At 43.9% G+C, this 230,444-nt stretch carries 189 protein-coding genes, 6 tRNA genes, 3 rRNA genes and 1 riboswitch (1 of these 199 only partly in view); of the genes, 109 read left to right on the top strand and 89 right to left on the bottom strand.

The window, feature by feature from the left end; genetic code table 11:
* The 7 genes from FM019_RS10115 to FM019_RS10090 all read left to right on the top strand — a co-directional run.
* Window positions 1-137, top strand: a 16S ribosomal RNA gene (locus FM019_RS10115); the annotation flags it as partial.
* A 119-nt stretch (window positions 138-256) separates the two neighbouring features.
* A tRNA-Ala gene (locus FM019_RS10110) sits at window positions 257-332 on the top strand.
* 338 nt (window positions 333-670) lie between these two features.
* A tRNA-Ile gene (locus FM019_RS10105) sits at window positions 671-747 on the top strand.
* 1,043 nt (window positions 748-1,790) lie between these two features.
* A 23S ribosomal RNA gene (locus FM019_RS20915) occupies window positions 1,791-5,178 on the top strand.
* A gap of 116 nt (window positions 5,179-5,294) precedes the next feature.
* Window positions 5,295-5,410: ribosomal RNA gene (gene rrf / locus FM019_RS10100) — 5S ribosomal RNA — on the top strand.
* Between the two features lie 809 nt (window positions 5,411-6,219).
* Complete coding sequence (locus tag FM019_RS10095; protein ID WP_143835777.1) at window positions 6,220-7,278, top strand: helix-turn-helix domain-containing protein; 1,059 nt, start codon at window positions 6,220-6,222, stop codon at window positions 7,276-7,278.
* 167 nt (window positions 7,279-7,445) lie between these two features.
* On the top strand, window positions 7,446-7,754 hold the full coding sequence (locus FM019_RS10090) for a hypothetical protein (protein WP_143835776.1): 309 nt from the start codon (window positions 7,446-7,448) through the stop codon (window positions 7,752-7,754).
* A gap of 117 nt (window positions 7,755-7,871) precedes the next feature.
* On the opposite strand, the gene FM019_RS10085 is transcribed toward FM019_RS10090, so the two are convergent.
* The 3 genes from FM019_RS10085 to typA form a co-directional block, all read right to left on the bottom strand.
* Window positions 7,872-8,414, bottom strand: coding sequence for a RidA family protein (locus FM019_RS10085; RefSeq protein WP_143835775.1), 543 nt, complete (start codon window positions 8,412-8,414; stop codon window positions 7,872-7,874).
* A 7-nt stretch (window positions 8,415-8,421) separates the two neighbouring features.
* Window positions 8,422-8,988 (bottom strand): GNAT family N-acetyltransferase, encoded by a 567-nt coding sequence (locus FM019_RS10080; RefSeq protein ID WP_143835774.1) that lies wholly within the window; start codon window positions 8,986-8,988, stop codon window positions 8,422-8,424.
* Between the two features lie 141 nt (window positions 8,989-9,129).
* On the bottom strand, window positions 9,130-10,953 hold the full coding sequence (gene typA, locus FM019_RS10075) for a translational GTPase TypA (RefSeq protein WP_143835773.1): 1,824 nt from the start codon (window positions 10,951-10,953) through the stop codon (window positions 9,130-9,132).
* 406 nt (window positions 10,954-11,359) lie between these two features.
* Between typA and glnA the strand changes: the two genes are divergently transcribed.
* From glnA to FM019_RS10045, 6 genes are all read left to right on the top strand, one after another.
* Complete coding sequence (gene glnA / locus FM019_RS10070) at window positions 11,360-12,769, top strand: glutamate--ammonia ligase (RefSeq protein WP_143835772.1); 1,410 nt, start codon at window positions 11,360-11,362, stop codon at window positions 12,767-12,769.
* 78 nt (window positions 12,770-12,847) lie between these two features.
* Entirely contained in the window at window positions 12,848-13,366 is a 519-nt protein-coding gene (locus FM019_RS10065) for a DUF4124 domain-containing protein (protein ID WP_143835771.1), read from the top strand.
* 99 nt (window positions 13,367-13,465) lie between these two features.
* Window positions 13,466-14,536: a nitrogen regulation protein NR(II) gene (gene glnL, locus FM019_RS10060; protein ID WP_143835770.1), complete on the top strand. Its 1,071-nt coding sequence runs from the start codon at window positions 13,466-13,468 to the stop codon at window positions 14,534-14,536.
* The gene (gene glnG, locus FM019_RS10055; protein ID WP_143835769.1) at window positions 14,533-15,939 is read left to right on the top strand and encodes a nitrogen regulation protein NR(I); all 1,407 of its coding nucleotides are present in this window, start codon (window positions 14,533-14,535) and stop codon (window positions 15,937-15,939) included. The genes glnL and glnG overlap by 4 nt, the downstream gene beginning before the upstream one ends.
* Window positions 15,940-16,048: 109 nt before the next feature.
* A complete protein-coding gene (locus FM019_RS10050; protein WP_185969246.1) occupies window positions 16,049-16,894 on the top strand; it encodes an EamA family transporter in 846 nt (281 codons plus the stop codon).
* A gap of 823 nt (window positions 16,895-17,717) precedes the next feature.
* Window positions 17,718-18,086: a GFA family protein gene (locus FM019_RS10045; RefSeq protein WP_143835767.1), complete on the top strand. Its 369-nt coding sequence runs from the start codon at window positions 17,718-17,720 to the stop codon at window positions 18,084-18,086.
* A 489-nt stretch (window positions 18,087-18,575) separates the two neighbouring features.
* Here FM019_RS10045 and folE read toward each other — a convergent pair whose 3' ends face one another.
* The 5 genes from folE to FM019_RS10020 form a co-directional block, all read right to left on the bottom strand.
* A complete protein-coding gene (gene folE, locus FM019_RS10040; RefSeq protein WP_221934369.1) occupies window positions 18,576-19,130 on the bottom strand; it encodes a GTP cyclohydrolase I FolE in 555 nt (184 codons plus the stop codon).
* A 103-nt stretch (window positions 19,131-19,233) separates the two neighbouring features.
* Window positions 19,234-21,258 carry a prolyl oligopeptidase family serine peptidase gene (locus FM019_RS10035; RefSeq protein WP_143835765.1) on the bottom strand — a complete coding sequence of 675 codons (2,025 nt, stop codon included), beginning with the start codon at window positions 21,256-21,258 and terminating at the stop codon, window positions 19,234-19,236.
* Window positions 21,259-21,430: 172 nt separating this feature from the next.
* Entirely contained in the window at window positions 21,431-21,613 is a 183-nt protein-coding gene (locus tag FM019_RS10030; RefSeq protein ID WP_143835764.1) for a hypothetical protein, read from the bottom strand.
* 127 nt (window positions 21,614-21,740) lie between these two features.
* The gene (locus FM019_RS10025; RefSeq protein WP_143835763.1) at window positions 21,741-22,169 is read right to left on the bottom strand and encodes a CopD family protein; all 429 of its coding nucleotides are present in this window, start codon (window positions 22,167-22,169) and stop codon (window positions 21,741-21,743) included.
* Between the two features lie 21 nt (window positions 22,170-22,190).
* Window positions 22,191-23,867 (bottom strand): chloride channel protein, encoded by a 1,677-nt coding sequence (locus FM019_RS10020; protein ID WP_143835762.1) that lies wholly within the window; start codon window positions 23,865-23,867, stop codon window positions 22,191-22,193.
* Between the two features lie 91 nt (window positions 23,868-23,958).
* Between FM019_RS10020 and FM019_RS10015 the strand changes: the two genes are divergently transcribed.
* From FM019_RS10015 to FM019_RS09990, 6 genes are all read left to right on the top strand, one after another.
* Window positions 23,959-24,714 (top strand): DUF6776 family protein, encoded by a 756-nt coding sequence (locus tag FM019_RS10015; protein WP_260681593.1) that lies wholly within the window; start codon window positions 23,959-23,961, stop codon window positions 24,712-24,714.
* Window positions 24,715-24,786: 72 nt separating this feature from the next.
* The gene (gene erpA, locus FM019_RS10010; protein ID WP_143835761.1) at window positions 24,787-25,131 is read left to right on the top strand and encodes an iron-sulfur cluster insertion protein ErpA; all 345 of its coding nucleotides are present in this window, start codon (window positions 24,787-24,789) and stop codon (window positions 25,129-25,131) included.
* 253 nt (window positions 25,132-25,384) lie between these two features.
* On the top strand, window positions 25,385-26,491 hold the full coding sequence (locus tag FM019_RS10005; protein WP_143835760.1) for an efflux RND transporter periplasmic adaptor subunit: 1,107 nt from the start codon (window positions 25,385-25,387) through the stop codon (window positions 26,489-26,491).
* 4 nt (window positions 26,492-26,495) lie between these two features.
* The gene (locus FM019_RS10000; RefSeq protein ID WP_143835759.1) at window positions 26,496-29,618 is read left to right on the top strand and encodes an efflux RND transporter permease subunit; all 3,123 of its coding nucleotides are present in this window, start codon (window positions 26,496-26,498) and stop codon (window positions 29,616-29,618) included.
* 25 nt (window positions 29,619-29,643) lie between these two features.
* A complete protein-coding gene (locus FM019_RS09995) occupies window positions 29,644-31,050 on the top strand; it encodes a hypothetical protein (protein WP_143835758.1) in 1,407 nt (468 codons plus the stop codon).
* Window positions 31,051-31,116: 66 nt separating this feature from the next.
* Window positions 31,117-31,695, top strand: a complete 579-nt coding sequence (locus tag FM019_RS09990) for a glutathione S-transferase family protein (protein WP_143835757.1) — start codon at window positions 31,117-31,119, stop codon at window positions 31,693-31,695.
* A 20-nt stretch (window positions 31,696-31,715) separates the two neighbouring features.
* Here FM019_RS09990 and FM019_RS09985 read toward each other — a convergent pair whose 3' ends face one another.
* Window positions 31,716-32,096 carry a DUF2750 domain-containing protein gene (locus FM019_RS09985; RefSeq protein ID WP_143835756.1) on the bottom strand — a complete coding sequence of 127 codons (381 nt, stop codon included), beginning with the start codon at window positions 32,094-32,096 and terminating at the stop codon, window positions 31,716-31,718.
* Window positions 32,097-32,224: 128 nt separating this feature from the next.
* Here FM019_RS09985 and FM019_RS09980 point away from each other — a divergent pair, with 128 nt between their 5' ends.
* Together FM019_RS09980 and FM019_RS09975 are read left to right on the top strand one after the other, a co-directional pair.
* The gene (locus FM019_RS09980; RefSeq protein WP_143835755.1) at window positions 32,225-33,019 is read left to right on the top strand and encodes a thioredoxin family protein; all 795 of its coding nucleotides are present in this window, start codon (window positions 32,225-32,227) and stop codon (window positions 33,017-33,019) included.
* Entirely contained in the window at window positions 33,016-34,263 is a 1,248-nt protein-coding gene (locus FM019_RS09975) for a threonine synthase (protein WP_143835754.1), read from the top strand. The genes FM019_RS09980 and FM019_RS09975 overlap by 4 nt, the downstream gene beginning before the upstream one ends.
* Window positions 34,264-34,302: 39 nt before the next feature.
* Here the strand turns inward: FM019_RS09975 and FM019_RS09970 are convergent, their stop codons facing one another.
* Together FM019_RS09970 and FM019_RS09965 are read right to left on the bottom strand one after the other, a co-directional pair.
* The gene (locus FM019_RS09970; RefSeq protein ID WP_143835753.1) at window positions 34,303-34,509 is read right to left on the bottom strand and encodes a hypothetical protein; all 207 of its coding nucleotides are present in this window, start codon (window positions 34,507-34,509) and stop codon (window positions 34,303-34,305) included.
* An 11-nt stretch (window positions 34,510-34,520) separates the two neighbouring features.
* Window positions 34,521-35,426: a LysR family transcriptional regulator gene (locus tag FM019_RS09965; protein WP_143835752.1), complete on the bottom strand. Its 906-nt coding sequence runs from the start codon at window positions 35,424-35,426 to the stop codon at window positions 34,521-34,523.
* 108 nt (window positions 35,427-35,534) lie between these two features.
* Here FM019_RS09965 and FM019_RS09960 point away from each other — a divergent pair, with 108 nt between their 5' ends.
* From FM019_RS09960 to FM019_RS09950, 3 genes are all read left to right on the top strand, one after another.
* Window positions 35,535-35,969, top strand: coding sequence for a hypothetical protein (locus tag FM019_RS09960; RefSeq protein ID WP_143835751.1), 435 nt, complete (start codon window positions 35,535-35,537; stop codon window positions 35,967-35,969).
* 65 nt (window positions 35,970-36,034) lie between these two features.
* A complete protein-coding gene (locus FM019_RS09955) occupies window positions 36,035-36,442 on the top strand; it encodes a hypothetical protein (protein WP_143835750.1) in 408 nt (135 codons plus the stop codon).
* Window positions 36,443-36,732: 290 nt separating this feature from the next.
* Complete coding sequence (locus FM019_RS09950; RefSeq protein ID WP_143835749.1) at window positions 36,733-37,467, top strand: alpha/beta hydrolase; 735 nt, start codon at window positions 36,733-36,735, stop codon at window positions 37,465-37,467.
* Window positions 37,468-37,591: 124 nt separating this feature from the next.
* Here FM019_RS09950 and FM019_RS09945 read toward each other — a convergent pair whose 3' ends face one another.
* Window positions 37,592-38,575, bottom strand: a complete 984-nt coding sequence (locus tag FM019_RS09945; RefSeq protein ID WP_143835748.1) for a GGDEF domain-containing protein — start codon at window positions 38,573-38,575, stop codon at window positions 37,592-37,594.
* A 151-nt stretch (window positions 38,576-38,726) separates the two neighbouring features.
* A complete protein-coding gene (locus FM019_RS09940; protein WP_143835747.1) occupies window positions 38,727-39,662 on the bottom strand; it encodes a D-2-hydroxyacid dehydrogenase in 936 nt (311 codons plus the stop codon).
* A gap of 143 nt (window positions 39,663-39,805) precedes the next feature.
* On the opposite strand from FM019_RS09940, the gene FM019_RS09935 reads away from it, so the two are divergent.
* Window positions 39,806-41,593 (top strand): PLP-dependent aspartate aminotransferase family protein, encoded by a 1,788-nt coding sequence (locus FM019_RS09935; RefSeq protein ID WP_143835746.1) that lies wholly within the window; start codon window positions 39,806-39,808, stop codon window positions 41,591-41,593.
* A 99-nt stretch (window positions 41,594-41,692) separates the two neighbouring features.
* Here FM019_RS09935 and FM019_RS09930 read toward each other — a convergent pair whose 3' ends face one another.
* The 4 genes from FM019_RS09930 to FM019_RS09915 are packed head-to-tail and all read right to left on the bottom strand — an operon-like array spanning window position 41,693 to window position 45,270.
* Window positions 41,693-42,310, bottom strand: coding sequence for a hypothetical protein (locus FM019_RS09930; protein WP_260681592.1), 618 nt, complete (start codon window positions 42,308-42,310; stop codon window positions 41,693-41,695).
* Between the two features lie 22 nt (window positions 42,311-42,332).
* A complete protein-coding gene (locus FM019_RS09925; protein WP_143835745.1) occupies window positions 42,333-42,809 on the bottom strand; it encodes an Lrp/AsnC family transcriptional regulator in 477 nt (158 codons plus the stop codon).
* Window positions 42,810-42,854: 45 nt separating this feature from the next.
* Complete coding sequence (locus tag FM019_RS09920; protein ID WP_143835744.1) at window positions 42,855-43,967, bottom strand: anhydro-N-acetylmuramic acid kinase; 1,113 nt, start codon at window positions 43,965-43,967, stop codon at window positions 42,855-42,857.
* A 7-nt stretch (window positions 43,968-43,974) separates the two neighbouring features.
* Window positions 43,975-45,270 (bottom strand): peptidoglycan DD-metalloendopeptidase family protein, encoded by a 1,296-nt coding sequence (locus tag FM019_RS09915; protein ID WP_143835743.1) that lies wholly within the window; start codon window positions 45,268-45,270, stop codon window positions 43,975-43,977.
* Between the two features lie 212 nt (window positions 45,271-45,482).
* Here FM019_RS09915 and tyrS point away from each other — a divergent pair, with 212 nt between their 5' ends.
* Complete coding sequence (gene tyrS / locus FM019_RS09910) at window positions 45,483-46,679, top strand: tyrosine--tRNA ligase (protein WP_143835742.1); 1,197 nt, start codon at window positions 45,483-45,485, stop codon at window positions 46,677-46,679.
* Between the two features lie 84 nt (window positions 46,680-46,763).
* On the opposite strand, the gene FM019_RS09905 is transcribed toward tyrS, so the two are convergent.
* The 9 genes from FM019_RS09905 to FM019_RS09865 form a co-directional block, all read right to left on the bottom strand.
* Window positions 46,764-48,095 carry an NAD(P)/FAD-dependent oxidoreductase gene (locus FM019_RS09905; protein ID WP_143835741.1) on the bottom strand — a complete coding sequence of 444 codons (1,332 nt, stop codon included), beginning with the start codon at window positions 48,093-48,095 and terminating at the stop codon, window positions 46,764-46,766.
* Between the two features lie 20 nt (window positions 48,096-48,115).
* Window positions 48,116-48,679: a GNAT family N-acetyltransferase gene (locus FM019_RS09900; RefSeq protein ID WP_143835740.1), complete on the bottom strand. Its 564-nt coding sequence runs from the start codon at window positions 48,677-48,679 to the stop codon at window positions 48,116-48,118.
* Window positions 48,652-49,074 (bottom strand): DUF2721 domain-containing protein, encoded by a 423-nt coding sequence (locus FM019_RS09895; RefSeq protein ID WP_143835739.1) that lies wholly within the window; start codon window positions 49,072-49,074, stop codon window positions 48,652-48,654. The genes FM019_RS09900 and FM019_RS09895 overlap by 28 nt, the downstream gene beginning before the upstream one ends.
* On the bottom strand, window positions 49,074-49,502 hold the full coding sequence (locus FM019_RS09890) for a hypothetical protein (RefSeq protein WP_143835738.1): 429 nt from the start codon (window positions 49,500-49,502) through the stop codon (window positions 49,074-49,076). The genes FM019_RS09895 and FM019_RS09890 overlap by 1 nt, the downstream gene beginning before the upstream one ends.
* Window positions 49,502-49,879 carry a rhodanese-like domain-containing protein gene (locus tag FM019_RS09885; RefSeq protein ID WP_143835737.1) on the bottom strand — a complete coding sequence of 126 codons (378 nt, stop codon included), beginning with the start codon at window positions 49,877-49,879 and terminating at the stop codon, window positions 49,502-49,504. The genes FM019_RS09890 and FM019_RS09885 overlap by 1 nt, the downstream gene beginning before the upstream one ends.
* 92 nt (window positions 49,880-49,971) lie before the next feature.
* Complete coding sequence (gene ahcY, locus FM019_RS09880) at window positions 49,972-51,363, bottom strand: adenosylhomocysteinase (protein ID WP_143835736.1); 1,392 nt, start codon at window positions 51,361-51,363, stop codon at window positions 49,972-49,974.
* Between the two features lie 129 nt (window positions 51,364-51,492).
* Window positions 51,493-52,452, bottom strand: coding sequence for a cobalamin biosynthesis protein (locus FM019_RS09875; RefSeq protein ID WP_143835735.1), 960 nt, complete (start codon window positions 52,450-52,452; stop codon window positions 51,493-51,495).
* A 9-nt stretch (window positions 52,453-52,461) separates the two neighbouring features.
* Entirely contained in the window at window positions 52,462-53,163 is a 702-nt protein-coding gene (locus tag FM019_RS09870; RefSeq protein WP_143835734.1) for a 5'-methylthioadenosine/adenosylhomocysteine nucleosidase, read from the bottom strand.
* A gap of 160 nt (window positions 53,164-53,323) precedes the next feature.
* Window positions 53,324-53,917, bottom strand: coding sequence for a DUF2726 domain-containing protein (locus FM019_RS09865; RefSeq protein WP_143835733.1), 594 nt, complete (start codon window positions 53,915-53,917; stop codon window positions 53,324-53,326).
* A gap of 204 nt (window positions 53,918-54,121) precedes the next feature.
* Between FM019_RS09865 and FM019_RS09860 the strand changes: the two genes are divergently transcribed.
* A complete protein-coding gene (locus tag FM019_RS09860; RefSeq protein ID WP_143835732.1) occupies window positions 54,122-54,427 on the top strand; it encodes a Bor family protein in 306 nt (101 codons plus the stop codon).
* Window positions 54,428-54,529: 102 nt separating this feature from the next.
* Here the strand turns inward: FM019_RS09860 and FM019_RS09855 are convergent, their stop codons facing one another.
* Window positions 54,530-54,913, bottom strand: a complete 384-nt coding sequence (locus FM019_RS09855; RefSeq protein WP_260681591.1) for a hypothetical protein — start codon at window positions 54,911-54,913, stop codon at window positions 54,530-54,532.
* A 101-nt stretch (window positions 54,914-55,014) separates the two neighbouring features.
* On the opposite strand from FM019_RS09855, the gene FM019_RS09850 reads away from it, so the two are divergent.
* Together FM019_RS09850 and FM019_RS09845 are read left to right on the top strand one after the other, a co-directional pair.
* Window positions 55,015-55,572, top strand: a complete 558-nt coding sequence (locus FM019_RS09850; protein ID WP_143835731.1) for a DUF2937 family protein — start codon at window positions 55,015-55,017, stop codon at window positions 55,570-55,572.
* Between the two features lie 327 nt (window positions 55,573-55,899).
* The gene (locus tag FM019_RS09845; protein WP_143835730.1) at window positions 55,900-56,547 is read left to right on the top strand and encodes a DsbA family oxidoreductase; all 648 of its coding nucleotides are present in this window, start codon (window positions 55,900-55,902) and stop codon (window positions 56,545-56,547) included.
* A gap of 59 nt (window positions 56,548-56,606) precedes the next feature.
* Here the strand turns inward: FM019_RS09845 and FM019_RS09840 are convergent, their stop codons facing one another.
* Window positions 56,607-58,022, bottom strand: coding sequence for an FAD-dependent oxidoreductase (locus FM019_RS09840; protein ID WP_143835729.1), 1,416 nt, complete (start codon window positions 58,020-58,022; stop codon window positions 56,607-56,609).
* Window positions 58,023-58,038: 16 nt separating this feature from the next.
* Window positions 58,039-62,505 carry a glutamate synthase large subunit gene (gltB, locus tag FM019_RS09835; RefSeq protein WP_143835728.1) on the bottom strand — a complete coding sequence of 1,489 codons (4,467 nt, stop codon included), beginning with the start codon at window positions 62,503-62,505 and terminating at the stop codon, window positions 58,039-58,041.
* A gap of 570 nt (window positions 62,506-63,075) precedes the next feature.
* Here gltB and FM019_RS09830 point away from each other — a divergent pair.
* From FM019_RS09830 to galK, 6 genes are all read left to right on the top strand, one after another.
* Window positions 63,076-63,573 (top strand): 3TM-type holin, encoded by a 498-nt coding sequence (locus FM019_RS09830; RefSeq protein ID WP_185969245.1) that lies wholly within the window; start codon window positions 63,076-63,078, stop codon window positions 63,571-63,573.
* 10 nt (window positions 63,574-63,583) lie between these two features.
* Complete coding sequence (locus FM019_RS09825; protein ID WP_143835726.1) at window positions 63,584-64,426, top strand: N-acetylmuramoyl-L-alanine amidase; 843 nt, start codon at window positions 63,584-63,586, stop codon at window positions 64,424-64,426.
* Window positions 64,427-64,497: 71 nt separating this feature from the next.
* Window positions 64,498-66,849 carry an aerobic respiration two-component sensor histidine kinase ArcB gene (arcB, locus tag FM019_RS09820; RefSeq protein ID WP_143835725.1) on the top strand — a complete coding sequence of 784 codons (2,352 nt, stop codon included), beginning with the start codon at window positions 64,498-64,500 and terminating at the stop codon, window positions 66,847-66,849.
* Between the two features lie 26 nt (window positions 66,850-66,875).
* Entirely contained in the window at window positions 66,876-67,334 is a 459-nt protein-coding gene (locus tag FM019_RS09815; RefSeq protein ID WP_260681590.1) for a pyridoxamine 5'-phosphate oxidase family protein, read from the top strand.
* Window positions 67,335-67,611: 277 nt separating this feature from the next.
* A complete protein-coding gene (locus tag FM019_RS09810; protein WP_143835724.1) occupies window positions 67,612-68,658 on the top strand; it encodes a UDP-glucose--hexose-1-phosphate uridylyltransferase in 1,047 nt (348 codons plus the stop codon).
* Between the two features lie 4 nt (window positions 68,659-68,662).
* A complete protein-coding gene (galK, locus tag FM019_RS09805) occupies window positions 68,663-69,823 on the top strand; it encodes a galactokinase (protein ID WP_143835723.1) in 1,161 nt (386 codons plus the stop codon).
* A gap of 19 nt (window positions 69,824-69,842) precedes the next feature.
* On the opposite strand, the gene FM019_RS09800 is transcribed toward galK, so the two are convergent.
* The 13 genes from FM019_RS09800 to FM019_RS09740 all read right to left on the bottom strand — a co-directional run bounded on the left by FM019_RS09800 (window position 69,843) and on the right by FM019_RS09740 (window position 79,946).
* Entirely contained in the window at window positions 69,843-70,673 is an 831-nt protein-coding gene (locus tag FM019_RS09800; protein ID WP_143835722.1) for a DMT family transporter, read from the bottom strand.
* A gap of 52 nt (window positions 70,674-70,725) precedes the next feature.
* The gene (gene mgtE, locus FM019_RS09795) at window positions 70,726-72,084 is read right to left on the bottom strand and encodes a magnesium transporter (RefSeq protein ID WP_143835721.1); all 1,359 of its coding nucleotides are present in this window, start codon (window positions 72,082-72,084) and stop codon (window positions 70,726-70,728) included.
* A gap of 118 nt (window positions 72,085-72,202) precedes the next feature.
* Window positions 72,203-72,475 carry an HPr family phosphocarrier protein gene (locus FM019_RS09790; protein WP_143835720.1) on the bottom strand — a complete coding sequence of 91 codons (273 nt, stop codon included), beginning with the start codon at window positions 72,473-72,475 and terminating at the stop codon, window positions 72,203-72,205.
* The gene (gene rapZ, locus FM019_RS09785; RefSeq protein ID WP_143835719.1) at window positions 72,475-73,320 is read right to left on the bottom strand and encodes an RNase adapter RapZ; all 846 of its coding nucleotides are present in this window, start codon (window positions 73,318-73,320) and stop codon (window positions 72,475-72,477) included. Before rapZ ends, FM019_RS09790 begins: the two co-directional genes overlap by 1 nt.
* Window positions 73,317-73,763 (bottom strand): PTS IIA-like nitrogen regulatory protein PtsN, encoded by a 447-nt coding sequence (gene ptsN / locus FM019_RS09780; protein WP_143835718.1) that lies wholly within the window; start codon window positions 73,761-73,763, stop codon window positions 73,317-73,319. Before ptsN ends, rapZ begins: the two co-directional genes overlap by 4 nt.
* Before the next feature lie 18 nt (window positions 73,764-73,781).
* A complete protein-coding gene (hpf, locus tag FM019_RS09775; protein WP_143835717.1) occupies window positions 73,782-74,069 on the bottom strand; it encodes a ribosome hibernation promoting factor in 288 nt (95 codons plus the stop codon).
* A 26-nt stretch (window positions 74,070-74,095) separates the two neighbouring features.
* Window positions 74,096-75,568, bottom strand: coding sequence for an RNA polymerase factor sigma-54 (locus FM019_RS09770; RefSeq protein WP_143835716.1), 1,473 nt, complete (start codon window positions 75,566-75,568; stop codon window positions 74,096-74,098).
* Window positions 75,569-75,627: 59 nt separating this feature from the next.
* Window positions 75,628-76,353 (bottom strand): LPS export ABC transporter ATP-binding protein, encoded by a 726-nt coding sequence (gene lptB / locus FM019_RS09765; RefSeq protein ID WP_143835715.1) that lies wholly within the window; start codon window positions 76,351-76,353, stop codon window positions 75,628-75,630.
* Window positions 76,353-76,925: a lipopolysaccharide transport periplasmic protein LptA gene (lptA, locus tag FM019_RS09760; RefSeq protein ID WP_143835714.1), complete on the bottom strand. Its 573-nt coding sequence runs from the start codon at window positions 76,923-76,925 to the stop codon at window positions 76,353-76,355. The genes lptB and lptA overlap by 1 nt, the downstream gene beginning before the upstream one ends.
* Window positions 76,897-77,457, bottom strand: coding sequence for an LPS export ABC transporter periplasmic protein LptC (lptC, locus tag FM019_RS09755; protein WP_143835713.1), 561 nt, complete (start codon window positions 77,455-77,457; stop codon window positions 76,897-76,899). Before lptC ends, lptA begins: the two co-directional genes overlap by 29 nt.
* Window positions 77,454-78,008 (bottom strand): 3-deoxy-manno-octulosonate-8-phosphatase KdsC, encoded by a 555-nt coding sequence (gene kdsC / locus FM019_RS09750; RefSeq protein WP_143835712.1) that lies wholly within the window; start codon window positions 78,006-78,008, stop codon window positions 77,454-77,456. Before kdsC ends, lptC begins: the two co-directional genes overlap by 4 nt.
* Complete coding sequence (locus tag FM019_RS09745) at window positions 78,008-78,976, bottom strand: KpsF/GutQ family sugar-phosphate isomerase (RefSeq protein ID WP_143835711.1); 969 nt, start codon at window positions 78,974-78,976, stop codon at window positions 78,008-78,010. Before FM019_RS09745 ends, kdsC begins: the two co-directional genes overlap by 1 nt.
* A 13-nt stretch (window positions 78,977-78,989) precedes the next feature.
* Window positions 78,990-79,946 (bottom strand): calcium/sodium antiporter, encoded by a 957-nt coding sequence (locus FM019_RS09740; protein WP_143835710.1) that lies wholly within the window; start codon window positions 79,944-79,946, stop codon window positions 78,990-78,992.
* 265 nt (window positions 79,947-80,211) lie between these two features.
* Here FM019_RS09740 and mlaF point away from each other — a divergent pair, with 265 nt between their 5' ends.
* Genes mlaF through murA form a run of 7 tightly spaced genes read left to right on the top strand, consistent with a single transcriptional unit; the run spans window position 80,212 to window position 84,816 of the window.
* Complete coding sequence (gene mlaF / locus FM019_RS09735) at window positions 80,212-81,009, top strand: phospholipid ABC transporter ATP-binding protein MlaF (protein WP_143835709.1); 798 nt, start codon at window positions 80,212-80,214, stop codon at window positions 81,007-81,009.
* A complete protein-coding gene (gene mlaE / locus FM019_RS09730) occupies window positions 81,009-81,785 on the top strand; it encodes a lipid asymmetry maintenance ABC transporter permease subunit MlaE (RefSeq protein ID WP_143835708.1) in 777 nt (258 codons plus the stop codon). Before mlaF ends, mlaE begins: the two co-directional genes overlap by 1 nt.
* A 10-nt stretch (window positions 81,786-81,795) precedes the next feature.
* On the top strand, window positions 81,796-82,263 hold the full coding sequence (mlaD, locus tag FM019_RS09725) for an outer membrane lipid asymmetry maintenance protein MlaD (RefSeq protein WP_143835707.1): 468 nt from the start codon (window positions 81,796-81,798) through the stop codon (window positions 82,261-82,263).
* Between the two features lie 26 nt (window positions 82,264-82,289).
* On the top strand, window positions 82,290-82,946 hold the full coding sequence (locus FM019_RS09720; RefSeq protein WP_143835706.1) for a phospholipid-binding protein MlaC: 657 nt from the start codon (window positions 82,290-82,292) through the stop codon (window positions 82,944-82,946).
* 5 nt (window positions 82,947-82,951) lie between these two features.
* A complete protein-coding gene (locus tag FM019_RS09715) occupies window positions 82,952-83,260 on the top strand; it encodes a lipid asymmetry maintenance protein MlaB (protein ID WP_143835705.1) in 309 nt (102 codons plus the stop codon).
* A gap of 29 nt (window positions 83,261-83,289) precedes the next feature.
* Window positions 83,290-83,550 (top strand): BolA family protein, encoded by a 261-nt coding sequence (locus tag FM019_RS09710; protein WP_143835704.1) that lies wholly within the window; start codon window positions 83,290-83,292, stop codon window positions 83,548-83,550.
* Window positions 83,551-83,559: 9 nt separating this feature from the next.
* Window positions 83,560-84,816, top strand: a complete 1,257-nt coding sequence (gene murA / locus FM019_RS09705) for a UDP-N-acetylglucosamine 1-carboxyvinyltransferase (RefSeq protein ID WP_143835703.1) — start codon at window positions 83,560-83,562, stop codon at window positions 84,814-84,816.
* Window positions 84,817-84,908: 92 nt separating this feature from the next.
* Here murA and FM019_RS09700 read toward each other — a convergent pair whose 3' ends face one another.
* From FM019_RS09700 to FM019_RS09685, 4 genes are all read right to left on the bottom strand, one after another.
* Window positions 84,909-86,360 carry a serine hydrolase gene (locus FM019_RS09700; protein WP_185969244.1) on the bottom strand — a complete coding sequence of 484 codons (1,452 nt, stop codon included), beginning with the start codon at window positions 86,358-86,360 and terminating at the stop codon, window positions 84,909-84,911.
* 312 nt (window positions 86,361-86,672) lie between these two features.
* Window positions 86,673-87,719, bottom strand: coding sequence for a trypsin-like peptidase domain-containing protein (locus tag FM019_RS09695; RefSeq protein WP_143835817.1), 1,047 nt, complete (start codon window positions 87,717-87,719; stop codon window positions 86,673-86,675).
* Window positions 87,720-87,843: 124 nt separating this feature from the next.
* Entirely contained in the window at window positions 87,844-89,211 is a 1,368-nt protein-coding gene (locus tag FM019_RS09690; protein WP_143835701.1) for a DegQ family serine endoprotease, read from the bottom strand.
* 84 nt (window positions 89,212-89,295) lie between these two features.
* A complete protein-coding gene (locus FM019_RS09685; protein ID WP_143835700.1) occupies window positions 89,296-89,730 on the bottom strand; it encodes a ZapG family protein in 435 nt (144 codons plus the stop codon).
* Between the two features lie 107 nt (window positions 89,731-89,837).
* On the opposite strand from FM019_RS09685, the gene zapE reads away from it, so the two are divergent.
* From zapE to tuf, 23 genes are all read left to right on the top strand, one after another.
* Complete coding sequence (gene zapE, locus FM019_RS09680; RefSeq protein ID WP_143835699.1) at window positions 89,838-90,938, top strand: cell division protein ZapE; 1,101 nt, start codon at window positions 89,838-89,840, stop codon at window positions 90,936-90,938.
* Window positions 90,939-90,999: 61 nt separating this feature from the next.
* Window positions 91,000-91,722 (top strand): YebC/PmpR family DNA-binding transcriptional regulator, encoded by a 723-nt coding sequence (locus FM019_RS09675; RefSeq protein WP_143835698.1) that lies wholly within the window; start codon window positions 91,000-91,002, stop codon window positions 91,720-91,722.
* Between the two features lie 154 nt (window positions 91,723-91,876).
* The gene (locus tag FM019_RS09670; protein WP_143835697.1) at window positions 91,877-94,039 is read left to right on the top strand and encodes a S9 family peptidase; all 2,163 of its coding nucleotides are present in this window, start codon (window positions 91,877-91,879) and stop codon (window positions 94,037-94,039) included.
* A 202-nt stretch (window positions 94,040-94,241) separates the two neighbouring features.
* Window positions 94,242-95,357, top strand: coding sequence for a hypothetical protein (locus tag FM019_RS09665; RefSeq protein ID WP_143835696.1), 1,116 nt, complete (start codon window positions 94,242-94,244; stop codon window positions 95,355-95,357).
* A complete protein-coding gene (locus tag FM019_RS09660) occupies window positions 95,358-96,566 on the top strand; it encodes an oligosaccharide repeat unit polymerase (protein WP_143835695.1) in 1,209 nt (402 codons plus the stop codon).
* Window positions 96,502-97,740 (top strand): glycosyltransferase, encoded by a 1,239-nt coding sequence (locus FM019_RS09655; protein WP_260681589.1) that lies wholly within the window; start codon window positions 96,502-96,504, stop codon window positions 97,738-97,740. The genes FM019_RS09660 and FM019_RS09655 overlap by 65 nt, the downstream gene beginning before the upstream one ends.
* On the top strand, window positions 97,740-98,894 hold the full coding sequence (locus tag FM019_RS09650) for a glycosyltransferase (RefSeq protein ID WP_185969242.1): 1,155 nt from the start codon (window positions 97,740-97,742) through the stop codon (window positions 98,892-98,894). The genes FM019_RS09655 and FM019_RS09650 overlap by 1 nt, the downstream gene beginning before the upstream one ends.
* Window positions 98,895-98,896: 2 nt before the next feature.
* Window positions 98,897-99,514 (top strand): sugar transferase, encoded by a 618-nt coding sequence (locus FM019_RS09645; RefSeq protein WP_143835816.1) that lies wholly within the window; start codon window positions 98,897-98,899, stop codon window positions 99,512-99,514.
* Window positions 99,511-100,143, top strand: coding sequence for an acetyltransferase (locus tag FM019_RS09640; RefSeq protein WP_143835692.1), 633 nt, complete (start codon window positions 99,511-99,513; stop codon window positions 100,141-100,143). Before FM019_RS09645 ends, FM019_RS09640 begins: the two co-directional genes overlap by 4 nt.
* A gap of 10 nt (window positions 100,144-100,153) precedes the next feature.
* Complete coding sequence (locus tag FM019_RS09635) at window positions 100,154-101,329, top strand: DegT/DnrJ/EryC1/StrS family aminotransferase (protein WP_143835691.1); 1,176 nt, start codon at window positions 100,154-100,156, stop codon at window positions 101,327-101,329.
* The gene (locus FM019_RS09630; RefSeq protein WP_143835690.1) at window positions 101,329-103,176 is read left to right on the top strand and encodes a nucleoside-diphosphate sugar epimerase/dehydratase; all 1,848 of its coding nucleotides are present in this window, start codon (window positions 101,329-101,331) and stop codon (window positions 103,174-103,176) included. Before FM019_RS09635 ends, FM019_RS09630 begins: the two co-directional genes overlap by 1 nt.
* Window positions 103,177-103,265: 89 nt before the next feature.
* Entirely contained in the window at window positions 103,266-104,495 is a 1,230-nt protein-coding gene (locus FM019_RS09625; RefSeq protein ID WP_143835689.1) for a hypothetical protein, read from the top strand.
* Window positions 104,477-105,004 carry a polysaccharide biosynthesis/export family protein gene (locus tag FM019_RS09620; RefSeq protein ID WP_143835688.1) on the top strand — a complete coding sequence of 176 codons (528 nt, stop codon included), beginning with the start codon at window positions 104,477-104,479 and terminating at the stop codon, window positions 105,002-105,004. Before FM019_RS09625 ends, FM019_RS09620 begins: the two co-directional genes overlap by 19 nt.
* 3 nt (window positions 105,005-105,007) lie before the next feature.
* Window positions 105,008-107,074, top strand: coding sequence for a GumC family protein (locus FM019_RS09615; RefSeq protein WP_143835687.1), 2,067 nt, complete (start codon window positions 105,008-105,010; stop codon window positions 107,072-107,074).
* A 127-nt stretch (window positions 107,075-107,201) separates the two neighbouring features.
* Window positions 107,202-107,858: a hypothetical protein gene (locus FM019_RS09610; RefSeq protein WP_143835686.1), complete on the top strand. Its 657-nt coding sequence runs from the start codon at window positions 107,202-107,204 to the stop codon at window positions 107,856-107,858.
* A gap of 128 nt (window positions 107,859-107,986) precedes the next feature.
* The gene (gene murB, locus FM019_RS09605; RefSeq protein ID WP_143835685.1) at window positions 107,987-108,967 is read left to right on the top strand and encodes a UDP-N-acetylmuramate dehydrogenase; all 981 of its coding nucleotides are present in this window, start codon (window positions 107,987-107,989) and stop codon (window positions 108,965-108,967) included.
* On the top strand, window positions 108,964-109,938 hold the full coding sequence (gene birA / locus FM019_RS09600) for a bifunctional biotin--[acetyl-CoA-carboxylase] ligase/biotin operon repressor BirA (RefSeq protein WP_143835684.1): 975 nt from the start codon (window positions 108,964-108,966) through the stop codon (window positions 109,936-109,938). Before murB ends, birA begins: the two co-directional genes overlap by 4 nt.
* Entirely contained in the window at window positions 109,922-110,647 is a 726-nt protein-coding gene (locus FM019_RS09595; protein WP_143835683.1) for a type III pantothenate kinase, read from the top strand. The genes birA and FM019_RS09595 overlap by 17 nt, the downstream gene beginning before the upstream one ends.
* 162 nt (window positions 110,648-110,809) lie before the next feature.
* Window positions 110,810-110,885 (top strand) — tRNA-Thr (locus FM019_RS09590).
* Between the two features lie 8 nt (window positions 110,886-110,893).
* Window positions 110,894-110,978: transfer RNA gene (locus FM019_RS09585), tRNA-Tyr, on the top strand.
* Window positions 110,979-111,071: 93 nt separating this feature from the next.
* Window positions 111,072-111,146, top strand: a tRNA-Gly gene (locus tag FM019_RS09580).
* A gap of 7 nt (window positions 111,147-111,153) precedes the next feature.
* Window positions 111,154-111,229 (top strand) — tRNA-Thr (locus FM019_RS09575).
* 61 nt (window positions 111,230-111,290) lie between these two features.
* Window positions 111,291-112,475 (top strand): elongation factor Tu, encoded by a 1,185-nt coding sequence (gene tuf, locus FM019_RS09570; RefSeq protein ID WP_143835682.1) that lies wholly within the window; start codon window positions 111,291-111,293, stop codon window positions 112,473-112,475.
* A gap of 340 nt (window positions 112,476-112,815) precedes the next feature.
* On the opposite strand, the gene FM019_RS09565 is transcribed toward tuf, so the two are convergent.
* Both FM019_RS09565 and FM019_RS09560 read right to left on the bottom strand, forming a co-directional pair.
* Window positions 112,816-113,460 (bottom strand): DUF1456 family protein, encoded by a 645-nt coding sequence (locus FM019_RS09565; RefSeq protein ID WP_143835681.1) that lies wholly within the window; start codon window positions 113,458-113,460, stop codon window positions 112,816-112,818.
* A gap of 59 nt (window positions 113,461-113,519) precedes the next feature.
* The gene (locus FM019_RS09560) at window positions 113,520-114,413 is read right to left on the bottom strand and encodes a DUF1835 domain-containing protein (protein ID WP_185969241.1); all 894 of its coding nucleotides are present in this window, start codon (window positions 114,411-114,413) and stop codon (window positions 113,520-113,522) included.
* A gap of 117 nt (window positions 114,414-114,530) precedes the next feature.
* Here FM019_RS09560 and FM019_RS09555 point away from each other — a divergent pair, with 117 nt between their 5' ends.
* The gene (locus FM019_RS09555) at window positions 114,531-115,010 is read left to right on the top strand and encodes an acyl-CoA thioesterase (RefSeq protein WP_143835679.1); all 480 of its coding nucleotides are present in this window, start codon (window positions 114,531-114,533) and stop codon (window positions 115,008-115,010) included.
* 4 nt (window positions 115,011-115,014) lie between these two features.
* The gene (locus tag FM019_RS09550; protein WP_143835678.1) at window positions 115,015-116,139 is read left to right on the top strand and encodes a GGDEF domain-containing protein; all 1,125 of its coding nucleotides are present in this window, start codon (window positions 115,015-115,017) and stop codon (window positions 116,137-116,139) included.
* Window positions 116,140-116,165: 26 nt separating this feature from the next.
* Here FM019_RS09550 and FM019_RS09545 read toward each other — a convergent pair whose 3' ends face one another.
* Window positions 116,166-117,323, bottom strand: a complete 1,158-nt coding sequence (locus tag FM019_RS09545; protein ID WP_185969250.1) for a DcaP family trimeric outer membrane transporter — start codon at window positions 117,321-117,323, stop codon at window positions 116,166-116,168.
* 205 nt (window positions 117,324-117,528) lie between these two features.
* On the opposite strand from FM019_RS09545, the gene acs reads away from it, so the two are divergent.
* The 3 genes from acs (at window position 117,529) to FM019_RS09530 (ending at window position 121,064) form a co-directional block, all read left to right on the top strand.
* Window positions 117,529-119,469 (top strand): acetate--CoA ligase, encoded by a 1,941-nt coding sequence (gene acs / locus FM019_RS09540; RefSeq protein ID WP_143835677.1) that lies wholly within the window; start codon window positions 117,529-117,531, stop codon window positions 119,467-119,469.
* Between the two features lie 136 nt (window positions 119,470-119,605).
* Complete coding sequence (locus FM019_RS09535; RefSeq protein WP_143835676.1) at window positions 119,606-120,265, top strand: response regulator transcription factor; 660 nt, start codon at window positions 119,606-119,608, stop codon at window positions 120,263-120,265.
* Between the two features lie 97 nt (window positions 120,266-120,362).
* Entirely contained in the window at window positions 120,363-121,064 is a 702-nt protein-coding gene (locus tag FM019_RS09530; protein WP_260681588.1) for a heparan-alpha-glucosaminide N-acetyltransferase, read from the top strand.
* A gap of 6 nt (window positions 121,065-121,070) precedes the next feature.
* On the opposite strand, the gene FM019_RS09525 is transcribed toward FM019_RS09530, so the two are convergent.
* On the bottom strand, window positions 121,071-124,496 hold the full coding sequence (locus FM019_RS09525; protein WP_143835675.1) for a PAS-domain containing protein: 3,426 nt from the start codon (window positions 124,494-124,496) through the stop codon (window positions 121,071-121,073).
* Window positions 124,497-124,787: 291 nt separating this feature from the next.
* Here FM019_RS09525 and FM019_RS09520 point away from each other — a divergent pair, with 291 nt between their 5' ends.
* The 8 genes from FM019_RS09520 (at window position 124,788) to FM019_RS09485 (ending at window position 136,249) form a co-directional block, all read left to right on the top strand.
* Window positions 124,788-125,054 carry a DUF4212 domain-containing protein gene (locus tag FM019_RS09520; RefSeq protein WP_143835674.1) on the top strand — a complete coding sequence of 89 codons (267 nt, stop codon included), beginning with the start codon at window positions 124,788-124,790 and terminating at the stop codon, window positions 125,052-125,054.
* Window positions 125,055-125,064: 10 nt separating this feature from the next.
* On the top strand, window positions 125,065-126,771 hold the full coding sequence (locus FM019_RS09515) for a sodium:solute symporter family protein (RefSeq protein WP_143835673.1): 1,707 nt from the start codon (window positions 125,065-125,067) through the stop codon (window positions 126,769-126,771).
* A gap of 66 nt (window positions 126,772-126,837) precedes the next feature.
* Window positions 126,838-128,682: a DUF294 nucleotidyltransferase-like domain-containing protein gene (locus tag FM019_RS09510; RefSeq protein ID WP_143835672.1), complete on the top strand. Its 1,845-nt coding sequence runs from the start codon at window positions 126,838-126,840 to the stop codon at window positions 128,680-128,682.
* Between the two features lie 2 nt (window positions 128,683-128,684).
* Window positions 128,685-129,371 (top strand): 3'-5' exonuclease, encoded by a 687-nt coding sequence (locus FM019_RS09505; protein ID WP_260681587.1) that lies wholly within the window; start codon window positions 128,685-128,687, stop codon window positions 129,369-129,371.
* Window positions 129,372-129,465: 94 nt separating this feature from the next.
* On the top strand, window positions 129,466-131,319 hold the full coding sequence (locus FM019_RS09500; RefSeq protein WP_143835671.1) for a DUF885 family protein: 1,854 nt from the start codon (window positions 129,466-129,468) through the stop codon (window positions 131,317-131,319).
* A gap of 33 nt (window positions 131,320-131,352) precedes the next feature.
* On the top strand, window positions 131,353-131,859 hold the full coding sequence (locus FM019_RS09495) for a hypothetical protein (RefSeq protein WP_143835670.1): 507 nt from the start codon (window positions 131,353-131,355) through the stop codon (window positions 131,857-131,859).
* Window positions 131,860-132,040: 181 nt separating this feature from the next.
* A complete protein-coding gene (locus FM019_RS09490; RefSeq protein ID WP_143835669.1) occupies window positions 132,041-135,157 on the top strand; it encodes an efflux RND transporter permease subunit in 3,117 nt (1,038 codons plus the stop codon).
* 15 nt (window positions 135,158-135,172) lie between these two features.
* A complete protein-coding gene (locus FM019_RS09485) occupies window positions 135,173-136,249 on the top strand; it encodes an efflux RND transporter periplasmic adaptor subunit (RefSeq protein ID WP_185969240.1) in 1,077 nt (358 codons plus the stop codon).
* A gap of 186 nt (window positions 136,250-136,435) precedes the next feature.
* Here FM019_RS09485 and FM019_RS09480 read toward each other — a convergent pair whose 3' ends face one another.
* The 4 genes from FM019_RS09480 to FM019_RS09465 form a co-directional block, all read right to left on the bottom strand.
* Window positions 136,436-140,062 (bottom strand): FG-GAP repeat domain-containing protein, encoded by a 3,627-nt coding sequence (locus tag FM019_RS09480; RefSeq protein WP_143835667.1) that lies wholly within the window; start codon window positions 140,060-140,062, stop codon window positions 136,436-136,438.
* 327 nt (window positions 140,063-140,389) lie between these two features.
* Complete coding sequence (locus FM019_RS09475) at window positions 140,390-141,616, bottom strand: threonine/serine exporter ThrE family protein (RefSeq protein ID WP_143835666.1); 1,227 nt, start codon at window positions 141,614-141,616, stop codon at window positions 140,390-140,392.
* 327 nt (window positions 141,617-141,943) lie between these two features.
* Window positions 141,944-143,095 carry a serine hydrolase gene (locus FM019_RS09470; RefSeq protein WP_143835665.1) on the bottom strand — a complete coding sequence of 384 codons (1,152 nt, stop codon included), beginning with the start codon at window positions 143,093-143,095 and terminating at the stop codon, window positions 141,944-141,946.
* 328 nt (window positions 143,096-143,423) lie between these two features.
* Window positions 143,424-144,179, bottom strand: a complete 756-nt coding sequence (locus tag FM019_RS09465; RefSeq protein ID WP_143835664.1) for a GntR family transcriptional regulator — start codon at window positions 144,177-144,179, stop codon at window positions 143,424-143,426.
* Window positions 144,180-144,405: 226 nt separating this feature from the next.
* On the opposite strand from FM019_RS09465, the gene FM019_RS09460 reads away from it, so the two are divergent.
* The 6 genes from FM019_RS09460 to FM019_RS09435 all read left to right on the top strand — a co-directional run bounded on the left by FM019_RS09460 (window position 144,406) and on the right by FM019_RS09435 (window position 153,084).
* Window positions 144,406-146,484 (top strand): alpha-xylosidase, encoded by a 2,079-nt coding sequence (locus tag FM019_RS09460; RefSeq protein ID WP_143835663.1) that lies wholly within the window; start codon window positions 144,406-144,408, stop codon window positions 146,482-146,484.
* 42 nt (window positions 146,485-146,526) lie between these two features.
* Window positions 146,527-147,066 (top strand): TRAP transporter small permease, encoded by a 540-nt coding sequence (locus FM019_RS09455; RefSeq protein ID WP_260681586.1) that lies wholly within the window; start codon window positions 146,527-146,529, stop codon window positions 147,064-147,066.
* A gap of 1 nt (window position 147,067) precedes the next feature.
* Window positions 147,068-148,354, top strand: coding sequence for a TRAP transporter large permease (locus FM019_RS09450; RefSeq protein ID WP_143835662.1), 1,287 nt, complete (start codon window positions 147,068-147,070; stop codon window positions 148,352-148,354).
* Window positions 148,355-148,396: 42 nt separating this feature from the next.
* On the top strand, window positions 148,397-149,425 hold the full coding sequence (gene dctP / locus FM019_RS09445) for a TRAP transporter substrate-binding protein DctP (protein ID WP_143835811.1): 1,029 nt from the start codon (window positions 148,397-148,399) through the stop codon (window positions 149,423-149,425).
* 328 nt (window positions 149,426-149,753) lie between these two features.
* Window positions 149,754-152,147 carry a TonB-dependent receptor gene (locus FM019_RS09440; protein ID WP_143835661.1) on the top strand — a complete coding sequence of 798 codons (2,394 nt, stop codon included), beginning with the start codon at window positions 149,754-149,756 and terminating at the stop codon, window positions 152,145-152,147.
* Window positions 152,148-152,238: 91 nt separating this feature from the next.
* The gene (locus FM019_RS09435; protein ID WP_143835660.1) at window positions 152,239-153,084 is read left to right on the top strand and encodes an ABC transporter substrate-binding protein; all 846 of its coding nucleotides are present in this window, start codon (window positions 152,239-152,241) and stop codon (window positions 153,082-153,084) included.
* Window positions 153,085-153,180: 96 nt separating this feature from the next.
* On the opposite strand, the gene FM019_RS09430 is transcribed toward FM019_RS09435, so the two are convergent.
* The 6 genes from FM019_RS09430 to FM019_RS09405 all read right to left on the bottom strand — a co-directional run bounded on the left by FM019_RS09430 (window position 153,181) and on the right by FM019_RS09405 (window position 162,408).
* Window positions 153,181-154,161 (bottom strand): YeiH family protein, encoded by a 981-nt coding sequence (locus FM019_RS09430; protein WP_143835659.1) that lies wholly within the window; start codon window positions 154,159-154,161, stop codon window positions 153,181-153,183.
* Between the two features lie 41 nt (window positions 154,162-154,202).
* Complete coding sequence (locus tag FM019_RS09425; protein WP_143835658.1) at window positions 154,203-155,186, bottom strand: TauD/TfdA family dioxygenase; 984 nt, start codon at window positions 155,184-155,186, stop codon at window positions 154,203-154,205.
* 12 nt (window positions 155,187-155,198) lie between these two features.
* Window positions 155,199-156,164 (bottom strand): aldo/keto reductase, encoded by a 966-nt coding sequence (locus FM019_RS09420; RefSeq protein ID WP_143835657.1) that lies wholly within the window; start codon window positions 156,162-156,164, stop codon window positions 155,199-155,201.
* Window positions 156,165-156,463: 299 nt separating this feature from the next.
* A complete protein-coding gene (locus tag FM019_RS09415) occupies window positions 156,464-157,936 on the bottom strand; it encodes an efflux transporter outer membrane subunit (protein ID WP_185969239.1) in 1,473 nt (490 codons plus the stop codon).
* The gene (locus tag FM019_RS09410) at window positions 157,926-161,120 is read right to left on the bottom strand and encodes an efflux RND transporter permease subunit (protein WP_143835655.1); all 3,195 of its coding nucleotides are present in this window, start codon (window positions 161,118-161,120) and stop codon (window positions 157,926-157,928) included. Before FM019_RS09410 ends, FM019_RS09415 begins: the two co-directional genes overlap by 11 nt.
* Before the next feature lies 1 nt (window position 161,121).
* Window positions 161,122-162,408: an efflux RND transporter periplasmic adaptor subunit gene (locus tag FM019_RS09405; RefSeq protein ID WP_143835654.1), complete on the bottom strand. Its 1,287-nt coding sequence runs from the start codon at window positions 162,406-162,408 to the stop codon at window positions 161,122-161,124.
* A gap of 139 nt (window positions 162,409-162,547) precedes the next feature.
* On the opposite strand from FM019_RS09405, the gene FM019_RS09400 reads away from it, so the two are divergent.
* From FM019_RS09400 to FM019_RS09385, 4 genes are all read left to right on the top strand, one after another.
* Window positions 162,548-163,570: a LysR family transcriptional regulator gene (locus FM019_RS09400; protein WP_260681585.1), complete on the top strand. Its 1,023-nt coding sequence runs from the start codon at window positions 162,548-162,550 to the stop codon at window positions 163,568-163,570.
* 204 nt (window positions 163,571-163,774) lie between these two features.
* A complete protein-coding gene (locus tag FM019_RS09395) occupies window positions 163,775-164,938 on the top strand; it encodes a tetratricopeptide repeat protein (protein ID WP_143835653.1) in 1,164 nt (387 codons plus the stop codon).
* Entirely contained in the window at window positions 164,922-165,872 is a 951-nt protein-coding gene (locus tag FM019_RS09390; protein ID WP_143835652.1) for a M28 family peptidase, read from the top strand. Before FM019_RS09395 ends, FM019_RS09390 begins: the two co-directional genes overlap by 17 nt.
* Window positions 165,869-166,546 (top strand): hypothetical protein, encoded by a 678-nt coding sequence (locus FM019_RS09385; RefSeq protein WP_143835651.1) that lies wholly within the window; start codon window positions 165,869-165,871, stop codon window positions 166,544-166,546. Before FM019_RS09390 ends, FM019_RS09385 begins: the two co-directional genes overlap by 4 nt.
* 68 nt (window positions 166,547-166,614) lie before the next feature.
* Here FM019_RS09385 and FM019_RS09380 read toward each other — a convergent pair whose 3' ends face one another.
* The 3 genes from FM019_RS09380 to udk form a co-directional block, all read right to left on the bottom strand.
* A complete protein-coding gene (locus FM019_RS09380; protein WP_143835650.1) occupies window positions 166,615-167,454 on the bottom strand; it encodes a 2OG-Fe(II) oxygenase family protein in 840 nt (279 codons plus the stop codon).
* A 114-nt stretch (window positions 167,455-167,568) separates the two neighbouring features.
* Complete coding sequence (locus FM019_RS09375) at window positions 167,569-168,777, bottom strand: NupC/NupG family nucleoside CNT transporter (RefSeq protein ID WP_143835649.1); 1,209 nt, start codon at window positions 168,775-168,777, stop codon at window positions 167,569-167,571.
* Between the two features lie 46 nt (window positions 168,778-168,823).
* Entirely contained in the window at window positions 168,824-169,453 is a 630-nt protein-coding gene (gene udk, locus FM019_RS09370; RefSeq protein ID WP_143835648.1) for a uridine kinase, read from the bottom strand.
* Between the two features lie 412 nt (window positions 169,454-169,865).
* Between udk and FM019_RS09365 the strand changes: the two genes are divergently transcribed.
* Together FM019_RS09365 and FM019_RS09360 are read left to right on the top strand one after the other, a co-directional pair.
* The gene (locus tag FM019_RS09365; RefSeq protein ID WP_143835647.1) at window positions 169,866-173,000 is read left to right on the top strand and encodes a TonB-dependent receptor; all 3,135 of its coding nucleotides are present in this window, start codon (window positions 169,866-169,868) and stop codon (window positions 172,998-173,000) included.
* Window positions 173,001-173,157: 157 nt separating this feature from the next.
* Window positions 173,158-173,568 carry a hypothetical protein gene (locus tag FM019_RS09360; RefSeq protein ID WP_143835646.1) on the top strand — a complete coding sequence of 137 codons (411 nt, stop codon included), beginning with the start codon at window positions 173,158-173,160 and terminating at the stop codon, window positions 173,566-173,568.
* A 75-nt stretch (window positions 173,569-173,643) separates the two neighbouring features.
* On the opposite strand, the gene argR is transcribed toward FM019_RS09360, so the two are convergent.
* Window positions 173,644-174,108, bottom strand: coding sequence for a transcriptional regulator ArgR (argR, locus tag FM019_RS09355; RefSeq protein ID WP_143835645.1), 465 nt, complete (start codon window positions 174,106-174,108; stop codon window positions 173,644-173,646).
* Window positions 174,109-174,570: 462 nt separating this feature from the next.
* Here argR and mdh point away from each other — a divergent pair, with 462 nt between their 5' ends.
* Window positions 174,571-175,506, top strand: a complete 936-nt coding sequence (gene mdh, locus FM019_RS09350; protein WP_143835644.1) for a malate dehydrogenase — start codon at window positions 174,571-174,573, stop codon at window positions 175,504-175,506.
* A gap of 71 nt (window positions 175,507-175,577) precedes the next feature.
* On the opposite strand, the gene FM019_RS09345 is transcribed toward mdh, so the two are convergent.
* Together FM019_RS09345 and ppc are read right to left on the bottom strand one after the other, a co-directional pair.
* On the bottom strand, window positions 175,578-175,970 hold the full coding sequence (locus FM019_RS09345) for a hypothetical protein (RefSeq protein WP_143835643.1): 393 nt from the start codon (window positions 175,968-175,970) through the stop codon (window positions 175,578-175,580).
* Between the two features lie 81 nt (window positions 175,971-176,051).
* Window positions 176,052-178,673 carry a phosphoenolpyruvate carboxylase gene (gene ppc / locus FM019_RS09340; RefSeq protein ID WP_260681584.1) on the bottom strand — a complete coding sequence of 874 codons (2,622 nt, stop codon included), beginning with the start codon at window positions 178,671-178,673 and terminating at the stop codon, window positions 176,052-176,054.
* A 200-nt stretch (window positions 178,674-178,873) separates the two neighbouring features.
* Between ppc and FM019_RS09335 the strand changes: the two genes are divergently transcribed.
* Together FM019_RS09335 and FM019_RS09330 are read left to right on the top strand one after the other, a co-directional pair.
* Window positions 178,874-179,494, top strand: a complete 621-nt coding sequence (locus FM019_RS09335; RefSeq protein WP_143835642.1) for an FKBP-type peptidyl-prolyl cis-trans isomerase — start codon at window positions 178,874-178,876, stop codon at window positions 179,492-179,494.
* A 173-nt stretch (window positions 179,495-179,667) separates the two neighbouring features.
* Window positions 179,668-181,233 (top strand): SulP family inorganic anion transporter, encoded by a 1,566-nt coding sequence (locus tag FM019_RS09330; protein ID WP_143835641.1) that lies wholly within the window; start codon window positions 179,668-179,670, stop codon window positions 181,231-181,233.
* A 344-nt stretch (window positions 181,234-181,577) separates the two neighbouring features.
* On the opposite strand, the gene FM019_RS09325 is transcribed toward FM019_RS09330, so the two are convergent.
* The 7 genes from FM019_RS09325 to ccoG all read right to left on the bottom strand — a co-directional run bounded on the left by FM019_RS09325 (window position 181,578) and on the right by ccoG (window position 189,648).
* Window positions 181,578-182,201, bottom strand: a complete 624-nt coding sequence (locus FM019_RS09325) for a thiol:disulfide interchange protein DsbA/DsbL (protein WP_143835640.1) — start codon at window positions 182,199-182,201, stop codon at window positions 181,578-181,580.
* A 26-nt stretch (window positions 182,202-182,227) separates the two neighbouring features.
* On the bottom strand, window positions 182,228-182,857 hold the full coding sequence (locus FM019_RS09320; RefSeq protein ID WP_143835639.1) for a thiol:disulfide interchange protein DsbA/DsbL: 630 nt from the start codon (window positions 182,855-182,857) through the stop codon (window positions 182,228-182,230).
* A gap of 163 nt (window positions 182,858-183,020) precedes the next feature.
* Window positions 183,021-184,145, bottom strand: a complete 1,125-nt coding sequence (locus FM019_RS09315) for a topoisomerase IV (RefSeq protein WP_185969238.1) — start codon at window positions 184,143-184,145, stop codon at window positions 183,021-183,023.
* A 17-nt stretch (window positions 184,146-184,162) separates the two neighbouring features.
* Window positions 184,163-184,585 (bottom strand): phosphate ABC transporter substrate-binding protein, encoded by a 423-nt coding sequence (locus FM019_RS09310; RefSeq protein ID WP_143835638.1) that lies wholly within the window; start codon window positions 184,583-184,585, stop codon window positions 184,163-184,165.
* 422 nt (window positions 184,586-185,007) lie between these two features.
* Window positions 185,008-186,879, bottom strand: coding sequence for a TonB-dependent siderophore receptor (locus FM019_RS09305; RefSeq protein ID WP_143835637.1), 1,872 nt, complete (start codon window positions 186,877-186,879; stop codon window positions 185,008-185,010).
* Window positions 186,880-186,933: 54 nt separating this feature from the next.
* Window positions 186,934-187,187, bottom strand: a riboswitch (cobalamin riboswitch).
* Between the two features lie 41 nt (window positions 187,188-187,228).
* Window positions 187,229-188,212, bottom strand: a complete 984-nt coding sequence (locus FM019_RS09300) for a serine/threonine protein kinase (protein WP_143835636.1) — start codon at window positions 188,210-188,212, stop codon at window positions 187,229-187,231.
* Window positions 188,209-189,648: a cytochrome c oxidase accessory protein CcoG gene (gene ccoG, locus FM019_RS09295; protein ID WP_143835635.1), complete on the bottom strand. Its 1,440-nt coding sequence runs from the start codon at window positions 189,646-189,648 to the stop codon at window positions 188,209-188,211. Before ccoG ends, FM019_RS09300 begins: the two co-directional genes overlap by 4 nt.
* A gap of 448 nt (window positions 189,649-190,096) precedes the next feature.
* On the opposite strand from ccoG, the gene FM019_RS09290 reads away from it, so the two are divergent.
* Complete coding sequence (locus tag FM019_RS09290; RefSeq protein WP_143835634.1) at window positions 190,097-190,468, top strand: hypothetical protein; 372 nt, start codon at window positions 190,097-190,099, stop codon at window positions 190,466-190,468.
* 48 nt (window positions 190,469-190,516) lie between these two features.
* On the opposite strand, the gene FM019_RS09285 is transcribed toward FM019_RS09290, so the two are convergent.
* The 4 genes from FM019_RS09285 to FM019_RS09270 are packed head-to-tail and all read right to left on the bottom strand — an operon-like array spanning window position 190,517 to window position 193,715.
* A complete protein-coding gene (locus FM019_RS09285; protein WP_143835633.1) occupies window positions 190,517-191,743 on the bottom strand; it encodes an ATP-binding protein in 1,227 nt (408 codons plus the stop codon).
* Window positions 191,744-191,745: 2 nt separating this feature from the next.
* Window positions 191,746-192,453 (bottom strand): response regulator, encoded by a 708-nt coding sequence (locus FM019_RS09280; RefSeq protein WP_143835632.1) that lies wholly within the window; start codon window positions 192,451-192,453, stop codon window positions 191,746-191,748.
* Entirely contained in the window at window positions 192,450-192,842 is a 393-nt protein-coding gene (locus FM019_RS09275; RefSeq protein ID WP_143835631.1) for a DUF3019 domain-containing protein, read from the bottom strand. Before FM019_RS09275 ends, FM019_RS09280 begins: the two co-directional genes overlap by 4 nt.
* A complete protein-coding gene (locus FM019_RS09270) occupies window positions 192,843-193,715 on the bottom strand; it encodes a MipA/OmpV family protein (RefSeq protein ID WP_185969237.1) in 873 nt (290 codons plus the stop codon).
* Window positions 193,716-193,876: 161 nt separating this feature from the next.
* On the opposite strand from FM019_RS09270, the gene FM019_RS09265 reads away from it, so the two are divergent.
* The 3 genes from FM019_RS09265 to FM019_RS09255 all read left to right on the top strand — a co-directional run bounded on the left by FM019_RS09265 (window position 193,877) and on the right by FM019_RS09255 (window position 201,375).
* Complete coding sequence (locus FM019_RS09265; RefSeq protein ID WP_143835629.1) at window positions 193,877-195,844, top strand: beta-propeller domain-containing protein; 1,968 nt, start codon at window positions 193,877-193,879, stop codon at window positions 195,842-195,844.
* A 244-nt stretch (window positions 195,845-196,088) separates the two neighbouring features.
* Window positions 196,089-196,640, top strand: coding sequence for a DUF3016 domain-containing protein (locus tag FM019_RS09260; RefSeq protein WP_185969236.1), 552 nt, complete (start codon window positions 196,089-196,091; stop codon window positions 196,638-196,640).
* Between the two features lie 340 nt (window positions 196,641-196,980).
* Window positions 196,981-201,375, top strand: coding sequence for an ExeM/NucH family extracellular endonuclease (locus FM019_RS09255; RefSeq protein ID WP_185969235.1), 4,395 nt, complete (start codon window positions 196,981-196,983; stop codon window positions 201,373-201,375).
* Window positions 201,376-201,451: 76 nt separating this feature from the next.
* Here FM019_RS09255 and FM019_RS09250 read toward each other — a convergent pair whose 3' ends face one another.
* Window positions 201,452-203,218, bottom strand: coding sequence for an acyl-CoA dehydrogenase family protein (locus FM019_RS09250; protein ID WP_143835627.1), 1,767 nt, complete (start codon window positions 203,216-203,218; stop codon window positions 201,452-201,454).
* Between the two features lie 108 nt (window positions 203,219-203,326).
* A complete protein-coding gene (locus FM019_RS09245; RefSeq protein WP_185969234.1) occupies window positions 203,327-203,896 on the bottom strand; it encodes an NUDIX hydrolase in 570 nt (189 codons plus the stop codon).
* Between the two features lie 111 nt (window positions 203,897-204,007).
* Here FM019_RS09245 and FM019_RS09240 point away from each other — a divergent pair, with 111 nt between their 5' ends.
* The 3 genes from FM019_RS09240 to FM019_RS09230 all read left to right on the top strand — a co-directional run bounded on the left by FM019_RS09240 (window position 204,008) and on the right by FM019_RS09230 (window position 208,913).
* A complete protein-coding gene (locus FM019_RS09240; protein ID WP_143835625.1) occupies window positions 204,008-205,072 on the top strand; it encodes an efflux RND transporter periplasmic adaptor subunit in 1,065 nt (354 codons plus the stop codon).
* Window positions 205,073-205,084: 12 nt separating this feature from the next.
* Window positions 205,085-208,195, top strand: coding sequence for an efflux RND transporter permease subunit (locus FM019_RS09235; RefSeq protein ID WP_143835624.1), 3,111 nt, complete (start codon window positions 205,085-205,087; stop codon window positions 208,193-208,195).
* Between the two features lie 97 nt (window positions 208,196-208,292).
* A complete protein-coding gene (locus FM019_RS09230; RefSeq protein ID WP_143835623.1) occupies window positions 208,293-208,913 on the top strand; it encodes an esterase/lipase family protein in 621 nt (206 codons plus the stop codon).
* Between the two features lie 114 nt (window positions 208,914-209,027).
* On the opposite strand, the gene rpoD is transcribed toward FM019_RS09230, so the two are convergent.
* The 4 genes from rpoD to rpsU form a co-directional block, all read right to left on the bottom strand.
* Window positions 209,028-210,854 carry an RNA polymerase sigma factor RpoD gene (rpoD, locus tag FM019_RS09225; protein WP_143835622.1) on the bottom strand — a complete coding sequence of 609 codons (1,827 nt, stop codon included), beginning with the start codon at window positions 210,852-210,854 and terminating at the stop codon, window positions 209,028-209,030.
* Window positions 210,855-211,069: 215 nt separating this feature from the next.
* Window positions 211,070-212,854 (bottom strand): DNA primase, encoded by a 1,785-nt coding sequence (dnaG, locus tag FM019_RS09220; protein WP_143835621.1) that lies wholly within the window; start codon window positions 212,852-212,854, stop codon window positions 211,070-211,072.
* Window positions 212,855-212,991: 137 nt separating this feature from the next.
* Complete coding sequence (locus FM019_RS09215) at window positions 212,992-213,435, bottom strand: GatB/YqeY domain-containing protein (RefSeq protein ID WP_143835620.1); 444 nt, start codon at window positions 213,433-213,435, stop codon at window positions 212,992-212,994.
* A gap of 72 nt (window positions 213,436-213,507) precedes the next feature.
* On the bottom strand, window positions 213,508-213,723 hold the full coding sequence (gene rpsU / locus FM019_RS09210; protein WP_008845199.1) for a 30S ribosomal protein S21: 216 nt from the start codon (window positions 213,721-213,723) through the stop codon (window positions 213,508-213,510).
* A 272-nt stretch (window positions 213,724-213,995) separates the two neighbouring features.
* Between rpsU and tsaD the strand changes: the two genes are divergently transcribed.
* Window positions 213,996-215,009, top strand: a complete 1,014-nt coding sequence (tsaD, locus tag FM019_RS09205) for a tRNA (adenosine(37)-N6)-threonylcarbamoyltransferase complex transferase subunit TsaD (RefSeq protein WP_143835619.1) — start codon at window positions 213,996-213,998, stop codon at window positions 215,007-215,009.
* A gap of 31 nt (window positions 215,010-215,040) precedes the next feature.
* Here the strand turns inward: tsaD and plsY are convergent, their stop codons facing one another.
* On the bottom strand, window positions 215,041-215,658 hold the full coding sequence (gene plsY / locus FM019_RS09200; RefSeq protein WP_143835618.1) for a glycerol-3-phosphate 1-O-acyltransferase PlsY: 618 nt from the start codon (window positions 215,656-215,658) through the stop codon (window positions 215,041-215,043).
* Between the two features lie 128 nt (window positions 215,659-215,786).
* Here plsY and folB point away from each other — a divergent pair, with 128 nt between their 5' ends.
* The 4 genes from folB to FM019_RS09180 are packed head-to-tail and all read left to right on the top strand — an operon-like array spanning window position 215,787 to window position 217,875.
* The gene (gene folB, locus FM019_RS09195) at window positions 215,787-216,161 is read left to right on the top strand and encodes a dihydroneopterin aldolase (RefSeq protein ID WP_143835617.1); all 375 of its coding nucleotides are present in this window, start codon (window positions 215,787-215,789) and stop codon (window positions 216,159-216,161) included.
* A complete protein-coding gene (gene folK, locus FM019_RS09190) occupies window positions 216,158-216,655 on the top strand; it encodes a 2-amino-4-hydroxy-6-hydroxymethyldihydropteridine diphosphokinase (protein WP_143835616.1) in 498 nt (165 codons plus the stop codon). The genes folB and folK overlap by 4 nt, the downstream gene beginning before the upstream one ends.
* 2 nt (window positions 216,656-216,657) lie before the next feature.
* Window positions 216,658-217,458, top strand: a complete 801-nt coding sequence (locus FM019_RS09185; protein ID WP_143835615.1) for an undecaprenyl-diphosphate phosphatase — start codon at window positions 216,658-216,660, stop codon at window positions 217,456-217,458.
* 45 nt (window positions 217,459-217,503) lie between these two features.
* A complete protein-coding gene (locus FM019_RS09180) occupies window positions 217,504-217,875 on the top strand; it encodes a histidine triad nucleotide-binding protein (protein ID WP_143835614.1) in 372 nt (123 codons plus the stop codon).
* Between the two features lie 183 nt (window positions 217,876-218,058).
* Here the strand turns inward: FM019_RS09180 and FM019_RS09175 are convergent, their stop codons facing one another.
* Complete coding sequence (locus tag FM019_RS09175) at window positions 218,059-219,939, bottom strand: bifunctional diguanylate cyclase/phosphodiesterase (RefSeq protein ID WP_143835613.1); 1,881 nt, start codon at window positions 219,937-219,939, stop codon at window positions 218,059-218,061.
* 138 nt (window positions 219,940-220,077) lie between these two features.
* Entirely contained in the window at window positions 220,078-221,754 is a 1,677-nt protein-coding gene (locus FM019_RS09170) for a dipeptidyl-peptidase 3 family protein (protein WP_143835612.1), read from the bottom strand.
* Window positions 221,755-222,032: 278 nt separating this feature from the next.
* Here FM019_RS09170 and FM019_RS09165 point away from each other — a divergent pair, with 278 nt between their 5' ends.
* A complete protein-coding gene (locus FM019_RS09165; RefSeq protein WP_143835611.1) occupies window positions 222,033-222,866 on the top strand; it encodes an HDOD domain-containing protein in 834 nt (277 codons plus the stop codon).
* 143 nt (window positions 222,867-223,009) lie between these two features.
* Here the strand turns inward: FM019_RS09165 and rdgC are convergent, their stop codons facing one another.
* On the bottom strand, window positions 223,010-223,909 hold the full coding sequence (gene rdgC / locus FM019_RS09160) for a recombination-associated protein RdgC (protein WP_143835610.1): 900 nt from the start codon (window positions 223,907-223,909) through the stop codon (window positions 223,010-223,012).
* 156 nt (window positions 223,910-224,065) lie between these two features.
* A complete protein-coding gene (locus tag FM019_RS09155) occupies window positions 224,066-225,793 on the bottom strand; it encodes a sensor histidine kinase (RefSeq protein ID WP_143835609.1) in 1,728 nt (575 codons plus the stop codon).
* Between the two features lie 258 nt (window positions 225,794-226,051).
* Here FM019_RS09155 and phoB point away from each other — a divergent pair, with 258 nt between their 5' ends.
* The 3 genes from phoB to FM019_RS09140 all read left to right on the top strand — a co-directional run bounded on the left by phoB (window position 226,052) and on the right by FM019_RS09140 (window position 229,187).
* The gene (gene phoB, locus FM019_RS09150; protein WP_143835608.1) at window positions 226,052-226,741 is read left to right on the top strand and encodes a phosphate regulon transcriptional regulator PhoB; all 690 of its coding nucleotides are present in this window, start codon (window positions 226,052-226,054) and stop codon (window positions 226,739-226,741) included.
* A gap of 69 nt (window positions 226,742-226,810) precedes the next feature.
* Window positions 226,811-228,139 carry a phosphate regulon sensor histidine kinase PhoR gene (gene phoR, locus FM019_RS09145; protein ID WP_143835607.1) on the top strand — a complete coding sequence of 443 codons (1,329 nt, stop codon included), beginning with the start codon at window positions 226,811-226,813 and terminating at the stop codon, window positions 228,137-228,139.
* Window positions 228,140-228,341: 202 nt separating this feature from the next.
* Complete coding sequence (locus FM019_RS09140) at window positions 228,342-229,187, top strand: 2OG-Fe(II) oxygenase (protein WP_143835606.1); 846 nt, start codon at window positions 228,342-228,344, stop codon at window positions 229,185-229,187.
* Between the two features lie 228 nt (window positions 229,188-229,415).
* Here FM019_RS09140 and FM019_RS09135 read toward each other — a convergent pair whose 3' ends face one another.
* Window positions 229,416-230,444: the 3' portion of an energy transducer TonB gene (locus tag FM019_RS09135; RefSeq protein ID WP_143835605.1), read on the bottom strand. Its footprint extends 84 nt past the window's final position; 1,029 of the gene's 1,113 nt are visible here — the last part of the coding sequence; its start codon lies off the right edge, out of view — the gene reads right to left on this strand; its stop codon occupies window positions 229,416-229,418.

Raw genomic sequence — 230,444 nt, 5'->3', positions numbered from 1 at the left:
TCACACCATGGGAGTGGGATGCAAAAGAAGTGGATAGTCTAACCTTCGGGGGGACGTTCACCACTTTGTGTTTCATGACTGGGGTGAAGTCGTAACAAGGTAACCCTAGGGGAACCTGGGGTTGGATCACCTCCTTACACAAAGGTAATGCCTGTTGTGATGTAGTGCCTACACAGATTGTTTTGTTGTTGAATGAAGAAGAACGATAACTGTTTATTGTGAAGAGTTGGATAAACGCCAGCTTGAAACGACAAATGGGGCTATAGCTCAGCTGGGAGAGCGCCTGCCTTGCACGCAGGAGGTCAGCAGTTCGATCCTGCTTAGCTCCACCATCTACCTACAAGCACTTGCGTTGCAAGTGGGCGTACCAAATGGCTTCACCGGAAGGGAACCTTCCTGACCATTTGCTTACTCGCTAAAGGTTGGTAGATGTAAAAAATGCCTTAATCAATAGATGTTACAAAGCAGTTATTGATTAGGGTTTTTTAAACCTTAAGAGGAAAGTAAAACATCCTCATGTTCTTTAACAATTTGGAAAGCTGATAAAGTAATCAAAAAACAAAGAGTAATATGAAGAGCAATCTTCAAGCGTACTCTATCTGATTTTGTGANGATGTAGTGCCTACACAGATTGTTTTGTTGTTGAATGAAGAAGAACGATGCAAGCATTAGGCTTGTAGCTCAGCTGGTTAGAGCGCACCCCTGATAAGGGTGAGGTCGGCAGTTCAAGTCTGCCCAAGCCTACCATTTTCCTACTTGCTAAAGGTCTGAGGTTTTTACCTTAGTTGAGGAAGTAAATAAAGTGGGGGAATGCGCATCGCTCAGGCAGTGGAAGTAAAGCCTTAATCAATAGATGTTACAAAGCAGTTATTGATTAGGGTTTTTTAAACCTTAAGAGGAAAGTGAAACATCCTCATGTTCTTTAACAATTTGGAAAGCTGATAAAGTAATCAAAAAACAAAGAGTAATATGAAGAGCAATCTTCAAGCGTACTCTATCTGATTTTGTGATTAGCTTGTCACGCATACACAAGCCATTAAATTGGCACCTATGATTTGTGAATAAAAAGGCGCAAANCAAAGCAGTTATTGATTAGGGTTTTTTAAACCTTAAGAGGAAAGTAAAACATCCTCATGTTCTTTAACAATTTGGAAAGCTGATAAAGTAATCAAAAAACAAAGAGTAATATGAAGAGCAATCTTCAAGCGTACTCTATCTGATTTTGTGATTAGCTTGTCACGCATACACGAGCCATTAAATTGGCACCTATGATTTGTGAATAAAAAGGCGCAAATCAAACCAACGAGTAGACCGTTAATCATTCATGTCTTTAGCGGGATATTCAACGATTTGGTTTCTAGGCAAGTGGATACGAAAATCGAGTGAAGGCGCATACGTTTTGTGTATGTAACTGAGCGAGATTGAAGAGCCACGCAGCATAGGAAGCAAAGCGGCAGGATATTTGGGGTTGTATGGTTAAGNAATCAAAAAACAAAGAGTAATATGAAGAGCAATCTTCAAGCGTACTCTATCTGATTTTGTGATTAGCTTGTCACGCATACACAAGCCATTAAATTGGCACCTATGATTTGTGAATAAAAAGGCGCAAATCAAACCAACGAGTAAACCGTTAATCATTCATGTCTTTAGCGGAATATTCAACGATTTGGTTTCTAGGCAAGTGGATACGAAAATCGAGTGAAGGCGCATACGTTGTGTGTATGTAACTGAGCGAGATTGAAGAGCCACGCAGCATAGGAAGCAAAGCGGCAGGATATTTGGGGTTGTATGGTTAAGTGACTAAGCGTATACGGTGGATGCCTAGGCAGTTAGAGGCGATGAAGGACGTGTAAGTCTGCGAAAAGCTGTGGTGAGTTGACAAAACGCATTTGAGCCACAGATGTCCGAATGGGGAAACCCAGTCCTTAGGGACTATCTGCAACTGAATACATAGGTTGTAGAGGCAAACGAGGGGAACTGAAACATCTAAGTACCCTTAGGAAAAGAAATCAATTGAGATTCCCCTAGTAGCGGCGAGCGAACGGGGAGCAGCCGAGGCGATACAAAGTAGTGGAACATGTTGGAAAGCATGGCGATACCGGGTGATAGCCCCGTACACGAAGCGTTGTATTGTCCATATTAAGTAGGTCGGGACACGTGTTATCTTGACTGAAGATGGGGGGACCATCCTCCAAGGCTAAATACTCCTAACTGACCGATAGTGAACCAGTACCGTGAGGGAAAGGCGAAAAGAACCCCTGTGAGGGGAGTGAAATAGAACCTGAAACCGTATACGTACAAGCAGTGGGAGCCCTATCACTAAGTGCCTTTAGTGATATTGCTCACGAAGTGCTTGTTGTTTGGCGCGATTAACATTGACCTGGCGAAGCCAGCCAATGGTCAACCGCGAAATCAAGCAGCAGGGTGCTTAGTGATAGGGTGACTGCGTACCTTTTGTATAATGGGTCAGCGACTTATATTTAGTAGCAAGGTTAACCGAATAGGGGAGCCGTAGTGAAAGCGAGGGTTAACTGCCCGTTGAGTTGCTAGGTATAGACCCGAAACCCGGTGATCTAGCCATGGGCAGGTTGAAGGTTGAGTAACATCAACTGGAGGACCGAACCCACTAACGTTGAAAAGTTAGGGGATGACCTGTGGCTGGGGGTGAAAGGCCAATCAAACCGGGAGATAGCTGGTTCTCCCCGAAAGCTATTTAGGTAGCGCCTCGGACGAACACCTTTGGGGGTAGAGCACTGTTAAGGCTAGGGGGTCATCCCGACTTACCAACCCTTTGCAAACTCCGAATACCAAAGAGTGCTATCCGGGAGACACACGGCGGGTGCTAACGTCCGTCGTGAAGAGGGAAACAACCCAGACCGCCAGCTAAGGTCCCAAAATATTGCTAAGTGGGAAACGATGTGGGAAGGCTAAGACAGCTAGGAGGTTGGCTTAGAAGCAGCCACCCTTTAAAGAAAGCGTAATAGCTCACTAGTCGAGTCGGCCTGCGCGGAAGATGTAACGGGGCTAAGCAATATACCGAAGCTGCGGCAGCAGACATCACTTAANGTGGGAAACGATGTGGGAAGGCTAAGACAGCTAGGAGGTTGGCTTAGAAGCAGCCACCCTTTAAAGAAAGCGTAATAGCTCACTAGTCGAGTCGGCCTGCGCGGAAGATGTAACGGGGCTAAGCAATATACCGAAGCTGCGGCAGCGCATTTATTTGTGCTGGGTAGGGGAGCGTTGTGTAAGTGGCTGAAGGCAAGCTGTGAGGCTTGCTGGACATATCACAAGTGCGAATGCTGACATGAGTAACGATAATGGGGGTGAAAAACCCCCACGCCGGAAGACCAAGGTTTCCTGTCCCATNNNNTTTTTTGTCACCTGCTGGTAAAGCGTTTTTCGAAACGTCGAGAGATGTGAGGAGATAAAGATAAGTAAGTGGTTTTAAGGATGTCTGCTGGGTAGGGGAGCGTTGTGTAAGTGGCTGAAGGCAAGCTGTGAGGCTTGCTGGACATATCACAAGTGCGAATGCTGACATGAGTAACGATAATGGGGGTGAAAAACCCCCACGCCGGAAGACCAAGGTTTCCTGTCCCATGCTAATCAGGGCAGGGTAAGTCGGCCCCTAAGGCGAGGCAGAGATGCGTAGTCGATGGGAAACGGATTAATATTTCCGTACTTGATATATCAGTGAAGGGGGGACGGAGAAGGCTAGACAAGCTTGGTGTTGGTTATCCAAGTGAAAGTGCGTAGGGCGTTGAATTAGGTAAATCCGGTTCGACATTAAACCTGAGACACGAGACGAGTTTCTACGGAAACGAAGTTGTTGATGCCCTGCTTCCAGGAAAAGCCTCTAAACTTATGATATATCGAACCGTACCCCAAACCGACACAGGTGGTCAGGTAGAGAATACTAAGGCGCTTGAGAGAACTCGGGTGAAGGAACTCGGCAAAATCGTACCGTAACTTCGGGAGAAGGTACGCCCTTGTTTGTGATGGAACTTGCTTCCTAAGCGAATGAGGGCCGCAGTGAAATGGTGGCTGGAACTGTTTATTAAAAACACAGCACTGTGCTAAATCGAAAGATGACGTATACGGTGTGACGCCTGCCCGGTGCCGGAAGGTTAATTGATGGGGTTAGCGTAAGCGAAGCTCTTGATCGAAGCCCCGGTAAACGGCGGCCGTAACTATAACGGTCCTAAGGTAGCGAAATTCCTTGTCGGGTAAGTTCCGACCTGCACGAATGGCGTAATCATGGCCACGCTGTCTCCACCCGAGACTCAGTGAAATTGAAATCGCAGTGAAGATGCTGTGTACCCGCACCTAGACGGAAAGACCCCGTGAACCTTTACTACAGCTTGGCACTGAACATTGAACCTACATGTGTAGGATAGGTGGGAGGCTTTGAAGCATAGTCGCTAGATTGTGTGGAGCCGCCGTTGAAATACCACCCTTGTATGTTTGATGTTCTAACATTGGCCCCTAATCGGGGTTGTGGACAGTGTCTGGTGGGTAGTTTGACTGGGGCGGTCTCCTCCCAAAGAGTAACGGAGGAGCACGAAGGTTAGCTAATCACGGTCGGACATCGTGAGGTTAGTGCAATGGCATAAGCTAGCTTAACTGCGAGACAGACACGTCGAGCAGGTACGAAAGTAGGTCATAGTGATCCGGTGGTTCTGAATGGAAGGGCCATCGCTCAACGGATAAAAGGTACTCCGGGGATAACAGGCTGATACCGCCCAAGAGTTCATATCGACGGCGGTGTTTGGCACCTCGATGTCGGCTCATCACATCCTGGGGCTGAAGTCGGTCCCAAGGGTATGGCTGTTCGCCATTTAAAGTGGTACGCGAGCTGGGTTTAGAACGTCGTGAGACAGTTCGGTCCCTATCTGGTGTGGGCGTTGGATGATTGAGGGGAGCTGCTCCTAGTACGAGAGGACCGGAGTGGACGAACCGCTGGTGTTCGGGTTGTTTTGCCAAAGGCATTGCCCGGTAGCTACGTTCGGAATCGATAACCGCTGAAAGCATCTAAGCGGGAAGCGAGCCCCAAGATGAGTCATCCCTGATAGTTTAACTATCCTAAAGGGTTGTTGAAGACTACGACGTAGATAGGCAGGGTGTGGAAGCGTTGCAAGGCGTTAAGCTAACCTGTACTAATTGCCCGTGAGACTTAACCATACAACACCCAAATATCTTCCTTAGGAAGATGGGTGTACGTGACAAGACAACACAAACAAATAGAGTACGCAGACTCTTTGAGATTACACAGCTTTCGAAATTGTAACCAGTTTATGTCTGGCAACCATAGCGATACGGTACCACCTGATTCCATTCCGAACTCAGAAGTGAAACGTATTAGCGGCGATGGTAGTGTGGGGTTTCCCCATGTGAGAGTAGCACATTGCCAGACTCCTATTTAGAAGAAGGGCTATCCATATGGGTAGCCCTTTTTTGCATGTAGAGCCTTTTACACCCTGAGGTTTGAAAAACAGTATTGGATAGCCCTTACTCTAAAGCGCTGCGTGCAAGAGCAATTCCAAAGGGGAAACCTAACCCATCTAGTATCATGCAATACCTTACTTCGTAGTCAATAGATAGGTGTCACACATCCATGTGGATGCTTCCAGCCTGACCATCCATGGTCAGTCGTTCAGGCGGTTAACGCTTCTTCGAAGCTAAGGGCAACCGCCTTCACCCCCATGCGAGAGGAGTTACACGCGCACGCTAGTGTGTCAGGCTCCTATTTAGAGAAAGGCCACCTAATCAGGTGGCCTTACTCTAAAGCGCTGCGCGCAAGAGCAATTCCAAAGGTGAAACCTAACCCATCCGGATCATGCAATTCTTTACTTCGTAGTCAGTAATTAGTTGTCATACTTCCCTGTAGCTGTCTTCACACTGGCCGTGCGCGTACGCATCCATGCCGCCCGTTCAGTCGGTTAACGCTTCTGCGAAGTTAACAACAACCGCCTTCACCCCCATGCTAGAGTAAAATGAGATAAACGTCGTCCCCGAAACGCTCTTATGTCGCGCACGCAGTGCAGGGACCCCTGTGGAAAGGTCAAGTGCGCGGTTCTCTATGAAGGGATTTTAAAAAAATAGCTCAAAACTAACGCACAGATTATCGAATTTTTTATTACAACTTTTACGATGTTAACTGTAATTACTTGAGTATAATTATTGAATGTACGAAATACGGTATTGGATTAAGGCTGTAAGACTTTGCAAGAATTACTATTGATCACTGCTGGTATCGCGCTTGGCGCTACTCTTCTTTCAGTTGGTAAGTTAGCATTTGATTATCGAGAAGTGCTAAGTGCACGCATACTAATGCTCTTGTTGCTAGGTTCGGCTAGTCATATCGTAGCTAGCGTTGTTGATGGCAATAACCTTTTTGTATTGACCCTGCAAATGTTTGCATCAACGGTTCCTCCTTTATTCTGGTTATTTGCTTTGGCCTTTTTCCAAACAAGAGAATCACCTTTTAGATTGGATTCAAAACACTATTTAGTTCTATTCATTACCATTGCGATGGGCCTAGGGTTGTGCATTCAAAATCATGGGGAGATATACAACGATCCTGGACCTTTTCTCTATTTAAACTTCATCGTAAAGTCTTTGCTGGTCTGCCTAGGCTTATATGCAGTTACCAGAAACTGGGACAATGATTTAGTAGAGTGTAGACGTAAGATCCGCTTAGGGATTGTAGGTGTGGCAGGCTTGTTGGTTATTTTTGTGATGGCAGCAGAGATTATTTATAGCGGTAATACGCCCAATGGTCTTAAATTGGCAACTCTGCTCACTATGATGTTCATTGCCTTAGTTGTAAGTTTTTGGATGATGGTAGCCAATCCTGACGGATTCATTCAAGCGATAGATGAGGTGGGGCTAACTCAGCAAAGATTTCACCCCAAATCTGAAAATATCAGTGTTATAGACCAACAATGGCTAGATACATTAAAAAACTGCATGGAAAAAGAAGAGTATTATAAGAATAATGACCTAACCATTCGTAGTTTGGCTGACAACATCGACATACCAGAGCACCATTTACGCAGGCTAATAAACCAACACCTTGGTTTTCGAAATTTTAATGATTATCTCAATCGTTTTCGGATCAAAGAAGCCTCAGTAAGACTCACCGATCCTGAACAAGCGCGATTGCCTATTACCACAATCGCGATTGAGTCAGGATATTCCTCGTTGACGACCTTTAATAAAGCGTTTAAAGCAATCAATGAAATGACACCTACCGAATATCGTAGAATGAGCTTAAATTAGTCGTAGGCGTATCCAAATAAGATTTAAAAACTGACCGATTTCAAAAAAACATAGTGAATTTCGAAATTGTACTAAGGTTTTTGATATCAATAAGACGCTTCCACGATTTACTTCTTAAATGACGAGCAGGCATACACGCCATATTCAACTTATTTAAGGGGCAACTCATGAGCCGTTATCGTTCTACTTTTCTAATCGTTTCAATCGCTTTGCTGTTAACAGCAACTGGTGCCGTCCAAGCAAATACGCAAAGTGCTAAAGATGTTGTATTGGCAGAGGCCATTGCGCTGTGTGAATCTGCTGCTAATAGCAAATATGGTGATGGCTCAATCAAGTCTATTAGTGAAAGAGTTAAATGGTCAAAAGGACTAAAAGGCGCAACTGTGAAAATGAAAATAAAGCAAAAATCCAAAAAAGCGCGCAAATATTCTTGCGTCGTCAGTCTGGATAAATCGGTTGGTTTTCATAAAGTCTAAAGTTAATAAATGTGCCTTGCGAGTGAATTATTAAGCAGGGCGCTTTTCTTCCCATTGGTTTTTGCTTGTCGCAAAGGACCAGCTATTAACTAGCCAACCGCCATACTTAATAAAAAATCAGTTGCTAACTTCTACTACCATTTCAATTTCAACCACCATTCCTCTTGGCAGCGAATTCATGCCGACCGCAGCCCTTGCATGCTTGCCCTTAGCGCCAAATACTTCAACCATAAAATCAGAAAAACCATTGATGACTTCGGGGTGCTGCGTGAAGTCGTCGGTTGAATTGACCATGCCTGTTACTTTAACAATACGTACTACCTTATTTAGATCTTTAATTTCTTTTTTTAAAGAGCCCAGGATACCTATTGCTACAGCTCTGGCGGCTCTATAACCTTCCTCAACAGAGGTGTCTTTTCCTAGCTTTCCTTTGATAAGTTGACCGTTACTATCAACTGGACCATGACCTGCCATAAACACCAGGTTACCTGTTCTAACTGCGTGTACATAGTTGGCGACAGGTGTGGATGGTGTTGGTAATTCAATACCCATGGATTTAAGTTTGTGATCTGGAGAATGCTCGGCACCAACAAAAAAGGAACAAAGAGCGAATAACGTTAGTAGTGTAACGGACGGGATTTTTAGCTTAGTAATCGGCATATTTCTTTTACTCCGAAAGTGTAAGGTTGCCACGTATTAACCCATACATCTGCATATCATGGAAGTCCCCGTTCCAATAGCATTTTTCTTTTAGGGTTCCTTCAAGTTTAAACCCGAGTTTTTTGACAAGCGTTTGTGACGGCAAATTACTGGGTAGTATTAATGCCTCAATACGATGCACATAAAAATGAAAGTTTTCATCAAATATAAACTGACAAATTTGATGTATCGCTTCTCTGGCATAACCTTTTCCCCAAAACATTGGCGATAGTTCATAGCCAATGACCGCACTATGATCGTATTGGTTCCAATGGGTAAAGCCACAAGTTCCTACAAATTGACCCGAGTGATTTTCTCTTATTGCCCAGCGAATTCCAGTATCACTGTCAAACCGAGCATCAAAATATTCAACAAGTTTTACTGCTTCGTCCGGGTCTTTGAAACGCTCTACATCGTAGTGCTCTATGACGCGAGGGTCAGAAAAAATAGCAAACAATTCGTCTCTATCTTGTAACGTAAGTTGGTTTAACGTGAGTCTTAGAGTAGCTAGATTTGGAAATGATGTTAAAGGCATGCTTACCTACGTGCGAATGAGTGTTGCTTAACTCATTATTGCCGAATTCACTATGGATGCAATGATTTGATCTGTCGGAACGGTATTTCAAACACAAAAAAACCGGCGCAATAGCCGGTTTTTCACTCCAAGAAACCGTGTTTAGTCTTTCACTCGACCAGCACGTTTTCTCTCATTTTCAGTTAGCAATTTTTTGCGCACACGAATGCTCTCTGGCGTAACTTCTACCAGTTCATCGTTGTCGATAAATTCTAGTGCTTGTTCCAATGACATTTTAATCGGTGGAACAAGGACCTGCGCTTCATCCGTGCCTGAAGCTCGAACGTTTGTAAGTTGCTTACCCTTAAGTGCATTAACGGTTAGGTCATTGTCACGACTGTGAATACCAATTACCATACCTTCATAAACTTCAACACCATGTCCGATAAACAGACGGCCACGTTCTTGAAGGTTAAACAATGCGTTAGTTAGCGCCTTTCCTGTAGCGTTTGCGATCAACACACCGTTTTTACGTTGACCTATTTTACCGCCTTTGTGCGGGCCGTAATGATCAAATGTATGGTATATCAAACCAGAACCAGAGGTTAAGGTCATAAAGTCAGTTTGGAAGCCAATTAAGCCACGACTTGGAATAATAAAGTCCATACGGATACGACCTTTACCGTCTGGAGACATATCAGTCAGTTCGCCCTTACGAAGACCAATTTGTTCCATGATCGAACCTTGATGTTCTTCTTCCACATCGATGGTTACGGTTTCAAACGGTTCATGAGTTTGGCCATCCACTTCACGCAGAATAACTTCCGGGCGTGAAACTGCTAACTCGTAACCCTCACGACGCATATTCTCAATAAGAATACCTAGATGAAGTTCACCACGACCAGAAACGCGGAATTTATCTGGATCTTCTGTCTCTTCCACACGAAGTGCTACGTTGTGTACCAGTTCGTTGTGTAAACGTTCCAAAATATTACGTGAGGTGACGTACTTACCTTCTTTACCTGCAAAAGGTGAAGTATTTACCTGGAATGTCATGGTCACTGTGGGTTCATCAACCGACAGTGGCGGTAGGGCTTCTACGGCATTTGGGTCGCAAATTGTGTCGGAGATCTTTAGCTCACCTAAACCTGTGATAGCTATAATGTCGCCAGCTTGAGCTTCACTTACTTCGTGTCTATCAAGACCAAGGTAACCTTGTACTTGGCCAACCTTACCGTTTCGTTTAGTGCCGTCTGCCATCACTACAGTAACTTGTTGGTTTGGTTTGACGCTTCCTCTGGTTACACGACCGACGCCGATTACACCCACGTAAGAGTTGTAATCAAGCTGAGATATTTGCATTTGGAATGCACCTTCAGGATCAGCACTTGGTGCTTCAACAACGTCGACAATCGTTTGGAATAAATCCGTCATATCGCTTGCTTGTACATCGGCATCACGTGACGCCCAGCCGTTAAGCGCAGAGGCGTAAACGACTTCAAAGTCCAACTGTTCGTCGGTAGCCCCAAGGTTGTCAAACAAATCAAAAACCTGATCCATAACCCAATCAGGGCGCGCACCTGGCTTATCGATTTTATTGATTACTACGATAGGTTTAAGACCCTGAGCGAAGGCTTTTTGCGTAACGAAGCGGGTTTGAGGCATTGGGCCTTCTTGTGCATCCACTAAAAGTAGAACCGAGTCTGCCATTGACATTACACGCTCAACTTCACCACCAAAGTCTGCGTGTCCCGGAGTATCAACGATGTTGATTCGGTAATCGTTCCAGTTTATCGCGGTATTTTTAGCTAGAATGGTAATACCACGTTCTTTTTCAATATCGTTTGAGTCCATGACTCGTTCTTCAGCTTCACCGCGATTGTCAAGTGTGCCTGATTGCTGCAGCAATTTGTCTACCAGGGTCGTTTTGCCATGGTCAACGTGCGCAATTATCGCAATGTTTCTTAAGTTGCTGATATCTCTCATAATAGTTTGTAAGCCTGTCTTGGTTTCTACGCTCGGAATGCCGCTGTGGGTGCCAGTTTGATGTGCTGGAATATGCCGAGAATTGCAATTTGCGCGGATTATACAGATAAACACACCGCAATGCCGCACTTTTATTCGCTTGAAGGCGGATTCGACATTCAAGGCTCAGCATTGATAATTAGGTAATGCATAGATCATTCATCGTCGATTCCGTTTGCACCAACATGATCCAAAATGCACCACTTTGGAACTTTATTGTTGAAGCAAATGCAGGTCTGATGTGTAAATTGGCTTAAGAATAGGGCATACACAAGTGTCGTTTTATGGCACGATAATCGCTTACACCTATGCCATCATTACTAAATGAAACCATTTTTAATCTTTGATTATTTTTCAGGAGGACACAATGTCAGTAGAAAAGGCCTTAGACCTTATCAAAGAGAGCGAAGCGAAGTTCATTGACTTACGTTTTACCGACACAAAAGGTAAAGAACAACACGTTTCAATTCCTAGCCACCAAGTCGACGAAGACTTTTTCGAAGAAGGTAAGATGTTTGATGGTTCTTCTATCGCAGGATGGAAAGGCATTAACGAATCTGACATGGTGCTTATGCCTGACCCAGAGACAGCGGTTTTAGACCCTTTTGCTGAAGAAACTCAAGTGAATATTCGTTGTGATATTCTCGAGCCTTCAACGATGCAAGGTTATGAGCGTGATCCACGTTCTGTTGCACGCCGTGCCGAGGAATACCTCAAGTCTACCGGTATTGGTGACGAAGTTTACTTCGGCCCAGAGCCAGAATTCTTCTTGTTTGATGATGTGAAATTCCACACTGACATGGCAGGCTCTTTCTACAAGATCGATTCTGAAGAAGCTAAATGGAATTCAGGTGCAGATTTTGAAGATGGTAACCTAGCTCACCGTCCAGGTGTTAAAGGTGGTTATTTCCCTGTTCCTCCAGTCGATTCTGCTCACGATACACGTGCAGCAATGTGTATGGTAATGGAAGAAATGGGTTTGACTGTAGAAGCGCATCACCATGAGGTGGCAACTGCGGGACAAAACGAAATTGCCTGTTTGTTTAACACACTTGTTAAAAAAGCAGATGAAATTCAAATCTATAAGTACGTAGTTCATAATGTTGCACACGCATATGGGCAAACGGCTACGTTTATGCCTAAGCCACTTGTAGGCGATAACGGTTCAGGTATGCACTGTCACCAATCTATCAGCAAAAACGGTAAAAATGTCTTTGCTGGTGACAAATATGCAGGCATGTCAGAAGAAGCGCTTTACTACATCGGTGGTATCATCAAACATGCTCGTGCTATCAACGCGTTTGCTAATGCTTCGACTAACTCATATAAGCGTTTGGTTCCTGGATTTGAAGCGCCAGTTATGTTGGCTTATTCAGCACGTAACCGTTCAGCGTCTATTCGTATTCCATTTGTAACCAGCGAACGTGCTCGTCGTATTGAAGTTCGTTTCCCTGACCCAACAGCCAACCCTTATCTAGCCTTTACCGCTATGTTAATGGCTGGCCTAGACGGGATCAAAAACAAAATCCATCCTGGCGATTCAATGGACAAGGATCTTTATGACTTACCAGCAGAAGAAGCTGCTGAGATCCCACAAGTTGCTAGTTCTTTAGAGCAAGCTCTTGATGCCTTGGATAATGATCGTGACTTCCTAACTGCAGGTGGCGTGATGACCGATGACATGATCGACGGTTATATTGATCTTAAGCGTGCCGAAGTAACGACTTTGAACATGACTACACACCCGGTCGAATTTGACATGTACTACAGCGTATAACGCAAAAGTTATTGAATTTAATACTAGCCCGCTTAATTGCGGGCTTTTTTTTGTCTGTGAAACAGCTACAATTCATAAATGAAGTTGATTATAACCACACTTACCTGTGTATTGGCCCTCGTTGTCAATGCCAGTGAACTGTATAAAATTGTCCATGAAGATGGCACAGTTACCTATACTGACAAGCCTACCAAAGGCGCGGTGTTAGTCGATTTAGAAAAAACTAACAGTGCTACTATGCCGGCATTGGTTGATAGTAAAACTCAACAGTTACCTGCCAAGCGTGTTGACAAAACATTACCTAAGTATCAACTCACAATCCTATCGCCAGCAAAAGAAGAGACGATTCGAAACAACCTTGGTAAAGTTACCGTAGCAGGTCAACTCGATCCTGTTGGTAACGGCAAATTTGAATTGTATCTTGATGGCCAGCTTGTTCAGACAAGTCCTGCTCCTTCATTTCAGCTTCAAGATGTTGTCCGTGGAGAACATAGTATTCAAATCAAGTTTATCCACCATACAGGCAAGATACTTGCATCATCAGAACCACGGGTTTTCTTTGTCCATCAAGCATCAGTGTTTATCAATCCTAATTAGGATTTAACCGCTCCAATTGCACCAGGACGATTCACAAAGAAAGACGTATGATTAGTAATGCACTAAGATAGTGCAAATGGTTTTGTTGGATAATTGACGTTGGAAGAGCAAGCTAATTATTTGTTAGAAAGTCTGGCAACGGCCGTCTTGGTTGTTGATGACCAGCTATCTGTAAAATATGCCAACCTTGCAGCGCAGTCAGTGTTAGAGCGCAGTGATAACCAATTGCTGGGGTTTCCTGTCACACAGTTTATTTCCCATTCTAGTGTGGCTTTTTCACGTCTCAAAAATGTTTTCAAAAAAAATGACGGCTTTTCTGATGGAGAGGTACTGCTAACTTTCTTCGATGGTCGCCATATTTTGGCCGATGTAACGGTGACTTGTTTTGAACATCAAAAAAAGTCTGCGTTGTTGCTTGAAATTAAAGTTATCGATCAACAAAAACGCATTAGCCAAGAGAGCCAACAATGGGCGCAACAGCAAGCAGCGCGTGAGCTTATCCGCGGATTAGCGCACGAAATTAAAAACCCGCTAGGTGGGTTGAGAGGAGCTGCTCAGTTACTTGAAAAACAATTGCCAAACCAAGAACTTAAAGAATTTACTCAAGTAATTGTTGAGCAGTCTGACAGGTTAACAAATTTAGTCGACCGCCTTTTGGGGCCGAACTCGCCGCCCAATTTCCAATGGGCCAATATTCATCAAGTGCTTGAAAAGATCAGGACCTTGGTTTCCCTGGACGACATTAAAAATATTGATATTGCCCGTGACTATGACCCAAGTATTCCAGATATGTTTTTCGATCAGGACATGCTTCAACAAGCGGTATTAAATATTGTCCGAAACAGTGTGCAAGCCCTTGCAGAACAGCCATACCAAGGCCAGATTTTACTGAAAAGTCGGATTAAACGTCAGCTCACTATCCACGGTAAGAAACACCCGCTGGTAGCGCAAATAAAAATCATTGATAACGGGCCGGGTATACCACTCGAACTAAAAGACACACTGTTCTACCCGATGGTCACAGGGAAATCTAACGGAACGGGCTTAGGCCTATCTATCGCACAGACTTTGGTCGATCAGCATGAAGGGAAAATAGATGTTGAAAGCTGGCCAGGTCATACAGAATTTAAAATATTTTTACCAATAATTAAGAAGGAATCTGCCGAATGAGTGCTGAACCAGTATGGGTAGTAGACGATGACAGCTCTATTCGATGGGTGTTACAAAAGGCGTTGCAGTCAGCAAACATTCCATGTTTCAGTTTTGAAAACCCAGTAGATTTGCTACGACAATTGCACTCTGGGCAACAACCGGAAGTTATAGTGTCAGACATTAGAATGCCTCAAATGGATGGTATGGCATTACTAAGCGAGGTGCATTCTCATTTTCCAGACATTCCAGTGATCATTATGACAGCACATTCTGATTTGGATAGTGCCGTGAATGCTTACCAAAGTGGTGCATTTGAATATTTGCCTAAACCTTTTGATATTGATGAAGCAGTGAGTTTAGTTCAGCGCGCCCTAGCTCATGCCCGAGAAAAAACCTCGCAAAATGCGTCTCAGCCCGAAATCAAAGACACGGAAATAATCGGTGAGGCGCCTGCGATGCAGGAGGTTTTTCGGGCGATTGGACGTTTATCCCGCTCAAGCATTAGCGTACTAATTAATGGCCAATCAGGCACAGGTAAAGAACTTGTCGCACATGCTTTGCATCGTCATAGCCCTCGGAAAAACGAGACCTTTATTGCTCTTAATATGGCCGCTATTCCCGCTGATTTAATCGAATCAGAGTTGTTTGGTCACGAAAAAGGGGCGTTTACCGGAGCCCAAGCGGCAAGGCAAGGGCGCTTTGAGCAAGCAAATGGTGGAACCCTGTTTTTAGATGAAATTGGTGATATGCCATTGGATATTCAGACGCGCTTGTTAAGGGTGCTGGCTGATGGGCAGTTTTATCGAGTTGGAGGTCATAATCCGGTTAAAGTCGACGTGCGCATTATTGCTGCAACACACCAGAACCTTGAAAAGCGTGTTGCTAATGGGAAGTTTCGTGAAGATCTTTATCATCGCTTAAACGTGATCAAAATACACATACCTACCTTGTCACAAAGGCGAGAAGATATCCCCCTCCTCGCGCAACATTTTTTGCAGACGGCTGCCAAAGAGCTCGCTGTTGAAACCAAAACATTGAGTAAAGAAGCGTCTAAAATTCTCTCTCAGTTGCCCTGGCCTGGTAACGTTCGTCAATTAGAAAATATGTGTCGTTGGTTGACTGTCATGGCAAGTGGCCAAGAAGTACTGGTGAATGATTTGCCGCCAGAAATTCACGCAGAACCGAGCAGCACTGAGGTGAGTCAATCTGATTCAGATTGGCGAGTTTTATTATCAGCGTGGGCCGACAAGCAATTGCATGCCGGGCGAAATAACATTTTGGATGAAGCCACTCATGATTTCGAAAAAATTATGCTTGAAAGAGCATTGCAGTACACTAACGGGCACAAGCAGGATGCAGCAAAACGTCTTGGTTGGGGGCGAAATACCTTAACGCGCAAATTAAAAGAGCTGGACTTTTAGGCGATTTAGCCAAGTTTAAGTGACTTTCGCGGCCAAATCAGGTTTTTTAGATCCCCTATCATTGCGGATGGTATTATAACATTCGAGAAAAGATCATGAAGGAAGTCTGTTGGAAATTGCCCTGGTTCTGTTCGCTGCGCTATTGCATGCCACATGGAATGGACTGCTAAAACACAGTAAAAACAGGCTGCTCTCCCTTTCATTTAATCGTTTAGTCGGTGTTGTTCTTGGTATTGCTCTGATCACCCTTTTACCGCCAATTACACCTAAGGCCTGGCCTTATTTATTTATCGCTAGTGCGATTCACATTGTTTACTTTTTTAGCTTGCTTGGTGCTTACAAACATGGTGATTTTTCTCAGGTTTATCCTATTTCTCGTGGCGTTGCACCTGTCATTATATTGCTTGTTGGAGGACTATGGGGAACTGACAGCTTAGGTTTGTACGAGTCAGTCGGAGTCATTATTATAAGTTTAGGCATAATTTTACTTGCTGGAAGACTGCGTGGTACTGACAAGCGAGCCTTAATTTACGCAGCAATTACCGCTGTGTGTATTGCAGGTTACACCTTTGCAAGTGGTTTAGGGGTAAGGCAAACGTCGACTTTTATTATCTACGCGGCGTGGCTTGAAACCTTGTCAGGTTCGAGCTTTATTATCATCTCGGCAATTCGTTATCGACGGCAGATAGAATGGCAACATATTCGCTTTGAAACTGTAAAATGGGACATGCTAAGTGGCGTTCTGGCAACCGGTGGATTTGCTGTTGCGTTATGGGCCATGTCTATAATACCCATTGCGACGGTCGCAGCATTACGTGAAACCAGTGTTGTCTTTGCAGCACTAATAGGCTGGTTGTTCTTAGGTGAACGTTATGGTGTAAAACGAGTGTTTGCCGCATTACTCGTGTTTATTGGTATAGTGACGCTTTTGTTAGGCAGAAAGCTAATGAGCTAACTTGAATCGAGGGTAAGTGTACGCTGCAGTCAGCGCTCATTTGTGAATTGTCCAATAATGTCTTTTAAGCTGAATGTTGGTGGCTCTGATTATTTTACAATCATTAACACTCCGGTTTGACGAAGATCTACTCTACTTCAGTGTAGTTTTAATAACCTAATAAAACTGCTGACTTGAAGTGGTTACCTATGAAAGTTATTCACTTAAAATGTATCTATAGTGAGATTGGAACTCCCATATCTCTATTTAAGAAACCAAAACTTTGATGCCTCGATGGAAATAATAGAGTTTTAAGTCAACAGTGACTGTATATCCTCAATATCCGCCACTAATGTAAAAAGCCTCGTCGTTGTTTAGTTCAAACATGTGATTACCCGCACTTATGTGTTTTACAAACCTGTACCTAGGATATGTATTTGAGGCTTAGCCGGCTAAGTAAATAACAGCGACTACGCTTAGTGGCAATACGCAATTGTTCATCTGTTCAATTTCACAATGTGATAGTGTTTTCATTCTATTTCTCCAATTGGCAATTTAGATTTTCTATTCACGTAGGAGCTACTGTTTCACCTATTACTGACTACTTCTTCAATGTGCAGAGCTTTCAGTGGACGGTCAAACAATAGCGAGATTGGCTGCTCTATATTGATTGGTGGAGATGGCGTGAGTTGAAACCACTTCCAGAAAGATTTTAAAATTGATACTGCATGCCATTTCAAATCTAAGATTAGACTACACTTTAATCTGGTAAGAGTCTCAGATGCTCTTACTACTAGATGGAATCTAAATTTCAAACCAAGCCAAATCAACAAAGGGGATCGTAATGCGAGAAGGAGAAATAACCGGCGGATGCATGTGCGGTATGATTCGCTACAAAGTGACTACCACCCCCTCCTGTTCAACTATATGCCACTGTAATGATTGTCGTCTCGCTTGTGGTGCGCAGTCTGTTGCATGGTTCTCGCTTCCAGTTGAAAGTTTCGTTATCACAAAAGGAAACCCCAAAACCTATCAATCGTCGAACAACGCAACTCGAACTTTTTGTCATGAATGCGGTACATCTCTCACGTATATAAATGAAAGTCGAGCACATGAAGTAGATGTAACGACCTCTAGCCTAGATGATCCGGAACAATTTCCGCCAGAAAAGCAGGTTTACGAAGAGCATAAACTTTCATGGGTAAAGGTTTAATTCAAGACTATTAAGGCAGGGGTAACATACACAATAAAAAAGCCATCAAAAGACGGCTTGTTATTTTTGATTGGTGGAGCTGGCGAGAGTTGAACCTGCGACCAGAAAGCATCAACCATTAGTACTACATGCCTATTTGTCTTTTGTTTAACTATTTCGGGTTCTCAAGTGTTGCGTTACCTCGTTAAAACGAAAAATGTCTAACGAATAATTGAATTAAAGTGAGAGCTAGTTAACTAGATCCCAATTCAAATATAATTAGTATTGCTAGCTAATAATATTTGGCCAGTTTGGTTAGTCCTTCGCCAACAATCAACGATGTTGCTGACTACATTAAGCAGTGCCCAGGATGATTGAAGTTCCCTAATTTAATCAGATTCAGTTGTAGATTGATAAGGCTTATTATCGCTGATAAGCCTGAATATATGAGACTAAAATATTGGGCACTCTATCTAACTGCGCGCTTGGTCGCTAATTAATCCCTCAGGGCTACTTGCCGATGAGTCTTAGGAATTCTGTTCGGGTAGCTTGAGAGTTGCGAAATGAGCCAAGCATTACAGAAGTGATCATCGATGAATTCTGTTTTTGCACACCGCGCATCATCATACACATGTGTTTACCTTCCATAACTACGCCCACGCCTTTTGCCCCTGTCACTTCTTGTACTGCATCGGCAATTTGTTTGGTCAGACCTTCTTGGATTTGCAACCGTCTTGCATACATGTCTACGATACGAGCAAATTTTGATAAACCAAGCACTTTGCCGTTAGGTATATAGGCAATGTGACAACGCCCAATGAAGGGTAGAACGTGATGTTCACACAAAGAATAGTATTCGATGTCCTGAACTATCACCATTTCATCGGTGTCAGCTTCAAAGATGGCATCGTTGATGACATCTTTTAGTTCCTTCTGATACCCATCGGTTAAAAACTTCATGGCCTTTGCAGCACGTTTTGGAGTATCTAGTAAACCTTCTCGGTTGACGTCCTCACCAAGGATACTAAGAATTTGTGAATAGTGGTGCGTTAGTTTGTCAGACATTAAACTGTTTTCTCTTGAACTGCTTAGCCTCTTGTCATGGGCTATCATTTAGATTGTAAATCGCATCATAACACTATGACTGAAGTATATAAAACCAGTCCGTTTACTCTGTATCTTTAGGTATATCAATATTTAATTGGTAAGGCGGCATTTGCGTTTCTTTGTAAATGAGAAAATGCTCCATCCATCGCATTAAACGCGTACTGTAATCGAGCTTCGCCGTAGCCTTAACAAAACCATGACCTTCTTCAGGATACAATACTAATCGTGTTGGGGCTTTTGCACGCATTGTGAAGTACCTGAATAATTCGATAGATTGGCTTGCCGGTACACGTTTGTCTTTTTCTCCATGCAATAGCAACAAGGGGGTAGTCGCCTCCTTGGTGTGAAAAATCGGGCTACGTTTAAGATAACGAGTCCAATCATCCCATGGATAAACAATGCTATGGAGCTGTATCATTTCAGTGGGAATGTCTGTGACGCCATATTTTGAGATTTGGTTTGCTATGCCCATTCCCGAAACGCTTGCAGCAAAAAAACGGTGGTGCTTGGTAGCGGCCCAGGCTGCTGCATATCCGCCGTATGAAGTGCCTGTGATACCGATTCGTTCGGCATCTACATCGTAGCTATCTATCATCCATTGTCGGGCATCAAGTAGATCGTCGAATTCTTTACCAGCATAGTCATTTTGACCCAATTTGGAAAATGCCACCCCTCTTCCTGTTGAACCTCGATAATTAGGAATAATACTTAAAAAGCCTTTTTCTGCAGCAGCACTTACGGGAGAAGAGTAGCGATTATTCCAGCCATTGCTAACATGGGTTTCAGGCCCGCCATGCACAAATATTATTCCAGGCGGTTTTTCAAATAGGTTATTTATCGGTGGGATCACTAACGCTTGAATCTCAGTGCCATCTGTTGCCGTAAATTTAATTTCTTTTTGTTTAGCGAGTTGTCGATTTTTCAACCAAGGATTGGAATCAGTGATACGCACAGTTGCATCGCGAGTGTACCAAAAAAGCTCCTTGGGATGCTTGGCAGTATGACTAATCAAAGCGATGTTTCGACCGCGTTCATCAATATCTAGTGCTGTCAACGTACCGGCATTTTTTAGCAATGTTTTGAATTTTGTTGAAGGCTTTTTTGTGAGAGTACTGCCTAGAATTGTATCCATCCCCTTGTGAACAATGAAAGCAACTTTGTCATCACGTAACCATCCAACGTGTTCAAAGTGCCCGCTATAGTCAATGACTAGTTGCCAGGGCTTAAAGGTGGTCAAGGGAAGGATCCATAACCTGCCTCCAGACGGATCTCGGTTGTCATTATTGCCAATAAAAACAACATGCTGCTCGTCAGGGGACAGCGAAATTTGTTCCATCTTTCCTTCAGGTGAATGGGATTGAATTGTTTCACCCGCAAGATTCATAATAGAAAGTTTTGAACCCATGACTACATCGTCAGTATTTGCGCTTCGGGCATGTTTAATCAGCAGGTTTTGGCTTTTCTCTAACCACAGAGCTTTTAATATGTGAGTGGAGTCATTTACCAAGAGTGCTGAAGAATTGTCATTTTTTAAATCAACTCGGTAAAGCGAATTTGCAGGAGTTGACTGTTCAAAAACGATGGCATCAAACCCTGCTTCTCTTTGTCGTTTTTGTTGTTGTTCTTGCGGCTTTGTAGCCCAAAAAATTAACTCTTGGGTAGTGTGGTTCAGATCATATCCGATAATGTCTGTGGCAAAGGCAAAGCGTTTAGTTGGTATACCTTCATCAATATTCAGATTGTAAAGTGAAACGGTTTTATCTTTCTCTTTTTTGGATAAATAGTAGATATGTTTATTGTCATTACTCCACTTAATCAGACCAAGAGGAGCACCACCTGTTACCAAAGGTTTGATTACGCCTTTTCTGCTAACCAGATATATTTCACTTAAATGTGAAACATCAGTACCGTCAAAACTGTTGTCCGGCACGTCGAGCACAAAAGCTATGTGTTTACCATTGGGAGATATTTGAGCGGATTTTACCTGTCTGATGTTATTCAGGTCATCGAGGGTCAATGGAGGTTGTTTCGCTAAGATCCCATATGAAAAGATCATCAGGCTTACAAACATAAGCAACTTCTTCAATACGGCTCCAACATGCAAGCTTAGATAAACTAATTGTAGAAAAAATCACAAATTATGGTGTATTGAAATGTAAAAAACTATTTTGGCAACTTCAACTTCTTCTATTAACTCCATTAAGGTGGCTGAGCAAAAGCGTCTAGGTTAATGGATCGGATTAAGGTGAAATAGAAGTTTAGAATTGCTTGTAACGTTGCTTTAGTTGCTCACGCAATTCACTGAGGTAAACGTCAAGGTCTTGCTTGGCATGTTCGTACGCATCGTTAAATTCTGCAGAACCCGGGTTTTGCATCAATTGTTTGAATGCAACATCAGTTTTATCAAGAAGCTTGCTTAATTGTTGATTATTTACATCCATGTATTCTTCCTCTTCAATATGTTCACCCAACTAGAATGATACGTTTACTATGTATCGTTTTGCGTCCCTTGAAGTTTAGTCAATAATCAAAAAAATGGCTAAAAATTGTGCATAACTTTTAGAAACCTTACCAAGTTTTGAGTACGGCAAGGGCAACAATCGCAAACAGCAATAACACCGGCGCTTCATTCAAGAATCGATAAAAGCGCGGTGAGTGGCGATTTTCGTCTCGGGCAAAACGTTTGAGCAGCACAAATAAGTAACCATGGTAGATATAAAAACACGTTACCAACATGATTTTTATATGCAGCCATTTGGAAGCTGCGAACCATTCGTAACCATAAAGATATATAAGAACCACACCAAAAACGAGCGTTAACAAAGCGAAGGGTGTGACAAAATACCAAAGCCTACGTTCCATTACTTTAAGCTGCTCTTGAACAGCCTTTTCCTGTGTTTGTGCATGGTAAACAAATAATCGAGGTAGATAAAAAATACCTGCCATCCAGGCGATCATGAAAAATACGTGTAAAGTTTTAATCCATAGAATGGTCATAATGATCAGTATCTCTTTTATTTAAAATTTTTCTTTGTGTAAATACGAACTCAGCGTGTTCCAAGTGATCACACCAATAATTGAAGAGGGGACGGAATCGTATACATAAACTGCCCCAGACCTATTGGCTTGAAGTATTTCATATACCTCCGCTAAGGTTGCTTGAGCGGGTACGGCTTCCATATCAAAAAACGCCAGCGGAGCGCTGTTGTGTTCGAGGCTCAATTCATATTGCACCAGTGAATACTGCACATCAATTTCAAATGACGAACGCAATACAACTGGGTGCGTCGGCGCCGTCTCGAGGAAATCCAGAATGTATTTGTCGGGGGCGTCAACAAACAACTTGTAGTCAGTGTCCATGACTGCCAATACACCCGTTTTTTGCAGCGTTTCGCGAATAGGAGAGATGGTATATGACAATTTTTGGTAATCAAGTTGGCGAATGAAAATAGAGCGATTGCCTAAAAGCTGAGTCGAAGTCACATAGGCAGGCACGATAACAAGCATGGCTGGAAGGATAACTTCCGGGTTATACGCCAGCTCCATCACCGAGGACAATGCTGCTAGTGGAGCATGTAACACCGCGGTCAACATGCCTGCAATGCCTAACAATGCAAAACTATTACTATAGTCAACGGAATCCGCAATCAAGTAACCCAATGGAATTGCCAGTACCGCGCCGCTTAACATACCAATGACATACACCGGGCCTATGATCCCACCAGGGATCCCCAATCCAATTGCAGCAAGTGCCAAGACAAATTTTGCCACCAATATCGCTAATAACAATCCGATGGTTTCCCCACTTACAAAGGAGTAGGTGACATCTAAGCCTGCGCCTAGTGACTCGGGTAAAAAGAAGCCGGCTACAGCAGTTATCGCTGCGGCAATCATAATACGCCAGACCATTTTCACTGGTCGAAATAGCCTGATAACGTTCATCAACTGGTTATTAAATAATGTAGCGATGAATCCCAGGATAATGCCAAAAACAATAAGATAAGGATAATGCCATTGGCTGATGTCCTGAAACGCTAGAAACGATAACTCGTGAACCTGACCAAATACGGCTCGAGTCATCAAAGAACCACATGCAGCCGCAAGCATAACCGGAATAAAAATGTGGATGCGATACTCTCGAAGCACGACTTCCATAACAAAAATTACTGCTGCAAATGGCGTGTTGAAGGATGCAGATATACCTGCAGCGATGCCACACCCAGCCAAAATCCGAATACTGTTGTAAGGTAGTTTTAAACCGTGCCCAATAAAACTGCTTCCCGCCGCACCTAAATGTACTGAGGGGCCTTCTCGACCAACAACAAAACCACTTGCCAACGCCAACATGCCACCAAAAAATTGGTTTATCGTGGTTCGAAAAGGAATGTGGCCATATCGTTGCTTGAGCCGATGGATTACAAAGGGGATCCCCATCCGGTAATGCTTAAACCCGGTTAGAAAAGCAAAACCAATAATTAGTAGCGCAGCGGCAAAAGGAAGGACGAATCGGACTATAGGTTCAGCTGAGGAAAAAGTGTCTAACTCTTCTAAAAACGCAAGTTGCAACCATTCCACACAAAGACGAAATAGAATGATCAAAGAGGCTGCGCTCATCCCCCCGACAATACCCAACAAACATAGTTGGATCGAGGTGCGTGGATTCGCTAATTCTTGCCTAAATGATTTTAATGTCATTATCTGTTGGGCTTACACCGTCAATGGGTGATAATGGCGCTTCGAAATTAACCTGGCCAATACATTTACCGATTTTCATAGCTTATCACAAGTGCTTGTTAATCATGGCGAAATTATTAGTGGAAAATTGACATTGTTACCTGACGATATTCGCAAAACCTGGAGCGCTTTTAAATTTTATAGCTTGCTAATACTGATTTTGGCAATCGCTTCCTATTCCGCCTTTAAATACGGCAATCAACACTATGCTAAACAGCAAAATGAAATTGAAATGCTGCAGCATACAATGTCTAACTTGGATGCGGAAAACCAGCGATTAACCCAGCGGCTGAATGTTTTGGGTGTAGAGCTGGAAGTACAGAGGCTTGCAGCATTAAATTTGCAAAACTCTATTTCTGAAGGCTTACAACGTGAAACCCAGTTACAACAAGAGATTTCGTTTTATCAGCGTGTAATGGCCCCCGAGCTGAAACAAGAAGGGTTTGTCATTGAGGCGTTTGATATCGCGCCTTCAGTCAGTGAACGAGGCTTTCGATATGAACTTGTGTTGATGCAGCAAGACAAAATTAAAAATGTCGTGAAAGGTACAATTGAAGTGACGTTAATCGGCAGTGAGCAGGGCAAACCTAAACGTTATGCTTTGCCCTCCTTAGTTGAGGCTGAATCTGATCCACTTACATTTAGTTTTAAGTACTTTCAAGTTATCAACGGTGAATTTATATTACCAGAGGGGTTTGCTCCTGAAAAAATCCAGGTGAAAGCTGAAGTCTTTCAATTTCGCCGCAAAAGAGGCGATCTGGAAAGAACTTTTGATTGGCAGATAGAACAAATACCAATAATAGAATAGTTGATTAGATTACTCAGGTATTAGATAATTGGCCTATGGGTGAATACCCCAATTGGTTTTATGAGGTGAGATATGTCTGTTGAAATGGCAGTACCCATTGAGTTTTCAGACGCGGCGTCTGTAAAGGTTCGCGCATTAATTGAAGAAGAAGAAAATCCCGATCTTAAGTTGCGTGTATACGTAACCGGCGGTGGTTGTTCAGGTTTCCAGTATGGCTTTACCTTTGATGAAAAGGTTAACGAAGGCGATATGACGATCGACAAGAACGAAGTTACTCTCGTCGTTGATCCAATGAGTTTGCAATACCTTGTTGGTGGTGTTGTCGATTACGTAGAAGGTTTAGAAGGTTCTCGTTTTCTAGTGAATAACCCCAATGCAACAACGACTTGCGGTTGTGGATCATCATTTAGTATCTAGACGACTGTCTCTAAATCTAAACAATGCTGTAAGAAGCCGACAATTGTGTCGGCTTTTTTATTTATATTTCAAAATATCCTCATCTGAAATAAATCGTCACATTTGAATGATATTTGTATTGGATGTTAACACTAAAAACATAGTACATTTAGATCAACACTTAATGAGTGATAAACTATCCCGAATAAAAACGGTGAAAATTAACAGTTAATCAAGGTTACCTATTTAGCTGGAATCGACTAAAGGAAAATACATGTCTAGTTTTATGACCAAAATCCGGCAACAACCTGTTTGGATAGCGCTTTTTATTTTTATCGCGCTCAGCTTTTGGGTTGCTTCAGGTCATCTAACTGCACAGGATGCCCAGCCCCAACGTGCATCGCAAAAAGTAGAATTAACAAAAGTCAAAGTCGAAACACTTTATGCTGAACAAGTTAACCGAGAAATAAGTTTATACGGCAGAACAGAGCCCGATCGTTTTGCAACGTTGCGCTCCGAGGTCAAAGGTCAGGTTACTGATATTTTTGTGCAGGAAGGACAACTTGTTAAGCAAGGTCAAAAAATACTCTCGCTTGATAGCAACGATTTGATGGCCCAAATACGATCAGCTAAATCGATACTTAAACAGCGTGAAATTGAGCTTGAAGGGGCACAATCTCTCGGTAAAAAAGGTTTCCAATCACAATCAGCGCTAGCGCAGGCAAGTGCTAATGTGGAACTAGCGAAAGCTGAAATAGAACGCCTTGAGCTGACATTAAACAACACAATCATCACTGCGCCGTTTGATGGAGTACTTAACCGACGTCACGTTGAAATCGGTGATTTGCTAAGAGAGGGTGACACGATCGCCACCGTTGTTGATTTGGACCCGATGATAATCACTGCCGATGTCACCGAGAACTGGATCCAATATCTTACTTTGGGACAACGGGCCTATGGGCGTCTGACCACGGGGCAAATGACCGAAGGCCAAATCCGATATATCTCCAGTGTGTCGAATGAAGGAACAAATACATTTAACTTGGAGGTGCAAGTTGCTAACCCCAATGGCACTTTGCTGGCTGGTATGAGTACTGAGCTGACAATTCCGCTCAAACAAGATTGGGCAATTAAAATAACCCCAGCGGTCATGGCATTGGATGAGCAAGGGAACCTAGGTGTAAAAATTGTGGATGACAATATCGTTAAATTTACACCTATCGATATCGTTAAAAGTGATAGCGAGGGGGTTTGGCTTTCCGGTCTTGGACAGCAAGCCCAAGTGATCACCCGCGGTCACGGATTTGTTCGCCATGGCGATAAAGTGCAAGCGATCACCGATAGTGACTCTTCCTCTAATACCGCCAACGTAAACGATTAATGCTATGAGAAATATTATCTCCGCTTCCATTGATCACACCCGAACGGTGTTGATGATTTTTGTACTCTTGCTCATTTCTGGGGCGGTGACCTACTACAACATCCCAAAAGAATCTAATCCGGACATTCCTATTCCCTTCATTTATGTGTCTATTGTCCATGACGGCATCGCTCCAGAAGATGCCGAGAGAATGTTAGTGAAACCAATGGAACGAGAACTTCGCTCCATCGAAGGTATCAAGGAAATGAAAGCCACAGCCGCAGAGGGCTCGGCAAGTATCACCATGGAGTTTATCGCTGGATTCGATTCTAAAAATGCGTTGGCAGATGTTCGTGATAAGGTCACTGTTGCTCGGGCGAAGCTACCCGAGGAAACCGAAGAGCCTACGATACATGAAATCACCATGGCAGGGCAGCAAGCAGTTGTAACGGTTGTTCTGTCTGGGCCGGTATCTGAAAGAGCACTGGTAATGACGGCTCGAGAGCTTAAAAACGCGCTTGAAGGTTTGTCAGAAGTACTGGAAGTCGATATTGGTGGCGACCGAGAAGATATTGTCGAAATCATTGTCGATCCGCTATTGATGGAATCCTACGGACTAGATCAGAATGATATTTTTAACCTGTTGTCTCGAAACAATCGTTTGGTTCCTGCGGGCACGATGGATACCGGAAATGGAAGCTTTGCTGTCAAGGTTCCGTCTGTGTTTGAGAACGTCAAAGATGTGATGGAACAACCGATCAAAGTTGAAGGTGACCGAGTAATAACTTTTCAGGATGTTGCACAAGTTAGACGCTCTTATAAAGATCCAAACAGCTATGCGAGATTAAATACGAATCCTTCGGTTTCCCTTGAGGTGAAAAAACGCCCCGGTGAAAATCTGTTATTAACCGTTGAAAAGACCAAAGAAGTTGTTGAAGCAGCCAAGAATTCAGCCTTATGGCCTAACAGTGTAATCGTCACCTACACCGGTGATCAGTCCGTTGATGTCAACATGATGCTTTCAGACTTACAGAACAATGTATCCAGCGCCATCGTGTTAGTTGCCATTGTCATTGTTGCCATCTTGGGGGTTCGCACTGCAATTTTAGTGGGCGTGTCGATACCGGGGTCTTTTTTGACGGGTATTTTATTGATTTCGCTGTTTGGCTATACCTTAAATATGGTCGTACTGTTTTCACTGATTATGGCAGTAGGTATGCTGGTGGACGGTGCCATTGTTGTGACCGAATACGCCGACCGATGTATGAGTGAAGGACAGGATAAAAAAAGTGCTTATCGCGCGGCTGCGCATAGAATGGCTTGGCCGATTATAGCCTCAACAGCAACAACATTGGCGGCATTTGCACCGCTGATGTTCTGGCCAGGTATGATGGGCGAGTTTATGAAGTTTTTGCCCTTTACCTTGATAGCTGTGTTATCCGCATCTTTGCTTATGGCACTAATCTTTGTACCGACTTTGGGTGGAGCATTTGGCAAACCTCGTTTTATCAAACCGGAAGTGCGCGAACAATTGTTACAGGCCGAAACGGGTGATATTCATAGTTTGAGTGGATTTACCGGTAAATACATTCGTTTCCTTTCACTAGCCATCGGTCACCCTCTAAAGAGTTTGGGCGTGGCGATACTGGTCGCCATTATCACTTTTACAGGGTATAGCGCTTCTGGATTAGGTGTAGAGTTTTTTCCTCACGTAGATAGCACAGGCATCAATATTAACGTGCGTTCAACCGGTGATTTTTCGATCCTTGAAAAAGACGGAATTATTCAAGAAGTCGAAGAAAAGCTCATTGATATGGAAGAAATTCAAACCCTTTATGCGCGCTCAGGTGGGCGAGATGAAATCGGTTATTTACGGCTTAATTTGGTTGATTGGCACTTGCGGCCACATTCAGATGATGTGCTCAAGGAGGTGCAACAACGGCTAGAAAATATGCCGGGCTTGGATATTGAAATCACACCAGATCAAAATAGTCCCCAGTCAGGAAAAGATCTGCAAATACAAATTTCTTCTCGTTATCCGGAGCTGCTTAATGATGCCGCGTTGAAATTGCGTAAAGCGTTGGATGATAATCCGAAGTTTACTTCCGTAGGCGATACGGCGCCTAAACCGGGTATTGAGTGGCAACTAAAAGTCAATCGTAGTGATGCAGCGCGTTTTGGTGCTGATGCTGCATTGGTTGGAAGCACCGTTCAATTTGTTACCAATGGCTTGAAAATAGGTGAATATCGTCCAGATGACGTGGATGATGAATTGGATATTCGAGTGCGCTTCCCCGAGTCCGATCGATACATTGGTAAATTGGATGAATTGCGGCTCAAAACACCTTCAGGAATGGTACCCATTGGTAATTTTGTTGAAAGAATTGCTCAACCGAAAACTGACTTAATCAGGCACATTGATAGCAAACGTGTTTTAACCGTTGAAGCAAACATGGTTCCCGGAGAGCTTCTTAGCCTGGCATTACCTGAAATGATGGAGCAACTGCCTTCTCTCAATATTGACCCTCGGGTGGAATTGACAGTAAAAGGACAAAACGAACAGCAACAGGAATCCCAAGAATTCTTGTTAAACGCCTTTTTTGTGGCACTTTTTGTTATGGCGATAATTTTGGTTACCCAATTTAATAGCTTCTACCAAGCGTTTTTGATCCTAAGTGCCGTATTGTTTTCAATTGTTGGTGTATTCCTTGGCTTGCTTATTTTCCAAAAGCCCTTTGGCACGATCATGTCAGGAGTAGGCGTTATTGCCTTGGCAGGGATAGTGGTAAACAACAATATTGTATTAATTGATACTTACAACATTTTGCGAAAAGAAGGCTTAAACGCAACAGACGCGATTTTGCGCACTGGCGCCCAGCGTCTACGCCCTGTGCTATTGACAACGGTAACGACAATTTTAGGCTTGTTACCCATGGTAATGGAAGTGAACATAGACTTTATTGGCCGCTATGTTGATGTTGGTGGTCCTTCTACACAATGGTGGTCACAATTGGCTACAGCGGTAGCAGGCGGTTTAGCCTTTGCCACATTGTTAACTTTAGTATTGACACCATGTTTACTCGCACTAAAAGACCGTATTGACCTATACTTTGCTGCACGTCGAATGCGCGTACAAACAGAGTATTAGGGCAAAGTCGCCAGGGTCTTTAAATATGATTGTTAAAAAATGCCAGTTACTTTTTATAGTTGTGGCGTCAGTCATCACCTTTTATGCTCAATCTAGTGAGCGTAAGGCGACCAACACAATTTTGCTTGAAGGACCTAGTACCAGTGCAGAAGCGCTCTACGTGCAGGCCATTTTGCAGAAAATTTATGCTAAATTGGGATATCAAATTGCATATGAAAATGTGCCACTTGCACGCAGTTTCATCGAAGCAAATTCAGGACGTCTTGATGGATTGCGAGCCCGTGTGGGGGACGTTGAAAAAGATTACCCCAATTTAGTCAAAATACCTTTTCCTATCTTACATTTTGATTTGGTGATGATCGCTGATCGCCGAAAATGTGGGGCCTGCAACATTAATACGATTTCTCGTGTTGCAACGACAAGAGGTTTTCGGGCCTTTGAGACATTTAGATTAGCGCAAGAGAATCCCATTGATGTCATCTATACAACGCGACCAAAACAAGCGTTTGAAATGCTTATGGAGGGACGAGTTGAAGGCGCGGTCATGAGCAGTACCAACGTTCCACCAGAGTTTTATACAATGGGGCAAGAGTGGATAAAAACCACGCTAGTTTCATTGCCAGATTATCATTATATCCATAAAAAGCATGAACATTTGGTGCCAGAACTACATGCCACCTTGCAGCAAATGGAAAAAAGCGGTGAGTTGCAGGGTTTGCAAAAGATTTATGGTTTGTCTGATCTTTTTTACAATAAGGAAATCGTAGATTACGGTGTCGTCAATGGAGCAACAGCACAATGGTATCAATATACGGATTCTAAGGATGGCACCTACTTCAAAATATTGGACTCCGCCTTAGCTAAAGTTGCTAGCGACGTGGTCACAAAGGTGACGAACTGGAAACGGGCAAAGCAGTCTTTTTACGACGGTGAAGCTGATATTTTGATTGGCGCATACGCCTTCGAACGCGGAGAAAATGGCATACTTTCCGACATTCATATTGATTATGAAATTCCTGTCACGGCCTTTGCCAAAAGTGAAGAAATATTGCAATCAGTGCTCTCGGGAAGCTCACCGGGAACAGCGTGTTTTATCCTGGGTTACGAATTTAAAGTTGCTTTGCCAGACACCGTCGAAATTCATGAAGTACCAAAAATAGACGACTGTATTCGCTTAGTTGATAACGGTAGAGTAGACATATTCCTAGATTATGAATTGGACTTGTTTGAATCTGAAATCGCCAGGTTCGTCAAAAAAGAAGTCCTTAAAGGGTCTCCATTGTTTGTTGTATTTCAAAATAGCCCCAGAGGCCGTGGGTTAAAGTATCATTTCGAAAAAAATATGAGAGCAATGCTGGAATCAGGTAAATTGAAGTCGTTGTTTCCCAACGAAAAAGAGTTTTTAAGCGCAAATTTTGGGGTGCAACCCTAATGGCTGAAGATTTCTTGTGCTAAATTTGATGTAGATTAACATTGACGTGAAATATAAGTTGATAACATGATTAAACTTTACGGTTCTACAACTTCTCCTTTTGTTCGTAGGCTTCGAATGTGGATGGCCAATGTTGAACACGAATTTATTAATTTAGAAATATTTGCTGGAAAAGACAGAGTGACCCTGGCTGAACGCAATCCAACGTTGAAAATACCGATGATAGAAGATGATGCCAATGTGATCTTCGATTCAAGAGTGATTTACCGCTATCTCACTGAAAAGTTCGACTACCCAGTGCCAAGTTGGGAGCAAGAAAATCAGCTCACGTTAATTGATGCAGCCACAGATTCACTGGTTCAGATGTTGCTGTTAGGGCGCTCTGAAATTGATACAAGTGAAGACAAAATGTATTTTAAGTTGCAGCGTGAGCGCGTTGAGTCAACGCTCTCTCATTTGAATGATCTGGTTAGCCAGGGCACGTTCGAAGATTGGAATTATCCATCTATTTGCCTGTTCAGTTTAATTGATTGGATCGAGTTTAGAACGCTACATGATCTCAATAATATGGCCGACCTGCGTGCATTTCGCGATAACAACAGTCAACGTATTGAAGCGACTGCAACCGACCCAAGAAAAGCCTGAACGCCCCAACTTTGGATACGTTAATTTAATTTGGTTTTAGATTTCTCGCGCAGCTCTGAATCAAAAACATCGGGAAAAACCACGACACCCTCTTCCTCAGGATTTGGAAAAACAGCGACACATACGCCGTCACCTTCCAGACCACTCGTCCAACGAGCTAACCAATCTTCGAGAGAAATAGCTTGTGGGTTGCAATCTGCCCAGTCACCCGTTGCCCAATATTTTGCAAACTCCTCGCCCGGCCATACAGGTACGCAGTCTTCATCATCGCTATTTAACATCACTGCGCCATGTTCATCAGTGAGGATCCACAATTTTTTGTGAAGAGATACTTGCGTCAATAAGTAAGCGTGACGTTTTTCAGCAGGCATTTGAATGATGTCGTTAAATTGAGCAGACATGATGAGATCCTTTTAAAGAAGAATAGGAAATGTTGGTATCGAATTCCACATTATACTACCTAAACAGATTTACTTTTACGTTCAATGCGTTAAACATAAAGCCATAATTCATTTTTGATGGAAAAACCATGCTAAAACACCTTATATCATTAAACTTGCTTGTTGTTCTAGCGCTTAGCGTTTTAACCGCATTTCCAGCCTCAGTCGAAGCGAAAGATTCAGGCCATTCAGATACTCAGTCTGTATATGTTGCTAATGACAATCCGATGGGGCAAGTTGATCAGGTGCTTAAAAAGGCTAAAGATGAAAACAAATTAGCGCTTATTGTTTTAGGGGCCCAATGGTGTCATGACAGCAGAGGATTTGCGGAAAAATTTGAAACCCCTAAATTGCGCGAAATTATTGATAAGCGATTTCAAACGGTGTTCATCGATGTGGGTTATTACAATGACTTAAGAAGTATTACGCAGCGCTTTGGGCAAGCTCACTATTATGCTACACCTACGGTATTGGTTGTAGACCCTCAGAGCGAGTCGCTCATCAACGGAGAAACCTTGCAGATCTGGGCAATGGCCGACAGCGTCCCATTATCCAAATATACAGAATATTTTTCAGAGTTTGATCCTGGCAATGTCAGTATCCCCGCAACCTTAGGAGCAGCCTACAAAGCTCAAATTAGCATGTTTGAGCAATTTCAGTCACAACGGCTAATGGATGCTTACCAGCAGCTGGTACCCGGAATGCTTGCTGAGGATCAAAGTGGTCAAGTCACTGATGAATTTATCAATCAATGGAAAGAAGTCAGAGGTTTTCGTTCGCAATTGCAAAAAGATCTTCAAAAATTGTATCAGCAGGCTAGGCAACGAGCACCTTTACCTTTGGCACTACCTACATACGACGAGTTTAGCTGGAATAACCGATGAAGTACGTCAAACATCTCGTCTGCACTGAATGTGGAACACAATATCCGGTAGATAGGCCAATGAATTTATGCCCCAAGGACAATCGTCCCGTGCAAATGGTCTTAGACATACAGAGTATCAAAGAGCACTACAAGGGGATGGATTGGTATCATCCCAATGTGGCAAATATGTGGCGGTTTGGGCCTTTATTGCCTTTTGATATCGGTACGGACAAACACAAAGTATGTACCTTAGGTGAAGGTCATACGCCGTTGATTGATGTGAGTGCTTACTCTTGTTTTGAGACCTTTTTTGACTGCATCTATTTCAAGGAAGAAGGGCAACCTTATGAGGGTTTTGGGGCCAATCCGACGGGCAGTTTTAAGGACCGCGGAATGGCAATGGTGGCAACTATGGCTAAACATTTTGGCCTCAATAAGCTGGTTGTCCCTACTCAAGGCAATGCGGGTGACTCTTTGTCAGAGTATGGACAGCATTATGGCTTTGAAGTCGCAGTGGTTATGCCTGATGACACCCCTATGCCAATTATGGGCAAAGTGGCTGCTTATAGTGTAATCAATGACAAAATAAAGCTTGATCTTGTGAAGGGCACCATCAGAGAGGCGGGAGCCTTAATGAAAGAAAAATACCTGCCTCAAGGTTTTTTTAATTGTGCCACTTTTCAAGAACCTGGTTGGCGCATTGAAGGTAAAAAAACCATGGGGTTGGAATTAGCCGAACCTAATCAAATGTCTCGCGAGTGGGAGCTTCCAGATGTAGTCTTTTACCCTATCGGTGGCGGCACAGGGATCTTGGGAATGTGGAAAGCGTTTGATGAACTTGAGCAGCTCGGTGTGATTAATGCAAAGCGTCCAAAAATCATTGCGGTGCAAAGTGAAGCCAATGCACCCATAGTTGATGCGATGGACAACGACTTGGAAGACACCATCGCCACAAACGGTGGTCAAACCCTGGCGACAGGCTTAAATGTGCCTGGAGGAGTAGGACAAAAAGCGGTGCTTGCAATTTTGCGGCAGAGTCAGGGTGCGGCGATCGCTGTAAGTGAAACTCAAATTGCCCAGCACACACAAAAGATGTTCAAGCAATTTTCAATGTTGATCGGTCCTGAGGGCGCTGCAACCATTGCTGCGGTGGAAATCGCTAAAAAACGAGGACTCGTTTTTAGCACCGATCGCATCGTGTGTTTTAACACGGGAAGTGCAGAAAAGTATTTTCCAAATGTCAGGCACTTGTTTAGCGTCTAATTAACCCCAATCCCGGATAAGAAATGCCGCAGCGCAGTTTTATTTTCTCTTGTGCTTGCGGCCCATACCCCAGCCTAGTATGCCTGCTCCTATAATCGCTGCGGCCCAGGCGAAGGGTAATAACTCAGGAGAGAGCTCTTTGGCAAAGACAATCACCATCATGCCACATATGCACAGTACCCAGCCCACTATCTCAGTTAAACTAAGGTATTTAGTGAGCCAGTTTTGTTCTTCAGGTTCATTCATTTCATAGAGCCTTATTCACCAAACTTCAATTTGTAAGCGTGTTTGACGTATTCCACCACGGCTTTGATTTTTCGCGAAGAAGTGCGATTTGCCGTGTAAAACGCAAACATTGTCCGTTTCGTCGGTTGCCAGTTGTCACATCTCAAATCGACAAGTTCACTACAATCTGACGCATTCTTCAAAATTATTTCAGGTACGTATACGATGCCTAGTCCTTTTTTAGCAGCTTCTAACGCTATGGTTAAGTCGTTAACTTGCAATGAAGGTTTTGGCGTGACACTGATTTCTCCTTGTCTATCATGCTCGAATAACCACCTGTTTTGAGGGAATGAGATAGCACAGGGTAAATTGGCTAGTTGTTTAAGTTCAAAATTGCCGCAGGTCAGGTTATACCTTTGCACAAGGTCCTGATGAGCAAGCAAACGAAACGGGATATCCCAAAGTCTAACGGCTATTGCCGAAGAATCGACTAAAGGCCCTACACGAAATGCCAGATCGATATTTTCTTTGACTAAGTCAGTGTTTTCATTGTTCAGCTCGATGAATAACTCTAAACCTGGGTGTAATTTGTTGAACTCTAAAAGTATTTCACCCATGTAATCGAGCCCAACCCGAGTAGGCATAGTGATCCTTAGCGGTCCTTTGAGCTCCCCGTCTTCGTCCAGTGAGTCAGAGACGGCGACTTTCAACTGGCTGAGCAGTGGCTGGGTTTGTTCAAACAAAGCTTTGCCTTTCTCAGTTAAGCGCATTTGACGAGTTGTTCTGATAATGAGCTGTGCGGAGAGTTTTTCTTCAAGATTAGCGACCCTGCGACTTACCGTGCTGTGTGGCATGCCCAAATGTTTGGCTGCTTGGTAATAGCTATTGAAATTCGCCACCGTGCAAAAGATATCGAGGTCGTCGTATTGACTTTGCATGCATTATTCCAAAAATGAAATTATGTTAATCATAAATGTCTATTTTTAAAATATCAACTCGACGCTATAGTTTGCACATCAAATCAACAAAGCTTAAGAGAAAACAAAATGAGTCAGCCAGTACGCAACACCATAAGTCAGATATTTATTCAATTCATCATTGCACTGATTGCCTTTTCTGTTTTAGCAGGTGTGGCTTCCGCCAACACGGTTGCCGCTATGAATACAACAGAAATCGTTAAACAGAATTCTGTGCACCTGCAGGCGAATTATGAACAAAAGTTAGATGCAGATTTGTTTAAATCACCCTTCGCAAACGATGTGGCCAATATCAATTTGTTTAAAGACCAACACATGATGATGACAAATCGCAATGAAGCACGCGATAACTCAACATATAAAGTTAATCGCCGTACTCAACATCAGTATTCCTCCGAACTGGATATGCAATTAAGAGAGAGCAACAAAGCCTGGCCATTTTTAAGTGTGACACTTAAAGGTCAAAACGTCGGCGTGAAAGTCGGAAGTAAATACAACAAGTAATCTTGTGAATCGTTCATACCCTTAAGACACCATTTTCATTTATTAATCTAAAGTAGGAGCAGGTCATGAAAACAATTTATATATTCGCATTTGTCGTCACGTTCGGCTTCACGTTATTAAATGCAACCCAAGTTCATGCAAATAATTACGAATCGCAACGTCATATTACACAATTTAAAGTGTTGGACGCTGATGCACAAAGCAAACGCCTTGAAGGAAGATTAAGAGCGAATATCGCGTTTAACAAAACTCTTTCCAAGGAGCGTATTGAAGTGAATGTCAACGAAGGCGTTGCTCATATCACCGGTGAAGTTTCCTCGTCAAACATGATTGATTTGGTTAAAAATGAGGCCCTAGCTATTTTTCCTGAGCAACAAATAGACATTCAGGTGGTGGTTGGCAATCAAGCTCAAGTTATCGGAAACGGTAATGGAATTACGGCAAAACTCGCCAGTTTATTTAGCGGTATTTAACGCCCACTTGCTTTAATAAATTGTGGCGAAGGTGGAGGGCACTCAGTTAGGTAGCTTAATCTTCCACGTAGAGTCAAAAAGTAGATATTAAAAGTATTCAAACCTCTTTGTTATGTGGGATGGGGTTACAGATCCGAAAACATAGCTGTATCAATTCTAAGAGTCTCTTGTGAATGTATAGCCACAGATGATGCGAAGCCTCTGCTCAAGACAATTAGCTAGAACATCATTTCTCGATAGTCTATCATGCGCGACCGCATTGATAACCCATCGTATTTACAGGGAAAGTTATGAATCAACTTCTAGCCTCAATTCTTCTTTTGCTCTCTTCAAAGGGATTTGCCGAGGATATTTTAGATAACAATCGAGACCGAACCATCCCAATCGAGATCACAGCCCCTTCAACCGATTTTGATTGTTCAATTGATTCTAAATGTGCCGTTGTATTTTTAAGTGCGGGTTACGGTGTTCCACATACAAAATACAAGTTTCTTGCAAAAACGTTTTCGAAACTTGGTTATTTGGTCGTCGCAATTGGACATGAATTGCCAAGTGATCCTCCTTTATCCGTGTCTGGAGATTTGTTTCAAACACGTGCTGAAAACTGGATTCGAGGAGCAGAAACACTGAAAGTCGTAAGGAACCAACTTCGAACCAGCTATCTTGATTTCGACTTTGACAATTTAGTCTTGGCGGGACATTCAAATGGTGGAGATATCTCTGCTTGGCTTCTGCGTGAATCGCCTCTATTCGTGAGTCAAATAATTACCTTAGATCATCGCCGTGTTCCGCTTCCTAGAACAAAAGACGTAAAGGTTTTGACTATTCGAGCTAGTGACTTTGAAGCTGATAATGGTGTCTTGCCTACCCATACAGAACAAACAGAATTCGGAAGTTGTGTCGTAAAAATCGACAACTCTAGGCATAATGATATGTCTGACTTTGGGCCAGCGTTGCTAAAGTTACAAATTCAGAAAGTTGTAACACAGTGGTTGAGCGTTAGATCGTGTGATTTAAGGGGTTAGCGTTTTATGAAGCTCGTCAGATTAATCACGATATCCTAACCCTCTGCTATTTGTCTGATGCTGCCTGTCAGTTCAAGCCAAAATCTTCAATCAAGCGTGTAAGATGAATATGAGCTACTGCATGTTAAGCCACGCAGCAGTTATTCCGGCCTTGTTCTTTAGCTTGATACATGGCTCTGTCAGCACGACCGAGCCACTCAAATGCGGTCTCAAAGGGTTCATACTTCGCGGTGCCCACTGAGATAGTGACGTCGTGTTCTGCCAGCCACCCATCGTTTTCTACCGAGCTTCTAAGATCTTCTGCCAGATGGATCGCCTCTTGAAGTGAAGTGTTTTCGGCAATCACCACAAACTCTTCTCCACCAAAGCGGTATAAGCCATCGGTTTCACGGATCCGTTTATCAATCGTTTCGACAAATGCAACGAGAATATCATCGCCCTTCGCATGCCCATGTTTATCATTCACCCGTTTGAAATTGTCCAGATCCATCAGGATAAGCGACGCGGGATAGCGTTGTTCTCGTCGTTGAAAGGCAATGTTGTCTAGGAGCTTTTGCTCCATTGCACGTCGATTTCCCGCGCCCGTTAGAGGATCTTTTGTGGCAAGTTCAGTTAACTGTTTTTGCTGCTTGCGCATACGATCTGAAAACGCATAGCTGAACAGTAGTGTCGCGGTGGCTGATATATAAAATTGTAGTGTTAGAAATAAGGTTAATTGGTCTTTTAACAAAAATCCCAGGGATACCAAAATCACAAAGCTGTAAACCGCGGCAAAGTGACTAGGTAACAAAAAGAATACCGCGGTTAACGCGGGGTAAATCCACATTAATTGTCCTATACCTTTTAACGAAATGGTAATCACCACCACAAACATGGCAAGAAACGCGAGAATGCGGGCGGGAATTTTTGTCTCGTGTGTTTTAAACACGTAAAGGAATAAACTGGCAGTAGCCACCACGGCAAATATGTCGAGCGCGGCAACCGCCCAATCTTGTTCGAATAGCCTGAGAATTGCGAATGGAAATACGCCTAAGCAGCTTCCGCCACTTAAGGTCATGATAATGTACTCTTCAGTACTGCGTTTAGGTGCAGGTGAATGACTAATCATAATCGCTGCACCCTCCTTGATGCTTCAATCACTATCAACTTGCTTACTTTTGATTAACTCAGCATAACAAAGTCGCCCGACAATCTTTATGATTAATTGGGATAAAAAGTAAAGTATCCATTCCCTAAAGTGCTTAAAAAATAAACACGCTCTAATAGCCTATTGCTCGATCAATTACTGAATTTAAAGGTTCACCGTCAAGAAATAACAGGTAATTTTCAATAAACTTTTCTACGATCATTTCTGGTTTAGAAATAGCAGAGGTGTGCTGTGTAATGATTGTGTTTTCTAATTGCCAGAAAGGATGCTCGCTGGGTAAGGGCTCTTGCAAATACACATCTAAGACGGCAGCTCTTATCCTTTGTTTTTGTAATGTGTCGAGCAATGCACCTTCGTCTACGACTTGGCTTCGTCCAGCATTTATCACTACACAGTGTTTAGGTAGTGCGTTTAAGAAATCAGCGTTGATCAAACCTCTACTTTGCGGCGTGTCGGGCAGCAATATCACAACAAAATCCATCTGATTTGCGCAATCCACTATCTGTTGCGCTGAGATATATTGATCAACATATGAATTATTTCTGCTTGAACGCGTTACTGCCAGCACATTCATTTCAAAATGCTTCGCGGTCTTGGCAACTTCGTTGCCAATTGAGCCTAAACCAAAAATCCCGATTGTTTTACCAACTAGAGAATCGCAAACCATGGGTTGCCATATTTTATTATGTTTGAGATTTTCATAGGAGGAGATTTGTCGTGAGAAATAAAGCATATAGGCAAAAACGTATTCACGCATCTGGCTACCAAACACATCTTTAATGCCAGTTATCAGAAAGTCGTTTCGTTCAACATCAAGTAATGGTTTTACACCTGCCCAGGTGGATTGCAACCACGTTAATTTTGGATATGCAGCCAGCGAGATAGCACCTAGGTTCGGATCTGCCAACAAAATATTGCAGTCGCTTGTATTCCCATTACTTATCGCCTGCTGGTGCACTTCTCGAATAACTAAATGGGGTAACGACGCTTCTTCAATCATTGCTGCATAGTGCTCAGCATCACGGCTTAATATCGAAAGTTGATTCATCTATTCTTCCAAAAAGTAAACGAAAGTTTCCTTTATCGCGTTTTTATCCAAATAAAATTCGTTCTAATATTGTAATAAAGGAATTAAATTAGGTTAAAGTGTCGTCTTCAGTTTCTTTTGTTCAATAATAATTAGAGTGTTTTATGGATAAGCAACAACAAGTCGACCAGGCAAAACTTTTATCGCCTAAGCGTAACACAACCGAAGCTCAGGACATTAATGAGTTGGCCAAAGAGCAGCTTAGTCATTTTGGAATTGATATTAATTCCGACTATGGCAAAGCATTATTTAATGCAGCGTCGCACTTCTACCATGCTCAATTGGATGTTAATTCGCTCTGGCGTATTACGAATGAAACCCTTGAAGGGTTGAGCAAAGAAAACAAATTAGCGTATTTTAATGCCAAGAAATTCTTAAGCTTCCAGATTGCAAAGGTGCTAGATACTTTGCAAAACCCATTTCGTGCGACTTACCAAAGTTTGAGTAATCAAACGGGATCGCAAATCTCTAAAAGTCATTATCCCCTGTTTGACAATGTAACGGCATTGTTTTCAGCTACGCCAGTCATTGTTCGCACCGCTACTTACGTTTACGCCTGCACCGAGTGGGTAGATGACGCTTTTCAAGGCAAAGAGTTTACTCACCAAATTTATTCTCGTTTACTTAACCCTACCAATATCTCTTTAGCTAACGCTATTGTTGATTTGGAAGCTGGTCCGTATTCGGCTGATTACCTTGCCTGGAACTTCAACTCAGGTATGGCGGCGATTGATGCATTGTTATCAAATGTTTTATCTCATGGCGATGTGTTGATCGTGTCTCGCAATGTCTATGGTGGCGTTTACCAACTGTTGCACGATTTTTTCGCACGGCAAAATCGAATGGACGTTCAGTTGGAATGGTTTGACGGCTATAGCGCTGAAGAATTTGAGTCCTTCATGAAGGCAACTAAAGTTAAGCATGCCAAACGCTTAGAAAGCAAAGCACTTCATGTTTATTTGGAATCTCCTTGTAACCCACACGGTTATGTTTTGGATATCGCCGGAATTTGTGAGATTTCCCACCAAAATGCTCACCTTGTGATGTTAGATGCCACCTTGGCAACGCCAATTCTGCATCAACCACTGCAACAAAAAGATAAAGCAAAACGACCGGATTATGTTGTACACAGCTATACCAAGGATATTTGTGGTAGTGGTGCAACCACCGCAGGCGTTGTGATTGGCGAAGGCTATCGTATGTTCCAGGCTAAAGGAGATTGCGTCAACGGTTACGATTGGTCAAAAACGATGTTTTGGGATGTGTATTACATCAAGGGCGCTTTCTTGGATTCAGAAAAAGCCTTTGACGTGCTAAACGGCATGAAAACCCTTGAGCAAAGGATCATGAACAAAGTGATTAATACGCAAGTGTTTAGTCAATTCTTGGATTCTCACCCTGCGCTAAATGTAAATAGTCATGCATTGAAGTCTCATCCTAACGCTGGCCTTAGAGAGCGCCAAATGCGTCACGGCTGGCCATGTGCATTGTTTACTGTCGACATGGAGTCTGCTGGGCTAGAGCGCGACACCTTCGTGCGCTTTTTTGACGCCTTAGAACCTGCGTTTAGCCATCAAGTCAGTATCGGACAAAACAATACAATCATTTTGTGTCCGGCGTTGACCTCTCATTCTGAGATGTCGTTAACCGAGCAGCAAAAAGCCGGTATCCATTTGACAACTATGCGTATCGCCATGGGGACCGACAACGTCAAAGAGCTATTGGCCCATTTCATTAATAGCGCAAGACTGCATATTGACCCAGTTGTACCGGGATTCAGTGAACAATTTATGGATAGCGACACGCTAGACAATCTTTATCTTGAAACCTGCATGCGAGTGTGCAAAGAACATTATGGGTCGGGTGCCAGCATGGCTGACTTGTTGATTTAGAAACACTCCAGCAATCCGTGAGAACGAAAAAGAGGAAGCATTATGCTTCCTCTTTTTTTGCTTGCCTGATCACTTCTTTGTGTGGATTGGAATTAGGCTTTAGTCTTTGTATCCCCATGGTGCAGCGGGAGCAGGAATTTCCTTAGTCAAATCAAAGTCGACTCTAAATTCCCTACCTTGGCGGATCAACCGATAGGTAAATTTCTCCGGGTAGATGTACATTTGCCAGGTATTGCCATTTGATTGAGGGATCCCTTGTTTAACAAACATTTCTTTGGAGAATTGGTCTGCGGGGAAAGACTGTACTTGTTCCCAGCCTGCATCTAATGTGTGCCCACCGTATTGCGTAAGTGCATCCTCAGTGCCATCTTTATGCCGATGATCATGTTTCAAACTTAGTCCCGATCCGGTTTTGGTGATCAACCAAGTTCGAGAAGCGTCATCTCCAACATGAAAAGGAACTTGTAACTGGCTCTCGTTGCAGCGTCTAACATGCATCACCAACTTTTTATTCGCAAAGCTGTCACTAGGCGCGTTATCAACAGTGATTTGCCCTTCAAATGCTTTACCACATAATTTGGCGATTTGAGCAAAAAAAGCATCATGTGAAGGGATAGAGTAGGGCGCCGACGTAGATTCCGCCTGAGCAGTAAGTGTTATGGCGGTAAAGCCAGCGGCTAACACGTTTAAGGCACGCTTAACATAGATCAAATTCATTCTTTGTTTCTCATTTTGTTATTCAGGAAAATTGCGGTAAAGAGCGGCTGATTTGGTATTCGTAAACCAATGCGGTTTCCACGTGGCTAACTTCTTTTCTTGCTGTAATAGCGTTAAAAACGAAGTCTCGCAGATGCATAGAATCGGTCACGGTGACATGGACTAAAAAATCGTTGTCACCACCCATATGAAAAATGCTCATCACTTCCGGAAGGGGAAGTAAGTCTGCCTGAAACTGGTCAACCGTCGCGCGATTGTGATCAGACAGTCGCACCGAAATCATCGCCTGAATATGTCCACCTAATGCATTGACATCTACTAGCAGTCTTTGTCCAAGCATGACTTTTTCAGTTTGTAGACGTTTGATTCTTTCCAGGCAAGAAGAAGGTGCCAAGCCGACTTTCAATGCTATGTCTTTGTTTGACATTTCAGGTGTTTCAAACAGTTCCGCTAGGATTTTCAAATCGGTAGTGTCTAATACTCGTTGGGGTTTGGCCACGTTACCTCTTTACACGTTATGGTTAGTACTCAGTTCAAAAACTGGTTAGTCTGCCAGATATAATCCGCCTAAAACGGCTTCACGGCTTGCCCCCGTGACGCTTGGCAGGTTGCCCGGCTGATTGTTGATAAATGCATAAGCCAACCAGGCAAAGGCTGCAGCTTCGACAGCGTCCGCCGACATGCCGATTTCATCCGTCGTCGACAAGTCAACTTCGACGAGCTCGTTCTCCAAACATTCCATCAAAAAATCATTTTTAGCGCCACCGCCGCATACAAAAACCTGATCGACTTCGCCTAATTGTCTAATTTGGTCTGCGATACTGCAGCAGGTCAACATGCATAGTGTCGCCTGCACAGATTCTGGCGAAATGGTCCGTTGCATGCGCTCAATATGTCGTTCTACCCAATCTAGATTGAACATCTCTCGCCCCGTGCTCTTTGGAGCTGGCATTGAAAAATAGGGCTCATTGAGCATGCTTTTTAATAACTGGCAATCCCGTTTACCAGAAGCCGCCCATGTGCCATTCTTATCGTAGGGCTGGCCCAAGTGTTTTTGAGTCCAGGCATCCATCAGTGTATTGCCCGGCCCGGTGTCATAACCGATTACAGGAATTTCAATATCTTGAGGGATATAACTGATGTTACCAATGCCACCGATATTCAATAAAACACGATCATGATGTGAATGTCGAAAAATGGCTTGATGAAAAGCGGGACTCAAAGGCGCTCCCTGACCGCCAAGAGCAATATCTTTTCTTCTGAAATCTGCCACAACATCAATCCCTGTTAAAACGGCAAGTGTGTTGGGATCACCAATTTGCAAAGTGAAACCCGTCGCGCCATCTGGGTGATGTCGTATAGTTTGCCCATGTGAACCAATTGCTCGAATGTTGTTTGCCGAAATATCGTTGTTGGCCAAAATTTTACTCACACCGTGGGCAAAACATTGTGCAACCGCACGATCACAATGGCCAAGGTTGACAACCTCATTTTCGCCTACTGAACATAAACGATTAAGTAACTTGAGTAAGGAAGAGGGGTACGCGAAAGTTTCAAATGCGATGATTGTCGGTTGTATTTTGGAAAAGTCCACAATAGCCACATCGACACCATCCATACTGGTACCAGACATTAACCCTATATACAGGTTAGGCATAAATCTCCTAACGATTCATGGCAAGCATTATTCGTTTAGTATTGTTTAGCTGAGTCATTCTGCGCTGAGCAAGTTTGGCAAATGCCGCGGCTTCTTTTTTGGCAATGGGTTTGGCTTGTGGCAAGGTGACAGTTCTCGGATTGCGATGTACGCCATCTACTAAAAATTCATAGTGTAAATGAGGGCCAGCAGCTAAACCTGTTGCGCCTACATAACCTATAACCTGTCCTTGTTTAACAGATTGCCCTTTTTTCACAGCACGTTTAGAAAAATGCAAATACTTAGTTACATATTTCTCGCCGTGCTGAATAAACACGTGGTGTCCATTATATTTATCGTATGTCGCACGGATAACTCTTCCGTCACCAGCGGCTATTACGGGTGTTCCAGTGTTTGCTGCGTAATCGACACCGCGATGTGCCTTCCAACGTTTTTGTACAGGATGAAAACGACGCTTTTTGAAACTAGAACTGATGTATTTAAAATTGACTGGAGCGCGAAGGAAGCTCTTACGCATGCTCCGACCTTCAGGAGTATAATAGTTGCCATCATCGTGCAGGATAGCTGTGAAAGTTTCTCCTTGATTAACGAATTCAGCGGCGATTATTTTGCCATTCTCAACAAACTCGCCATCAATAAAGTGTTCTTCAAACACGACATTAAACGTATCGCCTTCACGAAGCTCCAAAGCAAAGTCGATATCCCATCCGAAAATACCTGCCAAACTCATTATATGATTTTGAGATAGGTTTGCATTAACTGCCGCATTCCAAAAATTACTCTTTATTTCGCCTTGGGCATAATTGTAACGTTTGTCTATTTGTTTACTGGAAATTGAGCTTGTGTAAGTTTTCGCAGCTTGCTTATCAATTTTCAATGTGTCGGTAGCGGATAAAGCGTAGGCTAGAGACGAAAGCTTGCCTTCATTGTCAATTAACAGTTGTAATTGTTGTCCAGGACGCATTTTTAACAATTGCTTGGCGTCTTTGCCTGCTGTGCTGACGTAATAGGTTTCTTGAGGGGTCAAGCCAGCGCGTGCAAATATTTTTGCCAGATTGTCGCCCTTTTTGACTGCGAAATTCTGCCACTGTGGCGAATCTTCGAAGAACTCTTCACTCAGCTGTGATGCAGTTGCGATTGTCAAAGGAACATCGTAGCGTTTCCCGACTTCCAAAATCTGGCTATTCTTCGACGCTTTGGCAGGGTCGCTGGGAATGAGCAGCAAGATTAATACAAACACGGCAAACCCAGACAATAATGCCTTATGTTTGTTAGGTAATTGATTAAGAACTTTTTGTACCACGAGTAACGAAATCTCTCATAAATTTGCTAACGTGAGAATATAACGATTAGCTGCAATTATCTAGGTGTAGGTTAAAAAATGTACAGTTTTGTGCGTATAATGCAGTATAACAGGTTATAGAAAAATATACATAAAGCCTTTAACTATGGTGTCTGCACGCGTAAAATGCGCGGCTCAGATTTATCTTAGTGCTGGTTGTAAGAGGAAACAAAATGACAAATTGGCAAGACGCCATTCGCGAAATAAAGCGAGGTGCAGACGAAATATTGATCGAAGAAGAGCTGATTGCCAAGTTAAAAGAGGGCAAACCCTTAAAAATTAAAGCTGGCTTTGATCCTACTGCACCTGACCTTCACTTGGGTCACACCGTATTGATCAATAAACTTATGGCCTTTCAAACACTTGGGCACGAAGTCATATTTTTGATTGGTGATTTCACAGGTATGATTGGTGACCCTACGGGCAAAAATGTAACCAGAAAGCCGCTCAGCCGAGAAGATATTTTGGCCAATGCTGAAACCTACAAAGAACAGGTCTTTAAAATCCTTGACCCAGAGAAAACCACAGTTAAATTCAATTCCGAATGGATGGACCAAATGGGCGCTGCGGGCCTTATCAAGCTTGCGGCACGACAAACAGTTGCAAGAATGCTTGAACGTGACGACTTTAAAAAGCGTTATAACGGTGGTCAGGCGATTGCCATCCATGAGTTTTTATATCCATTAGTACAAGGATGGGACTCGGTTGCATTGCAAGCAGATGTCGAATTAGGTGGAACTGATCAACGATTTAATTTGTTGATGGGCAGGGAGTTGCAAAAAGCCGAAGGTCAAAGCCAACAGACAGTTCTGATGATGCCGTTGCTGGAGGGGTTGGATGGCGTACAAAAAATGTCAAAATCTTTGGGCAACTATATTGGGATAACTGACGCCCCCAATGACATGTTTGGCAAAATTATGTCAATTTCTGACGAGCTCATGTGGCGTTACTTTGACTTACTCAGTTTTAAACCTCTTGAAGAAATTGCTTCGTTGAAACAAGTAGTTAAAGAGGGCGCAAATCCTCGTGATGTTAAAATTGAATTAGCAAAAGAAATCATTGCCCGTTTTCATGACGAAGATGCGGCTCAAGCGGCACATCAAGATTTCATTCAACGCTTCCAAAAGAACGCCATTCCAGATGATATCCAAGAAGTTGCTATTCCATCAGTTGAATCTGTACCCATTGGTAACCTGCTCAAAGACGCTGGTTTAGTCGGTTCTACGTCAGAGGCCATGCGCATGATTAAGCAAGGTGCTGTGAAAATCGATGGAAACAAAGTTAATGACACTAAACATTTGATTGAATCGCCCAGCGAGGCCGTCTATCAAGTAGGTAAAAGAAAATTTGCTAAGGTTAAATTGGGTTAGTGTTCGCCATAATTTGACCTGAACCAATCCACTATAAGAAGCCTTCGGTGTTCATGTGGATTGGTGTTATTGATCTCAGGTTTATTAGTTTCTCACACTGGCTACGGCATAGTACGCGCTCAAACCAACTCTTTTGAGTGATGAAAACGGGAACTTAGGCAGAGGTGACTGCCAGAAAGGCAAGTCAGGCAAACTTTCAGGCTGGCAAATACTTTGGGCCAGCCTTTGACCAGCGAGCGTTGAAAAAGCAAGTCCTGAGCCACAATAGCCCATCGAATAGTGGATGCCTTGATTCTCGACACTGTGGATGCGCGGGTAGTTATCGAAGGTCGCGCTAACCCAGCCGCTCCAAAAATGACTGATATCAATCTGTTTTAAGGCGGGAAAGGTTGCCTCCAAACCATCGATAAGCCTCTTTTGGTTACTGGCTTTGTTTGCATTTTTGCCTTTAATTGCACCTCGTCCCCCAAACAAAATTCGATTGTCCGGTAATAGGCGATAGTAATATTTCATTCGACGGGTATCCATACCCATCAAACCTTCTTGCATATTGATCGAAGCCAGCTCATTTTCATTTAAAGGTCGAGTCACGATAATGCTAGACATCACTGGAAAATGACGTTGATCAACTGTTTCATGCAGATCTTTTCCGGTGTAACCATTGGTTGCAATGATCACTTGCTGCGCTTCAACTTGTCCTTGAGGAGTGGTCAATTCGTGAACATTACCTACCTGTTGCCATTTGGTAACAGGGGAGTTTGAAAAGACTTTAGCCCCAGCACTTTCAGCCATTCGATGATAACCCAGGGCAAGTTTCAATGGATTCACGCCAAAGCACTTATCGAAATAAATGCCACCATACATATTAGCGCTATTCATAAAATCTCGAGCAACCTGTTTACTGTGCAAATAGCGAACGGACTCACCAAATCGTTTATTGAGCTTTTCCGCCTGATCTCTTAATGCTGAAACCTTTGCGCGCCGGTGTGCTAGCTTAATATAACCTCCTGGGGTTTTGTCACATGCGATTTGACCAATTGATATCATCTCTTCAACACTTTTTATTGACAGCATGTATTCGTTAAACACACCCATTGCCGTCTCTTGCCCCCATTTTTGTTCCATGTCTAACAATGACAAACGGCCAGTGCCTGGTAAAACGAAGCCAGCATTGCGACCACTGCAGCCCCATCCGGGCTGGTTGGCATCCACAACAATTACATCTTTTCCATAGCGAGACGCCAAATGATATGCTGCACTTAAGCCGGTATACCCTGCACCTATTATTGCAATATCGGTTTTGATATGTTGCTTCAATTCTATTGGAGTAGGGAAGGTGTCAATTGTACTGGCCCAATACGAAGCTGGATAACCCTGCTTTGGCTCGGGGTGTGAGTCGGTCAACGGATCATACATATGATAAGAGCGTCTTATATTTAAAAGGTTAAGAGCATCTCGGCAGCGACACATTCACATATGTCTGGGCAAACTGGGCAACAATAACCGTCCTCGATACTCATGTGTCGCCATTTCCCCGGGTGTTTGGCGATAAGTTCGCCACCGCATTTTGAGAAATAACGAAATGCACTATTACCAGGGCTGGCTAGCCAGATATGTGCCAGACCCGCTTTTGCCCCTTGAAGTTTGGCCTTTTGAATAGAAAGATTTAACAAGTTTGAGCCTACACCATGGCCACGATAGGCGTCACTCACGGTGTTGCACTTAAAATAGCAAACCTGCTCAGGAGAGACATTCCACTTCTCAGGTGAGCACCATTTGTCTGTTTGCCAATGGGGGGCAGCGATCGTTAACCGAAATCCGACCAATTCGTCTCCAATAACCGACACATAGCTAGCGTTGATCCGCCTATCAAAGGAATTTTCATACAACTGCTTGATGCTTCTTTGATCAAGGTAATTGTCACCATGCACTTGGTTTCCAAGTGCAATGATCCGATCGAAATGCTCTGGTGCTAGGGAGTGGTATTCGATTTCAGCCATTTGCGATTTTTCGGTTTAACATTGAAGTGACACAAATATACATCTAAGGCTTCGACAGAAATTCGAATCTCTCTGACAGACAACCACAGAGAGTACATCAAAAATACCAAGCTTGCAGCGAAGATCCCGCCACCAATAGCCGGATATCCAATATACAGAGCCAACATTGACAATACACACAAAAAGAAACTCACTACACCAACCTCTTGCATACGCTTAATCAATTGAATGCGCTCACGCAAGTTGGCGATTTGAAGTTTTGTGTTGTCATTAGAATTGTCACGGTCAAAATTTCGGATTATCTGTGCCAACGCAATGAAGCGATTGGTATAAGCTAAAAGAAGCAGAGAAATGGCTGGGAATAGCACCGCTGGGGTGGTTAACGTGATGTCCATCAGGATTGCGTCTCTTTAACTTTGTTAAGTACTGCGCGAATAAAAACACTAGCGTCCTGCTGAGTTGAAAATAAATGTTTCTCCAGATGTGTTCCTATCCCTGCAGTTTCCCGGACTCTGCGTAATTGATCGATGGACAGTGCAGTACCAACACAATAAGCATCAATCACACAACCTGATTTAATAGCGTCTTTGTGCGAGACATACAATAATTTTTCAGCTTCAGCAGTAAACGCCTGACACTCTGACAAATCGCCCAAATAACCAAATGGCCTTCCTTTTATTAGTGAGAACATCTCCATGATGTCATGGTTAAACTTTGCTGTTAGACCATGCCCAATTGCACCAATAATTTTAGACGTCAGGATACCGTCCTGATACTGCAATGTGTATCGTCCATACTTGTCCTGTCCACTATAGGTTTTCATTATTTTTCGATAGGATTACCTGATGTTTCCCATCCTAGCATATCTCCTTCTAAGTGTTTAACCGAGGAGAATCCGTTTTCCACTAGCGCATTGCCCGCTTTGCCTGCTCTAAAACCCGAGCGACAATACACAACAACAGTTTTGTCTTTGTAACCTAGAAGACGCTCAATGTTTTGCGCTATTTCAGTATGTGGGATATTTACTGCGTTGGGGACATGACCGGCTGCATATTCTTCGGGACTACGAACATCTAAAATCAGTAAATCTGTTTTATCTGCTTGTTGCAGTTGTTGAGCGGAGATATCTGCAATCTCCTCTGCAAAAGTGACAAAACTAAAGACACTCAGTATAGAAATCAGGACTCTTTTTAAAAACATATAAAGCTCCTTGGATAACGATAGGGTTATTAAAGAGTGGATTCATAAGGTGTCGCAAAATGAAGCCACTCTGTTCGATTTACTTTGGTCTATTAGTATCGATAAGAGTCCGCTTTAAACGGGCCATCAACGTCAACATTAATGTAATCAGCTTGTTGTTGGGTCAGTTTGGTGATGACGCCACCAAATCCTTCGACCATGTATCTTGCTACTTCCTCGTCCAATTGTTTTGGCAATACTTCAACTTTCAGAGCGGCCTTTTTGTCTGGTTCAGACAAATTGGCATAACCTTGTTGGAATAAGTGAATTTGCGCGAGAACCTGGTTGGCAAATGAACCATCCATGATCCGTGAGGGGTGACCAGTAGCATTACCAAGATTGACCAGGCGGCCTTCTGAAAGCAGAATTAAGTGATCACCCTCGTCATCACTTCTGAATACTTTATGAACCTGTGGTTTGATTTCATCCCAGCGCCAATTTTCTCGCATGTAGGCGGTGTCGATTTCATTGTCGAAATGACCAATATTACACACGACGGCAGTCGATTTAAGTGATTTCAAAATGTTGGCATCACATACATTTACATTGCCTGTGGTGGTGACAACTAAATCTGTGTTGGAGAGAAGATCTGTGTTGATATCGTCTAGATTGCCAGTATTCTCCCCATTATTGTATGGAGAAACTAATTCAAATCCATCCATACAGGCTTGCATTGCACAAATAGGGTCAGCTTCTGTAACCCGGACGATCATGCCTTCTTGGCGCAATGACTGAGCAGAACCTTTACCTACATCACCATAACCTATTACCAAGGCTTTTTTACCAGCCATAAGATGATCGATCGCCCGTTTAATCGCATCATTCAAACTGTGACGACAGCCATACTTGTTGTCATTTTTGGATTTAGTCACCGAGTCGTTAACATTAATTGCAGGGATTTTTAGCGTGCCTGCTTCGAGCATCTCTAACAGTCGATGAACGCCTGTTGTGGTTTCTTCGGTAACGCCATGAACGTTTTCTAAAACCTGAGGATATTTATCGTGCAGCATTTGTGTTAAATCGCCGCCGTCATCAAGAACCATATTGGCGTCCCAAGGTTTGCCATCTTTGAGGATCGTTTGTTCAAGACACCATTCGTATTCTTCTTCTGTTTCGCCTTTCCATGCGTATACCGGAACGCCGGCAGCGACGATGGCTGCTGCGGCTTGATCTTGCGTGGAGAAAATATTACAGGAAGACCAGCGAACCTCAGCACCCAAATCCACCAGGGTTTCGATCAATACACCAGTCTGTATTGTCATATGAATACAGCCTAAGATTTTGGCACCCTTGAGGGGTTGTTGCGCATGATATTTATCGCGAATTTTCATTAAGGCAGGCATTTCGCTTTGAGCGATAGTCAATTCCTTTCGCCCCCAATCTGACAAAGTGATATCTGCCACCTTGTAATCGCCAGTAATCATTACGTGATTTTCTTGATTCATATGTTGTTCCGGTAATAAAGAGTACGAAGAATGTGCCACAACATTCAGCCAGACACAATATTGCTATTTCGAATTTCAAGTAGACAAGCTTATACGGCCAATGAGGTTTTTCAGTTCAATTGCTTATGATTACAAAGCGTAGAGTAGCGCGCTAACCAATCCAATCAAAACAAGTTGAGCCATTAAGGTTTGGTTGATTGCCAATAACGTACGTTGCATGTCGTCGAAACGCACTTCTCGAGTACCACCTACTTTGGGATATCTCACTTTGTTTGTTCCGTATATGGCTGGACCGCCCAGTTGAATTTGCAAAGCTCCGGCAATCACCAACTTAATGTACTGGGTAAATGCCAAATTAGCAGGGCGATTGCGCAGTGACTTGAAAGCCCTGAAAAATCCCCCAATCAGAGCAAACAGAAGTGCGAATAAAAGTTTAGGGATAAAAAAAACGATATTGCACAGCGAATTAATTGGTTGTCCAAACTCTCGATTACTAGATAATTTAATATTCCAACATTGAGACAATTCAAAAAGCAACCTAACAGTAAGTGCCGCCAAGCCTCCGCCAAACAAATACCACAAAATGATGGAAAATTGCTGAAAAAGAAAGCGTAGGCTCAGCGATTCAATCGCAGCTTTGCCAATTCCCATTGGTGACAAAGTAGAGGTGTCGCGCAAAACCATTTGCTTCAAATATTGCCGCGCTAAAATTTTTTGCTCTTGTTTGATAGCTTTTTGTACTCGTTGAAACTGCTTGATGACAGGCTGATACTGAATAGCAATGAGTAGCATGAATGCGTCAAAAAATAACGGATATTTAGCAATAAACATGGATATTGCGATTATTACCAGCATTGGGATCAACAACACTATTATGGCCAACGTGCCTGAAATTCTTCGTTGTAGAGGACTACGGCGTTTAGGAGGGTTAACCTTGCGCCCAAGGTTTGTAGCAATCAGTTTAAACAGTGTCAGCGGGTGATAGTGGACTGGCCATGGCATGAATCGCTCAATAGCAATGATGATGGTCACTATTATCAGTGACTCAAACCCCGAACTTGTTAGCCAGGACAGCCCGTCTTCAAACATATTCTAAGTTTATCTCTGCGACAGTTCTGCAATCATGCTCATAACAAGTTCAGCTGAATGCTTCGCTGCTTGGTCAATATATGACTTGAATGACACCGTTGAAGTTTGTCCGGCAATATCAGACAACGAGCGGATGACCACAAAAGGTGTGTCTAGCATGTAACAGGTTTGGCCTATGGCAGCCCCTTCCATTTCAACTGCTCGCATATCTGGGAACAGCCCTCGAAGTCTGGTAGCTGCTTCATCACAGCCAATAAATGAGTCGCCGGTGCAAATGAGTCCTCGCTTACTCTTAATATGAACGACATCTTTAGCCGCGTGCTCAGCAGCTTCAATTAATCGCTCATCACAAGGGAAAATTGCGGGCATGCCGTAGACTTGTCCTCTTTCGTATCCAAAGTGCGTAACGTCAACATCATGATGCTGTACGCTGGTACCAATCACTAGATCACCGATGCTTAAGTCGGCATCGAAGCCACCTGCAGAACCTGTATTCACCACAAAGTCTGGAGCAAATTGATCAATCATTACCGTGGTAGCAACAGACGCCGCCACTTTGCCAATGCCGCATTTCACAACAACGACTTCGACACCATGCAATTGACCCGAGTAAAAATTTAAATGAGCGTATTCGGATATTTCAACATTTTCTAATGAGGCTTTAAGCAATGCAACCTCTTGATCCATTGCGCCAAGGATAGCTATTTTCATGGAAACCTTTGATAACTGAATTTTGCGCGAATTCTAGTAGTTCATAACATAAATAGCGAGGGTTTAGCGGTGATTAATCACGCAAAAAATGAAAAAAAGCCCTCCTCAGATGCTGAGGAGGGAGGACGCCTACTATACCATTACTGTGGAATGGTATTACTCATGCTGCCACAGGTCTGCTAGAACGGAGTGGACGTTTAGGTTTGTCGGCGCGGGGATTGTCCGGATTTTGAGTGCCTGGGATAACGACTTTAGGCTGTTTGCGCTGCATCGGCGCAAGTTTAGTCTCAATGCATTCTTTAATTTCTTGAGGGTTGTAACCCGTTTTCACTTTGATCCGCAGATGTGGGATACGAGCAGCATCAAGAGCACTGCTGACATACCAGTCTCGCTGGGTTTTATAACCTTCTTTTCCTTTGTTGTGAACTAAGTCGACAGCAATAACAGGGCTCATATCCTGTTTGTCACACAACACAAAGTCTAATTGACGTCCAGAGGCCTTAATCAACGCATTTTTGGCTGTTCGCTTGTCAGTATTTTGACGTAACGAAACGATTTCAGACAAACGCACTCGGCATAAAACGCGATATTTATTTCCCACAGCACGCTCGATCAACTCTAAGAAATTGCGTTCTGTGGTTGTGAGAAGTGATGTCTTGCGTTTAAACGGAAAAGAAAGCCCGCCATCATTGAGCTTCAACGCACCCAGCGCAACAACGATCAACAGCATCATTAAAATAATAGCCAGTTCCATAACGACTCCTATTCAGACAAAAAATTGACACTTAAAGCAAGGCCAAATGAGTATTAATGGATATTTAGCAAGGTCGATGCCAGTGTGTTGACTTTGTATAAAGTGCGATCAAAATGGTCAACAATTTCAAACACTTTCTCACAGTTCAGGTCGCTCGTTTTACGTACACTGATTGCCACTAATAAATGTTAAGGAACCAACAACATGAAAAAAATTATTTTACCGGCAATAGCTGTCCTACTAATGAGTGGTTGTGCCACCCAAAGCTTTAGTATTAATGGCACCACAGATAATGAGCCGACTTATGAAGACATGCAGCACTTTTTTGTTTCAGGTTTGGCACAAGAGCTAGATGTCAATGCCGCGGAAATCTGCGGTGGTGCAGAAAAAGTAGTAAAAGTAGAAAGCCATCATTCTTTTATAAACGGCGTTTTAGGTGTTTTGACCTATGGAATTTATACACCACGAGATGCGCGTGTTTATTGTAAGTCGGATAAAGAAAGCAGCTAAACTCCATGTTTATGTAAAGAGGCGAGGCAGATTTGAGCCGCTTCTATTGTGTCCCCTCAATCCTGGATGAGCTATGCCGACACTTCTTTTCTAGGATTGCGGTTATGTTGATTTAACTAATACGTCTACTTGGGTGCCAGCACCGTCCTTTGAAATGACGATAATTTTATTAGCATTTTCATACTCAAGCACTATCCGACCTTTGAGCTCCTGAATCGAGTCTGCTTCCCCCAATTCACTGGTGTAAAAGTCACGAGTGCTCTGCTGATCGGTTGTCGCGTGGTAAGTCAGGCTAGCAGGTAACGCATCATCAAATAATTGGCAAAGTTTGGCTTCAGGATAAAGCGGCAACGAATGAAATTGAGCCGGACAAGATTGCGCGCTATAACCGTCCAAGGTCGCGTCTTGTGCATTCGCAGTAAACCCGATGAATGCAAAACATACAATGGGCGTGAATGAATTAAGACGTGTTAAAATAAACTTCACCGGTCTTTTCCTGTCATATACTTGAAGATACTACACACTATAGAAGTTGTGCGACTATCGGGCAACCGATATCCTGCACCATAAGGTATGCAAGCAAGTAAATGGGTATGATGTCCTGGTTATTAAAACGAATTAGCGATTACATTCGATTAGGTATTTTTGCTGCGGGCATATTAATTGGTGTTCAAGCACCTGCTTTTGTGGATCAGTATGAAAAGCGTGTCGATGCGCATTTGATTGAGGCGAAAGAAATCTTAAACGGATTTCAAAATACCGCAAATCGCTATTTTGAAGGCGATATACAGCGGCTTATCACGCATTATCGAAATAGCCAGGATAAGGTTTTTGAAGACGACGCCAATAATATAGAGTTTATCGTCAATCGCGTCGAGACTCTTAAAAAACAGCAACAAGCCCTTTCTACAGACTTTTTAAATCAGGTTCGTTATCTAACCTTAAGTGCAGACAAAGAGTTAGCGTTCGAGACTTTTGATAACTATTCGTATGTCGTGCCACTAAATTCTCAGGCATTGATTTCTGGAGCAGTTATTGCGGTCATTTTCCTATTGATTTCTGACTTTTTTGCTTTTCTTACTAAACGCAGCGTGAGACGTTTGAAAAGCAATAAAACATCCCAAGACTTGCATAGTAAACACTAAATAGATCACAGATAAGTGTTGGATGTATTGAAATTAAATTTCACTCACTTAGGTTTGGTCTTTAATTCAAATTAACAGGTGAAGTAAATAACCCCAATCCCGGATAAGCAACGCCTGTAAGCACCGCTATTTATCCCCTTATCTTCGTTGTTCATTATGCGTTTAGAGCGACTAGACAACATAATTCTCGCCTTGATAAGGGAATAAATCACGGCACTTACCTATTAATAACCAATATCAAAATGACGATAGCTTCTATATCATTGATAAAGCTTTAAAAACTAAGCTATATCGACATTTCTTATTCAGAATTGGGGTTAAATAGATATGACTAGGCTAAAAATCGACATTGTCTCCGATGTGTCTTGTCCATGGTGCATTATAGGGTATCAAGGTTTGCGTCAGGCGTTAGATCATTTGTCTGCCGATATGCAGGCAGATATACATTGGCAACCATTTGAGCTTAACCCTCAAATGCCCTCTGAGGGGCAGGAAATCAATGAGCATATTACGCAAAAATATGGGATTTCACTGGAACAGGCTGCACAAAATCGGGAAATGATTAAACAACGGGGTCTCTCAGTCGGTTACGAATTTGGTAACCGTGGTGGTGGCCGAATTTACAATACCTTTGATGCCCATCGTCTGTTGTACTGGGCAGAGACTTTTAATAAACAGACTGAGCTGAAGTTGGCCTTGTTTGACTTGTACTTTCAACAAAGTGGTAACCCGAGTGACCATCAACAATTATTGTCCGTTGTGGAACAGGTCAGTTTAGATGTTGATGAAGCAAAATCGATACTTGAAAGCGACCGGTATGAGCAAGAGGTTCGCACAGCACAGCGCCATTATCAAAATGCTGGAATACAGTCTGTCCCTGCAGTAATCGTTAACAATAAACATTTGATCAGTGGCGGCCAACCAACCGAAGTATTTGAACAGGCGCTTAAACAAATCGTTAAAGAAGATTCGTAACGCACCTTTTAAAGGTACAAAAAAAGGGCTGTTAAGCCCTTTTAATATTTAATCGAATGTTAGACACCTAAGTAATCCAAAATACCATCTGCGGCCTTACGTCCTTCATCAATGGCGGTAACTACCAAATCTGAGCCACGAACCATATCACCACCAGAGAATATTTTGGGGTTAGACGTTTGGAATGGGAATTTCCCTTGTGCCGGTGCACGAACACGTCCTTTTTCATCCAAAATAATCCCATAATCAGCAAACCAGCTTGCAGGGCTGGGTTGGAAACCAAAGGCGATGATGACTGCGTCGGCTTCTAATACATGCTCAGAGCCTTCGATTTCAACTGGACGGCGTCGACCTTGTGAATCGGGTTCACCCATTTGCGTTTTCACCAATTTCACCCCGCAGGCTTTGCCATGCTCATCAACGGCAATATCAAGTGGCTGCAAATTGAATTGGAATTCAACCCCTTCTTCGCGGGCGTTAACCACCTCACGGCGAGAACCGGGCATGCTCTCTTCATCACGGCGGTATGCACAAATAACACTTTGTGCGCCCTGACGAATGGATGTGCGAACGCAGTCCATGGTAGTGTCTCCACCGCCAAGAACGACCACCCGCTTACCTTTCATATCGATATAATCAGCAGGATCTTTTTCAATCCCCATGACACGATTGGTATTGGCAATTAAAAAAGGTAACGCTTCGTGCACTCCCTCTACCGTTTCATTGTCAAAGCCACCTTGCATAGATTTATAGGTTCCCATACCAAGGAAAACTGCATCGTAGTCGTTCATCAGTGTCTCAAACGAAATGTCTTTGCCGATTTCAGTGTTGAGCACAAACTCAACACCCATTTCGGTGAAGATCTCCCGTCGCAAAGTGATGACATCTTTCTCCAATTTAAATGAAGGGATACCGAATGTTAGTAGGCCACCAATTTCTTCGTATTTGTCAAATACGACAGGTTTGACACCATTTCTTACCAAGATATCTGCACAGGCCAAGCCAGCAGGTCCGGCACCAACAATTGCAACCTTTTTATCTGTTTCGATCACGCCAGACATGTCAGGACGCCAGCCCATCTTGAATGCGGTGTCAGTGATGTACTTTTCGATACTACCAATGGTGACGGCACCAAAGTCATCGTTTAGCGTACAAGCACCTTCGCAAAGTCTGTCTTGTGGACACACTCGGCCACAGACTTCAGGCAAACTGTTGGTCTTGTGCGAAAGCTCTGCTGCTTCCAAAATTCGCCCTTCATTAGCCAATTTCAACCATTGAGGAATGTAGTTATGTACCGGACATTTCCATTCGCAATAGGGGTTACCACAATCCAAACAACGGTCCGCCTGACCTTCAGTTTGTGATTGAGAAAGCGGTTGATAAATTTCGCCGAAATCTTCTTTACGCATTATGATCGGTTTTTTCGGCGGATCGATACGTTCGACATCTACAAATTGATATACATTTTTAGCCATGTTTAAACCCTACCTACTACTGTGCTTGTAAACGCAATTCTGCGGTTGAACGGCTGATATGGCCGAGCAGATTTTTGACGTCACTGGTTTTAGGTTTAATTAATCTGAACTTATCAAGGTGCTGAGCGAATTCAGTTAACAACATGAGAGCGTGTTCACTACCTGTTTCTTCATAATGTTGATTGATCAAGCCGCGAAGATGCTCCGACAATATGCCTTTTTCTTCAATTGGCATAATATCCAAAAGCTCCGGGTTGACACGGTATTCAATATCGTTGTGCTCATCATACAAGTAGGCAAACCCACCCGTCATGCCTGCGCCAAAGTTAACACCAACACTTCCAAGTACGGCAACGATGCCTCCTGTCATGTATTCACAGCCGTTATCGCCAGCCCCTTCAACGACGGCAATAGCGCCGGAATTTCTAACGCCAAAGCGTTCACCTGCACGTCCGGCAGCAAACAGTTTTCCACCGGTTGCGCCATACAGACAGGTATTGCCCATTATGGTACTCACGTGAGGATCGAAAGTGATATTGCGCGGTGGATAAATGACCAGCTTACCGCCTGTCATGCCCTTTCCGACATAATCATTTGCATCACCACAAAGGCTCAACTCCAGACCGCCAGCGTTCCATACACCAAAACTTTGTCCCGCTGTGCCGGTAAAGCTAACTTTGATCGGCTGATCCTGCATTCCCTGATTACCATGTTGCTTGGCGATTTCACCGGATAACAAAGCACCAACGGAACGGTCCGTATTGCGGATTGGGAAATCCAATTTCAACCCAGATTTATGTGCCACAGCTTGTTTGGCTTTTTCTAACATCTGTTTGTTCAGTAAACCTTTGTCCAATGGAGCATTAGTGGTTTCAGAACAAAATAAGCGGGTATGTGAGCCGGCTTCAGGTTTACTTAAGATCGGACTCAAATCCAATTTGTTTTGACGAGCTGTAATGCCATCAAGCACACTTAATAACTCGGTGCGACCTACCAGATCGTCGAACTTGGCTACTCCCAAACCCGCCATGATTTCACGTACTTCCTGGGCAATGAATTTAAAGTAATTCATCACCATCTCTGGCAAACCAATAAAGTAGTTGTCTCGTAGTTTTTCATCTTGGGTTGCGACACCGGTAGCACAGTTGTTTAAGTGGCAAATACGCAAGTATTTACACCCTAATGCCACCATTGGTCCGGTACCAAACCCAAAACTTTCTGCCCCAAGAATCCCAGCTTTGACCACATCAAGACCGGTTTTTAGGCCGCCATCTGTTTGTACACGAACTTTATGACGAAGGCCATTTTCAACAAGCGCTTGCTGGGTTTCAGCGAGTCCAAGCTCAAATGGGCTGCCCGCGTATTTAACCGAAGTCAGTGGGCTAGCTCCAGTGCCACCGTCGTAGCCGGACACCGTGATCAAATCGGCATAGGCTTTGGCAACACCTGTAGCGATGGTCCCGACGCCAGGTTCAGAGACCAATTTCACCGAAATCAGCGCATCTGGGTTGACTTGCTTAAGGTCAAATATCAATTGCGCCAAATCTTCAATTGAATAAATATCGTGATGGGGTGGCGGAGAAATTAGGGTGACACCAGGCACCGAAAAGCGCAGTTCAGCAATATAGTTATTCACCTTGTCGCCAGGTAATTGCCCACCTTCTCCTGGCTTAGCACCCTGAGCCACTTTAATCTGAATCACATCGGCATTAACCAGATAATGCGGGGTGACACCAAAGCGTCCTGAGGCGACTTGCTTAATTTTAGAATTCTTTTCGGTATTGAAGCGCGCTGGGTCTTCACCACCTTCACCAGAATTAGATTGACCACCTAATCGGTTCATCGCAATTGCTAGCGCCTCGTGTGCTTCAGGACTCAAGGCACCGATTGACATTGCAGCCGTATCAAAACGAGGGAATAATTTCTCAGCAGGCTCTACGCTTTCAATGTCGATAGGGTCGTTATCAGGATTTAACTGCAGCAAATCCCTAAAATGTGAAGGCGAGCGACCATTCACTAATTCAGCAAAGACCTGATAGTCTTCATAGCGACCTGATTTAACTGCAACTTGCAAACTGGTCACCACATCAGGGTTGTATGCGTGATATTCGCCGTCGTGCACATATTTTAGCAATCCGCCATGGGAAATCGCTTTCCTCTTCAACCAGGCAATCCTGTTCAGATTGATCTGGTCTTGCTCAAAATCATCAAAACCAGCGCCTTCAATGCGGCTAGGTATGCCCTTAAAGCAAAGTTCGGTCACATCTTTGTTGATACCAATAGCTTCAAAGAGTTTGGAGCTTCGGTAACTCGCAATAGTGCTAATGCCCATTTTAGACATGATTTTAAACAAGCCCTTGTTGATCCCTTTGCGGTAATTCAACGTGGCTTGCATGGCGCTCATTTTGATCTCGCCATTTTCAACCATTTGCTCAATGGTTTCGTATGCCATAAATGGATAAATGGCTGTCGCCCCAAGTCCAATCAACACAGCAAAATGATGCGGATCTCTTGCTGATGCGGTTTCCACTATTATGTTGGCGTCACAACGTAGCGCCTTTTCAATTAAGCGGCGCTGCACGGCGCCAACAGCCATGGCCGCCGGGATCGGTAATTTATTGGGTTTTATGTTTCTGTCAGAAAGGATAACGAAGGCCGCATGCTTTTGTTTGACCAAATATTCGGCTTCGTGACAAATTCTTTCCAGTGCTTTCTTCAGACCTTCTTCGGGCAAGTAATTCAGGTCAATAACTTCTGAATAATAATGCTCAGAATCAAACTCACGCAGCTGTTTCAAATCGGTATACATGAGAATAGGTGAACCAATCAAAACACGGTTTGCATAACCTGAGGTTTCGCTGAATACATTCTGCTCACGACCTATACAGGTTGCCAATGACATAACATGGTTTTCGCGCAAGGAGTCGATTGGCGGGTTAGTAACCTGAGCAAATTGCTGACGGAAGTAATCGTAAATCGTACGTTGTTTAGACGACATCACCGCCATCGGTGTGTCATCACCCATTGAACCAACGGCTTCCTGGCCATCGTTGGCTAGGACTTTAATGATTTGTTGGATCTCTTCGTAACTGTAATTAAACAGTTTGTGGTACGTTGACATCATCTCATCGTCAAACGCGCGTTTGCCGATCAAGCTAGCATCACACTCTTCAATCGGTAACAGCTTCTGAATATGCTGATCTATCCACTCTTTATAAGGATGACGCTCTTTAAGGTCTTCATCAATTTCATTGGAACGCCAAATTTTTCCTGTATAGGTATCGACGGCAAACATCTCACCGGGACCAACACGTCCTTTTTCTACTACATCTTCTGGCTGATAATCCCAAATGCCTATCTCTGACGCCAAGGTGATCAATCCATCTTTGGTTAATACGTAGCGGGCAGGTCGCAAACCGTTGCGATCCAGGTTACAAGCTACGTGTCTGCCGTTGGTCAGCACTATCCCGGCTGGGCCATCCCAAGGTTCCATATGCATAGAATTAAATTCGTAAAATGCACGCAGATCGTCATCCATTGTCTGGTTGTTTTGATAGGCAGGTGGAACAAGTAAACGCATGGCTCGGAATAGATCCATCCCACCCGCTAAAAATAGCTCTAGCATATTGTCTAATGATGACGAATCCGATCCTTCAACGTTAACAAATGGTGCGGCATCTTGAAGATCTGGTAAAAGTGGCGTGGTAAACTTGCCTGATCGCGCTTGCGCCCAGTCTCGATTCCCCCTGATTGTATTAATCTCACCATTGTGCGCTAAGAAGCGGAAAGGCTGAGCCAATGGCCATTTAGGTAAAGTGTTAGTAGAAAAACGCTGGTGGAATACACAAATCGCGGACTGCAAGCGTTCGTCTGCTAAGTCCAAATAGAAGTTAGGCAAGTCTCTTGGCATTACCAAGCCCTTGTAAATGGTTACCAAGGCTGAAAGGCAGGCGACATAAAACTCACTGTCATCTTGCAGGCGTTTCTCTACGCGGCGACGAACCATGAAAAGCCGGCGTTCGAGATCACGTTTACGCCATCCAGGAGGTGCATTAACAAATACCTGCTCAATTTGTGGAACACCTTGAGCTGCCAAGTCACCTAAAACCGAATGATCAACTGGAACCTTTCGCCAGCCAACCACTGCTAAGGTCTCTTTTTGTAATTCATCATTCAACGCTTGGCGAGCAACTTCTGCTTTGTCTTCATCAGGGTTCAGGAAAATCATCCCAACGCCATATTTCTTACCTAGCTTCCAACCATTGTCTTGGGCTATTTGATGAAAAAATGCATCAGGTTTTTGCAGCAGCAATCCGCATCCGTCGCCTGTTTTGCCATCCGCAGCGATACCGCCACGATGCTGCATGCGATCGAGTGCTTCAATAGCGGTGCGCACTAGCCGGTGACTTGCTTCACCTAGGGTGTGCGCAATCAATCCAAAGCCGCAATTGTCCTTAGAATCATTAGGGTTATACAAACTCATTAACGTAACTCCTTCAACCTTAGGCCGGGTAAGGTTGTGTGTGCCAACCAGTGTGTTGGTTGTGGTACTGCTTCGAGCCTGACTTCTATGGTCAGTTTTGCTCTGTGCTACTTATTATTGTTTTTCTTGTCGTTAGTGTGAGGATACCAGCCGGTTATCGAATTTTTATGTCTTTTTAGCCAAGCGGCCTGACAAAATACCCACATTAAACTCAGAAATCAATTAACGAGTTTGAGATATTCCATGGTTTTTTGAAAATAATTACTGAATATGAATTATAAGTCATTAATAACAATGACTTAACTATTCAAATGAACAAATGGTTATAATTTAGAAACAAACAATAAGATGCTAATAAATTGTTAAGAATGCGTAGGATTCTTGATGAAAAGTGGAATAATTGGTCAACTTTACTAATCACCAAGCGCATAATTATTTAGTTTAATTGCATACATTGGTCATGCTTACTTTGTAAACATAGGCTTCTACACGTTTAGAAATGTGTCGTCGGTTAAAAAATAGACTAACCTTTTAGGTAATGAATAACACATTACAAAAAAAGGAATGAGTATGAGTTGGTTTAGCACGTTGTTTTCTGGTGGTGCGTCAGAAGTTGTAGAACGAGTCGGTGACGTGATAGATGAATTCCATTTGTCTGGCGAAGAGAAACAGAAATTTAAATTGCAATTGCGACAAGTAGTGGCGGCAAGGGAATCTGAAGTTGAACAAACCATTCGCAAAAATTTAGAGGCAAAAGAACGCATCTTGGTAGCTGAGCTTGCTCAAGGTGACGCCTACACCAAGAGGGCTCGTCCGACAGTTGTGTATTTTGGACTAGTCATGATAGGGCTTAATTATTTTGTCGTTCCATTGGTTGGATTGCTTTCAGGATCAGACCCTATTCCATTTGAATTACCCACACAATTTTGGGCTGCTTGGGGGGGAATTGTTGCAACCTGGGCTGTAGGTCGCAGTTTCGAAAAAGCGGGTGCTGGTAACAAAATTACAAATAAAATAACAGGCAATAAACGAGTCTCATTATTGGAAGACGACTCCGCAGCGGGTTAAGGAAACTCTTATGGCTTCAGAAATGACAATCACCGAACACAAATTGTCCGGTGGTAATGCGAAATACCAAGCGTCTCCTAATCACGGTGGGAAGTTTAATCAAAGTCGAGCTGACACTATTGTTATTCACTTCACCGCAGGAAGTAGCTTTGATTCTTCGGTAAATCACCTTTGTAGTGAAAAAGCCAAAGCATCGGCGCATTTGGTAATTGGTCGGGGCGGCGAAGTCACTCAATTGGTTCCATTTGATACTATTGCATGGCACGCAGGCAGGAGTCAGTGGAAAGGTCGCTCAGGTTTAAATCGCTTTTCTATTGGCATTGAGCTGGATAACGCAGGGGAACTTACCAAAAATGAAGCCGGAGAGTTTTCCTCTTGGTTTAATCGCGTTTATTCTGCTAGCGAAGTGCACAAAGGTGTACATAGAAACCAATCAAAAAGCAGTTTTTGGCATGCTTATTCGCAGACCCAAATTGAAAAAACCTTTGAGATCTGTGAGTTGTTATGTGAAGTGTATGGAATAACAGAAATCCTCGGACACGAAGAAATAGCCCCTTCGCGAAAAACAGATCCTGGCCCTGCGTTTCCACTGGAAAAGCTGCGCCAAAGCGTCACCACTGATAGAGCTGAAGACGGTGCTGATGATGAATTTCAAATGCAACGGGAAAAAACCGTTATTGCATCAAAATTGAATGTCAGAAGCGGTCCAGGTGCTGAATTTGCAGCGATCTCTAAACCTTTACTCCTCGGTAGTCATGTGAAAGTGATTGAGCGCCAAGGTGAATGGTCTCGAATCGAATTTACCCAAACAGGTTGGGTAAGTGGGCGCTTTTTGCGAGACAAAGGAAGTTAATTCTCGTTCAGCTTACCTCACCGACTTTTTCTTGATAGCATTGTATTAATTGCTATTTTGGAACCCTACCTATGCAGTCAAAAGCCCCTATTGAATCCTGGGCAATCGGTGTCGCACAGTTTGTTAAACGCTTTGGCACTCTTAGAGTCAGTATTTTATTTGTCTTTTTAACACTCGCCTTTACGCTCGGCGGGTCCTATGCATTAAGGATGGGCATTAGCGGAGAAGTCGATTTAGAGGATTTTGTTAGCGCAATTATCCTAACGTTGTTGAGTGCGCCATGGGTTTTGTTTGTTTTCACTGAGCTGGTAAAACAACTCGAACAAAGCCGTGCAAGCCTCACCCAAGTTGTGCAGCAATTGGAACGTCTCCGAGAAGAGGACGTTTTGCTTAACAGAGAACTGCAAAGCAACATTAAACGGTTAAATCACGAAATTGAACAACGCAAAGATGCTCAACTTGAGCGAGAAAGGGTATTTAACGAGCTCGAGCGAGAAATTAATGAAAAATCAGAGCAAGAAGAACAAGCTAAACGGCTTTCGACGCTGTTACGCTCTATTATTGATGCCTCACCGGATTTAATCTACTACCGAAACGAAGAAGGCCAATTTGCTGGCTGTAATCGGGTTGCGGAACAAATGACGGGCAAAACTGAGGAAGAATTGATAGGACTGACCCCTCATCAAGTGTATGACGAAGATCTTGCGCGCCAAGTGGTGGCAAGTGATCATGAAGTACTTGAAACAAATGCCAGTATCACCGAAGAGCTATGGTTGCGATTTGCAGATGGTCGGCGCCGATATTTTGAGATGCGTAAGGTTCCATTTTACGATGCGGTAGGGACACGTTTGGGTTTATTGGCCTTTGGACGGGATATTACAGAACGCAAGCAAGCCGAAAATGCGGTTGCCAAAGCGAATAAAGATAAAACAGCATTTATTGCAACAATCAGCCATGAATTGCGCACTCCACTAAACGGTATCGTTGGGTTGAGCCGCATGCTCCGGGATACTAATTTAACTGAAGAGCAGTTCGCCTGGGTCAGCACAATTTATGCGAGTGCCATCACATTAGGTAACATTTTTAATGATATCATTGATTTGGATAAACTCGACAGAGATCGACTGGAGTTGTCGCTTAAAACGGTGTCAATAAAAGAGTTTTCCAATGAATTGAGCAGCATCATTCAGTTGTTGGCGGCAGACAAAGGATTGAAGTTTGAAACTGAAATCATAAACCCTATCCCCGCTCAAGTAGAAGCGGACGGTACCCGATTGCGCCAGGTTTTATGGAATTTGTTATTTAATGCCATTAAATTTACGCAAAAAGGTAAAGTCTGTTTGACTGTGGAAGCGCATGATCACCCAGATAAGCTGGGTATCAGCATGGTTAAGTTCACTATCAAAGACACAGGGGTAGGGATCCCAAAAGAAGAAATAGATAAAATTTTTGCCATGTATTATCAGGTTAATCACCCCGATCATCAATCAGCCACGGGCACCGGTATTGGCTTGGCGATATGCAAAGAAATGGTTCAATTGATGAATGGGGAAATACGCGTCAACAGCCTTGTTGGCGAGGGTACATGCTTTACGGTTGAATTGCCCTTAGCGATAAACAACACGCCGCTACAAATGCAACAGTTGCACGTTCAGGGCCTGGAAATTTTATTGGTTGAAGATATTGAACTCAATGTGATGGTTGCTAAGGCGCTGCTTGAAAAACTGGGTCAGCACGTAGAAGTCGCCATGACTGGCCAAGAAGCACTGAAAATGGCTCGGGAAAAGCAATACGATTTAATATTGCTTGATATTCAGCTGCCCGATATGACCGGGTTTAATGTTGCCAGTGTCCTTCACGATGAAAATCTGGTTGAACAGACACCTATTGTTGCATTAACAGCCAATGTGATTAAAAAGCGCCAGGAATATCTCAACAATGGTATGGATGACGTTATTGCCAAACCCATCAAAAAGAGTCGTGTGATCGAAGTCTTTAATCAGTTGTTTAGTGAGCAGCCCAGTATTCCGCAGTTCTCGGTAGAAGAAGCAAAAACTAGTGAAATGGAGGCCGTCCTGGATCTTGATCTGCTGCAAATGCTGGCAGACACCATAGGGCATGAAATGGTCAGAACCAGTGTCGGTGTGTTTCAGGAAAATATGCCTGAATACATGGATGTGCTTAAAATTAGCTTGAGTGCCAATGAAAAAGACGAAGTTTGCTCTCAGGCGCATAAAATCAAAGGTGCAGCAGGTTCAGTAGGATTGGCTAGAGTGCAAAAAATCGCCAATCGAATTCAACAGGGAGATCATCCGACATGGTGGGAAAATGTGCACGATTGGGTAGAAGAGTTAGAAATGGCTGAAAATCAGGATCTCGCTAAACTCAATGATTGGTTAAGTGCACAGAATATTGATGATTAATTGGGATTCGTTTGGGGAGACAACTATTGGCAATACTCGATCGTCAGGTAATCGCATCAGCCCAAGAAAGCGTTCTTTGTTGGTTGGCAACGGTTGATTCTGACGGTCAGCCTAACGTATCACCGAAAGAGATTTTTACGGTGTATCACGACGACGAGATTATCATCGCTAATATTGCTTCTCCGCATAGCGCCAGAAACATCAAAGCCAACCCAAAGGTATGTGTAAGCTTTATACATATATTTAAGCAAAAAGGTTACAAAGTTTACGGAAGAGCAACCTATCTCGAGCAAAAGAACAATGGATATGAAGAAAGGATAGCTATTATCGCTCAATTGACCAAGGGGCAGTATCCCGTTGCAGGCATCTTTAGTATTAAAGTGGATCGTGTATCGAAGATAATTGCACCAAGTTACTCTTTTTTTCCGAACATCAGCGAGCAAGAGCAAGTCGATTCTGCTAAGAAAACCTACAGACTCAAATAATCTCATCAAGCACAAGATATTTCGGCGCTGAAAAACGCCGTTTTTTCAATGACTCATCGTAACCCGTTTAATTGTCTATTTAACCTCAATCCGGGATTGAGGTTATTGATACCAATCCACTTCTTTGAGTGGATTGGTAGTATTCTAATTTCATGACTAAATTCGTCAAATAATCAATCAGCGACTAATCTAATTAAATTGTTTACAGAATTCATATTAATAATATAATAGTATTTATATTGAAGGTTTATCTTTTTGCGCGTTTTTGGACGTAACTATGACTAATTTTAATCCTGTAGATCACCCACATCGAAGACTCAATCCGTTGACAGGAGAGTGGGTATTGGTCTCCCCTCATCGGGCAAAGCGTCCATGGCAAGGACAAGTAGAAAAAACTGAGCAAGAAAAAGGTCAAAGTCACGATCCCACGTGTTACTTATGTGCACGTAATACTCGTATTAACGGAGAGGTTAACCCTGACTATCAGGGGACGTTTGTGTTCACCAATGACTTTGCGGCATTGATGACTGACACACCTGCTTCTAATGAGGAAAATGATGACCTCTTTACGCTCAATTCTGCACGAGGGACCAGTCGAGTTATTTGCTTTTCGCCAGATCATGATAAGTCTTTGCCAGAAATGTCACACAATGCCCTAGAAGAAGTTGTGTCGACTTGGTGTGAACAAGTAGAAGAGCTGGCCGAAGACTATATCTGGGTGCAGGTTTTTGAGAACAAAGGCGCCGCGATGGGGTGCTCTAACCCACATCCTCATGGACAAATATGGGCAAACGACTTTATTCCGGTTGAAGTAGAAAAAGCGGACAAAAATCAGCAACTTTATTACCAAAAGCATGGCACGTCGATGCTGCTAGATTATGCTCAAAAAGAATCGGCAAAAGGCACTCGCACTGTGGCTGAAACTGAGCACTGGATTGCCGTGGTGCCCTATTGGGCAGCGTGGCCATTTGAAACATTATTAATGCCAAAATTCGCCTGCCAAAGAATGCCTCAATTGAATCAAATACAGAAATCCGATTTGGCTGATATTCTGAAAAAACTCACTAGTCGCTACGACAATTTATTCCAATGTTCTTTCCCCTATTCTATGGGGTGGCACGGGGCACCTAACAATGGTCAAGAGAGCCCTTATTGGCAACTACACGCACACTTCTATCCGCCTTTGCTCCGCTCGGCTAGTGTTCGCAAGTTCATGGTGGGTTACGAAATGATGGCTGAGCCACAACGTGATCTGACGCCTGAACAGGCTGCGCAGAGGCTACAAGCCCTTAGTGATATTCATTATAAGGCAACAGGGGAGTGATAGAATGATCAATCAAAGCATTCTTAAAGGACTTAAGGAAAATTTCACCAGTCACTTTGGGGCGCAACCTGCGCGAATTTTTCAAGCACCGGGAAGGGTAAACCTGATTGGAGAACATACCGATTATAATGACGGCTTTGTATTGCCTTGCGCGATCGATTATCAAACTCTCATCGCAGTAACGCCCAGAAAGGACAAGGTAGTAAGAGCGGTGGCTGCGGATTACGAAAACCAAACCGATGAATTCGAAATTAGTGATTCGATTCAAAGTCATCCAGATCAACTTTGGAGCAATTATGTCAGAGGTGTTGTGAAGCATCTTGTGCTCAAAGGATTGAAATTCCAAGGAGCGGACATGGTGATCACCGGCAATGTACCTCAGGGAGCAGGATTGAGCTCTTCAGCATCGCTGGAGGTCGCTGTAGGTGAAACTTTTCGGCTGTTGTATGATTTACCTATCAGCAAAGAGGATGTAGCGCTAAATGGCCAGGAAGCTGAAAATCAGTTTGTTGGCTGCAATTGCGGGATAATGGATCAAATGGTGAGCGCTTGTGGCGAAGCATCAAACGCTTTGCTACTTGATTGTCGTACCTTGCACACAAAATTAATCAAGATGCCTGATGATCTCAGTGTGATGATCATAAACTCTAATGTTAAACGTGGCTTAGTTGATTCTGAATACAACACGCGGCGTGAACAATGTGAGCAAGCCGCAGCTATTTTAGGGGTGCCCGCGCTTCGAGATATTAGCTTAGAGTCTTTGGAAAACAGCAAAGGAATGTTACCGGAAGTTGTTTATCGTCGGGCTCACCATGTGGTTTCTGAAAACGAACGTACACTTAAAGCTGCTGTTGCTCTAGAAAATGCCGATTATGCGCAGTTGTCTGATCTGATGGCAAAGTCTCACGCATCGATGCGCGATGACTTTGAAATCACCGTAAAACCCATAGACTATATCGTTGAAACCTTGAGTCAGATAATTGGAAATAATGGTGGAATAAGAATGACGGGTGGTGGGTTTGGTGGATGTGTTGTGGCGCTATTGCCGCACGATATGGTTGAAAACGCCGTCACCAAACTAAATGATAGCTACACGGCGCAAACCGGTTACCAAGCAGACGTGTATATTTGTAAAGCCAGTCCAGGAGCAGGAGAGATTAACTAACCCTAATCCCTGATTGGGGTCAACTCGCCGACCTAGCAAATATCACCATGGCAATACCACTTATAATAACCCCGGAGGCTATCATAAATGATAAAGATAGCGTTTCACTTAGTACAATCCATCCTCCCAGTGTTGCAAGTACAGGAACACTCAGCTGGCTAACAGCTGCGACGTTTGCTCGCAACTGAGGTAATACTCTATACCAAATCGCATAACCTAGCCCTGAGGTCACCGCGCCAGAAAGTGCAGCGTAAAATGCGCCCTCGATTGAGAAGCTTGCATTAATAACTAATACCGGAAGCAAAATTAGTGATAACACTGACGCGCGACGAAAATTTGCGCTCGTGTCGGCCAACGCATCGGTTGACTTAGCTCCAACGAGAGAGTAGATGCCCCAGGCAACGCCAGATAATATCATTAGCACACTGCCAAGAATCGAAGGTGCATTGATGCCTGGCAGCACTAAATAAACGAATCCACTCATCGCAATGATAAATCCTAACCATTCTAGTGAACTCAATCGATTACCTTTAACAATGCTGACGAGAATCATAGTTATTTGCACACTACTAAAAAGTATTAGTGCGCCCATCCCGGTATTGAGTTCAATATAGGCATACGAAAACGCCGTGGCATAGAGAAATAAAGCGATTGCTCCTGCCCAACTACCCTGAGGTGTAGACTTGCTCAGAGCACGCCTTGTCTTTAAGCGCGAAAACAATACCAGTGTGCTAAGCATTGCAGCACCAGAAATGACTCTGAGTACAGTAAAGCTAGTCGCATCTATGGTCTGCTCGGCCAATGCCAGTCGGCAAATCAGTGAATTTCCGGCGAACGCCACGAGAGCCATCAACGTATATAAAATGGTCGTTAAGTGAGAAATTGGTTTTCTCCGCTAGGTGTTAGAGAAGGAATAGCGTTGCAGTGCCTAAGAATGCAAAAATGCCGACAACGTCAGTGATCGTCGTTAAAATAACACTACCAGCCAAAGCAGGGTCTATTTTGAGCCTCTTCATAATCAAAGGAAGTGTCGCTCCAGCCAATCCTGCAGCTATCATATTTATCATCATCGCAAAGGCAATGACAGCGCCCAGCATCCAATCTTGTTTCCATAAGGCGATGACTGACGCAATGAAAATAGCCCAAATGGCACCATTGAAAAAACCTATTGCCAATTCCTTAGCGATCAATGAGCGGGAGTTGCTTTCGCTAACATGACCCAACGCCATCCCCCTGATAACGAGTGTGAGTGTCTGATTTCCTGCAACACCGCCCATACTTGGCACTATTGTATTGAGGATGGCCAACACTGCTAATTGACTTAATGTCGCTTCGAATAGGTCACTGACTGCTGCCGCCATCAATGCGGTCAACAGATTGACTGCCAGCCAAATCGAACGCCTTTGGGTACTTTGCACGACAGGTGCAAAAGTGTCCTCTTCATCATCCAAACCCGCCATGCTCATCATGGAGTGCTCTGCATCTTCTCGGATGATATCAACTACATCATCAATAGTGATACGACCTAACAGTTGGTTGTTCTCGTCGACGACAGGCGCAGATAACCAGTTATAGCGTTCAAACAATTTGGCGACGTCACTCTCTGGCATATCCACAGGGATTGCTTCGGCGTCTTCATTCATCAAGTCTTCGACTTTCAATTCAGGCAGTGCAGTGAGAAGCTTTGTTACGGGTATCGTACCGATAAATTTATCGTTACGACTCACAACGTAGAAGGTGTCAGTTGTCTCCGGGATCTCACCTTTTAAACGCAGATATCGCAAAATTACATCAATGTTGACATCTGCTCTTAAAGTGATGGTGTCGGTATTCATGATGAACCCAGCAGTATCCTCACCATATGAAAGGGCCTTTTCGGCGCGTTGGCGATCCTGTTCATCCATGGATTCTAGGACGTCTTGGCTGACCGACTGCGGCAGGGTACTGAGTGTTTCAGCGATGTCATCGATGTCCATGTCTTCGAGGGCATCAACGACTTTTTCTGGCACCATCTGGCTGATAATGCCGTTACGGACATCTTCTGAAAGCTCTTCTAATACGTCACCATGAAAATCATCATCGAGCATATTCCAAAGCTCTGTCCGTGCTTTAAAAGGCGATGATTCTAGAAGAAGCGCTACATCACTTGCTGGCATTTCGTGAAGCAATTTACGTACATGCACGAAACGGCCACTGCTCAAAGCGAGATTAATCGCTTGCAGTTGACTTTGTGCATGTTTGATTTCGAGTGCTTCTGCCACGGAAGATTAAACCATTAAAAACTCATTGCTTTTAATAGTTTAGAGGAGAGAGTTGCACAGGTCAGCAATTATCTTTTAGATTGATGGATTAATTTAACCGACAACTATCTTATAAGATTCACTCGTCTTCGTTAAAGCGCTCAGCAATGAGCTTTTCAATTGCCTCTAATGCAGGTTCCGCATCCTTTCCTTCGCTGATCACGGTGACCTGTTTTCCTTGCGAGCTTTCCAGCATCATCAGTCCTAACACGCTATTAGCAGAAGCAGACTTTTCACCTTGTTTTAATGTCACTTGTGCATCAAATCGATTGGCTAGCTGCACCAACTGAGTTGCAGCTCGTGCGTGCAAACCGAGCTTATTAACAATCAGTATTTGCTTTTCAAAACGCATTAACGATTAAGCTCACGGTGGCGAATTTGTACGTCAGGATGAGAGGTTTCGAAGGTTTTTGCTAAAGATTCGGTGACATATACTGAACGGTGCTGCCCGCCCGTGCAACCAATAGCGACAGTGACATAACTGCGATTATTGCGCTCAAGGTGAGGCAACCAAGTGGAGATGAGGTTTTGGATCTGCCAGATAAATTTAGTCACTATGGGCTGTGAACCCAAAAAGATTTCGACGGGTGTATCTAAGCCCGTAAGATGCTTTAAATCAGGTTCCCAATGAGGATTAGGTAAAAAACGTGCGTCAAACACATAGTCAGCATCTTTGGGGATCCCATATTTAAATCCAAAAGACTCAAATACCAGAACCAATCTTGAGCTCTTTTTGCCAAGGATCCGCTCGCGTATCAACTCTGCTAATTGGTGCACAGAGAGTTTATCTGTATCTAGGTATAAATCAGCCCGTTCTGCTATCGGCGCCAAAAGTTGCCCTTCAGCTTGAATAGCATCGGCTAAGGATTTGTTCTGTCTAGATAGAGGATGTAAACGCCGTGTTTCGCTGAAACGCTTGACCAACATGTCATCACTGGCATCCAGATAAACAATTGTCATATCCCAAGTAGACGGCAGGTAGTCTAATATCTCGACCAGTTCTCCGGGCACTTTGGGTAAATTCCGTACATCGATACTAACTGCCACTTGATCATATTCGTCGACGACAGTGTGGGTGAGGGTTGGCAACAAGTTGACTGGGATATTGTCTACACAATAATAGCCAAGATCCTCCAAGGCTCTCAAAGCGATAGATTTTCCTGAGCCAGAGCGACCGCTAATAATGATCAATTTCATAAAACGATTGCCTCAAAAAGTTCTTTGTCCGAGTCTGCTTTTCTCAGGGTCTTGACAACATTCTTGTCGCTAAGTTTAGTCGCGATTGTCGCCAAGGTTTGCAAATGACCTTGCGCCTGATCTTCGGGTACAAAAATAGCGAAAAATATATCGACAGGACAATTATCAATGGCATCAAATGCTATCGAAGGTTTGCTGGTAACTAAAAATGCCATGACTTTATTGAGACCTTGTAATCGTCCATGCGGCAGGGCGATGCCATTACCAATTCCGGTACTGCCCAACTTCTCTCTGGACAAAAGGCTAGCTAAGATCGTCGCTTGGTCGATATCAGGTATTTTTTGTGCTGCGAGTTGGCTAATCGTTTCTAGGATGCGTTTTTTACTAGTGCCCTGAACTGCACAGGTAGTGCAGTCAGGGGATAATATATCTTTAATTTCCATTAATCGTCTAATTCAATGTCAATGGCGCTTAATCTTTTCCTTGTGCTTAATCACTTGTCGGTCAAGTTTGTCAATTAAGCTATCTATCGCTGCATACATGTCATTATGTTCAGATGTTGCGAACACTTCTCCACCTTTCAAATGGACAGTGGCCTCAGCTTTCTGATTCAATTTCTCAACGTTGAGGATGACATGTACGTTGTTAATGTGATCAAAATGTCGCTCGAGTTTGGTAAATTTTGTGTCTACGTAGTCTCGCAAAGAATCTGTAATGTCTACATGATGGCCAGTAAGGTTAATTTGCATAAAGCGCCTTCCTTCTGTTGATGAGCCTAGAGTAGGCTCTTGCGTTGGTTAGACGGTGGGATCGATAAAGACTCCCGGTATTTTGCTATGGTGCGGCGGGCAACCTTTATGCCTTGGTCTGCCAGCAGCTCAGCAATCTTGCTATCACTAAGAGGTTTAGTTGGTAATTCTGCAGCAACAAGCTTTTTAATCAGAGCTCGAATTGCTGTAGAAGAGCATTCTCCGCCAGAATCAGTGGCTACATGGCTAGAGAAGAAATATTTGAGTTCAAAAATCCCGCGAGGCGTGTGCATGTATTTCTGAGTTGTGACACGAGATATCGTTGATTCATGCATATCGACCATTTCAGCTACGTCGTTAAGCACCATAGGTTTCATCATTTCTGGACCATGTTCAAAGAAACCAATTTGTTGCTGGACGATACAATTTGCCACTTTGAGTAGAGTGTCGTTTCGGCTTTCCAAACTCTTGATAAACCACTTCGCTTCTTGCATATGAGAGCGAATGAACTGGCTGTCGTTGGTGTTTTTAGCGTTTCGACTCATAGCCGCGTATTGCTGATTCACATTAAGCTTAGGCAGACTATCCGGATTTAACTCCACTTGCCAACGGCCGTTCTTTTTCATCACTGAAACATCTGGAATGACGTATTCTGGCTCGCCTATCAGCAGTGCGCTACCTGGGCGAGGATTGAGCGTTTGCAAAAGACGCATAGCCTCGCGCAATTCGTCTTCTTTCAAACGTGTTTTACGCATCAAGGTTCGATAATCTTTACTGCCAAGTAAATCTGCGTAGTCGCCAATGAGAAGTTTAGCTTCATTAATCCAAGGGGTACTGCTGTCGAACTGATTGAGTTGAATTAGCAGACATTCCTGAGGTGTTCTGGAACCTGATCCGATTGGGTCAAACATTTGAATGCGCTTGAGTACACATTCCACTTCGTCCAACTCAATTTCTTCATTATCGAGACTATTTAGCACATCTTCCGTACTGATGGTTAAGTAACCTGACTCATCGATGGAATCGATAATAGCGATTGCAATGGCAATGTCGGTATCTGAAAAATGTGTAAGGCGCATTTGCCATAGTAAATGGTCTTGAATATTTTCGCTGGTTTCACCTTGAAATATTTGGTCGTCGTCGCCTCCGCCTGAACTCATAGGTGCAGGAGCAGATGATGCACTAATGTACTCGTCCCAAGTGCTATCAATGGGCAGATCTTCTGGTAGATCGCCTTTTTCTAGCGCTTCATTGGTATCTAGGCTGTCAGAAGCGGTTACCGCTTCTTCTGTCAGTTTGTCATTGGAATCGGACAACGCAGCATCGCCCGAAGGACCTTCTGATAGTTCTTCTACTTCCAAAAGTGGATTAGAATCCAGGGCTTCTTGAATTTCTTGTTGTAAGTCCAGCGTAGACAACTGCAACAGCCGGATTGCCTGTTGCAACTGCGGCGTCATGGTAAGTTGTTGGCTAAATTTAAGTTGTAACGAGGGCTTCATTTATAATTTGTTTTCTTACTCTGTTAGACAGATAACGGGTTTAAGTTTCAATACCTTTACTATAGCTTGAATTGCTCACCAAGGTATACATCTCTCACTTGTTGATTATTTAAAACTTCTTCTGCACTGCCCGAAGCGATAAGTTCACCGTGGCTCACAATATAAGCTTTTTCGCATACATCCAGTGTTTCTCGTACATTGTGGTCAGTTATCAACACGCCAATTCCACGATCTCTTAAATGCTGAATTATTTTTTTTATATCATTCACAGAGATTGGATCAACCCCGGCAAAAGGTTCATCGAGCAAAATAAATTCTGGATCAGCGGCCAACGCACGAGCAATTTCTACTCGGCGCCGCTCGCCACCGGATAAACTCATCCCTTGGCTGTTTCTAATGTGGTTAATATTAAATTCGTCGAGCAAGGCGTCTGCCTGCTCTTCTCGCTCCGCCGCGTTGAGCTCTTTACGCGTCTGCAAAATAGCCATTATATTTTGGTAGACAGTTAACTTCCTAAAAATAGACGATTCTTGCGGAAGATAGCCAATACCTTTCCTTGCTCGAACATGCATGGGTTCCAAGGTTAATTCAGTCTGATCAATGAATATTTCGCCTTTGTCTAAAGGAACAATACCGACAATCATATAAAACGTTGTGGTTTTGCCTGCCCCATTTGGACCGAGCAAACCAACAATTTGCCCTGTAGAAACTTCAAGACTCACGTCTCTAACTACTTGTCTTGATTTGTATGACTTTGCCAGATTAGCTGCTTTAAGCGTTGCCATTAAGGTTGGTCGTCCTCTTTTTGTTCTTTTTCTTTATTGGTCGGCTTTTCCGACTCATCTTGTCGTTTACGTAAGCTGTCGGGTTGGAAAATTGCGGTGACGCCACCTTCTTCCGATTCACTGCCTTGGGCGATTAATTGTTCCAATTCCATGTTAAACAGAATCGATTCGCCTTTGACCAAACTGCTATCTTGGTTTAATTCTGCCGCACCGGTAAGGGTCAATGTGCGGTTGTTGACCTCGTACTTAATCTCATTTGCAGCTGCACTTACGTTACTTCCATCATCAAGCACTTGGCTGTATTTGGCCGGTTCACCGCGGGCAATGAACACTTCTTTTCCTTCTCCTAACCCAGCAATGACTTCTACCTCGTCGGCGAGAATTTCCAGCGTGCCTTGGGTAATGCGAACATCTCTACGAAAAATAGATGTTTTCGTTTTGCCATCAAAGAAATTTGACTTAGAGTCGACTTTAATTGGTAAGCCGAAGTCATCTTCTCCAGCATAACTATTTGTCCCGAGCACCGAGGCAATTAGGAGTAAGCTAACGCGGAGCATATTGTGTTTGAACATGGTCTTTTAACTCATATATTTGGGTAGTTAAATTTGCAGTAAAGCCGTTGCTCATCACCACAAAATCTTTGCCATTTATTTCTACTGGCTGATCAGAAACCATTGTTTTATCAACCAGATTTATTTCTAAAAACTGTGTGCGAATGGTCTGCACAAAGCCACTTTCATCTAAACTTCGAATTTCGACGTCTGTTTCTAGTTGAATTCGATTATTTTCGTATAGTGTGCCCTCTGTCGCTTCAACATGCCAAGGATTATCGTCATTCGACACATAGATGGTATACCGAGGCTGACTAAATACTGTGAACCCAAGTAACTGGTAATGTTCCATCTTCAATGCAAAAACCTGGTGATTTATCTCACCATTTTCATCGTATAAGGTGCTACGCATGTTGCGCGCTTGATAATTAGGGCGCCACAATTGATCGGCGTCTTGTTCTTTTAGCTCAGGAGTTGTGGTCATCCAACCCGGCAGATATACCAGCAGTACCAACAAAAATAGTGCGCCAATACTGATGGTGATTCGGTTCATATGCTGCTACCAAAAGATTGATTGAGCTTATTTTTGGAAAACAAAATCAAATCACAAACTTCTCTCACAGCACCAGCGCCGCCATAAGTCTGGGTGACATACTCGGACCGTTGGCGCACTGTCGGATGGCCGTTTGGCACACTAATTCCAACATTCGCCTCTTCGAACATCGCTAAATCTGGCACATCGTCACCGATCGCAGCGATGTTTTCCTTTTTCAGATTTAGATGTTCTTTTAGTTTTTGCACGGCAGAGCGCTTGTTTTCCTCACCTTGAATAATCAAGGTTACACCTAATGCTGTCATCCTATCTTCGACAATCTGCGACTGCCTACCGGTCACTACTGCGACATCAATACCGATACTTAATAACGCTTTTACGCCATAACCATCAAGCGTGTTAAAGGCTTTTAGCTCTTCACCGTTATTACCCATGAAAATGTTACCGTTAGAAAAAACGCCGTCAACATCACAAACCAGTAGTTTGATTTTACCTAACTTGTACAGCAAGTTATTGGTGACAGGACCATATAGCGTGTCAATTAACGACATTAAACGACTCCGGCTCTAAGTAACATGTGCATATTGAGTGCTCCAACTGGAACGGTGTTTTTGTCTACGATTATCATCGAATTAATTTTATGTTTTTCCATTAAGTTTAAGTTTTCGACCGCAAGCATTTCTGCATTTCCCGTAACACTTCCAGGTGTCATGACATGATTAACTGAAGTTCGATGAATATCGAGACGATCATCCAATATTCGTCTGAGGTCTCCGTCCGTAAAAATACCCACTAACTTTTGGTTTTTGTCTACAACCCCGGTCATACCAAGACCTTTTCGTGAAATTTCTATTAGCGCATTGCTGATAGTCTCATGTTCATCAACCAGCGGCAGTTCATCTCCGGTATACATGACATCCGCTACTGTTAACAGAAGTCGTCTACCGAGACTTCCGCCCGGATGTGAAAGGGCAAAATCTGCAGAACTAAATCCACTCGCATCCAGCAACGCGATGGCTAGCGCGTCGCCCATTGCTAACGTTGCCGTGGTGCTGGCAGTCGGTGCAAGCCCTAAAGAGCACGCCTCTTTTTCAACTTTAATGCAGACAACAACATCGGCATGTTTAGCCAAGGTGCAATGGCGATTGTTTGTCATGGCAACAATCGGAATAGATAATCGCTTGATCACCGGAAGCAAATTTAGCAATTCAGCGGTTTCGCCTGAATTAGAAATGGCTAGCAATACATCTTGTTCAGTTAACATGCCCAAATCACCATGATTTGCTTCGCCTGGATGCATAAAAAATGCTGGTGTTCCTGTGCTTGATAGAGTTGCTGCGATTTTATTGCCAATATGACCAGATTTGCCCATGCCGCTAACCACGACTTTGCCAGTGCAATCACGGAGTAATTGACAAGCGCGATCGAAATGCTCGTCGATATACTGATCAAGTTGTTTTATCGCTTCAGATTCAATTTCCAGCACTCGAAGTGCAGATTGTCTGTATTGAGAAGACATTTTTTCTCTTTCTTCAGGCTAGTAAGTAATAACAGTAGATTAGATAGCAAGCTACCAGCGTGCCACCTTCCCAACGATTGATGCGTCGGGTACCGCGCAAATTAAAACTAAAGGCAATAAGCAAACCTGTGACCAGAAGCATTGCAAAAATGTCCCGAGTCGCTACATTTTCGTCAATGAGTCCTGGTGCAATAAGGCCTGGCATCGCCAATACTGCCAACAAATTAAAAATATTTGAGCCTATGATATTTCCTAAGGCTAAATCATCTTCACCTTTAAGCACGCCGGCAATACTCGCCGCAAGTTCAGGAAGACTCGTACCTAATGCGATGATAGTTAATCCAATAACAAGCTCACTCATTCCAAAAAAGCGGGCTATTTCTACCGCAGAGTCAACCATAAAGTGAGCACTGACCGGCAACATTATCAAACCGACTAGCACCCAAACCACTGCTCTGGAGGTAGGCACATTTTTAGGGAGTTCTTCTTCGGTCTCGGCTTGTAGAGGGTCACCCTTGTCGGCTTTTAAGGAGATGAGTGTTAGGCCTCCTATACTGACAAAAAATAGAATAATCAGAACGATGCCTTCGACGTGAGTTAAATGTCTATCCGACAGAAAATAAACTGCCAGTAGAGTTACAGCCATTAACACAGGCATTTCTCTGCGAATGGTAGAGCTGGAAACCATAAGCGGTTTAAGTAAAGCCGTGAGACCCAGGACTAAGGCAACATTGGTAATATTCGAACCAATAGCATTGCCTACAGCAGTGTTGGGGTTGTTATTCATTGATGCGGTCGCAGACACGACAATTTCAGGCGCTGATGAGCCCATTGCAACAATGGTTAGGCCAATGACCATAGGAGATATACCGAGGCTATTGGCCAATGCCGATGCACCAAAAACGAATCGATCGGCGCTCCAACTGAGTGCAACCAAACCGGCAATAAATATAAGCGCTTCTATTATCACTGAGCTAATTCATCTAAAAACAATGTTATGATTATCGCAAAATACACAGGTAATTCCTAATCGGCCAATCATAATACATAAATATTGTGATCATTTTTGTCAAAATCAAGCTACAAAAAGTTACGATTTTGTATTTCAGATTTTGTTACCTTTAGTTTTTGTGAATTAGGCTTGAAAAGTTATAGAATGACCGCAGATAGTGGGGCCGTGTGAAATATAAACGAATGTTGGCGTGTCTTATCCTCAAGGTGACTCGGAGTTTTAAGTGAAAAATTTGATTGAAATAGAGAGTTTGACCTTTAAACGGGGTGAACGTGTCATTTACGACAACATTAGTTTACAAATTCCGCAGGGAAAGACAACGGCGATCATGGGCCCAAGTGGGATCGGTAAAACCACACTTTTAAAATTAATTGGTGGTCAACTTCGACCCGCTCAAGGTGACATCAAATTTCGTGGTGAATCTATTCCCGGCATGACCAGAAACCGTTTGTTTAAAGTTCGTCGCCAAATGAGCATGTTGTTTCAAAGTGGTGCTTTATTTACCGAACTAAGCGTCTTCGACAACATTGCGTATCCGTTACGCGAGCATACAAAACTGCCTGAATCGCTAATAAAAACTATCGTGTTGTTGAAATTACAAGCGGTTGGACTGCGTGGTGCTGCTTACTTAATGCCGAGTGAGTTGTCTGGAGGCATGGCCCGCAGAGCTGCGCTGGCCCGTTCAATTGCATTGGATCCAGAATTGATTATGTACGACGAACCTTTCGCCGGCCAAGATCCGATTTCAATGGGAGTTTTGGTAAAGCTCATCAAAGAATTAAACAACGCCCTAAATCTGACTAGCGTTGTAGTGACTCATGATGTCACAGAGGTTATGAGCATCGCCGATTATGTCTATATTCTGGCGGAGAAAAAAATTATTGGTTCCGGCACACCAGAAGAGATTCGCCAAAGTGACTCGTCTTTGGTTCAACAGTTTTTAAATGGTGAAGCTGACGGTCCAGTACCTTTCCATTATCCGGCGACATCGTTAGAGAATGAATTTATGGGAGCGAGCTAATGGATTGGTTAGCGAATCTAGGAAGAGCAACACTAGACAGATTTGCTGCGGTAGGCAGAGCAAGCTACGTGCTGTATGGCGCATTGATTGCCGTACCGCAACTAAAAAATATTCCACTAACCATCCGTCAAATGTACGTGGTTGGTGTGCAATCTTTGTCCATTATCATGGTGTCAGGGTTGTTTATCGGCATGGTTATGGCGTTACAAGGCTATACGATACTAGTCGACTATGGCGCTGAAGGAAGCTTAGGGCCGATGGTGGCGCTTTCTATTCTTCGTGAACTTGGTCCGGTTGTCACTGCCCTGCTGTTTGCTGGTAGAGCTGGTTCAGCGTTGACCGCAGAGATAGGCTTAATGAAAGCCACTGAACAACTTAGTAGTTTGGAAATGATGGCGGTTGATCCGCTCAGACGTATCATCGCTCCAAGGTTTTGGGCTGGGATTATTTCAATGCCGATGCTCACCGTTATTTTTAGCGCAATAGGCATTTTAGGTGGGCATTTGGTTGGCGTGGAATGGTTAGGCGTTGACGCTGGCAGTTATTGGTCAATCATGCAATCAACCGTCGAATGGAACGAAGATGTCATGAATGGTGTCATTAAAAGTGTTGTGTTTGCTTTTGTTGTCACTTGGATAGCCATTTTTAAAGGATATGATTCGATCCCGACATCAGAAGGGATCAGCGCAGCAACCACACAAACCGTAGTGTATTCGTCACTCGCCGTGTTGGGGCTGGATTTTGTTTTAACCGCAATAATGTTTGGAATTGAGTGAGGATACAGGCATGACATCAAGGAAAACCGAAATATTAGTTGGACTGTTTGTAGCTTTAGCAATCGCCGCAACGCTGATGTTGGCGATGAATGTCGCTAATCAAGGTTCTGTGGGTAACGGAGAAACTTATAATCTGTATGCAAAGTTCGATAATATCGGCGGTCTGAAAGTACGTTCGTCGGTAAAAGTTGGTGGGGTTACCATTGGTCGGGTGGAGAATATTCACTTGGACCCTGAAGATTTCACGCCGGTTGTTACATTGAGCATTTCAAAGCAATACATTGAGTTTCCTGAAACCAGTTCAGTGTCGATTTTAACTTCTGGATTGTTGGGGGAGCAGTATGTTGGTTTACAACCTGGCTTTTCAATCGATGATATCGAGAATCTCGCTGATGGCGACTATATAGCGGATACAAAATCTGCATTAGTGCTAGAAGATTTAATTGGTCAATTTTTATTTAGTAGAGACAGCGAATAAGCTGTCATAAAGCGTTAGGAAAAATTATGAAAATCAAATTATTTGCCAACATCACTGCAGTGTTATTTCTAACACTAGGGATGTCAGCGACGCAAGCACAGGAGATAGACAAGGAAGACCCCTATGCTATGGTTCAAGGGGTGGCATCAGTCACTTTTGAGCGCATTAAAAACGAAAAGGCCAACATCGAAGCAGATCCAGAGGTACTTCGCACCATTATGAAAGAAGAATTGCTTCCCTATGTTGATTACAAGTTTTCTGCCTTTAAGGTTTTAGGCAAATATGTCAGAAAAACTGAAAAAGAAAAGCTACAAGAATTCGTGATGGTCTTCCGTGAGTACCTAGTCACTACTTATGCGGTAGCAATGGGCTATTACGACGATCAAACCGTTGAATTTGAACCCGCTTCAGATTTTGAAGACGATCGAAACGTCACGGTGCGCGCATTGGTAAAAGACGATGATCGCCCTGATATTAAAATCGCGTTTAAAGTTCGTAAAGATCGCAAGACGAATCAATGGAAAGCTTACGATATGGTTGCTGAAGGAATTAGTATGCTATCGAGCAAGCAAAGTGAGTTCGAGTCGATTTTGCGTCAGCAAGGGATCGACGTGGTGATTGATTTGATGAAAGACAAAATCAGCAAACCTATCGTTATCGAAAAAGAACAAGCGGATACCTAATTCACATGGAAGCAACTGTCACCAAGCAAGCTGATGGTCGATTTAAGATTACCGGAAACTTGAACCGTAAAACCGTTATGGACTGTTGGCCCGACCAATCACTTGCAGTGAACGAATTGAAAAAACAAGGACTTTCGTTACAAATAGACATGCAAGGTGTTCTAAATGTCGATACGGCCGGACTTGCTTGGTTGATGCATTTGGCGAAAGAATGTCAGGATGCTCAGGTTGATATTAGTTTAAAAGAGGTCCCAACAGGTTTAATTAATTTGGCAAAATTAAGCAACGTCGAAGGGCTTTTGCCGTTACAATAGCGCTAGACAACACCGAATAAAGAAAGCAAATGGACAATCAACAAATCGAATCTTTACTAAAGCAAGAATTAGAGCTTGCTGAAGTGCATGTAACCAGTGATGGCTCACACTTTCAGATCATTGCTGTCAGCGATATATTTGATGACATGAGCCGTGTTAAAAAACAGCAATTTATTTATGGTCCGCTAAAAGACAAAATTGCTGATGGAAGCATGCACGCTATCTCCATAAAAACATTTTCTGAGAAACAATGGCAGCGCGAGCGCATGTTTAACATGCCGCAGCCATAGTCGCTTCCAATGGAAAAGTTACGTATAAAAACAGGGCCCGCGTTACAAGGCGAAGTTGTTATCTCGGGTGCTAAAAATGCTGCATTGCCTATTTTGATGGCCAGTATTTTGGCTGACTCCTCCTGCCATTTTGACAATGTTCCTGCGCTTCGAGATATCAAAACAAGTGTTGCCTTGTTATCTGATTTAGGCGTCAAGGCGCAACGTCACGACAACCAAGTACTCGAATTGGACCCCAGTCAAATAAACAACTTTACTGCTTCCTATGAGCTGGTGAAAACCATGCGCGCTTCAATTTTGGTGCTTGGGCCGCTGTTAGCAAAATATGGCGAGGCGAATGTGTCACTGCCAGGTGGTTGCGCAATTGGTGCGCGTCCAGTCAATCTACATCTCGATGGCTTGAAACAGATGGGCGCCAATATAGAAGTGGAAGGCGGCTATGTTCGCGCTTCGGTAGATGGACGTCTCAAAGGTGCGCACATTTTTATGGATATGGTCAGTGTCGGCGCTACTGAAAATTTAATGATGGCGGCGGCCCTGGCGGAAGGTGAAACCGTACTTGAAAATGCCGCACGAGAGCCAGAAATTGTTGATTTAGCCAATTGCCTCAATCGAATGGGAGCTAAAGTCACAGGTGCGGGCAGTGACAGCATCAAAGTTGTCGGGGTAAGGCGACTTCATGGATGTCATTATCGGGTGCTTCCTGATCGCATTGAGACCGGTACTTTTTTGGTTGCCGCAGCAGTTACTGGTGGGCACATTAAGTGTATTAATGCCGCTCCAGAAACCCTCGAAGCGGTCCTAAGCAAGCTCACCCAAGCAGGGGCGAAAATTACCACTGGAGACGATTGGATCGAATTAGATATGGCAGGTAAGCGGCCGGTCAGTGTGGATATCAAAACGGCTCCCCACCCAGGCTTTCCGACTGATATGCAAGCGCAATTTGTGGCAATGAACTGTTTGGCGCAAGGAACCGGTGTAGTAACCGAAACCATTTTCGAAAATCGTTTTATGCATGTGCCGGAACTGCAACGTATGGGTGCAAAAATTGCTCTAGAAACCAACAGTGCAGTATGCACAGGGGTTGATCAACTTACAGGCGCACAAGTGATGGCTACCGATTTACGGGCATCAGCCAGCCTCATCATTGCTGGACTTGTCGCAAAGGGGGAAACGACCGTTGATCGTATCTACCACCTTGATCGTGGGTATGAACACATCGAAACTAAGCTCACCAAATTGGGTGCAAACATCGAAAGAATTTAATTCTGTTCAGATTTTAGAATAACTCACAGCCAGGATTGAGGCTGTTATCGGCGCTTAAACAAGTGAGCTGTAACACTCATAAAGAATTTGAATCAATGTCTTGTAGTTGAGCGTGGAGATCTGTCTTGTTCGCCAGAAATATAGTGACCAACTATGGCGTTACAGATCCCCTTTTCATCAGTTGAAAATGAAATTTTAAAATCAGTCAGGTCGCCTACTAAAAACTGCGTGGCAGAGATCGGAAGCAACTTGTGTGGTTGATTTCCTCGTCGTTGATAATATAGTCGGCCGTTTTCCCATTTAATCTGTCTTGGTCCATATTGACCGACGATACAATTGCGGTTTTCTTCACTCAATACAAAGCTCTCATTTAGCACACGTATACGCTCTTGCAACCATGTGATACGCCTTGCAATTTGATCATTGTTTGGTGAACGCGATTGCATTTTTTGATAATAAGATTGTGCTTCCTGCCAGTGTTTATTCTTTAGTGCTAGCAGTGCCGCATGTTCTAAATGCCAAATTTTGTTGTCTGATTGTGTGTAGTTTAGAAAATGAAACGTATTTGCCATGTTTCCAACTACAGGCTCAACCAATTTTTTTGCTATCGATAAACCATTCTCGCTGTTTGAAAAGTAAACCATTCCACGATTTGTCCATGAATTCCAAGCAACAAAAGCTTTAAATACGCCATTGTCACCCCAGTGCCAGGATATGACATGATTGTTCTGTTGCTGCAATCCCCAACCCAGTGTCCATGCCAATCTAGAACCATTGGGAAGCGGAAGCTTAGCATTGCGCTCATCCCCTGTTATTAATATTTCAGGACTCTGCGCCTGCGCAATCAGGTCCGCATCAAACAAGGTTCCTTTAAACCACGCCATAACAAATTTTGCATAGTCCCTAGATGTGGTGTGAAGACTGGATGCAGCATTGGCTTCCGGGATGCCTCTGTTCATTGGATTGGACAATCTATCATGACCAGTTATCCTATTTATTCGTTCGTTTGGCGTCCATGTAAATTGCGAGTTTTTCATGCCAACCACATCGAAGATTTCCGATTCAGCGAGTTCTTGCAGGCTTTTTCCTGTCATCTTTTCTAACACTTTTTGTAGATAAACATAGCCTTCACCAGAGTAATGGAAACTAGTTTTCGGTGACTCGATGAAATCTATATATTCTCCCCCCCAATTGGGTAAACCTGTTTGGTGAGACAAGATTACTCTTGCGGTCAACTGTTTGGCTAAGCTCTGATCAGTCGCTCGTGTAAAGGGTAGAATGGTATGCAAGGGCTGATCGAGAGAAAACTCACCCCGGCTAGCGAGTCGTAAAACAATGGCTGCAAAAACTGGCTTGCTAAGTGACGCTGCTTCAAACATCATATTCGTTTCGATAGCAGAATGCTTTTCTGTATTGGAAACTCCCCAATTTTGGTGCCAAAGTACCTTATTTTTATCGAATAGTGCTAAAGATATGCCTGGAACATGGCTTGTCTCCATCAATTTGGGGACATCATCCGAATAATGTTGAATAAGTTGCTTCATCGAAGGTTCTGTTTGCCCATACAAAAAAGTTGGCAATAGAAGTGCAGCTAAAAACGTGCAAAGAAGTGAAACGTTTGATCTCATATTATTGGTAAAGTGAAACATAGATATATTTATGTCGCAAAAACAAGGTTAAAAGTTTAAAAGGCAAGACAAAGATCAATGTATCTATGAAGCACTTACTATCGCAGGATCTAAACCCTGGCTTGACGCGCAGGACGGGTTACACCGAATGAGTCTTTGTTCGTGAATCTACATAATGATCAGCCGACAAGTTATAGTTTTGACTTGTGTTTAGTCTGTGAAACGGCTTTAGCGCTGAGCTTCGCCGACTGTAACAGTAAGATTGATAAACGTATTGTTGCGGCTAATGGTCAAGTTTAGCTGCTCACCAGGACGGCTTTTTGCAATCATATCAAAGGTTTGGTCAAGAGTTTCAAGCTCAATTTGATTGATTGAGAGAATAATATCAAACTGTTGCAAACCGCCTAAATCGGCTGGACCATTAGGAACAACATTTGTCACTACTATGCCCTGTACGTCAGGGTCGATACCTCCAGTAAAACCAAGCTGCCCATGGCTGGCCTTCCCATTGGCAATGATTTCATCCATGACTCTGCTTGCAAGAGAGTAAGGCACAGCGAAAAATATACCGTTAACATCGATGACTCTGCGCTGACTATCAAGCGTCTTGAAGTTGGCGTTGTTAATGCCTACCAAAATACCATTGCTATCAACCAACGCACCGCCTGAATTACCTTCATGCATGACCGCATCAGTTTGAATAAATTCTCGAAAATTCTGTGTAACAGTATGCCCCGAACGGCTAACGATACCTTGGGTTATGGTTTGACCAATATTAAGAGGATTGCCGATCGCCAGAACAACATCTCCAACTCGTAATTGCGGATCATCCACTTGAGGAATAACTTGCAAATTGTCGGCGGTAATTTTAAGCACTGCTAAGTCGGTAAGTTCGTCGTAACCTGCTAGTTCAGCCGGTAAGCGGCGACCATCGGGCAAGCCGACGATTGTTTGTTCTGCATTTTGGATCACGTGCCAACAAGTCAGTATATAACCATTTTCATTCATAATAACGCCCGAACCCAGGCTGGTTCGGCTCACTTGCTGACGTCTGACTATGTCAATACTACTACTGTATATGTTAACCACAGCAGGTGCTGATCGACTGACAGCATCATAGTAACTTTGCCTTTCAGGAAGGCTGTCGCCGCGTTTAAACATATCGAAGTTTAAATCGCTACCTTTACGGAGTTCTGGAACCAGTGCCAAGATTAACGCGGAAATGATTAATCCAAGCGCGATGGATTTACCAAAAAATTGTAGCCAGGAAGGTATTTTCACGGATGATTCGAGTTAAATTACTGATTAGTAAGAATAACACCTAAAATGCGATCATGGTAGGTGAGAAACAAACAAGCCGCTTTGATTTCAAAGCGGCTTGTTCAATTGGTTACGTCATTTATTGTCGAATAACAAGGTATAGTGACGATTTACCTCGTTGCACGTTAAGCGCAATGACGCCTTCGGCTTCATCCATCAACCTACTTAATTCAGCAACTGTATTGACTCGAGTACGGTTTACTCCGACGATAATGTCGCCATCTTGCAAACCGATACGCGCTGCAGGTGAGCGACTTTCCAAATCTGATATTTCAACACCTGGATTGCCACGTTCAGTCGTGCCATTAGACAATGCGGCACCTTCTAAAGCAGGATGGACCTCTCTGGCAGCTACCACTGTGCCGGTCGCATCACCCAAGGTGACTTCAATATTTCTGGTGTCGCCTTTGCGTAACACAGTAAGTTCAACTTCTGCACCAGCTCCCATGCTGCCAATTTTAGCCCGTAACTCCTGGAAGCTACTGATCTCATTGCCATTGATATGGGTGATAATATCGCCTGATTCAATTCCACCTTTCTCAGCTGCAGAATCCGGACTTACCTCGCTGACAAATGCACCTTTGTTGACGTCCAAATTCATTGCTTCGGATAATCCTGCATCAACATCCTGACCAAGGATTCCCAACAGCCCACGACGAACTTCACCAAATTCAATAATTTGATCAACTAGGCTTTTCATCATATTGCTTGGAATCGCAAAGCCAATGCCGACGTTGCCGCCATTAGGTCCAAAAATGGCAGTGTTAATGCCCACCAGTTCGCCACGTAAATTCACCAAAGCGCCGCCGGAGTTACCGCGGTTAATCGCCGCATCAGTTTGGATGAAGTCTTCGTAGCCGCCAATATTCAATCCTGAGCGGCCCAAGGCGCTCACGATCCCTGAGGTGACTGTTTGACTCAAGCCAAACGGATTGCCGATGGCGACAACAAAATCTCCTACCCGCAGTTTGTCAGAATTTGCTAACGGGACGGCGACCAAATCTTCTGATGCGATTTGTAGCAACGCAATATCGCTTTGCTCGTCTGCACCCAACTTGATTGCCTTGAGTTCACGTCCATCAGTTAGCTTAACTGTAATTTCATCTGCGTTGTCAACAACATGGTTGTTTGTGACCACGTAACCATTTTTAGCATCAATGATAACGCCTGATCCTAGACCTCTGAATGGGCGCTCTTGCACCTGCTCATTTGGCCCACCAAAAAAATGCCGGAACATTTCTGGAATGCGTTGTCGTGATACCTGCGTTCCTTCTACCGATATGCTCACAATTGCCGGAGTAGTTTGCTCGAGCATTGGAGCCAACGAAGGCATTTCGTCTTTATCTGAAGAGAAGAAGGGCAAGGCTGCATTAGCGCTCATACCTAACGTAAAAGTTCCTGCTACCAAGCAAGTAGCTATTAACAAACGATTTACAGCTTTTTTCATCGTAATTTTGTCTCCAAAGTATTCCTACTTAATTTAAATAGTCTGTCAGATGACACAACAATGGTTTGCAAAGTTCAGATTAAATTATTCGTTATCGACGACTTGCTTATTTTTTGCGTCAGTAAACAAACCTGTTCTCTCGCTAGAAAAGTCCTTTGGCTGAAATTCAGCATTCTCACGCTTACGCTTCTGCTTGGCTTGTTGATGACGAATAAACACCGTTGCATGCTCGCCAAAATAGGACAGTTTTTCACTGTCATCCATCTGACTGGCATTGAGTACATTTTCGTATGCATCAAGCTGCTCCGCCAAATCATCACAACGAGATTGCAAAGACGAAACAATTTCTCGAGACTGACTAAGATGATCTGCTGCGTGTTGCGCAAGCATCTCTTTTAACGTCGTATCGTTGAGTTTGGATGCCTGTTCGGCTAATTTTTGCTCAACGAGGAACTTAGATGCAAAAAATCCAATGATGATGCCCACAACCAATAGCAAAACACCCACTATCCAGTCCATAATGTCTCCAATTTCTACAAATGCTTTACTTAATCATACTCGCTAAGCAAACTATGCGGCCAATTATTTTTCATTCAAGTGTAACAAATTTAAATTAGCGGACGGACATGACAACGCCCTGGGAAAAATATCAACAAGACCTAACAAGTCCAGAATTTCATTTTGACGCAGCTCAAGAAAACGCCGTGAAAGAACTTCAGCGTTTGTACGATGAGTTGACTCAACCCAAGCGCAAACTTACCTGGCGAGTTAAATTAGCTGGTGCATTTGGCAAGGGCATGCACAAACCCAGTATCCAAGGACTGTATTTTTGGGGGGGAGTAGGGCGCGGCAAGACCTACTTAGTTGACACCTTCTACGAGTGTTTGCCTTTCAAGCGAAAAATGCGTATCCACTTTCATCGGTTCATGCACCGTGTTCACCACGAGATGAAAGCCCTTGGTGGAGAAAGTGATCCCTTAAAAATTGTCGCAGAAAAGTTTGCTAAGGAGACCAAAGTCATATGTTTCGACGAATTTTTTGTCTCTGACATTACCGATGCAATGATTCTGGGAACTTTGATGCAAGAGTTATTTGCTCGCGGCATCTGTTTAGTCGCGACGTCCAACATCATTCCTGACAACCTATATAAAAATGGGCTGCAGCGGGCGCGCTTTTTACCTGCTATTGACTTGATTAACCAGAACTGTCGTGTTGTAAATGTTGATTCTGGCGTAGATTACAGACTTAGAACCCTAGAGCAGGCGGAAATTTATCATCATCCACTTGATGAAGACGCAACTGCAAACCTGTGTCGTTATTTTAAACAACTTGCGCCGGAAATTGGCGGAAGCGGACGAAATATTGAGATTGAGGGGCGCGAAATCCCAAGCTTGCAAGATGCAGACGGCGTCGTCATGTTTGAGTTCAGAGCATTGTGCGATGGGCCCCGCAGTCAAACCGACTATATGGAGATAAGCCGTTGCTACCACACGGTATTGCTAGCTAATGTTGAACAGATGGGCCGTGAAATTGATGACATTGCCCGGCGATTTATTGCTATGGTGGATGAATTTTACGAACGAAATGTCAAACTTATCATCTCATCTGCAGTGCCTATGGAAGATCTTTATACCCAAGGGCAACTCGAGTTTGAATTTAAACGTTGTCTAAGTCGACTCAGTGAGATGCAATCACATGACTATTTGGCCAAGCAGCATTTGCCCTAGCAGGGGTAGCTTAGGTAGAATTCGTAAAATTTTTAAATAAACCACAAAAAGCGGGATCAAGATGGGAAGAAAGTTTGAAGTACGCAAAGTTGCGATGGCAAAAACTGCGGGTCAAAAAACGAAAATCTATTCCAAATACGGAAAAGAGATTTATGTTGTGGCAAAAAATGGTGGTACCGACCCTCAAGCCAATCTAAGCCTGCGTCGACTCATCGACAAAGCCAAAAAAGATCAGGTTCCTAGCCACGTCATTGAAAAAGCCATCGAAAAAGCAGAGGGTGGCGCAGGAGAAGATTTTGCCGTTGCACGCTATGAAGGTTTTGGTCCTGGCGGTTGCATGGTCATTGTTGATTGCCTGACTGACAATAACAACCGAACGATCACTGAGGTGCGTAATTGTTTTACCAAAACAAACGCCAAAATAGGCGCACCAGGTGCCGTCTCTCATATGTTTGATCATCACGCAATTCTCGCATTCAAAGGCGATGACGAAGAAGCCGTACTCGAAGCATTGATGGAAGCAGATGTCGACGTAGCTGACATTGAAAGTGAAGATGGCATTATTACTGTATTTGCTCCTCACACGGAATACTTTAAAGCCAAAACTGCCATTACCCAAGATAACGATTCACTTGAGTTTGACGTCGATGAAATTACCTTTATCCCACAGACACACACCGAAGTATCGGGCGATGATGTCGAAGTGTTCGATAAGTTTATCGACATGCTCAACGACTGTGACGATGTGCAGGATATTTATCACAACGCAGAGGTGATTCGCTAAAACATCGTCTACTCGGTTAAGCTTTCGTAGTTGACCTAGTCAACGCGTACAGTTTTGACAATACGCCGCTATAATGCGGCGTTTTTGTTTTGTTTTTCACCATGTCACCACGTATGATTCCAGTTCTTACTATAAAAACACGGATTTTACACCTATGCGCCATACCCTCCTTTTTGCATTGCCTGTTGCAATGCTGGCCGCCTGCTCAAATGTCAAAGAGGCTCCAATGGAAGAAAGCTTTCCCCGAATTAAACAACTAGAAACTCCAGCGCCATCAGCCCCTAAAGTTGAATATACAGCGCAGTATCACGGTCGCACGCTTAGTGACCCATATCACTGGTTGAAAGATCAAGGTTATCCTGTCGTGGATGATCAACCCGTTTTAGATTATTTGACTGCAGAGAACGATTACTTCCAGAAGTTCCTTGAGCCAAATAAAGCGTTAACAGATACCATTTTTGAGGAGTTTAAAGGTCGCACCAACGAAGAGGAGAGTTCAGTTCCTTGGATAGAAAACGGCTATGAGTATCGCTGGTACTATCGAGAAGGTGAGGAGTATCGCACTCGCAGTCGTAAAAATCTGGAAACCGGCGAAGAGCAGGTATTTTTGGATGAGACTGAGCTGGCAAAAGACTACGATTATTTCACGCTAGGTGGTTATGACATCAGTCCCGATAAACGCTTTTTAGTCTATTCATTTAATACTGATGGCGCAGAGCGCTATTTAGTCCGTATAAAAGATATAGAGACAGGTGAGTATTTAGAGGATGAACTTACTGATGTGCAAGGTGGCGTGGCCTTTAGTGCTGACAGCCAACATCTAGTCTATTCCAAACTTCGTGAAGGCCAGTGGAAAACAGAGAGTGTTAACTTACACAAAATAGGCACTGCGCAATCGGAAGATAAAGTCCTTATCGCCGAAAAAGATGACGGCTTCTTTCTAGGGTTTGGCATGACAAGTGATGATGAATATTTCTTGTTAGTTAGTAGTCAAGGGGAAGTTCAGGAAGTGCATGTAGTACCCGCCAAGGATCCTGGTGCGACACCACTGCAGTTAGTTTCACGTGAACAAGGTTTCTCAAACTCAGTAGATCATGCAAACGGCAAGTTTTACATATTGGCCAACGATACTCACAAGAACTTTCGCTTAGCCAGCGTTAGCAATGAGTCTCCAGAGTATGAAAAATGGGAAACATTAATTGAAGGTTCTGACCAATTGTACTTGTTAGGCATGCAAACCTTTAAAAATTTCATCGCTTTGCACGCTCGCGAAAACGGTATTGAGCAAATACGTATTCGCGATTATTCTGGCGAATCTCACGACGTTAAGTTTCCTGAACCAGTTTATTCAGCCTCTTTGGGTATCAACTCTCAATTTGATCAAGACTTCGTGCGGATCAATTACGAGTCTATGGTGACGCCAGACACTGTGTACGATTACGATTTGTCCTCAAAGACTCTGGATACCAGAAAAGTTCAGGTCATTCCTTCAGGGTATGACAAGTCCATGTACGTTACTGAACGTAAAATGGCACCGGCCAGAGATGGCGTAGAGGTACCAGTTTCTATCGTTTATAAAAAAGGTTTTAAGAAAGACGGAAGTCAACCGGTGATGCTTTACGCCTACGGCGCTTACGGTGCTACTGTTGATCCTAGTTTTTCAACGTTACGCTTAAGTTTGCTAGACCGTGGGTTTGCATTTGCCATTGCTCATGTAAGAGGTAGCGACATGATGGGCTATCAATGGTATCTGGATGGTAAGCTTGAAAAGCGCACAAATACGTTCAATGATTTTGTAGATGTTGCGAAATACCTGATAAAAGAAAACTATGTTCAAGCGGGGAATATCTCTATTTCTGGTCGCAGTGCTGGCGGCGAGTTAATGGGTGCAGCCGTAATACAAGCACCGGAACTATGGCGCTCAGTTATCTTGGGTGTTCCCTTTGTCGATGTGCTCAACACCATGTTAGACGACACTTTGCCACTGACCCCACCTGAGTGGAAAGAATGGGGTAATCCAATTGAGAGTGCAGAGGCTTACGACTTACTGGAAAGTTATTCGCCTTACGACAACATTGTTGCTCGTGAGTACCCACCCATGCTCTCTACTGGAGGGATTAACGATCCACGAGTTACCTATTGGGAGCCTGCTAAATGGTCGGCCAAAATGCGCGAGATGAAAACGGATGACAATTTACTTCTCATGCGAATCAACATGGGAGCAGGTCATTTTGCTAACAGTGGACGTTATGGACGCTTAAGAGATTATGCTGAAGAATTTACCTTTACGCTTAAAGCACATGGCATAGATAAATAATACGCCCTAGCATTTCATACCTTTTCAAAGCCCGGTTTGTCCGGGCTTTTAAATGAATATATCCTATCCAATTGTTGTTGTTTGCTTCAAATCAAGAGATACTCTTTAGCATTCTGGTTTCAAAACAATAACAATGCGCCAGGTTAAAAACCTTCTTTACAGTGTTCCTTTTTTGCTGCTCTTAATTCAGGTGAGCACTTTTATGATCCCCTGGCTAATTGTGCTTTGGTTGAGTCACAGCGCCGGAGCTAGTGCGGTAGGCCAATTTAGTTATATTCTGGCTGTTCTTTCACCAATTTGTATTTTGCTTGCAAGCCCTTCGCGAAACTTCATGTTATCCAAATCAGAGCATGATATTAATCATATTGCTTCTTTAAGATTTATTCTAATTGCACTTGGGATAATATTTGCATTTATCTACGGCAGTTATGAAGAGCAACTGGCATTTGTCTTAGCTATTTATTTATTCAAAGTCACAGAACTCCTCTTCGACCTACCGATCGCGACAGCAATAAAATCTGCGAAGAGTAAGTCTTTGTTTTTCATCACAGTAGGTAAGTGGGCGAGTATTATTCTGGCAGCAATATGTGCTTATTTTACCCGAGATATTGTCGCTGCAATGTTGGTGCTAGCACTATGCTTTGTTGTTTTCGGCTCGGGAATCGAAATTAGAAATCTATTGTTAGCCTCTCCACAGCATTTGTGGCGTCTACTAAAGTCGACTATGCCTTTATCAATGAGTGCGTTAACATTTTCTGTGTACTTCAATATTCCAAGATACATTATGGGTGAAGAAGAAGTGCTATTAAGTGTGTTTACCGTATCGAGCTTTTTGGTCGCAGGTACTTTGGTCGTAGTCAATACAATGGTTCAGGCAAGACTGCATAAATTAAGAGAGGCGTTTGAGAATAAAGACAAAAGTGAATTTATTCACCATTTCAAATGGTGCATAAGTATTGCTTTGGGTCTATTTGCGCTGTTGCAAGTGGGTCATGTAGATTGGTTTCATGAGATTTTTTGGGCACTACACAACGATATACATCTTACCGAGGGAGACCTGAGTTACATTTATACTTGGGTGCTGTTACTAAGTGTTGGCCCGATCCTGTTTTCGGTCGCGAATTATTTATATATGGCCAGTGGCAAACATAAATTGCTTCTGTTTTTCACTGCGTTTAACACCGTTGTTCTTTATACTCTAGGGACGATTTTCTATGTGCAATATGGCTTTGTGGCCTTAATGTGGCTAATTTTATTCAGTGCAATGCTTCAATTTGTCGTAGGATTTATGTCTTTTTCATTCAAAAAAGTTGAGTAAATGGAACATTTATTTTTCTATTTATCTATCGCCTTTTTAACTACCAGATTGCTCTGGGAGGTGTTTCGTTACAATGGAAAAATTAGCCCGTTAGCAATTTACTTATTCATTTATTTCTACTTTTGTTTTGGTCCCTACATTGCCCATATGATGGGGCTGTCCATTTACAGTGGGATTAAAACCGCTTATCTTTACGAAGCTTCATTAGCGTTTTTTCTGGCTATCGCGACAATGAGCGTTTTCCCATCAAACTGGGTCGGCTCACTGACGCCTAACCACACTTTAGTGGTGAAACAGCCTATATTGTTGCGACAAATCGCGATGTTTTTCATGACCGTGCCAGTTGTTCTGCTGTTTTTATTGGCATTCTCTCGTATCGGTTTTGCACCTTATGACAAAGTCCAAAAAATTCAGGCCGTGGGCATAGGTCATTATGTTGTTTTGACGCTTTGGCCATTGTTTTTGTTTTGCTACATGACCGTAATGCCTAAGTCGGAAATGGACAGAAAAACCTTCTGGCAATTTACCGGCGCAGTATTGTTCTATTTCACCTATTGCTTCTACATGGGCGAGCGCGATTTTGCGCTGATCGTAGTGCCTTTGTATTTTTGGTTTTACAAAGAAAAAAGCATTGCCCTATGGAAAATTCTGTTAGGTGGAACACTCGGGGGCTTTGCTTTCACTATGATGTCCGCGGGGCGCAGCACTGAATTTGAAGGTGGCGGTCTAGGATCGTTTCTAAATCAGGGCAGTAATTTGATGGTCACATCAAATATTGTTTCATGGTTAGATCAAGGTGAGCTGGTAATGTGGGGTGAGTCCTATTTTTCTGGTTTTATCAATATGTTGACATTAGGCGCAATACGCCTGACTACTCCTTTGTCTATTTGGTTTAGCCGCCGTTACTCATCCGCTGCAAATGATGGTGCATATGGCTTTTCTATCGAAGGTGAAGCCTTACTCAATTTTGGTTATGTGGGAGTGCCGATTTTATTTGTGTTTATATCAGCGTTTTTGGCATGGACCTATCAAGGATTTTTGAAAGACCGACCTGTGGGTGTACTGCTCACTTACTTCAACCTTTTCTACTTCGTGTATGCGATTCGAGGCGAGTCATTGATTTTGTTTAAGGCATTTATCTACTGTGTCATCATCTTCTTTGTACTGCTTTTTGTTTCGCAGCGGGGCAGAATGTATTATCGGATTTGATGTGTTAGTAGATGTAGTGATTGAACAGCGATTTTATCGCTGCAACGAGGGTAAATATTGGACAGATAATGCGTTTCCAAATGCGTTTTGGCATCGTTATTTGAACGTGTTTGATGCTGTTAATATCGTCGCTAGAGTACAAAAGGTAGAGCGACCTGAGGAGCTTTGGCAACGGGTCGACAGTGATACAGTTGGATTTACTGATTTGCCCATTTATATCGGCCCTGCTGGCTTCATTAAAAAACTGCCTGATCTGATAAAGGTTTTGAAAACCCGAAAACTCGTTAACCGGTGTGTGATTTATCGGGTACCCGGTATTTTGTCATTCTTCTATCATCTCTTTGCAATGCCGTCAGGAAAAGCCTATGCCGCTGAGGTAGTTGGTGACCCCGTTGATGTCTTTGCGCCAGGAGCCAGCAAAAGCCCTCTTAGGCCGGTTTTTAAGCGGCTTTTTTACCATATGTTGCGACGACAATGTGCTAAGGCTGTGTCGCTTTCCTATGTGACTGAATACAGCTTGCAGGAGCGTTATCCGCCAAATCCAGATGGGTTCGATACTCATTACTCTTCGATTCAATTGGGTGATTCGGACTACTTTCAACGCAGCGAGTACACATTAAATAGGCCGATTAAACTGGTGTGTATTGGTAATTTGTCCCAACCTTACAAAGGTTGCGATTTTATGCTCGAAACACTAGCCAAATTAAAATCCAAAGGGGTTGAGGTATATTTGTCCTGGATTGGTGGTGGCGCATTGCAACCTGCCATGGAGTCATTGGCCGACGAACTGGGAATCGCACAAAGTGTGCGCTTTGTAGGTAACTTGTCACAACGAGCACAGATCAACCAAATATTGGATGATTCCGATGTGTTTGTGTTGTCTTCAAGGCAGGAAGGCTTACCCAGAGTTTTGATCGAATCCATGGCACGCTCGCTTGTCTGCGTCGCGACTAATGTTGGTGGGGTGAAAGAGCTTCTACCTCAGACTTTTATTGTTGAACGAGACAATCAGACTGAATTGATAGATGTTCTGGAATCAGTCATGTTGAAAACGTCTCAGGAATTGATGGAAATTAGCCAAGCCAATTATACAAAAGCACAAAACTACCATAATGATGTGCTCGCTGAGCGTCGCAAGAATATGTATCAAGCACTTTTGGAGAGCAGCGTATAATGGTCGTTTTACATTTGCTTAAAACCGCAGTAGGTGCAAGTTGGGCTTTACGGCAGACAACAGAACTTGTGAAACTTGGTGTCGAAGTGCATTTGGCTCTTCCTGACGGCCCCATGGTCGACAAATATCGAGCGGCCGGTGTCAAGGTCCACTTATTAGATCCTTCACTTGAAATCAAAAAACCTTGGTTGAATTTCAGTAAAGCAAAAGCCTTCAAAAAGTTAGTCGAAGAGATTAATCCCGACTTAGTTCATAGCCATTTTGTTGCAACAACATTGTTTATGCGGTTTGCGATGCGCAAAATGAAAATTAAGAAGATTTTTCATGTTCCAGGCCCCTTGCATTTGGAACACAAAATATTTAGAACGCTGGATTTGTGGAGTGCCAATCAATTTGATTACTGGATGGCCTCTTGCCTTTGGACACGACAGGCCTATCAACGTTTTGGTGTTGAGCCAAGTCGAATTGGTCTAGCGTACTATGGCGTTAATGCCAGCGATTTTACTTTCAATCGAGATGTTGAAGAGAGCCTCAAAGAAAAATTAGGTCTTCCACAAGAGACTTTTTTGTTGGGCATGGTGGCGTTCTTTTATGCGCCCAAGGCATATCTGGGACAAAAACGTGGTTTAAAAGGGCACGAGGACTTAATCGATGCCATTGCTATTGTGAAACAAATCCATCAAAACGTCGCGTGCGTGTTTGTTGGCGGACCATGGGGAGATACCGCGCCCTATTTTGAAAGTGTTAAAACTTATGCCCAACAAAAAGCGCCAGGTGCCTGTCATTTTCTTGGGCATCGAAATGACGTGCCAGCCCTATATCCGCAGTTCGATTTAGCCGTTCATCCGTCACACTCTGAAAATGTTGGTGGTGCGGTCGAGTCGATGTATGCTGGTGTGGCTACGCTGACTTCCGATGTTGGAGGCTTTCCTGACCTTGTAATAGATGGTGAAACTGGCTACATGGCTGAGTCCAAGAATCCTCAATCAATTGCGCAGAAGATAATTCAAGCCATGGAATCAAGTGAGGAGCGTCTGCAGATGATCGAAAATGCGTCCAAGAAAGTGGCCAGTGTGATGAATGTGCAAGACAACGCAAAACAAGTTAAAGATTTTTATGTCCAGATTTTATCTGGAAATCAGGTAGGGGCGTGAACATGCTGAAGCGATTGTTTGATCTCTTGGTATGCCTCAGTGTGTTGTTAATAGGATTACCTATTTTCTTGTTGGTGGCATTATTGGTGCGGCTCAAGCTTGGTTCTCCCATTCTGTTCTCACAGTTACGCCCCGGTCGAGATGGAACACTTTTTAGAATGTACAAATTTCGCAGTATGACCAGTGACGTAGATGAGAATGGCAACCTTTTGCCTGATGAGCTCAGATTGACTGCATTTGGGCAGTTTCTGCGAAGCGCTAGTTTGGATGAACTTCCGGGGCTGTTCAACGTCATCAAAGGTGATATGAGTCTGGTTGGTCCAAGGCCGTTGTTACCGGAATATCTTCCGCTTTATTCGCCCACTCAGGCTCGCAGACATGAAGTCAGGCCTGGAATAACCGGTTGGGCGCAAGTCAATGGCCGTAACGCTCTGAGTTGGGAGAAGAAGTTTGAATTGGACGTATGGTACGTAGAAAATCAGAGCTTCTGGTTGGATATTAAAATCCTATTTTTAACGGTTTTGAAAGTCATCAGGCGCAAAGACATCAGCCAAGACGGCCAAGCTACTATGAGCAAATTCGAGGGAACAGTCGTCGCTGAAAAGGATGACTCAAAATGAAGTTACTGATTATAGGTGCTGGCGGGCACGGCAAAGTGGCTGCCGATTGTGCCGCAAAAATGCAAAAATACTCAGAGATATTCTTTATCGACGAATTATTTCCGCAAGTACAAAAAAGTGGTCCATGGGAAATAGTTGGCAATATGGCAGGATTAAATTCGCTGGTGGACCAAAACACGGAAGTGTTTGTAGCTATCGGTAGCAATGCAACTCGCCAACGTGTGAGTGAAGAATTGGCGAGGCTTGGAAATATCCCATTAGCAACCCTGATTCATCCTAAAACGGTGCTGGCTGATCATGTAACGATTGGCGAAGGTACTTTAGTCTGCGCGGGTGCGATTATTAATATATCCACTACTATCGGTAAAGGTTGTATTATCAATACCGCTTCTAGCATTGACCACGACAACAGTATTGGTGATTATGTACATATATCAGTTGGTGCGAGGCTAGCTGGCACTGTCGAAGTTGGGAGCCAATCATTCGTCTGCATTAGTGCAACGGTTGCAAATAATATCAAAATTGGCAACGGAGTTACGGTCGGAGCCGGTGCCGTTGTGATCAGGGATGTGTCAAATTACCAAACGGTAGTTGGCGTGCCTGCAAGACCCATTAAAGAAGTAGATTGAGGTAATTCACATGTTAAATGGCCCATTTTCACCTTGGCCTAGTTATGACGAAGAAGAACAAGCGGCGGTGCTTGAGGTCCTTGCATCCAATAAAGTAAATTATTGGACAGGCCAGGTAGGCAGGGAGTTTGAGAAAGAGTTTGCCACCTTCAGCGACGCCAACTATGCCATTGCCGTGGCTAACGGAACTGTTGCTCTGGATTTAGCTTGGGTGGCGCTTGAGTTGCCAAAAGGCTCAGAAGTCATCGTTACCTCAAGAACATTTTTAGCGTCGGTTTCCAGCATTGTATTGGCAGGGCTAGTACCTGTGTTCGCCGATATTGATTTAGATACACAAAATGTCACAGCTGACACGATTAAAGCGGTTATTACAGATAAAACCAGTGCGATATTATGTGTGCATCTGGCAGGCTGGCCATGCGAGATGGACGATATTCTTGATCTCGCTAAAGAAAATAATTTGAAAGTTGTTGAGGACTGCGCTCAGGCGCATGGTGCTAAATATAAAGGTCGTGCGGTTGGCTCAATTGGTGATGTTGGTGCCTGGTCATTTTGTCAGGACAAGATCATGACAACCGCGGGTGAAGGCGGCATGGTGACGACCAATGATAAAGAACTTTGGCAAAAGATATGGTCCTACAAAGACCACGGAAAGTCCTGGAATGCAATTTACGAAAAACAGCATCCACCAGGTTTTAGATGGCTCCATGAATCTTTTGGAACGAACTGGCGTTTAACCGAAATTCAGTCTGCTGTAGGCCGCAAACAATTGTCAAAAATGCCAGATTGGCGAGAAACGAGAAAAAGATACGCTGAGCAAATTTTTAACACCTGTGGTCAGTTCAATTCTCTGCGCGTACCGCAAATTCCTGACTATATCGAACATGCGTTTTATAAATGTTATGTGTTCGTGAACAATGAACAGCTAAAAGCGGGTTGGGATAGAGATAAAATCATGAATACAATCTCTGACAAAGGTGTGCCGTGTTTTTCGGGCTCCTGTTCAGAGGTTTACAAAGAAAAGGCATTCGATAACACTGGCTTCAGACCTAACACGCCATTACCCAATGCTGTTGAACTGGGTGATACCTCACTTATGTTCTTGGTTCATCCTACGTTACAACAACATGAAATAGATAAATGCTGTGACGTAATCAAAGAAGTTATAGAGCAAGCGAGCGTTTAATGCAGATAGAGAAGATTTTTGAATTACATCCCAAAGCGAAGCTGGCTATTGAATTCACTTGGGATGCGTTATCTGTCGTTGTTGCACTGTTGTTTGCATATTGGTTACGAATTGGTATTGCTCAATGGGACTTTAGTGCGCTTGAGTGGGGCATTCTAGGGGCAAATGTTGTTTTTACGCTTAGTGCGTTAACGTTTGCTGGGCACTATTCACAAATTATTCGCTTTATGGGGATTGGTGCCGTTTACATCATGATCCTAGTGCTACTGTGTTCAACACTGTACTTGCTCTTGGCCAAATATACACTTAACGTCTTTATGCCGGCGACAGTACCGCTAATTTATTTAATGGTTGCCATCACGCTAATTGCTGCGCCAAGGCTATTAATTCAAGCGTCAGCTCAAGCACAGCGCTATAAAATGCGCGAAAAATGCATCATCTTCGGTGCCGCCGAAGCAGGCCGTTCACTTGCGTTAACATTGCGCGCTGGCAATGACATTCAACCTATCGCCTTTGTTGATGATAAACGCCAATATCAAGGCAAACAGGTATTGGGTTTGCCCGTTGCTTCCAGAAATGAAATTCCTGATTTAGTCAAAAAATTCGGTGTCAGCAAGATGCTTTTGGCAGTGAACAACACCTCTTCAAGTCGCCGGAAAGAGTTGATTGCCGAACTTGAGCCTTTTGCTGTTGAATTGCTCAGTATCCCCAATATTCAAGATATAGTTTCTGGAAAACGGAAAATAGACGAACTTCGTGAAATAAAGATTGAAGACTTGCTAGGCCGTGATCCAGTCCCCCCAATTCCGGAGTTGTTGGACATTAACATTCGAGGCAAGTGCGTTATGGTCACTGGAGCTGGCGGTTCAATTGGTAGCGAACTTTGTCGTCAGATAGCGCTTTCCCGTCCGACCAAAATGGTGCTTTACGAATTGTCTGAGTTCAACTTGTACCAAATTGAAAACGAGCTAACTAGGAAGTTTAAAGATATAGAAATCGTGCCCGTGTTAGCCAGCATTCAAGACACCGTGGCACTGCGAGAAGTTTTTAGCCAGCAGAAAGTGCAAACCATCTACCACGCTGCTGCATACAAGCATGTTCCTATGGTCGAAAGCAATCCTCTTGCAGGGATCCGCAACAACATATTTGGTACGGCAAATGTCGCTTTAGTCGGCGTTGAATATGATGTTGAGAAGTTTGTACTGATATCCACTGATAAGGCCGTGCGTCCGACCAATATTATGGGTGCGACCAAACGTTTTGCTGAGTTATACGTGCAAGGAATTGCAGAGTTACACTCTGACACACAATTTGCGATTGTGCGGTTTGGCAATGTGTTGGGGTCTTCCGGTTCAGTCGTCCCTTTGTTTTCCAACCAAATCCGTAATGGCGGTCCAATTACGGTGACTCATCCTGATATTATTCGGTTTTTTATGACCATTCCTGAGGCTGCGCAATTAGTGATCCAAGCCGGCGCAATGGGTAGAAATGGTGAGGTATTTGTACTAGACATGGGTGACCCGGTCAAAATCGTCGATTTGGCGTCAAAAATGGCTCACTTGATGGGGCACAGTATTCGGGATGAAGACAACCCTGACGGCACTATTGAACTAAAGTTTTCTGGCCTGAGACCAGGGGAAAAGCTTTATGAAGAATTGCTTATCGACGATGCCGATACACAAACTCAGCATCCGCGCATTATGGGTGCCGATGAGCAGAAACTGCCTTTTGAAGAAATTGTCATGTTGGTCGACAGGCTCAATTACTCGTTGCTTAATCAACAACCAGATGAAGCATTGCAAATTCTGCTAGAAGCACCTTTGGGGTACGCACCAGCAAAACATTGATACAACGATCAATTCCCGTGCCTCAATGTGTAAAGGAAGTTCCGTCGCGGCCGATATTTAACTATACATAATCCTGGATAAGTATAAATATGTTTGCGATTAGGCCGCTTGGTGTCTTATATATTGTGTTAATTGGTTCGGTCCAATCTGTCTACGCAGTGGATGGAACATTTGATTTAGGTGAAACTATATTTGATCCGAGTGAGAAATTTTATGACAAAACCAAGTCCCCATTCGTTTTATCGTTAGGAGCTATCTATACCGATAATTACAATGCTTTACTCGAACCGGATCTTAAAGCCTCTTCACTCACTGCAACGGTTAAAGGAAACTTGGTGACGAAGCAGGAGGAACATTGGTTTGAAGGAAAATATTTGGCTCTGACCAATCAATATAATTTGTCAGACAATCAGATTGAGCAAGAAGACGGCTTTTCTACTTTTGATCTTGGTGTAAACAATCGCTTGTTTTTCGATAAAAGATGGTCACTAGACGTCAATTTACGTTATACCAGCTTTGACGAGCAGATTGGTACAGGTATTTCTCGGTTTCGCTCAGGTATTGCTCAAAACGATGCTGCTTCCATTGCCCAAGGTAGCTTGAGTGTCACCTATGGCGCAGACCGAACTTATCGCTCTATTCAATTTACGATTGTTAAGTCAGCGAGAGACTACGACAACGTAAACGCTTACTCAGATTTTTTCGATTTGGAACAAGACGTTGCAAGTCTATACAGCAATTTTCGAATTAGCGACCAAACACAATTGATTGCACTTCTAGAATATCGCTCACTCACTTATGAATTTGCTCCGGCGTTAGATAGTGACTACTACCGATTTTTAACTGGAGCTGAGTGGTTGCCAGGAGGAAAATCTAAAGTGCTGGCACTGATCGGTGCTTATCAAAGACGCTACGATGTAATTGAAAACACATCAGGTGTAAATTGGGAATTAGCAATCGATTATTTTCCTCGCGAAGACCTTCTAATTAGCTTTGGTTCTCAAAGACGCTCTACTTCAGGTGTCAACAACGAGTTATCTGTCGATACTATTGAAGAAGAGCATATCGCAGAGTTTTTATATTTTTATAGTGAACAATGGCGATTTGGGATTGCGGCAACGCTCAGAGTGCTCGAATATCAAGAGCTACAGCAAGAAGCAAATAGTGATGACTTTATGATTGGCATTAGTAGCCAAGTAAACTTATCTGACCACAGTGTTATTAACTTTTCAATTGGAACCAATACGTTGAAAGACCAAAATCGAAATGTCGATTTCCGTCAAAACAGCGTCAATCTGGCATGGCAATACGAATTTTAGTTTTTTGGTGGGGACTAATAGTTTCTGGTTTTAGTATCTCGCAAGACAATGGAACGAGCGGCTACGCAATTGGTTCTGGCGATACCATTGTTATTAGTGTTTACAATGAGAAGGATCTTTTTGTAAGAACCCAAGTTGATATAAGTGGAAAGGTAAAGTTTCCACTGATAGGTGAAATAGAAGTGGCTAATAAAACGCCTTCCATACTCGAACGTGAGATAGAAGCTGAGTTATTTGATGGTTATTTGGTTAACCCTGACGTTAGCGTAATGGTGGAAAAATATAGGCCATTTTATGTAAAAGGTGCAGTAAAACTCCCTGGAGCTTATGAATTTCGCCTAAACCTCACAGTTGAGCAAGCCATAGCTATTGGTGGAGGTTTGAGAGATCGAGCATCCAAGTCATCATGGTATATTGTGAACGGAGCTGACCAAGTTAAACATCAGGTCACTAAATCCGATTTGGTCTCTCCTGGGGACATCCTACACATCGAGGAAAGTATTTTTTAGCTTATGTCCGGATTTGAAGCCTCTGACAGTAAACAAGAAGTCAGCTTTGATGTTGCTGATTTATTTGCGTTTCTGTGGCAGAAGAAAATTCCGATTGTGCTCACCATTGTCGTTTTGGTGTCAACAGGGTACTACTACGTCAAAAAACTGCCTAAAATGTACATGGCGACTAGTACCTTATTGTTGGACGATAACAGCGGTAATGTGAGCTTCACGGGGCTGGCGGCTTTAGCAGGACGTTCGCCAAGTAAAATGGACACGCATATTGAGTTTATTCGTTCCAAGCAATTTGTACGCTCTGTAGTAGAGAGCCTAGATCTACATCTTGAAAAAGAATTCTTCCCACTGATTGGTGGTTCTGTGGGTTCGCCCGATATCGACCATGCGGTTGAGGTAGTAGTGGAGGATTTAACTTTAAATCACCTCAACGAAACCGACATGCTAAAAGTGAGCTTTGTATCTAAGACGCCAGAGCTAGCTGCAAGAGTTGTGAATCAAATCGGTCCAATGTTCTTTGCGTTTCAATCGGAAAAAAGCCGAGAAAGGGCCGAGATTGCATCTCGATGGCTCAATTCTCAGGTGGAAGAAATCCAAGGTACACTTACCCAGGCTGAAACTAACCTTCAAGCGTTTCTCGAAGAAAATCAGCTTGTGGATTTAAACAGTCAATTGGCCCTTGTTCAAAGTGAAATTACAACGTTAATGAGAGAGCGATTATTTAACGAAAAAATCGTTACCGACCTACGATCTATCGTCGCCCAAGCTAATCGCGATATTGATGATACCGGTAAATTATTAGGAATTCCTAAAATTGCGAACAACACTGTTATTATCGAACTTCGAAAAAGGATCCTAGAACAGCAACAACTACTTGGCGAAATATCGAAGCGCTATAAACACAAACATTATCGATTTATAACTGCGACAGAGCAATTACAAGCCTTGCAATTGGAGCTTTCAGATGCATTGCAACAGTCTTTAGTGAGTCTCAAACGCGAATATCAAGTAGTACTGCAACGCCAAAAAATGTTGACGGATAAACTGAACGAAGCACAAAGTCAGCACAGTAATCTGGGGCGCTTAGAAATTGAATTGACTAAGTTGCGACGAGAGTTGGAATCCAATCAAAAACTGTATGAAGCCTTTTTAAGTCGGTTGCAAGAAACAGAGTTGTTAAAAGATATCGAGCAGCAAGGTAATTATTCGGTGATAGATTATGCTGCGGTTCCTAAAAGGCCATTTAAGCCTAATGTTCCATTATCTTTGGTCGTAATTGGATTGCTCTCTTCTGTTTTGAGTGTAGGTTTCTGGCTTGTTATGCATTTACTGAGCGATAAACGCAGTAAGATAAGGCAAGTATTACGTGCAGCAAACCTTCCGGTATTAGCTGAACTACCAAAACCTAGTAAAAAGCATTTAAAGAGTAAAAGTGAAAATATTTTCGATGAAAGACAACAGTTTTATGCATTCTCCGAGGCAATTCGTTCTTTGAGAACAGCTTTACTAGTTAATAAATCTGAAGAGGAAAACCGTATCATTGCGGTCACTCGAATCTCAGTAAAACAAAATAAATCGGACCTTGTTATACAGTTGGCTGACTCTTTCAGTCGAATGGAAAAAACGCTTCTTATTGACGCAGATTTGCGTTCACCAACAATACCAAAAATTTTTAAATTGGATCCAAAGCGTCCTGGCCTAACCAGTTTACTCTCACGTCAAGCCAAAATTAGTGAGTGTATATTCCGTCCTAAAAATTCGCCCGTGCAAATTTTATTGGGAGGACCAATTCCAGCTGACCCACTGGTTTTCTTGTCAAAACAGAGATTCGCAGGATTCGTCGACAAACTCTCTATTTTGAATGAAAGGGTAGTCATAGATTTACCACCAATTAACGCTTTTAGTGACGCAATCGTGGTTTCCAAATTAGCGCATGCGGTAATTCTGGAATGCGATGTCGAATCAATTACGATAGAAGAATTAAAAATTGGCATCCAAAAGCTTCAGGAGGCAGGTTCCCCACTGCAAGGTGTTGTTTTAACTAATGTAAAAAGTAAACGTAAATACAAATAAGTTGTCAATTTCGTGTTAAAAATGGCAACGAAGTTGTTAAATATGCTGATACTAGACTAAAGGCTAATGGAACCGTTAGTTTTTCTGTTTACAATGCACAACTATATAATTTTAAGTGATATTTATTATGAAGTTTATAAGATTTCTTGCATTGTTGGCCTTTGTTCAATTCTCCGCACAAGCGTCGTTGATTCAGTGGGACGCATTCAACGCAGGTGATCAACTTGCGGTGAAAGATTTAGAAACTGGTACGATATGGTTGGATCTTTCTGTTACTGCGGGGACTGGATATTTTCAAGCAGGTGATTTATTTGATGAATGGGGATACGCTGACAATGGTCAGGTTGAAGACCTACTCGCAAAAGCGTTTCCAAGCTTTACAATTTCGACACCAACAAATTATCAAAACAACTGTACAATTGGCAATGAGTGCTACGAACAGTCACTTAATTGGCTTGACCTGTTCGGTTCGACAGAAAATACGTTGAACGCTCAAGTTAAATATGGTTTCGGCTTATATGAAGACGAAGATGGCTTGATTCGCATGGGGGGTAGCCGAGTGAATGGCTCCCTACAAAATGTTTTCACTTATGGTGAAGAGTTTACTGTGGATTACACCGGTTACACGACTTCTGCACCAACCTATTGGTACAGCACATTCCTGACATTTCAACCGGTACAAAGCCCAGATAACAGCATTGATGCGCAGTTGTCAGAAAGTGGACTGGCGAGCATGTTTGCCGGGCTATTAGGCTTTATGTTGATTCGCAGACGAAAGGCGTAAAACAAACCCGGTTCAGTGACAATTCACGACCGAACAATACAGCTCTATTTTAAAAGGCGTACCAAAAAAAGGTGCGCCTTTTTGCGTTAGACATCTATACTGTGCGAAATTTACTAGTGGATTAACTGTTGCACAATCTTCAAGCATTACACACGTTTGGATTAGCCCACTCAGCTAAAAGGATATTACCTTTGGGTGAGGGGATTTCAGATTTTGGTACTGAGCGTTTTTGGATTTTAGGCCAAGGCAGCAACTGTGTTTTTGTTGAAGATTTTGATGGCGTGGTGGTACAAGTGAATCACGCAGGAAAAAAAATCACTGAGCTAGACGACCACTATCTTTTGGAGGTGAATGCCGGTGAGGATTGGCATTCCCTAGTTCAATTCTGCACAGAAAAACAGTTATATGGTTTTGAGAATCTTGCCCTTATCCCCGGCTCAGTTGGGGCTGCACCTATCCAGAATATTGGCGCCTATGGAGTTGAGATTAATCGTTATATCAATTCCGTCGAATTTTTTGAAATAAGCACTGGCCAAACACACCGCTTGAGCAATGAAGAGTGTCATTTTGGTTATCGAGACAGCATTTTCAAAAAAGAGCTTTTTGGTAAGGTTGTCATTACAAGGGTGCTGTTTAGTCTACCTAAAGCTTGGCAGCCAGTTAACCATTATGGAGAGCTCGCTAAGCTTAATTCACCCAGCGCAACAGATATCTTCAATGAAGTGATTCGAATTCGACAAGAAAAACTTCCAGATCCCAGTGTCATCGGAAATGCTGGTAGCTTCTTTAAAAACCCTTTGGTTAGTAAAAAACACTATGCTGCGTTGCAATGTGAATGGGACCAATTACCAAGCTATGCCGTTGATCAGAGCAGCGTCAAATTACCAGCTGCCTGGCTAATTGACAAATTAGGTTTTAAAGGAAAAAAAGTCGGTGGGATACAATGTCACCCCAGACAAGCACTAGTGCTGACGAATGATGGGACTGGAACGGGAGAGCAATTGCTAGAGTTAGCGCGAGAAATCCAACAGCAGGTGAATGACGTATTTTCTATTAGTCTTGAAAACGAAGTCCGATTAGTCGGAAAAGAAGGGTTAATAACACTGTGAGTACATCTGCAAATCTTTCTAGAACGCTATTACTGCAGCGACTGGCCGATGGACAGTTTCATTCAGGTGAAGTCATTGGCGCTGAGTTGGGACTGAGTCGGGCTGCCGTTTCCAAACACGTCAAAGCACTGACCGAATTAGGCTTGGACATTTTTAGTGTCACTGGGAAAGGCTACAAACTAAGCAAACCCTTGTCGCTTCTGGAACATAAAGCGATCACTCGGCTATTGGAGCAGCACGATAATATTCAGCTAACTGTGTTGAACATTATCGATTCAACTAATCAGTATGTGAAGGATTTGCGTCCGCAACCTACGTCTGGGTACGTTTGTTTAGCTGAAGCACAAACTGCTGGAAGGGGACGGCAAGGTAGAACATGGGAATCGCCTTACGGTGCCAGTATATATATGTCGATGTTCTGGCGCTTTGATGGCGGTTATCAAGCAATTAGTGGGCTTAGTTTAGTGGTAGGGATTGCTATCGCAGAGGCGCTAAGCGAACTCAGTTTGGTTGATGCAAAGCTAAAGTGGCCAAACGATGTGTATGTCCAGGGGAAAAAGTTGGCTGGGATCCTTGTTGAAGTTGAGGGGCAGTTGGGTGGAGGCTGTGACTGTATCATTGGGTTAGGACTCAATGTCGATCTTCCTGAAAAACAGGTGAATATCGATCAACCTTGGACTGATATCATTAGGGCGTCAGGCAAGCAGGTCGACCGTAACATTTTAGCTGCCCATCTTATAAAATCATTGAACAACGCTTTAACGCTCTTTGAACAACGAGGCTTGGTTCCTTTTTTATCTAAGTGGCAATCGCTAGATTATTTTTATGACCAACCGATTAAATTACTGATGGGCAAAAATGAAGTGCAGGGTATTGGCAGAGGCATTGATGCAAATGGTGCATTGTTGCTTGAGTCTGACGGCGAGATTAAACATTTTCATGGCGGTGAGATAAGTGTCAGAGCGAACTAGTCCTCTTTTAGTGGATATTGGCAATACCCGAATTAAATATGCTTACGCTGAGTCAAATCCATTGAATATTTCTACTTTGAACTGCGCAAATATTGCGTCACTTATCCCTCTGCTTGATGATGTACCTGAAGTGATTGTTGCATCAGTCAAAAATGAAGGGGTTGTCGATCAGCTTAAAACGTTGTGTGATGATAGAAGCATTCCATTGCAACATGTGACAACCGAACCTCAGGCTTTTGGCATTCGCTGTGCTTATTCTGAATACAAAAATCTTGGGGTTGATCGATGGCTAGCGGTTCTTGGCGCCAGGCTGCATACATTAGGTCCTGTTGGTGTCATTGATTTGGGCACGGCTGCTACCTTTGATTTAGTGATCGATGCTCAACATGTTGGGGGCTGGATAGCTCCTGGCTTTGCTCTAATGAAGAACGCGGTGACACAAAATACGTCCAAAGTGTTTGGCGATGATCAATTACCTGAATCATTAAGCATAGGTCAAGGCACTGCGCAATGCGTGAATTTTGGCTGTCAGGCGATGCTAGAAGGTTTTGTATTGTCAGCAGTACGTCATTTAGAACAGCAATCGAAAGATTATAGAATTTTTGTTTGTGGCGGCAATGCTAACCTTGTCGAACATATGTTTAACGAGCGTATTGAACACATGCCCGACATCGTCTTGCAGGGATTAAGTCGATACTGTCAAAAGTAGCGGGTAGACAGCGCTTTGTGCCAATTCCATTAATTATTTGACGGTTTTTCATCCAGCTAAAACACCAATTTCAAATTTTAAGTACTTTTTACGCATTTTTTAGTTTCAGACTCTTGCACCCACGTGATCATTACTCTAGAATGCGCACCCACTTGATGCAGTGCCGACTTAGCTCAGTTGGTAGAGCAACTGACTTGTAATCAGTAGGTCGCCAGTTCGACTCCGGCAGTCGGCACCATCAATCCTGGAGGGGTACCCAAGCGGTCAACGGGAGCAGACTGTAAATCTGCCGGCTCAGCCTTCGCAGGTTCGAATCCTGCCCCCTCCACCATATTTACTGTGCACCTGCAGGTTAAATCAGGTGTATGGTGTGACGCTGTGAGTCACGCCACCACTTTCATTGAGGTGGATAGAGAAAAGGTTTGCGAGCATCGTATAATGGCTATTACCTCAGCCTTCCAAGCTGATGACGCGGGTTCGACTCCCGCTGCTCGCTCCAATTACGTGCTGATATAGCTCAGTTGGTAGAGCGCACCCTTGGTAAGGGTGAGGTCGGCAGTTCAAATCTGCCTATCAGCACCAGTTCTCCATCAACTCTTTGATATAGGTTTTTTTTAATATACTTTGCTAGGAAAAATTTAAGATGGCAAAAGAAAAGTTTGAACGTACGAAACCCCACGTAAACGTTGGTACTATTGGCCACGTTGACCATGGTAAAACAACGCTAACAGCGGCAATCACTACAGTTCTAGCAAAGACCTATGGTGGTTCAGCTCAAGCATTCGATCAAATCGATAACGCTCCAGAAGAGCGCGAGCGTGGTATCACAATCGCAACGTCTCACGTTGAGTATGATACACCGACTCGTCACTACGCACACGTTGACTGCCCAGGACACGCTGATTATGTTAAAAACATGATCACGGGTGCTGCACAGATGGACGGCGCAATCTTGGTTGTAGCGGCAACAGATGGTCCTATGCCACAAACACGTGAGCACATCTTGTTGGGTCGTCAGGTTGGCGTACCTTACATGATCGTATTCATGAACAAATGTGACATGGTTGATGACGAAGAGTTACTAGAATTGGTAGAAATGGAAGTACGTGAACTTCTAACAGAATACGAATTCCCAGGTGATGATTTGCCAGTAATCCAAGGTTCAGCTTTGAAAGCGCTAGAAGGCGACGAAGAGTGGGAAAAGAAAATTGTAGAGCTAGGCGAAGCGCTAGATACTTACATCCCAGAGCCAGAGCGTGCAATCGACAAGCCGTTCATCCTTCCAATTGAAGATGTATTCTCAATTTCAGGCCGTGGTACAGTAGTAACAGGTCGTGTAGAGCAAGGTATCATCAAGGTAGGTGAAGAAGTAGAAATCGTAGGTATCAAAGAGACTACGAAGACGACTTGTACTGGTGTAGAGATGTTCCGTAAGTTGCTTGACGAAGGTCGTGCAGGAGAGAACGTTGGTGTACTACTACGTGGTACTAAGCGTGACGAAGTAGAGCGTGGTCAAGTATTGGCAGCGCCTGGTTCAATCAACCCACACACACAGTTTGAAGCAGAAGTATACGTATTGTCTAAAGATGAAGGTGGCCGTCATACTCCATTCTTCAAAGGCTATCGTCCACAGTTCTACTTCCGTACAACAGACGTAACAGGTGCGGTAGAGCTTCCAGAAGGCGTAGAAATGGTAATGCCTGGTGACAACTTGAAATTCAAAGTAGAGTTGATTGCTCCGATTGCGATGGACGAAGGTCTACGTTTCGCAATCCGTGAAGGTGGAAGAACTGTTGGCGCTGGTGTTGTAGCAAAAATCATTGCATAACAACTAAGCGTTATTGAAAAAAGCTGCCTAGTGCAGCTTTTTTTATGCCTGCAGAAAAAACGTCGTCCCCGAAAATAGAACAGCGACGCCATCCCCAAAAAAGGCGACGTCGTCCCCGAGGTGCTCTTTGTCGGGGATCTACCCCAATCCTGTTTGTAGTTAAAAAATGGTGGCTTGTTAAAGAGATCCCCGCATTCGCGAGGAAGACGTATGAGTATCGCAAGGATGACGTACCAGTAGCGCGAGGATGATGTATCAGTAGCACAAGGACGACATTAGGAAAGTGCGAAGATGTGGTAAATAGAGTCCGTGCAGTCGCTTTTTGCTCGTTCGCATCGCCTTATTTAGTTTTTACCTTTCCCCACACAGAGTCGGGTTTCTCTTCAACATTTTCTGTTGGTTTATTTCTGCTTAATGTACCTCTAACCTTTTGACTATCGCTTTTTACGGGTCTCGCCTTCGACTTGTAAGTTGGCTTTGTGGGTTTTGATGTTGGATTAATAGCGTTCTTTGCGCTTTCAGGTCGGTATTTAGCGACCATTCCTTTTAGAAGATTACGGACAACTTGATCGCCACATTCCTTAAAATTGCGATGATCAGGTTTGCGAAAGAGCGCAGACAACTCGCCTTTGCTCATTCTGAAGTTAACACTTTTAAGCAAATTGATAATATCATCATCTCGATATTGCATCGCAATGCGAATTTTACGCATGATGTCATTGTTGCTAAGTCGCTCACTTCCTTTGAGAACAACGGGCTCAACCCCTTCTTGCTTTCCGCGTTTGTTAATGATTAAACCATCAAGGAAAAGACTGAGGATTTTGTCTCTACAAGGCAAAAAACCAGGTTCTTGCTCTTTTTTCATTAGTGTCGATAAGTAATCTTGCTCCATGGAGTAGTCCGCAAGGGCAAAAATATTTATTGTTGCTGTATCGTCAAGGCTCAAAGCAAATCTGAGTCGCCTAAGCACGTCATTATGGTTCATCAGTTGGACCAAATAGGTGGATAATGACGTTATTCTACCCTAAATGCGGATAAAACGCGTTATGTGCTTCTTTTCGGTGAAGAAATACAGTAACCACCCAACCAATGCTGTTGCGAGTATTGGCGCTCCCAGCGTTGCTTACCGCCAAGTACTGTTTTCCCCAACTTTGTTAATTCAAAAACATCTTGTGTCTTTCTCAAAAGGGGCGGAGTGTCTTGTATCATTTGCTCGACAATCCAGAAAAAGCTCATATCGCCATGAAATTCATTTTGCTCAAGCTGGCAATACGACCGAAATAGAGGCCCTGCGTGGTTTTCACCGCGATTAATTAATTCCAAAATCATCATTTCGGTTTGTGTACAGCCGCTGTTAGGTTGGGGTAATTCACCAAGGCTTCTTTGAATCGCCGCCTTTAGGTAGGGCAACGCTCCCGTAATCTGGCTGCATAATTCCCGCCACTGCTCCAAATTCGTCTGGCGAAACGCATACCAGGCTTGTTTTGCTACATCTAGCTGTTGTTGCGTAATTGGCCTGCGAGTAGGTAGCAAGTCGATGGCTTCTTCTGGTGTGTGGTGTCCAAGATGTTTATTAGGGTTGACCAGCGTAGATTTCTTCACAATAACGGGATGTTCCGTGAGCCAACTAAATAACTGAATAATTTGCAGCTGATCATACAAATCATGCTCAAACCAAAAAATGATTTCGTCAAAGTCATACGCTTTGTTTAACTTATTGTCCCGTTCCGCAAAATCTTCTCGCAACGCAGCTTGATTAGTGATCCCCATAGATGCCAAGAAATCAGCTCTTATCACTGAAAGTGAAGGGAGATCCTCACACATGGGTACGGGTCCAAAATGTAAAATGTCTCGCCATGGTAAATATTCACCGGCGATCCCTGCTGCACGCAATAGATCAATCGTGCTATCGCCATTGGTAATGTGTAGCCTTTTCATTTTTTCCCGCCGCCAATCCATTTATGTTCAATATAAAGGCAATTATTCATATTTGCCTCAACCTTTCGATGTAAGTCATCTATAGTAAGTTAAGTAACTGAAAACAAAGAGTTTGAAATGAATAGCAATAGCCAAACAGAATTTAGATTTTTAGCTGAACCCACAGACGTTAATTTCGGAGGAAAAGTTCATGGCGGTATGGTCATGAAATGGATTGATCAAGCATCCTATGCTTGCGCCGCGCAATGGAGCAAGCGTTATTGTGTGACGGTTTCGGCCAATGCTATTCGGTTTATTCGTCCCATATTAGTCGGACAACTGGTCAGCGTGGGTGCAAGAATTGTACATACAGGTAAAACAAGTATGCATATTTATGTAGTCGTTAAAGCCAGCGACCCCAAAGAAGATGCGGTTGTGGTGACAAATCGATGCTTTATCACATTCATGGCAGTGGATGAGGCGGGTTATCCTATCGAGGTTCCACATTTTGAACCCCAATCCGAAGAGGACACTTTGTTAGAGAAGGTCGCTATTCACGCTAAAGATTTTGCGAAAAAGCTAGACCATGACTTCGAACAAACGTTAGGATGGAAGTAGTAGATTGTTGCAAAAGGATTTCACCATTAAGGACGATACAACCCTCTTAACAAATCAGACAAACATCGAGGTTTCTCGGAATGTTTTAGCAAAGCGTGCAGCATTGCTCATGTTTGTTGCGATTGTGTTTGCAACAATAATTCGACCTTTCCTTGTTGAACAGACTGTTTTGTTGACTTATATCGGGATCGTTAATGCAATTCTGGCATTTGGCGTATTTGCTTTATTGCAATATACAACCCCACGACCTTTCTACCCACATATAGTGATTTTTGCAGGGTTATTTTTTCTGTTACCCCTGGTTTTAGTTTCAGGCGGGCCAAATAGTCAGTTTGCCGCTGTAATACCAATAGTGCCCTTACTCGTGTGTCTACTGACTTCCAAAAGAGTAACGATTGGGATCACTGTGTTTCTGATTGGCTTTGTGATTCTTACCATCGAATCTTTCAGATTCTTTCCCTCAATTGTAGAGTACGATGTTGAGTCACCCGTTACTTATGCGCGGGCATTTTGGATTGTCATGGCGTGTATGGTCAGCGCATTTTTTGGCATCGAATTCGATCGTCTCAGTCGCAAACTTGGGCTCAAACTTCAGCAGCAAGCCACATACGATAGTCTGACCCAAATAATGAATCGTGGCAGTATTGAAGAGTTTTTGGAAACCATGATAGAGCAAAAACAAGGCTCGAATGGTTGGGTGTCTGCGATGATGATAGATATTGATAATTTCAAGAGTATCAATGATCAATTTGGCCATTTATTTGGTGATGAAGCGTTAAAACGTGTTGCCTATATTTTGCAGCAAACAATCAGGCAACAACTTGATGGTATAGGTCGTTTCGGGGACGAAGAATTTCTAATTGTGTTAGGCGATGTCGATCATACGCATTCTCACCAAGTCGCTGAGAAAATACGCCAGGCAGTCGAAACGTTGAATATCGAACATGACGGTAAAAAGGTGTGTATCACAATCACCGTTGGTTATTGCTGTCTGCCCGCAAACGAAGTTAGTCATATGGAAGCGCTAATTAAGTGCGCCGATGATGCGCTTTGTATGGGGAAGAAAAATGGACGAAATACCGTTGTGGGATCTGAAGAAGGGCTGCTGTTTTCAGGTCAAATAGGATAAAACAGCCGCCCCATCACATTATCAGGTCAAAAGGCGTATTTAGCTGAAAATTGAAGACGGTTCATGTCGCCATCGGCGCCATTTTCAAGCTCTCTTTTCGCAAAGGCATACTCGGCACCAAAGGTAAGCTCCTTGCTAGGAGAGTAGAGTATATTTGCTCTGGCGCTGTAAGTTTCTTTTGTCGCGCTGGTGCCAGTGAGTGCTACATCATTGTCTGCGCTGAACATGGAATAAGTAAAATTACTCCGCCACTTTTCGCTCCACACGCGACGGTACGCGACGCTTACACCATATGAATCTATTGCTTCCAGTTCATTGTTTTCATTCAGCACAGCCCCATTGACCGCATTTAATGCCAGATATCGGCCTAAACCGCTTCCAAAGTTGGCCATCAGGCGCAGATCGTCCTGACCTAGATTGAATTTTGCTGTCAGACTGATCCCCGCACTGGTCTCTGTGCTATCAATATCCGCTCCGCCTTGTTTATTCACATAAGCCAGTTGTCTTAAAAGACCCGCAACAGCGACGTGTCCCCAATCGCCTTTAAAGGTGTACCGTGCAACAAGATCTGGAACAGAGTTGTCGTCAGTCACTATTCGTCCGCCACCACCAAATGGTGTAACCGTTGTTTCGGGGTTTTCCAAAGCAAATTCCAGGTTTCCTGATGTGTATCTCACCATCGCTTGTCGGTCAAAAATAGTGCCGTCCGTCGCACCGATAAAATCAAGGGTTTCAGGCAAGGCTTTTACGTCTTGAAAGGTCGACCAAGTTTGGCCAATTAACCAGTTTTGATATTTTATAAAGGCGTGGCGGATCCTGGGTTCAAAGGAGTTACTGATGCGTTCATTTCCGTTTGGGGTAGCATGGAAATCAAACTCCAATACTCCGGTCACTTTTTCGCCATTGTCTAGGTCTGTGTTGGTTGTAAAGCGAAAACGCGTTTGACGTATATGTGCATCAAACTGTGTATCTTCGTCATTGCCGCTCACGGGTGTAAGGCTGGGGATATAAAAATCTCGGCCAATACTTCCAGATGGTAATGTACCGTCACTGTAGCTACTGAACATAGCATCCGCCTTGATATAGCCCGAGAATGAAACCTTAGTTTTATCCAATACACTGGCCTGTGAAGATACTGAAGTAAATAGAGCCAAAGATAATGCCGCTGCGATTTTTGTTTTCATCATGATTTTCCTAATGCAGTGATTGCTGGCTTAACTTTGGATCAGGATCAATAAAATGCATATAAGCTGTTGGTCTATAAGACTGAAGTCGTATACGCTAAATTAATGAACCATTAGCAGTACGACCAAAGTCTCATTTTACTCTTTGGGAAGCGCGCTAGAGTATGGACTATTAACAATTAAGCGATAGCAATGGAAAACGACTATGACAGATTCAATTTATCCGGTACCTGATCAGGCAAAACAAGGTTCGCATATGAATGCCGAGCTGCATCAAGCAATGTATAAACAGTCTATCGATTCTCCAGATGTGTTCTGGAGGGAACAATCCAAAATATTGGATTGGGTGAAAGAACCAAGCATTATCAAAAACACCTCATTTGCCAAAGAGAATGTCAGCATTAAATGGTTTGAGGATGGTCAGTTAAACGTCAGTTTCAACTGTATCGATAGGCATCTGGCTACCCAAGCCGATCAAACCGCCTTGTTGTGGGAAGGTGATACGCCGGACAAGGATAAAAAAGTTAGCTATCAGGAACTGCATGATCAGGTGTGTAAGCTGGCCAATGGACTGAAGAAACTTGGTTTAAACAAAGGCGATAGAGTGGCGATCTATATGCCAATGGTCACCGAAGCGGCTGTCGCGATGTTGGCCTGTACCCGAATTGGAGCAGTACACTCAATCATCTTTGGTGGTTTCTCGCCCAATGCTATCGCTGACAGGATCCACGATTCTGATGCAAAACTGGTGATCACTGCCGATGAGGGGCGTCGAGGTGGAAATTGCGTGCCTCTGAAAATAAACGTGGATGAAGCGCTCAAAGACAATCGCTGTCCGACAATTGAAAATGTACTGGTTTTTCAAAATACCGGGAACGATGTAGCATTTGGTGGCAAGGATGTCTGGTGGCACGAATTAGTCACTGATTGTGAACCCGAGTGCGAGCCAGAAGTCATGAATGCCGAAGACCCACTGTTCATTTTGTACACCTCTGGCTCAACGGGAACACCAAAAGGTGTAGTGCATACCACGGGTGGTTATCTAGTATATGCTGCAATCACTCACAAATTGATTTTTGATTATCGTCCCGGCGAAATTTACTGGTGCGCCGCAGATGTAGGATGGATCACCGGCCATACATATATGGTTTATGGTCCATTGGCGAATGGTGCTACAACGTTGCTGTTTGAAGGTATCCCTACCTATCCAGACATGCGTCGAATCTGTCAGGTTGTCGATAAACACAAGGTCAATATTTTATATACTGCACCAACCGCGATCCGAGCACTCATGGCTCATGGAGACTTTGCTGCACAAGGCACCACCTGCGACTCTTTGCGTTTACTCGGGTCTGTGGGGGAACCAATTAACCCTGAAGCGTGGCATTGGTACTATGAAACCATTGGCCGAGGTCGATGCCCTATTGTTGATACATGGTGGCAAACCGAAACCGGTGGAATTTTGATATCACCCTTACCAAGTGTTGTCGATCTCAAACCTGGCTCAGCAACCATACCGTTTTTTGGTGTGCAGCCAGCTCTGGTAGATGGAGAGGGAAATGAACTTGAAGGTGCCGCAGAAGGAAATTTAATTATTAGAGACAGCTGGCCAGGACAAGCCCGCACGGTTTATGGCGACCATGAACGCTTTATTCAAACTTATTTCAGTACCTACGATAATGTGTATTTTACCGGAGATGGATGCAAACGTGATGAAGACGGTTACTACTGGATCACAGGGCGTGTTGACGATGTGCTCAATGTATCAGGGCATCGTTTAGGTACAGCAGAAATTGAAAGCGCCTTAGTGTCCCATGAATCCATTGCAGAAGCCGCTGTCGTTGGATACCCACACGATATCAAAGGTCAGGGAATTTACGTTTATGTAACGCCAGTAGAAGGCACAGATGTGAATGACGATTTGACCGCCGAAGTGAAAAAGTGGGTCCGCAAAGAGCTAAGCCCGATTGCAACACCCGATCTGATCCATTGGACTCCTGGATTGCCGAAAACCCGCTCAGGTAAGATCATGCGTAGGATTTTACGTAAAATCGCAGCCAATGAATATGATCAACTGGGAGACACGTCAACCCTTGCAGACCCGTCTGTGGTGGAGAGTTTGATCGAAAACCGTCTGCACCGTTGAGTACTCTGCATGGAGCGCTCGAGCGGCGCTCCACTCACCCGTTGTGAGAGACAATTTTGAGCAGGGCAAGAAATTATTGATTTGTTTTGTAACGACTGCTTGAATTAACAGACCCAAATAACAAAATGAAAATGCTATGTATACACTGCTAGTTGCTGATGACCATCCACTCTATCGAGACGCGTTGCGCAGCGCCTTAAGCCAATCAATGAGTGAATTAACATTGCTTGAAGCCAGTGATTTGAACGATACACTGGAAAAAGCACAACACAATGATGTGGATTTACTTTTGTTAGATTTGCACATGCCAGGTAGCAGTGATTTGTTTGGCTTAATTCATATCAGAAAACTCTATCCCGAGTTACCGGTGGCAGTGGTCTCAGGTCTGGAAGACAAAAATATTGTATCCAAAGTCATGAATACGGGGGCGATGGGGTTTATTCCAAAAACCACTAGCTCGCAAAACATTGCATTGGCAGTAAAAACCATATTAAACGGTGAAACCTGGGTGCCTGAATCTTTGGCAAATGATCTTGATGACACCGACGATGAATTTTCTGCATTGGCGGAGAAAGTCGCCAGTTTGACCCCTGCACAGTATAAAGTGTTGTGTTTTATGCGCGATGGTTTGCTCAACAAGCAAATAGGGTTTGAACTAGATATCGCCGAAGCGACGGTGAAAGCTCATGTTACGGCCCTATTTCGTAAGCTCGGCATTAACAACCGGACCCAAGCGGTATTGATCTCCTCCCAATTGCAACTCGAGCCTCCAGCTCCGCAGTTGTGTCACAAATAGTCAACGTGACAAGTCAGGCTAACAAAAAACAACCACCACAGCGTTGACTCTGGTAGTCTAAGAAAATCGATAATTTAACGTGATCAAGACCTGAGTTGTGAATCAGCTTTCATCAAACAGAGTTTTTACCGTCGATTTTATGCGTTTTTTGGCCATCGTATTAATGGTCATATTCCATTTTATCTATGATTTGAGATTTTTTGGCTATGTCGAATGGGATACACCAGACGGAGAGGGGTGGCGACAGTTTAGACAGGTTATTCTCACCTTGTTTTTCTTATGCGTTGGCTTTTCGTTAGCCGCGGTGCATGGGAGAGGCTTCCAGGCAAAATCGTTTTTCAAGCGGTTGAGTTTAGTCATACTTGGGTCAATTGCAGTCACCATTTCGTCGTTGATCATGGCACCGCAAAACTGGATTTTTTTTGGGGTACTGCAGTTTATCGCTGTGGCAAGTATGTTAACTGTAGGCTTTGCTCGCTACCCTAGGATTTCGTTTACGTTAGGTATTGCTATTTTCGTAGTATTTAATTTAGGCTGGGTAACCAGCATGTGGCCCTTTCAGCCGATTGCACACTTATTGCCAGCTTATACCAACGACTATGTCGGACTCTTTCCCTGGACAGGCATGGTTTTGATTGGAATTTGGTTAGCCTATCAACCCTGGTTTATTCGTGATCCGTTAGCCAAGTTGGGAAACCGGCCCGCGGTGATGTTTGCCAGCAAACATAGTTTGATCATTTATCTTGTTCATCAACCCATCATGTTTGCGGTTTTTGGGCTGATTCAATGGCTCGGTTAAGCCTTTTTAGCGCTGGGCCGTTAGCTGTTGCCTGAGGCTGTTTAACATCGCCCTGAGTTTAGCGGGCTTAACTGGTTTACTTAGGTGACGGATATTCTGTGCTTTACACTGTTCAATCACCTCGTCTTCCTGATTTGCTGTAACCAGCGCCGCGGGAAACGTACGTTTCCCTTCTTTTCTTAGTTGTTCGATCAATTCAATTCCATTTATTCCTCTACCCAAATGATAGTCAACTAGCAATATATCTATCGCCTGTTGCTGAATACAAAGCATTGCCTTTTGAGCAGTGTCAGCCAGATGTGTAGTCACATGCCATTTGCTCAATAAGGTGTTCATGGCATCTAAATTCTCTGTTTTATCGTCAATACATAAAATGTTTAGGCCCTCTAAGCCTTGAAGGTTAGGTTTGGGTGGATCTGTTTTGCATACGGTGAACTCACCTAGTGGCACGGCAATGGAAAAACAGCTACCCCTGCCTAAGGTTGATTTGAGATCTACCGTTGCTGAAATATTTGCTGCCATTCTGCTAACGACGCCCAGTCCGAGTCCAACACCATGTTGACTGCTGCCATCCACACGATAAAAATCTGCAAATATCTTGTTTTGTTCAGATTCAGCGATCCCAGGCCCAGTATCAAAAACCTGAATTAAGACTTTCCCGTGTTGACGTCGCACAGCAAGAAAGATTTTGCCTTTTTGTGTGTATTTCACTGCATTTGAAAGCATGTTCTGCACAATTCGATACAAATGTGTTTTGTCGGTTTTGACCCAAAGGTCGCGAACGTGGCATCTTAACACCAAGCCTTTGCGTTGCGCTTTCATACTAAATTCATCGATTAGCGGTGCGAGTAGTTTGTTGATGGAATTGTCTTCAATGTTGAGTTTCACCTCAGATTGATCCAACCGAGCAATATCTAACAAGGTGGCAATCAGTGCTTCTGTGGAACTAACACTATCGCTGAGTTTGCTGATGATAGTCTGTGCCTCGGTGTTTATTTCAAGCTCATTTAACGCTGAAACATAAAGCTTTGCAGCATTGAGGGGCTGCAACACATCATGGCTGGCTAACGCCAGGAATCTGGTTTTACTGGCGTTGGCAGATTCCGCATCCTTTCGGGCCTGCACAAGCGCCGTTTCCAGCTCTGCCCTGCGATGTATTTCACTGTGCAGTTCTGCATTAATCGCTTTGACTTCTTCTGAGCGCTTTTCGATCCTCCGCTCTAAATTAATATTCGATTCTTCCAGGGCTTTTTGGATCTCGATGTGAGAGGTGATGTCATTGAAGCTGGTCACAAAACCGCCACCTGGTAGAGGGTTTCCGACCATTTCAATCATGCGTCCATCACTTCGCTGACGGATAAATCGATGAGGATTCCCGGCCTTTAAATGATCAATGCGCTTTTGCACAAGTGTGTCGATATCTCCAACCCCGCATTCGCCGCGCTGGGCATTGTATCTAACCAATTTCTCAATTGGCGTGCCGACATCAACCATATCTTCAGGATAATCAAATAATTCAAGATAGCGTTTATTCCACGCAACTAAATTGAGCTCTTTGTCTACCACGCTGATACCCTGTTCCAGGCTTTCAATCGAGGTAAACAATGCAGAAGCGTTAAACTTTATCGCTTGAGTGGTATCATCAAAAAAGTTGACGACTTCTTCAAAGTCGAGCTTTTTGCCACTCATGGCACTATCAATTAATGCTTTTGCACTGGATGCTCCGAGTACGCCGCTTAAAGCTCGCTCGCAATAACGCAGAAATTCCGTGTCGGGGTAATCGTGGGGGTGAAGGGAAATTGAGTTTCGCTGGGAAAAGTCTTGAGCCAGTATTTTAACTCGCTCATCACCTAAGAACGTCGATAGCAGCGTTAATAAATCTTCGACGGTTCCCAAAGAGCGAAGGCGTTTTTGTTCACCACCTTGCACTTCTCTAGGCGACACAAAGGCTTGCGACTGCACCCGATCAATTAACTTGGGTTGAGAAAAAATAGAAAATGCAATATAACCTAAGACATTTGCGGTCAGACTAAGCATCGCACCAGCGCTGATTGTGTCTGATTGCAAAGTCAGAGTTTGTTCACCACCTAAAACCGGCAACATTAACCACAATATCCAGGTTACAATACCTGCCATTAAACCAGCATAGACACCATGGGCATGACCACGTTTCCAATATAAGCCGCCGACAATTGCAGGGAGTAATTGCACCACCAAGGAGAACGCAATTAATCCGATGGATGCAAGTGAGCGACTCCCGGTCATCTGTTGATTGTAGCCCCAGGCAAACAATAGTAAGAATCCGATGACCACTCGCCGAACAAGCAAAATGGTTTTACCGTAATTAAATCCTGGCTGGTTGATGTGTTTACGAGCCAGCAATTTTGGCAAGATAACATCGTTGGTCACCATGGTACTCAGGGTCAAAGTGGCGATGACAATCATCGCGGTTGCCGCAGATAACCCCCCCACGAATACCAACATCTTGACGATGATTGAATCAGATAATACAGCCAGACCAAGAACATAAGTATCAGGATCTTGTTGACCCAACAGGGTTTGTCCTGCCGCAGCAATGATTGGGATCACCGAAGCTGTAGCCAAAAGATAAAGGGGAAACATCCAACGGGATGTTTTTAAATGTTCAAGGCTTAAATTGTCGACAACTGCAACATGAAACTGGCGTGGCAAGCAGATAATCGCGGCTCCAGCCATTATAGTTTGTGCAATGAAATCAAAGGATTGAAAGTTTCCTACTGATTCAAACGCCTTTAATGACTGGTTGAACTGTGTACTGTTGTCAGCATACGCCCAAAAATAGGCAATGGCGGCAATTGCGACCAGAGCAATAAGCTTCACCGTTGATTCAAATGCAATCGCCAACATGAGACCTCGGCGATATTCGGTGACATCGGTTCGTTGCGTGCCAAAATAAATCGAAAATATCGCAATGAAAATCGTTGCGATGACAACAATTAACTCACTATTTTGTTGCCCGGAAACAATCTGAAACGCTGATCCAATGGCTTTTAGTTGCAAGGCGACATAGGGAATTGTGGCGAGTAGCGCAATAATGGTGACTAACAAGGCGACGGTTTGGCGTTTGCCATATCTTGATGAGATAAAATCAGCAATGGTCGTGATATTTTGTTTTTTACTGACCAGTACCAATTTGTAAATAAACCGGTAGCCAAAAACATAAACTAAGGCAGGCCCAAGCAAAATCGGTAAGTAGCGCCAGTCGTTTCGAGAAGCTTCCCCCACTGCACCAAAAAATGTCCAGGCAGTGCAATAGATGGCTAGCGCTAAGGAGTATATCCCGGGGTGAGAGGTGATAGAACGAGCCAAGGGCGTATCTTTGTCTCCCCATCGGGCCAGCCAAAATAGCCCAAAAAGATACACTAACGCCAACAGCACCCAACCAAATGTCATTTTGCTTCTCGCCTACAATCATTTGCTTTTTAACAACTTAACGTAAATCTAGCACATCAGCGAGGATAAAAATCCAGGTCTACGACCATGGTCTCATTTCGCAAACTTTTTAACAGGACTAGAGTAATACCAATCTTTATAGATAAGAGCCATTAGCTTTGGCCCGCAGGACGCATTCTGAGAGAACTCTTATCTATGTGGGTTGGTATCCATACCAACGCTTTGGTAAATGCCGATGATTTGTCAATAAACCAAAGCCTATGTACTGATTACAAGCGTGAGGAAAACAACATGGCGTTTAAAACAGAAGAAGATAAAAAAGCCTACTGGCAAGACAACCTCTCACTGATGTTAAAACTCTTGGTGGTTTGGTTTGCAGTGTCATTTGGATGTGGGATCTTACTGGTGGATGTACTCAATGAAGTGAAGTTTTTTGGCTTCAAATTGGGATTCTGGTTTGCGCAGCAAGGGGCAATTTACGTATTTGTCGCGTTGATATTTGTCTACGTTCGTCAAATGAATGTTTTGGATAAACGCTACGGCGTTGACGAAGAGTAGGAGCAGGACGATGGACGTACAAATCTTAACTTTTATCATAGTAGGCGCTTCATTCCTGCTTTACATTGCGATCGCGATTTGGGCAAGAGCGGGGTCCACCAACGAATTTTATGTCGCGGGAGGCGGAGTCCACCCCATCGCCAATGGTATGGCCACCGCAGCAGATTGGATGTCAGCAGCGTCGTTTATTTCGATGGCCGGTTTGATCTCCTTCATGGGGTACGACGGGGCAGTATATTTGCTTGGCTGGACCGGTGGCTATGTGCTTTTAGCATTGTGCTTGGCTCCCTACCTGCGTAAATTTGGTAAGTTTACGGTGCCAGATTTCATTGGTGATCGTTATTATTCACAGACCGCCAGAACCGTTGCCGTTATCTGTGCAATCTTTGTCTGTTTTACCTACGTTGCAGGGCAAATGCGCGGTGTTGGCGTTGTCTTCAGCCGGTTCCTTGAGGTAGATATCGTCACTGGTGTTGTTATCGGTATGGCGATTGTATTTTTCTATACCGTTCTTGGTGGAATGAAAGGCATCACCTATACGCAAGTCGCCCAATACTGCGTGTTGATATGCGCTTATTTGGTACCTGCCATCTTTATTTCAATTTTGGTTACCGGGCATGTGTTACCGCAGACAGGTTTTGGTGCCACCTTGGCTGATGGGTCGGGGGTGTATTTGCTGGACAAACTCGACGGGTTGTCGCTGGAGCTCGGCTTCAACGAATATACTTCCGGGACTAAAAGTATGATTGATGTCTTTTGTATCACCGCGGCATTGATGGTCGGAACAGCCGGATTGCCGCACGTGATTGTGCGCTTCTTCACCGTACCTAAAGTCCGTGATGCACGCTACAGTGCTGGATGGGCATTAGTGTTCATCGCTATTTTGTATACCACAGCACCTTCATTGGCGTCTTTTGCTCGGGTTAATATGATTGAAACCATCAATGGTCCGGAGCAAACCGGTACAAATTATTCTGAAGCACCTACGTGGATCACCAACTGGGAAAAAACCGGTTTGATTACCTGGGATGACAAAAACGGTGACGGCAAAATGTTCTACGCAGGTGATGAGCGCAACGAAATGAAAGTGGATCGCGACATTATGGTGTTGGCGAATCCTGAAATCGCTAACTTGCCTGCTTGGGTTATTGCCTTGGTCGCTGCTGGTGGTGTGGCTGCAGCGTTGTCAACGTCTGCGGGCTTGCTGTTGGTGATCTCCACTTCGGTGTCTCACGACTTGTTAAAACGCAACTTGATGCCTGACATTACCGACCGCAAGGAGCTGTTCTTTGCACGTTTGGCCGCTGGGGTCGCAATTTGTATTGCCGGATACTTCGGCATTAACCCGCCAGGCTTTGTCGCGCAGGTGGTCGCCTTCGCGTTCGGATTGGCTGCCTCGTCGTTTTTCCCTGCCATCATTATGGGGATCTTTGTCAGACGTATGAATGATAAAGGCGCGATTTCGGGCATGCTCGCTGGCATAACCTTCACTGCCGCTTACATTATTTATTTTAAATTTGTAAACCCTGCTGCGAATATTCCAGAGAATTGGTTCTTGAATATTTCACCAGAAGGTATCGGCACTATAGGTATGCTGGTTAACTTTGGTGTGGCCTTCGCCGTGATGAAAGCCACGGGCGAATCACCGCAAGAAATTCAGCAGTTGGTGGAAGATATCCGCTATCCTAAAGGAGCGGGTGAAGCCCAGGCTCACTGATCACAGGGTGAATTAGCAAAAAGCCCGGATACAATACCGGGCTTTTTCTTTATAAAAGGAGTCAACGTGACCACTATTCCTCAACAATCACTCGATTTTCTCAAGGCCTCTGCGCCTTTTGACCAGTTGTCTGATGATGAGATCCTGCGGTTAGCCAAACACGTGACCGTTGCTTACGTAAGTGATGATAATAGCGAGAACATCGCCAGCATTGGAAAACAGAAAAAAGGCTGTTTGTTTTTAATCAGTAGCGGTCAATTTTCGGTTAAAGACTCAGACAGCGCCGAGCAGCACCTGAGTGAAGGTGATTATTTCGCTGTGAACAACTTGCTCAATCATCTCAATCATCCAATTACAATCAACGTTGATAGTCCTGGTCTCGTGTATTGCATCGATTCGTTGGGGATTGATACGGTGATTAAAAACAACCCAGCCATTGCGCATTTTTTTCAAACCTATCACTCACAGCAATTGCATAACGAAGCCGTGGCAGATTCAAAATCAATGTGGCTACATAAGCCCATTAGTGAAGTCATTGGCAAAAAAGTTGTGAGTACAGACGTCAGCACAAGTGTTCTAAACGGCGTGCAGCATATGTCTCAGGCCTGTGTGTCCTCGTTGTTGATTACAGAAAATGATAAGTTGGTGGGCATTATAACCGACAGGGATATTCGCAATCGCATAGTAGCTGCGCAGCTGAATACCGAAGTGGCGGTAAGCCAAATCATGACCTCACAGCCCACAAGCATCACTCAAAATCGCACATTATTTGATGCACTGTGCATGATGACCGAAGACAACATCCACCATTTACCGGTAGTCGACCGCTTTACCCAAAAACCTTTAGGCATGTTGACGGCGAGTGACATGATCAGGCATCAACGGGGTAACGTGTTATTTTTGATAGACGAGCTAGCTAAAGCGCAAAACCTTTATGAATTAACCCGTTTGAGTTGGCAGTTGCCACATTATTTTTCTAAACATGCAAAGCGTTTAGGAGATTTTGATGTCGCAGGCAAAGTACTCTCCCAAGCCACCGACATTATGACGCGAAAATTGATCACCTTTTTTCAGCAACAAAACGGTAACTCGCCTTTTGATTTTTGTTGGTTGGTTTATGGCTCTCAAGCTAGAGAAGATCAGACCATGGGCTCTGACCAGGACAATGGGATGTTACTGGCACAACAACCCAATGAACACGAAGCCCAATATTTTGCGGAAATGGCACAATATGTCTGCCAGGGATTAGGTAAATGTGGGATTAAATTGTGTGATGGCAACATCATGGCGTCCAACCCAGAATTGCGAATGTCTGTCGACGATGCCATAAACGAGACGAAAAAATGGGTTCACCAACCGACAACCGATGCCATTTTGCATTTCAATATCTTTTTAGATGCCCGTGCCGTGGCGGGGAATCGTGGATTGTTTGATGCCCTACAACAGGCAAGAGAGCCCTTATTAAAACAACCGATTTTTCTCTCTGCCTTGGCGCGCCATGCCGCTGAGGACGCTGTACCCTTGTCACTATTTCAAAAGTTTATGTTTAAAAAAGGTCACAGCCCAGAAGACTGCATCGATCTAAAAGTGAATGCCATTGCCATTATCAACAACTTAGTGCGGATCTATGCCCTCGCCAAGGGGTTGAAGATGCCTTCCACTCTTGGTCGCTTAGACAACCTGACAGAAGATTCTCTCTTGACAGTTAAAGATGGCAAAAACCTTCGGGATATCTGGTTGTTCCTTAACCGGTTACGATGGCGTCATCAACTCACCAACAATGTGACCGACAACTATGTGTCCATCAGTGATTTGTCTTCCATAGAAAAACACCAGCTAAAGGCAGCGTTTAAATCGATTCGCACCGCACAGCAAGGCATTTCAATGAAATTTGCTGGAGGAATGGGCTAACAGTGGGCCAGATACTAAGCACTATCAAGCATTGGTTGTTTCCCAACTTGGCGATCCCCGAGCACGTCAGGCAAAAACCTTGGAGTCAGATCCCGTTTTTAGCAATAGATTTGGAATTGACCTCTCTTGATGCCAACGAATCGAATATATTGTCGATAGGTTGGGTGGAAGGCAAAGCCTGCCAGATGCCGCTAGAAACCTGCTACTACAAAGTGATAAAAACCCAGGCTTCATTGAACCAAAGCCCGGTTATTCATGGTTTGCTTGATGAACATATATCCCAAGGGGAACCAGTGCGAATGGCATTACAGGACCTGCTAGGCTATGCACAGACCCATGTTTGGGTTTTTCACAATACATCCTTGGATATGTCAGTCTTGTGTAAAGTATTCAAAAAACTGAAGCTTGAAACGCCTACACTGGTCACCTTAGACACTCTGCAAATGGCGCTTTATCAACTCAAAAAATCCCATGATGTGCCAGCACCCAATGCTGCGACTTTAACTTCATGTCGTCAGCGTCACAATTTGCCCTTGGCCCCCGCACATAATGCCCTTGATGATGCCGTCGCTACAATGGAATTGCTCTTTGCTCAGCTGCGACAATTTGATCCCAAAGGGCAAGAGCCACTTAGCGCTTTGACCGTGACAGGCGGACTAAAGGTGTTTACCCCAGCAAACGCGATGTGATAAAGCGCGTAAAATAGATTTGTTCATATCAGCGTTTATTTTTTCACCATGAGCGATTACTCTGGTATTGAAAAAATAATAAAAGAGAAATGCTGTGAATACATCGATACGAAGTTTCGTTACTGTAATTGTACTTTCCTACGTCGTTTTTTTAATGGGATGCACAACGGAAACACCCAGCCCTCTTTCTTCTCAAAAGGCCGCTTCACAAAAAGCGGCTTCAGAAAAGGCGTCGGCCGCAGTAGATGCATCTCAAGATGAACGGTTAAACGCTTTTTTTGAACAGATATTCGAGCGGGACATTGCCAACAGTCCTAATCGCCAGACATTTCTAGGGCTAAAGACTGACAGACAAGGTGAATGGACCGATATTTCTGATGATTATGCCAGTCAACAATTGGCGATCAGAAAAGCAGACTTGGCCGTTTTGACCAGCGATTTTGACTATCCAACGCTAAGTGAAGAGAGTCAGTTAAGTTACGATATTTTCAAATTCAACCTTGAACAATCCATTGAAAATGCCCAGTTCCGAAGACACTTTTATGTTGTTGATCAATTCCGTGGACAGTTTACTGGCCCCTTAAGTTTGTTACAGAACAACCACAAAATTGACACCCAACAAGATGCTATCGACTACATCTCGCGTATCCAAGGGCTAGAAGGGTTGATGAACGAAATGGTCAAGCAATCAAAAGATCGCGAAGCCTTTGGTGTGATTGTGCCGAAATTCGCCTTTCAGGCGATGATTGCTGACATCACAAGCATTATCGAACAATCCCCGTTGAAAGATGATTTTTCGCAAAAAGTTTCCCAGCTGGATATTTCTGACGATGAAAAAAACGCTTTGATCAATCAAGCAAACGAAGCAATCGAAGGCGCATTCAAGCGCGGTTACCGTGCATTGTTGAATGAGGTCACTCGTTTATCCAAAGTGCAAGACAAAACACAGGGCGTATGGGCATTGCCTGATGGCGAAAAATTCTATCAAAACCGCATCAGGCACCACACTAACCTTGAACTCAGCGCTGAACATATTCATGATTTTGGTCAAGCAGACGTAGAGCGTATTCACCAAGAAATGCGAGAAATTATGCAAAAGGTGGAGTTTGAGGGCTCACTTCAAGACTTTTTCGCCTTTGTGCGCAACGATCCAAATAATTTTTATCCCAACAACGACGCAGGGCGTGAAGCATTTTTAGACGATGCACGCAATGAAACCGCAGAGATATTTAAGGTTGCACCTCAGTTTTTCAAACGCTTGCCTAAAGCTGAATTAGACGTTCGCCGTGTGGAGCCATGGCGTGAAAACTCGACCAGCATTGCATTTTATAATCGCCCATCTATGGATGGCAGCCGTCCGGGTATTTATTACGCCAATTTAGCAGACATGACAGGCGTGCAAAAATATGTGTTCAAGGCCATAACTTTTCATGAAGGTGTGCCAGGTCATCACTTCCAATTGGCGATGGCGCAAGAGTTAAAAGGCGTACCAAACTTTAGACGCTTTGGCGGCGGCAGCGCCTACGTAGAGGGTTGGGCTCTGTATGCAGAAAAACTTGCCAAAGAGATGGGCTTTTACACTGATCCCCTGCATGACTTTGGTCGACTACAAAACGAACTTTGGCGCTCGGTGCGATTAGTCACCGATACCGGAATTCACGCAAAAAAATGGACTCGTGAGCAGACCATCGAATACTTCGTCAAAAATACGCCTTTATCTGAGCAAGACATTGTCACCGAAGTAGAACGTTATTTTGTCAATCCGGGTCAGGCACTAGGATATAAAATGGGGATGGAAAAAATCCTCGAATTGCGCGGCAAAGCCCAATCTGAATTGGAAAGTAAGTTTGATATTCGAGAGTTTCATGACGCAGTGCTTAGTAAAGGCCCGATGCCTCTGCCGATATTAGCTGAACAAATCGGTCGATACATTGCTGCGAGCAAGTAGCTTTTTTAATGTCTAAGACGCTAGGGTAACCACATGCAGAAAATTCTCACGATTAAAAATAAATTGTTGTCGGTCAGAGGCGAAATGTTGTTCTTAAACGAGGCTGATCGTGAGATTTATTCTGCCAAGGGTGAATTTTCGTTCATTAACCCAACTTGGACACTGCTCAAAGGGCAGCATGAAATAGCACGGATCAAACGCAAGTTATGGTCTTGGTCGAGCAAATATATGCTGGAAACCAAACAAACTAGCTTTGAACTGAAACGCAAAAGCTGGTCTTGGACACGCAAGTATTTAGTGTTAGGTGGCTATTTTAATGGAGCGGTGATCACCGGCGGATTCTGGGATACTAGCTTTGAGATTGTGCATCGGGGGAAGATCATCGTCAAAGGGGATAACGAGCTATTAAGCCTTCGCGACACCTGTCACGTTACTTTTTACGATGATAATCAGCTAGATGACCTTGCAGCAATACTCGTAGCCATGCGATTAGACAAGAAGTCTGATGATAGTGGTGGCGCGGCAGGCGGGGGAGATTAAAAAAGTCACCCCTGATCCTGTTGCCGCTTCGACGCGGCATTCCTCTCACATTGCAGTATACCTGTAAGCAAATGTAACAAGGTTACCGTTTATCCCAGAGATCGGTTTAATCAGCGTTTCTACCTTGGTGTTATGGCAATTGCCTTTTAGGATCAGTCCAGATCAATTGCTCAAAGCCGTTATGAATATCACACGCCAATCTACCAAAAACCCAGCTGCCATTTTAGTTATTGCCGCGCTTATCATGCTGTTTGGCGTGATGTCGATGTTAAAATTGCCGATTCAGCTCACCCCCGATATTGAACAACCTCAAATTTCCATAGGCACTGGGTGGCGCTCCGCCGCGCCTGAAGAAATTGAGTCTGTGATCATTGAACCGATTGAAAATGTGGTGAAAAACACCCGTGGTGTCACTGATGTGACTACTAACATTCAGCGAGGTTTTGGCAATATCACCTTAACCTTTGATGTTGGCGCTGACATGCAGCGCGCTATGTTGGACGTTCTCAACAACTTAAATCAGGCGCCACCACTCCCCCTAGATGCATTCGAGCCTGTGGTGTCTGCTGGCGGAGGCCGAGGTGGCCCTAATGCCGCGTCGTTGCTAGTCCGTCCACTGCCAGGCAGTGACATAACCAGCCTGGCAAATTACCAGAATCTGATTGAGGATGTTGTCGAACCTCGTTTAGCCAGAATAAGTGGCGTAGGACAGGTTAATCTCAACAGTCAACGTCCTCGTGAATTACGTATCGTCTTTGACCCATACAAAACGGCTTCGTTAGGCATACCTATTAGCCAAATCAGCTCAACTATTGCTCGCGCCAGTGATGTATCCGGCGGCTTTGCTGATGTAGGTCGTCGTCAATATACCGTTCGTTTTGCCGGTCAATATGACGTGTCGAGTTTGGAAGACATGATCATCGCCTACAGTGGTCAACGTCCGATTTATCTACGCGATGTAGCCACGGTTGAAAACACTTTGGTCGATCGTTTTGGTTTTACGCTGCGAAATGGTGCACCTGGCTACTACATCACTATCACACGGGGAAATGAAGCCAATACGGTGGTGTTGCTCGACGATATCAATCAAGCCATAAAAGAACTCAATGAAGGGCCATTGCTCGATGCGGGACTAATGATTGATTTGAGTTTTGATTCGTCGGTGCACATTCGTAACGCGCTAGTGTTGGTTAAAAGTAATTTGGGGTTAGGGGTGCTTTTGGCATTGGGGATCCTTTGGATGTTTATCCGCGGCTGGAAAGCTACTTTGATCATCGCGCTAACTATCCCCTTATCGATCATGGTGGCTTTTTTAGCTCTGAATTTACTTGGGCGCAGCCTTAACGTGATCTCCTTAGCAGGTTTAGCCTTTTCAGTCGGTCTAGTGCTGGATGCGGCGATCATTGTGCAAGAGAATATATTACGTTATCGCGCGCAAGGCATGGACAGTAAAAAAGCCGTGGTAAAAGGCGCTGTGCAAGTTACCGGGGCCTTGTTTGCGTCGACCGCCACCAGTGTTGCAATCTTTTTGCCGATCTTGTTTATGCAAGGCATTGAAGGACAGCTGTTTTCTGACCTGGCTTTGACCTTGTCTATTGCTGTGATTGCATCCATGGTCACTGCTATTACCATCTTGCCTTTGGCCAGCCATTACCTTCTTAAGAATCAACCGACCCTTGATCCGTTTAAAGCTTATTGGCTAAAACTTACTGACGGTATTTTGAAGCTGACCAATACATCAATCAGCCGGATCGCTTGGGTAGTTGGCCTTATTGGTGCCTCTGCCATTATTACTGCAACCTTATTACCTCGCACTGACTTCATGCCCCGCGCGCCCATTGATGGCTTTTTCTTTAGTTTGAATGTGCCACCAGGAGGCAATATTCAGTTTTTGGATGATGAGCTAGCCGCACGGGTGAAAAAACGTATTGAACCTTACATGAGCGGTGAGAAATTACCCAAGGTGAAAAGTTATAACTTTTACAGTTACGGGCCAAACGCCACAGGAGGCTTTATTTATTCAGACGACCCACAGCGGGTTGAAGAGCTGATGGAAGTGGCGCGCAACGAAATACTTAATGGACTACCCGACACCCAGGTCTTTTTATTCCGTGGTTCAATGATTAACGTATCTGGCGGTGGCAACGGTCGAAGCATCGATTTAAACCTGCAAGGCCCAGACATGCTTGGCTTGATGGCAGCTGCGCAAATCGGTATGCAGGCCATTCAAACCAATATGCCGGGCACCAGCGCGCAGCCAGTTCCTGGACTGTCATTGGCGGAGCCTGAATTGCAATTGTTACCGGATGATCGACGGATCACTCAAGCGGGACTGGATCGCATGGATGTGGCCAACGCTGTGCGGGCTTTTACTGGTGGTTTATTTGTTTCTGAATACTTTGATGGCAATAATCGCATGAACGTGATCTTACGTGCCAATCGTTGGGAATCGCCCGACGAGCTTTCTTCAATGCCAATGTATACGCCTCTTGCAGGCTTGCAAACCGTGGGTGAATTGACCGATGTGGTGCGCACCGTTGGCCCAACACAGCTAAGACGCATCGATGGTAAACGTACGGTAAGTCTAATTATTCGTCCGCCGGGCACCATGTCGTTAGAAGAAGCCATGGAACTGATTGAGCAAAACGTTATCCCGCAAATCGAAGCGGCCTTGCCTGCCAATTCAAGTTTGCAGTTATCAGGTAATGCTAATCGCATGAACAATGCGATCACCGACATGCTGACTAACTTCGCCTTGGCCTTGCTGATCCTGTTCTTACTTATGACCGCACTCTTTAAATCTGCCAAAGACAGTTTACTCGTGTTAACCGTGATGCCAATGGCCGTAGCGGGGGGAGTCGTGGCTTTGTGGATATTGAATCTGTTTAGTTTCCAATCACTCGATTTGCTGACCATGATTGGCTTCATTATTTTACTCGGCTTGGTGGTAAACAATGCCATATTGCTGGTGGATCAAACCCGTAGCGCTGAGCGTGAAGGGCTGACCAGAAAAGAAGCTGTCAAACAAGCGATTTTGATCCGCGCACGACCGGTGTACATGAGCACACTCACCAGTTTATTTGGCATGCTGCCACTGATGCTGGTGCCTGGTGTCGGCTCTGAAATCTATCGCGGATTGGCCACAGTTATTGTTGGAGGCATGGCTATCAGTGCCATCTTTACGCTTATTTTGCTGCCAGCACTTTTACGCATGGGCGAAACACGCTCCGACACACACACATTAAATGAGACTAACCAGGACAGCGGTCAATCTGATCTGCTCCTGGTGAATAAATAAAGCAGGATGACAAAGATGAATTTACGCCGCTTTTCAACGCCATTATTGAGCGCTCTTTTTGTTGGCATGATGTCAACATCAAGCATGGCGCAACAGCCTCCCGAAGTTGCCAGCCCTGTGCAAGTCGATGAAGTAAAAGAGACTTTGTTTGCCCCGACGCTTGAAGTCGTGGGGACCATTTACAGTCGTCACAATGTCAGATTGACCGCTGGTGTTGCCGGGCGCTTGGATTATTCTGCAGAGCCGGGCACCTATGTGCGCAAAGATCAGGAAGTTGCTCGCATCGACCAACTGAGTTTACGTTTGCAACAAGCAGAGCAAAAAGCGCAGATCAAACGAGCGCAAATCAATCAGTCTTACCTTAAACGTGAAGTTGACAGGCTTATCGACCTACGCAAAACCAACAGTGCGTCGGCATTTGAAGTGGATCAAATGAAATCTCAGCATGAACTAGCGAGTGCCGATTTAGAAATTGCTCAACTGCGATTGCAACAAATTGATGATCAACTTAGCCGTACCATTATTCGAGCGCCATTTGATGGTGTGGTGTCTGAGCGTTTGCGTGAAGCCGGAGGCGAAGTCAATCGAAGTGAAGCGCTTCTGAGCATGATCGACACGCAAAACCTAGAAGGCCGCATTTTGGTGCCGGTTAAATATCTCGCTTATGTGCGAGACCTGGCAACGGTGAACGTAAGCATTGAAGATCAGCACGTACAGGCACCGATCAAGGCGATAATCCCTTCCACAGACATGCTCTCCCAATCCTTTGAATTGCGCGTGAGCTTGCCGGTTACTGAGCAGGATGCCTGGACATCTGGCCAACTGATCAAAGCCAGTTTACCGGTGCAGCGCCCGAGTCAGCGATTGACCGTGCATCGTGACGCATTGATTCTTCGTCAAGATGGTACATACGTTGTCGTTGTCGATGAACAAAACAAAGCCAAACGTGAAAAAGTCGAAGTGGGTGAAGGACAGGCACAATGGATAAGCGTGCAAAGTGTTAATCTGCGCAATGGAGACAAAGTTGTCACCCGCGGAGCAGAACGCCTTCGAGATGGCCAAACAGTAGAAATTGCTAATCCTACTGCCTAAATAAATCTAAAAAAGGGGTCTGAGTTAGAGGTAACTTAAGGATAATTTAATTCCGCGTTGGGTTAACTTGAAGGAGGTTTATCCACTACGCTTCTTGTGAAATTGAATCACTACTACCAAGTGTTGAAGAACATAAAGAAAGAGGAACAACCTGTTCCTCTTTCTTTATGGAATTTTTAATATCGACTATTTAATCCAATACATCATGTCTGACGTTGCAAACAATATTTCGATGTTGGAAGATTCGTCGAGGCGCACTTTTAAACCTTGGTGACTTGGCGTGCCAATTAATGCTGGGCTGCTCCATATGATATGACCGTCTGTATTGAATTTTTTAATTTGAAAATCAGCCTGATAATCATACATGTCGCCAGTACTAGTCACGATAAACAGGTCTTGATTAGCGGTTTTACTTGGGTCGACAGCAAAGTCTGTAATCCGGCTAAGCGAATTTATGGCGGAGCGTTTCACCTCAGTAAATTCATCAACACCTAAGTCGAAGATTACAAGTGATTGAGGCGTTTCACTATATTGATATTGATCGTCTTGTATACATGCCAGTTCAATATCAGCATCTGAATCAGCGTTAATCAATTCCATTCTAATACAAGTTTGTGAGATTACCGCTTGCTCAGAGAATACCGAACCGTTGGTTGCTAGTAAGAAAAGTCGTTCGCCTGCTGACACTATGACCAACGCAGTATCACCTATTCTGACAGGTGTAAAATCATGGATCGCAGAATCAAACGTGTATGTGCTGATCACCAATTGATTTTCAATATCGATAGCTTTTATTTCGCTGCTGTCCGAATAAATGGCATCATCGAATCCATCGCCATTCAAATCATAAGCCTTAATGAGCCCAATAGTGCTATTAAAATCACCATCGATTTGCCAATGAACACTGCCATCTGAAAGCTGAAGCGCGCTTAATGCGCCGTCGTAAGTGTCGGTAGAAGGAACAAAAATATCTCCCATACCATCATTGTTAAAATCTGTTGCTACTGCTGAACGACTTCCATCCCAATTGGAAGAAATTGGATCGCTTAAAGTGAAATCTCCTATTTCATCCATAACTAGGTAGCGACTGCCATCATATCCATTCTCTGTTGAGGGTATGAAGAATATAGCGTTCTCTTCAATTTGTGAAACCACAGCCCATCCAGCATTAGAATATGAGTCTAACTGCACCTGCCTTTCGCCTTTGAGTGTGGCTGAATTTGGCGTGACATCAACACTAACAAACATATTCGCCCCTGAGTGAGACGTGCCGCTCCCCCAATGCAACTCGATGTTGCCATCGTTATCAGAATCTCCGGAAACCAATGACGTCGCACTATGATCTTGAGAATCGATTTGCCATATTTGACTAAATGAATTATTGACTAATTTGTACGCTGTGACATTGCCCCACTGACAGTCTCCAACGATAATCTCATCTTCACCATCGTTATTGATATCATCTGAATGCAGAGTACAAGTATTAAAATTGTCCATGCTGTCTAACTGTGAGCGGTTTACTGCAGAATAAGCAGCGATATTTCCCCAAATGTCCGCACCAATAATTTCAGCAATGCCATCGCCGTTGTAATCGCCTGCGGTAACCAGTGAACTGCCAAATGCAGTGCCGCTGAACCACTGGTTTTCCCATGTCGTTACGTCGTAGACCAGACCGTTGTTGATTACTAGCTCTAGGCTTACATCTTCATCCACATCTGCAAAGACAAGCTGTTCTGCCGAGTCGACGGATGTCTCGAATAACAAAGATTCGGGTTGATCTGCAGAAAATACAACTAAAGATTTTTCATCGTATTGATAATCACTGTCACTTTGTAGAACGGCTATTTCTGGTACGCCATCGTTATTAACATCGGCAACGGCAATGAAATGCAAATAAGAATCAGTTGAATACAAGTTACTCGCCGGCTTGTCTAACCCATCGATCAATTCGATTCCATTGCTCGTCAGAACAAGGATTTCATGTTCTTGGTCATTGTCGAGGTTAACAGACACGACTTGATTTATTTGACCTGAGGATACTAGCGCATAAGGATAGACCCATTTTTGGACGTATTTTCCATCACGATATTCGAGCAAAAATACACTTTTATTATTATCCGTAGACAGTATTTCATTTAAACCATCACCATCAAAATCAGCCACCGACATCGACTTACCTCGGTATGGCACTTCCATACCAGATCTCGCCAGCGGCAAGCTATTTTCGGATACAACAGAAACGGGAATAACAGTAATATCAGTTACTGAGCCGTCTTCGTGAGGAATACCAAAAGTAAACTCATAATTTTGAATATTGAATAAAAACTCTGTTGGAACATTCCAAGTTACCAAACCGTCTTCGTCAATAGAAACTCCTGAAGGCGAAGAGATCAATGAACTGGCGGTCGACAATTCACCGACATCTGGATCCGAAACAGATGCGACAAACTGTACAGCATCCCCTGGACGAATGTTGCTAGGTAAATTGGTTATAGCAATTTCTGCGGGCGCATCCTGCAAAGTAATAAAGGTGCGATAACTTTCCACGCTTGTCGCACCATCGAATACCACCATTGAGACTTCAAGTTCGTCTCCAAAAACCGCAATATGAGCGGGAAGTACGTTACTAAATTGTTCGGCGATTTGCTCGCCATTTAAATACCACCTGTAACTAACATCCAAATCCTCTAAAGCCGTATCAGGATCCGAAATATAACCTTCTGAAACCATAACCGGTGTCGTTGTGTTGAGGGTTTCAGTATATTCAAGGTACGGGCTGGAAATATTTGGTGGCAAAGAAAGTAGAGTCAAGGCGACCAATGTCTTAGTTTCAGTGCCATAAGATAAATCATCAAGATTAATATAATAGGCCCCAACGTCGAACTGCTCATCACCATTTGTATCTTCTACATATTTGACTTCTGAGTAGCCATTTTCAAATTCAAATGCAACGGCTTTGTTCCCAAGCAAATTGACTGTACCTTCTCCAAAATACGGGGGGAAACCTGCGACGTCATCTAAGTCGAACTGTATTCTCCCTTCATCTTTTACATATAAATTTCCAGATAATTCCAATGAGAAGTTTTGGAAGCCGTCTACTAATGCCAGATCAGCTTCCAACAATAGTTGTTCATTTCCAATGGTAAACAAAACGTGTTGAATACTATTTAACTGATATTGATCAGAGTTTGGACTAAATGTACTTTTCAGTTCCGAATAACCGTTGAGACGAATTTGCTGGCCGTTTAATTGCCATGCTAGGTTGTCGTAATAATAAATAATATCGGCGTTATTTTCCGATATCTCATTTATAGTTAGCGCAGCCTTGCCACTCACAGCAACGTTATTATTAGGTTGTTTACAGTTACTGTAAGTAACTGATAAATTGCCCTTAAGGTTGACATCTAGAGTGCCGGAGTATTGAGCGCTCCCACCAAAAAAGCATGAAAAAGTAATGTTGACGTTTCCACTTACGTCTCTTTGACCAACAAAATCTTCTTCTCCAATAATAGGTAACTCGGTTGTTACATCATTAAAAAGATAGGTGAAAACTTGCCTGGCCAACTCGGAGTCCATGTTTGCCATCGTTCGCAATCCAGAATAACGACTGGTTGCTAAACTTGTAGCTGCCGTTTTAAGCTGGGTGACAGAATACGCCTGTGCATCAGCGATCATTTCGGTCGGTGTTGGCGGAGACGGTGGTTGCACGGGTGGATTGGTTACAGTGCCGCCCGAATCGGAGCCACCACCGCCACCACAACCGGCAAGTAAGGAAAATAAAACAAGTACAGAAAAACGAGAGAGGTACATCACAATTCATCCCTAAATTTAAAAATTAGCAAATCCAAACGCGCTAATGTATTTACTAAACAAATCACATTGCGCTCTAATCGGTCGCATTTTAAGCGAATCGAGATTAAAAAACTATTAGTTTTGTAAGTGCTGTTAGTAGCAATTTCAGTATTTACTTATAAAACATCTACAAGCCATACAACCCGATTGACTCTTTTTCTCAATGCAGTTGACACGTATCAAAGAAAAATTGATATGCCAACAATATTCCCTAACTCATTAATAATCAGACTGCGTTACTTGATCAACTCGCCGGGATACTGCAGCCATCGCCCCTTTTTTAAGCTTTTACAGCGCCTTGCGGGTTGGCATGGCTACGTTGGCAAAAATCAATCCAGCGATTAAAGACATCAAAATCAAAAAGGTTTCTTGGCCTATATGCTCAGCCTTGATGATATCTTGCCCTGAGATAAACGAATTCAGTCCAATGTAGGTTTTTGAACCTGGAACCAACACAATCAAACCATGCATAGCTGCTATAGTGGAAGGTGCATTAACGATTCGTGAAAACGCGTTGGCAAATACGCCTAGGGCAAAGGCCCCTAAAAAGGCACCCAAACCGTTGTCTAAAAATCCTGACCCCCAAGTCGATGCACTGTACGCAATAAAGGTTGATGCTATTGCCCAAGGGATATGCTTAGGACGGGTTCTAAAAATGGCGACTAGACCAATGCTCAGCATCAATACGCCGACCCAATTGAACCAAAAGGGTAGGGTGTCGGCTACCTGAATGTCTTGTTGTCCAAACAAATGACTGCCTAATGTGATGCCAATAAATGCACCAAAATACAACTTGAACAATTGCATCATTGCATCCATCACCCGAGCAGTGCCTGATACCATGTTGCGTGACGACAATTCGGCGAGCCCCATTGTCAATGATAGACCCGGCACCAGGATAATCAGGGAAGATAAAATGATCAGCCAAATATTAAACCCACAGGCAAAATAATAGTTAATGGCACAGGCAGCAAATCCAACTGTGAATGATGCAACAGGCTCAAGCATCAAACCGACGCGACGAGAACGCAGCGCCCATAACGTCCACACATAAACCAGAAGCCCAAGCGCACCGGACCAAAAAATTTCAATTAAACCCGCGCCCATCAACAACGCAAATGCACTGGTTGATAAACCAAATGCCAGTGCCGTGAGGAATTTATTGTAAGGGCTCGGTGTCGCATCAATCTCGTCAAGCCTTATGCTGGCTTCTTCCAATGAGATTTCTCCAGCCAAAAGCTGGTTAGCCAACTCGTCAGTCAGTGACAAGGAATTCATATCCAATTCACCCGGCTGCATACGCGCCGCGTGATTGTATTCTTCTTCGTGACGATCAGACCAAAGCACCATAGAAAGAGACGTTGGGGTAGAGATAAACGAAGCGTGCACACCCAAGTAAGTGGAGATTTCCGTTAAGTAGGCTTCCAGACGAAAAGATGGCGATCCATACTTGTGCAACATCTTGCCAAGCTTAAGAATAAATCTACGGATTTGAATAAATTCTTTTATGTCCATCTTACTGCTACTACTTCTGAAATATGCACTGTTGTTTGAACGTGCGATTGCTACAAACGGGCGCGGATTGTATGGCCAGTCAAAACATAGTTCAACGAATATTTATTGTACAGCTCAGATTAAAAAAACTAATGAGTTAACATAGTGTGAAAGGAGGTGGATTTTGATGTTAAAAGTATAGAAATTCACCAACAAGAAAACGAGCCATTTCGTGGTGACCTTCGGGCAAATCGCAGAAAACCGCAACGCAGCCCCAAAAACAAGTTAAAGGATTTGTATATGATATCGCCTATTCTCTTATGTATCTCTAAGACTTCGCCCTACTGTTCACATATGATAAAACCTCAACCCTTCCAACGCCAATAACACCACATCTGCACTATATTCACCATCGACATTTTTGACCACTGTGATGGCACGGTTGTGGTCGCGGCACAATATCATCATGGTGGTGCCGCCATTACTGCCACCTGAATGCATGACCGCGTTGTCAAAGCTGGCCATCAGTTCTTGGGCTTTGGGGTTGTTTACGTAATAGCTGCGGTTGATAAAGTTGTCAAAATCTATCATCCAGCCAATTCCATAGGGCAGGTCAGTGCCATCAGTAAGTGTTGCGCGACTGAGCATTTCTTTGCGGGTTTGCTCAGCTAGAAAGCCTGGCTGGGTATGGGCGACGGCAAATTGAGATATATCTGACGGCGTTGCCAAAAAACCGCCTCCGGCGTATTTGTATGAATGGTCCGATTGTGGTGCGTTAATCAGTTTGCCATCTTTTACATGATAAGGACGCTGCCTTAGTGGAATAATGTCTGCCTGATCATCAAAAACGGTGTCGTCGAGATTCAGTGGTTCCAATACCTGAGCAGTGATTATTTGCTTAAACGACTTACCACTTGAAGCACCTTCCATTGCAGCGGCTATTAACGAAAAAGCGAAGGTTGAATATTTGTATTCTGTGCCTGGTGCAAACAGTAAAGGATCGTGTTTAAACAGTTCCAGGCTATCGACCACAGAGTCATAGTTTTCGTTCAATAGAAACTCTTCTTGGCTATTGTAGTGACGAATGCCTGAACTATGAGACGCCAACTGCCTCAGGGTAATCGTAGGCATCAGCTCGGGCCAGCTAGACACATAGCGTTTTACCGGAGCATCTAAATCGAGTTCGCCTTGCTCGACCTGACGCATCATGCCTGCAACGGTGATGAGTTTTGCTACGCTGCCAATACGCATTTTGTGTTTTGCGGTCATGGCTACATTATTTTCAATATCTGCAATACCATATCCTTTCGCCCAAACTACGCCTGACGAGTCTGCGATGGCGACATTGATACCAGGCACGGTTGGGCTTTTAACCGCATTGGAAAATAGGCTGTCGAGTTTTTGATGTTCGGTGTTTTCTTTGGCGTTTGTGCAAAAAGGCAGGGTGATGGCAAGACAAAAAGTGATTATTAGAGATTTTGTTAACACTAGTAATGGCATGTCGGTTTTTCCATATTGACGAAGTTTTACTATAGGGGTTTTTGTTTTGAAATGGCAGGTTTGTTTGGGAGATTCCCGCCCAAGAGCGTCGCGGGAAAGACGTGTGGGCTAAGCGTTGCGGGAAAGACGTGTTAGGGGGAGGCGCGTGAATGGCTTGTGTGGAGGCGTAAAACAACAACGTCATCCCGGCAACGCTCTTTAAGCCGGGATCTGTTTGGGTTGTGGTTGTTTTTGAGATTCCCGCCCAAGAGCGTCGCGAGAATGACGTGTGGGGTGAGCGTCGCGGGAATGACGTGTTAGGAGGGGCGTCGCGAGAATGACGTGTGGTTTAATCCAGATTAACCAAATAGTGATAATTGTCAGTGCGGCATAGACTCACTCTGTACTCCATGGCTTTGCCATCCAGTGAGTGGGCTACCCGCGTAACCCGTAACAGCGGCTCGCCGGCTTTCATATCCAAGCGCTTTGCACAGTCTTCAGTGGCGAGCACAGCTTTGATGCTGTCGCTGGTTTTGTGCACGGTCATACCGAAGTCGGTTTGATAAAAATGATAAAGGGTGTGGGGAATTTCCTTCAAGGTTTCAATACCGGAAAACAAGTTTTGTGGCAGATAGATTGTCTCTAAAATGCAAAACACATCGTCCAGGATCCTTCTCCGTTTTAGCTGAATCACTTTTTTTGGTGATTCATCTGAGAGTTCAAGTGCCTGTTTAATTTCTTCACTGGCATCGATAACCTGAATATCATCCAATTGTGCGTGAGGGAGCTCGGGCTTTTTGCCATCACCAATTAATGGAAAGAAACGATACAGACTACTATGGCCTGTGTGCTCAGAAACAAAGGTTCCCACCCCTTGTTTGCGGGTCAGTATTTTAGCATCCGTTAAGGCATTCAACGCCTTTCGCATGGTACCTTGACTGACACCAAATTCGCTGGCGAGCTGAAACTCGTTGGGCAACACATCACCTGGCTTCCAACGTTGTTCGACGATTAGCTGAGTAACATGTTCTTCCACTTGTTTATACAGTGGTTGAAATGCCAGATTGCGGCCACTAAGTTTATTGTCGAATCGGTTTTCGTTCATGTTTACTATTACTACCAGTTCATGCTGCCATATGGGTTGTCGCGTTTGTATTCACTTTTTCACATTGTGAACCGAACGACTGATTATGAGATTATCACAATTTCGTATAAGACCAAATTTAGTCCGTTGACAAGAATTTAACACTACTATAACTTGTATCTTATATAAGATTAACGTATCGCAATCAGAGTGCAAACTGAATTGCGCCCAATGTGAATGCTCATTTATGTCGTCTCTTGATCTTGCAACACCCAATTGGAATTTAATTTCACAGCTTCACATTACCGGCAGTGCGTCGAGTGATGGCGCACAGGTTAGTGTCGAAACCAGCCAAGGGCTTCTCAACGTCTGTCTCATCGACGGAGGCATGAGAATTCGCATGGGCGACCAGCAATCTCCGGATTACGGTATCTTGTTGAATCAGCCGGAGCCACTGGCGTGTGTGCTGGAACAATCTGCCGAGACGCTTTCCTTGAGCGCAGGCTCGTTGCATCTTGAAATCAACAAAGCCCCTTTTAGTTTTTGCCTGACATTAAATGGCAAAGTTGTGCAACGTACCCCCAACGACGGACATTTTGTGCGCCAGTATCGCTTGCCGCCTTTTGCGCTAACCGACAAAGGTTGGCTGTTTAGCCTGGATTTAGCTCACGACGAACCCGTTTACGGTCTTGGTGAAAAGTGGAGTGGCCTAAATAAACGTGGCCAACTTTTACGCTCTTATAATTTTGACGCTTTGGGAGTCAATGCCGAGGTATCTTATAAGAATACGCCATTTGCCTGGAGCCCATTAGGTTGGGGATGTTTTGTGCATACCCCAGCGCCTGTGACGCACTCTGTCGGTTTCCCCGCATGGTCGCAAAGGGCCTATAGCCTATTGGTAGAAGACGAAGTGCTGGATCTGATCCTTTACGCAGGTAACAGCGGCGCCGCCTTGATCGATCAGTACACTCACTGGACAGGGAAATCACCGGTACCTCCACTTTGGAGCTTAGGGGTAATTTTGTCCAAAGCCTATTATCAAGATGTTCCCGAGCTGTTGGCCACGGCCAAAGCGGTGCGCGAGCATAAAATGCCTTGCGATGTCATCACCTTGGATGGTCGCGCATGGCAGGATACCGACACCCGGTTTGCATTTGAGTGGGACCCCAAGCGATATGATGATCCTGCTGCGGTGATAAACGAACTCAAGGCGCAAGATTTCAAAGTCTGTGTGTGGGAATACCCCTTGGTGTCGGTGAACAATCCATTGTTTGAGAAAATGGCACAAAAAGGCTGGTTGCTTAAAGACAAACGCACTGGCTTGGCGTTTCGTTATCAATGGGATATGAGCGCTTTTGGAGAAGTCCTTACACCTTTACCAGAATCGGGCATCGTTGATTTCACTCATCCCGACGCGTTTGAATTTTGGTTGGAAAGTCACAAACCCTTGTTTGATCTCGGCGTAGACATGATTAAAGCCGATTTTGGTGAGCAGGTGGAAGACGATAATATGCTTGCTTACAGCGGTGACACTGGCCATCGTCTGCACAATGTATACAGTATGTTGTACAACAAATGTGTCTATGAGGCGGCAAAAAAATATTCGAAAAACGGCCCATTTTTGTTCAGCCGTTCGGCCTGGACAGGCTCGCAACGATTCCCCAGTCAGTGGGGAGGTGATCCTCAGGCAGATTGGGGCGGCCTGGCGGCGAGTATTCGAGGGGCGTTGTCTTGGGGTATGTCCGGTGCACCGTTTTTTGCCACCGACGTTGGCGGGTTTTATAAAGACACTCGCGACGCAGAGCTATTTGTGCGTTGGTCTCAGGCTGCGGTGTTCTCCGCGCATATGCGTTTACACGGTATAGGTCAGCGAGAGCCCTGGAGTTATGGTGATGAAGCCGAGCAGGCAGTCACTCAGGCGTTAAAACTACGGTATCAGCTCATTCCTTATCTTCAAGCGGCTATGGAGCAAGCCAGCACCAGCGGTTTACCCGTTATGAAAGCCATGGTTCTCGCTTTTCCAGACGACAAACTGAGCTGGTCGTTTGAACATCAGTTTATGTTTGGACCACACATGCTGGTAGCTCCTTGTTTGGTTCCCGGTGGTCAAGTGTCGGTCTATCTGCCTAAAGGCAAATGGCGACGATTCCTAACCGATGAGCTATATGAAGGCAGTCAACTGGTTAACTTGATCTTGGCAATTGATGAAATGGCAGTGTTTGTTTGTGATGGCATTGAGATTCCGTTAGGGCCAGAAGTGGAGCATACTGAACAGCTTATTGCGCTTAACGCGCACCAAGATAAAAACGCACAAAATGGGAACTAGCCATGTTTACCAAAGGACTGCAACAATATCCGGAATGTCATTGTGAACATTAGCGCCATGCTGCTTAAACTGGCCAAAGGACTCGGGTTGGTCAATGTTAAAGTCGCTTTGTTGGGCCGTAACGTGGCAGCAATATTGTTGGTCATGATGCTTATTTTTATTCTGGCCCAAGTCCTTTTTCGGATTTTGGAAAACTCCTTACCCTGGACTGAAGAGCTATCTAAGTATGCCATGGTGTGGGTCGCGTGTTTAGTCGCCCCCTGGGCTTATCGGGAAAACCTCAATGTGTCCATTGAAATGTTCGCTGATGCTTTACCGCAAATGCTGCGTAAAATCAGTGAATTGGCGATAACCATATTAGTCGCGCTAGTCAGTGCGATATTCTTCTTAGAAAGTCTCGACTTTTGGGTGGGTGGATTACAAATCAATGCGTCTTCTGTGCCGGTCAAATTGGCGTATTTTTACAGTTGTGCCCCCTTTGCTTTTGGCGGCTTGTTTCTCATCGCGATTGAACGCGGGTTAGTGCAATTGGCTTCAATAGTTGACCCAGACTCTGTCACTGCATTGCGGGAGGCCAGCTAACATGTCGCTCAGTTATTTTTGGATCTTCATTTTACTGCTCACTGCTGGCACGCCCGTGGTTTTTGCCCTTCTAATTGGCCCCGGAGTCAGTTTAATGATAGACGGCAATGAAGTGTTTTTCTCTGCCTTGCTGAACCGTCTTTATTCCGGGATGAACTCCTTTCCATTAATGGCTGTACCCTTTTTTATTCTGGCTGGCGAGCTGATGAATCAAGGAGGGATTACCCGATCGATTGTGCATTTTAGTCAAACCTTGATAGGCCATCTTAGAGGTGGTTTGGCGCAGGTGAACATTCTTTCTTCAGTTCTCTTTGCAGGATTGTCGGGGTCGGCAGTTGCCGATACGTCAGCTTTGGGGAAAATGCTCATTCCAGCAATGGAGCAAAATGGCTATAGTCGCCGTTTTGCCGCAGCGGTAACTGCCGCCTCATCGGTGATAGGGCCGATCATCCCGCCTTCGGGGATCATGATTTTGTATGCCTTTATTATGAATGTTTCGGTTGCTGGCATGTTCTTAGCGGGGATTGTTCCCGGCTTGTTAATTTGTGCAGGTTTGATGTGGGTGACTAGCCGAATCGCCAAAAAACGCAATTATCCTGTGGCGAACGCAAAGGCCACTTGGGGTGAACGTGGCAGTGCTTTTAAATCATCATTTTTACCCTTGTTAACTCCGGTTATTTTGCTTGGTGGTATATTGTTGGGGGTATTTACCCCCACAGAAGCGGCGGCGGTGGCGGCGGCCTATGCACTCGTGATCACCCTGTATTTTACCAAAACCCTCACGCCTAAATCCTTGCCAACAGTATTTATCAATGCGGCAGTGCAGTCGGGTACCATCTTGTTGTTAGTCGGTTCAGCGGTAACCTTTGCCTGGATCATCACTGTCTCAGGTATGGCAGATATGCTTGCAGGCGAGTTGGTGGGGATCACGGAAAACGTGTTGTTGCTGTTGCTCATTATTAACTTGTTCTTGTTTGTGATCGGTATGTTTTTGGATGCAGGTCCGGCAATTTTGATTTTAGGTCCGGTACTGGCACCAATTTTTATTAGCCTAGGCATTGATCCACTGCATTTTGCTGTGATCATGTGTGTCAATCTTACCGTCGGTTTGGCAACTCCCCCGATGGGTTTGGTGCTGTTTGTTGCTGCCTCAGTATCAGACGAAAAAACTGAAAATATAGCGGTTGAGATGTTGCCTTTTTTGGCGGTTGAAGCCCTGGTGATCTTCGCCATTACCTATTTCCCCGCGTTGACAATGACCTTGCCTCGCTGGTTTGGTTTTGCCTAGAAGATGACATCCATGAACCAAAAGCAAATAAGTGAAAAGCAAATAAGCAACAAACGAACACTTTTACTGAGTATTTATGCTTTGGTGGTGATCGGCTGCGGGATCGGTTTGTATCAAGCTGAATCCAGTCAGGCAGAGTTCACCATAAAAGCCGCCATTCAAGCGTCAACGTTGGATGAGGATTACACCGGCTTGCTGGCTTTTAAGCAGTATGTCGAAGAACACAGCGAGGGTAGAGTACAGGTTCAGCTTTTCGCTTCAGGTCAGTTCTGTGGCAATGTGCCAGAGTGCATCGGCAATTTACAAAAAGGTGTGTTGGAGATGTTTCCTACTACCGCAGGTGGCACAGGCAACTTTTTCGCCCCGGCGCAGGTTCTTGATCTGCCCTATGCATTTAGTGGTGACGAACAGGCTGAATGTGTTATGCAAGGTCCCATAATGGATAAAATGCGCGAGCAAGTATTAGAAAACGGCTTGCAACTGCGGTTGATGGGAGTGACCAATACCGGCGGTTGGCGTAACTTTGCGACCACTGAGACGCCGATTCGGTCACCTGCCGATTTACAGGGAGTGAAAATCCGTACAACGCCAGCAAAGGTGCAACAAGAACTGGTTAAACAGTTGGGCGCGAATCCGACTCCCGTTTCCTGGGCGGAACTATACACAGCGTTGGCAACCGGTGTAGTGGATGGCAGTAAAAATGGTATCCAGGACATTATTGGTGCCAAACTCGAAGAGCACTTAAATTACATCGTGCTCGATGGGCATTCTTACATGGCGGCTTTGTGGTGGTTTTCAGAGCCTCAATGGCAAAAATTACCAGAAGATATCCAGTTAATCATTCAGCAAGGGTTTGACAAACAGCGCATCGCAGCCAGAGACAAAGTCATTAATGGCGAAAGTGAATCTTACGCCTTGTTTGAGAAAGCCGGTGGAACGGTTTATCGTCCAACACCTGAGGAAAAGCAGGCATTTATCGACGGAGCGGCGCAAATGCGTCAATGGTTTATCGATAATTATGGTTCTACTTGGCTAGAAGCACTTGATGAAACCGTGCAAAGCTGCCGCTAGCCACACTTTTTTAGTTTATTTGACGGATTGCCCACGTATTTATTGTCACATTCTGTGACATCTTAATCTCCACAACTTTAACTTAAATTTCACAAAAAGATTGCATCTTCATAACGAATTGGGTAGTTTTCTAGTATATCTTCTGTCTTATATAAGATAGTAAAACAAAAATGTCAGAAGATGGCGTTTTAATGGCACAAATTCTAAGCATGTTGTAAAGCAGTGTAATGAAACACACAGGCTTGTTTGCGCCGCCTGATGCAATGACCAGGCGAGCAGATGATAAGTGTCGACGCGAATAAAAACAGGACACATCTTGGAGAACACAATGTTAGCAAATAAAAAAGCATTCCGACCCTCAAAACTCAATTCCAGCGTCGTGCGCGCATTGGCGTTAAGTTCATGCATGCTCACCGGCTTTGCCGTGAACGCACAGGAAGAAGGCGCCCAAGAGCGTGAAAGCCTTCTTGAGAAGATTACAGTGACTTCACAAAAACGTGTAGAAAGCCTCAATGAAGTCCCCGTGGCGGTTTCAGTGCTGCGTGAAGATCAAATTGCCTCGGCGTTCACTGCTAACTTGGAAGGGTTACAAAGCCTTGTTCCTTCTGTCAGTTTCCGAAAAGGAAACACCACCCGTAACTCGGCAATCACCATTCGTGGTATCGGTACTATTTCATTCAGTATTGCGGCAGAACCAAGTGTTTCTACCGTTGTCGATGGCGTTGTGCTGGGCCGCTCTGGCCAGGCATTTGTCGATCTATACGATTTAGAGCGTGTGGAAGTGTTACGTGGTCCTCAAGGCACATTGTTTGGTAAAAATGCCTCTGCCGGTGTAGTCAACATCACCACTAAAAAGCCTTCAGGTGCCTTTGAAGGAAGCTTTGAAGCAACCATGTTCCAAGACAATGAATATCGCATCAAAGGTAGCGTTTCTGGTCCTTTAAATGACAATGTCAGCGGTAGCCTAACCGTTTTGAAATCTGGCTTTGATGGATATATTGAAAACGTCTTCAATAACGAAACCACCAGTGGTTACGATAAAGAAGGCGTGCGCGCAATGCTTGCTGTTGAGGCATCTAGCGATACCGATATTCTATTTATCTTTGAAAACGTAAAATCAGATGACGATTGTTGTGCTGATTTAGAGTTAACGCCCAGTGGACGTCATCAATCTGAAGCGTCACCAAATAGCACGGGTACTGGCGATTTAGATTTGGAACAGCGTCAAATCGATCACGATTTTGAAACCCGTACCTTGGACGAGTCCACGTCATTCTCAATTCAGGTAGACAAGTCGTTAGACGATCATACGTTCACGTCAATCACCGCGTATCGTAATTGGGAAAATACCGAATTCCGTGAAGGGGATTTCACTTCAACTGCAGGTGATCTGCCATTGCCTGTGTTTGGCGTCCCTTTCCAATTGCATGATATTGGTCCTCAAGAATGGAATACCTTTTCGCAAGAATTCCGTTTAGCGTCTTCCACTGCGAACGCGCTCGAATACCAGGTTGGATTCTTCTACTGGAAACAAGAATCTGAGCGAAACTTTACTCGTGATGCCAGTTGCCAAAATAACAATGGTCAATTCCCAGCGGCTATCAGCACATACTTGTCTGACGTTGTTGGCATAGATAGCCCTACAGAGCAGCAGGTCAACGACTTTATCGCGGCTGAGGGCTTAAGCTGTAATTCAAACGATATCGTCAGTGCGACGGCATTTATGGAAACAGAGTTCCAAAACATTGCACTATTTGCCGATGGTAAATATAAATTCAATGACGATTTTAGAGCGTTATTTGGAGCACGTTTCACCGAAGATGAAGTAAGTTTCAAACATAATCGCAGCAGTAATGATGAATTTAGCCGCACGGGTGTGGGCGTGAGAAGTTTTGATACTGACTTCGATGGCGAAACTGAAGAATCCAATTTCTCCATTAAGCTTGGCTTACAACATGATATTGGTGACAGTGGCATGGCGTATTTCACCTATGCGCAAGGTTACAAAGGCCCAGCGTTTAACGTGTTCTACAACATGGCACAAAACGATACCTTGCCAATTGGTGAGGAAACCTCTGATTCTTACGAAATTGGCTACAAGTATGCAAGCAGTGATTTAGTATTCAACGTTGCTTTATTCCGCACCGAAATTGACGGTTTCCAAGCGAACAATCCTGAATTGTTAGACGGTGTATTCATCACCCGATTGACCAACGCAGGTTCGGTAATCACTGAAGGTATTGAGGTTGATTTCTTATGGCAGGCTACCGATAACTTCTCATTATCTGGTGGTCTAGCGTCTGTGGATGCTGAAGTGGATGAATTCCGCTGCCCAGTTGGCTTAGAAACTTGTGACGGACGTTCTGGCGCAGATTTGCCGTTTTCACCTGATCTAAAATACTCAGTGGTAGGTGAGTATTTCTGGGAATTGGATGAAATGGATGTCATCTTAAATGGCTCTTACGTCTACACCGACGATATCTTTGCTGGTGGACCTGGCGCAACTGCGCAAACAAACCCAGAAGCGTTATTGCCAAGCTATGGAATTGTAAATGCAAGTCTGGCTTTTTCGTTTGACGATGACGCCTATCGTATTTCAATCATTGGTAAAAACCTGACAGATAAGAGTTTTGTTACCACTTATAGCGGTGACGGATTCCGTTATCAAATCCCGCGTGATGCTGACCGTTACTTTGGTGTGCAGTTACGGGTGAATTTCTAATCTAGTTTTAAAACGTGTGTGTGTTGGCGCCCCATCTTGGAATAGATGAGGGCGCTTTTTTGTGTCTACTACACAGTTGATGAAGTAGGCAATGACTACTAAGCTTCGTTGTAAAGTATCCATTGAATTGTTTTGGGGATTAGCTTTGTGGATTTTCGCTCTCATCATGTTTGTTTGCTGGGCAATCCCGCAGCATTCGTTGGCGGAGTCGAAACCTATTACCCTCACCTTAGCGATTAATGCCCCTGGTTCTGCTCCGTATCTTTATCTTGATGAAACCAGTCAAACCTATCAAGGCGCGGTAATGGATTTTTTCAAAAGCCTGTCCTATGAGTCAAATATCCAAATTGAACTATTGGAAACTAGCCGTTCGCGGATTGAACGATTTACCAGAACAGGTGTAAATGATGTATTTCTTTCCAGTAAAGCGTGGCTAAGTTCACCTGAAGGTTTTGTGTTTAGTGAACCTTTCATTGAGCACAAAAGTTACCTGTATTCGTCAAAACCATTTAAATCAGATTTCGCGTTAGCAAGTCTAAAAAACGCGTTGGTGTGCACGCGTTATGGGTACACTTATCCCGTGTTGCAAGAATATTTCGAAAAGGGAACTATGATCAGAGTGAATTCCAGTAGCCAGGCCACTATGACTAGTATGTTGGTGAAAAATCGTTGCGACTTTGCGATTATGAACGAATATAACGCTCGTTCAGCATTCCTTTCAACATTGGATTGCAACCACACCTTCTATCAATCACCCACTATTGTAAGTAAAGTCGATTTGGTTTTTGTGGTGAATGCGACTAAACAGCGGTACGTGAAAGACATCAATCAACACTTAATGAATTTCATCCAGTCAGGTCAGCGTGACAAAGCAATGTTGGAACATACTGGAGGGTTTTCATTTCCTTTTCGTGCGGCGTGTAGCGTAAATGAGTAAGTTATCGAGATTGATATGATGTGAAGGACGCCTAACCGTCATCCTCTCAAGGGGTTAGCCTAGGTTCCCCAAATACAACGCAATCCAAAGAGAAGTTTAAAGGTAAGGGATTGCCAGCAAAATTAACCCTGCAATCCAAGCTGTCTCAGCAACAAGCATGATGATTGGTTTAGCGCCTACGGTGAGCAGCTGTTTCAGGTTTGATTTCATACCAATGGCGGCGATGGAAATGACCAGTGCAAAACGAGAAATCTCAGTAGCACCTTGAGTGACGGCGCTGGGCAAATCTACCACACTGTTGACCGTCATTAAGATGACAAACGCGATGAGAAACCCAGGAATACCTGGTGGTTTAGAATCTCCAGTATGTTTAAGGTTCATTCTTAAAACCAACAAGATGCAAATCACTACCGGCATGAGAAAAGCTACTCTGACTAGTTTGGTCAGCGTAGCTAAGTCTCCCGTTTGTTCTGAAACTGAATATCCTGCGCCGACTACCTGAGCAACATCGTGAATGGTGCCGCCTAAAAATATGCTGGTACTGGTTTCGTCCAGATTCAGTAGACCAGCAACGATGGGATAGAGCACCATGGCTATAGTCGATAATGACGTAACACCAATGATAGTTAGCAGGGTATCTCTGTCTTTATTTTTGCTGTCGGGTAAAACGGCAGAGACTGCCATTGCCGCGGATGCACCACAAATGCCGACGGCGCCGCCGGTAAGCACGCCAAATCGCTTTTGAAGCCCAAAGACTTTGGCTAATAAAATACCAACAAAAATGGTGCTGCTTATGGCCACAACTAGCAGTATTGCAGTCTTCCAACCAAGAGCAGCGAGGTCGCCAAAGGCGATGCGCAGGCCAAGCAAAGCAACACCAATGCGCAAAATATGACATGCGGTAAACTCTATGCCTTCTTTGCATTGGGTGTCTTCATAAAGAAAAGATAGAGCAATGCCCAGGAGTAACGCGAATAACATTGCGGGGGCGCCATAATGTTCGCTTAAGAACAACGCTGCTAATCCAACGATCGCGGCTACCCAAATACCGGGAAGAGCTTGCCTGATTTTATTCAATGAAGACAAACTCCTGTTTTAGACAGCAATGACGCATCGACCTAGTCAATCGCCAATGCAACTAAAACTTGGCGCTTTCTATCACCAGAATATGACCTTCTGCCGTGCATAGTCAAATAGTTGTCAACCAAGGCGACATCACCATCTTGCCATTCCAAATCAAAAGTGAAATCGTTGGCCAATCTTGTTGCTAATTCTAACCCTTCAACGGGTATATGGGTGCCGTCGCCATAGGTAATAGCGCTAGAGGGGTCTTCTTTCACGCCTTTCCATCCCATGTAGGCCGCAATAAGTTGATTGTAAAAAACTTGGCGCTCTTCACCCATTTGGATCACAGCGGGCAATACTGGCGTGGTCGCTTTTAAACTGCCATCTACTAACCATTTCCAGGTATACCCCAAATCAGACAGTTTTGCCTCTGCTTCTTCGATACTGTCGACACTCAAGGTACTTTTCCAGCTTCGACCTTGACCCGAGTTGGGATCATTTTCGGCAGGCATGTGCGTTGTATACTTTAACCCCTTACTAATGAAATTCTGTGCCAATTCAGGTTGTTGATTACGCAATTCGTCGAACAACATGTCTGATCGACACAACGGCGTTGCTCCTCCCTGATCAGCTGCTGATTGGCAGAAGAAAAACAATTTGCTCGGCGAAATAGGCGTTTGGGCCATTTCGTGATGCAGATATATATCTACATCTTTTGGCGCTTCGTTAGCTGTGAACACACGTTCAGTAAAGTTGATCCGAACCGCGTTTGAAAGTGATTCTTGATACGTAAAATTTGGATAATCAAACGCATTGCTAAATTCGTCAAATGATTCAGCAGAATCTACCGGAAAACCACGAAAAAGCACGGCACCAGAGTCAGCAAGTGCTTGTTCTAAATCGGCTAGGTTGTTTTTAATCCACTGTTTGCACTCGTCAACGCTCTTAATCGACCCGTCATTTACGATCACTTGCGGAAAGACGTGCTTTCCGTCGTGGATTTGTTTGTCGACTGGCGTAAAGGTTAAATGATCCACTGTGACCTCGTTTTAATCGTAAATAGGATAAAAAGTATTAAACGCAGCCTCGCAGAAATCACCAGGGTCATTGAACCGACGATTGCTGTTTAATGCTGATATTTGTTGCATTTCGTCTTCGTTTAACTCGAAATCAAACAGTGCCAAGTTCTCTGCCATGCGCGCTTTTTTTGTTGTTTTCGGAATGATTGCTGTCCCACGCTGCACACCCCAACGCAAAACGACTTGGGCAGGCGTTCTACCGAGCCGACTTGCCGCTGCTTTTACTGCGGGTTGTTCTAATACTGATTCGCTGGCACCGGCCATGTCCAGTTCAAGATACGACAGGGCACCAAGCGGAGAAAAAGCGGTAACTTGAATATTGTAGTGATTAGCCAACCGGATAAGTCTTTCTTGGGTTAAGTAAGGGTGGCTCTCAATCTGCAAACTGCTCGGTTTAATGGTCGAATAAGCCATTAAGTCATTTAACAATCCAGAGTTGTAGTTACACACCCCAATTTCTTTTACCAGGCTCTTGTTCACTAATGCTTCCATGGCTTGCCAGGTCTCGGAAAGTGGTACAGGAGCAAGTTCCATGCAGGGAGTGTCGGCGTCGGGATCGGTAATCCACTCCGGTGGATATCGAACGTCAAAATCCACATAAGGCTGCGCAATGGGAAAATGAATAAGATACAAGTCCAAATAGTCTAACTGCAGGTCATTCAAGGTGCGTTGCAAAGCAGGTTCAACGTGTTCCTTTGCGTGGAATGTATTCCAAAGTTTTGAGGTGATCCACAACTCTTCTCGGGTCACCAAGCCATCAGCAATTGCTCTTGCAATGCCTTCGCCAACTTGCTTTTCGTTTCCGTAATCGCAAGCGCTGTCTAAGTGGCGGTAGCCCGCTTTAATGGCATCATAAACGACTTGGGCACAATCTTTAGGATCAATTTTCCATAAACCAAAGCCAACTTTGTGCATATGGGTGTGGGTCAGGGACATAGTCTGGGTCTTATATTGGTCTTATATAAGACACAAGATTATGCGAGCTCTACAGCTTTGTCAATCGAATACGGATTAGTCTTTTAATTAATACCAATCCACATAAAGAAGTGATCACTTCCTTGTGTGGATTGGTATAGCCCTACGCAGAATTGCAGTTGCAGCTTGCAAAGATACAAAAATAGGGGTTTTGAGATGAAATTTGGGTGCAAGGCCGTTTTTGTTTCAGTTGAGGAACAACATTAAAAACAAACCTAACACCCAAAAGCGCACAGGCGGTGAGCAGAAAAACTACTGCATCAAAAATGAGCCACCAAAAGTGACCGTTCTGTTTCAATTGAGTCAGGACTTATCAGGTTGCCACCAAAAGCACGATAGATCTCAATTATGTTTGAGAACACTATGGCTTGAGTTTGGGCTAGATTGTCTTTCGCTGCCAAGACCGAGCGCTCTGCGTCTAATAGCACGAGTAAATCAATTGAGCCTGCATCGTATTGAAGTTGAGCAAGATTAAGCGCTTTTTCACTTGCGTCGACTTGCATCTCCAATAAATTTAACTGCTTTTGACTTTGGGTATACACCTGCAAGGCGGTTTGGGCTTCGTTAAGTGCATCCAATACGGTTCGTTCGAATTGCGCTGCAGCGGCTTTGATATTGGCGTCAGCAGTATCGATTCTGGCGTCTACTGAATCTAAATCAAAGGCTGGCCAGCTAATACTCGGAGCAATTGACCAAGCTTTGGTTTGGTTACCCAAATTTGCGATATCACCGGACAAAAAACCAACAAAGCCACTGACGCTGATGTCCGGATATAAGCTAGCTGTTTCAAAACCAAGTTGACTGTTAGCTGCGGCAAGTTGACGTTCAGCTGCGTAAACATCAGGCCGACGTTTGAGCAACGCTTGGCTGGTACCAATGGCGATAGGGCGCTTGATGGATAGCGAACGAATGTTGCTTTTTAGCGAGAAGGCTTCATCAGAAAACAATGAAAGCGACCTATCATTTGGCGACAATCCCGCGAGAGCTAATAGGGTATTTGTCACCCTTGCTTGCTGAGCTTTTAATCCTGGAATACTGGCTTCTACCCCTTTTACCTGTGATTGGATACGCAATAAATCTAGCTCGGAAGAAAAGCCAGCATCGAGCCGAGCTTGAATAACCGCTTCAGTCTTAGTCAGACTTTGCACATTTTGTTGCGCAACCAGAGTGCGAGCTTGCAACGCTTTGAGCTCGCCGAATAAAGCCGTCGTTTGAGCAATTAAGTTAACTTTCACCTCTTGCCAGGCGTATTCCTGTTGTTTGGCATTGGCTTTAGCGGCGCGCGCGGCATACTCCAATTTATTGAACAAATCCAAACTCCAGCGAAGATCCGCGCCTGCCCGGTAAGTGCGGGTATTCACTCGTTGATCAGATAATCCAGGTACAGCCTGATCTTGGGCAGTGTAAGACGCACCAACGTCACCTTGAATGCTGTTGTTATTGTCAGTATCGCGAAACACGGCATAAGCGGCGTCAACGTTAGCACGGGCTATTTTTAAAGATGGATTCTGCTTCAACGTGAGTGCAATTAGCTGATCTAAATCCTGATCGTCGAAATTTTTCCACCATTGCAGCTGTTGTGCGGCTATATCAACATTGTGCTTAGTGATACTGCTTGACACCAACGACGTTGCTTCTAACGGCGATTGATAGTCAGCAACAACGTTGGCACAACCGGCCAGTGTCAGAGATGCCATTAATACACTTATGGCTAAGGACTTTTTAAGCTGCATGGCGGTTCTCCTCTGAGTTTTCATTGAAGGTTGACGGATTGTTTGTTAATTCGTCCTTGTTGGCCGATGAGCGGCGTACGAGGTGATAGAATACTGGGGTAAGTACTAAGCCAAAGATGGTTACGCCAATCATGCCTGAGAACACAGTGATCCCCATGGCTTCGCGCATTTCAGCGCCCGCACCACTTGAGAAGGCCATAGGGACTACGCCCATGATAAACGCAAAAGATGTCATTAATATTGGGCGCAAGCGCAGGCGAGTAGCCTCCATCAGTGCGTCCATTAATTTCAGTCCTTGCTCTTCTTTTTCCTTGGCAAACTCGACAATCAAAATGGCATTTTTAGTGGCAAGGCCAACCAGCACAATCAATCCTATCTGGGTAAAGATATTGTTGTCTCCTCCCGAGAGGATCACGCCTGTCATGGCAGATAAGAGCGTCATAGGTACAATCAAGATAATGGCCAAAGGCAGACTTAAACTTTCGTATTGAGCGGCCAACACTAGGAAAACCAGTAACACGACCAACGGGAACACCAACAACGCGGTATTGCCTGCCAAGATTTGCTGGTAAGTAAGATCTGTCCACTCATAGCTCATACCAATGGGCAGGGTTTCATCCAATATTTTTTCGATTGCCGCTTGCGCTTCACCAGAGCTGAAACCCGCAGCGGGTGCACCGTTGATTTCTGCAGTTTTAAAGCCGTTGTAGTGCATAACGCGATCCGGCCCTGCAACATACTCCACGTTGACAAATGAGCCGAGTGGGATCATATCACCATTGGCATTGCGGACTTTCAATTGGGCAATTTGCTCTGGCTCTTGACGGAAGCTATCTATGGCTTGCACATTGACTTGGTAAGTGCGACCAAATTGATTGAAATCGTTCACATACAAAGACCCAAGATAGACCTGCATGGTTGAGAATATGTCGTTTATTGCCACACCTTGTGCTTTGGCTTTGTCACGATCAATTTCAACATCAAGTTGAGGAACGTTCACCTGATAGCTGGAAAAAATGCCGGTTAGTTCAGGAGTAGCCCAGGCTTTTTGCAGCACTTCCTGCGTGACACCATAAAGCGCATCATAACCAAGGTTTGCTTTGTCCTGAATTTGTAGTCTGAAACCACCAATTGTGCCGAGTCCTTGCACGGGTGGGGGCGGGAAGATGGCGATAAATGCATCTTGGATAGCACCAAATTGTTGTCCTAATTGACCTGCAATTGCATCGGCTGACAATTCGTCTGTGGTGCGTTCATCAAAGTCTTTCAATGTGACAAATACAATACCGCTTGAAGGACTGTTGGTGAAACCATTGATATTCAATCCTGGAAAGGCAACCGCTGATTCAACACCAGGGTGCTCAAGTGCAATCCGTGACATTTCGCGGATCACATCCTCAGTGCGGTCCAGCGACGATGCATCAGGTAACTGTGCAAAAGACACTAAATACTGTTTGTCTTGGCTTGGTACATAACCTGTTGGAGTTGCCGCAAACTGTTGATAGGTCAGGGCTAATAATCCTGCATACAAGACCATCACAATGCCACTTGAGCGCACAACTTTTTTGACTGTGAAACTATAGGCTTTTTCACCGCGGTTAAACAAACGATTGAAGGGTTTGAATAACCAGGTTGAAAAGGTCTTGTCCATGGCGCGAGTCAGCCAGTCTTGACTCTCAGATTTAGGTTTGAGCAACAAAGCTGACAGCGCAGGGCTTAAGGTCAATGAATTAAACGCAGAAATAAACGTGGAAATAGTAATGGTCAATGCAAACTGTTTATAAAATTGTCCAGTTAAACCAGACATAAACGCTGTAGGAATAAAGACTGCTGCCAATACCAAGGTTGTCGCAACGATAGGGCCAGTGACTTCTTTCATGGCCTTTTGTGTGGCTTCAAGGGGGCTTAATCCTTCTTCGATATTACGTTCTACATTTTCCACCACCACAATGGCATCATCCACGACTATGCCGATGGCCAAAACTAACCCAAACAAAGACAGCGCGTTTAGCGAAAATCCCATCATATGCATTACTGCAAAAGTACCAACCAAGGATACGGGCACTGCTACTAATGGGATGATGGAAGCACGCCAAGTTTGCAAAAACAAGATAATGACGATAACGACCAATAACACCGCTTCAAGAAGGGTTTTAACAACCGCTTCAATGGAGCCGCGCACAAATACAGTAGGGTCATAAACGATCGAATAATCAACACCTTGTGGAAAGGTCTTTTTCAGCTCAGCCATGGTGGCGCGAACATTATCGGAAATCTCAATCGCATTTGAGCCGGGACTTTGGAAAATAGGCAAAGCAACGGCTTGTTTATTGTTTAACAACGAACGAAGAGCATAAAAATCAGAACCTAGCTCAACGTTTGCAACGTCTTTCAAACGACTAATTTGACCGTTCTCGCCGACTTTGACAATGATATTGCCAAACTCTTCTTCGCTGCTTAAACGCCCCTTAACATTAATTAAAAGCTGAAATTCATTGCTGCCAGTTGGTTGCGCACCCAGGCTACCTGCGGCTGCTTGTTGGTTTTGTTCCTGAATTGCGTTTACCACATCCATGGCACTTAGATTCAGTGCAGCGACTTTTTCTGGATCTAACCAGACACGCATGCTGTATTCCCCAGCACCAAAAAGTTGTACATCGCCAACCCCATCAATGGCATTGAGTTGGTCTTTGACATTCAAATGAGCGTAATTAGACAGATACAACATGTCATATTCTTCACTTGGTGAAGTCAGGTGAACTACCATGGTCAAATCAGGAGAAGATTTTTGTGTGACTACCCCTAAACGTTGCACAACTTGAGGTAAACGAGGCAACGCACGGTTAACGCGGTTTTGAACCAAGGTTTGTGATTTATCAACGTCACTGCCAATGGCGAAGGTAACGGTTAGCGTCATTCGGCCGTCTGAGGTTGCTTGAGAAGACATGTATAACATGTTCTCTGTGCCCTGAATTTCCTGCTCTAGGGGGCCCGCAACGGTGTCGGCGATCACTTTGGGATTGGCGCCGGGGTAGTTCGCAGTCACCACCACTGTTGGTGGCACTACTTCAGGGTATTCTGTGATGGGCAATTGCCACACAGCAATGGCACCACCGATAAAAATCAAAATAGAAAGCACTGCTGCAAAAATGGGGCGATGGATGAAATATTGTGAGAAGTTCATTTTAGCCTCCGATGTTTGCTCGTGCGATGTTTTTCAGCGCCTTGTCAGACGCATCAGCTAGCTGACCTGCGTTGCGAGCGGCATCGATACGTTGTTGTTGGGCGAGAAGCTGTGCAATCACTTCTTCTGAAGCCATTTGGGTGAATTCAGGTGACACCGGGCTACCAGGACGAACACGTTGCAAACCCTTGACGACAATCTTTTCGCCAGCATTCAAACCAGATTTGATAATACGCAGGCCATTAAGCTTTTCGCCTAGTTCCACTTTGCGATATTGCACGGTGTTTTTATCGTCTAGTACCAAGACAAATTTGTTATTCAGGTCGGTAGAGATAGCTCGGTCATTGATCAATATACCGTCATAAGAAGCACTGCCGACCAATTTGATACGGGCAAACAAACCAGGAATTAACGTCCCGTCTTGGTTGTCAAATACCGCGCGGCCCCGAATGGTTCCTGTGGTTTGATTAACCGTGTTATCAACAAAATCAATCACACCTTGGTAGGGGTAATCGTTGTCAGAAGCTAACGCCATATACACGGGATTTGCTGTATCACGTGAGCTTGGGCGATCGCCATCTTTGGCCAGTTTGCTGTACTTTAAATAGGTCTGTTCATCTGCATCAAAATACGCATACACTTCTTTGGTCGACACTATGGTAGTTAACAAGCTGTCACCAGCGTTAACGTAGTTGCCGCGGGTGATGAGCGCATTTGAAACACGACCTGTAATCGGTGCCTCCACACGTGTATAGCTTAAATTGAGCTTGGCGATATCCAATTGCGCGCTGACCGAATCCACATTGGATTTAGCTTGTTGCAAGCTTGCAGAGCGACTATCAAGTAATTCAACAGATATCGCATTTTTGCTGACTAGCTCTTTGGCTCGCTTGAATTCTTTTTGCGCCAAATCGAACTGACTTTTGGCATTGCCAAGTGATGCTTTTAGGCGTTTGACTTCTGCTTTAAATGGGCGATTATCGATAAAGAATAAAGGGGTTCCTACTTCAACAATACTACCTTCTTCAAAGGCAATAAAATCGATGTAACCTGAAACACGGGGGCGCAAGTCTACGGTTTGCGGTGCTTGAATGCGGCCAGTAAATTCGTCCCATTCAGTGAGCCGTTGATTAACCACTTCAGCGACTGTGACTTGTGGGGCGGCTTGCTGGGATGACTGCTGAGCTACGTCATCAACAGGGACACATGCACTTAAAAATAACATGGCACTTGCTGCTGCCAGTCCCAACCAATTATTCAATATTAAATGGGTTTTTGGGGTTCTCATCGGGTTAGCTCCTCAACTAATTTATTTGACGGAGCTAAGTATGGGTGTCTAGAATGAATAAAAAAAATTATAAAAATATATGGAACACATTTTTTAAAGTGATGTATTGGTGTGCATGCTTGTTCTTGCAGGGCGTGTAATGAGAATTAAGAAAGGTGAAACAATGCGACCCCAAGATCTTAACCTGTTGATGGTATTTGATGCGGTGATGACTGAAAAGTCTATAACCCGAGCGGCCGACAGGCTAGCCATGACTCAACCTGCCGTATCCAATGCGGTGAGCAGAATGCGCGTAGCCTGGAAAGATGAAGTATTTGTTAAAGATGGGCGAAACATTCAACCCACGTTGTTTGCACAAAATTTGTGGGGACAAATTAAAGAGCCGCTCATAAGTCTTTCGGATGCGGTGGATCCCAAGAGTTTTGATCCCGCAACAGCAAGAAGAACCTTTCGCGTTGCGATCACCGACATTGTGGCCCACATTGCATGGCCCAGTCTAAGGTGCATTATAGAGTCCGAAGCGCCTGGCATCGATATTCACGCCATCCCATATACCATCGTTAATACCGAACAAGTGTTAGAAGATGCTGAAGTAGATTTAGTGATCGGTGCCTCTGGTGCGATTTCTAGCGTGTTTCGCTCTGAGTTCATTTTCTCGCCCACATATTTTTGTGTAATGCGAAAAAACCATCCCCTTGCCAAACAAGATTTGAGCTTAGAAGAATTTGCAGCGGCAGATCATTTGCTTGTTTCTTTGTCGGGCGATACAACAGGCTATACGGATCAGGTGTTGATGCAGCATGGACTGACTAGACGAATTGCGGTAACGGTTAATCACTTTTCCGCTGTGACTAAGCTTATACAAACTAGCAACCTAATCAGCGTAGTACCATCAGTGGCTGTAACAGAAGCGATTATTGAAGACACCATTGCCGCAACAATGCCGCCTGTAGATGTGGCCCCACAGCAAGTCTCCTTTTTATGGCATAAGCGGCAAGATAGAGATAAAGGTCTTGCGTGGCTACGCAATCATCTCAAGCGTATCCTGATAGATAAAGTAGAAACGGAAACAAAAAAAGCCAAACTAAAATTGTGCGCGAACAACCCAGAAATTTGTCGCGACTCACGAGCTGAGTCTTTGCATGTCAGCAAAGCAGATTAAATAGTGAACTGCAATGTGTATGAGCAGTTGAATAAAAACAGCGACAATCTGCAGTGACAGCTCCTCATGAAGCCAATTCAAATTTGGCACCTGTTGTACACATTTAGTTACCTAATAATGACGTTGAAGAGCCATTAATTCACGTCGAATCGTCTGGTAATTTAATGCGGTAAAGACTATGGTTAAAGTAGCCTGGAGGTACTTATGAAGCAGTTTTTATCCCTTGTTGTGATGGCCATATTTATAACTGGCTGCAAGACGACCACTGAAACCACAGTGCAAGCTGATCTATTACTCAATGATCATGCATTTCCTGATTACGCTATTTATCACATTGAAACAGAAGACGAAATTTTTAAGCTAGACGACGACGCAGTTCGATTTGTTAGAGATGCTGTTGGCTCAATCAATGACCCGGTTGATAGAATGGAAACCTTGGTCAGAAAAATATTCGATCGTTCTGAGTTTAATCTTTTATACATGGGTAATGCCAACACTACAGCTACGCAAACATTCCACAATCGCGCCGCAAACTGTTTGTCTATGTCTATCATGACCTACTCTTTAGCAAAAACGGCGGGATTCAGTGTACGCTTTCAAGACATCAAAATTCCTGAGTACTGGACTCGCCGAGAAGGTTACAGCTTGTTGAACGGCCACATCAATTTGAGAATAGAGTCGAGAGATCCTGGGGTTATTCATTTGCTTAATGAAGGGTACGAAGTCGATTTCGATCCTCAAAACGTACGCAACAACTTTCCGAAAAAAATGGTTAACAAACGCACTGTGATGGCCATGTTTTATAACAACAAAGGAGCAGATGCGCTGCTATCTAACTCTTACACCAAAGCTTATGCGTATTTTAGAGCCGCCGCTCACTTAGCGCCAAATTTTGATTCAACCTGGGTCAATTTGGGTATTTTATACCGCATCCAAGAGCATTATGGCTCTGCTGAAATGGCTTACAACCAAGCATTAGCCATAGATGAAGAAAATCTGACGGCATGGGAAAACATGGCCTATTTGTACGAATTCACTGGCAGGCATGAAGAAGCTCGTTTAATCGCTTCAAAAGTGGAACGTAAACGTGATGACAACCCTTTTTATCACTTTATTCTTGGCGAGCAAGAATTTGATAATGGCAATATGCAGCTTGCGCTAAGACATTATCGTGACGCCCTAAAACTCGATAAAAGTAAGCATGAAATTTATTATGGTCTGGCAAAAACCTATTACGAAATGGGCGACATAACGCGCAGTCAAAGGTATTTCAAAAAAGCGCGGGACCGCTCACGAAATGGCCAGGACCAAGAGCGTTACCAAGGTAAATTAGACTTGTTAAGTCGTCGCAATGACTCGAGCACTTAGTGCATTAATTGCATGCCTGACATGCTTACAATTGAGCGCAAAAGCAAACGATTGCCGAAACTATCAGCACAATGACAGCATTAACGCGGAACTGCTGCTGACCGATTTGCGCGTCTTATCGTCAGATGATTTTCAAGGACGTAAAACGCAAACTGCCGGGGCAAAACTGGCAAGAGATTACATCGCTCAGCAACTGGCCCTTTATCAGGTGGCTCCCTTACCTAATCAAACGGACTATTTGCTGCCCTTCCACTATAAAAACGGCTTGACCAGTGTAGAAGGCATTAACGTTGCGGCTATGGTTGCAGGAACAGCCTTCTCGAATAAATACATCATAGTGACGGCTCACTATGATCATCTTGGCAAAAAAGGCGCCAAAGTGTTCAATGGTGCAGACGACAATGCATCTGGCGTTGCTGCACTATTGGCATTGGCTAGGTACACAGCAAAAAAACCACTAAAGCACTCAGTAATTTTTCTGGCAACGGATGCAGAAGAAAAAGGCCTTTTTGGGGCAAAGGGGTTTGTGCAAACTCCCCCAGTTGCCCTAGAAGATATTCGTTTCAACTTGAATTTGGATATGTTGTCGCAAAACAAAGGACGCAATCGGTTGTACATCTCTGGAGCGAGGTATTATCCAGAATTAGTGCCAGTCGTCGGTAAAAGCAAAGAACAAGCTGGATTATGTTTGGTTGACGGTCATCGTTCACAACAGCGCGGTTCGATCTACGCTTCTCGCAACAATTGGCGACAGGCCAGTGATCACGCGGCATTTGCTCGTGTCGGTATTCCTTATCTATTTATTGGTGTAACCGACCACCCTTATTATCACACTGTAAATGACACCTACGAACGAATCAATCCAGATTTTTATCGCGCAGCAGCAGAGACCAGCCTAACGGTATTACTGAATATGGACGCCCTGTCACCATGAAGTTGTACAAATTGGCTTACGCCTGTGCGATTTTGCCCGTCGTTAGTGTGCATATCACCCTTTTTACTGCCTATTTATTTGAAAATTTGCATGGCTGTAATCCGTATTGGCGTCAATGTCATTCAATTAGTGCGACAGGCCGGCAATACCCGGAGTTTTTTATTTTTAAAGGATTAATGATCCCGATCGCTGTGTTAATGATGGGCTATTGGTTTGCTTTACATCGGTGGTTAGGCTCGATTCAAGCCGCATCTATATCCTCGATAGGTCATAAGTGGATTTTGTGCTTGGGTGCCATTGCTGCTTTAGCCATGATTGTTTACACCGTGACATTGGGCGCAATTGGTGAGCCTTATGCCTTGGCTCGACGCATCGGTGTGATCCTCTTTTTTGCATTTAGCGCCTTTGCACATTTGCTGTTACTAAGAACGCTAAACCAATTACCGTTACTGGAACTTGGTCTAGAAGCAGATTACCAGCTGCTTTTTAGACTTTGCATAGGACTTATTGTTGTAGGGTGCGTCAGTGCTATCTTGGGATTTTTCTGGGATCTTTACCAATTCTGGGACAATGCCTTTGAATGGTGGTTCGCACTGTTACTAATGGGACAATTTTTCGTGGTGGGTAAAATGTGGCGCCGAACCACATTTACATTGTCGTTTTCCACGAATTAGTATCAAAAAAGCGCGTCGTGATAATTCACGACGCGCTATGAGTTCCTATCATCAGCAATACCAATGAATTAGGCGACGCCCAACTCTCTTAAGCGTTCTTTTAGGTAGGAATCTGCGGTATGCCTCTCTGAAAGCACAACATCCGGTCTTGGGTGTAAGAATAGTGGCAATGAGATCCTTGATTTACTCATATCTGCGCCGTCAGGATTGATAACCCGGTGCGTGGTAGATGGGAAATATTGGCCAGACGCTTCTTGCAACATGTCACCAATGTTGATGATCAAATTACCAAAGTCACTGGGAACATCGATCCATTGATCGCCTTTTCCTTGCACCTGCAAGCCAGGTTCGTTAGCTGCGGGCAATATGGTTAACAAGTTAATGTCTTCATGGGCGGCCGCGCGAATTGCATCAGGCTCTTCGTCTCCAGTGAGGGGAGGGTAGTGCAATATTCTTAGCAGTGTCTGTTCACTGTCTTTGATCATGTTAGACAATGGTTGACTGTATTTTTTGGCAACTTCAGCCGGCGAGTATTTTTCAACCCAACCTAATAGCTCCGCGGCGAGAGTCATGGCCGCCTGATAATAGTCTGCTAGTTCCTGTTTTAACTCAGGTGGGCACTTTCCCCATGGGTAGTAGTGGTAGTATTCCTTGATATCTTTTTTCTTAAACCCTTTCGCCGTTTCAGAAACTGTAATCGGAAAAAAACCATCTTGGGTCGCTTTGTCAAAAAGGTATTGTTCTTTTTCAGCTGAGTCGAAAAAGGACTGCCAGTTTTGGTAAATTGATGTGACGCTTTGCTTAGAGATCGGGTGATTTTTTAAAACACCAAACCCGGTAGCACGCAACGATTCAACAAACAATTTATCTGCACCGGGGGCGGCGTAATCAACGGCTTCTAATTTCATAATGTGTCCTGCATATAGCTGCCACTAAATGGCGTGGCAAAGTGATTCATAGTGCGAGCGATTTTGACATAGATTGACCCAAATCTTACTGATCTGGGTCAATGGCATGTTTTGTTAAAGCGAAACAAAAAGCCCTGCCAATGCGGCACTCATCAAATTAGACAAGGTCGCTGCGATAACCGCTTTTAAACCAAGTTGTGCGATTTCCTTACGTCGTGACGGAGCGATTGCACCAATACCACCCATTAGAATAGCAATGGACGAGAAGTTCGCGAATCCACACAAAGCAAAGGTAATAATTGCTTGAGATTTAACCGATAATTCTGCTTGGTATTTTACAAAATCCAAGTAAGCAACAAATTCGTTTACGACCATTTTTTGGCCAATAAAACTACCCGCTAAATTGGCTTCATTCCAGGGCACCCCTAGAGACCATGCAAGAGGCTGGAAGACATAGCCCAAAATCATCTGGAAGGTAAGTTGTTCCTGGCCAAATAAACCACCTATCCCACCAATGAGTCCGTTTAAAATGGCAATTAACGCAATAAATGCTAGCAGCATGGCGCCGACATTAACTGCTAGTTTAAGTCCATTTGCTGCGCCACTTGCTGCGGCGTCAAAGACATTGGCATAGTTATTATCGTCGGTCTGTAATTCATCAAGTTCGTTTTTAAACGATTGTGTCTCCGGCATGATGATTTTTGCCATCAATAATCCACCGGGTGCGGCCATGAAACTTGCCGCTAGCAGGTATTTAATTTCTACACCTAGTTGAGCGTAACCAACCATTACTGCACCAGCGATTGATGCCAACCCGCCAACCATGACAGCAAATAGCTCTGAACGCGTCATTTGCGGGATAAATGGTTTAACGACCAAAGGCGCTTCCGTTTGACCGACAAAAATGTTTGCGGCGGCTGACATGGATTCAGGGCGGCTGGTTTTCAATGCCAACTGCAACGCACCACCGATAAGGCGGATGACCCAGCTCATAATTCCAAGGTGGTACAACACCGCGATGAGAGAAGAAAAGAAAATAATGGCTGGCAACACATTAAATGCAAAAATAAATCCAAGAGACTTGTCACCGACCGGACCAAAAATAAAGTTAATCCCTTCTTGACCGTATTCCAACAAACGTTGCACGCCGGTGGAAAGCGTTAACAGAATATCTTTTCCTGCAGGTACGTAAAGAATAAATGCCCCCAGTGAGGCTTGAATCGCAAAAGCACCGCCGACCGTGCGCCAGTTTATTGATTTTCGATGCGCAGACAATCCGTAAGCTATGGCAATGAGAACAGCAACGCCAAGAATACCTATCATGAGTTTTCCTTTTTCTTATTATTTTTTTATTGTCTTGGGCAAGGCGTTAATTGTTACTCAACGCTTGCTGGATATGCGATTTTATCACGTCTAAAGCGATATAATTTTCGCCGCCTTGGGTCACAATCACGTCAGCAGTAAAACGACTTGGAGCAATAAACTGATGATACATGGGTTTTACTGTGCTTTCGTATTGATTAGCGACAGATTCCAATGTTCTTCCTCGCTCCGCTATATCTCGTTTAATTCGCCTAAGAAGGCAGATGTCTAGTGGTGTATCAACAAATATCTTCACATCGTACAATGCTTCGAGATCTGGGCTGGCCAATAACATGATGCCTTCAATGATGATCACCGGAGCAGATTCTAGCTGCTCGCGTTCTTTGAGTCGTGTATGGGTCTTATAACAATAGGTGGGGTAATCTATGGATTGCCCTTGTTTGAGCGCATTTAAATGCTCAACTAACAACTCATGTTCAAATGCTTTAGGGTGGTCATAGTTGTTCTTTTCTCTTTCATGCATAGGTAAGTGATCCTGTGCACGATAGTAATGATCTTCCCGCAAAACCTGAACTGGTCTGCCTTGCTGCTCAAACTCTTTGAGTAAATTTTCAGTAAAAAGTGACTTGCCTGAGCCAGAAGCACCTGCAATCGCAATAATGAGTGGGGAAGCCATGTCGACCTTAACGCAATGATAAACTGCTAAAAAGATACCAGTCATCAATAAAAAAGTCAGTCACAATGCTAAAAAAACCTGATAATAATCCGATATTAAATCGCCAAAACCAATACATTGACTAGCTGGTCAAGTACCTATGTGACTGTTTAGTCAGGAATTTGTTTTAAATACTCTGTTTTCAGATAGACCATTTGGTCAGGAAAGTAAATGAAACGTTACAGGGATGTGGCCTAGCGGTTAAAAAACAGATTAAATTTTATTGCTGACAGCTTGGTCATAAAAGTGTAATAATTAAGCTGGTACAATCTGTTTTAGTAAAATTAGTACCAATCTTTGTGAAGCAGCATAAAAGACTGTGAATAATATTGGCTTGACAGAAAAGAACACACTCTACTTTAGGAAACACACAATGTTTAAAAAATCTAAACTGAATCGCATTGCGATTGCAGTGGCCATGTCTGTTGGCATGTCAACTGCGGCAATGGCTCAGGAAACCACTGCTGGTATTGGCGGTACAGTTTTGACTGAATCGGGTCAGACTGTTGCGAATGCCTCAATTGTAATTACCGACAATCGTACTGGTTCAGCACGACAGCTATCAACAACTGACACAGGCCGTTATAACCTACGTGGTTTGCGTGTTGGCGGTCCATACACCGTAACTGTTTCAAGTGCTGCTGGAACAAGAACAGTTGAAAATGTTTACCTAACGTTGGGTGAAAACTTGGCGTTAAACTTGGCACTTGAGAGCCAAGAGCAAATCGAAAGCATCACAGTTACTGGTGCTCTAACTAACTCTGCTTACGGTGCGTCTGGCCCAGTTGCTAACTTCGGACTCGAAGACTTGCAAGCGGCTCCTGCGATTAACCGTGATATTAAAGACTTGGTAAGAATTGACCCTCGCGTATACATTGATGAAGCTTTTGGTGATTCAATCCAATGTGCGGGTGCAAGCTCACGTTTTAACAGCTTGACTATCGATGGTATCCGTACCAACGATAACTTTGGTCTAGGTAACAGCGGTTACCCTACCATTCGTTCTCCTTTCTCATATGATTCAATCGACCAGGTTGCTGTTGAATTGGCACCATTTGATGTTCAGTACGGTGGTTTTACCGCGTGTAACATCAACGCCGTAACCAAATCTGGTACTAACGAATTTACCGGTAGCGTGTTCTTCGATTACACAAACGATTCACTTCGTGGTGATGAGCTTGAAGGTGATAAGCTTCAAGTTGGTGCATTTAACGAGCGTCGTTATGGCTTCAACGTTGGTGGCCCAATCATCAAAGACAAATTGTTCTTCTTCACTTCTTACGAGAAGCTAGAAGGCTCAACATTGTTTGACCGTGGCGCTGCTGACTCTAACTCTGCCGTTAAAGTATTAGGTGTTTCTCAAGCTCAGCTTGATGAAATTCGCCAGATATCTAATGACCTTTATCAATACGATCCAGGTGCATTTGTTACAAGTCTTCCTGTAGAAGACGAAAAGATCATGGTTAAACTAGATTGGCAAATCAATGATGAACATCGTGCGTCTATTGTTTATAACTACAATGACGGCGACATCATTCGCGAATCTGACGGTGACTCTGATGAATTTGAATTCTCAAATCACTACTACAGACAGCGTGGTGAATTTGATTCATTGGTTGCGTCTTTGTACTCAGAATGGTCTGACGATTTCAGCACAGAAATTCGTATCGGCAAAGCTGATTTCGAAGCCTTTGTTGACCCATTAGGTGGCACTGAGTTTGGTGAAGTTCAAATCCGTACTGAAAATAATGGTTCACGTGCAACGGTTTATTTAGGCGCTGATGACTCACGTCACGCTAACAAACTTATCTACGGTAATGACACAATCAAGATTGCTGGTACGTACACTGTTGGTGACCACGTCATTACAGGTGGTTACGAATACGAAAACCTAGATGTGTTTAACTTGTTTATCCAAGAAGCTGAAGGTGAATACCGCTTCAGCTCTATCGAAGACTTCCGCGCTGGTACGCCAAACCGTATCACTTATGAGAATGCTGCAATCACTAACAACCCACAGGATGCTGGTGGTGAATTCTCTTATCAAATCAACACAGCTTACATTCAAGATGAATGGTATCTGATTGATTTGGATATGACGGTAACTTACGGTCTACGTTACGACTGGTACACCAGTGATGACGTGCCACCTGAAAACCCACTTGTTGAAGCAACTTACGGTTTCAGTAACCAACAGAACCTAGACGGTTTGAGTTTGTTGCAGCCGCGCCTTGGTGTGAACTGGTTGTATAACGATCAGCTTGAAATCCGTGGTGGTGTTGGCTTGTATTCAGGCGGTAACCCGAATGTTTGGATTTCTAATAACTATACCAACAACGGTATTATTCAATTAGAAAACCAGGATCGTTCAGGAACTTCAGTCTTTGACTTAAACTTCGTAGGTGGTGACGATCGTCCTATTTACGGTGTACCAGAAGATCTGTTTAATGCTGTTGCTGCTGGCGAAGGCCGTAACGGTGGTTTGAACATTCAGGACCCTGACTTTGAAATTCCTTCAGAGTGGAAATATGCCATTGGTGCAACCTACACCTTTGACGATGATTACGTGTTAATGGCTGATATTTTGTACACAGACAAAAAAGATGCAGCGATTATCCGTGATTTCTCTCGTTCATTGACGGGTACTAGAGCGCCAGATGGTCGTCCTATCTATGAAAGCGGTAACGGTCGTAGCCAAGATTTCGTATTGACTAATGTTCAAGGTGATTCTGGTGATTCAACTACAATCTCATTGGCACTAAGCAAGTCTTATGATTACGGTTTGGACTGGAGCTTGGCGTACGCTTATGTTGATTCACAAGACGTAAGCCCAATGACCAGCTCTGTTGCGTTCTCTAACTACATCAGCCCTGCTGTTAGTGATGCAGAGAACCCTGGTGTTGCGACCTCTAACTACGAGATCCCTCATCGTTTCACATTCCGTATGACATACACTACGGAATTCTTCGATGGTCTTGATACACGCTTCACATTGTTTGCGTCAGCCAACGAAGGTCGTCCGTTTAGTTATACATTTGACGGTGACCCTGGATTTGGCAGCTCTGTTGGTTTCATCGATCATAACTTGGTGTATATCCCAACTGAAAGTGACTCAAGTGTTGTCTATGGCGACGACTTCGACTTAGCTGGTTTCAATGCTTTCATCGACGAAGCTGGTTTAGCTCGCGGCGAAATCATGGCTCGTAACAGCCAAAACAGCGATTGGTGGACTAAAGTTGATATCAGAGTGAGCCAAGAGTTCCCTGGTTTCATGGATGGTCACAAAGGTGAAGCTTACCTATTGATCGAAAACTTTGGTAACTTCCTGAATGATGATTGGGGTGTATTGAGAGAAGCTAGCTTCCCACGTGCTCAAACTGTTGTTGATGCGTCTATTAACGAAGCAGGACAGTATGTTTACGAAGATTTCATTATCCCTGGTGGTCAAACAGTTGTTGCTGATGCATCACTTTATGAAATTCGTTTCGGTGTGAAGTACAGATTCTAAACTCGATTCATTTCTAACTTCAAAACCGGCCTTCATGGCCGGTTTTTTTTGACTCATTTCCATGCTTAACTCTTTATTAAGAACTATTAATGATAGTGAGTTGGTTTTTTAACCCACACGTCCTAGAGTGGAACGGTTAGATTGTGAGGAGATGCAAATGCTCAAAAGACACTTTTTATGGCTCGTTTATGGGGTTTTTGTTGCCTTGGCGATAATATTTAAAACCCAAGAGCCGTTATTTTTCAGTTCCGGCCCTTATGCCTTAGGCAAGCCCGTTTTATGGTTAGTGCTATTTGCATTTCTTGCTTACTCGCTCTATTGCCATGTTCATGAAGACTTTTTTCAAACCATGAAAAAAACCGGTAAATACCATTGGACTAAGCAAATTGGTGTTGATCTGTATATTGGGGTGGGATTGGTTGGTTACGTGATTTTTCTCAATCAGGGAGCGGTAGTGCTGGCACTATGGCTAATACCTTTACTTATTTATGCGAACCTCGCAACGTTGCTTTATTTAGCGATGAATTATGATTCAATAGTTTCTACGGTGGTGAAATCTACTCAGTAACTGTCCTTGGCACTATATCCGCCGGTCGATGAGTCCGGAAGCCCGATTCTAAAAACTTCCTAAGACTTATCGATATCAAACGTTTTCAAAAAGCGCCTCAACTTTGTGCAGTGTTTCTTCAATCTGGCTAACATCGGCTGGTGCGATAAATATGGTGTCGTCTCCTGCAATTGTGCCCAAAACACCGTCTTTTTGGCTCAACGAATCCAACAATCTGGCGATTAGCTGTGCGGCTCCCGGGCTGGTACGGATGATGACCATAACATTGTTATGCACGATATCTAAAACTAACTGACGAAGTGGACTTTTTGCTGTTGGCATGCCCATTTCAGGAGGCAAACAATAAACCATATCGCCTCGGGCGTTGCGTGTGCGCACGGCGCCAAACTTACTTAGCATGCGCGAGACTTTGGATTGACTAATGCTGCCAAATCCTTGATCTTTTAACGCTTCAACGATCCCACCTTGCGAACCAAAACTTTCAGTCTTGAGAATCTCTTTAAATGCCTTAATTAATTCTTCTTGTTTATTGTTTGACATAAGTCTCTCTCTTTAACCTGTATAAACTCAATCCTCGATTCGCACCGCTATCTATCTTTGTCTCTATGTTGTCCAGTTTTCGTTTTGAGCGATTAGATAACATAATTCTCGCCTCGAAAGGGAAAAAATCACTACACTTACCAATAAAAGACCCATATCAATATGACGAGAACTGCAATTTTATTGATTAAGCGTTGAAAAACTATGCGATGCCGACATTTCTCATCCAGAATTGAGGCTACATAGTGTGACATAAAGTTCACATCCTCGGTAGTTTAAAGTGATTTGAATCAAGGCGTTGAATAATACTTTTGATGCCCCAATATCTATCAACGTTGGCGTTGCTGCAAAACTACTCAGCAAAGGTCAACATTTTCCAGTATTCATCTTAACAATTTGTAATTTTGCGCGGCTTGCATTAGTGTTTGCCGATTCAATCTGACCTTCTCACAGGAGACAACTATGAAAGTAGCAGTATTAGGTGCTGCAGGCGGTATCGGCCAAGCCTTATCCCTTTTGTTAAAAACTCAACTTCCTGCAGGCTCTGAACTTGCACTCTATGATGTCGCGCCAGTCGTTCCCGGTGTAGCGGTAGATCTTAGCCATATTCCCACTGACGTTAAGGTGGAAGGGTTTGGTAAAGATGATCTGGACAAAGCCTTGCAAGGTTCAGACATTGTGCTGATCCCCGCTGGTGTGCCACGTAAACCTGGCATGGACCGTTCCGATCTATTCAATATTAACGCAGGCATCGTTAAAAACCTCGTAGAAGGCATTGCTGACAATTGCCCCAATGCGTGTACATGTATCATCACCAACCCAGTGAATACGACCGTTGCAATTGCAGCGGAAACGCTCAAAGCGAAAGGCGTTTATGACAAAAACAAGTTATTTGGTGTAACGACTTTGGATGTGATCCGCGCCGAAACCTTTGTTGCGGAATTGAAAGGTCTTAATACTGCAAGTGTTCACGTACCCGTAATAGGTGGTCACTCAGGGACAACAATTCTTCCACTGCTATCTCAAGTTGAGGGTGTCAGTTTTACCGATGAAGAAGTTGCAAGTCTGACTCACCGTATCCAAAACGCAGGTACGGAAGTGGTAGAGGCTAAAGCTGGTGGCGGTTCAGCAACATTGTCAATGGGGCAAGCTGCTGCGCGCTTCTGCTTGTCTTTGGTCGCTGCTATGAAAGGCGACAATGTAGTTGAGTATACCTATGTAGAAACCAACAGCGATGATGCAGTGTTTTTCTCGCATCCGGTGCGTTTAGGTGCCAATGGTGTTGAAGAGATCTTACCTTATGGCAAGCTTAGCGATTTTGAACAAAATGCCAAAGAATCCATGCTTGATGGTTTGCGCGGTGATATCGAGTTAGGGGTTAAGTTCGTAAACGGCTAACTTTTGACGAAATGTTCATTTAAAAAAAAACCAGCCGAGGCTGGTTTTTTTATGCTTGAATAAAATTTGAATCAGAACTGGCCGTTTAGCCATTCTAGCGCGTCGGCTTTATCATCAAAAAAACGGTAATGCTCACCCGCTTGGTCATAAATTTGTCCAAGGTGTCCTTTTGCAAACGACGGCAGATTAGCGTCGGCAACAACAACGGCAGTCGCTTTACGATTTTTTAGTTTTTCCTGTTTGACAAGTTCGGTTAACTTTTTTGCTGCATCGGGCAGGTACGCCGTATCGCCATGCATGATACACAATACGCCCCATGGCGCCTTGTAAAGCTCATCAAGAATACTTTTGGCAGAATCACCTGCTGATTCCAACATTTCAATATTCCAGGGGCCAGTACCCTCTATCAATAGTATGTTGCCGAGCTTTTCAGCTTTTAGATGCCCATGGCTTGCGAACTTCATTCCATCAAATCTTGTTTTTAAGAAACTAAGTGAGTACTCGGATTATATAGTTAGTACTCACTTAGTCAATCGAACTTGAATTTAGCCTGTATTGCGCATTCCGACAGCAATTCCTGCAATGGTGACCATCATAGCGCGCTCTAGGGTCGCATCGTGCTCTTCTTGCAATTCACGGATCCTGGCTAGCAATTCAATTTGCAAAAAATGCAGTGGTTGTAAATAACCTGCACGAATGGTCATGGATTCTTTTCCTTTGGGATCGCTCTCCATGACTTCCTGTTGATCAAGCAGCTCAAGCAATTGATCAATACTTTGCTTTAACTCTTCTCGCAACGCCTGACCAAAATGTCTAAGTTCCTGTGGAACGAGTCTTTGGTCATATTCTTCGCTGACCCTAGCATCGGCTTTGTTAAAAACCATATCGAGCATGGATAAACGGGAATGGAAGAATGGCCAGTTTTGTAGCATTTCTTCGATGGTCTGTTCGTGACCCGTTTGTCTGCCACTATTCACCGCTTTCATGACACCCAACCAGGAAGGCAAAACAAGTCGTGTCTGTGCCCAAGCAAAAATCCACGGGATGGCCCTAAGACTTTCAATGCCTCCAGTGGGCTTACGTTTCGCAGGGCGGCTTCCCAATGGCAACTTACCCAGTTCTTGCTCAGGGGTTGCCACGCGAAAATAGGGCACAAAATTTTCATCGTGTCGCACGGTTTGACGGTAATTATCGCGACCCGCCTCGGCCATCACTTTAATTGCATCACGCCATGCCTGTTTGGGTTGCGGGGGTGGGAAAAGAATCGCTTCTAAAATCGCGCTGGCATATATGCCAAGGCTGCCTTTGGCAAGCTGTGGCATACCAAATTTATAACGTATTGTTTCTCCTTGCTCGGTAACACGGAACCCACCTGTCAATGAGCCAGGTGGCTGCGAGTGGATCGCTGCGTGGGCAGGCAAGCCGCCTCGGCCAATGGTTCCGCCACGACCATGAAAGAGTGTTAGCTTCACGTCATGTCGATCGGTTAAAGCAACGAGAGCCTCTTGAGATTCGTATTGCGCCCAGCCGGCAGCTAGGGCGCCAGCATCCTTGGCCGAATCAGAGTAACCTATCATGACGTACTGACGGCCCTGAATATATCCTCGATACCAATCGATATCTAATAAATCGCCCATAACTTTTGGCGCATTATTCAGATCATCGAGTGTCTCAAACAATGGGGCCACGGGCATTGGCCAGGTTACCTGACTTTCTTTAAGCAATAGCTGCACTGCTAAAACATCTGAGGGAAGGCTCGCCATTGAAATGATATAGATCCCAAAGCCTTCACGGTCATTTTGGGCGATCACTTTGCAAGTATCTAAAACTTCTTGAACCTCAGCTGACGGCTGCCAATTGGCCGGTATTAACGGCCGTTTAGAGTTCAATTCACGCAGTAAAAACGCTTGTTTGTCCTGTTCACTCCACTTGGTGTAGTCGCCCAACCCAAAATAGCGTGTTAGCTCGCCAAACACGTCTGCGTGACGCTCGGAGTCTTGTCGAATATCTAGTTTTAACAAGTTGACACCAAAGCAGTGGACCCGGCGAATGGTGTCGAGCAACAAGCCCTGGGCGGTGACTTTCATGCCACAAGCATGTAAAGAGTGGTAACAGGCGAGAAGGGGGTCAAGGAGTTCGCTTTGTTTGGACACCCACTCATGGGTGTCCACTGGTTTTCCTGCTAAAAACTCACCGATACCTTCTTGTGTGTGGTTGAGCTTAACTAGTAATGGACGCAATATCGCTCGGTAGGGTTCAAGCGCATCTTCGCCCGCCAGTTTGCGTACATGTTCATCACAATCTCTCATTGACAGCTCGACTTGAAGCTGGTCAATGTCCTTAGCAAAGAGCTTTGCTGCGCGTCTTCTTGCTAACAACAATACTTGCTGGGTGACTTTAGAGGTGACATTAGGGTTACCGTCTCTATCCCCACCCATCCACGAGCTAAACTGAACGGGTGACGCATCTATCGGCAAAGTAATATCAAACCTGTCGTTAACTTTTTTATCCAGCGCTCGTACAAAGGCTGGAACCGCGTCCCAAAGCGAGTTTTCAATAACGGAAAAGCCCCAACGTGCCTCATCAACCGGGGTGGGCCGGATGGTTCGAATTTCTTCCGTATGCCACGCCTGGCTTATTAAATCGGCAATTCTTGTCTCAATTTGGTCTCTTTCTTCATTGGTAACCGCGCTTTGATGCAAATCTCGCAAACAACTCGCCAACTCACTATGTTTATGGATGAGTGTTCGTCGTGTGACTTCTGTTGGGTGCGCGGTGAGAACCAAATCAATCTTAAGTTGATCAAACGCATTAGCAAATGCCGCTTGATCAATTTTTTCTGATTCCAAGTGGTCGAACAAAGAAGTAATCGGGTCGTCATCAGTGGTGATGCTATTAAATTCTTGTTCAGCAATATTGGCTAAATTCAGAAATTGCGAGAATGCTCGTCCGACGGTAAGCAACTCGTCATTGGGTAGCTCTTTAAACAGCTTTTTTAATTGATCAGTCGCTTCAGTCTTGCCTTGAAACGACTCACGACCGGCGAGGCGAACGGCTTCAATGCGCTCTAACCACTGCTCCCCTAACTGATTTTTAATCGTATCACCTAAAGTTGATCCCAAGAATCTGACAGATTCCTTTAACTGAAAAGCCTGTTGTTTTGTCACGCTTCCTCCACGAATGCTTTTTCGACAGATATGAATAGAAACCATACTGATGTGCAATGCGTTTGTCCAAACACAATTGTTATTCGTTATTCCTAAAGAATTTTGGTATTGAACGTAGTTGATTTGGTGAATAGGCTGTCAAGGCAATACCAGCCTGTGTTACCATGCGCGGCTTTATTATTGAGCAATCAGGAATTCTCGTGACAGACAAATTTAATAGTGTTGAATTGCAAGCAAGCTACGGTATTGGTTTTCAAATGGGAGAGCAGCTAGCATCTAACCCTTTTGATGGATTAGACATCGAAGCAGTTAAAGAAGGTTTAGCTGATTCGTTTGCAAAACAGGCTTCAAAAGTTGATAACCAGACACTTGGAGCAGCGTTTAATGAAATTCATCAGCGCATGCAAGAAGCCAAAGCAGAGCAACATCAAGGCGCCATCGCTGAAGGTACTGAGTTTTTAGCAACGAATGCTAAGCGCGAAGAAGTCACGGTTACTCCGTCAGGCCTTCAGTATGAAGTACTTTCTGCTGGCGAAGGCGACAAGCCTGTAGCAACGTCCACAGTTCGCACTCATTATCATGGAACTTTGATTGACGGTAGTGTTTTCGATAGTTCTTATGACCGTGGCCAGCCTGCTGAATTCCCCGTCAATGGTGTAATCAAAGGCTGGACTGAAGCACTTCAAATGATGCCTGTTGGTTCTAAGTGGAGACTATACGTACCTCATGACCTTGCTTACGGTGAGCAGGGTGCTGGCGGTGCAATTGGTCCTTTTAGCACCTTGGTATTTGATGTTGAGCTACTTGATATCGTTGCGTAAACATTCTTTGGAATTTAAAGAAGGTCGGACGTATCCGGCCTTTTTTGTGCGCACTTATCCATGAACAGTATCTTCGCTCTCGAGGTTTTAACAAACTGTTAAAAGATCTCCGTACACATCGATGCTAAAATAAGCGATTAATTGTTTGAAAATACACACTTTTGGGGAAATACATGATTGACCTAATTACCAGTCGCGACAGCAACGTCAAAAATGACGTGCTTTCTGGTATTACTGTAGCGCTGGCGTTGGTGCCTGAAGCTGTAGCCTTTGCCTTTGTGGCAGGTGTCGAGCCAATGGTAGGCTTATACGCTGCTTTTATGATGGGATTAATCACCTCAGCAATTGGCGGTCGCCCAGGCATGATTTCAGGCGCGACAGGCGCTATGGCTGTAGTGATGGTAGCGCTTGTGGCCACTCACGGCGTTGAGTATCTATTCGCCGCAGTTATTGTAGCCGGCGTATTACAAATATTGGCCGGAATATTTAAGCTAGGAAAATTCATACGCTTAGTGCCTTATCCAGTCATGTTAGGTTTTGTGAATGGCCTGGCTATTGTGATTTTTCTGGCACAGTTAGGCCAATTTAAAATAGCCGATGCGCTGGGTCAGCAGGTCTGGATGGAAGGCACAATGTTGTACTTGATGCTGGGTCTCACCGCGCTGACCATGGCCATCATCTTCTTTTTACCCAAATTAACAACCGCGGTTCCCGCCTCTTTGGTAGCAATCATTACGGTGACTTTATTGGTGCATGGTCTGGATCTCGAAGCGCGCACTGTTATCGATTTTGTTAGGGACATGCTACCTGAAGAGCAAAAAGCGGCAGCAACGCTGGCTGGCGAGTTACCGAGCTTTTCAATTCCAATGGTGCCGTTCACTCTAGAAACGTTATACATAGTGTTACCCACAGCCGTAATCCTCTGTTTGGTGGGTCTGATCGAATCACTTTTAACCTTGTCGCTGATCGATGAAATGACCGACACCCGAGGTAATGGTAATCGTGAATGTGTGGGCCAGGGTGTTGCCAATACCGTCAATGGATTCTTCGGTGGAATGGGCGGTTGTGCAATGATTGGTCAAAGTATGATCAATATCAACTCAGGTGGTCGTGGTCGATTGTCTGGGATCACCGCTGCAATGGTATTGCTAGGGTTTATCTTGTTTGCTGCGCCACTAATTGAAATGATCCCGTTAGCTGCATTAGTGGGCGTCATGTTCATCGTCGTTATTGGTACATTTGAGTGGGCATCGTTTCGCATTGTTCGAGGTGTCAACAAAGAGGACGCCTTTGTATTGTTCTTGGTAACTGGCATTACAGTCATTGCTGACTTGGCCGTTGCCGTTGTTGTCGGCGTTATCGTATCTGCTCTTGTGTTTGCCTGGAAACACGCGACACACATTAATGCGCGCTCCCATACCGATGATGATGGCTGGAAAGTGTACGAATTAGACGGACCACTTTTCTTTGGTTCTGTCCTGCATTTTAGAGATTTGTTTGATCCACAAAATGACCCTCAGGACGTGGTGATCGACTTTCAAGAGTCGCGAATTTGGGATTCCTCTGGATTAGATGCAATTGATGGATTAGCAGGAAAATATAAAGATCAGGGGAAAAACCTCCACATTCGCCACATAAGCCCGGAATGCAAAGAGCTACTCACAAAAGCACAAGAATATGTTGAAATGGACGTAAACGAAGACCCCCGCTACAGAATCGCCACAGATAAGTTAGGTTAAACACCGCTCCGCGGTGTTTAACCTATCCCCGCAGCGCTCTTAAGCGGGGATCTTCTGGAGTTTACGGTGTTCTCAAGCGACGCTCCGCGGTGTTTAACCTATCCCCGCAGCGATCGATAAAATGTCATCCCGGCAGCGCTCTTTGAGCCGGGATCTGTTTGATGTTCATGGGGTTCCCGACCAAAAGCACCTCGTGAATGACGTAGTTGGGTGCCTCGGGAATGACGTGGTTGGGGCGTTACAAAAATTACGAGTTTAGGGCGCAAGGGCTAGATAAAGATCTAAACATCCCACAAAGAAAAAACCCGATAGGCAATGCTATCGGGTTACTATCAAACTTGAGGTTATTTCTGTTTAGTTAACCAAAGAAGAAGATCAATAAATTGATCAGGTGTCGTGTCTCGAGTATAGATGGCCTGATATTTATCGTTGACAATAAAAGTCGGTACTCTGCTTACGCCTTGTGTGAGTTTGTTATTTTTGCTCACTTGGCTGCGGATCCCAAAACTTCCTGCCATTTTTTTTAATTTTTCACCGTCGCCACCTGCAGCAGTAAATACCTTCACCATATCATCCAACGATGCGATGTTTTTGCGCTCACTGTGGATAGCGTTGAAAAGCGCTTCATTGAATAGAGCATCTTGCTTAATTGCCTTAGCGGCCAACATTGCCTTGGTTGCATCGTTCTGTGCATCTTCTGATGCTGAACCCATAAAATTAACATGAGCTTTTACAAAGGTGACATCTGCTGGCAGTTTGGTTTTAAGTTCTTTTACAATAGACTCAAAACTGTTACAGGCAGGGCACCAATAAGAAAACACTTCTCTAATCCGCTTGTCACTGCTCGCAGCATCTTTGATAACGGTGTAGTGCTCGCCCTCTTGCCAATTTCCTTGTTGAGCTAAAGCGAAAAACGGGAAAACGACAAATAGGGCAATTAATAGTCTTTGGGTGGATTTAATAATCATAAAACACATATTTCCTTTGATACTAATTAGGGTTGTTTCGAAAGCCAAACGATAAGTTCAACGATATCATCCATGGTCATATCACGGGTGAATGTAGCTTGGTACTTACCATTTACGATAAAGTTAGGTACACCGCTTAGATGCTCTCGGTAATCAGCCAATGATTTATTGTTTTGCTTGAGCTGGCTATTTACACCAAAGCTTGATGCCATTTTATTGAATTCTTCATTTGTGACACCGTTAGCAAGAAAAATACTTTGTAATTCTGTTAAACCAGTAATGGGTTGGCGCTGAACATGGATATAATTGAAAATGGCTTGATTCATCTCAACTTCTTTACCCATAGTTCGGCCGACTAACATCGCCTTGGTGGCTGCATCTTGGACTTCAGGTCCGGTAAAGCGCATAAAATTAACATGGACTTTCTTGAATTCGGTTCCTTCATCTAATTTTGCTTTGATTTGTGCAACAATTGGCTCAAAGTTATAACAATGTGGGCACCAAAAGGAAAAATATTCAGTGACCACAGGCTTTTCTGTTGCCTGATCACTTATCACTTTATAGTGCGTGTCTTCTACCCATTTTTCTTGCTCTTGGGCGCACGCTTGCAATGAGAACGTTAAAATCATCGCAAAAAAAACGTAAATCTTTTTCATTACACAATCATTCCAGTTAAAAATTTTGCCAAGGTTATCACAGCTAACATTTTAATAGGTATAGTAAATCAGTTAGATGAATCTAAACTGAAGATGAAAATCGAACACCCATAAAAAAACCGTCTTAAACAGACGGTTTTTACTTCACAAGGTTCAATTTAGTTTAAAAAACGTAGTTAACCGCAAAACGAACTAGCGTTGCATCAGCTGCGTCGTTAAGATCATCATCGTATTTACTGATATCTGCTTTGAGTGCAATATTGGTATCGTAGTCATAACGCAGTCCCAAAGTAACTAGACTGTATTCATTCATGACCGCTTGCTGCAAACCAGTAGTAACGGCTGCTGCAGTAGGTTGTGCTTCTGCTGGAAGAGCTGCGACCTGATCCAAAAATTTGATTTTATCGTCTTCTTCAAACTTCTCGTAGGTGATTGACGGTGTAAATTTCCCTACACGCATACCTGCAGTTACATAGAATGCGGTTGCTTCAGGTACAAATGAATCTTCAATACTGGTGACAGTGTATTCAGCACTCGCAAAGTACTCAAAATTGTCTAACTCCACGCCAAAACCGACAAATTCACCGGTATCATCGTCAGCCGCCAAGCTATCAGCGAGTTGTGTTAATCCTGCGTTAGCCAGCGAGGCAATGGTTCCATCGATATCGTCACGGGTAAAGGTTGCTTTATCCGCACCATACACGCCACGAACTTTGAACCAGTCTTTAGTAAATTCAGCAGAGAACAAGTAAACATTGTCACCTATATTTCGGCCACCGCCTAGGTCTGAACTAAAAGTACCAAATACCGCTTGTAGGTTGTATTCCCAATCTCCAGCATAGTTGCTGTAATCCAGCTTTAAGCCATCGATATTATTGAAGCCGACATCGTAAACAGAACGGGGAGCCGTAACCCAATGGTATGAATAGCCCACATCCGAGGACGCTGAATAGCGGAATAAAGGCATTCTTATGCGCCCAGCAGAGATGGCCAATTCATCAGTCGCTTGGAACGTTAAATAAGCCCACTCGAAATCGGCTTCGTAATCATTTTCGCCACGGGCTAGAATTTGACCGGTAGCCGTGACTTTGTCGTTGACATCGCCACTAATTTGAATCGCAAACAGGCTTTCATCGCTAAAAGAAACTCTGTCGTCATAGCCATAAACAGCATCGTCACTACTGGTGATACCACCAATAAAGTTGGCAAAGCCATTAATACGTACTTCAGCGCTAGCGGAAAACGAGGTAGCGCAAGTTAGCGCAATAATTGGTAAAGTCTTTTTCATGATTAGGTCTCCCAAAATTAGTTAAGTGGAATGGCTTTGACATCGCCTGTTACAGCGGCACTGTCTACATAGCCGATCGCTGAAGGGTCAGCAGCGACAGCTGCGACGACTTCCGCATCACCATTTACTTCTTTGGGAGGGATCCCTTTACCCGTAAATACCAGTTTTGACCAATAAGCGGCTACCTGCGTTGAACTGCGACCTAACACATTGGAATCGAAGTCGTTTCGTGCAGCATTGCTAGTCTGATTAATTGGGTTTACAGCCGTTCCATTGGAAAACTTCTTCTCTTTACCTAAAAAAATGCGTTGTACTTGTTTAGCACTCAATTCGCTCGAGTTGCTTGGGTGAACGACCACCACTACATCTGCAAAGGCGCTTGCAGTGATTACTGTCAGGCTGGTTGCCAAAACAGTATTACGTATAAAATTCTTCAACATGTGTCCTCTCTTTATGTGTTCAAATGTAGCTTAAAAAATAAACAGTCAATTGATCCGGCGCGTAAGATACAGATATTGTTTAACTTTTTCTATCCGGTTCTTGCGTGATGAGGTATGTGTAATATTGCAAAGGTATATAAAAATATACGGCATTTAGACTTTGGTATATTTAGTTGTGAATGAAAGTAAGGAAGAGGTGGGAATATTGATTGATAAAAATAGCTGAATGAATTCACCAAGTGTTGAGAGATATTAATTAATAACATCTGTCCTAAGAAGCGTTGATAACTCATCTAAAGGTCCCAAAGCATGTATTGTTTTCAAACTAAAAGTAGACAAAAAAGGTTATAAGTGCCAGATTTTCGGTAAAAAAACGTGTCGGCGCCCCAGGAGCGACGCCGAGTAAAGCTAAGTAAACCTTTCTAAAACGAAAAGTCTGTAGAGATGTAAAGTGATCTGCCAGCGGTGTTGAAACCACGGACTTCTTGGTATTTGCGGTCAAATAAATTGGTCAATCCCAACTTAACAGAGAACAGATCCGAGGCTTGATAACGCATCGAAAAATCTGTGATTGTGTAATCGTCCAATTCTTCTCCGCCAATATCTACTGCTCCGTTAACGATACGGTGTGTGAGTTCAATATTGAGATCATCATCCAAAAATGTGCGCAACACACCAAAGTTTGCCTTGTTTTTGGGACGTCTCAGGCGTTTGTTCCCCGTACCATCTTGTGCATCATTGTATGTATAGTTGGCCCAAAACGTCAGTGAGTTGGCAAATGTATGCTCTATATTGAATTCTACTCCTTTGGATCGGCTAGTGCCGGTAGATTGCAGATATCCTTGGAATCCCGCATTGTCGAATATGATTTCGTTTTCAATGGATTGTTCAAACCACACAACTTCCAGTTTAGTGCCTCGAATGTTATAGAGTTCAAATCCAATGTCGAGTCCTTCGCTATTTTCTTCGACTAACTGCAAGCCTGCGGCTTCACCGAACGCGAAGGGGCCATCATTATAATTTTGTTCAAATAGACTTGGTGCTCGAAAACCGGTGCCAATACTACTTTTAATCTTAAGTGTCGCGTTACCGAATTCAACAAGTTTGGCAGCGCCAGCCCGTAAACTAGTATGATTGCCAAAAGTGTCATTATCATCTTGCCTAGCGCCAACATTTAAAAACAGTGTGTCGTCAAATTCACCCAACCATTCAATAAAAACGCTATTTTGTTTTCTGGATAAATCTTGTCCGACAATTTCTTCTTCAAGCATCTCAGCACCATAAACCAAGTTGTGATCCAACAAACGCGTGTTGCCAAGATATTCAAACTTATTCACTTGTCCTTTGTTTTCGAAACTGAAAACACCGTCGTTGATAAAACGCCTTTCAACGTCTGTGCGATTGAATGCAAGCTGGTGACTACCGGAGTCGGCGGCATAATTAATAGCAGTTCGGATTGTTTGTTGATCAGAATCTGTTGTACAGGTATTGATTTGTGCAAAAGTGATGTTGTCGAAACAACCGTCGTAGTGATTATCTGCATCCACTTGTCTGACAACCAGTGAGACGTCAATACGGTCATTTAGGCGATAGAGGGCTTTGAGGTAAAGACTTTGATTGTCATAACCATCTTCCTCACCTGAGGTATCTGAAGTCTGCGCATTGAAACCGTCACTCGATAGTGAAGATGTGGCGACCAAAATACTGCCGTGTTCACTACCGGCAGATAGACTCGCTGCAAACTCTTGGGTGTTATAACGTGACGCACCAAAACTAAGGTTAGTGCTTAAACCTTCAGAAGGGGTTTTAGTGAACATACTGATAACACCCCCCGCATCGGCACCATAGGCTAACCCCTGCGCACCACGCAAAATTTCGATCCGCGAGAGATGACCTGTGAGAATATCATCAAAAATTGGCGAGACTTGCGGCGATGATGGGTCGCTTAACTCTACCCCATCAATATAAAGTTTGGTTCTGAATCCCTCTTCACCTCGGATCCGTAATACCGTGGTTTTTCCCAAACCTCCGGCATTGGATACACCGACAGAGGTCGAAGATCGGAGAATATCGGTAATATTGAGAGAAACCCTAGATTTGAGCATCTCTTCGTCAATGACAGAAACACTTGTTGCCAGTTGATTAGCCGGTTGGGCAATACGGCTAGATACGACTGTCACTTTTTCGATGGAAGATTCATCAGTTTGCGCGTAGCTTTGTGCAGATGCACCAATCGTTGGAATAGACAGCAATAAACAGGCATTTACCGCTAAAGATAATGTATTTTTTTTCATTTAGTTGACCTTGTTAAGTGCTCCACCCGAGCACGTAATTATTTCGCACACATGGGTGCGTTCGAGTTCCAAGGCCGGTATCCGGGCTTATAAGTGTCGATTAAATCCGAGAATGACTTCAGATTGCATAGACCAATTAACACCTTCCCATTCAGTAATTTTTGAACAGTGGTGAGCAGTTAATTGTTGACTTATTTACCGTTGCGGGGGCAGCGTCAGCTTTGCTGGATTTTATGCTCCAGCGCACTGACTTCCCGTTTAACTTTACTACTCATGAGCAGCGCAGCACCTTCGAGCCGCTATTATAGCTAACGAGTCTAAAAAGGATATAAATTTGTCGATAATGGAATTAAAAAAGGGTCAAACTTGGTTCGTTTAATGCGGACAATTGCTCTTTTAACGCAAGAATCTGTCCTTCCCAATATTTATTGTCTGCAAACCATGGAAAAGCTAGCGGAAAAGCTGGGTCTTGCCATCGTTTAGACAGCCAAGCCATGTAGTGGACCATACGCATACCGCGCAGTGGTTCAATCAACTGAAGTTGTGTTGAATCAAAGTCACTGAATTCTTCATACGCCTCAACTAGTGTGTCGAGCTGAATGCGCTGTTGATGGCGGTCACCTGACAGCATCATCCATAGGTCCTGAATTGCTGGCCCCATTCTACAGTCATCGAGGTCAACGAAGGTCGGTCCATCGCGCCACAAGATATTACCAGGGTGGCAGTCGCCATGAAGTCGAATAACGTTATTTGACTCATACCTTTGCATACAAGCTTCGACAACCAAATCCAGAATCGCGAAAAAGGATGTGTGTAAACTTTGAGGGATGAGTTCTGTTTTTCGAAGCGTCTGGCTGGCATCAATGAGGTGCTCTTGCACACCAAGGGTAGGTCGGTGAGAAAACGATTTTTGACTGGAAACTCTGTGAATACGACCGATAAAACGTCCCATCCACTCCAATTGATCGAGATTGTCGACCTCAAACTCTCTGCCACCTACAGAAGGGAACAATGCGAAATAGAATCCGTTAAAGTCGTGCAGCGTTTCGCCGCCCAATTTCAATGGCGCAACTACGGGGATCTCATGCTCTTGAAGCTCCAGTGCAAAATCATGCTCTTCTTGGATTTGCGATTTCTGCCACCTTTGCGGACGATAAAACTTCGCAACATAGCGTTTTCTGTCATCGCATAAGAATTGATAAACACGGTTTTCGTAACTATTTAGTGCTAGTAGCCCTGATTCTACAACCAGGCCTTTTGACTCAATTGCATCGAGGATTAAATCTGGCCCAAGATGCGCAAAATCGAATGTCGTTGTGATGATATTGCTCATCGATAAATAAACTTACTGGGTTCACGTACCTCAATAATATCCTCACCTTCAGGCATATCTAGCGTCTGTACGTTAAAATAAAACTCTGTCACGGTCTCTTCCAATGCATAAGGGTCAATGGCTAAGCTCAACGGATGACTCAATACTTCACCGCCTTGCACATAAACTTGTGTTTCACCTATAAATCTGTGTCCATCTAACCCTTCCACGATGATCTGGTAAGTTCTGGGGGTTTGTGATTTATTTAGCACTTTTAAGGTAAAGACATTTTCCACTAAGCCGTCGTTGGTTTCTCTATATAATGAATTGCGGTCGCGAATTATATCTACTTCTAATGGGATCCGCGTGGCGATTTCAAATACTAGTAGTGAAACCATTACCAGCAGAACGACAGCATAACCTACCAGTTTTGGTCGAATAATGTGCGTTTTACCTCCCGCTAATTCATGTTCAGAAGTGAAACTGATCAATCCTTTTGGATAATTCATTTTGTCCATGACACCATTACAAGCATCAACACAGGCTCCGCAATTGATACACTCATATTGCAAGCCGTTACGGATATCAATGCCTGTGGGACAAACCTGAACACAGAGGTTACAGTCAATGCAGTCACCTAAGCCTTTTTCTAGGTTTTGTTCTCTGCTTGTTTTTCGTGAACGGGGCCCACGTTTCTCACCTCTGCTGCTGTCGTAAGCGACAGTGAATGTGTCTTTATCAAACATCGCAGATTGAAACCTCGCATAAGGACATATGTGAGTACACATGATTTCGCGCATCCAACCGGCATTACCATAGGTGCAAAAAGTAAAAAATACGACTGACAGGGTCGCCCAAAAACTGGCTCCAAACGTAAAAAAGTCTATAAATAACATATCAATAGGTGTGAAGTACCCAACAAAGGTAAGAGAAGTTAGCAGTGCTACCATCACCCAGGAAAAGTGTTTTAACGTTTTGCGCCAGAATTTATCGAAATCCATTTTACGTTGGTCGAGCTTGATACGTTTGTTTCTGGCTCCTTCGATTTTTTCTTCAAACCAAATAAAAATAAACGTCCAGGTCGTTTGAGGACACATAAATCCACACCACACTCTTCCTGCAAAGGTGGTAATAAAAAATAGTGCAAATGCTGCAACAATCAGTAGCCAGGCCAATAACGTCAGATCTTGTGGCCATAACGTCAACCCAAAAATATTGAATCTCTGAGCGCCAATGTCGAACAAAATCGCTTGGTTTCCATTAAATTGCAACCACGGCAATATGGCAAAAATTCCTAGGAATATTAATCCAAAAAAGCGACGAAAGGTTTCTAACGTTCCTTCAACAGCACGTACATAAATTCTGCTTCTTGGCTGGTAGCCATTGTCATTTTTAGAGGGAGATGGTTTGTGAACTTTGACAGGAGAAATCGTTTTAACAGGAATGCGCTCACTCATTCAAAAATCCTTCAAAATGGAAAACATTTGCCCCAAAAGCCTTGGGTAAATTCTTTATAACACAAAGAGGCGGCTATTATGACATGGAGTCGAGATTAGTTGTTAATCTGGATCAATGATGTTCAACATTCATAAAAGCGTTTGTACAAGGTTTAGGTGATGTTGCAAACAAATGCCACTTTCATGAATTCACTATCCCAGGATCCTGCCGTTTTGGTTATTGGTCAGTATACCTATAGCAGTAAAGAGTAAAATACAAAACCAATTGAATTTATTAACATTGTCGCCTAGGGGCCGCTGAAAACATGTGGTTTAGTCTGGTCAAATATGTATAACGCCACAAACTTAAGTATGTTTGCGCATAATAGTTACCGCTTTGCAGTTCGCGCGTGGTGATTTAACATCAGTATATATTTTAAACCCGTTTCAAAGAGATTGTAGTAAAGCAATGTTTAGATATCTGATCGTACTGGCTGAAATTGTAGTGTTGGTGACCGTTTTACGTTCATCATTCGTACAATATTTGTTGTCAGACGTCCAACAATCTCTCACATCGTTTATGAGTGAAATTACCCTGCGACTGGAACAAACTCAATTAGACGATTTACGTTATTCGTTGGCTCCGCACACCGGGCATATGCGAGACTTCCAAAAAGACTACTTAAATCAAGTTACTGAAAGTTCAGCCAATTTAGAACATTTCCACAACAAATATTGTGTGCAGCGAGAAATTAATCCTTTCGTAAACGGTGCAAACCTAGAATTGGTTTGTCACACTATCAATTCATCTAAACTGGTTGACGTCAAGAAGGCGACTTAATCTGACTTTATATTTGTCGCTGACAACGTCACTTAAATCTCTGATTTACTATATCTTAAATTCAAGACAAAATTTTGCACCACCCATGTGAGACTCTTGCACCCAACAGCGACCGTTGTGCCAATGCATTATCCTTTTTACAATAGCCAAGCCTAAACCTGCCCCACCGCGTTTTCTGTCACGACCTTGATCGGGGCGAAAAAACGGGTCAAAAATACGTTCCCGAAGATTTGGGTGTATGCCTTTTCCGTCGTCTTCAATCGACAAAACGATACCAGATGCATGGTCAGTCAACACAATTTCAATGCGTTCTACGGCATAGCGACAGGCATTCTGTAGTAAATTATCAATTGCACGTTCAATAAAATGTCCGTCGCCCAAAATTAAACGATCGTGGCCAGCAAAGGTCGTTATAGGTGGCTCAGGCAAAGAGCCCAAAATATATTCACAACGTTGCTGACACAATGCCAGCAGAGGTATTTCCGTAACGTTTAATTCAGGCTGTTGCGTTTCCATACTAGTGTAGTCGAGCATTTCTTGGACCAATTTTTCTAATTCATCAATATCTTGATTCATGGCCAACAATGCAGAGGAGGGAGAATCTTTATTTGTTGCAATAGCAAACTTCAATCTTGATAAAGGCGTTCTAAATTCGTGGGCAACTGCCCCGGTGAGTTCTCTCTGAGCGTGAAGCAAAGATGTCACTCTTTTGCCTAAGTCATTCAAGGCAATGGCGATAGGCTTGACTGCCGAACGTGCTTCGATACTAATGGGTTGATATTCGTCATTCGGGTCAATATCAATTGCGGCTTGCTTTAATCGTTGTAGATCACTCCACAATGGCCACAACCACAGAGCAATAAGTGCAGCCAATACCGCAAAAAATACGCCGCTATAAAGGTAATAGTTAGTGCCTTTTTCTTGATTGGTAGGCAAAGTGACTTCCAATAACTTGTCTGACGAATGATTGAAGTAAACTTGCGTTCCTTGAGTGTTGTCAAACAGCACTATCGGCAGGCCATCATTGAGCTTTTCACGCTCTTCATCGCGCCAAGCCATATCTGACATGTTCATCATCTCTACGTGAAACAGATCAGTGTCCAGATTTACGGCACTGAGTTGGCTTTGTTGATTGAGGTCGGTGAGCAAGCTAATAATGGCTTGCTGTTCTTGATTGAGTGCATCGTTGCTAAAAAAAATTTGATTAAGTAACGCACTGAGAACAACCAAAGACAAAACAATAAACAGGTACAAACTCAGGAACAAACGCGTCATCGTTATTCGTTCCAAGCATCAGGTACAAAGAAAAAGCCTTTGCCCCAAATCGTTTTAATTCGAAATGGGTTTTGCGGATTATCTTTTAGTTTTTTGCGCAGACGTGAAATCCTGACATCCGCCGAGCGATCTAAGCCGTCATACTCTCTTCCAATTAACTCGCTGTAGAGTGTTTCGCGAGTAACCAGTTTGGAAGGATTTGTGGCCAGTTTCCACAACATATCAAATTCGTGGCTAGTGAGCTGAATAGACTCTTTTGCCAAAAAAACTTCGCGAGATTGCTTGTTAATCAATAATTGGCCATATTCAAGGCTTTCAGTCTCAGCAATATTTTCCTGAAGAGAAAAGTCTCCACGGCGCATTAGCGCATTGATACGGGCGAGTAAAACTCTTGGCTCTACCGGTTTAATAACATAGTCATCTGCACCTAATTCGAGCCCTAAAACTTGGTCGAAATCTGAACTTTTTGCTGTCACAAATAGCAACGGGCCAACAAAAACGCGGCGTAACTTCCGGCACAATTCAAAACCGTCTTCCCCAGGTAACATGATATCGAGCACGATAATATCGGGATTGAAGGACTTCATAACCTGTGCCAAGCCAATTGAGTCGTATAAGCATTTCACTACAAAGTCGTTTTGCTCCAAAAAGTCCTGCATAAGTTGACTAAGTCGCTTGTCGTCCTCAATTAACAAAATACGCGTGCTCAAAATAGACTCCAAGGTTGTCTGACCCGCCGGGTTCGCTTAGTGCTTTCTCTTGCCTTGAGGTCGATTGGATGGCTAAAAACGGTCTCATCATGTTGATTTTTTAAAATAAGTATCGTTGGTTCGCTAAATCGCAATACCACTTGATTCTGGGTGTTTTCAGTGTGCCAGCAACTCAATAATGTGTCGTTTTGAAAATAACAATACCGCCCTTTCTCAAGTTTTTGAACATTAATGTTTAAGGCAATTTCGCATTCATCCCCCATGCTTTCAACGATACACACTTTAGGACTCACCTCCCAGTTGTTGGGGGAGGGTTGTGCATACACACCAGGAATTATTGCAGCGAATAGGGACGCCAGGAGCGCTTTTAGTACAGGACTCTTTTGCATTTAGAACCGATACCCCGCACCAACAAAAAAACTCGCAATCGTTCTTTTGTCTACCAGCGGACTGTCAACCATGGAGCCATGTAACCTTCGATAAGAGGCATTCGCAACCCAGTACCATTGAGGAGTTATGGTGCGTGTGAAGGATAATGAGATACCCGGCTGGAAGCCACTCTTGGCGCTGTAAAATAGCGCTTCTATTTCGGTGTCAGCTGGGGAAATACCGTAATAATAATTAACATGGTTGTCGCTCTTCCAAATCACACTAGGTCGAAGTCTTACGTTCCAGTTTTCCCCTTTCCATAAACGTTCTAACGATATCTCTGCTTTGTGTCCTTGGTGAACCGAGGAAATATCAGTTTCTATCGAAAATGATGCTTCGTAATCATCAAAGTAATAGTGAACTCGGGAGCCAAAGTTAATCGCCCATTTGCGTGTTGAAACATCATCCACAGAGATTTCGAAATTGCTGTCACCAGGCAACGGCGTTTGGCCTGGCGAAGGAGGTGTTGCAGCATTGACTGTAAAGTTGCCTGGGTGCCATAACTCAAAAAACGTATTTTCGCGGTCGAGTGTTAGATAAGATTCTGCCAACACTGAGTCAGAATCGTGCCACTTAAATCCAAGCTCACCATTGTCAAAATACATAGTGTCGCCGTACCAGGCAATATCAAACAACACTACGTTTGGGATTGTATCACCATCGACTAGAGGGTTATCTCGAACACCTAGTCCGAACGCGATACCGACATCCCATTCCCCTTGTTTGGCACAATTCTGCGGTGGTTCACAAGCAAAAACTTGGTTTTGCAACAGCGCATAGATGAAAAAGGTGGCAAAGGCTTTGACTAATCCTTTCGATATATCCGGGTTCAAAATTCAACTCTAAAAATCTCCAATAAACAGAAGATTACCAGACCTTTGACCATACCTCATGGGAGGATTACAAATTTTCACAATTATTGTCATTTCGTAGCAGACTGAGGGTCATGTGGGGACTAAATTATGAGTGAGCAATCTAGTTTGGAGATATCAGGATGACCTTTCGAATTTTATATATAGCAGTAGTTCCTACTTTAGCATTATTGACTGCTTGTGGCGGCAGTAGTAGTGACGACCCAGAACCAATAATAACCGTACCGCAAGTGAATGCAGCTAAAGGGTTTGATGGGCCACTTGCACAGGGTAAGGCAAGTACATTTATCCGCAATGGGATTTACGCGACAACTGTAGCATCGACCTCGGCGCCTTCAACACCAACAACTGATGCCGCTCCTGCGACACCAGCACCGGAAAACAATTTTTCATTTTCTGGAACAAACACCGTTGAGCAAGGCGTTGATGAGGCGGATCGGATCAAATATGACGGCGAAACCCTTTTTCTTGCGACATTTCCCAATTGGACCCTCGCCAACCAAGAAGAGGTTAAAGTAAGAGTACTGACTCGGAATGAAGACTTTACTTTGCAAGCCCAAACGGATATTGAACTAGCGGGTGGTGTAAACAACATTGAAGGGCTTTATCTTCATCAAGATAGGCTCGCTACGCTGGGCATTGAGTCGCCATATTATTCCATCGACACTTTATCCAGTTTGCCGTGGGTATATTCAGAACCGGAAATTACCATCAACATTCACGACGTTTCTGACCCGACAGACGTTGAGTTGGTGACTGAAATAAAAATCGATGGTGCTTTGTTGTCTTCACGTCGAATAGATGATGCACTATTTATTGTTAGTAATTACGTTCCTTACGTCAGCGATATTGCGCCAGGCGCGGCCTCAGACGCTGAGAAACTTGACACCTATCAGAAAATTCTTAGTACACCATCAAGTTCAATCATGCCAAAGCGTTACGTCGACGGGCAGTCTCAACCGTTAAACAACATTGAGCAATGCTATGTTCCGGCCGAAGCTACAAACGATGATGGGTATGCGCAAATTCTCACGGTGACAAAAATAAATTTGCTGGAACCTACTGAAATTCAATCAATGTGTATGAGCGTTTATGCTTACATGATGTATATGTCTGAGCAAAACTTGTATATCGGTTCCGGTGTGAGTTCAGAGCAAACTAGTTTTCACAAAGTCCAGTTATCCGATCTTTCTTATCAAGCTTCGGGCAGTGTGCAGGGTGTGCTGAATTGGCGAAGTGATCCGGTATTCAAGTTGAACGAAAAGGATGGATTTCTGCGCGTTGTTTCTACCGATTACAGTTCTGGTTCACCCGAGCACAGATTAACCGTGTTGTCTCAACAAGCCAATGAATTGGAAGCAGTTGCCATCTTACCTAACCAAGACCAGCCAGAGAAGATTGGTAAGCCAGATGAGGATATTTATGCTGTACGTTTTGTCGATGACAAAGCGTACGTAGTAACGTTTTTACAAATTGATCCCCTCTATGTGATTGATTTAACCGACAACACAAGCCCAATTATTACAGGAAGTTTAGAAATTCCCGGATTTTCTAGTTACCTGCATCCAATGGAAAATGATCTTCTATTAGGAATCGGGCAACAAATCAATTTAGCGAACATTCCTGCCACAGGTGAGCAAGTCATTGCTCCGGTTCCAGTTAGTGGCTTGAAAATTAGCTTGTTTGATGTGCGCGACCCAGCTAATCCATTGGAGATCACACCATTGGTGATCGAGGATGCCTATACACCTGTTGAATGGAATTACAAAGCGTTAAGTGCATTGAATATCGAGGGCGTTTATCAATTTGCCTTGCCGGTAGAGCAATGGGGTAATTCCGATGACATTGATCCAGCAAGCACATCAATGTTGCGTTCGCGAAACAGCCTGGTACTGCTACAAAGTGATAGCAATGCCCAAGATCCCACACTAGATTGGGTCAATAGCTTAGAAGTGGAAAATACCTCTGATACCTATGTTTACTCTGGGGATGATCGCAGCATTATTCATGGCCAAAACGTTTATTATATTCGCGGCAACCAAGTTTGGTTGTCTTCATGGAGCGACGGGCAAATTAGCGGGCCGTTTTAAGCGCACAGCGCTTTTTGGGCCGCTTCGGTCGATCCTGCCATCGCACCGTAGGGGGCCCTTTTTTATCACTTCAATCCACTTTTTTATGTGGATTGCTGTAACTGAAACAGGAAGGGTGCAACTATTTGCAACTTTTAGCGGTCTATTATCGTATTCAGTATAGGTTCAGTAAAATCTACTATACTCTTAGTAGATTCCCGATTAATGTGGTACGAATACGTCAAAGGTTCTAGGAGATAAAATAATGAGTAAATCATCCATCGCAATAGCAACCAAGGCGGCACTTTTAGCAACTGGAGCGACATTGCTTTTGATCTCTGGTGCAAGCGCTGCTAAAGGAAACATAGAAGTGACATGGGAAAATCCTGAGGATTATCGGGATGTGCAACCGACCAATCAGTCGCGTAAGAGATATCGTGAGCAAACGTTCAAACAGCTCGATAAGTACTTTGAAGAATTATCTGAGTCGCTCGCTGAAGGTCAAACGTTGTCAATCACGGTCACAGATCTAGACCTTGCCGGACGTGTGTGGCCTTCTTCATTTGTCGGTTTAGGGCATTCAGGCAATGATGTTAGGCTGATTAAACGTGGCGAAATTCCGCGTATGACTTTCTCTTACACGTTAACGGATGCGCAGGGCAATGTAGTGCAAGAGTCCGCTGAAGTGAAATTAAAAGATATGGGTTTCCAGGATCGACACAATCCATTCTTTAAAAGTGAAAACTTACGTTATGAAAAAAATATGATCCGACATTGGTTTCATGGCGAGTTTCCCGAAATGATCGCTAAGAACTGAGCAAGAAGCCGCCCATTGGGCGGTTTTTTTTTGACCATTTGTTCAGGATTCACTCTAAAAATAGTCTTTAAAAATCAAAAAGAAAGGCCAAATCATTAAGTATGATGGGTAAAAAAACTAAACATCCCTCATGCTCTCCAGACATTTAATTCGTTGAATAACTGTACTAATTCTGCCAGTATTCACAATGAAATTAGGTCATTCAGTGTCATTTATTTGTCACAAAAATAGAATAACATCCGACCAGTTTAAAAAAGAGCGTCAACGCTCAATAAAAAACAAACAAAAATAAATAATAAGCCATGAAGTGGCATTTGCTGTACTCATGTTAGGAGAGACCATGAAAACCAAACTCACTGCGATTGCGGCGCTTTGTTGCGCTTCGATGGCAACTTCAGCCTATGGGGAAACCATATGGTCCGAAGATTTTAATGCCCCGGAATTAGACCAAAAAGGCGCAACGTTTGAAACTATCGATATGGCCGGTGTTACCAAATGGTCAATTGATGTTAGTGGCGCCGCCCTCACTGCAACCTCTGATTATTTCCGCGTACAAAGCGGCCGTATGGAGGGTCGTGACTTAGACGGTGAAGCCGTTTGGTTGTCTGAATCTATAGACATTACCGATAAAGGCACGGTAAACGTATCCTTGCGCGCAGAAGAAGACGGGACACATGAATCCACAGATTATTTCGATTTTTCTTATTCAATTGATAATGGCGAATTTGTTAAAGTCACTAACTTCAACGGTCAGGGATCTGCAGAACGCACTTTGATTGATGATTTTACCTCGGTTGCATTATCAATAGACGTCGGCACAGGCAGCTCTCTTGTATTAAGAGTCGCTATGCAAAACAATGCAGGCAGCGAATTTATTCGTCTTGATGACATTGTTGTTAGTAGCGAAGCGGGTGGCGGAGAAGGCGGTGAAGGTGGTGGCCTTGAAGGCGTGTGCTTTAACTGTCCAGATCTTGATAAAGTCGCCGATGCATCGACTTTTGATGACGCAACCTATTATGCTGCGGCGATTACCGAAGTGGACTTAGCTTCTGATCCTAGCGTTATTAAATCTGCAATTAATACGATAATTACTAATGATCATCGTGTTCTTACTTACAATCAAGTGTGGACAGCTTTAACTGAAACTGACGAAGATCCGACAAACTCAGATAACGTTACCTTATTGTACAAAGGCATTTCATTGCCAAAATTGTCCAATGGAAGCGGTGCGCAAAGTACTGATCCAGACAACTGGAATCGTGAGCACGTATGGCCTAACAGCAAAGGCTTCCCTGACAATGGTCCTCGTGATCAACTACCTAGTTTTGAGGCATTTACGGACATCCACCATCTGCGTCCTACAGATATTTCTGTTAACGGTGATCGTGGTAATCTAGATTTTGATAACAGTGATGCACCCCTTGCAGAAGCGCCTGAGAACCGAGTTGATAGCGATTCATTTGAACCTCGTGATGCGGTAAAAGGTGATGTCGCTCGAATGATGTTCTACATGGACACTCGTTATGAAGGTTTGGGCGACGTAACGCCTGATTTGGTGCTGGTCAGCAACTTAACTTCAACGGGGCAACCTAACCTAGGATTGCTCTGTCGCCTGGTAGAATGGCATGTTGCAGATCCTGTGGACACCACAGAGCAAGCTCGAAATGACGACATCTACGAGTATCAGGGCAACCGTAACCCGTACATCGATCATCCAGAGTGGGTGTCCATGTTGTACAGCACAGAAGCTTGTGGAAACACAGGTGGTGAAGGTGGCGGAGATCCTGTCGACCCTGGTGAAGGTGGTGACCCAGGAGGTGACGCGGGTACAGTCGAAGCTGATGCACTGTTGATCACAGAAATTATGCAAAACCCAAGTGTAGTCAGTGATTCAAATGGTGAGTGGTTTGAAGTCCTAAATACCAGTACCCAAGTTATCAACCTTAACGGTTGGACTATTGGCGATAACGACTTTGATTCGTTTGTTGTTGACCAAGATGTGTTTATTGGTGTCGGGGAATATGCCGTATTGGGCAGAAACGCTGATATGACCGCTAACGGTGGTATTGAATTGGCGTATGCTTATGGCAGCTCAATGGCGTTGGCAAACGGTGGAGATGAGTTGGTTCTTACCGACCCAGATGGAAACATCGTTGACGAGATAACCTACGATGGCGGCCCTGATTTCCCCGATCCAAATGGCGCTTCAATGGTTTTGGTTGACCTGTTTGGCGATAACAATGTGGGATCGAAATGGGCAACAAGCACAGAAGCTTATGGTGCCGGTGATTTAGGAACACCTGGAACAGGTGATGCAAGTTTCAGTTTGGTGATCACAGAAATCATGCAGAATCCTCGTGCAGTATCTGACGGAAGTGGTGAGTACTTTGAAGTGCTGAACACTGGCGTTATTGCAGCTAACATGAACGGTTGGACGCTTCGTGATAATGACAGCGATTCACACACTATCTCTACGGATGTGTACGTCCCTGCAGGCACCTACGCGGTGTTTACCAATAACGAGGACAGTACTACCAATGGTGGTTTTGAAGCACTCTATCAGTACAGTGGCATGTTTATCGCCAACGGCGCTGATGAGATAGTTCTTCAGCGTCCAGATGGGTCAGTTGAAGACATTGTTGAATATGACGGCGGTCCTGTCTTCCCTGATCCAAACGGCGCATCGATGACATTGATCAGTGCGACATTGGACAATAATGATGGTGCTAATTGGTTTGCTGAAAATGTTGAGAGCTATGGAGACGGAGATTTTGGTACACCAGGTTCTGGCCCGGATGGCAAAACATTTGGTGGAAGCGGTGACCCAGGTGGTGAAGACCCTGTCATCGGCCAATGTGCTGACCCTGCAACCTTAATCAGTGCGATCCAAGGTTCTGGTAGCAGCTCGTTGTTAGAGGGGCAGGATCACATTGTTGAAGCGGTTGTGACGGGGAGCTATGACGGTCTTGGCGCTTTCTTCTTACAAGAAGAAGATGCAGACCAAGATGGTGATTCGGCTACTTCAGAAGGCTTGTATGTAGACTATCTTGCTAGTGGCGCATTGCCGGCTGTTGGTAGCGTTGTTCGAGTTCTGGGCACTGTCGAAGAAAACTTTGGCCGCACTCAATTGAGTGTCTCTGCAGATGCTCTAGACTGTGGTGCAGGAAGTGTTGATGCAACGATCTTCTCACTACCATTTGACAGTGCTGAGAAAGCTGAGTCTATCGAAGGTATGTTGGTCACAAACGCAGCACCATTGGTTGTTACTAACAACTTTGGTTTAGGACGTTTTGGTGAAGTGACTCTGTCTTCAGAGCGCATTTTCACACCGACTAATCTTCATGCGCCACTTTCACCGGAAGCGACGGCTTTAGCGGAGCGAAATGCATTGAACAGAGTTGTTATGGATGATGCCTCAACGCAACAAAATCCAGATCCTGTTGTTTATCCAACGGGTAACTTGTCTGCTAGCAATACCCTTAGAGGTGGCGATACGGTGACGTCTTTGACTGGTCCATTGGACTATAGTTTTGGTAATTATCGAATTCACCCACTATCTGAGCCAACGTTTGAGCAAACCAACCCTCGTGAAGATGCGCCTTCGTTGACTCGCGGAAATGTCACAGTTGCAAGCATTAATGTTTTGAATCTGTTTAACGGTGACGGATTAGGAGGTGGATTCCCTACCTCACGTGGTGCTGACAGTTTGGAAGAATTTGAACGTCAAATCGCTAAAACAGTTTCTGCCGTCGCAGCGATGGACGCTGATATTGTTGGCCTAATGGAAATCGAAAATGATGGTTTCGATGCCAACAGTATGATTGCTGAATTGACTGACAGACTTAATGCTGTTGCTGGCGCTGGTACCTATGCATTTGTTAGCAGCACTGGTCCGCTTGGCACTGATGCCATTGCCGTGGGTTTGCTTTATAAACCAGCATCAGTGAGCCTAGAAGGTGATGTGCAGCTAAATTTTGACGCTGTATTCAACCGTCCACCTATGGCACAAACCTTTGTGGCGAACAACGGTGGAGAAATTACCGTTGTAGTTAACCATTTCAAATCGAAGAGTTGCCGTAATTCAAGTGGTGCTGACACAGACCAGGGCGATGGACAAGGCTGTTTTAATCCAACTCGTGTTGCGCAATCTAGCGCATTGGCGCAATGGATAGCGGATGCTCCAGAACTTGCTGATAAAGAGAATGTGCTGATCATTGGTGATTTGAACGCGTATGCCAAAGAAGATCCAATCGCAACGCTTGAGCTAAGTGGCTATGTGAATGTTATCGAGAACTTCCAAGGGGCAGATGCGTATTCTTACACCTTTGGCGGTGAATACGGATACCTTGATCATGCATTAGCTACTCGTTCATTGCTTGCACAAGCCATCGATAGTATTGAATGGCATATAAACGCCGATGAGCCGGTGTCTCTAGACTACAACGTTGAGTTTAAGTCTGACAATCAAGTAGCAGAGTATTATGCCCCTGACTCGTTCAGAGTGTCTGATCACGATCCCGTAATGGTCAGCTTTGACTTGGTTGCCGCAGCCGTCGTAGGCGACCTAGATGGTGACCAAGATGTAGACAGCTTAGACATTCGCGTGTTTCTTAACTTGATAAGATCAGGCCAAGCTACCGTTGAGGAGCATGACTACAACAATGATGGCGTGGTGAATACCTCTGACGTGAGAGCACTTCTAGCGCTTTGCACACGCAGTCGATGCGCACCTTAAGAATCTGACAGAGAGTCAGGCATAAAAAACCGGAGCACATTGGCTCCGGTTTTTTTTAGCTTTATGAAATTGTTAACTAACTTTGATAGTCGAACAAACTATCCTCAACTGAGACTAGATCATTAGCATCTTCCAACAAATTACGTGCGAACACATCTCTTCTTGGCAACATGCGTTTAATATAAAAATCGCAGGTCTTTTGTTTGCCAGCTTTAACCAATGAGTTATCTGAATTAGCCGCACAATCTGCCATACTCAACCATAGTACGCCTATTAAGCTGTACGCACTGTAGTGCATGTAATCGTAGGCTGCGCCCGCCAGATCAATAGCAGAACGTTCTTTTAAGTCCAGAGATAAAACCTGCCACTGAGTTAGTATTGATTTTGCTTGAGATCGAGAACTCTCATCGGTCATTTTATCAATTAGCGATTCAAAAAGGTCTACGGTAGCGGCTAACATGGTGCCATTGTCACGAGACAATTTGCGTCCAATTAAATCGGCAGCTTGGATCCCGTTGGTTCCTTCATACAATTGGGTAATACGGCTATCGCGGATCAATTGCTCCATTCCCCATTCGCGAATAAATCCGTGTCCGCCATATACTTGAACGCCTAAATGACTCGCTTCTTGACCGACGTCAGTCATAAAACCTTTAGCGATAGGTGTAAGAAATGCCAGTACAGCTGCGGCGTCATGCCTGGTTTTTTCATCTTCAGCATTTTTCTCAATATCCATTTGCGTTGCGTATAACAAGCTCAGCGCACGACACCCTTCGGTTAAGGATTTCTGTGTCAGCAACATTTTGCGTACATCCGGCTGTGCAATAATTGGATCAGCTTTTCCATCAGGGTTTTGCACCCCTTGAGGTGCCCGCGATTGCAATCTTTCTCGGGCATAGGCAAGAGCGCCTTGATAAGAGGCTTCTGCGATCCCAAGACCTTGCAGGCCAACTTGGAAACGTGCGTCATTCATCATGGTGAACATGCATGCCAAACCTTTATGTGGCGCCCCCACTAAATAACCTGTTGCTTGATCGAAGTTCATCACGCACGTTGGACACGCTTTTATACCCATCTTTTTCTCTAAGCTACCCACCGATAGCGAGTTTTCTTCAGACAGTTCATTTTGCTCATTCAAAAGTATTTTGGGCACTAGAAACAAGCTTATCCCTTTAACACCAGCAGGGGCGTCAGGTAAACGCGCTAAGACAAGGTGTAATACATTGTCGGTCCAGTCTTGATCGCCACCTGAGATGAAAATTTTGCTACCGGTGATTTGATAGGAACCATCGGCCTGCGGCTCGGCTTTGGTTGACAGTAGACTGAGATCGGTTCCTGCATGGGGTTCGGTTAAACACATGGTGCCTGTCCACTCACCAGAAATTAGCTTCGCCAAAAAGCGATCTTTGAGTGATTGCTCGCCATGCTTGCTTACCGCAAGTACAGCGCTTTCAGTGAGCATGCTGATTAATCGCCAACTCACATTGGCTGAGTTAAGCATTTCATGCACGGGCACGGCCATCGAGTAGGGCAGATCTTGTCCATCGTAATCCGCGTCACCGAGCATGGCATTCCAACCATTAGCGATGTATTCCTGGTATGCCTGAGCAAAGCCTTCTGGCGTGGTCACTTTGCCATTTTCTAGCTTGCAACTTTGTTCATCACCTTCGCGATTAAGGGGAGCTATGACTTGTTCAGCAAATTTGGCTCCTTGGCTAATGATTTCGTTAACCAACTCTTTGTCAAAGTCTCCGAGTCCTATAGCTTCGTAATGTTGTTGAAGGGATAACCAGTCGTGCAGTAGAAACTGGATATCAGTTGTAGGGGCTTGGTATTGAGGCATTTTCGATCCTATCAGGTTTTCAACTTATCGGACCAGTATACCCATAAAGCGAAACTTTTTTAATTATTTGCATAAATAGTGAAGATAAGTTCTTTTTACGCAGGTTTATTACGATTCAGGGACAGGCCTGGGCAGAAGTTCTTCAGCAGGGTGTTTTTTGCTGGGTTGTGCAGAGTCTTCTACTTGATTAAACATGTCTCGAATCAATGGAAGCTGATTCGGGAAACGCCAATCTTTATCGGATATTGCAAAGGGGTCAAGCAACTGGATCCCATCGATTTCAGTTGTCGACCAGGGTGGAACGGGAAAAGTTTGCAACTCACCGTCAAAATGCCCTGCGAGTTTACAACTATAAAATCGCATACCCTGAGTGCTGGTGGCCAGCCATTCACCCACTTCAACGTTGAATCCGGTTTCTTCCCATACCTCTCTGTGTGCCGTACATTGAGAAGACTCCGACATGTCTGTTGTGCCTCCGGGTACATCAAATCGTCCTGTCATTCGATGGGTGACGGTCAACAACTGATCATCTAAACGAATAATACAGGCTGCGTTTGCAATGGTTTTTGGCTTTTCTTGTTCTTTTACTCTGCAAGCAGGATCGCTTGGGATCTCTTGTTGGCACCCTATAAGACCAATTGCCGATATACAGAGGTAAATTACTAATCTATTTAACATGCTGTGGCGTATAATCGCTGCGCTTTTCATTTGCGAACAGTCTACTATGAAAGTATCAACTGTACGTAATGGAATGTTGTAGCTCTTTTCACTTTAATTCGGGAACCCTAAATGACCATCAAAAAAATGCTTTCTCCGCTGATGATAGCGACTGTCGCGCTGATTGGACTTTTAATATTCTTGAATCTGCCCGCAGATGAAGAGCAAAAACAAGGCCGTCGTGGTGGCAATGCAACACCTGTAGTGGTGTATACGGTTGCACAAACAGAATTTCCGGTTGTGGTTGAAGCTTTAGGCACAGCGCGAGCGAATGAGGCGGTATCCCTTACTACCCAGCAATCGGATGTTATTCAAACGATCCATTTTGATGATGGGGATGTGGTGGAAGCGGGTCAACTACTCATGACATTGAATGACCGTGAAGAAAAAGCCCGGGTCAACGAGCTTACCATTAACTTGCAAGAAGCGCAGCGTCAGCTAAAACGTATTTCAAATCTCGCCCGCACCAGCGTAGCCTCAGAGCAACTTCTTGATGAACAACAAGCCAGGGTGAAAGCGCTTAAAGCACAATTGGAAGTCGCTAATGCACGGTTAGCAGAATTGGAACTACGAGCGCCCTTTGCAGGTAAGTTGGGCATTCGACAGGTTAGTGTTGGTGCCTATGTGACACCTAGCGATGTGCTAACAACATTGGATGATTTGCGCCAGGTCAAAGTTGATTTCAATATATCCGAAAACCATCTACCTTCATTAGCTCAAAAGCAGCTGGTCGATGCGCTTTCTGTTGCGTACCCTGGCGAAACATTCAAAGGGGAAATTAGCAGTGTCGATTCACGGGTTGATGCGAATACCCGTTCCATCCAAGTCAGAGCGATAATCGACAACCCAGAATTGAAGCTTCGCCCAGGCATGTTATTACAAATCAATTTACAAAAACGTGTAATGAATTCGTTGGTTGTGCCTGAAAAGTCGATTATTCCAAACGAAGATAAACAGTTTGTCTTTGTAATTGAGGAAGACAAAGCCGTTCAAAAAGAAGTGGTTACCGGACTTCGACGCCCTGGGATAGTGCAGATTGTCTCGGGTTTAAGTAGCGGTGAGCAGGTGGTTGTTGAGGGCGCGCTAAGGCTGCGCAATGGTTCCACAGTGTCGATTCTCAGCGAAACCACACTGTAACCGGAGGACATTATGATACTTTCAGATTTGTCGGTAAAAAGGCCCGTCTTTGCTTCAGTAGTTAACTTGTTGTTGATCATTTTCGGCATTGTTGCAATCAGCATGTTGTCGCTACGTGAATATCCAGATATTGATCCGCCCATTGTGTCGATCAATACAAGTTATCCTGGCGCTTCAGCGTCTATCATCGAAACTCGCATTACTCAATTGCTCGAAGACCGCATATCAGGCATTGAGGGGATAAAAAATATCACCTCTACTAGTCGTAACGGACGCTCCAACATTAGTATCGAATTTAATCTTTCCAGAGACATAGACGCCGCCTCAAACGATGTGCGTGAGCGTGTTAGCCGGGCATTGAATAATCTGCCTGACCAAGCCGATCCGCCAGAGGTATCAAAGTCCGATTCTGATGAAAGTGTGATTGTTTGGTATAACCTACGCAGTGACAACTTGTCGGTGATGGAGCTTACTGACTACGCCGATCGTTTTGTTGTCGACCGTTTATCAGTCGTCAATGGTATCGCTCGTGTGCAGTTGGGCGGTGGTCGAACCTATGCAATGAAAGTGTGGCTCGATCGTAATGCGATGGCCGCCCGTGAAATTACCGTCGCCGATATTGAGCGGGTGATCCGCTCTGAAAATGTCGAGTTACCCGCAGGAGAAGTTGAATCTAACGACCGAGATTTTGAAGTCCGTGTTGCACGAAGCTTCTTAACGCCGGACGATTTTGCCGATCTTACGGTCAAAGCCGGGGCAGACGGGTATTTAATTAAGTTAGGCGAGGTCGCTAAAGTCGAACTAGCTTCTGAAGATGACGAGACCCAATTTCGTGGTGATGGCGTCAATATGATTGGTTTGGGGATCGTCAAACAATCTAAGGCCAACACCCTTGAAGTGGCGAAAGAAGCCAAAAAAGCCATGGAGCAGATTTCCCAAACCTTGCCAGAAAATATTTTTATTGTCCCCAGTTATGACTCGTCGGTGTTTATCGAAGAATCTATCAATGAGGTTTACAACACTCTGGGTATTGCAATGGCGTTAGTTGTGCTGGTTATCTATCTTTTCCTGGGCAACATTCGCGCGACAATAATACCTGCGGTAACCGTGCCCGTTTCTTTGGTAGCGGCATTTATCGTCATGTACGCATTGGGTTTTTCCATCAATCTGCTCACGCTGCTGGCTCTAGTATTAGCAATAGGATTGGTGGTAGATGACGCCATTGTCGTGATCGAAAATATCTATCGGCGAATAGAGATGGGCGAGCCACCACTATTGGCAGCTTATCGCGGGGCCAGAGAGGTTGGATTTGCCGTTGTCGCTACGACATTGGTCCTAATTTCTGTGTTTGTGCCATTGGTGTTTTTAGAAGGAAATATTGGGCGACTGTTCACTGAATTTGCTTTGGCAATCGCCGCCGCAGTAGCATTTTCCAGTTTTACCGCATTGACACTTTCGCCAATGTTGTCGTCTAAATTGCTCGAAAACAGAAAGCGTAGTTCGGGCTTTGGAAAGTGGATGGATACAACGTTCAAGAAGATCGAAACCGGCTATTTTAACAGCTTGAATAAAACCCTACATCAGCCAATTATCGTCGCAATTATGCTTGTTCTGAGCGTGGTAGCGCTTGTTCAACTTAGTCAAAAAATTCCTAGTGAGTTTGTGCCAAAAGAAGACCGTGGCAATTTCTTTATCTCCATGCAAGGAGCTGAAGGGGCAAGTTTCGAAAGCAATGCGGCCAATTTGAAAAAGGTTGAAGACATCCTATTGCCTTATCTGGATACCGGTGAGGTGAATCGTGTGCTAGTCCGCACACCTGGATTTGGCGGTGGAGCAGGGATCGCGATTGTGGGGATGGCAAATTGGAAAGATCGCACACGACCAACTTTTGATTTAATGGATGAAGTCAGTACAAAGCTATCGACTATTCCTGATGTGCGTGCCTTTGCCATCATGCGCAGCAGCCTTGGAGGACGAGGTTTAGGACGGCCGGTGCAATTCGTATTGCAAGGCAATACCTATGAAGACCTGGTGCGTTGGCGAGACATTGTGTTGGAAAAGGCTTCTGAAAATCCTAACTTGTTACGCTTAGATTCAGACTATAAAGAGACCTTGCCGCAGTTGCTGGTGAATATCGATCGCCAACGTGCTGCCGACTTAGGCGTGTCGATTTCAGATATTGGCCGAACTTTGGAGACCATGCTTGGACAGCGTCGCGTGTCTACCTACTTAGATCGCGGGCAAGAATATGATGTGATCATGGAAGGTTGGGAGGAAGATTATCGCAGTCCACAAAGCATTGATAATTTGTACGTGCGCTCACAACGAACCAATGCGTTGATCCCTATGGACAATCTGTTGAGCTTTGAAGAGCAGGCCACTTCCTCTCGGTTAAACCGATACAATCGCATGCGTAGCATCACCATTAGTGCCAATTTGGCAGATGGCTATACTGTTGGCGAAGCCTTAACTTATCTGGAAGATATCGTCAAAACAGAACTTCCAGACAGTGTTTCTATTGATTACAAAGGTGAGTCTCAGCTTTATCAAGAATCTGGAAATTCAATCATTTTTATCTTCATTTTGGCATTGGCGATAACCTTTCTAGTGCTTGCTGCACAGTTTGAAAGCTGGATACACCCTTTGGTTATCATGTTGACGGTTCCGCTCGCGTTGTTGGGGGCGTTTATCGGTTTGTATGTGTCTGGATCGAGTTTAAATATTTATAGTCAAATTGGCTTGGTCATGCTGATCGGTTTGGCGGCGAAAAACGGTATCCTCATTGTTGAATTTGCCAATCAATTACGTGATGCCGGGATGGAATTTGAAGATGCATTAAAACGTGCCGCGACACAACGCTTGAGACCCATTGTTATGACAGGATTTACTACCGTTTTTAGCGCACTGCCTCTTGTACTAGCAACCGGACCGGGTTCTGAGAGTCGTGCAGTGATTGGAGTGGTGATATTCTCGGGCGTAGCGCTTTCGGCTTTCATGACACTATATGTTGTTCCCATTGCATACTACTGGTTGGCAAGAAAGACGGGGTCGCCGGAGCAACTTACGCAGAAAATAGATCAGCTCGATGAGCAATTACCTTACAAAAAGGGAGAAGCAATTTAGGTCCAAGTCTGCTGTAATAGTCTTCCATTTTAACAATCGCTCAAATTGCGAGGGTTAAAATGGATGAGTATGTATTTAAGCGACAGGATTTATCAGGATGCAAATATTGTTTGTGCATGGCATGGGGCGTTCACCCATATCAGGTACCCCCATGTTGTGGCGTCTACGCCGTCATGGTCACGAAGTCGATGTTGTTGCTTATCTTGCAGCGACTGAATTGTTTGATGATATTGTCACAAGGGTTAAAGAGAAAATTTGCCAAGTTGCCGAGAAAGGTGACTACATTCTGGTCGGTCATTCCTTGGGAGGTGTCTTATTAAGAGCAGCTCTCCAACAGCTCGTCTCATTGGCTAATCAGCCAAAGCATTTATTTTTACTAGGTTCGCCTGTTTATCCACCTCGCCTGGCCAATAAAAGTCAAAATGAATTGGGATTTCAGCTTTTCAGTGGTGACTGTGGTCAATTGTTGGCATCTAAGCAACGTTTAGGTTCAATATATATTCCTGCTGTACCAACGACTGCAATCGTTGGTACTCGTGGTTTTGTGTTGACCAAGAAATACTTTCTCGACGAGCCAAACGACGGCGTTGTATCCAAATCAGAAGTCACTCACGAACACATTACTAACACAATCGACATTCCCGTGATCCATACCTTTTTGCCTAGTAGTCGCAAAGTCTCAGATATTATATTGCACCGCATTCCGACCATCTATTGAAGACAACGAGCTTGTTTACTGCTGTGTAACGATAATAAACAAAACCCCCACAAAACACTGTTTTGTGGGGGTTTTTGATACCAATAGCAGATGATAATCTGCTCAGATAATTAATTATTCGTCTAAGAAGCTTTTAAGTTGCTCAGAGCGACTTGGATGACGCAGTTTACGCAATGCTTTGGCTTCGATTTGTCGAATACGCTCACGAGTAACGTCAAACTGTTTACCCACTTCTTCCAACGTATGGTCCGTGTTCATATCAATACCAAAACGCATGCGCAGTACTTTAGCTTCTCTTGCGGTTAAGCCAGCTAATACTTCTTGCGTTGCATCTTTCAAACTACCGCCTGTAGCAGAGTCCAATGGCTGAACAATGGTGCTGTCTTCGATGAAATCACCTAAGTGCGAATCTTCATCGTCACCAATGGGGGTTTCCATTGAAATCGGCTCTTTAGCAATCTTCAACACCTTACGTATCTTATCTTCAGGCATAATCATGCGCTCTGACAATTCTTCAGGTGTAGGTTCTCGACCCATTTCCTGAAGCATTTGTCTGGAGATACGATTGAGTTTATTGATTGTCTCAATCATATGCACTGGTATACGAATTGTGCGCGCCTGGTCGGCAATTGAGCGCGTAATAGCCTGACGGATCCACCACGTAGCGTAAGTTGAAAACTTGTAACCACGACGGTATTCAAATTTATCAACTGCCTTCATCAAACCGATATTACCTTCTTGAATCAAATCAAGGAATTGTAGGCCGCGGTTGGTGTATTTTTTGGCGATCGATATAACCAAACGTAAGTTTGCTTCGACCATCTCTTTTTTGGCTCGTCGAGCTTTGGCTTCGCCGATCGACATACGACGATTAATGTCTTTGATATCTGCAATGACCAACCCAGTCTCTTCTTCGACCTGGTTCATCTTGCTGATTGCACGCTCTAACTCTTCTTTAACTTCGAGTAGTGCAGGCACATAGCTGGCGTCGCTTGCCAATAAGGTATTTAGCCAATCAGTGGTTGTTTCATTGCCTGCAAAAGCTTTGATAAAGTCTTTTTTCGGCATTTTGGCATTCGCAACACAGTGCTTCATCACGATGCGCTCTTGAACCCGCACCCGATCCATCATGCCACGCATGTTTTTAACCATGCGATCAAATTGCTTAGGAACTAATCGAAACTCTTTAAATACTTCACTCAGCTCATTGATCTGTTTTCTAGCGTCTTTGTGCGAACGACCTTTGCTGGCAATCACGTCACGAGCAATAATGTATTGCGCTCGCAACGCATCAAATTTTTCTTTTGCTAGCTCAGGATCTGGACCTGTATCTTCTTCTTCGTCATCTTCATCTTCGTCATCATCTTCGTCGTCCAATTCTTCTTCGGATAACTCAGAACCAACGTGCGTAGCCGTTGGGGCTACGTCGGTCTCGTTAGGATCAACAAAACCAATAATGATGTCACTTAAGCGGATTTCTTCTGCTTCAAATAAGTCCCACTGATCAAGCAAATAGGTGATGGCTTCAGGGTATTCTGCCACTGAGCACTGAACCTGGTTGATGCCGTCTTCAATGCGTTTGGCAATTTCAATTTCGCCTTCACGAGTGAGAAGCTCTACTGTGCCCATTTCACGCATATACATGCGAACAGGATCTGTGGTGCGACCAATTTCACTTTCTACCGTAGCCAATGCTTGAGCGGCCGCTTCGGCAACTTCCTCATCAGCCGTGGTTTCTTGCATCAACAATTCATCTGAGTCTGGAGCAGATTCGAAAACCTGGATCCCCATATCATTGATCATGCGAATGATGTCTTCTATTTGATCAGAATCGACTATATCTTGGGGAAGGTGATCATTTACTTCAGCAAATGTTAAGTAACCTTGCTCTTTTCCTTTTACGATAAGGAGTTTAATCTGAGACTGCTTGCTTTGCGCCATATAACCTACGTTTCTCAAAATCAGTTAAAAGTCTGTCCGGAGGGTGAAATACTAACCGGATGAAATAGCATTCACCGAGGCGTTTGCGAATTAGCCAGTATAGCAGAATTTATACTACTCCGGCCAGTACTTCTGTCGAAATACTTAGTGCTCCTAGCTTCGTGAGCATTAGGTATGGGTGAACATTATTTATTCAAGGTGAGCAGTGCTAAAAATTATTCAGCGCTGTAAGTGGCTTTGGTTTGTGTGAGTAATTTAAATTCTTGCTTTTCGTCATCATTCATCCCACTGCCTTTGGCCAACAACTGTTGATATCTAGCTTTGAGCTGCTGTTCAATTAAGCGATTAAAACTATCTATGTACTGCTTATCCGGCCTGGCATCATCGGCGGCATGGTCAACGTTAAGGAGTTGCTGCAGATGCCTGGCTTCAGGATCGTTACGAAAATGTTCTAACACATGGCCGGTGTTGATATGAGTTTTGGACATGCAGAATTGATGCATCTTAATCAGGGTTTTTAGGCCTTTGATAAACTCAACGTTGAGTGCTTGCGGTTGAATTTCCGGATGTTGTGCGGCTAACCCCGGGTGTAATAACAGTAGCGTGAGCATTTTACGTACCGGCGAAATGTTCGCTTTGTTTGGGGTTTGAAAATCCATTACCCTGGACTTTCCTATCTGATTTGCTTGCTTGATATCGTTAAGGACGTCAGCGCGATAGCTATCGCCTTTAACTTTTTTACGCAGCTCTTCTTCCAAGAGGGCCGATAAATTTTCCGCTTGTACTAGATTAATATAATCTCTAGCAGCTTTTGTTAGTGCAGCTTTTCCTTCACTACTACCGACATTAAATTGCTGCAACAAGTTGTCAAAAAAGAATTGTGAAAGAGAGACGGCCTGTTCAGACAGAATTTGCTCGAAATCTTCTTTCCCAGTTTTTCTCACTAGAGTATCGGGATCTTCACCGTCAGGTAAGAACAAAAACTTCATCTCTACACCATCTTTAAGATGGGGTAATGCATTTTCCAGCGCTCGCCACGCCGCATCACGGCCCGCTCGGTCTCCGTCATAACAACAGATGATTTCTGGCGCAGCACGAAACAGCATTTGCACATGTTCTGGCGTAGTGGCGGTTCCTAGAGACGCAACGGCATAGTCGATGCCAAATTGTGCAAGGGCAACAACATCCATGTACCCTTCAACAATCATCAGTCGCTCAAGCTTGCGATGAGCCTGTTTAGCATTAATAAAACCATAAAGCTCATGACCTTTATGGAAAATGCGTGTTTCAGGAGAGTTTAAATATTTGGGACCGCCGTCCTCAAGAACTCTGCCACCAAATCCGATCACTCTGCCGCGCTTGTCGCGAATGGGAAACATAATCCGATCTCTAAAAAAGTCGAAGCGTTTTCGGTTATCATTTTCAGTGATCAGTTTTAAGTCTAATAACTGTTGCTGCTTTTCCGGGGTGGTACCAAATTGTTTGAAAATTCCGTCCCATTCAGGCGGGGCAAAGCCAATTCCAAATGCCTTAACTATTTCACCGCTGAGCCCACGGCCTTTCAAATAGTTGACGGCTTTTTCACTTTGTTGGTGATGCTTGAGCTGATGTTGAAAATACTTTGCTGCTTTTTCCATCAATTCATAGTCGTCTGCGATTTGTGCTTTTTGCTGCTGAGTATGTGCTGGCTTGCCGCCTTTTTCTCTAGGCACTTCTAAACTGTGAAAACGGGCAAGCTCTTCAACCGCTTCGGGGAACTCCAGGCGGTCAAATTCAATCAGAAATGAAATCGCATTACCGTGCGCACCGCAACCAAAACAATGGTAAAACTGTTTGTCTTGGCTGACGGTAAAAGAAGGGCTTTTTTCGTTGTGAAATGGACAACACGCTTGATAGTTGCGGCCAGCTTTTTTAAGTTTGACACGGCTATCTACCAATTCCACGATGTCAGTCCGTGCAATCAAATCATCAATAAAGTCGCGTGGAATTCTGCCAGCCATAATTGGGGAGCCTAGTCTATCAGGTGTTATCGAAATTCATGGGTTAATGTATCAGCAAGCGCTAGAAACAAACAAGCCGCATTATTTGGTAAATGCGGCTTGTCAAAGTTGTCAAAGCAGAGGAATAAGTTGTTTTGTTATGCCAACTTTGCTTTTATTTGACCACTCAATCTACCCATGTCAGCGCGACCCTGGACCTTCGGCTTCAACCAGCCCATTACTTTGCCCATGTCTTGCATGCCAGCCGCTTGGGTTTCATCCATTGCTTGCTGAATGAGATCATTCAATTCAGCTTCGCTCAGCGGTTGAGGTAAAAACGTCTGAATAACTTCTATCTCAGCATTCTCAGTATCAGCCAAATCTTGACGATCAGCTTGTTCATACTGCTGTGCAGCATCTTTGCGTTGTTTAACCATTTTGGTCAACAGCGCAATAACATCAGCATCAGTCAGCTCGATACGTTCATCCACTTCTTTTTGCTTTACCGCTGCCAAGGCCATTCTTATGGTACCAAGACGCAGTTTTTCTTTAGCGCGCATAGCATCTTTCATGGCGCTTTTAAGTTGTTCAACAAGACTCATGTGGGAACTCGAAGATTAGAATGTTAGACGTGTATCGCTTGGCGAAGCATCACCAAGCGATTCAAGCGAGATTTAGTATAACTTGATACGACGTGCGTTTTCGCGAGCTAACTTTTTCAAATGACGTTTTTTAGCAGCTGCTTTCTTGCGCTTACGTTCCCAAGTCGGCTTTTCAAAAAATTCGCGACGACGAACTTCTGAAAGAACACCGGCTTTTTCACATGAACGCTTAAAACGACGCAGCGCTACGTCAAATGGTTCGTTCTCTCTAACTTTAACGATTGGCATTAAAATCTCACCTCAAAATAGTAAATCTGGTTTACCAGCCCAAAAAATAGCCGGTACGGTCAAAAATGGTGCGGAATTTTAATCATTACCCAAGCGCTTGTAAAGGGGATATTAAGGTTTATTTTAAATAAAAGGCCCTAATTTGTGGTCAATATGGCCTCTATCAACAAAATCGTCGTAATTATAAACACGCTCTAGTGTAGCGCCTCTAAGGTTGGAAAGGTACACTTACATCATTGTCAGCCTAAATCCAGAATAGTAGCGAGCGCCGTATGCGAATCTTAGGAATTGAAACCTCTTGTGATGAAACAGGTATTGCCATCCTTGATGATAATGAAGGGTTATTGTCACACGAACTATACAGTCAGGTTAAGCTTCATGCCGATTATGGGGGGGTTGTACCCGAATTGGCGTCAAGAGATCACGTGCGAAAAATTGTGCCGTTGATTAAAAAGGCACTCGCTGATGCTAACACCGAAGCAGAACAACTAGATGGTGTGGCTTACACTCAAGGTCCTGGATTAATTGGTGCTTTGCTGGTTGGCGCCTCGGTTGGGCGGAGCCTCGCTTATGCCTGGGACGTTCCTGCTGTGGGTGTCCACCACATGGAAGGGCATTTACTTGCGCCGATGTTAGATGATCCCAAACCTGACTTTCCGTTTGTGGCCCTACTTGTGTCTGGCGGTCATTCGATGATGGTGCGGGTAGATGGAATTGGTCAATATGAAGTGCTGGGTGAGTCTGTAGATGATGCGGCAGGTGAGGCCTTCGATAAAACAGCCAAAATGATGGGATTGGATTACCCCGGTGGACCTATGCTAGCGCGACTAGCTGAAAAAGGTCGTGCTGGAATATATACCTTGCCCCGCCCAATGACGGATAGACCGGGTTTGGATTTCAGTTTTAGTGGGCTAAAAACGGCGGCAGCCAACCTTATCCGTGAACAAGATAATGAAGAGCAGACCCGGGCAGACATTGCGTACGCCTTTCAAGAGGCCGTGGTAGACACCCTAGCCATCAAATGCAAACGAGCGTTAAAGTATACTGGATTAAAAAATCTGGTGATTGCTGGAGGGGTCAGTGCCAACACTATGTTGAGAAGCCGCTTGGAAGAGATGATGAAAAAACTCAACGGTGAAGTGTACTATCCGCGGTTGGAGTTTTGTACTGATAATGGTGCGATGATCGCCTATGCAGGGCTGCAAAGGTTAAAAGCTGGGCAATATGAACCTCTAGTCAGCAAGGCCAAACCTCGATGGCCATTGGACAGCTTACTAGCACTTTAATAGCAAACATTGATAGGCAACAAAGGTCTAGCTAAGGTTTTGGCGAACGCCTTGCTGCGCGACCTTTGTCCCATATCTTAGTTTCTTGTCCCTGAATCAAGCGAACAATATTGTCTTTGTGGCGAAGTACGATCAGAGCCGCAAGCATCGAAACAGGCAGGGTATACTCCGGTTTAATGAAGTACGTAAGTATTGGTGATAACGATACTGCGGCAATGGCTGCCAGAGACGAATAACCCGTTGCGAACACAAATAACAACCAGCAGGCAATTAATGCGCCCGCTAATTCAAGCCCAATAGGTAACATTGCACCAAATGCCGTCGCAACAGCCTTGCCGCCTTTGAAGCCAAAGTACAACGGGAAAATGTGGCCAAGGCAGGCCATGATAGCAACAAGACCAAGCAATAAAGGAGAAAACCCAAGATAATAACTGAGCCATACAGGGATCGTACCTTTCAATATATCAAATGTTAGTACTAACGCAGCTGGAAACCGGCCACCCAACCGCAAAATATTTGTGGCGCCGGGATTACCCGAACCATGAACTCGCGGGTTCGGCAGGTAAAAAAGCTTGCTGACAAGAATCGCACTTGATACCGACCCAGCGAGATATGCGCTGGCTAGCATTAAAATTGTCAGAGCTGTCATGTACTTGAACTTCCTAAAGGGTTAAACTCGTGGCCGGTTCCAGTCGGACCAACAGTGATAGTGCCATCGAAAATTAAATAGCGCAGTCACTTTATAGCATTTGAGTTCAATTACTGCGCGGATCTGTCATGGATAAAATAATAATACAAGGCTTAACAGTAAAGTCGTTGATCGGTGTTTATGATTGGGAACGTGAAGCCAAACAAGCTTTGGTTGTCGATATTGAACTGAGTTTACCTTTGTCTAAAGCGGCAAAAAGCGACGACGTCAATGACACCATAGACTACGCAGCTCTGGCCAGCCAAATAGAAAAATTAGCTGATGACAGCTCTTTCGAGTTGCTCGAAGCCTTAGCCAACCACCTGATTGAACATTGTTTTACCTACCCAGATGTGGCTAAGGTCAAAATTGCTATTACCAAACCGCACATCTTACCCAACGCAAATGCTGTAACTGTTCAGATGCATGCCAATCGCGAAGATTTCTCCGGCAACGCGCTATGATGCATCATATCTACATCAGCGTCGGCAGTAATATCGACAGGGAAACACATACGGTGGCCGGATTGCAGGCGATGTACGATGAGTTTGGTGACTTACAACTGTCGAGTGTTTACGAAAGTGAAGCCGTAGGATTTGAAGGGTCGCATTTTTACAATTTAGTCGTAGGCGCCAAAACCGCGCACTCTGTTGAGGATGTCTGTAAGATCCTGAAGAGCATTGAAACGGCCAATGGGCGTATTCGAGGTGAAAAAAAGTTTGCGCCGCGAACGCTGGATTTGGACCTGCTTCTGTACGACGATATGATAACCCAACAAGGGGTGATATTGCCTCGTGAAGAAATTGAATACAATGCATTCGTATTGTTACCGTTGAGCGAAATAGCTGCAGATGTCGTTCACCCTACACGTCAAAAATCAATTGGCGCGCTGTGGCAAGATTATGATAATCAACAACAAAAACTATGGAAAATCGATTTTAATTGGAGCCCGCTTTAATCATGACATTGTTTGAAATTATTGTTTTGGCCATTATTCAGGGCATTACCGAATTTTTACCTATCTCAAGCTCTGCACATTTAATTCTTCCTTCTGAGCTTCTGGGCTGGGACAACCAAGGCATGGCGTTTGATGTCGCCGTTCACGTTGGTAGCTTGCTTGCTGTAATGATTTATTTTCGCGACGATATTACCAAAATGTTGGTTGCCTGGTTTTCCCATGGATTTAGCAAACAACAAAGTGATGATAGTCGTTTAGCATGGTCGGTTATTATTGCCTCCATTCCCGTCGTGATTTTTGGATTGCTGGCAAAGGACTTCATTGAAACCCACACTCGTTCGGCTCTCGTTATCGCCTGTACTACGATCTTTTTTGGCTTGGTTTTATGGTATGCAGATGTTACCGGTAAACAACGCAAAAATATCTATCAGCTGACTTGGAAAACCTCTCTGTTGATTGGTTTGGCGCAAATGCTGGCGATCATCCCCGGTACTTCTCGTTCAGGGATCACCATGACGGCAGGGCTAATGTTGGGGTTGGATCGCGAAAGCACGGCCCGATTTTCCTTTTTATTATCGATTCCTGCCATTCTGGGGGCGGGCTTTTTAAAAACCCTTGATCTCATTCAGCAGCAGACGGCTGTTGATTGGGAAGCGCTGTTTTATGGTATTGGATTGTCCTTTGTGAGTGCCTATGCCTGTATTTTCTTATTCTTGTCGTGGATCTCTAAAATCGGCATGCTGCCGTTTGTGATTTACCGTCTAGTATTGGGTATAGTGCTATTAGGATTTGTATTTTGGTAACGTTAACAAGCTCTTTATTCATCTAATAATTATCTGGAAGACGACATGGCAGAAACTATTTTTACTAAAATCATTGACCGAGATATTCCCGCTGACATCATTTATGAAGATGACGAGGTGTTAGCCTTTAATGATATTAATCCGCAGGCGCCTACACATTTTCTGGTTATCCCTAAAAAGCCTATTGCGACGATTAATGACATTGCTGCAGAAGATGCCGAGCTGATAGGCAAGATGTATCTGGCAGCGGCGAGTATCGCTAAAGAAATGGGGTTTGAACAAAATGGTTATCGGGCCGTGATGAATTGCAACCCCGATGGTGGCCAGACCGTGTACCACATTCACCTGCATGTGTTAGCGGGTAAAGCCATGGGATGGCCGCCTTACCAAGATGCACTTAAACAGGATCTTCCTTAGTATTTAACCTGAACTCGGGATAAGCAAATCCACCCAGCAGCGCCCTAAAGTACGATTTCTGCGTTACACAAGCTCGAAATAACCCGTTATTCCTTCACTTGTGTGCCTTGAACTCGAACTTTAGACCACTACCGGGTCATATATTTTAGTATTATCATTAAAATCAATAAGTTGCAGATTCTCTTATCCCGAGTTCAGGTTATTTACCATGTATTGGGCTAGTTGCTCGGACTCCATAGGTTTAGCGAAATAAAACCCTTGCAGATAGTGCACACCCATTGCCTCTAGTTTGTCTGCCTGAGATTTGCATTCAATGCCTTCTGCAACCACCGCGTAACCAAAGGCTTTGGCGATCTCCAAGACTGCACTGATAATTGGAGTTCCATTTGTATCGATATTTGAAATAAAAGATCGGTCAATTTTAACGATATTTGCTCCGAGCTCTTGGATCACCGCTAAGGAAGAGTATTCAGTTCCAAAATCATCAATCGAAACTTGAATTCCTCGGTTTTGCAAGTGGGCAATTTTGTTGAGTAAAATATCCTTATCAGCCGCAAACACTGATTCGGTGATCTCAATGTGTAAGCGGCTTGGATTCAACTGAGACTGTTCAATCACATCGTCGACCATATCTATAAAGTCTGGGTCCTGCAGCTGAGTAACACTGACATTAACGCTCACTGAAGCTTGTTGTTGTGATTGCCAGCCCTTTGCAGTCAAGCAAGCTTCGTGTAAAACCCAAGCCCCTATTCTTCGAATTTGCCCATATTGCTCAGCGATTTTTATGAACTCATAGGGAGGAATATCTTCTCCATTCAGGTGCCATCTTAATAATGCTTCAAATGCCACAGGTTGATGGGAAATGCTGTCAACGATAGGTTGGAATACCAGGCGCAATTGTTGTTTTTCTATGGCGTCAAATAATGCGTCTTTTAAGTATTGCTCTCTACTTAGTTGATGCCCCAAATCCGCAGAAAATACCCCTGCGGTTGAAGGAGACAGTTTCTTTTGATAGTACATCGCTGTGTCAGCTAGCTGTATGAGCGTGTTTTCGTCGCTAGCATGCAGTGGATAAAATGCGATGCCTATGGTTGCGCCTATGGTTAAGCGATTGTTTTCAAAAACATAGGCGTCTGAAATTTTGTGGATAAGCTTCTTCGCCAGTGATACAGCTGAAGCTTCATTGGCGTCGTCCAAACCCACCAAAAATTCGTCTCCGCCCCAACGACAAAGGAGTTGCTGGTCAGGGCAATTGTGTTGTAAACGTTCGGAGGTTTGTTTTAACACCAAATCACCGGTTTCATGACCAATGGTATCATTGATTTTTTTAAAGCCATCTAAGTCTATGAACAGTAGAGCAAAGGTTTTCTGCTCTGAAGCGTGATGAATGTGCTTTCGTAAATTTGCCAAAAAAGCTTTGCGGTTGTAAAGGCCAGTAAGTGGATCGATGTTCGATAACTCATAGATCTGCGCAGTACGTTGATCAACTTCTTCCTCCATGTGACCAACCAACACTGCATTTTCGTTTTTTAATGTTATTGCCTGGGCAGTAAAATCTGCAGCTTTCCTAGAGGTTATGAGCATTATTCCGCAAAACGAAAGTCCCAGGATCCCAAGAACGTATTCGTAAAATTCCGCAGAAAGCAGCAGTGCAATGGAAAATGGGAACAACAGAATAAATACATAAAGCATTGCACCAGGCTTGTAGGCTGCCAAAACTGTTGCTGAGCCTCCAGCCATTGCCGAGACAACAATAATGTTAAAGGCTAACTCGATGGTGTTGGTAAAAGGAAACGTGAATAAACAGTATGCACTCCACAAAAGCGCAGTAAGTACGGTACCAAAGGTAAATCGGTAAACGGCTTTACACCCATCGAAATCGGTAAATTGAACGGTTTTCTGCCAGACGATTGCATCAACAAATCGCACTGCGATGACCAATGAAATAGCTGTCCACCAGTACAGCTTGAAATCAGCAATTTCCGGCGTATCAAAGCCATAAACCAGCATGCTGGATGCGACCAAACTCATAACAAGGCCAGCGTAACCATTGCCATAAAGCATTCTGGCGGCATCTTGGTCGGCCTTTTTTCTAAGTACTTCTTCAGTGTTAATAGTGAATGCCCGTTTATTATTTGTTGCACAAGCTTATTATAAGCGGTACGCGCGCCAAAACGCGCGACCGATTGGTATCACTTCACATTATAGTCCTAAAACTTCTTTACCTTGTTTAAAGGTAATATCAACAGGTATATTTGCATCTGCTAAAGCCTGAAGATCTGCTGCTAAGACTTCTTTGATCACCCCTTTGTCAGCGACTAGCTCAGCGACGCCATCGTAGTCCCCATCTCCCTGTAATGTGAGAATTAGTTCTGAGAGAGCAGAAATTGCGCTACCCATTTTGGCTATATCTACTTTGTACAATCCTTGCTCATCGCGACTGAAAGCCCCTTGCTCTTTAAAAAAGTTAAAGCGGATCATATTCGCTTTTCCGTGAGCGCTGGAAGCACCAAATCTGACTGAGCGAAAAATACCTGCCATAAACGTCACGTAGTAGTCTTCTAATTGTCCCTCGGTGATAACGCCTTTATCAAGTAACTGCTCGACCATGTATACACCAAGAATATCAGCTTTACCTTCTTCTAGGGCTGAGGCGTGTTCTTTTAATGCACCTCGTACCGTTGAAGACCCGTCCAAAGTGTTCTTAATCCCCAAGCCGTGAGCTACTTCATGGAACATAGTGTTGGCAAAAAATGCGTTGAAGGTGATGTGTTTACGCTGTTCAGGAACGATTAATTGTTGTGAAATAGGAACAAGAATATGATCAAACTTGGCTCGCATTGCGTTTTTCAATTGCAATCGACGAGTCCCTTTTTCCAATTGAACTTGTTCATCATTAGGAAGGTTAATGGCGATGGTTTTGCTGGCTGCATTGGAATGGCCAGCATAGTAGATCACGTCATAGGCATTTAGATCAGCATTACTGCCGGGCATTTCAGCTTTATATTGCTCTGGCACTGGAAGACCCCGTTGCAATTCAGGCAAATAATCAGCGTATTTCGCTAATCGCTCACTCCAGCTCATATCTTTTAGTAAAACATAGGATTCAAACGCTGCACGATAGCCGAATAACTGGTCCTCGTATGTTTCAATTGGTCCTATTACCACCTCAATTGGATTGTCTTTCATGTCCATCCAGGCAAAGTCAGATGCCTGAAATTCATCAGTTAACAGTGCTTTGGCGCGCATACGCAAGTAGTTAGCGAAGGCTTGGTTATCAGCTAACTCAGCTGCTTGGGTCAATAACGCAGAAGCAGCAGCAAGTTCTTCAGCAAAGTACTCCGAATAAGGCACCTCTATAAGCTTTCCATCAATGTCGCGGGAAATCATTGAGTAGAGGTTATCTTTTTGCGCTAAATCGCTTTTTAGCAATTCTTCTTTGCTCATGTCCGCTGGGTAGAACTCTGCACCAGGGTTTTTCTCAACTGTGTTGGTTAAAAAGGGTTTATCACCATTCAATCGATCCCACGGGCCATAGTTAATTTCAGCAAAAGCTCTAACCTTGGGATCAGAAATCATGGCAAGAAAATCATCCTTGTTTTCACCATAAGCCTGCACCCAAAACAAATCATCCATAATCTTTGACGCGTCAATTAACAGTGCAAGCATGTCTCTTTGATTTTGTGTGTAAGTTGATAAATCAGCGGTTAATTCGACAGGGAAATAAATATCGAGTCGAGAAGCTGCGTCATTCAGAAGCGTATAGCCTTGTTGTGCAGGTGCTTCTTCCTGCTCAGATTGTTGAACAGTTGGTTCAGAGGGTGAGCAAGCCGTTAAAAATAGTGCTGCCAGTACTGTCGAAATGAGTTTTTTCCGCATCTTTTATTGTCCTAAATTGTTTTTTTTATTAAATGCATAAATAATTGAATTGCAAATTTAAATCGCTTTGCGTAGCGTATAGGCGCTGAATATTTGGTTTGTGTATTTGTTGTGGAGCCTTCGATGTCAACAACGGGTCTCAAACCATTAAAAAGCGGCCATTCAAGTCTTCATGCCTAACAATACAACAAAATGAAAGATTTTGAATCTGCAAAACAGTGCTTGAGTCGCTATATGCTAAATGGTGAAATGCCGACGCACAAATAATAGGAAGAAATATGTCCACTGAGAATGCCTTATTGACCATATTGGTTGAGAAAATAAAAAATGATACGCTCGTGTTGCCCACACTCCCTGCGATAGCCTTGAAGGTGCGACGTGCCGCGGATGATCCCGACATTAACCTCAATGCGATGGGAGAAATTATTTCTCAGGATCCATCTTTAAGTGCCCGAATCATTAAAATTTCTAACAGTGCATATCTTGGCCGAACGATCAAAGTCACTTCTGTTCAACAAGCGGTTACGCGCATTGGCCTTAGCCAGATTAAAAACATCTCAACCGCATTAGCAATGGAACAATTGTTTGTCTCCAAAAACGAATTGGTGAAAGGCTACATCAGTAAAATTTGGGGGTACACAATTGACACCCTTTCTTATGCGGTTGCAGCGTTACAGCTTTATAGTAAAACGAAACAGCGCCATGTGAGCATGGACAGTATGACTTTGGCGGCACTCGTTCACAACATTGGGGTTTTGCCCATTCTGACAGAGGCTGAGCGTCACGAAGAAGTTTTTGCTAATCCGACATTTTTGAATGCGGCAATTCTTAAATTATCTGGCCGTATTGGCGCAAAAATAATGCGTCAATGGGATTTTGACGAACAATTTGTGATTGTGGCGGAAAAATGGCGAGATATGGCGTATCAACCTGAAGAAGTTGCGTTTATCGATTTTGTTAGATTTGGTGCCGCAATGGCCGGTATTTTTGACAGCAAAAAAGATCAGGTCATGCAGATTTGCCTCGACAAGGGCATCATTGAGAATCTAGAAGTGCTTGATAGTGAAGACTTTATGGAAGCAAGAGAAAGTGCTAAAGCTGCATTTTCCTAATCACTAAAACTGCCCCTTTGGTTTGTTTTCAAAAGGGCAGGCAGACGAAATTTAAAACTAACACCACGCTTTTTTGCAGTAGATTCGACTATGCCGTATAGGTCGGCATAGTTCGAATAATACGTTCGGGTGCGACTTAGGGTTTATTCTTCATCAAGTTCAAAGGTTGTTTTTAACCACTGGGCGAAACGCACGATTTCGCCAGACATCAGCGCGAAGTCAGCATCTAATCGGGCGAGTTTATCTTCTTTTGTTATGTCGTCATTTTGTTCTTTGATGACATCGGTGAACTTCAAACGTTTCACTGACATGTCCTCTTCGAGCATTGCAGACAAGGTTTCATTCCATTCAATTGCCAATTTGTGCACAAACTTTCCTGCACTTAAATGCTGCAATATTTCTTCGTCGCTCAGTTCTTGGTTTTTTACTCTGACAACACTGTCTTGTTCGCCTTGCCCACGGAACTCTGCTTCTTCTAAAAGTACCACATCATTGGGTACCGCATCGTCATTCAGCCAACTGGTCAACTCAGCCCGGATGCTATTTCTAGACAAAGGCACTACAGGTAAGGTCGTCATAGCTTTTCTTACCATGGCTAAAAACGCTTCTGCTTTGCCATCAGCGGATGCATCAACCACGACAAGATTATCTTTAGTGGAGATGAAGCCGTGAATATAACTGTTTTTAGTAAAAGCTTGTGGTAGCAAGCGCTGAACAATTTCTTGCTTTAAATCTTGTTGCGCCTTTTTGCCCACTGGAGAACCCGTATCTGCTTCAATTTGCGCAACTTTCTCAGCGAGCTCGGTGTTGACCACAACTGCAGGTAAAATGCGTTCTTGTTTTTTGAGCGTAATCCAAATGCGACCTTGAGCGCTGTGAATCAGACTGTCGCCTGTTTGAAAAGGAGAGGCGAAACCCATCGTTGAAAGTTCCTGACTATTGCAGGGACGAAATGCGAAGCTTTTTAGATTGTCTTCAATGTCAGATTCTTGCCAGTCTAGAGGTTGAGTGATGGCAAACAGCTTTAAATTTTTAAACCACATGAGATCTACTTTCTAATTTGATGATGAAAATATAAGGGCGCGAAGAATAACACGTTTCAGTGCCTAAAAAAGATGGAATGGTATTGATATTCCGCAATAATTGATGTGCTGCTTGCCCGCAACTGTTAAATAAGCTGAATGGATTTGCTACAGTACTTAATGATGGATTGGAAACTGAATATGGTAATGTAAACCATGACCCAGTTGGCTACTGGCCGAAATTTTGCCATTTAGCGCCTGGGTCACCAGATTGTACATAATGTGGGTGCCTAATCCACTGCCGCCTTTGCCGCGTTTTGTTGTGAAAAAGGCATCAAAATGACGTTCAAGGTTTTCTTCTGTAAGACCTTTTCCATCATCACAATATTTGATCACAACGTCGTCATCCTGTTGAGTGATCTTAATATTGATCAATCCATTTTTTTTGTCATCAAAACCATGGATTAACGAGTTCATAATCATGTTGGTGAAGATTTGCGCAATGGCTCCAGGGGCAATTTTGACGACTAAATCATCTGGGCAGTCGACTTCGATTTTATGCTCGGTTTTTTTAAAGCTAGGTGCCAAGGATTGGATAACTTCTTGAATGTAGAGTTTTAAATCGACGTCTCGTTCGGCTTCACTTGTTTGGTCTACAGCGACTTGTTTAAAACTCGATATTAACTCTGATGCTCGATTCAAATTGCCTAGCAGTAGATTAGTGGTTTGCTGCGCTTCAGATAAAAAAGAGCTCATTGTTTTGCCCGTTAAGGTTTTGTCATCATAGGCGGTTTGTAGCGTTTTAATCCTTTCTTGCAAGAAGCTGGCGGCGGTAACACCCACACCCAGCGGTGTGTTGACATCATGAGCGATGCCAGCAACTAGACCTCCTAAAGATGCCATTCGTTCAGACTCAACTAATTGGTCTTTGGCCAATTTTACCGTTTCCATCGACTCGGCAAGTTCACGATTACGTTTACGCAGCTCATCTTCAATATACTGCCGGTTCTCGTTTTCTTGTCGAAGTTCTCTCTGGTTAACAATCAACTCGTCTTTTTGTTGCTCAAGATCCAGCATGATTTTACTCAGCGAAGCGGTTTTTTTGGCCACTTCCTGTTCCAGCAAAATATTTTGATCGTCTAGTTTTCGGTTCGCTTCGGTGAGCTCGTTCTTTGCACTTCTGAGTTTTTGTTTGTAGTCGATCAAATCATCAATAAGTTCGTTATAGGAGACTTGCAACAATTTCAGTTCATTATCGTCGTCAATATGCAAGTGCAACTTGGAAGATTCAGGCCTGTCGACATCAAATTCACTGATTTGTTGTGTCAATTCTTCCAGTGGGTCGGTAAGCATTTGTCGAAATGCGTTGAGGAATAAAAACACCAAAAACGCCGTTTTGATAATTGCGTTACCAATTAAGAAAAAGACACCAACTTCTATACGTCCAAATATAATTCCAGCGCTTGAATAAAGTGTGACGTCGCCCACTCGTGAAGTACGCCCCGAAAACTCAAAAATAAGTGGGAATGAATAGCCAAAGGTACCACCTTCATGGTCCCGCATGATACCCGCGGTGATAACGTCTGGGGGTTGGTCGGAAGTACGCCCTTTGTCGGCAATGTAAACACCGTTTTCGTCACGGATTTGCACGCCTTCGATAATGGGCAACTCCATCAAACCTTCGGCTATAGAAACCGCTTGAGGATTGTTAAGTTCCCAAATTGCGCGGGTTAGACTGACACTGAAGGTGTTTTTAAGTGTTTGCAGCTCACTTTGGATGTGGTTTTTAGCATTGAGGTATTCGGTTAATATCTGACCCACAGTCACAATCAGCGTCAAAATGAAGTACACAGACAGAACTCTGGTAAGTAACTTCTTTGACAATCCTGTTTTGACTTTAGCCATTCATATACCTGCAGGCTTAACGTTATGAATATACTCCGAAAAATAAGGATATGCGTTATCACCTCAATTAACAAGGTAATGCTTTAAATTGCATCCTAAAAATTTGCGCAAAGATAAACACACTCTGGTAAATAGTAACATTGTTGCGGTGAGAGTATGAGGGTACCGTTAAAGTATTAAATTTTGTGATAACGTTAATAAAACTGTCATATTTGAACCGAATAATGGTGAGCTTTGACTATGAGCGGGAATAAATTAATGCCAAAAAGAATTTTACTGGTTGAAGACGAAGCACCAATCCGCGAAATGCTTGAATTCGTTTTAGAACAGTTAGGCTATGAAACAATACAAGCTGAAGATTATCACGTCGCACTGAAAATGCTCAAAGAACCCTATCCAGATTTAATATTACTTGATTGGATGTTACCTGGTGGTAGCGGTGTGCAGTTAGCAAAAAAGCTAAAAGAGCATGAGTTTACCCGAGATATTCCAATTATTATGCTTACCGCGCGAGGCGAAGAAGAAGATAAAGTGCGTGGTTTAGAATCAGGCGCGGACGATTACATTACAAAACCTTTTTCTCCCAAGGAGTTAGGGGCCAGAATCAAAGCGGTAATGCGTCGAGTCACGCCAACCTCTGCGGAAGAGCCCATCTCATATCAAGGGCTAACGCTGGACCCTGTTTCCCATCGAGTTTCGGTCAATAGCGAGCCATTGAATATGGGACCAACTGAATTCAAGCTGCTACATTTTTTCATGACCCATGTTGAACGTGTATACAGCCGTGAGCAACTACTTGACAACGTTTGGGGTACCAATGTTTACGTCGAAGACAGAACGGTTGATGTTCATATCAGGCGGCTTCGTAAAGCTATTTCGCAATTTGGCCATGATGAAATGATCCAAACTGTTCGCGGTGCGGGCTATCGTTTTTCTGTGAAAGTTTAAAGTTTAAAGTTAATAAAAGATCGACTACACTCCGAAACGCCTACTTTCAGGTACAAATGAGCTGGTCCAATGTATTACTCTTTTTCGTGGTTAAAAAGCCTGTCGCGAATTGCAGCCTTCTATCTTGTAGTGGTTATTTTTGGGCTTGCTTTTGATGCGTTAGCGATAGCATTGGCCGTCGGCTCTTCGTGGCTGCTGGGTTATCACTCCTGGCACCTTTACAGGTTCAATCGTTGGATATGGCATAGCAAAAAAATCACTCCCCCCAGCGCGTCGGGCTTTTGGGAACATATCTATGAAGGTGTGTATTACATTCAACGTCGAAATCGGCGCAAACGTAAAGAACTTACTTACATTATCAAGCGTTATCGAGAAGGCTCCGAAGCGATTCCTGATGCCACAGTGGTCTTAGATTCTAATGCGTGCATTCAATGGTGCAACCGTTTGGCTCGGATTGAGCTGGGGTTGCGCTGGCCGCAGGATTCTGGGCGCAGAATTGATAACCTGATCCGCCATCCTAAATTCGTTGAATACTTTTATAACAACAATTACGATATTCCGGTTGAAGTACCGTCGCCTTCCAATATCGAAAAAATACTTGAATACCGAATTATGCCATACGGGGATCAGCATTTGCTGCTGATAGCCCGTGACGTCACTCGGTTGATGCAACTAGAACAAATGCGCAAAGACTTTGTTGCAAACGTATCACATGAATTGCGTACGCCTCTAACGGTACTCAATGGTTATCTTGAAACCTTACCCAATGCTGAAAACGTGCCGCCTGCTTTTTTGAAGAAGGCTTTCACCGAAATGCGCTCCCAATCAGAGCGAATGCAAAATTTAGTGGAAGAGCTTTTACTGCTGTCGCGCATTGAAGCGAGCTCTGAAAAAGTCTTTGCAAAAGTAGTTAACGTACCACTCATGATGTCAGCGATTCAGCTTGAAGCGAACTCTTTAAATAAAGATAAGCAACATGAATTGCTGTTTGACGTAGATCAGCATCTCTCCGTCTACGGCATTGAGACAGAGTTACGCAGCGCGTTCTCTAATTTGATTTTTAATGCCATTCATTACACGCCGATGCCAGGTAAAATCCGGGTGACTTGGCAATTGATTGATGACAAGGCGCATTTCAGTGTTCAAGACAATGGGGAAGGTATCGCCGAACAACACTTAAACAGACTGACCGAGCGTTTTTATCGGGTAGACAAAGCGCGTTCGAGAAAGACTGGGGGCTCTGGTTTAGGGCTGTCTATCGTTAAACATGTATTGACCCATCATAACTCAGCTTTAGACGTAAAAAGCGAGGTGGGAAAAGGCAGTGTTTTTTCTTTCGAGTTTTCCAGCGAAGTCACTGTTTCCCTCAAACAGCCTAATGTTAAGCGTTATTCGTAATAATCTATTCGGCTTGTAAAAACTCATATAAATAAGTAATTTCATTATTTGGTGGTTAACAAGCCACCCCGTTATCCGTTAACATAAATAACCTCGCCCCAGAATGTAAAATTACAATGCTGAACGGTGTTGTCTAGCAATGATTTGGGCTAACGAATATAAGTTAAAATTGTTATGTCATGGTAGTTAAAAGGAGATTTTAATGGCGGTATTGCCACAGAATTGGAGCAAATGGGTATTAGACAGTCTTCTGCAAGGCTCCGACCCAATGGAAATTCTAAAAATCTTGCTACAAAATGGATTCACTTTTGAGGCAGCAAAAATAGCGTTGGGCAAGAACTTACCTGATGACATTCAATGCAACCAAGATGCAGCCTTTTATCAACGGGTGTCGCAGCCAAAATTATTGAGCAAGCTAGATCAATACGATGCAATTGTCATTGATGACAACCGTGTGCAAATGATAAGAATCGATCACTTTCTAGACCAAACTGAATGTGACGCGTTGATTGCTTTGACCAAGTCGAAATTACGACCTTCGGAAATTCCTGCACGAGAAGAAAAAATATACGAGGGTTTCCGCACCTCGTCAACCTGTGACTTACCTTTTACAAAAGATCCTCTGGCGTCTCAAATCGATAAAAAAATTGTTGACGCCTTGGGTTTGGGGGTTGGTGAAAAAGAAGTGATTCAAGCACAGCATTATGCAGTGGGTCAGCAGTTTAAAGCGCATTACGATTACTTTGCCCCGGGTTCAAATGATTATAAAACCTATTCCAAAGATGGCGGACAGCGTACTTGGACATTCATGATTTATTTGGACGAGGATTGTGAAGGGGGCGAAACAGAGTTTGTTGAGCTGGGTATTAAATTCAAACCGAAAATGGGAACCGCCCTAGTATGGAATAACTTAAATGTTGACGGAACACCTAACCCTTTCACAAAGCACCATGCGCATCCGATAATAAAGGGTGAAAAAGTGGTGATCACAAAATGGTTCAGGGAGTCTACGTATCAGCCACTGAAGGAATTAGCCGGGGCGAACTAAAAAAAGCCCCACATCAAATAACCTGAACTCGGGATAAGCGAATCCACCCAGCAGCGTTCTAAAGTACGATTTCTGCGTTACACAAGCTCGAAATAACCCGTTATTCCTTCACTTGTGTGCCTTGAACTCGAACTTTAGACCACTACCGGGTCATATGTTTTAGTCTTTTCATTAAAATCAATAAGTTGCAGATTCTCTTATCCCGAGTTCAGGTTAAATAAATCGCCGTTAGGCATCATTCAACTTGAAATTCAATTGAACGCGCATGTTTTTGGCCACCTCAGGTTTTCCATCAACGATCTTTGGAGCATAACGCCATTTTTGCAATGCGCGTCTGGCTTGCTTAGCAAAACCGTAACTCCCTTCTTTGGATATCACTTTGATATTCTTTACAAAGCCAAATGTATCGATATCGAAACTCAAGACCACATTGCCCTGTTTATTTTTGCGGGCTTCTTCCATTGGATACATGGGCTCTAAACGGTACAGTGGCGTTGGCTCAATATCACTTTGCCAGGGTGTCAAATGTCCGATTGCCACGCAGTGTTCTGTCGCCCTGTCAGACTCCCCTAAGCGCTCATACAAATCAACTAGGGCTGCTCTGGAAGCCAATTCTAGTGGGTGTGACGTCTCCATTTCGTGCCCAAATGTGTTGACGATTTTTTCATAATACTCGGCCGCCTCAGTGCGTTTGCGTTGAGCTTGTTTGAAACGAGCAATTCGAAATTGTACTTCGACGGTTTTAGCATCCTCATTGCCCAGCGTTTGCACTAATAAATTTTCAGCTTTTTCTGACATCTCTAGCGCAACATCAAAAAACCACGATGAAAGTGGTCTTTCATACAGAATTTTGCTGAACAAATATAACCGCTGACCTTGCTGAACATCAGACAGAACTTGCGTTTTGTCGAGTGTTTCTTCTAGTGTTTCAACCAATAAGGTGTATTGCTTGGGGGCTTTTTGGTAGCCTTTGTGCATCAAGTATTTTGCGCTGGATAGCTGATCCAATAACGCGTTGAATCGTTCAATGGAAACTTCACCTTTAGTTTCACTATATTGATTGGCGACATCTGCCAAGGTGTCAAACCCTTCATCTAGCTGGCGGTTTTGCAAATAGGCTAATCCCAGGTTGTATTGCAAATTAATGGCATTTTCACTGTTTTGACCAAATTTCTGTTGGCCAAGTGAAAGTGCAACTAGTGCATGTTCGACTGCCGCAGTATGGTCTTGATTTTCAATGGCTTGGTTGTATTGTGA

The sequence above is a fragment of the Aliiglaciecola sp. M165 genome, from assembly GCF_007197995.1.
Lineage (GTDB): Bacteria > Pseudomonadota > Gammaproteobacteria > Enterobacterales > Alteromonadaceae > Aliiglaciecola.
The sequence above is the reverse complement of the archived record's forward strand: the minus strand, read 5'-3'. Positions and strand labels throughout refer to the sequence as shown.

Coding starts and splice junctions, on each gene's coding strand:
- FM019_RS10090 (WP_143835776.1), top strand. CDS start 7,446: ATGAGCCGTTATCGTTCTACTTTTCTAATCGTTTCAATCGCTTTGCTG.
- FM019_RS10085 (WP_143835775.1), bottom strand. CDS start 8,414: ATGCCGATTACTAAGCTAAAAATCCCGTCCGTTACACTACTAACGTTA.
- FM019_RS10080 (WP_143835774.1), bottom strand. CDS start 8,988: ATGCCTTTAACATCATTTCCAAATCTAGCTACTCTAAGACTCACGTTA.
- typA (WP_143835773.1), bottom strand. CDS start 10,953: ATGAGAGATATCAGCAACTTAAGAAACATTGCGATAATTGCGCACGTT.
- glnA (WP_143835772.1), top strand. CDS start 11,360: ATGTCAGTAGAAAAGGCCTTAGACCTTATCAAAGAGAGCGAAGCGAAG.
- FM019_RS10065 (WP_143835771.1), top strand. CDS start 12,848: ATGAAGTTGATTATAACCACACTTACCTGTGTATTGGCCCTCGTTGTC.
- glnG (WP_143835769.1), top strand. CDS start 14,533: ATGAGTGCTGAACCAGTATGGGTAGTAGACGATGACAGCTCTATTCGA.
- FM019_RS10045 (WP_143835767.1), top strand. CDS start 17,718: ATGCGAGAAGGAGAAATAACCGGCGGATGCATGTGCGGTATGATTCGC.
- folE (WP_221934369.1), bottom strand. CDS start 19,130: ATGTCTGACAAACTAACGCACCACTATTCACAAATTCTTAGTATCCTT.
- FM019_RS10030 (WP_143835764.1), bottom strand. CDS start 21,613: ATGGATGTAAATAATCAACAATTAAGCAAGCTTCTTGATAAAACTGAT.
- FM019_RS10025 (WP_143835763.1), bottom strand. CDS start 22,169: ATGACCATTCTATGGATTAAAACTTTACACGTATTTTTCATGATCGCC.
- FM019_RS10020 (WP_143835762.1), bottom strand. CDS start 23,867: ATGACATTAAAATCATTTAGGCAAGAATTAGCGAATCCACGCACCTCG.
- erpA (WP_143835761.1), top strand. CDS start 24,787: ATGTCTGTTGAAATGGCAGTACCCATTGAGTTTTCAGACGCGGCGTCT.
- FM019_RS10005 (WP_143835760.1), top strand. CDS start 25,385: ATGTCTAGTTTTATGACCAAAATCCGGCAACAACCTGTTTGGATAGCG.
- FM019_RS10000 (WP_143835759.1), top strand. CDS start 26,496: ATGAGAAATATTATCTCCGCTTCCATTGATCACACCCGAACGGTGTTG.
- FM019_RS09995 (WP_143835758.1), top strand. CDS start 29,644: ATGATTGTTAAAAAATGCCAGTTACTTTTTATAGTTGTGGCGTCAGTC.
- FM019_RS09990 (WP_143835757.1), top strand. CDS start 31,117: ATGATTAAACTTTACGGTTCTACAACTTCTCCTTTTGTTCGTAGGCTT.
- FM019_RS09985 (WP_143835756.1), bottom strand. CDS start 32,096: ATGTCTGCTCAATTTAACGACATCATTCAAATGCCTGCTGAAAAACGT.
- FM019_RS09980 (WP_143835755.1), top strand. CDS start 32,225: ATGCTAAAACACCTTATATCATTAAACTTGCTTGTTGTTCTAGCGCTT.
- FM019_RS09975 (WP_143835754.1), top strand. CDS start 33,016: ATGAAGTACGTCAAACATCTCGTCTGCACTGAATGTGGAACACAATAT.
- FM019_RS09970 (WP_143835753.1), bottom strand. CDS start 34,509: ATGAATGAACCTGAAGAACAAAACTGGCTCACTAAATACCTTAGTTTA.
- FM019_RS09965 (WP_143835752.1), bottom strand. CDS start 35,426: ATGCAAAGTCAATACGACGACCTCGATATCTTTTGCACGGTGGCGAAT.
- FM019_RS09960 (WP_143835751.1), top strand. CDS start 35,535: ATGAGTCAGCCAGTACGCAACACCATAAGTCAGATATTTATTCAATTC.
- FM019_RS09955 (WP_143835750.1), top strand. CDS start 36,035: ATGAAAACAATTTATATATTCGCATTTGTCGTCACGTTCGGCTTCACG.
- FM019_RS09950 (WP_143835749.1), top strand. CDS start 36,733: ATGAATCAACTTCTAGCCTCAATTCTTCTTTTGCTCTCTTCAAAGGGA.
- FM019_RS09945 (WP_143835748.1), bottom strand. CDS start 38,575: ATGATTAGTCATTCACCTGCACCTAAACGCAGTACTGAAGAGTACATT.
- FM019_RS09940 (WP_143835747.1), bottom strand. CDS start 39,662: ATGAATCAACTTTCGATATTAAGCCGTGATGCTGAGCACTATGCAGCA.
- FM019_RS09935 (WP_143835746.1), top strand. CDS start 39,806: ATGGATAAGCAACAACAAGTCGACCAGGCAAAACTTTTATCGCCTAAG.
- FM019_RS09930 (WP_260681592.1), bottom strand. CDS start 42,310: ATGAATTTGATCTATGTTAAGCGTGCCTTAAACGTGTTAGCCGCTGGC.
- FM019_RS09920 (WP_143835744.1), bottom strand. CDS start 43,967: ATGCCTAACCTGTATATAGGGTTAATGTCTGGTACCAGTATGGATGGT.
- tyrS (WP_143835742.1), top strand. CDS start 45,483: ATGACAAATTGGCAAGACGCCATTCGCGAAATAAAGCGAGGTGCAGAC.
- FM019_RS09905 (WP_143835741.1), bottom strand. CDS start 48,095: ATGTATGATCCGTTGACCGACTCACACCCCGAGCCAAAGCAGGGTTAT.
- FM019_RS09900 (WP_143835740.1), bottom strand. CDS start 48,679: ATGGCTGAAATCGAATACCACTCCCTAGCACCAGAGCATTTCGATCGG.
- FM019_RS09895 (WP_143835739.1), bottom strand. CDS start 49,074: ATGGACATCACGTTAACCACCCCAGCGGTGCTATTCCCAGCCATTTCT.
- FM019_RS09890 (WP_143835738.1), bottom strand. CDS start 49,502: ATGAAAACCTATAGTGGACAGGACAAGTATGGACGATACACATTGCAG.
- FM019_RS09885 (WP_143835737.1), bottom strand. CDS start 49,879: ATGTTTTTAAAAAGAGTCCTGATTTCTATACTGAGTGTCTTTAGTTTT.
- ahcY (WP_143835736.1), bottom strand. CDS start 51,363: ATGAATCAAGAAAATCACGTAATGATTACTGGCGATTACAAGGTGGCA.
- FM019_RS09875 (WP_143835735.1), bottom strand. CDS start 52,452: ATGTTTGAAGACGGGCTGTCCTGGCTAACAAGTTCGGGGTTTGAGTCA.
- FM019_RS09870 (WP_143835734.1), bottom strand. CDS start 53,163: ATGAAAATAGCTATCCTTGGCGCAATGGATCAAGAGGTTGCATTGCTT.
- FM019_RS09865 (WP_143835733.1), bottom strand. CDS start 53,917: ATGGAACTGGCTATTATTTTAATGATGCTGTTGATCGTTGTTGCGCTG.
- FM019_RS09860 (WP_143835732.1), top strand. CDS start 54,122: ATGAAAAAAATTATTTTACCGGCAATAGCTGTCCTACTAATGAGTGGT.
- FM019_RS09850 (WP_143835731.1), top strand. CDS start 55,015: ATGGGTATGATGTCCTGGTTATTAAAACGAATTAGCGATTACATTCGA.
- FM019_RS09845 (WP_143835730.1), top strand. CDS start 55,900: ATGACTAGGCTAAAAATCGACATTGTCTCCGATGTGTCTTGTCCATGG.
- FM019_RS09840 (WP_143835729.1), bottom strand. CDS start 58,022: ATGGCTAAAAATGTATATCAATTTGTAGATGTCGAACGTATCGATCCG.
- gltB (WP_143835728.1), bottom strand. CDS start 62,505: ATGAGTTTGTATAACCCTAATGATTCTAAGGACAATTGCGGCTTTGGA.
- FM019_RS09830 (WP_185969245.1), top strand. CDS start 63,076: ATGAGTTGGTTTAGCACGTTGTTTTCTGGTGGTGCGTCAGAAGTTGTA.
- FM019_RS09825 (WP_143835726.1), top strand. CDS start 63,584: ATGGCTTCAGAAATGACAATCACCGAACACAAATTGTCCGGTGGTAAT.
- arcB (WP_143835725.1), top strand. CDS start 64,498: ATGCAGTCAAAAGCCCCTATTGAATCCTGGGCAATCGGTGTCGCACAG.
- FM019_RS09810 (WP_143835724.1), top strand. CDS start 67,612: ATGACTAATTTTAATCCTGTAGATCACCCACATCGAAGACTCAATCCG.
- galK (WP_143835723.1), top strand. CDS start 68,663: ATGATCAATCAAAGCATTCTTAAAGGACTTAAGGAAAATTTCACCAGT.
- FM019_RS09800 (WP_143835722.1), bottom strand. CDS start 70,673: ATGGCTCTCGTGGCGTTCGCCGGAAATTCACTGATTTGCCGACTGGCA.
- FM019_RS09790 (WP_143835720.1), bottom strand. CDS start 72,475: ATGCGTTTTGAAAAGCAAATACTGATTGTTAATAAGCTCGGTTTGCAC.
- rapZ (WP_143835719.1), bottom strand. CDS start 73,320: ATGAAATTGATCATTATTAGCGGTCGCTCTGGCTCAGGAAAATCTATC.
- ptsN (WP_143835718.1), bottom strand. CDS start 73,763: ATGGAAATTAAAGATATATTATCCCCTGACTGCACTACCTGTGCAGTT.
- hpf (WP_143835717.1), bottom strand. CDS start 74,069: ATGCAAATTAACCTTACTGGCCATCATGTAGACATTACAGATTCTTTG.
- FM019_RS09770 (WP_143835716.1), bottom strand. CDS start 75,568: ATGAAGCCCTCGTTACAACTTAAATTTAGCCAACAACTTACCATGACG.
- lptB (WP_143835715.1), bottom strand. CDS start 76,353: ATGGCAACGCTTAAAGCAGCTAATCTGGCAAAGTCATACAAATCAAGA.
- lptA (WP_143835714.1), bottom strand. CDS start 76,925: ATGTTCAAACACAATATGCTCCGCGTTAGCTTACTCCTAATTGCCTCG.
- lptC (WP_143835713.1), bottom strand. CDS start 77,457: ATGAACCGAATCACCATCAGTATTGGCGCACTATTTTTGTTGGTACTG.
- kdsC (WP_143835712.1), bottom strand. CDS start 78,008: ATGTCGTTAATTGACACGCTATATGGTCCTGTCACCAATAACTTGCTG.
- FM019_RS09745 (WP_143835711.1), bottom strand. CDS start 78,976: ATGTCTTCTCAATACAGACAATCTGCACTTCGAGTGCTGGAAATTGAA.
- mlaE (WP_143835708.1), top strand. CDS start 81,009: ATGGATTGGTTAGCGAATCTAGGAAGAGCAACACTAGACAGATTTGCT.
- mlaD (WP_143835707.1), top strand. CDS start 81,796: ATGACATCAAGGAAAACCGAAATATTAGTTGGACTGTTTGTAGCTTTA.
- FM019_RS09720 (WP_143835706.1), top strand. CDS start 82,290: ATGAAAATCAAATTATTTGCCAACATCACTGCAGTGTTATTTCTAACA.
- FM019_RS09715 (WP_143835705.1), top strand. CDS start 82,952: ATGGAAGCAACTGTCACCAAGCAAGCTGATGGTCGATTTAAGATTACC.
- FM019_RS09710 (WP_143835704.1), top strand. CDS start 83,290: ATGGACAATCAACAAATCGAATCTTTACTAAAGCAAGAATTAGAGCTT.
- murA (WP_143835703.1), top strand. CDS start 83,560: ATGGAAAAGTTACGTATAAAAACAGGGCCCGCGTTACAAGGCGAAGTT.
- FM019_RS09700 (WP_185969244.1), bottom strand. CDS start 86,360: ATGAAGCAACTTATTCAACATTATTCGGATGATGTCCCCAAATTGATG.
- FM019_RS09690 (WP_143835701.1), bottom strand. CDS start 89,211: ATGAAAAAAGCTGTAAATCGTTTGTTAATAGCTACTTGCTTGGTAGCA.
- FM019_RS09685 (WP_143835700.1), bottom strand. CDS start 89,730: ATGGACTGGATAGTGGGTGTTTTGCTATTGGTTGTGGGCATCATCATT.
- zapE (WP_143835699.1), top strand. CDS start 89,838: ATGACAACGCCCTGGGAAAAATATCAACAAGACCTAACAAGTCCAGAA.
- FM019_RS09675 (WP_143835698.1), top strand. CDS start 91,000: ATGGGAAGAAAGTTTGAAGTACGCAAAGTTGCGATGGCAAAAACTGCG.
- FM019_RS09670 (WP_143835697.1), top strand. CDS start 91,877: ATGCGCCATACCCTCCTTTTTGCATTGCCTGTTGCAATGCTGGCCGCC.
- FM019_RS09665 (WP_143835696.1), top strand. CDS start 94,242: ATGATCCCCTGGCTAATTGTGCTTTGGTTGAGTCACAGCGCCGGAGCT.
- FM019_RS09660 (WP_143835695.1), top strand. CDS start 95,358: ATGGAACATTTATTTTTCTATTTATCTATCGCCTTTTTAACTACCAGA.
- FM019_RS09650 (WP_185969242.1), top strand. CDS start 97,740: ATGGTCGTTTTACATTTGCTTAAAACCGCAGTAGGTGCAAGTTGGGCT.
- FM019_RS09645 (WP_143835816.1), top strand. CDS start 98,897: ATGCTGAAGCGATTGTTTGATCTCTTGGTATGCCTCAGTGTGTTGTTA.
- FM019_RS09640 (WP_143835692.1), top strand. CDS start 99,511: ATGAAGTTACTGATTATAGGTGCTGGCGGGCACGGCAAAGTGGCTGCC.
- FM019_RS09635 (WP_143835691.1), top strand. CDS start 100,154: ATGTTAAATGGCCCATTTTCACCTTGGCCTAGTTATGACGAAGAAGAA.
- FM019_RS09630 (WP_143835690.1), top strand. CDS start 101,329: ATGCAGATAGAGAAGATTTTTGAATTACATCCCAAAGCGAAGCTGGCT.
- FM019_RS09625 (WP_143835689.1), top strand. CDS start 103,266: ATGTTTGCGATTAGGCCGCTTGGTGTCTTATATATTGTGTTAATTGGT.
- FM019_RS09620 (WP_143835688.1), top strand. CDS start 104,477: ATGGCAATACGAATTTTAGTTTTTTGGTGGGGACTAATAGTTTCTGGT.
- FM019_RS09615 (WP_143835687.1), top strand. CDS start 105,008: ATGTCCGGATTTGAAGCCTCTGACAGTAAACAAGAAGTCAGCTTTGAT.
- FM019_RS09610 (WP_143835686.1), top strand. CDS start 107,202: ATGAAGTTTATAAGATTTCTTGCATTGTTGGCCTTTGTTCAATTCTCC.
- tuf (WP_143835682.1), top strand. CDS start 111,291: ATGGCAAAAGAAAAGTTTGAACGTACGAAACCCCACGTAAACGTTGGT.
- FM019_RS09565 (WP_143835681.1), bottom strand. CDS start 113,460: ATGAACCATAATGACGTGCTTAGGCGACTCAGATTTGCTTTGAGCCTT.
- FM019_RS09560 (WP_185969241.1), bottom strand. CDS start 114,413: ATGAAAAGGCTACACATTACCAATGGCGATAGCACGATTGATCTATTG.
- FM019_RS09555 (WP_143835679.1), top strand. CDS start 114,531: ATGAATAGCAATAGCCAAACAGAATTTAGATTTTTAGCTGAACCCACA.
- FM019_RS09545 (WP_185969250.1), bottom strand. CDS start 117,323: ATGAAAACAAAAATCGCAGCGGCATTATCTTTGGCTCTATTTACTTCA.
- acs (WP_143835677.1), top strand. CDS start 117,529: ATGACAGATTCAATTTATCCGGTACCTGATCAGGCAAAACAAGGTTCG.
- FM019_RS09535 (WP_143835676.1), top strand. CDS start 119,606: ATGTATACACTGCTAGTTGCTGATGACCATCCACTCTATCGAGACGCG.
- FM019_RS09525 (WP_143835675.1), bottom strand. CDS start 124,496: ATGACATTTGGTTGGGTGCTGTTGGCGTTAGTGTATCTTTTTGGGCTA.
- FM019_RS09520 (WP_143835674.1), top strand. CDS start 124,788: ATGGCGTTTAAAACAGAAGAAGATAAAAAAGCCTACTGGCAAGACAAC.
- FM019_RS09515 (WP_143835673.1), top strand. CDS start 125,065: ATGGACGTACAAATCTTAACTTTTATCATAGTAGGCGCTTCATTCCTG.
- FM019_RS09495 (WP_143835670.1), top strand. CDS start 131,353: ATGCAGAAAATTCTCACGATTAAAAATAAATTGTTGTCGGTCAGAGGC.
- FM019_RS09490 (WP_143835669.1), top strand. CDS start 132,041: ATGAATATCACACGCCAATCTACCAAAAACCCAGCTGCCATTTTAGTT.
- FM019_RS09485 (WP_185969240.1), top strand. CDS start 135,173: ATGAATTTACGCCGCTTTTCAACGCCATTATTGAGCGCTCTTTTTGTT.
- FM019_RS09475 (WP_143835666.1), bottom strand. CDS start 141,616: ATGGACATAAAAGAATTTATTCAAATCCGTAGATTTATTCTTAAGCTT.
- FM019_RS09470 (WP_143835665.1), bottom strand. CDS start 143,095: ATGCCATTACTAGTGTTAACAAAATCTCTAATAATCACTTTTTGTCTT.
- FM019_RS09465 (WP_143835664.1), bottom strand. CDS start 144,179: ATGAACGAAAACCGATTCGACAATAAACTTAGTGGCCGCAATCTGGCA.
- FM019_RS09460 (WP_143835663.1), top strand. CDS start 144,406: ATGTCGTCTCTTGATCTTGCAACACCCAATTGGAATTTAATTTCACAG.
- FM019_RS09450 (WP_143835662.1), top strand. CDS start 147,068: ATGTCGCTCAGTTATTTTTGGATCTTCATTTTACTGCTCACTGCTGGC.
- FM019_RS09440 (WP_143835661.1), top strand. CDS start 149,754: ATGTTAGCAAATAAAAAAGCATTCCGACCCTCAAAACTCAATTCCAGC.
- FM019_RS09435 (WP_143835660.1), top strand. CDS start 152,239: ATGACTACTAAGCTTCGTTGTAAAGTATCCATTGAATTGTTTTGGGGA.
- FM019_RS09420 (WP_143835657.1), bottom strand. CDS start 156,164: ATGTCCCTGACCCACACCCATATGCACAAAGTTGGCTTTGGTTTATGG.
- FM019_RS09415 (WP_185969239.1), bottom strand. CDS start 157,936: ATGCAGCTTAAAAAGTCCTTAGCCATAAGTGTATTAATGGCATCTCTG.
- FM019_RS09410 (WP_143835655.1), bottom strand. CDS start 161,120: ATGAACTTCTCACAATATTTCATCCATCGCCCCATTTTTGCAGCAGTG.
- FM019_RS09405 (WP_143835654.1), bottom strand. CDS start 162,408: ATGAGAACCCCAAAAACCCATTTAATATTGAATAATTGGTTGGGACTG.
- FM019_RS09400 (WP_260681585.1), top strand. CDS start 162,548: ATGAGAATTAAGAAAGGTGAAACAATGCGACCCCAAGATCTTAACCTG.
- FM019_RS09395 (WP_143835653.1), top strand. CDS start 163,775: ATGAAGCAGTTTTTATCCCTTGTTGTGATGGCCATATTTATAACTGGC.
- FM019_RS09390 (WP_143835652.1), top strand. CDS start 164,922: ATGACTCGAGCACTTAGTGCATTAATTGCATGCCTGACATGCTTACAA.
- FM019_RS09385 (WP_143835651.1), top strand. CDS start 165,869: ATGAAGTTGTACAAATTGGCTTACGCCTGTGCGATTTTGCCCGTCGTT.
- FM019_RS09380 (WP_143835650.1), bottom strand. CDS start 167,454: ATGAAATTAGAAGCCGTTGATTACGCCGCCCCCGGTGCAGATAAATTG.
- FM019_RS09375 (WP_143835649.1), bottom strand. CDS start 168,777: ATGATAGGTATTCTTGGCGTTGCTGTTCTCATTGCCATAGCTTACGGA.
- udk (WP_143835648.1), bottom strand. CDS start 169,453: ATGGCTTCCCCACTCATTATTGCGATTGCAGGTGCTTCTGGCTCAGGC.
- FM019_RS09365 (WP_143835647.1), top strand. CDS start 169,866: ATGTTTAAAAAATCTAAACTGAATCGCATTGCGATTGCAGTGGCCATG.
- FM019_RS09360 (WP_143835646.1), top strand. CDS start 173,158: ATGCTCAAAAGACACTTTTTATGGCTCGTTTATGGGGTTTTTGTTGCC.
- argR (WP_143835645.1), bottom strand. CDS start 174,108: ATGTCAAACAATAAACAAGAAGAATTAATTAAGGCATTTAAAGAGATT.
- mdh (WP_143835644.1), top strand. CDS start 174,571: ATGAAAGTAGCAGTATTAGGTGCTGCAGGCGGTATCGGCCAAGCCTTA.
- FM019_RS09345 (WP_143835643.1), bottom strand. CDS start 175,970: ATGAAGTTCGCAAGCCATGGGCATCTAAAAGCTGAAAAGCTCGGCAAC.
- FM019_RS09330 (WP_143835641.1), top strand. CDS start 179,668: ATGATTGACCTAATTACCAGTCGCGACAGCAACGTCAAAAATGACGTG.
- FM019_RS09325 (WP_143835640.1), bottom strand. CDS start 182,201: ATGATTATTAAATCCACCCAAAGACTATTAATTGCCCTATTTGTCGTT.
- FM019_RS09320 (WP_143835639.1), bottom strand. CDS start 182,857: ATGAAAAAGATTTACGTTTTTTTTGCGATGATTTTAACGTTCTCATTG.
- FM019_RS09315 (WP_185969238.1), bottom strand. CDS start 184,145: ATGAAAAAGACTTTACCAATTATTGCGCTAACTTGCGCTACCTCGTTT.
- FM019_RS09310 (WP_143835638.1), bottom strand. CDS start 184,585: ATGTTGAAGAATTTTATACGTAATACTGTTTTGGCAACCAGCCTGACA.
- FM019_RS09305 (WP_143835637.1), bottom strand. CDS start 186,879: ATGAAAAAAAATACATTATCTTTAGCGGTAAATGCCTGTTTATTGCTG.
- FM019_RS09300 (WP_143835636.1), bottom strand. CDS start 188,212: ATGAGCAATATCATCACAACGACATTCGATTTTGCGCATCTTGGGCCA.
- ccoG (WP_143835635.1), bottom strand. CDS start 189,648: ATGAGTGAGCGCATTCCTGTTAAAACGATTTCTCCTGTCAAAGTTCAC.
- FM019_RS09290 (WP_143835634.1), top strand. CDS start 190,097: ATGTTTAGATATCTGATCGTACTGGCTGAAATTGTAGTGTTGGTGACC.
- FM019_RS09285 (WP_143835633.1), bottom strand. CDS start 191,743: ATGACGCGTTTGTTCCTGAGTTTGTACCTGTTTATTGTTTTGTCTTTG.
- FM019_RS09275 (WP_143835631.1), bottom strand. CDS start 192,842: ATGCAAAAGAGTCCTGTACTAAAAGCGCTCCTGGCGTCCCTATTCGCT.
- FM019_RS09265 (WP_143835629.1), top strand. CDS start 193,877: ATGACCTTTCGAATTTTATATATAGCAGTAGTTCCTACTTTAGCATTA.
- FM019_RS09260 (WP_185969236.1), top strand. CDS start 196,089: ATGAGTAAATCATCCATCGCAATAGCAACCAAGGCGGCACTTTTAGCA.
- FM019_RS09255 (WP_185969235.1), top strand. CDS start 196,981: ATGAAAACCAAACTCACTGCGATTGCGGCGCTTTGTTGCGCTTCGATG.
- FM019_RS09250 (WP_143835627.1), bottom strand. CDS start 203,218: ATGCCTCAATACCAAGCCCCTACAACTGATATCCAGTTTCTACTGCAC.
- FM019_RS09245 (WP_185969234.1), bottom strand. CDS start 203,896: ATGTTAAATAGATTAGTAATTTACCTCTGTATATCGGCAATTGGTCTT.
- FM019_RS09240 (WP_143835625.1), top strand. CDS start 204,008: ATGACCATCAAAAAAATGCTTTCTCCGCTGATGATAGCGACTGTCGCG.
- FM019_RS09235 (WP_143835624.1), top strand. CDS start 205,085: ATGATACTTTCAGATTTGTCGGTAAAAAGGCCCGTCTTTGCTTCAGTA.
- FM019_RS09230 (WP_143835623.1), top strand. CDS start 208,293: ATGCAAATATTGTTTGTGCATGGCATGGGGCGTTCACCCATATCAGGT.
- rpoD (WP_143835622.1), bottom strand. CDS start 210,854: ATGGCGCAAAGCAAGCAGTCTCAGATTAAACTCCTTATCGTAAAAGGA.
- dnaG (WP_143835621.1), bottom strand. CDS start 212,854: ATGGCTGGCAGAATTCCACGCGACTTTATTGATGATTTGATTGCACGG.
- FM019_RS09215 (WP_143835620.1), bottom strand. CDS start 213,435: ATGAGTCTTGTTGAACAACTTAAAAGCGCCATGAAAGATGCTATGCGC.
- rpsU (WP_008845199.1), bottom strand. CDS start 213,723: ATGCCAATCGTTAAAGTTAGAGAGAACGAACCATTTGACGTAGCGCTG.
- tsaD (WP_143835619.1), top strand. CDS start 213,996: ATGCGAATCTTAGGAATTGAAACCTCTTGTGATGAAACAGGTATTGCC.
- plsY (WP_143835618.1), bottom strand. CDS start 215,658: ATGACAGCTCTGACAATTTTAATGCTAGCCAGCGCATATCTCGCTGGG.
- folB (WP_143835617.1), top strand. CDS start 215,787: ATGGATAAAATAATAATACAAGGCTTAACAGTAAAGTCGTTGATCGGT.
- folK (WP_143835616.1), top strand. CDS start 216,158: ATGATGCATCATATCTACATCAGCGTCGGCAGTAATATCGACAGGGAA.
- FM019_RS09185 (WP_143835615.1), top strand. CDS start 216,658: ATGACATTGTTTGAAATTATTGTTTTGGCCATTATTCAGGGCATTACC.
- FM019_RS09180 (WP_143835614.1), top strand. CDS start 217,504: ATGGCAGAAACTATTTTTACTAAAATCATTGACCGAGATATTCCCGCT.
- FM019_RS09175 (WP_143835613.1), bottom strand. CDS start 219,939: ATGCTTTATGGCAATGGTTACGCTGGCCTTGTTATGAGTTTGGTCGCA.
- FM019_RS09170 (WP_143835612.1), bottom strand. CDS start 221,754: ATGCGGAAAAAACTCATTTCGACAGTACTGGCAGCACTATTTTTAACG.
- FM019_RS09165 (WP_143835611.1), top strand. CDS start 222,033: ATGTCCACTGAGAATGCCTTATTGACCATATTGGTTGAGAAAATAAAA.
- rdgC (WP_143835610.1), bottom strand. CDS start 223,909: ATGTGGTTTAAAAATTTAAAGCTGTTTGCCATCACTCAACCTCTAGAC.
- FM019_RS09155 (WP_143835609.1), bottom strand. CDS start 225,793: ATGGCTAAAGTCAAAACAGGATTGTCAAAGAAGTTACTTACCAGAGTT.
- phoB (WP_143835608.1), top strand. CDS start 226,052: ATGCCAAAAAGAATTTTACTGGTTGAAGACGAAGCACCAATCCGCGAA.
- phoR (WP_143835607.1), top strand. CDS start 226,811: ATGTATTACTCTTTTTCGTGGTTAAAAAGCCTGTCGCGAATTGCAGCC.
- FM019_RS09140 (WP_143835606.1), top strand. CDS start 228,342: ATGGCGGTATTGCCACAGAATTGGAGCAAATGGGTATTAGACAGTCTT.